Source organism: Anoxybacillus mongoliensis, from assembly GCF_014201515.1.
In the GTDB taxonomy this organism is placed as follows: domain Bacteria; phylum Bacillota; class Bacilli; order Bacillales; family Anoxybacillaceae; genus Anoxybacillus; species Anoxybacillus mongoliensis.
Window position 1 is genome coordinate 172,278 of the sequence record NZ_JACHEQ010000001.1, and the last position, 210,945, is coordinate 383,222.

Genomic DNA, 210,945 nt, shown 5'->3' on the forward strand with positions numbered 1-210,945 from the left:
CCCCTATGCCTATTCGCATGAGAGCGGTGTTTATCTTTCACATAAGAAACGGCTGCAGTTTTTGAATAAGCTGCTGCATTTGTTTCGCTTGTTGTTCGTACATTTGTTTCGCTTCTGCATCGTTTGTTTGTAAGGAGAACAGCTCGAAATCGGCTTCTGCTTTTTTCATTGATGCAAGCAATAGTTGCTTTTGTTGCGGCTCTGGTAGTTGAATGCGGTCGTCGTATAGATCGACGGTCAATTGGCCGTACGAATCGACTTGAGCTAAAAAGACGTTTTCAACGGCGACACCCATTTGGTCGAGTTGCTTCTTTAACCAGCCGCGGTTTAGACGGGCTGTCGCAAGCGGTTCATCTAAAATTTCACCGTCCATAATGACGGTTTGCGGTTCTTTTTCCTCTGGAACGTACTTTTGCACATCCCCAATCGTGAGCGGCTGTTTGTCGCGTTTTAATAAAATGCTTAAGTCGCCGTTTGCTTCGAGCGTCGCAAATTCGACATCCGCGACGCGAAAGACATCTTTTTTCCGCAACTGTTCAAGCAATTCATCTATAGTATATTTTTCTTTTTTCAAATTGTCTTCTAAAATTTTTCCGTTTTTAATAAAAACGGTGGAATTGCCTTCAACGAAATCGCGAAATTTTTTACTTCGTAACGAAATGATCGAAATGGCGACAGGAAAAAGCGACCAAATTAAAATGCTCGTTATCCCTTCCGTTAACCGAATATCTAAATCCATTGACATCGAGCCAGCAATATCCCCGATCGTAATGCCGACGATATATTCGAAAAATGACAGCTTTGACAACTGTTTTTTTCCTAACAATTTCGTAATGATGAACAGTCCGATTAAAATGCAAATTGAGCGAATCGCAACTTCTAACCATGCTGGCATACCTACATCCCCTTATATTGCGGCTCTTCGCGTTCAAGCGTCGAGATGCGCCCTTTGAGCGCCGCAATCATTTGTTCTGTTTCAAGCATCGCTTCATGAAATGCCCGTTGCGCTTCCTCGTTTGTCGAAGTGAGCGCTAATTGCTGTAACGTCGCATGAATGGCCTTCATGTTCGCTAAACTTTGTTTTACTTGTGAACCGATCGTCATCTTCCTCTATCCTTTCGGTTTAAATAATAATGCTCCGATAAAACCGAACACGATCGCTGCCGAAATGCCGGCGCTCGTCACTTCAAACATCCCTGTTAATACCCCAACGATGCCGTGTTTTTCTGCTTCTTGCATCGCCCCATGCACGAGCGCGTTGCCGAAACTTGTAATCGGAATCGTTGCCCCAGCACCGGCAAAATCGATGAGCGGCTCGTACAATCCAAATCCGTCTAAAATCGCACCAGCAACAACGAGCGCGCTTAACGTATGCGCAGGTGTAAGTTTAAATACATCAAACATCACTTGTCCGATGACACAAATAAGCCCGCCGACGACAAAAGCCCAAAAAAACATCGCCATCATAAATGATCGCCTCCATGTTCAATCGCTACCGCATGCGCGATGCACGGAATCGTTTCGCCTTGTTGAAACGTAAGCGGCGATAAAAGCGCCCCTGTTGCGACGACGAGCATGCGTTTGATTTCTCCACGCTTCATCCGATTCAACAAATGTCCATATACAACGGTCGCGGAACATCCTGCGCCGCTTCCCCCCGACAACACCGGTTGCCCTTCGCGGTAAATGATTAATCCGCAATCTTGATACTGTTCTTCTTCAAGCTCCATCCCATTTTTTCGCAATAAATCAAGCGACACCGCACGACCGATTTTTCCTAAATCGCCTGTCACAATTACGTCGTAATACGACGCATCCATTTGCATATCGCGTAAATGGGCTTCAATCGTATCGACTGCCGCTGGCGCCATCGCTCCGCCCATATTAAACGGATCGGTCAAGCCCATATCAACGACGCGACCAATCGTTGCAGCTGTAATGCGCGGGCCGTCTCCTTCGCTCCCGACGAGCGCCACGCCTGCTCCTGTCACCGTCCATTGCGCTGTCGGCGGCTTTTGCCCTCCGTATTCGGTCGGATAGCGAAACTGTTTTTCGACCGCTGCATTATGGCTTGCCGCTCCTGTCAATATGTACTTCGCCCCGCCGTAATTGACGATAAACGCGCTTAGTGCTAGCGCCTCCATCGACGTTGAACATGCGCCAAATACGCCGAGATACGGGGTGCTAAGCGTGCGCGCCGCAAAGCTTGAAGGGGTCATTTGATTCATTAAATCGCCACAAATAATAAACTGCACTTGTTCCTTTTCGATGCGCGCCTTTTTCATCGCTTGAAAAAACGCTTCTTCAAACAACACTTTATGCGCTTTTTCATACGAATCTTCTCCGAGCCAAAGGTCTTCATGCAGCAAGTCAAAATCATCAGCAATGTTTCCGTTCGCCTCAAACGGTCCGCCGACTGTCGCGGTGGCGACGATGACTGGACGGTTTTCAAATACCCACGTACGATGACCTTTCATCATCCGAGTCCACCCCATTTGATCGCAATCGTTTTAATGAGCGCCACGACAAAGGCAGAAAACGTACCGAATAAAATAACCGAACCTGCTAGTTTAAACATATTTCCACCAACGCCAAGCACAAACCCTTCCGTCCGATGTTCAATCGCAGCCGAAATGACGGCATTTCCAAATCCGGTGACGGGTACCGCGCTCCCTGCCCCTGCAAATTGCGCCAATCGGTCATATACGCCAAACCCCGTTAACAACATCGCGATAAATACCATCGTCGCCACCGTTGGATTACCGACTGTTTTTTCCGTAAAGTCGAAAAAGTACATGTAAAAATAGGAAATGGCTTGACCAATCGCGCAAATGAATCCACCGACAAAAAAAGCACGCACGCAATTTTTCAACACTGGACGCTTCGTTTCACGCGCTTGTTCAAACTGATGATATTCTTGTTGAACAGGCGTCAAATGTTTCCGCTTTTCGTTCGCCATCATCTCACCTCACTACGTTTGTTCTTCGCTTAATTTTTGAATCACTGTTATTTCTTTTTCGATTTCTTTTTCACTTATGTTTTTCGTTTCGATTTTTTCTTTTAACGCTTTCGTTTTCCAAAAAATTTTTAAATCGTGCGATGCGATCACTTTTTCGCGAAATTGTTCATTCAGCGCTTTGCCTACCTCTTTTTCAATTTGTTTCATGCGAAAACGATGCAAATGTTTCACTTGATACGCGACAAGCAGTCGTCCGTTTGCTTGAACAGCAACAGCATCTTTCACATCTTCGCGTGCCTTTAACATCTCTACTGCTTTTTCGGCATGTTGTTGGTCGCTTCGTTTCGCGCTTCCATCATGGCTGACGTTTGTGATGTTTTCTTGTTGAAGCGATTGTTGTTGTTCTTTCTGTTCATGCGCACAACTCATCAGTAAAAAAACGAGAATGAGTACAAACCATTTTTTCATGGCGTTCACCTTTCTATTCATGTAACGAAAGGGCGTCCACATAGGACACCCGATTCACTTATTGTTTATATTGTGGCTCTTCTTGTTCAATTTCTTGCAGGCGTGGGGACAACAAATCAACGATCGCTTGCGTCTGTTGTGCTGCTTGTTGATACAATTGCTTCGCTTTTTCATTTTCTGTTTGCAACGCAAACGTTTCAAAGCTCGCCTGCGCCGATTTCAATCCCGCTAACGTTTGTTTCACAGAACTTGCAACAGTCATGATGACAACCTCCTTTGCTTTTTCACACCATAGCATGCGCCTATGCGAAAAAGTTATACAAAAAAAATAGCCCCTAAAAGGAGCTACGGTTTATCACGAAATCCATTTCCGATCGACGGATTATTCAAAATCCCAGCCATCACTAAAATACTTAAAAACGCATTCCATAATTGCTCATATTTTCCTAAATCTAAATCGACCCCAAACGTTTGAAGCAAAAGTGGAATAAATGAACCGATCGCGAGCCATAACCCATAATTTTTAAAGCGCTCCATGTTTCTCTCCCCTATGCTATTGTTTTTTTATTTTTTTCCCACATCCGCAACCACCTGTTTTTTTCACAGGTGCTGGTGAAGACGTATATACTTTCGCTGCTTGTGATCCACCGAGGACCATCGGTTTTTTCTTTTCCATTTGCAACCCCTCCACATGTGTAAGATACAATAGCATATGAAAAAGATGGAGCGCACGACTATGCGTTTTCCCTATTTCTTTTTTTCCGCAAATGAAAATGGAGTCGCCATCGGCAATTGTCCGCTATGCTTTAACGTTTGTTGTCGCTTAATATTGTGCATAAACCATGAATCTGTTCCTTGTGCAAATACTTGTTTTGTTATTTGTTCAAGCTGCTTTTTTAGCTCTTCGTTTTCTTTTTTTAATCGTTTAATTTCTTGATAACGTTGTTCACTTAACGCTGCTAATTCTTTTAACAACACATTTTCCGCCCGCAACACGTCTAGCTCGTTTTGCATATGCCCACCCCTTTCTACTACATAACAATTCAACATGACACCGATTTATGACAAAAAAATTCCGCACATATCCCTGCACACTTACCTACCTTTCTCATACTATACAGTAGTCCCGATACATGCGACGGGAAAAACTGAAATAGGAGGAACGAGGCATGACGCATCATAAAGAGCGTAAAGAAAAAGTGTGTATTAAAACACGCAAAGTGTATGACTGGGTTACTCGTCAAGTCGATGTGCCGTTGCGCAGTTTTTCAAATGGGGATTTGGAAAATATTTTTCCTGAAAGCAAATGTCCACGCCATGGGCAATCGGTTTGCGACTTTTTCGCATCAAACGGTTTAAGTGCTGGCGATTTCTCGATTCGCTGCTTCTTAACAGACGATGAAGGAAACCGCATCGACCAGACAGTTGACAACAATGCACTCATTTGCCAAGAAATTTTACAACCAAACGGTCGCCAACCTGTTCACGTCACACTTCCATCAGGCGATACAGTCACATTACAAAAAGTGAAAGTGCTTGTGAAAGGCCACGTTGTCGTGCAAGTTGTCAATGCGAACGGTCACGTCGTTTGCGAATCTTCTCCAATCCCATTTGCGACGGCGCAAACATTTATTTTATGCGCACCAGAAGGCACAATGCTCGATTGCCACATTTCATTTTTCGAATGTGACGCAAGTTTAATTTGCACTGACAACTTCTCACAGCTTGATGTATCCATTACATTATGCTTAGAAGTGCAAATGGAAGCAGACGTGAAACTTGAAGTCGAAGCCCGCTACTGCCAACCGCGCGAAGAAATTTTAGAAGCAACACTTTGCCCAACAGACAAATTCCCACCACAATGCCCAGAAGTATTCCCAGCACATTAATGGATAAAAAGGCTGTTGTCGCCAGCAGCCTTTTTATTTATGTTTTTTACGATCTGTACATATATATGAACAAAAGAAGGAGGGGTATGATGAATCATATTCAACTGCAACAAAAAATTATTCATTATCGCTCGGAAGTGGCAAAATATAAACAATTATTGCAACTGATGGAGACAGAACTGAAACGCGAACAGCTACGCAATCAATACGTCCAAAAACAGCTCGAACAACTAGACGAATACGAACGAACGATTGAGCATCTGAAGCAGCAACTTCTTTTTTACGAAGTGGCGCTTGAAGAAGAAAAAAAACGAAAAAAAGAAACAAAAAAGGAAGACATCGTGCGCGCCAACGCCTATTTTGCATATGCGGTCATGATCCCAGAAGAAAAAGAAGAACATGTGACGATTATTGGCGATTTCGTCATTGACAATGCCGGCAATATGCCACTCCATGACCCGATCATTTGCCTTCGTCTCCGCCCTGCCGATCACGCTCAATTAAGCGGAAAATTTTCATTTCGCCAACTGCAAGAGGAAGGTGGCTGGACGTTTGCGGTCGAAGATTGGCGCCAGAAAATAAAAGACGGGGAATATTGGCTAAAACCGATCGATGAAACGACGCTTTTACCAAATGAACAACTGCGTTTTCCGTCATTTGAATTGCGCGTCGTACAAACAGTTGTCGTCGAAGGGTTCGTTTATTTCCGCCAACTGAAACAAGGGGTATCATCTTTTAATCATATCGTCATTAATAAATAAGCAGGCATTCGCCCGCTTTTTTTATTGGCTCGATTTTTGAACAACGACCTCAATAAACGCAGCACATCCTGCAATGGCTAACACGGAAACAATCGGCATGACGATCGGCGCCATATATGTCGCTCCGACATACAATGCCGTTGCACACCATATGCCTGTGCACCAATGACAGCTTAACAACTCCCCGATCCACTTTTTTAGCCCCGTTCCTTTCACGACAATATACGTCTCTCCATCTTGTTCGAACTCATCATGAAACGGCGCACGCAAAAACGATGTAATGCGATCATATACGAGTAAGCGCGTCAAACGAAATGAAGCGATACATAAAAGAAAAAAGTGAAAAACATCCATTTTTTCGCCTCCTCGCTTCACTTTATGTTGCTTATGTAAAAAACATGCAGTACTTTCGCCTATTCCGTTTTTTATTGTTTCACATATAATGCAATGAGTCATTTCACAAAAAAGGATGTGAAACCGTGTATAACATTTTTTTCAGCAAAGATTTTTTAGCTCGCCAACGCCACATACAACATATATGCGCTACGCTTACGACATTAAGCGAAGGAACAGAACTGCACGTGCATACGAACAAAGAAACATACTATAATGCTCAATTCGTTCAACTAGACACAACATCGAAAACATTAACCATCATCGTCGATCCATTTTATGAAAACGGCGGAAAATCCGTTGCGATCAACTGCCGTGACATCGCCGCAGTGGAGTTTCCAACCGAAGCGCTCGTTGCGGCAACCGAACAAACAAAAATAACAATTGGAACGAAAAAAACAGAAGACGAAGATGAATAAAGGAAGTGAACTTATGAACGTTTGTATGATTGGCGCCGGTTATGTCGGATTAACAACAGCAGCTGTTCTTGCCAAACTTGGGCATACGGTTCATTGCATCGATGAAAATGAACAAAAAATTGCCGCCTTACAGCACGGCGATGTTCCGATTTACGAACCCGGTTTAGCTGAGCTGTTAACCGACTATAAAAGTCGGCTTTTTTTTCATCACAACGAACAAAAACATATAAAAGAAGCAGATGTTATATTTATTTGCGTCGGCACACCGCCAGATTTAAAAGGAAAACCAGACGTCTCGTACGTCAATCGCGCCATTGATACGCTTATTCCATATATAGGCGATCATCAAACACTTGTCATGAAAAGTACCGTCCCGATCGGAACGAACGAACGCATATATAAACGCTTAAAAAATGAAGGAAAACATGTGCGCATCGTCTCAAACCCTGAATTTTTACGCGAAGGCTCTGCCATTTACGATTCGTTACATCCCGACCGTATCGTCATCGGCTTACGTGACGATGATGATCGCTCCCTTTCCGTGATGCAAACATTATATGCCGGCATTCATGCGCCATATGTCGTCACAAGTTTAAATGGTGCTGAAATGATAAAATATGCCGCCAACGCCTTTCTAGCAACGAAAATTTCGTTTATAAACGAAATGGCACGCCTTTGTGAAGCGTACGGCGTCGACGTTGTCGATGTCGCAAAAGGCATCGGGCTTGACGAACGAATCGGGCGACATTTTTTACAAGCGGGTATTGGGTACGGTGGCTCTTGTTTCCCGAAAGATGTGACAGCCCTCATACAAATGGCATATGAACAAATGGTGCGTCCGTATATGTTAGAAGCGACAAAAACGATTAACGACACGCAGATCCATTGGTACATTCAAAAAATGAGACGAACGTTAGGAGAACTTGCCAGCAAACGCATTGCCGTCCTCGGCATCGCTTTTAAACCAAATACAGACGATATTCGTGAATCTCCTGCTTTGTCGTTTATAAAAAAATTGCACGCCCATGGCGCTGACGTCATTGCTCATGATCCAAAAGCTACACTTCCATACGACGTCGCTGTAAAACAAGCAAAAACGATACAAGAAGCCATTCAACAAGCCGATGCGCTTATCGTTGCGACCGATTGGGATGCGTATAAGCAACTAAACTGGGAAGAAGTAAAAGGAATGATGAACGGAAACGTCATCATCGATGGACGAAATAGCTTGCCTCGTGAGGCGATCATGAACGCAGGACTAAACTATATAGGGGTGGGGCGCGGATGAACATACTTGTTACCGGAGCAGCTGGATTTATCGGTTCGCACGTATGTGAAACATTGCTACAGCACCATCACGTCATCGGCATCGACTGTTTCACCGGCCCGACGCCAAAAGAATGGAAAGAAAAAACGATCGACACGTTAAAAAAACATGACCGTTTTACATGGCTCGAAGGCGATTTGTTGTCGTTGCCGCTTGACGACATCGTCAAACAAGTCGACGTCATTTATCATTTGGCTGGCATGCCGGGCGTACGCACAAGCTGGGGAACGTCATTTGACTTATATACGACAAATAACATATTAGCGACGCAACGATTGCTTGAAGCGTGTAAACAACATCGCCCAAAACAGTTTATTTATACGTCAACGTCATCCGTTTATGGCGAAAAACATGGGCGCGTGCATGAAAACATGACTCCGACTCCGCTTTCACCGTACGGCATTACGAAACTTGCTGGCGAACATTTATGCCACGTATATGGCTCGGAGTTTGGCGTGCCGACGACGATTTTACGTTATTTTACCGTGTACGGACCACGCCAGCGACCTGATATGGCGTTTCATCGCTTTATTCGCCAAATGTTGTTTGATGAGCCGATGACGATTTTCGGAGACGGCACACAAACGCGCGACTTTACGTACATTTCCGATTGCGTCAATGGCACGCTCGCTGTGCTTGGCAACGACAAAGCGATTGGCGAAACGTTCAATATCGGCGGAAAAGAGCGCGCATCTGTTAACGACGTCATCGCTATACTTGAAGAAATGATCGGGAAACGAGCAAACAAACAATATATGAGTCAAGCAATCGGTGAGCCGAAACATACGTGGGCGGACATTTCGAAAGCGGAACGCATCCTTTCGTACGCTCCAAACGTATCATTGCAAGAAGGATTGCGCCGTGAAGTCGAATATATTCGCTCGCTTTATGGGAGGTAGTTATGCGCATCGCCTTTATTTGTACAGAAAAATTGCCGTCTCCAGCCATAAAAGGGGGCGCCATTCAACTGATGATTGATGGCATCGCCCCCATCTTTGCCGTTAAACATTCGCTTACGATTTTTTCTATTACCGATCCATCGCTTCCGATGTACGAAATACGTGATGGCATCGAGTACGTGCGCGTGCCAAAAGAACAGTACGAACAACATATCGTAAACGAACTAAAAAAGCGCACGTTTGACGTCATTCACGTCTTTAACCGTCCCGCAAACGTCTTACACTACAAACAAGTTGCGCCAAACAACCGTTTCGTCACAAGTTTGCATAACGATATGTTTTCACCGATGAAAATGAAACGCGACGTTGCCGAACGAGTCATCGCTGAAGTCGATCTCATCACAACCGTCAGCGCGTATATAAAACACACCGTCACAAAACGATACGATGTGCCAGACGATAAAATTCAAGTCGTCTACTCCGGCGTCGACGCGACGCGCTACATGCCGCCATGGACAGACGAAGGGAAACAAATGCGCACCGATATGCGCCAACGTTTTATTGCTCAAGAAGATGACGTCATTTTATTTATCGGGCGATTAAGCCGAACAAAAGGCGTACATGTACTCATTGAAAGCATGAATCACGTATTAGCCCACCATCCAAAAGCAAAACTCGTCATCGTCGGCGGGAAATGGTTTAGCGACAACCGCCCGAACGAATACGTTCGCTTCCTTCACCAACTAGCAAAACCTTACAAAGACCGCATTCAATTTACAAACTACATCCCGTCTGAACATATTCCACACATATTCACGATGGGCGATGTGTTCGTTTGCAGTTCGCAATGGCACGAGCCGCTCGCCCGCGTGCATTACGAAGCGATGGCGGCAGGCGTGCCAATCATTACGACAAACCGCGGCGGAAATAGCGAAGTGATCGAACATAACAAAAACGGGATCGTCATTGACGACTATGCGTCGCCTAAAGCGTTCGCACGCGCCATTAACGAATTATTGCACGACAAAGAAAAAGCGCTCGCACTTGCTTACGAAGGACGAAAACGAGCGGAAACGATGTTTTCCTTCGCAAACACAGCCGAGCAGCTGGAACGTTTATATATTACGATTTGCCAATAAGCGATACCGATACGATATGTTCGATCGGTATCGTAATCGTTTTTTCTTCATCGCTTAATGCAAAAACGACTTTTTTCTTATCGCACGTTTGAATAATGCCTTCATACGTTTTGTTTTTCGTTTTCAATTCACACGTCACCGGTCGAAGTTCATTCGGAAGCGTCGCCAAAAATTCAATACGCTCAGCCGTATTCATCTCGCGAAAATTCGCAAATGACGGCGGCGGATACGACGGTTTTTCTTTTTTCGTTCGAAACGTCTGTTGCATATAGCACGTTTTTGGACCTAAATTCGGCTGAACGATATACAACAACGGCGCATTTTCCACACGTTTTTTCATTCCCACACCCCTCCTTTTTACGAATATATGCGCAAAAAGAGAAGGGCATGCCATAACACATAAAAAGCTGTTCGGCAAATGCCAAACAGCTTTCCAATTATCGCGCTAAAATGTGATAGCCAGAGTCGACGTGGATAATTTCGCCAGTCACGCCGCGCGATAAGTCGCTAAATAAAAATAGTGCCGTGTCGCCAACTTCTTCTTGTGTCGTTGTGCGGCGCAGCGGTGCACGCTCTTCGATTTCTTTTAAAATCGAGTTGAAGTCGCCGACGCCTTTAGCCGATAACGTGCGAATTGGACCTGCGGAAATGGCGTTGACGCGAATGCCGTATTTTCCTAGGTCGTTCGCCAAATATTTCACGCTCGCTTCTAACGACGCTTTTGCGACACCCATGACGTTGTAGTTTTGCACGACGCGCTCGCCGCCTAAATACGTTAATGTGACGATGCTGCCACCTTCTGTCATTAGCTCTTTCGCCGCTTTCGCCACCGCTGTTAACGAATAGGCGCTAATGTTGTGCGCAAGTAAAAATCCTTCGCGATCGACGTTCATATACTCGCCCTCTAAATGCTCTTTATTCGCAAATGCGATACAATGCGCCACACCGTGAATGACGCCCACTTTCTCTTTGATTTGCGCAAAGCATGAGGCAATTTCTTCATCTTTCGTCACATCGCAAGGCAAGACAAGCGCTGTGTCATCTTCTAACGTCGCCACTAATTTTTTTACTTCATTTTCAAAACGCTCGCCAGCATATGTAAAAATTAATCGCGCTCCTGCCGCATGAAGCGCACGCGCAATGCCCCAAGCGATGCTTCGTTTATTTGCCACACCCATAATGACGTACGTTTTCCCTTGTAACGATAATTGCATATTCGTTCATCCCCTTAAATTATGATTTGTTATTAGAACCTAGTATTAATATGATTATAACAAAAAATTCCCTACTTTCAAATAGGGAATTTATAATAAATAATCCATAAACATCGTCGCTAAGCCAAAATAAATGAGAATGCTAATTAAATCGTTAATCGTCGTAATAAACGGACCAGAGGCAACAGCTGGGTCGATGCGCAATTTATGCATAAAAAGCGGGATGAGCGCCCCCGCAACTGTCGCGACTGTTAGCGTCGCAAATAGCGCTAATCCGACGAGCACACCTAAGAAAAACTGCTGCTTCCATACATACACGACAATCGTAATGACGACGCCGCACGATAATCCAATAAGTAATCCTGTTAACGCCTCGCGCGCAAGCATCCTCCACTTTCCTTCTTTTTCGAAATCCCCCATCGCCAAGCGACGCACCGCTACCGCCAATGATTGCGTCCCTGTATTTCCTGACATCCCAGCAATAAGCGGAATAAACACAGCTAAAATGGCGACTTTTTGCAATGTGTCTTCAAAACGGCTAATTAAATTCGCGGTCATCATCCCTAAAAACAATAAAATAATGAGCCATGGCAACCGTTTTTTCGCCGCTTCGAATGGGGTGTATTGAATATCAACATCAGGAACCCCGGCAAGTTTCGAATAGTCGTCTGTCGCTTCTTCCGAAATGACGTCGACAATGTCATCGACGGTAATAATCCCAAGTAAATGATTGTTTGCATCGACGACAGGAAGCGCTAAAAAGTCGTAGTTTTGCATTTTGCGCGCCACATCTTCTTGGTCTTCATCAACAAATACGGACACGACACGGTCGTTCATAATATCGGCAATCATTTCATCATCATCCGACGTCAACAGCTCTCGAAGCGACAACACCCCAACGAGCTGACGCTGTTCGTTAATGACGTACAAATAATAAATCGTTTCCGCATTCGCCGCTTCTTTTTTCAAAATTTGCATCGCCGAACGCACCGTTTGATTGGCGTGAATGGCGATATATTCCGTTGTCATAATGCTTCCGGCCGTATATTCTTTATAATGAAGCAGTCCTTGAATATCTTTCGCCGCTTCATCGTCCATAATCGTTAAATAATTCGCCACTTCTTTTTTATCGAGCTCATTTAATACGTCCGCGGCATTATCCGCATACATATGAGCGAGCATTTGCGCGACAAATAACGGATCCATTTCCGATAAATAAATTTTATATTCATCTTCTTCAATGTCGAGATGGTCAAAAATTTCCGCCATTTCTGCTGGCGATAAATATTCATACATCCGCTTTCTCACTTCTGGGCTTTGTTCAACGTAAAACTTCGCCTGCTCGTACGGATGTAATTTTAAAAATTGCTCGCGAAACGCTTCCATTTTTCCATCATATAACGCCTGTAACATAATACCCCTCCTCTCGACAAAAATCGCTTTTTTTATTATGCGCGAATCTTTGCCAACTTGCAAGCAACGATGTAAAATGAGAATGCACGATGAAACGCAGGGGGAACAACACATGGAAAATGAAAAAACGACGCAAACAAAAATAGATTATCATTTATTGTTCATTTTATTTTTAATCGCAGTCGTGAGCGCCATCGCCATCGAAAGTGCGCGCGAGACGCTCCCTGCTAAACTGCAACATATTAACTTTGCGCAAAAACAGCTCATGTGGTACGCCATCGGTGCCGTCGTCGTTGCGGTGACGATGCTTTTCGATTACGATCGGTTGTTTAAAATCGCTTGGTATTTATATGGATTCGGGATGATTCTTTTACTTGGATTAGAATTAAACGTCCCGGGTACAGTAACAATTAAAGGGGCAACGAGTTGGTACAGCCTGCCGGGCGGAAACTTTCAGCCGTCTGAGCTGATGAAAATTTTTATGATTATCGTCATTAGCCGGATTATCGTCAACCATCGCGAAAAGTACCATGATCCGACGTTACAAGACGATTTAAAATTGCTTGGTAAAATCGCATTATCGCTACTACCGCCGCTTTTTTTACTTGCGCGTCAACCAGATATGGGGATGTCGATGGTGTTTATGGCCATCGCTGGTTCGCTTATTCTCGTATCCGGCATTCGGCTGCGCATTATCGCAGCTATTGCTGGTCTGGCTGTACTTGGAGCGACAGCGTTTATCGTGGCGTTTTTATATTTCCCAGATGTGTTAAAAATCAAGCAATACCAGCTAAACCGCTTTTATGGCTGGCTAAATCCATATGAATATGCGAGCGAACAAGGATTTCAGCTTGTGAAATCGTTGCTTGCAATCGGCTCAGGGGAGTTGTATGGAAAAGGATATAAAAATTTAGACGTCTATTTGCCAGAGTCGCATACCGACTTTATTTTTAGCATTATCGGGGAACAATTCGGCTTTATTGGTGCAAGCATCGTCGTGTCGCTCTTTTTCCTATTAATTTACCGCATGATTCAAATTGCCTTAGAATGCCACGACCCATTCGGGAGTTATTTATGCGCAGGCGTCATCGGCATGATTACGTTCCAAGTATTCCAAAACGTCGGCATGACGATCGGGTTGCTACCGATTACCGGTCTTCCGCTTCCGTTCGTCAGCTACGGAGGAAGCTCGCTTGCCACATACATGCTCGCCATTGGACTTGTCTTAAACGTCCGTTCGCGCACACAAAAATTTATGTTTTCTGCTGAACAATAGGGGAGGCTGAGACTTTGTCACCTCCCCTATTTTTTCACATGTCTCTCTCACATATACGCTACTATAATCACAGTAAATAATACCCATTGAAATAAGTTTTACTTAAATGTTAAAATTATTCTTGATTGATAAAATTTTATTTAAAAAAGGGGTGTTCTATATGAGGAATATGTTCATCTCCACTTTTTTTATTTTGCTTTTCTTTTCCATTCACCCTGTTTCCGCTACTTTTGCCCATAACAACAATATAAGCGAACAAGAGAAAAATAAAATTGTTCAAGAAGCTTTAAAAGTCATTGAAAAGAGATACAACTCTCTTATTTCACAACAACAAGAAGAAAGTGAAGTACCTCAACTAAAAAATACTAAGTCGCAATTGAGATTGGAAAGTATTATAAAGAGAGATAAAAGTTATATAAATGAATTAGGTGCATCATACAAAAAAATAGAAATTTTAAACGTGGATGATGTGCAAATAGATAAAATGAATGAAGCAATCAAATTGAGCTTACGTGTGGAAGTAGCTAAATACTACCAATACAAAAATAAAAAACAGATGGAGGAACATCCATGGCTAGAGACAAGAACACATGAGTTTATTTTCTCCTTTAACGAAAACAAAAGAAGCTATTCATACTTATTAGTTGACTACAAATTCGAAGATGAAATGGACTACTTCGGTGAACAATCTCCAAATCTCAACTTGCCTACAATTGAAAAGATGATCGAACAGCAAACTGCTGTTAAAACATTTAACGATATAAGTATCATGTCCACACAGCATTTGTACGATCGATCAGGTGCTAAATCATATGCATACAATTGGTATAACAAAAATAACCCTGACTTTAGAGTCTTTGCAAACAACTGCACGAACTTTATTTCACAAGCAATTAACCGTGGTGGTGGAGTAAATATGGACTGGTGGGGTGATTTGCGTTGGTGGTATCAAGGTAATCAAAACACTACAAGTTGGTCTGTTGCCCATGATTATGTATATTATGCAAGAAGGAACGATGATGCAGGCGGATTAGGTGCTTATTATATAAGTAATGTAAAAGATTTGAAAGTCGGCAGCCTTGTCGGATATGACTTTGACAACGATGGTTATTTCGATCATCTTTCTATTGTAGTGAATTATAATAGCAACGGAGAACCCTTAACTGCTCAACATACTCCAAGTGACTATAATCGTCCTTGGAAATCAGTCAATCCGTCAACAAAACATTACTTTATTCAAACAAATGATTACTGGTATTCGAATTAGTGAAGTTTAAAGTGGGGAGAAAATATTGAAGAAATGTATATTGTTATTTATCTTGTTAAGTTTGTTGATAGGATGCAATAAAAAAGAAATTCCTATGTACAATGGATTTCCAATTCCTGAAGGGGCAAAAGTCATAAAAATAATAAGCGATAAAAATAAGGCACATCCTGTCTTTATCGGACAGGCTATGTTCCAATTAAAAGAGCCTATGGCACCTGACTTAATACCATCTCATCCCTTCTATCAGACAATTGTGAATGAAGGTTGGAAAGATGAAGAAGCGATAAAGAAGATTGGTGAAAATCGTTATATGTTTAGTAAGGATGATCGACTCATTCAAGTAAGTATTTATAACGACAAAATGACAATTACGGAATATGATCCAAAAATCTTTTGGCAAAAAAATGAGTAGTCCCCAGCGCGTATTGCCCTGGGGATTTGTTGTACATAATGAATAGCAAAAAAGGAAGATCAATAAATGATATACGACATTATTGGCGATATTCACGGTTGTTTTCACGAATTCATGTTATTAACAAAAAAGCTTGGCTACGTTTTGGAAAACGATATCCCCATTCATCCGAACGGGCGAAAGCTTGCCTTCGTCGGCGATTTAGCCGATCGTGGTCCCGAGTCATTGCGCGTCATTGATACGGTCATTTCGCTCGTTCAACAAAATAAAGCGGTGTACGTGCCGGGCAATCATTGCGACAAATTGTATCGTTTTTTTCTCGGTCGAAACGTGCAAGTGACACATGGGCTTGAAACGACCGTTGCCGAATGGGAACAAGCGGATGCGAAAACAAAAACGCGCATTCGTACGCAATTTATGAAACTGTACGAAAACGCCCCGCTTTATGCCGTTTTAGACGGTGGAAAACTTGTCATCGCTCATGCGGGCATTCGAGGGGACTATATTGGCAAATCGAATCAAAAAGTAAAAACGTTCGTCTTATACGGCGATATTACAGGAGAAAAACATCCAGATGGCTCGCCCGTTCGTCGCGATTGGGCAAAACATTACCGAGGAGATGCGCTCATCGTATACGGACATACGCCCGTTAAAGAACCGCGCTGGCTAAACAACACGGTCAACATCGACACCGGCTGCGTATTCGGCGGACAACTCACAGCCCTTCGCTATCCAGAAATGGAGACCGTTTCTGTTTCGTCAACGATGCCGTATGTCGCAGAAAAATTTCGCCCGTTTGACTAAAGCAAACGGGCCATGTCATGAGGGAGAGGCGCTTGAAACGTCATCGTTTTTTCAAGAAATGGATGAAAAAACGTCAGCTCACAACTATGCAACGCTTGGCGGTCGATTTGTGCGCGCGAGCCCCCGTACAAATCATCGCCAACGAGCGGATGACCGATATATGAAAAATGGACGCGAATTTGATGCGTACGCCCCGTTTCTAACTGAATCGACACGTGCGTCATCTCATTTTTCTGTTGCAATACTTCATAATGTGTCACTGCGCGCTGACCGTCTAGTCGCACTTCCCGCTCAATGATGCTTTCTCCTTTTCGCCCAATCGGCGCATCAATCGTTCCAACGAGCGGGGTGACATAACCGTGGCAAACCGCTTCGTAGCGCCGCTTTACCTGACCTTGTTTTTGTTGTTCGCTTAATAAATGATGCACATGGCGATGTTTCGCCACAAGCACAAGCCCGGATGTATCGCGGTCAAGCCGTGTGACGACATGCACCGTCGTTTGCAAGTGTTGTCGTTCATAATGATGCAATAACGCATTTGCAAGCGTCCCTTGCGGATGTTCACGCGACGGAATCGTCGCCATATGCGGCGGCTTATTAATAACAATCACGTAATCATCTTCATACACAATCGAAAGCGGAATCGGCTGAGCGACCATATGGGCACTTTTTTGTTCTGGGGGAAACGTCACGCACACCTCATCGCCTGCTTTTAGCACGTAACGAACAGTCACAGGCATATCGTTCACTTCAATTCGTCCCCCTTGGAATTTAATATCGGTGAGCGCTGTTTTTGAAATATGTTGTTGTTTTAAAAATTCACGAACGAGCATGCCGTCTTGTTGTTGTGTAACGATCCAACGAAGTTGAAACATACAAATCCCTTTCTACTGAATAAATGATTCGCGCACGCGCTTCCAAAACGGGAACGGACGAAAACGGGCAAAGCGAATTTTTTCATCGGCAACGCGGCATTGAATCGACTTCACATCTTTATGCAATAGCGATAAATGATCAATCGTAATTTGAAAATCGACGTCATTGACCGGCTTTAACATACACGTATGATGCGCGGGCAAAATAAGCGGTGAGCCGATCGTTCGGAAAATGCGGTTGTTTATGGACGCCATTTCCGCCACTTGAATCGCTTCCAGCGACGGATGTAAAATGGCACCGCCAAGCGCTTTATTGTATGCGGTGCTTCCCGATGGCGTCGAAATGCATAATCCATCGCCGCGAAACGTTTCAAACAATTCTCCGCGAATTTCAACATCCATCACAAGCGTGCCACCCACACTTTTTACTGTACATTCATTGAGCGCTAAATATTTTGCCTCACGTCCGCCGCCCACATATCGAATCGTTACCTCAAGGAGCGGGTATTCGACGACTTGATATGGCGTTTTCGCAATGGCGATGACGAGCTTTTCAATTTCATCCGGCACCCAATCCGCATAAAATCCTAAATGCCCCGTATGTACCCCGACAAACGCTGTTTGCTCCAACCGACTTCGATAACGATGAAACGCATACAATAACGTCCCATCCCCTCCGACCGAAATAACGATATCCGGTTCATCTTCATCATACGTTAAGCGAAAATCCGTTAAATATGTACGAATTTTATACATACATTCGTTTGATATCGCATCCCCTTTTGATATGACCGCAAATTTCACGCGCCTCACCCCTCATTATCTTTTACTTCTTGCTTGCGCGAAAACGCCGCTTGTGCCTCTTGAATTTCAAAACGAATTTTCGACATTTCTTCGTCTAGCAAATATGCGGCTTCCGCAGCCCGCTGTAATCGTTGGCGAATATCTTCTGGAAACTTGCCGCTATACTTATAGTTTAACGAATGTTCGATCGTCGCCCAAAAGTTCATCGCCAGCGTGCGAATTTGAATTTCGACTAAAATGTTTTTCTCACCATAAATCATTTGCACCGGATAACGAATGACGACATGATACGAACGATAACCACTATCTTTTTTTTGCGTAATATAATCACGTTCTTCGACAATCGTAAAGTCGTTTCGCTTGCGCAACAGTTCGACAACCGTTTGAATGTCGTCAACAAATTGGCACATCATACGCAATCCCGCAATATCTTGCATTTGTTCCTCTAATTGATCGAGCGGAATATTTTTCTTTTGTGCCTTATCTAAAATGCTCGCAATCGGCTTCACTCTTCCTGTCACAAATTCAATCGGTGAATGAATGCCTTGCATTTCAAATTGAGTACGCATCCCCTTGAGCTTTACTTTCAACTCCTCAACCGCTTGTTTGTACGGTGCTAAAAAAAACTCCCAATGTCTTTCCATTCAACCACCTACTTATGCGAAAAATGCCGTTACCGCCTGTTCCATTTCTTCACCGTAGTTTGCATTTCCTTCAATATTTTCAATTAAGTACGCCACTTCTTCATGAATGCCTTCTAACTCGATCGTTATATCACTCCCGACAAGAAACATCGGCTCGTTTGTGCGAAGCGCTTCTTTGATCGCCCCCCATACTTCTTTTGGCATGACGACATAAACGAACGCATCACTCGCTTCTAATATGTATACAAACGCACACGCATCAGAATCAACAAGCATATGTCGTTTTGGCTTTAAGCCTTGAAGCGACGCCTCACACGTGACGTACCATCCATGTTCTTTTTTTTCTGCTGTATGCACATATATTTTCATTTTCTGTCCTCCGTCCATCTATGATGTCCGCCTTTATTTTACCACATTTCGCCTAGCGATGTTCACTAGTTGCACTTTTTCGCGTACATGTTGATAATAAAAGTAGAATGACGTGAGGAGAAGAAAACATGAAACACGAACTTGAAATTGAATTTAAAAATATGTTAACGGTTGAAGAATTTGCTCGGTTCACCCATGCGTTTGCGGTGCGTGATGATGAATGGGACGTGCAACAAAATTATTATTTCGACACCCCCGACTTTCAATTGAAACAACAAAAAAGCGCATTACGCATTCGTTTGAAAAACGGCACATATACATTAACATTAAAACAACCATATGAAGACGGGCTGTTAGAAACGCACGAACCATTATCAACCGAAACTGCGACAGCACTTATTTCGGGCGCAAAGTCACTCCAAGGCGACATCGCAAACATATTGCAGTCGCTTCATATTGATCCGACAGCGATCGTCTGTTTTGGTGCACTAACAACACGCCGCGTCGAACGACCTTATAAAAACGGCACGCTCGTCCTTGACTATAGCGAATATATGAACGTGTCGGACTATGAAGTCGAATACGAAGCAAGCGAGCGAACTGAAGGAGAAAAGGTGTTTTCAGCGCTGTTACAGTCGTTTCATATTCCAAAGCGACAAACGAAAAATAAAATTGAACGATTTTACGAAGCGAAATACGAAACGGAGCGATCGTCATGAACGTGCAACAAATCAAATTGCTTTTAGAACTTCAAGCGTTGCAACATTTACAAGGAAAAAAAGAAGGAGCGACAACCTCGTTTCACGATCTGTTTCGCGAGCTGTTAACGACAGAGACGAACGACGAAACGGAAACGATGTGCCCAACGCTCCCGCTTATGACGAGCGAAGAAACGAAAGCGCCGACATATACAGCGAGTGCACCGCTTCATAAAGATGCGATACATCAATGGATTGACGAAGCCGCTACCAAATATGATGTCGATCCGAAACTCATTTATGCGGTCATTCGTCATGAGTCTAATTTTAATCCGCAAGCAAAAAGTCGCGTCGGTGCCATGGGGCTTATGCAGTTAATGCCGAGCACAGCGCGCATGTTAGGGGTAAAAGACGCCTTCGACCCACAACAAAACATTGAGGGTGGGACGAAATATTTACGTCAGCTTCTCGATCGGTATGATGGCAATATCGCGCTGGCGCTTGCCGCATATAACGCAGGACCAGGCAATGTCGAAAAACATGGAGGCATTCCACCGTTTCGTGAAACAATGAACTATGTAAAAAAAGTCATGCAAACGTACTATTCCACAAGTCACATCGTTTGAGATGAAACAAAGTCATTGTTACAATATTGATATATTTCGGCAAAGGAGTTTTTCATATGTTTCAATCCCCTTATGAAGCGATTGGAGGCGAACAAGTTATCGCCAAGCTCGTCGATGCATTTTATGAACGGGTAGCGAAACATCCCGACTTATCGCCTATTTTCCCAAACGATTTAACAGAAACGGCGCGCAAACAAAAACAATTTTTAACACAATATTTAGGCGGACCACCGCTTTATACAGCAGAGCACGGACATCCGATGTTGCGTGCGCGCCATTTGCCTTTTCCGATTACGCCAACGCGCGCAAAAGCATGGCTTGCCTGTATGCATGAGGCGATGGATGCAATCGGACTAAAAGGACCCGTTCGCGATGAATTGTATCAGCGACTCATTCTAACTGCTCAACATATGATTAATACACCAGACGACGAGCGAAAGGAGCATGAAGGTGAATGGTAAGCAAGAAGGAACGACAAAACAACTAGAAATTTATTTATTTGTCGATCCTCTTTGCCCGGACTGCTGGGCGCTTGAGCCTGTGTTAAAAAAGTTATGGATCGAATATGGACAATATTTTACGTTACGTCACGTCTTAACCGGTCAACTCGATCGACTCAATGGCGTAAATTATAAACGAATTGATCGCCATGCATCGCGCATTGGCATCGCCTGTGAAGACCGAGTGTTTCTTGAAACACCGCTACCGATTCCATATGTTGCATCGCTCGCTGTGAAAGCAGCTGAATTGCAAGGGCGACAAGCAAGCATTCGCTTTTTACGCCAACTACAAGAAATTGTATTTATTCAAGGCAAGACGATTACAGAGACAGACACGCTCATTCAATGCGCCGTCGCTGCCGGTTTAGATGTGCAAGAATTTATAAATGACTTATCTTCACCAAGTGCCGTCAAAGCGCTTCAATGCGATTTAAAAATTCGTGCGGAAATGGACGTTCGTGAAGTTCCGACGCTCGTCTTTTTCAACGAAAATATTGAAGATGAAGGCATTAAAATTTCAGGCTGTTATCCGTACGACGTATATGTCGACTTAATCCATGAAATGCTCGGGTTTCATCCTCAACCATCTCCGCTTCCACCAATTGAACAGTTTTTACATCACGCTCAATTCGTTACAACCGATGATATTGCGATGGTGTACAACATCCCGCACAGCAAAGCTGAATGTGAATTAAAAAAATTGCGTTTAAAACAAAAAGTGGAGAAAATCGGCTCATTTTGGCGCTGGATCGGATAAAGAAAAAGGACTCGGGGGATGCCGAGTCCTTTTTCTTTGTCATAAAGACAACAAAGGGGATGGGAGAAATTTTTCACGGTCAAACAAAGGGGTATAAGTTTGTTTGATTGTGATTCACTTCACGTTTATATATTAACAAATCCCTTTGTGTCTTGACAAGTGTTTTGTTTACTTGTTCACACATTTGTCATAATTATTTTCTCTCTTGCTTACTATGAATAAATAAGGGGGGATTCGATGTTTGTCGCACATATCATTTGGATCACTGTGGCACTTATCATTCACTTTTTCGCATTAATGCGCTTATTTCCGTTATTCATATCTATTCCGTTTTTATTTCTTTCTTTTTTTTCCTTTTTCACTTATTTGAACAACCGCCATCGCTTTCGCGGATTTCATTAAGAAAAGGCGACGCACGGTCGCCTTTTACAATAGTTGCTCAAGCTGTTGTAATTTTTGTTCAAACACTTGACACGCCTGTTCGATTGGCTCTGGAGATGTCATATCGACCCCTGCTTTTTTCAACACTTCAATCGGATAATCGGAGCTTCCTGCTTTTAAAAACTCAATGTAACGCTCGACCGCCGGTGTACCTTCTTCTAAAATTTGTTTGCTTAATGCGGTCGCTGCGCTAAATCCTGTCGCATATTGATACACATAGTAGTTGTAATAAAAGTGCGGAATGCGCGCCCATTCTAAACCGATTTCTTCGTCGATAACGACGCCATCGCCGAAATATGTTTTGTTTAGCTCATAATATTTTTCCGTCAATACTTGCGCCGTGAGCGCCTCACCGTTTTGCACCATCTCGTGAATCATATGTTCAAACTCCGCAAACATCGTTTGACGAAACACAGTGCCACGGAATGTTTCTAAATAATAGTTTAATAAATATAACCGCTTTTTCTCATCATCGATCGTTTGTAATAAATAATCGTTCAATAGCGCCTCGTTGCACGTCGATGCAACTTCAGCGACGAAAATCGAGTAGTTTCCGTACGGATACGGTTGATATTTGCGCGTATAATAACTATGCACGGAATGACCAAACTCATGCGCAAGCGTAAATAAGTTGTTCACATTATCTTGCCAGTTCATTAAAATGTACGGATTCGTTCCATACGAACCAGACGAATACGCTCCACTTCGTTTGCCGCGCGTTTCTTGCACATCGACCCAACGGTTATCAAATCCTTCTTTGACGATCGAAATATATTCATCACCTAGTGGCGTAAGCCCTTTTAACAATATGTCTTTCGCTTCTTCATACGTCACTTTCATATCGGCTTGTTTCACAAGCGGTGTATATAAATCGTACATATGCAACTCATCTAGCCCTAACACGCGCTTGCGCAATTGAACGTAACGATGCAAAAGCGGCAAATAACGATGAATCGTTTCAATTAAATTATCGTACACCGTTTCAGGAATTTGATTTTTGCTTAATGCCGCCTCACGCGCCGAGCGATAGTTGCGAACGCGCGCAAAAAAGTTATTGCGCTTCACCGCTCCACTTAACGTGCTAGCAAACGTATTTTCATATTTGCGATATGTATCGTACACCGCTTTAAACGCATCGCGACGAACACGACGATCTTCGCTTTCAAGAAAACGAATGTAACGACCGTGCGTCACTTCCACTTCTTCCCCGTTTTCATCTGTAATCGTCGGAAAACGCAAATCGGCATTGTTTAGCGCTCCAAACGTATTGCTGGACGCATTCATGACATCTGCCGCTTGCGCAAGGATCGCTTCTTCTTTTTCCGATAACACGTGCGGACGTTGGCGATTCATTTCATCTAATTCGTGCTCATACAGCCGAAGCGGTTCGTATTGTTGTAAAAACGTGCGCACGACCGATTCATCAAGCGCTAAAATTTCTGGGACGATAAACGCCATCACATTGCCTGCTTCCGCATACAATCCTTCCGCTCTTGCCTCCAATCCTTGATAAAGCGAATTTGTCGTATCTTCATCATGGCGCATATGCGCATACGCATATAATTTCCCTAGTCGCAACAACACATGGTCGCGATATTGCAACGCTTCGTATAACGTTTCTGCACTCTCCCCTAATCTTCCTTTATACTCCGAAAATTTCGGCAGAAGTGCGTGAATTGCTTGAAATTCTTGTTCCCAATGTTCATCTGTCGCAAAAATATCTTCAAGACGCCACGTATACTCTACCGGAACGTCTTTACGTGTCGGCAACGTTTTTGCCATGTTCATCACCTCTTACATAAAAATGTTTACTTATATATTATTCTCGTTTTGTGAAAAAATCCTCTTTTTTGCTTACGATTCGCTCCAGTACTTGTTTATCCCCTTCCATCGCTTCCTCCATCGTACGTGGGAGCGACCATGATCGAATGCGCTGAAACGTACTTTTTCCGACTTTTTTCAACAATCGAAGCGACACGAGCGCATGTAAATAGTCCATGAACGCATACGAATAATGACTTTTTGTCATAAGTGGCAATCGACGAATATGAATGAGGTTTTGACGAATGAAATGTTGCATTCGTTCATATAATTGATGAAACGAAAACGTCATATGAGGCGGAATACGCATCATCTCAAGCAACATATACGTTTGCCAAATAAACGGAGGCGTCTTTAACCAATACGAATGGCGAAGCGGAATCCCTGCTTCATGCGGAAATAACGATGGGGGCATATGCGTTTCATAAACGATGCGACAAAAGGTGCGATTCGTTCGATAATACAACGGAGACAGCCGCCATTGTTTCTTTTTCATCTGCCATGCGTGAAACAAGTTATCGTATTGTCGTTGAGGCGTTTGTTGGAAAGAAGAAAATGACATCGTATCGAGCGGAATCGTCGTCCATTCTCCGTATGCCATCGTTGCGGATAGCGGGATGAGATGATGAAGAAACGATACTTCGCGACGTTCGGGACAATAGAGCGGAATCATCTCGTAACTATTGAAAAAAAGCCACGAAAATGAAGATAGTTGAAAAAACAAACCGCGGCGCTGCACATGTGATGAATGAAGCAACCAAATTGGGACAATATGTGCGTTTACGTACGCGTTCGTTCGTTTCACGAATAAAGAAGATGGAATGATAGAACATTGATATTCGACTGCGTACATCTTTTTTTCATGCATGACAAATACATCCGGACGCTGACGAATATGCGGTAAATACTTTTCGACTTCCGCTTCGATCTTCTCGTTGATCAGCCATTCATATAGCTGTTGTTTCCCTTGTAAATGGGCGATTGTCTCTCGCTCTGTTTCGATCGTACATGTCGTTTCGTGCGCAAAATGCGACATTCGTTTTTTTCCAATTTTCAATTGCACTCGCTTCAAACAAACAGGGCAAAAAAACGACTGCGTCGCTCGCAATACATGTAGCTGTTCAACCGTCCAATCGTCTAATAACGAACATGTTTCTCCATTTTTCAATAATGCGACAAACATGCAACCTCCCCTTTCTCCACATATTTTTTTCACCAATATCGCCTTTTTTCCTGCAACAAATACAAAAAATAGGGGAACAACTAAATTTATTGAATTAGGCGTTTTTTATTTCCCTTCTTTCACATTTTGTCATACAATAGAAGTACAAGATGTGGAATGATGGGCGAACGCTCAGGGGTAAATTCCCTTCCTGAATGGATAATCATAGAAGGGAGATGAAGAACATGGAAATCGAACGCATCAATGAATATACGTTGAAGCTATATATATCGTACGGAGATATTGAGGAACGTGGCTTTGATCGCGAAGAAATTTGGTACAATCGCGAGCGAAGCGAAGAATTGTTTTGGGAAATGATGGACGAAATCAATCAAGAAGTGGAAATTTATTTAGAAGGACCGCTTTGGATTCAAGTGCATGCGCTTGAAAAAGGATTAGAAGTGTTCGTCACAAAAGCCCAAATTTCAAAAGACGGAAGCAAACTGGAGTTACCTATTCTCGATGAACGATTCAAAGACTTACCGGTCGATGAAAAAATTGAACATATATTAGACCAACATTTTAACATTATTAAATCGTCGTCGACACAAGCGCCTGATAATCCGCTCCAGTTCGTCATCCGCTTTAAAAACATTGAGGACGTCATCGCTCTTGCTCATCGTCGCGATTTTTCAACATTACACAACAAGTTATTCGCATTTGAAAATAACTATTACTTGTACGTCGAATTTACAGAAGAAGATACCGATCGCGACATTGATAATATGTTAAGCATATTACTTGAATACGGGCAAGATTCTCAAATGACGATTCATCGCCTTGAAGAATATGGGAAAATCGTCATCGCACAACAAGCATTAACGATGATCGCAAAACACTTTCCAAACTCATAACGCCGATTTCAACCAATTGAAATCGGCTTTTTTCTCGCGAGGTCAGGTGAACAACAAATGAGAAATGCGTTAAAAGTTGCACTATTTATACTTGCTTTCATCGGCTTTCTAGCAGTGACAAAAGATTATTGGGAAGGCTGGCTACTCGGAACGTTCAGCTTATTCGTCACATTGTCAGTTATTTTTATTTCGTTTGTCATCTTTTTAGAAAATCGCCACCCGACGAAAACGCTCACATGGCTCGTTTTATTTAGTAGCTTTCCGCTCATCGGCTTTATTTTTTATTTTTTACTCGGTCAAAACTATCGGAAAAAACGATTATTTCGAAAAAAAGCGCTACTCGATGAACAAACGTTTCGCAAACTAGAACGGAATGACGCGAATCATGAACGAAAATTATATATGAAACCACATCAACAGCCGTTGTTACAACTAGCTAGACGAATGACGAAAGAATCGATTTCAACCGCAACAAAAACGCGCGTGTTAACAAACGGGGAAGAAACGTTCGCTGCCATTTTTGCGGAATTAGAAAAAGCAGAGCATCACATTCATCTTGAATATTATATCGTACGTGATGACGATATCGGGCAACGGCTAAAACAAATATTAATCGCCAAAGCAAAAAAAGGGGTACACGTCCGCTTTTTATATGATGCGGTCGGAAGTTGGAAACTGTCGAAAACGTACATACATGAGATGCGCGAAGCAGGCGTCGATATGATCCCATTCTCCCCTGTTCGCTTGCCGTTTTTAAACAATACCATCAACTTCCGCAACCATCGCAAAATTATCGTCATTGATGGAAAAGTCGGCTTCGTTGGCGGCTTAAATATTGGCGATGAATATTTAGGGAAAAATGAGTATTTCGGCTTTTGGCGCGATACGCATTTACTCGTGTATGGCGAAGCGGTGCGCACGTTGCAACTGATTTTTTTACAAGACTGGTATTACATGACCGGTCAACAATGGTTGACAATGAACTATTTAAGTGCGCCGACGGTTGAGGATGAAACGCTCGGAGGCGTTCAGCTTGTCGCCGGTGGACCGGATACGAAATGGGAAGTCATTAAACATTTATTTTTTGCGATGATTACATCAGCCCAACAATCGATTTGGATCGCCTCACCGTATTTCATTCCAGATGAAGATATTTTAACGGCATTGAAAGTAGCAGCATTAAGCGGTATTGATGTACGACTTCTCGTGCCGAAGCGACCGGATAAAAAAATTGTGTTTTACGCTTCTCGCTCTTATTTTCCTGAACTACTCGAAGCAGGGGCGACCATTTACGAATACGAAAAAGGGTTTATGCACAGCAAAATTATCGTCGTAGATGGGGAACTCGCTTCGATCGGCACGGCGAATATGGATATGCGCAGTTTTCATTTAAATTTTGAAGTGAATGCGTTTTTATATCAAACGCCAAGCGTACAAACGCTAGTCGATGACTTTTTAAACGACTTCGAGCATTCATCAAAAATTGATATACATCAATTCAAACGCCGACCGCTCTGGATGCGCATCGCTGAATCGACAGCACGCCTTCTTTCACCACTACTATAAAAGGCTTAGCATTTACGCTAAGCCTTTGTTGTTGACGAGCTGTTGTGCTTGACGCAATTGATACGTCCGCACTTTTCTCGGTAAAAAGCGACGAATTTCATCTTCGTTGTAACCAACTTGCAGGCGCTTTTCGTCCATAATAATTGGACGGCGCAACAATCCTGGATGTTGGCGAATAATTTCATATAAATCTTGCAGCGGTAACGAATCCACTTGAATATTTAACTTTTGAAAAATTTTCGAACGAGTCGAAATAATTTCGTCCGTTCCGTTTTCTGTCATACGCAAAATGCTTTTAATTTCTTCAATCGTTAACGGCTCGGCAAAAATATTGCGCTCTTTATACGGAATGTTATGCTCTTCTAACCACGCTTTTGCTTTTCGGCAAGACGTACAACTTGGCGATGAATATACGATCACCATATGTGAATCACTCCCTTATGGGTTGCTTTATTCGCTTTCTGTATTAAAACACATCTTATTTTAAAATGACTTTAAAAAACTCTACAACGTACATTATACAACAAAAAAGTTTAGAAAGATACACCTTTTTTCAATTTTACCCAACATATTATACGGTTGTCCGATCAAAATGGTTTCATTTTTCGTTGCGTTAGTTTCAAATTTTCTCTACAATAAAAATAGACATGGCAAACAAAGGGGGAAAACGTATGGCGCAATTTTTTATCGACTTTACGATCGTCGCCATTTTAGTGATCGGCATTACGGCGCTCATGGGCGTCATTTTAAACGGCATTGGTGAAAACATATTTGGCGGTCGGAAAAAGCGATTACATACAGCGATGAGTGAACAAATGCAAACAGGCTGGAAAGCGGTCGGTGGAAAAAAAGCTTCGAGATAATCTCGAGGCTTTTTTTAAAAACGAAATAGTCAAACGAATCAAAATATTGTATAATACTTTAGTACATCAAACGAAAAAAGCTAACCTCTCGTTCGAGAGATTAGCTGTACATCGCCTTATATTTTTCGTACTCTGCTTCGGAGCAGTAAACGAAATGACCTGGCGTAATTTCGCGCATGCGCACATCTTCGCCTTCTTTATAATTATGTTGCGATGGATCGTAAATGATACGTTTGCGCGTCCGTTCTGTTTCTGGGTCTGGGTGTGGAATCGCTGAAAGAAGCGATTTCGTGTACGGATGAATTGGATTGCGGTACAACTCTTCTGCATCCGCAAGCTCAACCATTTTTCCGAAATACATGACGCCAATTCGGTCGCTAATGTATTTGACCATTGACAAATCGTGAGCGATAAATAAATACGTCAATCCTTTTTCACGTTGTAACTTTTTCATTAAGTTGACAACTTGTGCTTGGATCGATACGTCAAGTGCCGAAATTGGCTCGTCTGCGATAATAAATTCCGGCTCAACCGCAAGCGCGCGTGCAATGCCGATCCGTTGACGTTGCCCGCCAGAAAACTCATGTGGATAACGGTTCGCGTGTTCACGGTTCAGTCCGACCGTCTCAAGCAATTCATACACGCGATTCATGCGTTCTTCTCTCGAAGACGCTAATCCGTGAATATCGATTCCTTCCGCAATAATATCCGCAACCGTCATACGTGGGTTTAACGATGCATACGGGTCTTGGAAAATCATTTGCATTTTCCGTTTTAATTCTTTCGCTTCTTTCGCAGACTTTTTCCGATGCACACTTAAACCGTTAAACAATACTTCGCCGCCTGTGGCTTCATATAACCCAATAATCGTACGGCCTGTCGTTGACTTTCCGCATCCTGACTCACCAACAAGACCGAGCGTTTCGCCTTTATAAATGTCGAACGTCACATCGTCAACCGCTTTGACAACTTGACCTTTACCGACTTTAAAATATTGTTTTAAGTTTTTCACTTCGACAAGTTTTTGTTTTTCGCTCATTGCTTATTCCCTCCTTTGTTGTTCGTTAGTGTAACGAATTTTTTCATCCGTTCACGAACGACTTTCGGAGGTTCGACTTTCGGTGCATTCGGATGAAGCAACCATGTTGCCGCATAGTGCGTATCAGAAACTTTGAACATTGGCGGTTCCATTTCATAGTCAATCTTTAACGCATACGCATTGCGAGGCGCGAACGCATCTCCTTTTGGTGGATTTAACAAATCCGGAGGCGTTCCCGGAATCGAGTACAATTCCTCATCGCCATGTTCTAAGCTCGGCATCGACGCAAGCAACCCCCACGTATACGGATGTTTCGGGTTGTAGAAAATTTCATCAACCGTTCCTTTTTCAATGATTTTTCCAGCATACATGACCGCCACACGATCCGCTACATTTGCCACCACACCTAAGTCATGCGTAATGAAAATAATCGACGTTCCTGTCTTTTTCTGAATGTCTTTAATCAGCTCTAAAATTTGCGCTTGAATCGTTACGTCTAACGCTGTCGTCGGCTCATCGGCAATTAACACTTTCGGATTGCATGCAAGTGCAATCGCAATGACGACACGTTGACGCATCCCACCTGATAATTGATGCGGATATTGTTTAAAACGAAGCGCTGGCTCTTTAATACCAACAAGATCAAGTAGCTCAATGGCACGCGCTTTCGCCTCTTCTTTTGTCATTTGCTGATGCTTTAATAATACTTCTGTAATTTGTTTTCCGATTGTCATCGTTGGATTTAATGCAGTCATCGGGTCTTGGAAAATCATCGAAATTTCCGCACCGCGTACACGTTGCATCTCTTTTTCCGACAGCTTTGTGAGATCGCGACCTTCTAATAAAATTTGTCCTTGTTTAATTTTTGCCGGTGGCATCGGTAGTAAACGCATAAGCGCTTTAGATGTGACCGATTTACCTGAACCAGACTCACCAACGATCGCAAGCGTCTCTCCTTTATATAAATCAAACGATACACCTCGTACAGCTTGTACTTCGCCACCGTACACGTCAAAAGAAATATGCAAATCTTTTACTTCTAGTACCTTTTCCATCATTCCACCCCTTTCATCCGTTATTTACGCATTTTTGGATCAAGCGCATCGCGCAATCCGTCTGCTAATAAGTTAAAGCTTAAAATGAGTAAGCTGATCACAAACGCTGGAATCATCATTAAATGAGGGAACGTTTGGATCGATTTGTAACCGTCGTTGACGAGTGAACCGAGCGATGCTTGAGGTGGACGAATACCGAGTCCAATAAAGCTTAAAAACGCCTCTGTAAAAATCGCACTCGGAATCGTAAACATCGTCGTAATAATAATTGGACCAACGACGTTTGGTAATAAATGTTTAGCGATAATACGAGAGTCAGATGCACCGAGCGTACGAGCAGCTAAAACGTATTCCATATTTTTTAATTTCAAAATTTGTCCACGCACAATACGCGCCATCGTCACCCAGCCAGTAATAACCATTGCGACAGTAATCGAAATAATTCCCGGCTCAAACACAAGAATAAACAAAATAACAACAATTAAATTCGGAATACCAACTAACACTTCAATAATACGTTGCATCACATTGTCGACACGACCGCCGTAAAATCCAGAAATCCCGCCATATGCAATCCCGATTAACAAATCAATCGCCGCCGCTAATACACCGATATATAGCGAAATGCGAGCCCCATACCATGTACGCGTCCATAAATCACGTCCGAGATCGTCTGTTCCGAACCAATAGTATTCTTTCACTCCACGTTTTTCGTACACATTAATTCCATTCATATCTTTTCCGTTAAACGGAAGCCAATCTATATTTTCCAACACCGGAATGCGCGGTGGTAATTTCGCATGTTTTAAATTTTGCTCTTTATACGTATGGTTGCTAAGTATTGGCGCAAAAATGGCCATAAGCGTAATGATGATAATCATCACTAATCCGAAAACGGCTCCTTTATTTTTACGCAAACGAATCCAAGCGTCTTGGAAAAACGTTAAGCTTGGACGATTAATTTTTTCCATATCACCTTGGCGTTCTGTCGCTAATTCAAACAACTCAGGAGATAATTGTTTTTCTGTCATCATTTTTTCCCTCCCGCTAAACGAATTCGCGGATCAATTAAACCGTAAAGCAAGTCCACAATAAAAATAACGAGAATAAATAACGCACTATAGAAAATCGTCGTACCCATAATGACCGGATAATCGTTTAAGTTAATCGAACGAACGAACTGCTCCCCTAAGCCCGGAACAGCGAAAATTTGCTCAATAACTAACGTTCCCGTCATTAAGTTAACTGCCATCGGACCAAGAATTGTAATAATTGGAATCATTGCGTTTCTTAATCCGTGTTTAAAAATAACGCCGAAACCACTAATTCCTTTCGCACGCGCGGTTAAAATGTAATCTGAACCGAGCACTTCTAGCATTTCTGTACGCATAAAGCGCGCAATGCTTGCAATAACAAATACCGATAATGCCAACGTTGGCATAATTGTATACTCAAATCCTTCCCAAAACGCAACAGGAAGTAGTTTCAATTTTACGCCGATGTAATATTGTAACAATCCACCAAATACAAATGATGGAATAGAAATACCTAAAACAGCTAATATCGTTGCCGTATAGTCAATGGCTGTATTGTGACGAACAGCAGCGATGACACCTAGCAAAATACCGACAATGGTTCCGAATACAAGCGCTTGAAAACCAAGTTGTGCAGATGGGCCGATGCGATCGCCAATCAATTGTGAAACTGGACGATTATCATACTGGAAAGAAACCCCTAAATCTCCTTTCGCCAAGTTGCCTAGATAGCGAATGTATTGTACTGGCACCGGATCGTTTAATCCATATTTTTCTAAAATGATTTTTTGTTGTTCTGGCGATAACTTCTCTTGATTTTGGAGAGGGGAACCTGGGAGAAGCTTCATTAAAAAGAACGTTGCCGTTGCGATAATAAACAACGTAATCAACATGTAAACAAAACGTTGTAACGTATATCGTGCCATATTGCACACCTCCTTACAAAATTAAAAACTTTTTGAAATTTTTCGGATTAGCAGGCAAAAGGAGAGTATATGCTTGTCTGTCGCACATATACTCTCCTTTCTTTTCGATTACTCGATATATGCCCACTTGTAGCTGTTGTCTGGACCGAATGGATGATCAACAATACCTTTGACGTATTCACGCTCAAGGTATGCTGCACCACGTTGATACATTGGAGCGATAACTGCTTCATCTAACAAGATTTTCTCAGCTTTTACCATTGCATCCCAACGAGCTTGCAAGTCAGAAAGAAGCGTTGTTTTCGCATCTTTTACAAGCTTGTCGTACTCAGCATTTGACCAACCTGTTTGGTTGTGAGCACCGTTTGTCACAAACATATCGATGAATGTCATTGGGTCTTGATAGTCTGGACCCCAACCAGCAAATGATAACTCATATTGCATTTTGCTTTCAAGATCAAGTTTTTGCTTGAATGGTTGTTGCTTAATGTTAATTGTTAAACCAGGTAAGTTTGTCTCAAGTTGCTCTTTTAAGAACTCACCGATTTTCTTCGCACTTTCAGAATCGTAGTTTAACAATTCAAGCGTAATTTTGTCTTTGCCAAGCTCTTTTTTCGCTTGTTCCCAATACTTTTTCGCTTCTTCTGCGTTAAATTTCACTAAATCGCCATTTTCTTCACGGAAGTCTTTTCCGTTCGGACCAGTAACAAATCCTTCTGGAACGAAATAGTTCGCTGCTTTTGAACCGTTATTTAAAATTGTTGCAACCATTGCTTCTTTATCGAAGCCCATCGCAATCGCTTTACGAGCGTTGACGTTTTTCAACACTTCGTTCTTTTGATTCATGCGAATGAAGAACAATACAGGCTCTGATTTTGTTTTAAAGTTTTTGTCGCTGCTATACTTGTCAACAAACTCTGCGCTTAAACCAACGCGGTCTGCTTTGTTTGTTTCATATAAGTTTACACCAGTCGCAACGTCTTTAACGATGTTGAAGTTAATTGTTTCAAGCTTTACTGTTTGTGCATCCCAATATTGCTCGTTTTTCTTTAACTGGAAGCTTTGTTCATGTTTCCACTCGCTTAATACGAACGGACCGTTGTAAATTGTTGTGTTTGCTTCAAGACCGTACTTGTCCCCTTGTTCCTTAACGAATTTCTCGTTTTGTGGATAAAATGTAGGAAACGCCAATAAGCTTAAGAAATAAGGAATTGGGTTTTTCAATTCAACTTGTAATGTTTTTTCGTCAACCGCTTTTACACCTAATTGGTCAACAGGTACTTTTCCTGTGTTTACTTCTTCAGCGTTTTTAATGTCGTACATAATGTATGCATACTCAGCACCTGTGTTTGGATCAAGCGCTTTTCTCCATGCATATACGAAATCGTTTGCCGTCACAGGCTCACCGTTTGACCATTTCGCATCGCGAAGTTTGAATGTGTATACTTTTCCATCTTCGCTTACTTCATAGCTCTCAGCCATTCCAGGTGTTGGCTCATTGTTTTGGTCTAAGCGGTATAGACCTTCAAATACGTTGTTCATGACGCGGAATGATACGCTGTCAGTTGCTAATGTAGAGTCCAACGAAGGAATTTCTGATGTTTCAAGCAAGTTTAACACTTGCTCTTTCGCTGGCGCTTCTTGAGCCGGCTTTTCGCCTTCTTTAGAAGGCTCCGCTTCTTCTTTTTTGCCGCCACACGCTGCTAGCACCATGGAAGCGACGAGAAGAAGAACGAAAAAGATCGATAACTTTTTCTTCATGCGAGTTTCCCCCTCATCTTTTTATTGTATTTATTTCCATCTTCTGATTTATCAGAAGATTTGAAACACAAGGACATTATATAACGAATTAGTATACTTGAAAAGATTTTTTTGAAACTTTTTTTAAATTTTCTAACATTTTAAATAAATGTTAAGCTTGTTCACAAATTTGATAAAATCAGCTTGATGACTATTTTATTTGTTTTTTATTCGTTTGTAAATAGAAAATTTACACTTTTTTTAGTATAATACTTTACAGCGATTAAGCGCGAAAGGTGGATGAATGGTGAAAAATGCAGTCATAACAAGTGTTTTCATATTTTTAGTTGCGCTAACGGTTGCACTTTTTTCTTCAAACAAATGGTTAACATTTATTAATACTTCTTTTTTGCTTGCTCAACCACTCGTTATTATTGGTGGATTTCGATTCATATATGAAAAAGGATTTTTCGACGTTACCATTTCTAGCTTTAAACGATTGTTTCGTTCCCCTGTTGAACGATACATGGCTGATGAACAACGCGACGACGCGTCAAAAAAACAATGGGGAGCGACGCTTTTTTTTGCTGGGCTGGTCGTCACAGGCGCAACGCTCATTTTTTCATACATGAATTGACAATCGAAGTGGAAACTCATATAATGTTTTCAAAAACCGATGCGATGACGAAGAATAGTACATATGACGAGGCGTTCAGAGAGCTTGTGGACGGTGCGAACAAGCCGCTAGTTGTATGGAATGGGCTTTCGAGCATTCAAGCTGAACACAAAAAGTAGGCTTGGACGTTTGCCTTACGTTACAAAGGTGCCATGCATGCGCATGGGCAAAGTGATTGTCGTATCGGCAATAACTAGGGTGGCACCACGGTTCTATCGTCCCTAAAGATGATAGGACTTTTTTATTTGGAAAAATAAAAAAAGGAGTGATTTCATGAAGACGATTTTTTCTGGCATTCAACCGAGCGGTGTCATTACGCTCGGCAACTATATCGGGGCGATGAAGCAATTTGTTGAATTGCAAGACGATTACAACTGCTACTTTTGTATCGTTGATCAACATGCGATTACCGTTCCGCAAGATCGGCTCGCGCTTCGGAAAAACATTCGCAGTTTAGCGGCCTTTTATTTAGCGGTTGGCATCGATCCGAACAAATCAACGTTGTTTATTCAATCAGAAGTGCCTGCGCATGCGCAAGCGGGTTGGATTTTGCAATGCATCGCCTACATTGGCGAATTAGAGCGGATGACGCAATTTAAAGATAAATCAGCTGGAAAAGAAGCGGTCAGCGCTGGGTTGTTAACGTATCCGCCGCTTATGGCAGCTGATATTTTACTTTATTCGACGGACATCGTCCCTGTCGGCGAAGACCAAAAACAACATATTGAGCTGACGCGCGATTTAGCGGAGCGATTTAATAAACGATACGGAGAAATTTTCACGATCCCAGAAGCGCGCATTCCAAAAATCGGTGCACGCATTATGTCACTAACCGATCCGACGAAAAAAATGAGCAAATCGGATCCAAACCAAAAATCGTACATTACGTTGCTTGATGATGCAAAAACGATCGAGAAAAAAGTAAAAAGCGCTGTGACGGACTCTGAAGGAATCATTCGTTATGATAAAGAAAATAAACCGGGCGTATCGAACTTATTAACGATTTACTCCATTTTAGCGAACGAACCGATTGAACAGTTAGAAGAACGTTATGCTGGAAAAGGATACGGGGAATTTAAAGCAGACGTTGCTCAAGTCATTATTGACGCATTAACGCCAATTCAACAAAAATATTATGAGCTCATGGAAAGTTCCGAACTAGACGACATTTTAGACGAAGGTGCCGAAAAAGCAAACCGCGTCGCAAGTAAAATGTTGAATAAAATGGAAAATGCCATCGGTTTAGGAAGAAAAAGAAGATAAAAAACTCAGCTCCATGCGGGGCTGAGTTTTTTAATTCACCTTCGGCTCTTGTTCCATTTCCCATAGTTTTTCAAAAAACGGTTGTCCTTTCACGAGCCGTTCGCACAAATGTGCATGGCGCTCCGACCATCCGTATTTCGCTTCTTCATACAAGCCGTTCCACGCTTCTTCAAACGACATTTGTTGAATGTATGCATACTTTTCTGGTGCCCACTCCGTATACCAATAGCGCACTTCAGCGACATTTTTCGTTCCGTACAACTGATCAAGCGCCATAAATAATAGCTGCTTCAATTGCCGCTCTTTGCGCGTCAATCCGCTCATAAGTGCAGGATGAGGCGATAAAATATGATATTCTTTTTCACTTTGTTGAAACGGATATATGCGCACATCTTGCTCTTTCATCATCTCATAAACGAGCTGTTCTTGCCGTGGAATGAGACGGCTTTTCCGAATCGGAATATGATAGCCAATCGTATCAATCGCAATGATGCCATAGCCGTCTGTGGCGATAAAACAATAATCAAGCTGAATGCGTTCATGATTTTTGCGCACATACGCTTTTTGATGCACATCTTCAAGCAACGGTTTAGGAATTTCCGATAGGCTATTTTCCAAGTAGTAAAACAATTGTGGGCTCACTTTTAATACTGGCACTTGATCTAATAACTCAATCGCATCATCTTTTCTCCACTCATAAAAGTGGCAAACGTTATATCCATTTTCTTCTCCTTCAAACCAATTTACCCAAACATCGTGAAGATATAACATGCATAACCCCTCACTTCAAACGATTTGTTCACAGTATGGTCAGAGGTCGTTCATTTTATTCCATTTCACCCTAAATTTAACCATCATCACGAAATGGAAAAAAAATACTTAGCCACGTCATGAATAAGCCGATAGGTAAAAAATAACACTCCACTTTTGTGCTAATAAATAATAAATATTCTTTCCAATCTGCACGCGATGCCATAATGTTTAAATACGCAATCATCGTCGTTCCACCGATCACCGACATTCCAAACCCAAGCAAATAAAAAAAGAAACGCATACATAAGTCCCCCTTGTCCACTACTATATGTATGAACAAGCAGGGAAACGATGCGTTACATGAAAAAAATTTGTTCTGATTCCATTACCAATAATTCCATCATCGTGTTTTTTTCCAACGCTCGCTTCACGATGTTATATCCGACCGCATAGCCGAGCATGCGCGGATAAAAAGTTGAACCGTATAAAAGCGGACGGTAACGCGCATCGTTTGGACGAAGCGATATGTTTGGCACGATCCATTTTTTCGTAAACTGCTTTAGTTGTTCCTCTGTGTAATATGTCGTCCATTTCGCAACATATTTGCTCCCAAGTCGCTCATACACCGCGTTTTCGGCTAATCCTTCCATGACGATGCGGTCAAGGAGCGTATAGTCGCGCTCATCTTTCGGATCAACATGTAAACGGCAAACGTGATTGTATTCGTGAATGAGGAGGGCGTAAATATGTTCATTCGGAACATGAGGAAGCAAAAATAAAAATAGTTGATCGCGAAAAGCGACGCCTGACTTTCCGCCAAATTCATGTTGGAGCGAACGATTGGTAGCATCGGCAGGAAAAATATAAATCGGCACATCTGGTCCATTCCACTCTTTTTTTAGCTCGGCAAACTTGTTGGCAACAAACGCCCATACGTTTTTTTGTTCAAGCTGTTTCATCATATCATGTTGATTGCGCCGCGCCATCCCATGTGCAAATAAATGGCGCTGTATGTCTTCGTTTATTTTTTCTCGCCATTTGTCATGTTCAAACCAATTTTCTGTGTTAATCACTCCCATGACTCTCTCCCCTTTCGTTATCGCATTGTACGACAAACGAAAGGAAAATGTGAAAAGGATGAGGAGAGCCTCATCCTTCATATTTTTTGAAAATAATGGTCGCATTATGTCCACCAAAACCAAGTGAGTTGCTTAATACGGCACGCACGTCTTGTTTGCGCGCGACATTCGGCACGTAATCTAAGTCGCATTCTGGATCTTTCGTTTCATAGTTAATCGTTGGCGGAATGACGCCATCGTAAATCGATAAAACGGAGAAAATCGCTTCAATCGCGCCAGCTGCGCCAAGTAAATGACCAGTCATTGATTTTGTCGAGCTGACGGCTAATTTGTACGCATGTTCACCAAACACTTCTTTAATCGCCATCGTTTCATATTTATCGTTATACTCTGTGCTCGTTCCGTGCGCGTTAATGTAATCGATGTCTTCAGGTTGCATATTCGCATCACGAAGCGCTTGGCGCATCGCGCGTACACCGCCTTCCCCGCCAGGTGCTGGCGCGGTAATATGATATGCATCGCCTGTCGCACCGTAACCGACAATTTCTGCATAAATGCGCGCACCGCGTTTTAGCGCATGTTCCAGCTCTTCTAAAATAATAATGCCAGCCCCTTCGCCCATAATAAATCCGTCACGATGTTGATCGAATGGGCGGCACGCTGTTTTCGGATCGGGATTAAACGAGAGCGCTTTTGCGGCGCTAAATCCTGCAAACGCCATATGCGTAATCGGCGCCTCTGTTCCGCCTGTAATCATGACGTCCGCATCACCACGTTCAATGACTTTAAACGCATCGCCAATCGAGTTCGTTCCTGTGGCGCAAGCAGTCACTGTACATGAGTTTATTCCTTTTGCACCAAGCATAATCGACACTTGCCCTGCCGCCATATCTGGAATCATCATCGGAACGAAAAACGGGCTTACGCGACGATACCCTTTTTCTAAAAACGTCTTTAGTTGTTCCTCGTACGTTTCCATTCCGCCGATGCCTGAACCGATCCATACACCGACGCGTGTAGCGTTATCTTCTGTAATTTGTAAATTGGCATCTTTTACAGCCATCATCGAAGCCGCGACTGCATATTGCGTGAAGCGATCCATTTTGCGTGCTTCTTTTTTATCCATAAATTGTTCGACTTGAAAGTCTTTCACTTCCGCTGCCACTTTCGCAGGAAAATCGTCCGCGTTTAATCGTGTGAGCGGACCGATGCCCGATTGTCCAGCAACGATGTTTTTCCACGTCGTTTCAACGTCATTGCCTAACGGCGTTACTGCTCCTAATCCTGTGACAACAACTCGTCTTTTCGCCACCACACATCACTCCTTTGTTTCATCATACATCGTTATTTGCCCCAGCGCAACGCAATAGCGCCCCACGTTAATCCACCGCCAAAGCCAACCATAATAATTAAATCGTCATCTTGAATACGTCCAGCTTCCACTTCTTCGACAAGTGAAATCGGGATCGATGCAGCAGACGTATTTCCGTATTTATTAACCGTAATCGACATGCGATCAACAGGTAGTTCTAACCGTTCGCGTGCCGCTTCCATAATACGAATGTTCGCTTGGTGTGGAATTAAAAAGTCGACGTCTGCTTTCGTCAACCCTGCTTTTTCTAATACGCGAATACACGACTCGCCCATTTGACGCACAGCAAACTTAAACACTTCCCGTCCGTTCATCACGACATAATCGTCTTGATATAAATATTTTCCGCCTGTACCGTCTGCTCCAAGTTCAAACGACACGATGCCGCGACCTTCCGAAACTTTCCCTATCACAACAGCTCCTGCACCGTCCCCAAACAACACCGCTGTGTTTCGATCCGTCCAATCGACAATTTTCGATAATTTTTCTACCCCGACAACGAGCACATATTTGTATGTGTCCGTTTCGATAAATTGTTTCGCTGTCACCATGGCATACATAAATCCTGCACATGCCGCGCTCACATCAAGCGCTGCCGCGCGCACCGCACCAAGCTTTTCTTGTAGCATACATGCAACAGACGGAAACGCACGATCTGGTGTCACCGTCGCCACTAAAATCAAATCAATTTGTTCGGGAGAAATACCCGCATCGTCAAGCGCACGCTTCGCTGCGATATATCCCATATCGGACGTATCCATATCTTCTGAAGCAATGCGCCGTTCCTCGATACCTGTTCGCGTCCGAATCCATTCATCAGACGTATCCATTTGTTGTTCTAATTCTTTATTCGTCACAATACGCTCTGGCAAATATCGTCCAATTCCAATAATTCCTGCACTCACGGAAATATCGTCTCCTTTTATTATCAAACTTTATTACTTGGTACTAATTTTACTTTCTTTTTTCGTTTCATGCAATAAAAAAATGAGGGTGGTATTCCCCTCATTCATTTGGCAATTTCCCCGTTTTTTTATATCGTTCAATGGCTTTTGTTATTTTTTGTTGGAACGATTCATCGACAAGCGGACTAAACGCGCCGAGTTCCACGACACCTTCTTGAAAATCAACATATGTCGTCCCTGAAGCTAACTCTCCATCAATAAACTTTTGCGCAACGAGCTCATATAATGCATCGACATGTTGGACGGTGCTCGTTAGTACCGTTCGTTCCCCTAAATCTGCTTGGTCTGTCACATAGCCAATCGCATATAGCCCATGTTCTTTCATTTTTTCAATGATCGGTACGCTAAATTTATCACCAGCAGGATATACAATATCGACCCCATCAGCGATCATTCGCTCAACAATTGCCATCGCTGCATCAATGTCATCCCAACTTTGCACATATTCTACATCAACGTGAACGTTTTCGTTTTCATATAACGCTCCTTCAAAAAAGCCGTCCACTTCCGGTTGCCATTCAAACGCAGCAATAACACCGATTTTATTCGTTTTCGTCATATGTCCTGCGACCATACCGCCAAAAAAGCCCATCGCATGCCCTTGAAAATTTAAGCTCGTAACGTTTTTCTTTTTCGCTTCTCCGTTAAAAAACACAAAATGGACGTTCGGGTATTTCTCTGCGATGTCATCAAAATATTCTCCATATTCGTTCCCATGCCCGAAAATTAAATTGACGCCTTTTCGATGAAATTCTTTTACCGCTTGTTTAGTCGCAGCCTTTGAGTTTACCCCTTCACGATAAAACACATCGACACCAAATTTCGCTTGAATGCGTAGCAATCCTTTATACCCTTTCGTTCCCCACACTTGATCATCAATCGTATCAGGAACAAGCAGTCCAACTTTTTGTACATTCCCCGACGATAATTGAGCAGGGGCGCAAGAAGTTAAAATAACAAGTAGTGCAAAAATCAAATATGTATATCGCCACATCAACATGCAACACTCCTTTTCCCGTCTCATTTTTTATTTTACTTGTTTCCTTTCTTATCGGTAAAGAAAAAATCCCCACGGGTATGGGGACTATACGTCACTATATTGCTCATAAAAGTCATGAATGGCCTGCGCAAACATATACGTTTTTTCCGGCAAATGATACGATACAGGAACGTGAAACGTTTGAGCATATGCTCGTGCGTGGATCGTTGACGGATATCGGTTCACCCCTGATACTTGCCAAATTTTCATCGGCACAACGGGCGGACAGAGTGGAGGGATGCATCGTTCAACTTCTTCTTGCCCATATGCTTGTTTTAGTTGGCGCAACAGTCGCTTATAAAAAAATTTATGCTCTTTTTCATATTGCAACTGTCCTTGTAAAGATAAACAAGGATTTAATAGCGCGATGGCACGTATTTGGTCGCCCAATTCGTTCATCAATTGCAAAGCGACAAGCGCTCCCATCCCTTCTGCCAACACGTAAATGCGCTCATTTAAAATTTCCGTTTTTAATACGTAATGAATAAGCTGTTTCGCTAGTTTGACGGCTTTTGGACTTCCCCAATTGGCACCGTACAAATGCGAATAAAAAATCGTATACCCATGTTGTAATAAATCGTGTAACAACTTGTTTTTTCCAACATGTTGCATCCATAAGCTCGTCTTGTCATCAACAAAATGAGATACATCTCCTAAAATAAGTAATGCAAATCCGTTCGGTCGCTCTGGCACATGAATCGCACACCATTGCTCGCTAAATTGGAAAAATCGTTGCTTCTCTGTCATAACCGTCCACCTTAAGCACATCATTGTACAATATATCGTATGCGATTTTCTTTTTCGTGTACTAGGCGTTGTAATTTTTCATTTTCGCTCATCCACCATTTATGTTAAGATAAAAAAAGAGTGTAAAGGAGGGAGTTATATGCGTATTTTCTGGACGTTTTTTTGGACGTTTTTATTAGTAAACATGGTGACATACGTCGTTAGCTCGATGATCGGGGTCACTTATCATTTCGCAACAGGGGCTACATTAGCGATCATTGCAACCGTTCTCATTTTGTTGATTGCGCAACTCATTCCAAACGACCCTGTGCATCATTAAAAAAGGATAAACGGCATTTGTCCGTTTATCCTTTTTTTACGACCAATTCATCGCCCTCGACATCGATTGTCACCGCACTGTAATCTCCAATGCGCCCTGCAACAATTTCACGCGCAAGCTTTGTTTCAATATGTTTTTGAATGAATCGTTTCAATGGACGCGCACCATATACATGGTCAAACCCGTGTGTCGCAATGTACGTTTTCGCTTCTTCTGTTAGTGTGACTGTCATATGGCGTTCCGCTAACCGTTCTTCTAATTGTTTGATGAACTTCTCGACAATACCTTTTACCTCACGTACGGTTAACGGTTTAAACAATACAATATCGTCGATGCGGTTTAAAAACTCTGGTCGGAAATGCATACGCAATTGTTTCAACACTTGTTCGCGCGCTTCTTCGTTTACCTCGCCATGCGCATCGACCGCTTCTAACAACGTATGTGATCCAATATTGGACGTCATAATGACGACTGTGTTTTTAAAGTCGACCGTTCTTCCTTGAGAGTCAGTCATGCGACCGTCATCTAACATTTGCAGTAAAATGTTAAACACTTCTGGATGCGCTTTTTCAATTTCATCAAGCAAAATCACCGAATATGGTTTTCTGCGCACCGCTTCGGTTAGTTGTCCTCCTTCTTCGTAACCAACATACCCTGGCGGTGCTCCAATTAAGCGGGACACCGCATGTTTTTCCATATATTCAGACATATCGATACGAATGATTCGTTGTTCACTGTCAAAAAGCGCTTCCGCTAACGCCTTCGCCAGTTCTGTTTTCCCAACACCTGTCGGACCGAGGAAAAGAAATGAACCGATCGGACGATTCGGATCTTTCATGCCTGCACGTGCACGCAATACCGCATCACTCACTAGTTCAACAGCTTCGTCTTGTCCGATGACACGCTCATGTAAAATGTCTGAAAGCCGCAGCAATTTTTCCCGTTCGCCTTCCACAAGCTTCGTCACCGGAATGCCCGTCCATTTCGACACAATCGTTGCAATTTCTTCTTCCGTCACTTCTTCACGCAACAAACGGCGCTCTTTTTCGCTTTGTTCGAGCTGTTTTAATTGTTTTTCAAGCTGTGGAATACGTCCGTGGCGGAGTTCCGCCGCTTTATTTAGATCGTAATTGTTTTCTGCTTCTTCTAACTCGCGCTTTGCTTTTTCTAACTGCTCACGCAATGTGCGCACATGTTGAATCGCTTCTTTTTCTTTTTCCCATTGCGCTTTCATCGCGTTTGCTTTTTCGCGCAAATTCGCCAGCTCTTGCGATAATGCTTGCAAGCGTTGTTTGCTTGCTTCATCTTGTTCTTTTTTGAGCGCTGCTTCTTCAATTTCAAGCTGCATCATTTTTCTCATGACTTCATCTAATTCTGTCGGCATCGAATCAATTTCTGTGCGAATCATCGCGCACGCTTCATCAACTAAGTCGATCGCTTTATCAGGTAAAAAACGATCGGAAATGTAACGGTCTGATAACGTCGCCGCCGCCACAAGCGCACCGTCATGAATGTTGACGCCGTGATGAATTTCAAATCGCTCTTTTAATCCACGCAAAATCGAAATCGTATCTTCAACCGTTGGCTCTTCGACGAGCACTTGTTGGAAGCGCCGTTCAAGCGCTGGGTCTTTTTCAATATATTGACGGTATTCATCAAGCGTCGTCGCTCCGATGCAATGCAATTCCCCACGCGCAAGCATCGGCTTCAGCATATTGCCGGCATCCAATGCACCGTCTGTTCGTCCTGCCCCGACGATCGTATGCAGTTCGTCAATAAATAAAATAATGCGCCCTTCGCTTTTCTTGACTTCATTTAATACCGCCTTTAACCGTTCCTCAAATTCTCCGCGAAACTTCGCACCAGCAATGAGGGCACTCATATCGAGCGCAAAAATCGTTTTATCTTTTAATCCTTCCGGCACGTCTTTTCGGACGATGCGTTGCGCGAGCCCTTCGACGATCGCTGTTTTACCGACACCAGGCTCACCAATCAACACAGGGTTGTTTTTCGTCTTGCGTGATAAAATGCGAATAACGCGCCGAATTTCGCTATCGCGACCGATGACCGGATCAATTTTCCCTGCTTTCACTTCTGCCACTAAATCGCGACCGTATTTTTGCAGTGCTTCATATGTAGCTTCTGGATTTGGACTAACCACGCGTTGATTCCCCCTTATTTCCATAATCGTTTGTAATAGCTTCTCTCGGTCAATACTATAACGCGACAAAGTCGGTTGCACATCTTTGTCCGCAACGAGAGCAAGCAACAAGTGTTCAACAGATATATATTCATCACTCATTTGTTTCGCTTCTTGTTCCGCGCGCACTAGCCATTGTTGCAAACGGCTTGTGACATATATTTTTCCGGCTTCCGAACTAGAAATGACTTGCGGTTTTTTGTTCAGTTGCTTGTTCCATTCATCCATCAATTGAGAAACGGAAACGCCCATTTTTTCACAAATACGCCGAGCAAGCCCATCCTCTTGCTCAAAAAGCGCGATACATACATGTTCAACATCGACTTCTTGATGTTGCTTTTCCACCGCTAACGATTGCGCTCGCATGAGTGCTTCTTGCACTTTTTCCGTCATTTGTTGCATATTCATCACGTTCACCCCTTTGACTTTGACTTTATTTGACCTTTATCTATTACGTATTATAACGAGAAAGCCACCCTTATGCAAGGATGGCTTACGGCTTCGGAAAGTATGTCCAAATGCGGTTATGATTTGACGTTTCAGGGAAACGATCGCCTGCTTTTAGTTTTAATTTCTTCGGATTTTTTACTTGATCTCCTGTCTCACCAATTTCAATATATATACCGTTGTTTGGTGCTTTTTGCCCTGGGCGAAAATGTCTACTTTGCCCCATCCGTATCCCTCCTCATCGTCTCATCATTTTATAGTATGTCCGTTTTGCTTCGTAAACATGATGAGAAATAACGGATGACCATCCAACTGTTACAGTAATGAAACGAGCAACGCTTTTTGTGCATGAAGGCGATTGCCTGCTTGTTGGAAAATGTACGACTGTTTCCCATCGATCACATCTTCCGTCACTTCTTCTCCGCGATGCGCTGGCAAGCAATGTAAAAAAATAAAATCTTGTTTCGCTTGTTGAACGAGCGCTTCATTTACTTGAAACGGGGTGAAAACGCGCATGCGCTCATTCGCTTCCGCCTCTTGCCCCATGCTTGCCCATACGTCTGTGTATACAACATCCGCATTCGCAATGGCTTCGTACGGATCGTTTGTGACGATGATGGTCGCTCCGTTTTCGCTGGCGATATGTTTTGCTTTTTTTACAATCGTTTCTTTCGGTTCATATCCTTTCGGTGAAGCAATGGCACAATCCATGCCTACTTTTGCCGCCGCAAGCATTAACGCATGTGCCATATTGTTTCCATCGCCAATGTAAGCAAGTTTTAGTCCTTGTAGTTTTCCCTTTACTTCATAAATTGTCAATAAATCAGCGAGCGCTTGACACGGATGATCGTCGTCAGTTAACCCGTTAATGACCGGAATCTTCGCATACTGGGCGAGCTCTTCTACTTTTTCATGCTCAAATGTGCGGATCATAATGCCGTCAACATATTCCGATAATACGCGTGCTGTATCTGCAATCGTTTCTCCGCGCCCAATTTGCAAATCGCGACTGCTTAAATGAAGCGCATGCCCGCCGAGTTGCACCATCCCCACTTCAAATGAGACGCGCGTTCTCGTAGACGGTTTTTCAAAAATCATCGCCAACGTTTTGCCGCTTAACGGCGTATACCGTTCGCCGTTTTGTTGCTTTTCTTTTAATTCAAGCGCTAAATGAAGCAAATACTCGATTTCTTCTTTTGAATAGTCCGCTAATGTTAAAAAATCTTTCCCTTTTAATTGAATCGTTGCTGTCATATTCATTTTCTCACCACTTCACGTAATTTTTTTAACCAATCTTGAATCGAACAAACAGAAAAATGTTGCACAGACAACGCTTGTAAAAACAAATGAGCCGTTTCTTCTTCCGTCAACACGAGCACATGACGGGCAAGCGCCTGTTTTCTTCGCCATGCACTTTGTTCATCACGCATGAGGCTTACAAATGCGAGCGCTTCTTTTTTCTCGACCCATCGTTCGAACGGCTCATCTGTCACAATCGCTAGACCGTGGCACTGCGCTTGTTGAATGAGCGATGTCGCATGTTCTGGCGCATCGACGTATATTTCGCACGCCCCTTTTTTCTTTATGAGATATGGATAAAATGCTTTATATGCCGCTTCTTGCACTGTTTTTGCGATGCTAATCCCTTCCCCTGTCGACTTCATTTCCGGTCCAACGAGCGGATCGACACCAGGCAATTTATATGTCGAAAATACCGGATACTTTAAGACAACATATGGGATAGAAACCGATTGTTTGACGTCTTCCGACAAATATTTCCCAAGCAATATGTTTGTCGCAAGTTGAACCATCGGCACACCTGTCACTTTACTTACAATTGGAACAGTTCGACTGGCGCGCGGATTCACTTCTAATACGTACACTTCCCCGCCTCGTACAATAAACTGAACATTCATTAACCCTTTAAAATGAAGCTTTTCTGTGATGCGTTTCGCATAATCGATCATTTTTTCTTTTTCCTCTTCCGTAAACGATTGGGCAGGCAGCAACGCATAACTATCGCCAGAATGAACGCCCGTTTTTTCGACATGTTCAATGATCGTTGGCACGAACACGTCATATCCGTCACAAATAGCGTCAAGCTCGCCTTCTTTTGCACGCATATATTCGTCAATTAATACAGGATATACAAGACCTTGCTCGACAAGCTCAAAAAGCTGTTGTTTATCATAAACAATATGCATTCCTCGTCCGCCAATGACGTACGATGGACGAAGTAATAGTGGATATCCAATTTCTTCCGATTTTATTCGTAGTTCTGCCTCATCGGTTGCCATCGTTCCTTTCACATGCGGGATGTCAAGCGACTGAAGGAGCGCATAAAATCGTTCCCGATCTTCTAACTGATCGATCGTATCGCTATTCATACCGATGATCGAAACGCCATAAGCTTCAAGCTTATTTGCTAAATTGATGGCCGTTTGACCGCCAAATTGTACGATAACCGCTTCGACGTTTTCCGCTTCCACGACATTTAACACATCTTCTACCGTCAGCGGCTCAAAATATAAACGATCGGCAACGGTAAAGTCGGTGCTAACTGTTTCTGGATTGTTGTTTATTAAAATGGCTTCATAGCCTGCTTGCTGCAGAGCGTACACACAATGAACAGAGCTATAGTCAAATTCAACACCTTGCCCGATGCGAATCGGACCTGAGCCGAGAATAAGCATTTTCGGTTTGTCGCTCGTTTGCACTTCGCTTTCACCAAAATATGTCGAGTAATAATACGATGTTTCTGCTGAAAATTCCGCCGCACACGTATCGACCATTTTATAAGCAGGTACAATGCCGTATGCTTTTCTTTTTTCTCGTACATCTTTTTCGTCAACGTTCCATATATGCGCTAAATACGCATCAGAAAAACCTTTTTCTTTCAACGTTCGAAACGTTTGTTCATCAATGAGTGAAAGCGTCGTTTCTTTCGCCTGTTGTTCAAGCGCAATAAGCCGAGCAAAACGCGTTAAAAAATATAAGTCGATTTTCGTCCATTCATATATTTGTTCCGTTGACATACCGCGTCGAAGCAGCTCTAATATCGCGAAAAAGCGTCGATCATCTCCCTTTTTTACGATGTCAATTAACGCCTTTGTCGACTGTTTCGCAATGGTTGGTGAATATAAACCGATATGGTCTAATTCAAGCGAATGAAGTGCTTTTTGCAACGCTCGCTCGAAATTGCGGTCAATCGCCATCACTTCTCCTGTCGCTTTCATTTGTGTGCCGAGACGACGATCAGCAAACGAAAATTTATCAAACGGAAAGCGCGGAAATTTGACAACAACATAATCGAGCGCAGGTTCAAAGCTCGCATACGTATGTCCAGTCACTGGATTCACTAGTTCCGCAAGCGTATAGCCGACCGCTAATTTCGCTGCCATTCTAGCGATCGGGTAACCTGTCGCTTTCGATGCGAGCGCAGATGACCGGCTCACACGCGGATTTACTTCAATTAAATAGTACTTTTTACTTTTCGGATCGAGCGCAAATTGAATGTTACAACCTCCAACAATGCCAAGCGCCGAAATAATTTTAATGGCAGCTGAACGCAACATATGATATTCGACATCCGTCAATGTTTGCGACGGAGCAACGACGATCGAATCGCCCGTATGAATGCCGACAGGATCAATATTTTCCATGTTGCAAATCGTAATGCACGTATTTGTGTGATCGCGCATCACTTCATATTCAATTTCTTTAAAACCAGCGACGCTTCGTTCCACTAAACATTGCGCAATCGGACTTTCATGCAATCCTTTCGTCACAATGTCGACGAGCTCTTCCATCGTTTCGGCGATTCCGCCACCTGTTCCACCAAGCGTATATGCCGGGCGGACGATAATCGGAAACCCAATTTGTTTTGCAAATTGCACCGCTTCTTCGACAGTCGTCACAATTTCACTTTCTGGCACAGGCTCATTTAATTCGTACATTAACGCACGAAACGCTTCGCGGTCTTCCCCACGCTTAATCGATTCAATCGGTGTGCCGAGCAAACGAACGTTATATTTTTGCAAAATGCCACGCTCATGCAGCGCAAATGCTAAATTCAGTCCCGTCTGACCGCCAAGCGTAGCCAACAGCCCATCGGGTCGCTCTTTTGCGATAATTTTTTCCATGCTTTCAACGGTGAGCGGCTCAAAATATACAGCATCCGCATGCACTTCATCTGTCATAATTGTCGCTGGGTTGTTGTTCGCTAAAATGACGCGGTATCCTTCTTCTTTTAATGCTAAGCAACCTTGCGTTCCTGAATAGTCAAACTCTGCCGCTTGCCCGATGACGATCGGACCAGAACCGATGACAAGAATCGAACGAAGCGTTGAATCTTTAGGCATATACTTTCTCCTTTCTTGCTGCTTTCATCATGTCAACAAATTCAGCAAAAATAAATTGCGTATCGTTTGGTCCAGGATGGGCTTCCGGATGATATTGCACACATAAAATCGGCTTCGTTTCATGGGCGACACCTTCCACCGAACCGTCATTCACGTTAATAAAACGAATGGAAAGCGGCGTATGCGCTAAACTTTCCGCTTTTACGACATAGCCGTGATTTTGTGACGTCATCACAACTTTTTTCGTTTTCGCATCATATACCGGCTGATTCGCTCCGCGATGCCCAAACGGCAATTTTTCCGTATCCCCACCGTAAGCAAGCGACACGAGCTGATGTCCAAGACAAATCGCAAGCGTTGGGTAGCGTTCAATGACCGATAAAATGTTCGGCAAATGATGTGACAACTGTTTCGGATCCCCCGGTCCGTTTGACAACAGCACCCCATTAGGCTCGAGTTGTTCCACCGTTTGTAACGTCGTATTGTACGGAACGACGGTTACGCGACATCCATGCTCGATTAACGACTGAACAATTGATTTTTTGTAGCCAAAATCAAATAAAACAACATGCATATGACCTTCTCCGTACGTTTGTATTTTCGATGTGCTAACAAGCGGAACAGGCGCTTGTTCCTCCATATGCACGATCGCTTGTTGACTCGTTGAAATGACGGCAGGCATCGCTCCATGCTCACGAATTTGTTTCACAACCGCTCGCGTATCCACGTGAGTGAGAAGCGGAACGTTCCATTTTTGCAAATATTGTTTCAAACTATACGTCGCTTCGTAATGATACCCTGTCTCCTCTGCCTCGTAAACGATAACTGCCTTCACATGCGGCTGTTTGCTTTCAAAGTCGACTTCATTAATCCCGTAATTTCCAATGAGCGGATACGTAAAAACGATGATTTGATTTTTATACGATGGATCAGTTAACACTTCTTGATATCCTGTCATCCCTGTAAAAAAAACGACTTCTCCCGTAACATCTCCCGCCCATGTTGTTTCCAATTTCCCCATAAACGTTTTGCCGTTTTGCAAATGTAAATATGCTTCCATTTCAACACCCCAAACGAATGTTTATTAAATAAATAGAATTTTTATTCATCTATGCGTATAAAAAATTGCGTTCATACGATGTTAACGCTTCTTGTAATATGTCGGTTGCTTGATCCAGTTCTTGTTTCGTCACAATGAGCGGTGGCAATAAACGAATGACGTTCGGTCCCGCTGCTAAGGCAAGCAACCCTTTTTCATGAATATGAGGTAAAATGTTTGCGACTGGTTCGCTACATACAATGCCGATCATTAACCCTAAACCGCGCACATCTTGAACGATATGAACGTCTTTTAATTGCTCAGCTAATTTATGCTTAAAATACATTCCTTTTTCCTGTACTTCTTGTAAAAACGAAGGCTGAGTGACGATCTCAAGCGTTGCTTTCGCTGCTGCCATCGCTAAAGCATTTCCGCCAAACGTCGAACCGTGCACCCCTGCGCTAAACGTTGCAACAACATGTTTTTTTCCGATCATCGCTCCAACAGGAAATCCGCTTCCTAACCCTTTCGCAACGGTAATGACATCTGGTGAAATGTCAAATTGTTCATAAGCAAACAACGTTCCTGTTCGACCGATGCCCGTTTGTACTTCGTCGACAATGAACAACGCACCATACGTTTGGCAAAGCTGTTCTGCCGCCTGCAAGAACGACTTTTCTCCGACGACAACACCGCCTTCACCTTGCACAACTTCGACCATCACAGCTGCAACTGTTTCATCCATTTCTCTCTCAAGGGCATCTATATCATTAAACGGCACATACACAAACGTCGGTAACAACGGGCCGAAGCCATCGTGAATTTTCGCCTGCCCTGTTGCTGACATCGTCGCAAATGTGCGTCCGTGAAACGACTGTTCACACGTAATGATTTTCGACCGTCCTGTATGTTTACGTGCGAGCTTGATCGCTGCTTCGTTCGCCTCCGCTCCGCTATTGCAAAAAAATACGGCGTCACCAACAGAGTGTTGAACAAGAAGGGAAGCGACTTCTTCTTGAATCGGAAGATGAAATAAATTCGATACGTGCCATACTTCGTTTAACTGCGCTTCTAACGTTTGCTGCACAATAGGATGACGGTGACCAAGATTGCATACCGCAATACCGGCGACAAAATCGATATATTGTTTTCCATCCGTCGCGATTACTTTCGTCCCTTCCGCTTTTGCAACCGTAATCGGAAAACGTTGATAAGTAGGAAAAATCATACATACACCTCTTTCTTCATCATCGTTCCACGCCACGTTCCTTCTTTATAAAATGGAACTTTTCCGCTTACAATCGCCACTTCATTGACCGAGTGGAGCGCATGAAGGGCGGCTTTGACTTTTGGAATCATCCCACCTGAAATCGTCCCATCTGCGATCATCGCTTCAATCATATGTGCTGTTGCTTCTTTCACAACTTCCCCATTGTTTAAAATGCCAGCGACATCTGTGACAAAAACGAGTTTATCAGCCGAAAGCGCCTGCGCGATAGCGGCTGCTGCTGTATCTGCGTTAATGTTATACGTTTGACCATGTTCATCCACACCGATTGGCGCAATGACGGGCACGTATCCGTGACGCAACAACGTATGCATAATTTTCGCATGAACGTGCACCACTTCCCCAACATATCCAAGCGTATTTACATCAATTGGTTTCGCTTGCAACAACCCATCATCCACACCTGATAACCCAACTGCGCGGATGCCGTTTGTTTGCAAAAGAGAAACAAGTGTTTGATTCACCTTTCCATTTAAAACCATTTCAACAACATCTAACACGTCTTTTGTCGTTTTCCGCAAGCCGTTGACAAATTCAGACGGAATGTTGAGCGCCTTCAACAGCTGCCCAATGTCCGGTCCTCCGCCATGAACGATAACAACATCAAGCCCGCTTTCTCTTAGTTGCTTTACGCTCGTAAAAAACGATGGAGATAACTCATGAAGTACGCTGCCGCCACATTTAATGACAATCACAACCGTCCCCCCTACGTGCGATAGCTCGCATTAATTTTAATGTAGTCGTACGTTAAATCGCAGCCCCATGCGATACCTTCTCCTTCACCGAGATGTAAATCGACTGTAATGACGACAACATCTTCCATTAAAGCTGCTTTCGCTTCTTCCTCTGAAAACGGTATCGGTTGACTTTGCTTTAACATTTGAATGGAACCGATCCATACGTCAACACAATCTGGATTAATCGTTGCGCCACTATGACCAATCGCGCCGATAATGCGACCCCAGTTTGCATCTGCCCCATACACTGCTGTTTTCACTAAATTTGAACCGACAATATGTTTAGCTGCCCATTTTGCTTCTTCATCTGTTTTTGCACCTTTCACACGCGCCTCAATTAATTTCGTTGCGCCTTCACCGTCACGCGCAATTTGTTTCGCTAAATGTTCACACGTTTGACGAAGCGCTTCATAAAAATTTTCCCAATCCGGATGTTGAGGAGAAAGCGGTTCATTGCCTGCCAATCCGCTCGCCATGACGATGACCATATCGTTCGTCGACGTTTCTCCATCAACAGTAATTTGGTTAAACGACACATTTGTAATCGAACGAAGCGCATCTTGTAACACGTCTGACGGAACGTTTGCATCCGTCGTAATAAAAGCAAGCATCGTCGCCATATTCGGATGAATCATCCCCGATCCTTTTGCCGCTCCTGCAACAGTCACCACTTGACCGTCTACAACCGTTTCGTAGCACGTTTTTTTCATCACAAGATCGGTCGTTAAAATAGCCGTTTGAAAATCAACCGCATCCGTCCATTCCGCTGTTGGTTTCAACTTTGGAATGCTTGCGCGAATTTTTTCCATCGGCAAACATTCACCGATCACCCCTGTCGACGCCACCGCAACAAGATGCTCATGAAGTCCGAACGTCTCTGCACACAATTTTCTCATTTCGTACGCATCTTTTAAGCCTTGTTCGCCTGTACATGCGTTGGCATACGCGCTATTGACAATGATTGCTTGAAGCTTTTGTTCGACCGCAATGCTTTGTTTTGTTACTTGCAATGGTGCCGCTTGAAACACGTTTTGCGTATAAACAGCCGCACACGTCGCCGGCACGTCGCAAACGATTACCCCTAAATCTTTTTTCGTATAACGTAAGCCTGCATGCACACCTGCTGCTTGAAAACCTTTTGGTGTGACAATCGTTCCATCGGCTATATATTTTACTTTTTTTTCTTTCACTTTCACTTTTCTCCCCCCATTTACGGATACATCGGCATCGACGTTAATCCCGTTTGTTCATCAAATCCGCACATCACATTTGCATTTTGAATAGCCTGCCCCGCTGCCCCTTTCATTAAATTGTCGATCACGCTCACAATCGTGATGCGGTTTGTTCGCTCATCGTAAGCAAGCCCAATATCGCAATAGTTTGAGCCGTACACGTCTTTCGTACACGGGAAAGACCCTGCTTCTCGAACGCGCACGAACGGGCAATGTTTATATGTTTCTTTATATAACTCTATCATTCTATCAAGCGATACGATGCACGCCGCTTCTACATATATCGTCGCCATAATGCCGCGCGTCATCGGAATTAAATGCGTGCTAAATGTCATCGGTCCGATATGTTCGTTCCAATCACCTAACATTTGTTCAATTTCTGGGATATGCTGATGTGTATTGACTTTGTATATTTTTACGTTTTCATTCGTCTCTGCAAAATGAACGCCAAGCGATACCCCACGCCCTGCACCGGATACGCCCGATTTCGCATCAACAATGATGGAATGTGGCACAATCCATTTTTCAATGACAAGTGGCGCTAATCCGAGCAACGTTGCTGTCGGGTAACAGCCAGGATTGGCGATTAAATTCGCCTTCGCAATGTGCTCACGATTCCATTCCGTTAAACCGTATACTGCCTGTTTGAGCATTTCTTCGTTCGGTGGCGTTTTTTTATACCACTTCGCATATACGCTTCCATCCCGCAAACGAAAGTCTCCAGATAAATCGACGACTTTATATCCTGCCGCAAGCAATTTTGGCGTCCATTCGCTCGATACGCCCGGCGGCGTCGCTAAAAAAACGAGCTCTCCTTCCACTTCGTCGATTCGGATATCGCGCAATACAAAACGTTCTTTCATATGCGGATATACATCATGTAGCGAAACACCACTTTGTGAAGATGAATGGACAGAAGCGACACGCATATACGGATGATGCTGTAATAAGCGAATGAGCTCAATTCCCCCATAGCCTGTCGCCCCAATAATGGAGACTTTCATCAAACCGTTCCCCACTTTCTGTATATTTTATAAATTTAGTTATCATTATAATACTGCATAAAAATAAAATCAAATGTATATTTAAATATTTTTTTATTTTTTCCCTTCCTTTATTGACGCCATATATATTTTTCTTTTTAATGGAATTAGATAACAACAGAAGGTGGTTAGCGTATGACAATTCAACCGATCTCCTTATCCGAGCTTCTTTCCCTTTCTCACCATATGATCGACATACAAAAAGGAGAATATATTTTTCGCGAAGGGGAAACGACAAACGAGCTATATATTGTATGCAAAGGAAAGGTACAATTAAGCAAAATGACCGAGGAAGGGCGCGAACTGTTGCTTCGCATTTGTGAACAAGGCGATGCGTTTGGGGAGATCGTTCCGTTTCAGTTGACGTGCACATGTACCGTCAGCGCAAAAACGATGGAAACAGGAACGTTAGCTGTCATTCACAAGCAGCAACTCGAAGAAAAACTGTTGACAGACCATGCGTTTGCGTTGCGGTTTATGCAGTGGATCCATTTACAATTGCAACGCATGCAAACGAAAATACGCGATTTAATTTTGCACGGAAAAAAAGGGGCGCTTTATTCTACACTTATTCGTTTAACAAATAGCTATGGGGTCGAAACAGACGACGGCATTTTAATCGACTTCCCAATGACAAATCAGGAACTTGCCAACTTTTGCGGCAGCGCTCGCGAAGTCGTCAGCCGCTTATTAAAAGAATTAAAAGAACTCGGCATCATTTCCGTCGAGAAAGGGAAAATCACGATTCACGATGTGCAATTTTTAAAAGATGAAATTCGCTGTGAAGGCTGCCCCATTGATATATGTAACATGAAATAAGCCGACACATTTGTCGGCTTAATAAATAATCATGATAACAAGCGCAAAATAAACAGCATTTACAATTTCATAAATCCCTACTTTTTTAATCGACATCGCTTTTCCATAAAAATAAATGGCACGCACGACGCTTGGTACATACGCGAGAGCAAGCCAACCGTTTCCCGTTGCCACACATGCGACAATGATGATGATATGGAACAACCATGATGCCCACTTATAGCGTGGGTTATTTTTTTCGCGAATCATCGTTTTGACGTAAAATGTACTTCCGATGAAAAATAACATCGAGACAACAAACAACAACCATGCTTTTTCATCGATGTTCCCTGTACCGATGTAATAACTTCCAAGCCCGCCAATCGAAAAGTTGATAATTGCAGCGACATCATTTGTAAACGAACGCTCTTTTTTCTTTTTCGCAAAATACATGTTGACGACAAAAAATGGAATCATAACTAAACCGAAATACAAAAGCGTTGGTTTGTAAGCAAGTGGAATTGCGACAAAGACGAGCGCGATCAACATATATGTGGCAAACCATTGTTTATGACGAGCGTTCGCTTGTTTTTTCACGATTAACGTCCATGTATACGTCGCTAAATAAAGAAAAAACCATGCTATAAAAAGTGGAAGATGAAGCCACGTCGCCTGACCGATATCGATACCAAACAAAAACGGAATAAGTAACATCGCCCAAGCGCCGTGTTGTTTTGGAATAACCATCACATCCCCTCCTTCATCTTCGATTGTATCATCACCTTCCCTCTTTTTTTGTGACTATCATCACACATTTTTATAAATGTGTGACAAACCATTGAACCGTTTGTAAAAACGCCTCGCGCGTCACCTTATGTCCCGCATGTTCATCGATAAGCATCATCAGCGGCTCATGAAACGGCTCAATTTGTTTGTAAAAGGCGTATGTATAGTCAAACGGAACGACGTCATCTTGTTTTCCGTGCCAAATGAAAAGCGGGCGACCGTTTAATTTTTCAGGTTGCAACGATAAATCGTATGCCGTTAATGTGTTGCGTAACGCGTCGAGTTGCTGTTTAGAGAGCGGCAACGTCATCCCTTTTCGCTCTGCAAATTGCAACTGCAAATCGAAAAACGTTTGATAGCACGGGCTTCCCATGAGCGAACCTGCGACGCGAATCCACTCATATTGCGTCAACGCACCGAACGTCACAATGCCCCCCATCGATGTCCCGACGACGCCAATGCGCTTTGGATCAACAAGTTCTCGTTCGACTAGTTCATTTTTTATCTCTTCTAATTCGCGAATGGTCGTTAACACAATATCCCAAAACGATAAATGTAATTGATCGTCCGAAAGTGGATTTGGACGTTCCCCATGATACAGCGCATCCGGCAAAATAACACGATATCCAGCTTCCGCAAGCAAATAGCCAAAATGAAGATTATGTTCTTTCGCGCTCGTAAATCCATGAATAAAAATAACAAGCGGCCGCATATGATGAATATCATCTTCTTTCACAACGTGCAAGCACGGAATGTTTGCGATGGACTCGCGAATAATTGACACCATGTTCTCATCTCCCAGTTTATGTTTTAACATTATATTACCATATAGACAAATATTTTGGAAAAACGATACACTAATAACGAACGATTTTAACGAAAAGGGGAACAAACGATGAACCAACATTTAATTGCAATTGATTTAGACGGGACGTTATTAAAAGAGAATAAAACGATTTCTGAACGTACATATGACGTCATTCAACAAGCAAAACAAGCGGGACATATTGTCGTCATTGCGACGGGACGCCCGTATCGCGCAAGTAAAATGTATTATGAACAACTCGGCTTAACGACGCCGATCGTCAATTTTAACGGCGCATTCGTCCATCATCCAAAAGACGACAGCTGGGGGATGTACCATACGCCATTGCAGTTAGAAACGGTAAGAGAAATTGTTGAAGTAAGCCGAAAGTACAACGTACGCAACATTTTAGCCGAAGTGATGGACGATGTTTATTTTCACGAACATGACGAACAGTTGCTTGATTTATTTAATTTAGGGAACCCAAACGTATATATCGGAAACTTGCGTGACATTTTACGAAAAGAGCCGACAAGCATTTTAATTTTATCTGACGAACAAAACGTCGATCGTATTCGCACATATTTATCAGAAGTGCACGCAAACGTCATTGACCACCGCAGTTGGACAGCCCCGTGGCACGTCATCGAAATCGTCCGTACTGGCATTCATAAAGCGGTCGGGCTTGAAAAAATCGCTTCTTTTTACGGCATTCCACGTGAGCGCGTCATCGCCTTTGGCGATGAAGATAACGATATCGAGATGTTAAAATGGGCAGGGGTAGGCGTTGCGATGGGCAACGCGATTGAACCGCTTAAAGCCGTCGCAGATGATATAACAAAAACAAATGAAGAAGACGGTGTCGCCGTTTATTTGCAATCATTATTAAAGTTATAAAAAATTCCCTCACGTATTGTAGCGCCATATGCGCAAACTATATGCGACGCCATATGCGTCACAAGCGGCAAACAAGGGGGAATATCGTGTGGGTAAACGAAATAAATCAAAACGTTTCGTTCAACAAGGTGCCGATGCAGTGTATAAACATGACGAGCGCATTCCGTATCATATGACGTATGAAGAAGCGGAACGACGCAAAGCAGAAAAAGCGGATCATGCAAATCTTGGGGGATTTTAATATGGGTAATCCGTTATTTCAACAAGCGAAAAAAGCGGTTGCTAAAGCGAAAGAAGAGCGCACTGAACGTGCCATCGCTGTCGCCAAAAATACGCTCTCATCCGCTTTTGCGAACGCCAACGACGCTGAGCGAAGACAACTACACGATTTACAAGATGAACTCGATACGTTGTAAAAAGCTGCGCGATGTGCGCAGCTTTTACTCTTTTCGGAAAAACCCGACGACTTCTGTCGTTTGCATGATGTTCGTGAACGCTTTCGGGTCGACTTCTTTAATAATGCGTTTTAAATCAAACAACTCATAACGTGTAATGACGATCATTAACATATCTTTATCTTCATTTAAAAATGCACCTTTTGCTGGAATGACAGTAATGCCACGAATCATTTGCGATTTGATCGCTTGTTTCATCTCTTCCCCTTTTGTCGTAATAATAAGCGCGGTTAATTTTTGATGGCGCGTATGAATCGCATCAATGACGCGCGTTGTCACATATAATGTCACAAGCGTATAGAGCGCCTTTTCCCAACCGTACATATATCCAGCCGTTAAAATAATAATCGAGTTAAGCGCAAAAATGTACGTCCCGACAGAGCGATCGTTTACGCGCGACAACACAAGCGCAATAATATCTAAACCGCCGGTTGACGCCCCCCATTTTAACGTCCAGCCCGTTCCGACAGCCGCAATGACCCCACCGAATACCGCATTTAATAAAATATCTTCAGAAAGCGAACGAACGGGAATAAGTTCGAGAAATAGCGACATAAATACAACGCTTAAAAAGCTATAAAACGTAAAAGACTTCCCTACTTTTTTCCATCCTAAAATAGCGACAGGAATGTTAAATAAAAAAAGCAACAAGCCGGTTGAAATCGCATAAGGTGTGTAGTCGCCAACAACTTTAGAAATAAGCTGGGCAGCTCCAGCAAACCCACTCGTATATACGTTCGCTGGAATTAAAAATAAATTCATGCCGATGGCGTTCAATAATCCACCGATGATCACGACAAATAGTTTTTTTACGTCCACAGAACATCCTCCTACAAAGCACTAAGATTGTTTTTTTTCATCATAATCGCTACACTTAAAATAAGTACATACATAGGGGTGATGGAAATGAATATTAAAATTATAGCGGATAGCGGGTGCGATTTGCCACTTTCTTTTATACAAGAAAAACAAATTGCTTTTTTGCCGTTAGCTGTACATATAAACGACCGCGACTACGACGACCAACTAACCATTCAACCAAAGCAAGTGTACGATGCGATGCGCAATGGGGACGTGCCGAAAACGTCGCAAGCGAAACCGTCACAAATGGAAGAGCTATTTACGACATTCGCCAAAGAAAACATCCCTGCTATTTATATTGCCTTTTCCTCTGCTTTATCTGGTACGTATCAAACAGCTGTCATGATAAAAAACGATGTGCTTGAACAATACCCTCACGCAAAATTGACCGTCATCGACTCCAAATGTGCATCGCTCGGTCTTGGACTTGTCGTAAAAAAAGCGGTTGAGCTTGCGGAAAGCGGTATGGCGTATGAAGATGTCGTGACGACCGTTGAAACGTATTGTCGCCATATGGAACATATTTTTACCGTCGATGATTTGCAATATTTAGCGCGCGGTGGGCGCGTCAGCAAAACGGCGGCGTTTGTCGGTGGCGTGTTAAACATTAAACCGCTTCTTCACGTCGAGGACGGAAAGTTAATTCCGATTGAAAAAGTGCGCGGACGGAAAAAAGTATTGAAGCGCATGGTCGAACTCATGCAAGAGCGCGGAGCAGACGTGCAAAACCAACTCATCGGCATTAGCCATGGCGATGACGAACAAACGGCGCTCGAACTAAAAGCGATGATTGAAGAAACGTTCGGTTGTAAACAATTTTTCATTTCCGAAATTGGCGGCGCCATCGGAGCGCATGCTGGTCCAGGCACGATCGCCCTCTTTTTCTTGAATAAACAACTCGAGCAATGATTACACTACTTTTCAAAGGGGGCAAAAATATGACGAGCGATAACGACAAAAAAGCAAAAGACAATAATGCCAAACGACACGAAAAAAATATGGAGCGCGAAAAAAACCGTCAAGCTGGTAAACGTGCCTACTCAAAAGAAACAAATCATCTGTAAAGAAAAAGATGCTCGCGCGGAGCATCTTTTTCTATTTCATTTGAAACTTTGCCATCGTCTGTTGTAAATCATCTGTAAGTTGACGCAACGTCGTCACTTTTTCGCTCATTTTTTTGAACGCTTCTAACTGCTCCACCATCGACGCAGCAATTTCTTCGCTACCTGCTGCCGATTGCTCAACGACCGCACTAATGCTTTCAACGTTTTGCAAGACGTTTTTGCCAAGCTCTTTCGATTCATCCATGCCGATGACAAGCGCCTGAATATCAGTTGTAATATGGTGTACTTTTTTCTCAATGGCACTAAACGCCTCTGTCGTTGTCTCAATGGCTTTTGTTTGTGCTTCAGCAATATTTACTCCACGGCGAACGGCTTCAGTCACGTTCGTTAACCCCGATTGAATGAGGTGAACCATCTCAAAAATTTGACTTGTCGCTTTTGACGATTCTTCCGCAAGCTTGCGTACTTCTTCAGCAACGACGGCAAACCCTTTGCCCGCTTCTCCCGCCCGCGCCGCTTCAATTGCTGCATTTAGCGCCAGCAAATTCGTTTGCGTCGCAATGTCAGATACTGCTTTTGCCATATCTTCAATTTTTCTTGCATACGTCGCAAACTGTTCCGTCGATTGTTCAATGGAGGCAGTCGCTTGTGCATTTTCGTCAATAAACGCTTTTTGTTCCGCTAATGCGGCTTGACCGTGCACAATCGCTGCGACTGCTTCATCGCTATAACGAGCTGTTTGTTCGGTGCGCCCAACGTTTTCTTGTACAGTATGTTCCATCCGTTCAATCAGTTGCACCGCATGTTGTAAGTCTTCAGAAATGCTTTGCGCTCCAGCGGACAATTCGTTTGTTGATACAGCTACTTGATTATTAATTTCTGTTAACGTTTTTGTTTCCTCATCAATTTCTTTCGCAAACGTCTCCACTTGCTTGCTTACTGTATCAACCGATTGAAGCAAGCTATTCAGCTGATCAGCCATCGTTGCAAATGCCTCATTTAAATCAGCCAGCTCGTCCCTCCCGTTATACTTCACAGGCTCAATGCGCAAATTGCCGCTTGCAATTTGTTTCGCATTTTCAGCGATTTTTCTTAGCGGCGCTGTAATTTTTTGTGTTAGTCTAAATCCGCTAAATCCTGCAAACAATAACACAACCGCAATCGCCACGAGCGAAATGGTAATAACGCTCGAAATTTGTTTTTGTAACGTTTGTTGCATGTACGTATAATACTCGCTCACATATGCGTTGACGACATATATGTCGTTCAATACCCCTTCCGCGCGCATCGACTGGCGGCGGATTTCTGCTACATTTCGCGCATCAAGTGCCGCTTTCGATTCTTTTGCTAGCACGTCAAATTTTTTATTCGCTTGTTCAAGTGCAGCACGAATATACGATTGGGTCAGTCCTTTATTTAATACGCGAAGCAACTTTTCTGATTCTTCAAGATGAATGAATACTTCTTGTTTATTTCCTTCTGTTGGACTATACGCATAGTTGCTTAAACTTTGTTTCGTTGCTTTCAGCTCTGCTTGCAAATGTTGCGCCTTCATCATAAGCGGGACGAAATCTTGATTGGACGATTGAATCGAAAGCATATTCATAATAATAAAGACAATAATAGCACCGGCAATGACTGGCGTTGCTAATGAATGAAATAATAATCGTTGTTTAATCGACATCGTATCCCTCCTTTATTGCGTGATGCCGTTTGTCGCTTTTTCTTTCCATTTTTCAAGCATCGCTTGTTGTTCTGGACTGAGCGTCACGACACGAATCGGTGCTAAATCGACGCCGTTTTCTTTTAAGCCAAGTTCAACCGTTCCTTTTGGCACTTCTTTCTTTTCAACATACTGTTTAATGACCGTATATAATGCCACATCTACATTTTTTAACATCGATGTGACAACCGCTTTTTCCGCATAAAAATATTGGTCACTATCAACACCGATCGCGTACTTTTTGTTCATCTCCGCCTCGCGTAGCACCCCAACGCCTGTAAACCCAGCCGCCGCATACAACACATCTGCACCGTTGGCAATCATTTGTTTGGCGATTTGTGCCCCAAGTTTGTCATCACCGAAATTGCCGGCATACACTTCTTGCACGTTTGCTTCTGGCTTTACCGCTTTTACTCCTTGAATAAAGCCGTTTGCAAATTTACGAATTAACGGCACATCCGCTCCACCAACGAAGCCGACGTTATTCGTTTTCGTCAGCATCGCTGCGACAACACCTGCTAAAAAACTTCCTTCATCTTCTTTAAACGTAATGGACGTAATGTTTGGGAGGTCAGATACCGCATCAATTAATATAAATTGCTGTTTCGGATATTTTTTGGCGACTTTTTCTAAATCTTGTTGCACCATAAAACCGAGTCCGATGACGAGATCGTTTCCTGCTTCAACGAGTTCCGTTAACCCTTTTTCATACGTTTCGCTTTCTTTTAACTCACGGTAGTCAAAAAAGATGCCGAGCTCATCTCTCGCTTTCATCAGTCCTTTAAACGCGGAGTCGCTAAACGATTGATCGCCAAGTCCAACGTCTGATAACATAATTCCCACTTTTATTCGCTCTTTCGGCTGAAAGGAGCTCGTTTGTGAACACCCCGCGGCAAGCAAGAAAACGAATGCCACCATGAGTGAAATCATTTTTTTCATAAAATTCCCTCATCTCCTTATCTTTCGATCAAATCTCACTTCATTTATTATATCGACAACATTCGACAGTTTGTTTACTTTTTATATATAAAGATTTTGTAAAGTTGTTCATATGTCAACAATCGACTATAATGGAAACACAACGAATTTATATTGAGGTGATGTATATGTCAAAAGAAAGTTCATTTGATATCGTGTCGAAAGTCGATTTGTCGGAAGTGGCAAACGCCGTCAACATCGCGTTAAAAGAAATTCAAAACCGCTATGATTTTAAAGGAAGTAAAAGCGACATTTCACTTGAAAAAGATGAACTCATTTTAATTTCTGACGATGAATTTAAGCTCGAGCAACTTAAAGACGTGCTCATCGGCAAGCTCATTAAGCGCGGTGTGCCAACGAAAAACATTCAATACGGAAAAATTGAACCTGCCTCTGGCGGAACGGTGCGCCAACGTGCTAAACTCGTTCAAGGCATCGACAAAGACAATGCGAAAAAAATTAACACAATCATTAAAAATACAGGCTTAAAAGTAAAAAGTCAAATTCAAGAAGACCAAATTCGCGTCAGCGGCAAAAGTAAAGACGATCTACAAAAAGTGATTGCCGCCATTCGCGAAGCAGACTTGCCAATTGACGTCCAATTCGTCAACTATCGTTAAGAAGGCGCGCAGCCTTCTTTTTTATTTTCAAATAAAATAGTTGAATATTTCTAAAAAATCAGTTACATTTATGAGTAACTTCATATAACATCTTATCGAGAGAAGGGGAGGGACTGGCCCGATGAACCTTCAGCAACCTGACGATCGTCAAGGTGCTAAGTCCAGACAAGCGATTCGCTTGGAAGATAAGAAGGAGCGCACAACGTCTTCTTCTTATGGAGAAGACTTTTTTAGTTTGAAAAAGAAACGGAGGAATGGACGTGGGACTGTTAGACGATTTAAAACAACGCATCGTCATCGCCGATGGAGCGATGGGGACATTATTATATGCGCACGGCATCGATCGTTGCTTTGAAGAATTAAACATAACAAAACCGGAAGAAATCGTTCATATTCATGAAGCGTATATCGAAGCAGGAGCTGAAGTGATCCAAACGAACACATATGGCGCCAACTATGTAAAACTTGCTCGCTACGGCTTGCAAGACGATGTGAAAGAAATCAATAAAGCGGCTGTCCAACTTGCCAAACAAGCCTCAAAAGAACGCGCCTACGTGCTCGGTACGATCGGAGGATTGCGCAGCACAAACAAAAGCACGATTTCGCTTGAAGAAGTGAAACGGACGTTCCGTGAACAGCTGTATGTGCTTTTACATGAGGGAGTCGATGGGCTGTTGCTTGAAACGTATTACGATTTCGAAGAATTACAAACTGTTCTTTCCATCGCTCGTAAAGAAACGACGTTGCCGATCATCGCCCACGTCACGCTTCATGACATTGGCGTCTTGCAACATGGCATGCCGCTTGCTGAGGCGCTTTATCAATTAGAACTACTTGGCGCCGATGTCGTCGGCTTAAACTGTCATCTCGGTCCATATCATATGTTGCGTTCGCTCGAAGAAGTGCCGATTCCAACGCGCGCCTTTTTATCGGTGTACCCGAACGCGAGCTTGCCACAATACCGCGACGGACGATTCATTTACGAAACGAGCGAACAATATTTTGAAGAAACGGCCCGCGCGTTTCGTGATCAAGGAGTACGACTCATTGGTGGCTGTTGTGGCACGACGCCAAAACATATCGCTGCGCTCGCACGCGCCCTTCCCGACCGCACACCTGTATATAAAAAAGAAGTAAAACAACGACATACAATCGTCGTTCAAGAAGCAGAACAAACGAAAGAGCCTTCCCTCGCCGACATCGCACGCACGCGACGGACGATTATCGTTGAGCTCGATCCGCCAAAAAAACTCGGTTTAACAACATTTTTAGAAGGAGCAAAAGCGCTAAAAGAAGCACATATTGATGCATTAACGCTTGCCGACAACTCGCTTGCGACACCGCGCATTAGCAACGTCGCCGTCGGAACGATCGTCAAACAACAGCTAAATATGCGCCCACTTATTCATATTACATGCCGTGACCGCAACTTAATCGGCTTGCAGTCGCATTTAATGGGGCTTCATACGCTCGGCATGACCGACGTGCTCGCTTTAACCGGCGATCCGTCCAAAGTCGGCGATTTTCCAGGCGCAACGTCCGTATACGATTTATCATCATTTGACCTCATTTCATTAATTCGGCAATTTAACGAAGGGCTTTCGTATTCAGGTAAACCGCTCGGACAAAAAACGAACTTTTCCATCGCTGCGGCCTTTAACCCGAACGTGCGCCATTTAGATAAAGCAGTGAAACGGCTAGAGAAAAAAATCGAATGCGGTGCGCACTACTTTTTAACACAACCGCTGTATAGCGAAAAACAAATTGAAGACGTATATGAAGCGACAAAACATTTACCAACGCCGATTTACATCGGCATTATGCCGCTCACAAGCGCGCGCAACGCGGACTTTTTACATCATGAAGTGCCAGGCATTACGCTGTCAGACGACATTCGTGCCCGCATGGCTGCGTGCGCCAACGATCCTGTTCAATCAACAAAAGAAGGCTTGGCGATCGCTAAATCACTCATCGACGCCGCATTCGATTTATTCCGCGGTATCTATTTAATTACGCCATTTTTACGCTACGACATGACGGTCGAACTCGTTCGCTACATTCATGAAAAAGAGCGGCTCACAAAAGAAAGGACGGTTTACTATGGCTAGTTTGTTTGAACAGCTGGAGAAAAAAATTTTAATTATTGACGGTGCGATGGGAACGATGATTCAATCGGCAAACTTAACAGCGGACGATTTTGGCGGTGAAGCGTACGAAGGGTGTAACGAATATTTAACACTCACTGCCCCGCACATCATTTCACATATTCATGAAGCTTATTTTGCCGCAGGAGCAGACATCGTTGAAACGAATACGTTCGGAGCGACACGCATCGTCTTAGACGAATACAATCTCGGCCATTTGGCGCTTGAATTAAATATCGAAGCAGCAAAACTTGCGAAACGAGCGGCGGAAAAATATACAACAAGCGATCACCCTCGCTTCGTTGCTGGCTCGATGGGTCCAACGACAAAAACGCTCTCCGTCACAGGAGGAGCGACATTTGCGGAACTCGTTTCTTCCTATGAAGAACAAGCGCGTGGCTTACTGCTTGGCGGCGTTGATTTGTTGTTGTTAGAAACGTGCCAAGATACGTTGAACGTGAAAGCTGCTTTTCTCGGCATTACCGAAGCGTTCAAAACGGTTGGAAAGCAAGTGCCGCTAATGATTTCTGGAACGATTGAACCGATGGGAACGACGCTTGCCGGGCAAACGATCGAATCGTTTTTTATTTCGATTCAACATATGAAACCATTTGCGGTCGGTTTAAACTGCGCAACAGGTCCTGAATTTATGACCGATCATTTGCGCTCACTCGCTTCATTAGCGAACACCGCCGTCAGCTGCTATCCGAACGCTGGTCTTCCTGACGAAGAAGGACATTATCACGAAACGCCAGACATGCTTGCAAAAAAAATTCGCCAATTTGCCGAAAAAGGATGGCTAAATATCGTCGGCGGCTGTTGCGGCACGACGCCACAACATATTCAAGCGATTGCCGAAGCCGTACGCGACATTCCACCGCGTGCGATCCCGAAACAGTTTGCGATGCACGCTGTCTCAGGCATTGATGCACTTATTTATGACGAAACGATGCGACCGCTCTTTGTCGGCGAACGAACGAACGTCATCGGTTCGCGCAAATTTAAGCGGCTCATCGCGGAAGGCAAATACGAAGAAGCGGCAGAAATTGCCCGTGCCCAAGTAAAAAATGGGGCGCACGTCATCGACATTTGTTTGGCGGACCCTGACCGCGACGAAAAAGAAGATATGGAGCAATTTATTCAACAAGTCGTGAAAAAAGTGAAAGTGCCGCTTGTGATCGACTCAACCGATGAAGACGTCATCGCCTGCGCCTTGTCGTATTCGCAAGGAAAAGCAATCATCAACTCCATTAATTTAGAAGACGGCGAAGAGCGCTTTGAAAAAATTGTTCCGCTTCTTCATCAATACGGGGCAGCGGTCGTCGTCGGCACGATTGACGAACAAGGAATGGCGATTGACGCGAAACGAAAACTAGACATCGCCCTTCGTTCATACGATTTACTCGTCAACAAATATGGCGTTTCACCGCACGACATTATTTTCGACCCGCTCGTTTTTCCGATCGGCACAGGAGACGAACAATACATCGGCGCAGCAAAAGAAACGATCGAAGGCATTCGTCTCATCAAACAGCATTTACCAAACTGTTTAACGATGCTCGGCATTAGCAACGTCTCATTCGGTTTGCCACCTGTCGGACGCGAAGTGTTAAACTCCGTCTTTTTATACCATTGCACGCAAGCCGGACTCGATTATGCGATCGTCAATACAGAAAAATTAGAGCGGTTCGCTTCCATTCCAGAAGAAGAAGTGCGCTTAGCTGAAGCGTTGTTATTTGACACAAACGATGAAACGTTAAACGCGTTTATTCAGTTTTATCGCGATAAAACAAAACAGCCGAAACAAAAAGACGTCCATATGACGTTAGAAGAACGGCTCGCCACATATATCATTGAAGGAACGAAAGATGGGCTGATCGAAGATTTGACGCTCGCCTTACAGACGTACAGCCCGCTTGACATTATTAACGGTCCACTGATGAACGGAATGGACGAAGTCGGTCGCCTATTTAACGATAACCAGCTCATCGTCGCGGAAGTGTTGCAAAGCGCAGAAGTGATGAAAGCGGCCGTCGCCTTTTTAGAGCCATATATGGAAAAAAACGAAACGAGCGTGAAAGGAAAAGTGTTGCTGGCAACAGTCAAAGGCGATGTGCACGACATCGGCAAAAATTTAGTCGACATTATTTTAAGCAACAACGGATTTCACGTCGTCGATTTAGGCATTAAAGTAACGCCGCAACAGCTCATCGAAGCGGTACGACACGAACAGCCCGATATGATCGGTTTATCCGGGCTACTTGTGAAGTCGGCCCAACAAATGGTGCTCACCGCCCAAGACTTAAAACAAGCGGGCATTTCGTTACCGATTTTAGTTGGCGGCGCGGCTCTTTCACGCAAATTTACCGATACGAAAATCGCACCCGAATATGACGGCATCGTTTTATATGCAAAAGATGCGATGGAAGGACTTTCGCTTGCCAATCGCATCGTCCAACAAGACATCGCCTATGAGAAGAAAGAAAAAGTCGAACTTGTCACAAAACAACAAAGCGCTGTCGCTGTTATGACAAAATCGAACGTGAAGCCAGCGCCTGTTTATGTTCCGACCGATACAGAGCGACATATATTGCAACACATTCCGCTTTCTCATATTGAGCCGTACGTCAATTGGCAAATGCTTCTTGGGCACCATCTCGGTTTAAAAGGAAATGTAAAAAAGCTGTTGGCGGAAGGAAACGAAAAAGCAATCATGTTAAAAGAGTTGATCGATGAACTGCTCGCTGAAGCAAAACAAACAACGTCACTTGCACCAAAAGCGGTATATCAATTTTTCCCAGCGAAAAGCGACGGCAATACGGTCATCATTTACGACCCGCGCGATCAACAAACGGTCATTGAAACGTTTACGTTTCCAAGGCAAACGAAAGCACCGTACTTATGTTTAGCAGACTACCTTTCTAGCGAACAAATCGACTACGTCGGGCTATTTGCTGTTACCGCTGGAGCAGGTGTACGCGATTTAGCATTACGTTTCAAAGAAGAAGGACAATTTTTAAAAAGCCATGCGATTCAAGCGTTAGCGCTTGAACTAGCGGAAGGATTAGCAGAGCGCGTTCATCAAATTATGCGCGACCGTTGGGGCTTTCCTGATTCGCCTGATTTTACGATGGAAGAACGGTTTGCAGCAAAATACCAAGGACAACGTTTTTCTTTCGGCTACCCTGCTTGTCCAAATCTCGAAGACCAAGAGAAACTATTCCGCCTTTTACGCCCAGAAGAAATCGGCATTCATTTAACGGAAGGCTATATGATGGAACCAGAAGCATCCGTTTCAGCGATCGTCTTCGCCCATCCGGAAGCGAGATACTTTAATGTGTTGTGAAAAAGCTGACTTTAGTCAGCTTTTTCACAAATCAATCCCTTTGATCGCATGAACGCCTTCATGGTAATAATGTTTCACTTCTTTCATTTCCGTCACTAAATCGGCAAGTTGAATGATTTCCTCTTTTGCCCCTCTTCCTGTTACGACAACGTGCGTATGCGCAGGCTTGTTCATTAGCGTATGCACAACATCTTGTATTGGCAAAACATCGTCAATCGGAAACGACGTAATCGCTAACGCCACATTTAACTCATCTAAAATGACGACATCGTATATCCCCGATTGCACACGTTCTTTCGCTAACGACCACCCTTTTAGTAACGCTTCGCGATGCTCAGCTGGCGTTTTCGTCCACGTAAAACCAACTCCTGTTTGGTGCACGTCGATGCCGAGCTGCTGTAATATTTTCGCTTCGCCATATGGACGGTGCGGCGACTTAATAAATTGAATGACGATCACCTTTTTCCCATGACCTGCCGCACGAACGGCAAGACCGACCGCGGCGGTTGTTTTTCCTTTTCCGTCTCCTGTATAAACAATCACCATGTTTCTTCCACCCACTTTAACTGATCGTGTAAGCGTACAACCTCTCCAACAACAATAACAGCAGGGGAAGAAAGTTGCTTTTCATTGGCGATGTCAACAATCGTTTGTAACGTACCGACAACGGTTCGTTGCTCTGTCGTCGTTGCCCATTCAATGACAGCAACAGGGGTATGCCCATCTTTCCCATGCCGTTGTAATTGTTCGCAAATGTAAGCGATATTTGCCATCCCCATATAAAATACGATCGTATCTGTTGCATGACTTAATGCATCCCAGCGAATACGATCACGTTCTCCGCTTTCATGCCCAGCAATAAATGTCACTCCCCCCGCATAGTTGCGATGCGTCACCGGAATGCCAGCATATGCTGGCGCGGCCACACCAGCTGTCACACCTGGAACGATTTCATACGGAATGCCATGTGCACGCAAATGTTCTGCCTCTTCGCCACCGCGACCGAACATAAACGGATCGCCGCCCTTTAATCGTACAACTGTTTTTCCTTGCAATGCATATTCCACAAGCCATTCATGAATGCGTTGTTGAATGTTTCCGTGTTTTCTCGGCTCTTTCCCGCAATAGATAAGCTCGGTGCCTTCTTTCGCATAAGTCAACAGCTGTTTACTAATAAGTCGATCGTAAATAATGACATCTGCCTTTTCAATACATTCCCGTCCGTATACAGTAATGAGCTTCGGATTCCCCGGACCTGCCCCAACAATATATACTTTTCCTTTACTCATGATGATCGCTCCCTGTCGATACGTTAGCGGAGGCAAATGTCGCCATATGAAGCATCGCCGTCGCCATATGGACAATTGGAAATGCGACCGCCGCTCCGCTTCCTTCGCCAAGACGCATATGTAAACGAACGAGCGGCTCTTTGTTTAACAACTGAAGGGCGATGCGATGTCCCGGCTCGACAGATTCATGACCAGCAATCATATAATGAACGACTTGCTCATTCAACCGTTGCGCAATTAGTGCAGCAACTGTACAAATAAAACCGTCAAGCAAAATCGGAATGCGCCGTTCCGCCGCCGCAACCATCGCTCCTGCCATCGCCGCGATTTCAAACCCACCGATTTTTGTCAATAAATCGAGCGGATCGGACGGATTCGGCTTATGGAGCAGAAGCGCTCGTTCAATAACCGATCGTTTATGGTGAACTGCCTCATCATGAATGCCTGTTCCTTTGCCGACAAGCTCTGCAACGTTGCGACCGCTTATAGCTGCCAGCAACGCACTTGCCGTCGTCGTATTGCCGATGCCCATTTCGCCAACAATTAAACAGCGAATTCCTTGATCTATCATTTCATTCGCCTGACGATGTCCAACTTGTACCGCTCGTTCGGCTTCTTCTTTCGTCATCGCTTGCTCATCGACAAAATTGTTCGTCCCATATGCTACTTTTTCGGCGATGACACGTTCTTCATGAATATCAATCGCCACGCCAACATCGACAACTGAAAATATTGCGCCAATTTGTTTGCTAAATACGTTAATAGCAGCCCCGCCACGCACAAAATTGAGCACCATTTGCGCAGTCACTTCTTGCGGATACGCGGACACCCCTTCTTTTGCGATGCCGTGGTCAGCTGCAAACACGAGCACGCCCGGTGGCGTCACGCTCGGAAAACGCTCCCCTGTCATTTTCGCAATCTCGATCGCTAATTCCTCCAGCCGCCCAAGACTTCCCCGTGGTTTTGTTAATTGATCAATATAATTGCGCACTTCTTCACCAATTTGTTCATAAAGCATTTTATTCTCCCCCTTGAAATGCAATCATTTTTTGTTCAATCGCGTTCACATCGACATGTTTTTCAACGCAGTCGGCTAGCTCATCAAACGCTCGCGCTCGCAATTGCCGATAATGTGGGCGCTCCATTAACGGTGAAAGTTGTTTTTTTCCTCGCACATCATTTAACAAATAATGACGAAACGCGTCGTTATGAAATATGTCGTGCATATACGTACCAATGATGCGTTCATCTTTTGTTTTACACCCGTCTGTTTTTCCTTTTAACAAAATAAGTGGATCACCTTGCTTTACGATCGAACGTCCCATATGAATTTCATAACCTTTTACATAAAACATTTCGTTTTTGTACACTAATGTTCCTTCACATAGCACTGTCGTTTTTTCACACGAAAGTGTCGTCTCAATCGGCAACAAACTTAATCCATCGATGTCATCGAGCGGTGTTTCAACATGAAACGGATCTTTTATACACTGTCCAAGCATTTGATATCCGCCACAAACACCGATTATTGTCACATCCGATCGTTCATATAAACGGCGAATGTGAGAAAATAAACCGATTTCTTTTAAAAAACGAACGTCTTCAATCGTATTTTTACTTCCGGGCAAAATGAGTATGTCTGGCTCGCCTAACAGCGACGCGTCCGTCACAAACCGCACGGAACAGTCCGGTTCGGCAAAAAACGGATCGATATCAGTAAAGTTAGACATGCGCGGATATTGAATGACCGCTACATCGATCGCTTTCTCATCGTCTTTTTTTGTCGTATAACGAGAAAGCGTCACCGAATCTTCAGCATCGATTCGCATAGGCACATACGGCACAACCCCGAGCACCGGCACGCCTGTATATTGCTCAAACCATCGCAAACCCGGTTGAAGAAGTGAAAGGTCGCCGCGAAATTTATTAATGATGACACCAATGACGCGGTGGCGATCTTGTTCCTCTAATAGTTGCAACGTGCCGACTAAACTCGCAAACACTCCGCCGCGTTCAATATCACCAACAAGCACGACCGGCGCATTCGCCATGCGTGCTACACGCATATTCACAAGCTCCCGATCATTTAAATTTACCTCTGCTGGGCTTCCGGCTCCTTCGATGACGAGCCGATCGTATTGCTTCATCAACATATCAAGCGATTGTTGAATAAGCTGAAGTCCAGTATGAAAAAACTCGCTTCGGTAGTCGCTCGCCTTCATATTTCCGTACGGTTTTCCATGTACAACAATTTGCGCTTCTTGATCGCGGCTTGGCTTAATTAAAATCGGATTCATATGCGTCGTCGCCAACACGCCTGCTGCTTCCGCCTGCACCCCTTGCGCGCGCCCGATTTCTTTTCCGTCAACCGTCACATATGAATTGAGCGACATATTTTGTGATTTAAATGGAGCTGTTTTCCATCCTTTTCGTGCAAAGATGCGACAAAAGGCAGTTGCAAGGATGCTTTTTCCAGCATCTGAATGCGTCCCTTGAAACATAATTGGAAGCGCCTTACGCATCGTCTTTCACCTCGCTACACGCCTTCAACCATCGCTCAACAAGCAAAGGATTAGACGGAAAATAAAAATGAACGTAACCAGCGACAAGACGCTTGTCCATGTAGCCATCTTTTTTACACCCGCGCAACCCCTTTACTTCATACGCAAACTTTCCTGCCGTGCGTGGAATAAACGTCGAATAGTGAAATTCATGCCCTTTCGCTTTGTCTTGTTCAAGCAAAAAGTTTCCTTCTTCTCCTGTCACTTCACGATATCCAAGCGCTGCAAGCGCTCGTTGCATACGTACGTGCCCCGGAATAATACCGACCATCTCATAATATCGTTCGTCAGTTGTCATAATTCCTTCCGTTAAATACATAAATCCGCCGCACTCCGCAAGCGTCGGCAAACCGCGGTGAATCGCCTCGGCAATCGAACGCTTCGCTTGTTCATGACGGGCAAGTTCAGCTGCAAATTCCTCTGGAAAACCTCCGCCAATGTACAATCCGTGCACATCGTTCGGCACACATTCACCGACGAGTGGAGAAAAATAAACGAGTGTTGCCCCATACGCCTGAAGCATTTCTAAATTTTCTTCGTAATAAAAATGAAATGCAGCATCTTTCGCGACAGCTATGCGCACATCGTACGTTTGTTTTGGTGTAAAAAACGGTTCGCTATGAAGGATGGTCGTTTCCGCTAGTTTCCATATAGCATCTAAATCGAACGTTTGCGCGATGCGCTTCCCAAGCCTCTCAAAAAACGGTTGAAGCTCTCCACGTTCCACAGATGGAACAAGCCCTAAATGACGCTCTGGAATCTTCAAATCGTTTTCTTTTAACAAATAGCCAACGACAGGAATACCGCATTGTTGTTCAATCGCTTCTTTGACGAGGCGAAAATGTCCTTCGCTCCCAACGCGATTCGCAATAACTCCAACGATGCGAACGCGCTCATCAAACCGTTGAAATCCGCGCACAACTGCCGCAGCGCTACGCGCCATCCCTGAACAGTCGATGACTAACAAAACAGGGCTTTCGGTGATGATGCTAATTTCTGCAGTGGAACCTTCATTTGTCGTCGCTCGCTTCCCATCAAATAGTCCCATCACCCCTTCGATGATCGACAAATGCGCTCCTTCGCTCCCACGGCTACATACGTGGCGCACAATTTGTTCGTTCCCCATCCAACTATCTAAGTTGCGCGAACGTCTTCCTGTTACCGCTGTATGATACGTCGGATCAATATAATCAGGCCCGCACTTAAAGCCTTGCACAACATATCCTTTTTGTTTAAATGCGCTCATTAAGCCGAGCGTCACCGTCGTTTTGCCGACACCGCTTCCCGTTCCTGCAACGACAATTCTCCTCACTCTTGTCCCTCCCATAGTGCAACAGAAATCGTTACATTCCCGCTCTTTTTTTTCGTTAACACAAGCTTATTTTGTCCGCTATATCGCTTCGCTGCAGGTTCGCTTACCCCGTATGCTCCCGTGTAGCGGAATACCGTTTCCGAAGGGTCATCGATCGGAACGTCGTTCAACTGCTCAGGCGTGTAAAAAATAAGCGGCCATTGATATTTGTTTGCGACGGCTAGCAACCCTTCTTCATCTTTTTTTAAATCGATCGTGCATAATGCTTTGACACTTTTTATTGAAAAACGAAGCTGTTGTAGCGTTTCATCAATGACGTGTTCAATTTCTTCTGCGCTCGTCCCACGATTACAGCCGATACCAATGACAATCACTTTTGGGCGATATAACACCCCGTTTTGTAAAATCGCTTCTTCCTCTTTTTCGAGCAAGCGATGCGTGACAATAAGCGCCGCATCCGGCTTCGCTTCAAGCGCCTCAACAATCGAGGTATATTGCCGAATATTTGATGGAATCGGCGTATCATACGTCCACCAATTGCGCTCTCCTGATTCTTGGACAATCGCGACATGTTGCTCATTAACAACCGCAGCGCTCACAGGTGTCAAATTGTTTTCATTTTCCCATTCCCATCCGAACGAGTGACCGAATAAGTCAACCGCAATCGTTTGCTGCACATCGGATGCTGTCGTAATGATTGGACGAGCGTCAAGCAAATTCGCCACTTTCCTTGTCAGCTCATTGGCTCCTCCTAAATGACCAGATAATACACTAATGACATGTTCTGCTTTATCATCAATTACAACAACAGCAGGATCTGTCTTTTTATCTTTTAGCAACGGAGCAATCATGCGTACAACAGCACCGAGGGAAATGATGAGAATCAGCCCGCGATACGTTGAAAACAATTGCGGCAACAACAACCGAACATTTCCTGAAAATAAATGAATACCTTTCTCATGTTCGTCCCCTTTCGCAAATTTATCCGTATAATAAATGTGCGCATGCGGAAGTTGATCGCATAGCTTTCTTGCAATACGTACCCCATGTTTCGTAATCGCGACAACAGCATACATCTTACTTCCCTCCTTTGCGATAGCCGTGCGTAAATGTTTCATCATATAATTTTGAGCGATACGATTCATCTAGTTCATTCGAAAGCGCCCATCCCGCTAAAATAAGAGCGTGTTGGCGAATGCCATGGCGCTGCATCTCTTCATGAAGCATGCCAACCGTTGTGCGTACAATTTTTTCGTCTGGCCACGTCGCCTTATACACAACAACAACAGGTGTTCGGTCGCTCCATCCCGCTTCAAGAAGAGCAGCAGTTATTTTTTTCGTTAATGTTGCGCTTAAAAACAGGGCAATCGTGCAATGATGTTTCGCAAGAGAAGCGAGCTGCTCTTTTTCTGGTACAGGCGTTCTTCCTTCCGCACGCGTAAAAATAACCGTTTGCGTTAAGTTCGGCACCGTCAACTCCACTTGCGCCGCAGCGGCAGCAGCAAACGCTGAACTGACCCCTGGTACAATTTCCACGTCGATTCCCTCTTTTTTCAAAAGAGCAATTTGTTCCAACGTCGCTCCATAAATCGACGGATCACCTGTATGAAGCCGTACAACAACGTGTCCTTTCTTTACTTCTTCACACATAAGCGAAACGATTTGTTGCAGATGCATGCCAGACGTACGAAAAATACGCGCCTCTGTTTTCGCATATGTAAGCAGTTCTTCATTGACGAGTGAATCAGTATAAAAAATCACATCCGCTTGCTGCAACAACTTCATTCCTCTGACTGTAATTAAATCGCTCGCTCCTGGACCAGCTCCAACAATATATATTTTCACTTTCTCACCACCATTAACGTTAAATATGGCAACGACACATGATCTAATTGCTCGATGTCCCATATCACTTCTTCATGTGACGTCACTTTCGTCACAACTGCCGCTTTTTTTGTTAAGTTCATCTCTTTTAAAATCGATAAAAGAAGGGGCATCACTTTCGCGACTTTTAAAAAAATGACACAATCATGCGCTTCGATCGCTTTTTTCATCGCATCGTAATCATCTCGTGCAGGAACGATCGCAATCGTCTCATCTCCATCAGCTAGCGGTAATTGCAACCGTGCCGCCGCCCCATTGATAGAAGAAACACCTGGAACGATTTCGATCGATACATCCGGATATTTCATTTGCATAGTGCGCATAAAATGAATACACGTACTGTATAAAAGCGGATCTCCTTCCGTCACGAATGCAACATGTTTTCCTTCGCGCAAATGTTCCCATACATTATCTACCGTTTCATCCCATTTTTCGCGCAGCACGTTTTCATCTTTTGTCATCGGAAAAACGAGACCAAGCATATGCTTTTCGGACGGGGAAAAGTATGCCTCTACAATTTGTTGCGCATAACTTTTACTGCCGTTTGTCTTTTTCGGATAGGCGATGACAGCTACTTCTTTTAAACGCCGAAACGCTTTTACCGTCAATAGTTCAGGATCGCCCGGACCAACGCCTATACCATATAACTTACCGATCATTTTTTTCATCCTTTCGTGCTGAAATGATGTAAATTGGATTTAACGCATCAAAACGTGTCAATTGTAAAATCGGTTTGCTTCGTGAAAATTGGGCAAGCAAAATATCGACATGATACCCATATTGACGAAACGCTTCCATCGCTTCATATAACGTTTCAATCGTCACCGCATTCACGACGATGCGCCCCCCTTGTTTTAACCGCGCGCAACAAACTCCAACAATATCCCGTAAACTTCCTGATGTCCCTCCAATAAAGACGGCATCTGGATCAGGAAACAGCTCTAATTGTTCTGGCGCTCGACCGTGAACAAGTGTAAAATCGGCGCGAAACTTTTTCATATTTTTCTGACACATTTCTATGTCATGAGCGTTTTTCTCAATCGCAAATACAGCCCCTTCACGAGCCATTTTTGCCGCTTCAATCGCTACCGATCCTGTACACGTTCCGATATCCCATACGACGCTTTTTTCATGAAGACAAAGCGCTTGCAAGCTTAAGACGCGAACTTCTTTTTTCGTAATGAGCCCTTTTTCTGGTTTTCTCTGAAAAAACTCTTCATCCTCTATACCAAACGTCCAACTCGGTCCTTTATGAACACGTCGTAAAACGACAATATTTAAGGGAGAGAACTTGTCATCTTTCATCTCTTCTAACGTCATGAATCGGCAGCGTTCGTTTTCTCCCCCAAGGTTTTCCCCAACAAACGCCTCATATTCTGTAATTCCATATTCTAAAAGATATGAAGCAATCGCACGCGGATCGTTCGTTTCATCTGTTAAAATGGCTACTTTTTCTTTTCCATCTATACGCTGAGCAAGCCCTTTCATCGAACGTCCGTGCAAACTAACGACATATGCATCGTGCCAGCTTTCTCCTATTTTCGCAAACGCCCATTGGAGCGAACTGACAGAAGGATATACTTCAATCGGAACTTTTTTCGCTAAATAACTACCGATTCCGTAAAATAGCGGATCACCAGATGCTAAAATGACCGTTTTTTTCGACCCGTTTACAAGCGTTTCAAAAAGCGATGATAAGTTGCTTCGAATAACGATTTTTTCCCCTTTGTAGTGAGGAAAAAAAGACAGTTGCCTTTCTCCGCCAACGAGCCGTTCGCTCTCATGAATCCATCGTTCATACAGCGCCGGAAGAGAATCTGTCCCATCAGCTCCAATCCCGATTAATTTCATTCGCTCCATCGTTTCGCACCGCCCTTCCTAACCGTTGTCCTTTTAACGTATAAAGCGTCGTTTCAATGACCATTCCGCCACGCACTTCCCGCAACGCATGTTGACAACAATAATCACATAACAAATCAAAAAACGATAAATATCCTGCTTCGTACATCATATCTCCAACTTGTGACGCGGTATTCGCTTGTTTCACCGCTTCAATGAGGGGTGGCGGAGCACCTGCTTGCTTCGCAACATCTGCTAAAAATTGAAAGTCAACCGGCGCACTTTTGGAATGAACCATCATGACGCCTTGGGCGACTTTTGAAAATTTCCCCATCATCCCAACGAGCGACACCGTTTGAATCCCAAGCCTTTTGCATTGTTTCAACGTAAATCCAACAAAATCACCCATTTCAATAAATGCTTCTTCTTTCAAATGAGGATATTGTTTCATCGCATACGCTTCGCTTCTTCCGCCTGTCGTGACAACAACATGATCACAACCGCAAGCAACCGCCACTTCGAGCGCACGCACAATACTTGCTCGATACGCTGATGTCGAAAATGGAACAACGATGCCGCGGGTGCCTAAAATCGAAATGCCTCCAACGATACCAAGACGACCGTTTAACGTTTTTTTCGCGATTTCTTCTCCATTTGGAACAGAAATGATAATGCGTACTCCGCGTGTTAAGCGATGTTCGGTCAGTAAATGACGAGCAACGTCCGTCATCATTTGACGCGGTACGGGATTAATCGCTGCTTCGCCAACTGGAATAGGCAATCCCGGTTTTGTTGCTCTTCCGACGCCTTCTCCTCCGTCAATATGAATTCCTTCTTCCGTCCAGAAAACTGTCGCAACAATGGAAGCACCGTGCGTCACATCAGGATCGTCCCCCCCATCTTTCACCACGGTCGCACTCGCTCGATCTTTCTCAATTTCACAAGAAACGATCGGAAAAGTGACTTCCCGCCCGATCGGCAACATAATTGTCGCTTCTGTTTGCTTCCTTCCAGTAATAAGCGCACATAACGCTGCTTTTGTCGCCGCGGTTGCACATGCGCCAGTCGTATATCCTTCACGCAATTTCTCTTTCTCCATACTTATTCTCGCTCCGCTAAAATAGACAAGGCATTTAAAGCGGCAACCGTAACCGTGCTCCCCCCTTTTCGTCCAACGTTCGTAATAAACGGCACGTCAAGCTTTGCTAATTCCTCTTTCGATTCCGCTGCCGAAACGAAGCCGACCGGTAAACCGATAATGAGCCCTGGGCGCGCTTCACCTTCTTTCACGAGGCGAATAAGCTCAAGAAGCGCTGTCGGCGCATTCCCGATCGCAAATATTCCCCCATCCGCCTCCTTTACTGCTTTGCGCATCGCAACAATCGCTCGCGTCGTGTTTAATCGCTTCGCCTCTTTCATGACATCATCATCAGAAATATACACGTGCACACTCCCACCATATTTCTCAAGACGCACTTTATTGATTCCAACTTGCACCATTTGCACATCAGCAACGACTTTTTTTCCTGCGCGAATCGCTGAAATACCCGCTTCAATCGCACGTGGATGAAACAATAAACTTTTCCCTAATTCAAAATCGGCGCTCGCATGAATGACGCGCTGAACAACCGCATATTGTTCGTTTGTAAATGAGTGTTCTCCGATTTCTTCATCAATGATTTGAAAGCTTTTTTGTTCAATTTGTTCTGGCTGAACAGTTAATGGGCGAAACGTTGTTCGAAAATCCATTTATTTTTCTCCTTTCTTTTTCATTTCTTCCAACGCGCGAATGACGTCAGAAAACTCATGATACACGACGGGATAAGAAAGTTTCGGACGGCGGATGACGACCGTTTCAATGCCGAGTTCTTGGGCTGCTGCAATTTTTTCATCGACAAATCCCACCCGTCCGCTTTCTTTCGTCACAAGAAGCGTCACACCGAAATGTTGCATTAAAGCGATATCTAATTGTTTCGTAAATGGACCTTGCATCGCGATAATGTTTTCTTGCGGAAAACGCAATCGTTCACACAATTCCATGTTGTCTTTTCGCGGCAACATTCGGGCAATTAAACGAACATCAGGGAGCGGAAGCAACACATGGGCAAAAATCGGCAACGTTTTACTGCCCGTCGTCAACATCACTACACCTTTTTTATTTGCCGCATACTGTGCTGCGGCTTCATAACTATCAACAAATGTGACGCGATCGTACGTAATGACGCTTTCTTTTCGTTCATAACGAATGTACGGGACATTTGCTTCTTCTGCTGCTCTCATCGCTTGACGCGACGCTTCTTCCGCAAACGGATGGCTCGCATCAACAATGGCGATCACTCCATGTTGCTGGATAAGTTGAACCATTTCATACGCTGTCAAACGCCCAACATGCGCATGCAATCCGACATGTGCCATTTGTTCTGCTGCATGCTCTGTCACAACTGTTGCAAACACATCGTGCCCAGCATCACGAATTGCCAACGCCAATTGGCGGGCATCACTCGTTCCAGATAACATCATAATCATTCGTTTCACCTCAATGTTCGTGATGATGGTGGTGATGGTGATGATGTTCGACGACATGAATGCGATATTGGCACGTATCGCAATTCATTGGCACGAAATCACCTATTGCTTCTTGTAAGCGATCGAGCACAATCGTTTGTAGCGACGGATGAAAGCCGAAATAATGCGCCTGCACAAATGACATGTGCGGATACATGCTTTGAAACTCAGAAACTTTCTTTTCTAATCGCTTAATCAGCACGCCTGTAAATAAAAAGTAAGGTAAAATAACAATTTTTTTTGCTCCGAGCTTGACACATTTTGCGACAGCCTCATCTAATGATGGATTTGTGACGCCCATAAACGCTGGTTCAACGATCGCCTTTTTATTTCGCTCCCAAAATAAACGGGCAATTTTATATAAATCGCTATTCGCATCTGGATCGCTCCCACCGCGCCCAAGCAAAATGATCGCCGTATGCTCATCTAAAACAACCTCTGCTTCTTTTAAACGATCTTGTAAAATTGTAAACGTTGCATCGTGAATGCCAAGCGGTCGTCCATACGTAAACGAAACGTGTGGATAGCGTTGTTTCGCTTCATCAATGGCTGCTGGAATATGTAATTTCGAATGACCAGCTGGTAGCAAAATAATTGGAATGATGATGACATTTTTCGCCCCCTGTTCCACACAATGAGCAATGCCGTCAATGACCGATGGAACACCAAACTCTAAAAAACATGTATGCACATAAAACGTTTTATGGATTTGCGGACGGATCGTTTGTACAAACTGGCGAACTTGTTCGTTTCCTTCTTCATCGCGACTTCCGTGCCCAACAAACAAAACAGCTTTCATCTTTTTCACTCCCCACATGCAGCCGGCTTTACTTCCATTGTTTGTCCGTAAACAAAGCCACCGACTTCTTTTTTTCGTTCAAAAAATTTATGGAAACGTTCGTTTGCATATGCTTCTTCCTTGTATTGCTCAATAATACGTGCAATCGTTGTAACAATGTCATCCGGATGAATTCCTTCTGCAACAAGCTGACCCGGATGAGCGTTTCTTCCCACTGTTTTTCCTCCTAAAAATAAGTCAAACGCCCCTTTTCGATAAACGATGCCAATATCTTCATTTACTGCACCGTAACACGCCATACCGCACCCATTAAATCCGAGACGTAACTCTTTCGGCAAAGACATCCCTCCAAATTGTTTGTACAACTGTTCAGCATAAGGAATAGCATCTTTTTTCTCCCCGTCGCAAAAATCGCACGCTTTCATCACAAGCACATCCCCAACTGGCGCAACCGTTAATCCTGCTGCTAAAAAAGATGTAATGACTTCATCCGGCCTCTCTGTTTCCATTGTCACTTTTAAATAATGATCAGGAGTATACACAATCGTCCCTCGTTCGCCAACGATGCGTGCAATATTCGCCATTTGTTGTGGTGTCAACGTTTTATTTGCCACTCCCGGACTAATCGCTACTTCTAACCGTTCCATCTTTTTTGGAGACGTCACTTTTTCATATGCTTCCTCCGCTAATGTGCGCACGTTCGCGAGCGCCCACGGTTCTGCTTCTGGTCGTAACCGTTCATGCGGCTTTAACGGTTGGACAGCACTTGATAGCGTATATTTTCGCTCGTAACCGCGCGGGGTAATCATCAAACCATCATGAACGAATGTAGAAGAGTTTCCGATAATAACAGTCGTCAACATGCCAATCTCATGTTGTAACATATCCCCTAAATTTGTGATGACTATGTGCTGCCGCTCACGATACGCGCTTTTGACAAGTCCAACAGGCGTATTTGGCGAGCGATACATTAATAAAATGCGCTGCGCTTCAACGATTTGTTGCGTACGGCGGCCACTTTTTGGATTGTATAGCGCAATGACAAAATCCGCTGCGGCAGCCGCTTCAATTCTTTTCGCGATCATATGCCACGGAGTTAAATGGTCGCTTAAACTAATCGTACATGCATCGTGCATAATCGGCGCCCCTAACAAAGCGGCGCAAGAATGAATAGCTGAAATACCTGGAATAATTTCCACCTCGACACCTGTTTCTTTTTTCCATCCTTTTTCAATTAACACTTCATAAACGAGTCCTGCCATCCCATAAAGTCCAGCATCTCCGCTTGAAATGACAGCTACCTTTTTGCCGCGCTCCGCTTGCTTGATCGCCTCTTGTGCTCGACTCACCTCTTCCGTCATTCCCGTGCTAATCACTTCTTTTCCATCAATGAGATCGATGACCAAATCGACATACGTTTTATAGCCGACGATGACATCGCTTTCCGCTATCGCCTCACGTGCCCGTTTCGTCATATGATCCACACTTCCCGGTCCAAAGCCAACAACAAACAGTTTTCCTGCCATACATTTTCACCCCTTTTTCCATCGTTCAATCCATTGCGCGAATTGTTGTTCAGTATACGTTTTCTTCTCATACTCCCATATGCGTAAAAGAAGCGGTAATGGGAAATGAAGTTCACGAAATATATTCGTTTGCGTAAATACAAAGGCAGGTGTTCCGTGCAAAACGATGCGCCCGTCATGCATGACAAACACTTCGTCCGCCCACTGCCAAACAAAATCGAGGTCATGTGTAATAACGACAAGTGTTGTGCCTGCTTCGTGACATTCATTTAATTTGCTGACTAAGCGCTCGCTTTGTGAATGATCTAAATAAGCGGACGGCTCATCGACAATAAGTAAGCGAGGTTGCGGAGCCATAGCTACCGCAAGCGATAACCATTTTTTTTGTCCAAGACTTAAATGGTGAATCGGTATATCTCTCCATCGATGAAGTGAAAACTGCTCTATCACTTCATCCATCCGCTCACGATTTGATTGCAAACTAATCGCTAGTTCTTCTTCAATGGTCGAAGCTAAAAATTGGTGTTCTGGGTTTTGAAAAACGACGCCGACATGTTGTCGCAAATCGTACCGTAGTCGCCGATCTTCCACCCTTTTTCCTTCCCAATACACGTCTCCTTTCGTTGGGCGGTAAATGCCGTTTGCGTGCAGAAGCCACGTCGTTTTTCCACAACCATTTTTCCCAATTAACGCATATTTTTTCCCGCGCTCAATCGTAAGCGATACACCTTTTAGCGCGTATGCACCGTTTCGGTACGTATAATGAACATCATGAAACGTTAACATATAAGCCCTCCATCATAAGTAAAACAACGAGCCACACACATGTTTCAATCACATATTTTCTCGGCAATTGTTCGTCCGCACAGATCGGAAAAACAAATGATACGTTCCTCGCCTCTTGTGCAATGATCGTTGCTTCATATTCGCGCATCGTTTGGCGAAACAGTTGTGCAACAGCAAGTGAAGCGAGGTGCCAGCTTCGTTCACCATTTTTTGTTCGCACCGTCATAAACAAATGCATCGCTGCTTTTTCTAACACGAAAATGAAGCGATACGTCAACAACAATAGCTCAATAAATGCTTTAGGAACGTGCCATTTACTTAATGCATGAGCAATACGAAAAAATGGCGTTGTGATCGCGAGAAAAAAGAGAGTAAACGAACTTGCCAATGCTCGCAAGCAAATCGTCGCCGCTTGCGCCATATTTTCACTGACAAAATGAATCGTACGATCAACTGTAAAAAGAAGGGGAACACAGCTTCCGATAATGATGAGCCCCATGATGATAAAAAAGCGAACACAAACACGCCAAGGTAAGCGCGCATGATAAAGAAGCCAGACGAATAGCCAAACGATAATAATACAGCGAACGACATTCGTTCCACATAATGCCCATATGAGCAACATACACGTAAGCGTCAATTTAAATGTGACATTTAATTTAGCAAGCTTGTTTCGATAAGCCCATTCATCAAGCCAACTAACCATTTCGCTTTCGCCCTTTATACAGTCCGATAATATATCCAATCACTCCAGCACCAAGCGCTGCTTGTACCGAAAACAGCAACGTCTCTACCTCACCGCCCGGCGGCTCAAATAAAACATCAAACCACGGTTCATATTGTGGAGAGATTTGTTGAATCATTTTTTCCGCAAGCGTATCAGCCCCAGCAAACTCCGTATTTTTCACAATAAATAGCGGCAACACGATCAACAATGCGGCAATGAACAACAATAGACGATTCATTTAAAAAACACTCCCCTCTCCTCTAACAAATCTAACTCTCGCTTCGAGTACGTATGCAAAAAGTTCCATACGACGACGGTAAGAAGTCCTTCCGTAATCGCAAGTGGTAATTGTGTCACCGCAAAAATGGAAGCGAATTTCAAAAATGCGCCCCATACGCCGCTCGTTACATCTGGAAATGCTAGAGCGAGTTGAAACGACGTCATAACGTATGTCGCCAAATTAGCCATCATCGCCGCTAAAAAGACAGACATACGCAACGATATTCCACACTTTTTACATAGAACGAACAAGCCGTACGCAACAAACGGGCCAACAACCGCCATCGAAAATGCATTCGCCCCAAGCGTCGTCAAGCCACCATGCGCAAGCAAAAGCGCTTGAAACAATAATACTGCTGTACCAATGACCGTCATCATAAACGGGCCAAATAAAAGCGCCCCAAATCCTGTCCCGGTCGGATGCGAGCTACTTCCCGTCACCGATGGAATTTTTAATGCTGAGAGAACAAATGTAAACGCCGTCGCAAGCGCAAGAAGTAGTTTCGCCTCTGGCTTTTGTTTCATGAGGCGCGTCATTGTACGCAAACCAATAAAGAAAAACGGTAAAAATAGCAACCACCAAACGAGAGCCCATTGCCAAGGTAAAAACCCTTCCATAATGTGCATCGCATATACAGAAGGCGAGAGTGCAAATAAAATATAGACAGTAAGGCACACGCTAACGAACAAAAACAACGATTTCTTCACTTCTCCTTCCCCCTTGTCGCCACGCTATATTCAGGCATAACAAAACCTTCATCATATGTGTACGTCACATATTCATGCAATACTTCACCATCACGTACATGTTTTCGGACAATGTCCCGCGCAACTTGTTCATCGATCGTACGATACCAAACACCTTCTGGATACACGATGACCACACATGCATCTTCACAGCGACCGTTGCACCTCGTCCGCGTCGTATGCACGTAAGCATGTAGTTGAAGTTGATCAATTTCATCACGAATGGCTTGCGTCACCTCTTCTCCCCGTTTTCGCATGCAGCTTGCTCCATTGCAAATAAGTACATGATGTTTCGTTCCTTGCAAATTCCACGTTGCCATATATCGTCGCTCCTTTTTTCAAAATAAAAAGCACCTCTAGGCAGAGGTGCAGAAAAAACGAAAGATTCAAAAAATAGAGCATACGCCACTAAGCATATATAACGTCCATCGTTCCCGCACGTCTCCCTATATTCCCGTAGGCAGCCGACGTATCGCAAGCAGGCAGGTCTCCTGGCTTAGGTTCATCATTTCGCTGCGCCTTCCCAAAAAATCAGTGGCACGTTGCAGCGAAACTCCCCATCACAGTGGCGGGTACCGCGACGGCTTTGCACCGTTCTTCCCTTTTAAGCATACAAACGTATGCACCGTACTTGCTCATCATATATACGTTTTCAAAGAACATGGTGTTAATCATATGATACACCATTTTTTTCTTCTTGCCTATCCTGTTTACAAAAAAGAGCCTCCCTATTCAGAAGGCGCCTTGTAGTAATCGCACGAAAATCGTTTCACGATCGTATGTGGAATAATGATTCGCTTAATCGGCTCATTTGGGTTTTCGATTTGTTGAATTAAATTTCTTGCTGCTTCAAAGCCAAGTTGAAAAATATGAATGTCTACCGATGTAAGCGGTGGACGAGAAATTTCCGATAAAAGTACGTTGTTAAAACTGACGATCGATACATCTCCCGGCACGCTTAATCCCATTTCAGCAAGCGTATTTAATACCCCAAGCGCCATTAAATCGTCGGCAACAACGAGCGCAGTTGGCGGTTCAGCAAGTGAAAGCAACTCTTTCATCGCCTCTTGTCCGCCTTCTTTTAAAAATTCTTCATGCACAATGTAATCTTTTCGATATACAAGACCTGCAGATTTTAACGCTTTTTCATAACCGCGCAAACGATCCATCGTTACAATGAGATTGACGTTTCCACCGACAAACGCGATGCGCTCATGACCGAGTTCAATTAAATATTCTGTCGCCTCACGCGCCGCCCGAACGTTATCGTTATCAACGTGCGTAATCTCCTCTGCTTTTTTATGCGGTTTTCCAATGACAACAAACGGCACATCTTCTTTCTGTAAATACGCCATAATTTTATCGTTCGCACGCGAATACAGCAAAATGACACCATCGACGCGCTTTCCTTGCACCATATGCACGACCCCGTCGTAAATTTCCGCTTCCGTTTCCCCTGTCGATAACTGCAACGCATATTGCCGATCATGCACCGCTTTACTAATGCCGCGAATAACTTCTGGGAAAAACGGGTTTTGAAACGCTTTATCAGCTGAGCTCGGCATGACGAGCCCGATCACTTGCGTCGACTTATTCGCCAAACTGCGCGCGATGAAATTCGGATGATAGCCAAGCTCTTTCATTGCCTCGCGCACTTTTTTCTTCGTTTTTTCGCTAATGCGCGGGCTATCTGCGATGACGCGGGAAACGGTCGATGGCGCCACATTCGCTCGCTTCGCTACATCTTTAATCGTTACTGTCATAAAAATCCCCCATCTCTTACAAAACAAACGTGTTTGTCGCTTCATCGATGACTCGTTGTTCCCCATTAACAACAATTGTGGACGGTACATCGCCAACAAATGCGACATGCAATTGCCATGTTGGTTGGTACGTCCCATCTGTTTTTACGTCAAAATGAACGGTATGATCAACAAACGTTGCTCGAATATGCATGCGCGCATATTCCCCTTTTTCATACGCAAACGTTGCGCCGTCATCATCATAAAGCGTGTATGTCGATGTTCCTTCTTTCATTGTATACACGTACAATGTCATTTGTTCATTAGCCGTAGCGGTCGATAGCTTTACATCGGCGTGAGCGATCATCGCCCCTTCTTTCACATATATCGGCAAACGATCAAGCGGTGCTTCGACAATATATCGGTGACCACCTTCAAATTTTTCTTTCGTCCAATAATCAACCCAACGTCCTTCTGGGAAGTACACGATACGATGCGCTGTATACGGACGCATCACCGGAGCGACCATTACTTCATTTCCAACCATAAATTGATCTGAGATGTTCCACGTTTCGCGATCGTTCGGATATTCCATCATCAGCGGGCGCATCATCGGCACACCTGTTTGATGCGCTTCAAAATATAACGAGTAGAAGTGCGGTAACCATTCATAACGCAATTCAATATATCGTTTTATGATTTGTTCATATGTTTCCCCAAACGCCCACGGTTCTTGCCGTGCAAAACCGATCGCACAATGATTGCGGAAATATGGGAAAAATGCCCCAACTTGCGTCCAACGAACGAGCAGTTCTCCATTCGCATCATGCGCAAATCCACCGACATCTGCCCCGCAAAACGCCACTGCGGATAATCCTAAGTTTAAGCACATCGGTATCGACAGTTCAAGATGCTCCCAAAAGCTACGATTATCGCCTGTCCATACCGCTGCATAGCGATGAATACCGGCAAATCCTGCACGCGTCAATACGAACGGACGTTTTCCTTTCAGTTGCTTTTTCAATGCATGATACGTCGCCTCTGTCATCATCATCCCGTATACGTTATGCACTTGACGATGTGTTTTCCATCCGTCATGAACAACTTGTTCATCCATCGTTTTTGTCTCGTTAAACACGGATGGCTCATTCATATCGTTCCAAATGCCTTCAATGCCAATGTCCGTATAAAACGTATGTTGTTCGCCCCACCATTTGCGCACTTTTTTCTTTAAAAAATCTGGAAACACGCTCGTACCTGGCCAAACGTCTCCTTTATATAGCGTTCCGTCAGCATATTTACCAAAATAATCTTTTTGCACTCCATCACGATACGTATCATACTCCGCATCGACTTTCACGCCCGGATCGACAATCGGAACGATATGAACCCCTTGTTCTTTTGCATATTGAACGAGCGATTGCGGATGTGGAAATCGTTTTTGATCAAATGTGAATACACGATATTCATCCATATAATGAATGTCCAAATATACTGCATCAAGCGGAATGTGTTTTGCCCGAAACGTATCGATGAGTTCACGCACTTCCTGCTCGGTTTCATAGCTATAACGCGATTGATGATACCCGAGCGCCCATTTCGGTGGTAGCGGCATACGTCCAACAAGATGCGTATATTGTGCTAACACATCTTTCGGATGCGGCCCAGCAAACACATAATAATCAAGTGCCCCACCATCTGATGTAAACGTATAAAACGATTCATGACGTAAATCAAACGTCGTTTTATACGTATGATCGAAAAAAATGCCGTGCGCATGCCCGTTTTTTAACACCATCATATACGGATGCGACTGATATAACGGATCTGTTTCTAAATTGTGCGGCGCATACACATCCGTATTCCACATCGTCCATATCGCACCGCGCTTATTTAACACACCTGTTTTTTCCCCTAATCCATATACGACGTCTGTCGGAGCAAGCGCATGTGTACACCGCATACGCCCTTTCGCTTGAAAACATACAGGTTGTTCATCGCGCACAAGCAGCGTTCCTTCATTGTCGTATATCGCTAACCGAAACGGACTTCGCTCGATGACGACCGTTAATTGTTTCGTCTGCAACTCCCATCCGTTTTCTTTTTCCCGAACGTGCACGTCTACTTTTTCTGGTGTTGCGATGACCGCTGGGCTAACGGAATTGTACGTTCCATCGAACGGATCGATCGTCACCCGAACGATATCGCCACGATAAAAATGAATATTAACAACTGCTTCGTCGCACGTCAATGCAAATATTTGTTTTTTACCTTCAATTTTTTGCACATCTCCAATCGGTTGCCACACTTCTTTTTCGTCCGCTTGATCGATCGGTCGGATCGCAAAACTCGTATCTTCTAACATGTTCTCTCCCCCATCATCATTACGCTTTTCGTTTGCGCGCGAAGTATAAAAACAGTCCAAATGCCGTATATACCGCAACAAGTGCCGCGATAAACGGAATGTTTAATCCCGTTTTTGGCGCAAGCACGTAAATTTCCGCCGTTTCGCGATCTAAAATGATATCGTACTTCCCATCTTTGCTGCGCACTAAATCTCCTGCAAGCAACCCGCGCAATTCTTTTCCTTGTTCTAATTCATTTGTTAACGTTACTTTTTGCGTTTTTGACGTATTGTTAATCGCAATGACTGCTGTTTCGTTTTTATACGTTCGTTTAAAGAGCGCCATGCCGTCTTTTTCATAAAGCAACTCAAAATCACCTCGGCGAAGCGACGGAAGCTTCTCGCGCAATTCACCGAGCTTTGTGACATAATCAACGAGCTCTTTATCAGTACGGAAATTCATTAAACGACGATTGTCTGGATCTTCCCCACCATCAAGCGCAATTTCTGTTCCATAGTACATAATCGGAATGCCCGGTGCTGAAAACAAATACGTCAGTCCAAGCTTTAAACGCGTCACCGGATTGATGCGGTTTTGCAAGGCTAATCGGGTAAAACGAACCGTATCATGATTATCTAAAAATGTGCCAAGTAAATACGGACGGTCATAAAACGCCTCGTTTCGCTTCCATACGTTGTAAATTGGCTCAAGCGATTGATCGACGTTTGAAAAAATCGTTGATGCTTCTTTATAAAACGGAAAATCAATTAATGCATCAATCCCGTGCTTCCCATATTCCGCAACATAGCGCGGATCGTCATGCCACACTTCACCAAGAAGGAAAAAGTCTTGTTTCACCGATTTCACTTCTTTTGAAAACTCGTCCCAAAACCATTTCGGCACATGTTTGACCGTATCTAAACGATAGCCATCAATATCCGTTTCTTGAATCCACCATTTTGCAACATCAAATAAGTACGCTTTCACTTCTGGATTTTCTTGCGCTAAATCAGGGAGACCAAATAGCCAGCCATTTTCGACTTCTTGCTGGTTCGCCCAATTGAAAATGTCTTTTTTCTCATGAAACCAATCTTTTTTCGCTGGATCGTTTAGCCACGGGTGATTGTAACCCGTATGGTTCACTACAAAATCTAAAATAACTTTCATATCGCGTTTATGCGCTTCTTTTACAAGTCGTTTAAAATCATCGAGCGTGCCAAAATGCTCTTCCACTTTGTAAAAGTCTTCAATCCAATAACCGTGATACCCGCCTTTTTCATTCGCAAAAATCGGGGTCAACCAAATTGCTGTAAAGCCCATTTGTTTTATGTAGTCGAGCTTGTCAATAATTCCTTGCAAATCACCGCCATGATACGCTTTCGGATCATGTACGTCCACTTCATAGTCATTTTTCGGATTTCCGTTATTAAAACGGTCGACCATAATAAAATAAATGCGTTCATCTTGCCACGTTCGCTCCGTTTCTGCGCTTGTTGGCAACGCAACTGAAAATAAAAACACAAAAACAAGTAGCGCACGACATACATGTTTCATCCTATTCACTCCCCATTCATTCCAAAGCTTCTTATGTTAATATATCTCGAAATAGTAAGAAAGGAAAGAACCTAAGCGATTCTTTCCTTCCGTTTCTCACCCTTTTGTTCCACCTGCCGTTAAGCCAGAGACGAAATACTTTTGGAATGAAAGGAAGAGAATAGCGATCGGCACCGCAATTAAAACGGAACCTGCCGCAAACGTTGTAAATTCACTACCAAATTGTTTTGCGACTAAATCGTACAATCCGACCGCAAGCGTATATTTTTCTTTACTGCGCAGCAACACGCTCGCTAAAATGAAATCGCCAAACGGTGCAATAAACGTAAATAGCGCCACAACCGCAATAATCGGTTTCGCAAGCGGTAAAACGATTTGAAAGAAAATGCGCAAATGTCCTGCTCCGTCAATTTTCGCTGATTCATCGAGCTCTTTCGGGATCGTATCTAAATATCCTTTCATCAGCCACGTATTCATCGGAATGGCACCGCCGACGTATACAAGAATTAACCCTAAATGCGTATCGACTAATCCCGTTAAAAGTGCCAAAATGAAAATCGCAATTAACGCCGCAAAGTTTGGGATCATTTGTAAAATCAAAAACGTCATCAGCCCGTTTTGGCGCCCGATAAAGCGATAACGCGAAAATGAATAAGCCGTTAAACTAACTAAAATGACGGAAAAAATCATCGTCAACGTTGAAATTTTTAAAGAGTTCCAATACCAAGTCAAATAGTCACTTTGCGATGTATCAAACAATTTTTTGTAATGGGCAAGCGTGGCGTTGTCCGGAATCATTTTCGACCCCGATAAGCTTTGCCCCGGGTTAAACGACGAGCCAACGACCCAAAGAAGCGGATAGACGATAATGATCGTCATCACCAAAATGACTGCATACGACAACGTAAGCCGAATGAGTTTTTGTCTTTTCATATCCATATTACATCATATCCTCTTCTTTAAATGATTTTGTTCTTCTAAACTGCCATAATGCGACAGATACGACAACGAGCGAAAGCAATAACGTAATCGCTGCTGCTTTCGAATATTGCGCAGACGTCATCGTTAAACGATAAATCCACGAAATTAAAATATCTGTCGCACCTGCATTTTGCCCAGATACCGCAGGGCCGCCACCATTAAATAAGTAAATGATGTTAAAGTTGTTGAAGTTAAACGTATATTGCGTAATTAAAATTGGCGCTGTCGCATACAACACGAGCGGAAGTGTAATTTTCGTAAACTTTTGCCAACTTGAAGCACCATCGACTGTCGCCGCTTCATACAATTCATTCGGAATCGCTTGCAATACCCCTGTTGTCATCGCAAAGACGAACGGGAAGCCGAGCCACGTTTGAATAAGAATCAACGCTACTTTCGTCCAAAATGGATCGGTCATCCATTCAAGCGGCTTGATGCCAAATGCAGCTAAAATCGTTTTATTAATGACCCCGAACGATTCGTTAAACATACCTGAGAAAACGAGAATCGTCACAAACGCTGGAACAGCCCAAGGTAAAATGAAAATCGTCCGAATGATCGCTTTTCCTTTTAAGTCTTTTTGGTTCACGATAATGGCTAGGAAAATACCGAGCGCAATTTGTAACGTTGTTGCACCGAACGTCCAAACGATCGTCCAGGCAAGTACGTTAATAAACGTTTTCCGCCAAAGATCGAGCTTCACTAAATCAATGAAGTTTTGAAATCCGACCCAATCAACAAGCTTTGCTGGCGGGGAATGATACAAATCATAGTTTGTAAACGCCAATAACACGACGAAAATAATCGGGAAAATAACGACGAACACAAGTAAAATAAAACCTGGTGAAATCATTAAATATGGAAAGCCGTTGTCTACAAGCGCACGATATTGCTCGCGCAACGAGCTAATTTTCAACCCTAAATCGCGTTTTTGCCCATTTTTATAGGCGTCGCGCAAATTAAATGCATAAAACCCAAGACCAAACACCGAAATAATAACCGCTAAAATTCCTTCAACGAGCAAGAAAATGGAATGGTCACGTCCAACAACTTCACCGAGCGTAAAGATTCCCCACCATCCCATATTTAATAAATCTTTAAAAACGATCAAAAACGAAGCAGCTAAAATAAAAAATGAGATACCTTTCACGTATTGACGATTATATAGTTGTCCAAATCCCGGAATAAGTGATAAACCGAGGGCAATTTTCCGATGGTTCGATTGATACATTGGTGTTTCCATTGATTTTGTCTCCTTTCTAAACAATGGCGAGGAGCGCACTTGAATGTGAATAACTAAACAAATAAAAGAAAGTTGAAGCAGTACCTCTACAAGAGAGGTACCGCTCACTTCTTACTTGCTTGGATGGTTTGTTTCAATGTTCGTTTTAATTGTTTTTACAGCTTCGTCAAGCGCTTGTTTTGGCTCCGCTTTTTGGTTTGCCACAAGTTGAAGTGCTGTCGCCATTGGTCCCCATACTTCTGCCATTTCAGGAATGTTTGGCATTGGAATCGCGTATTGAGATTGGATCGCAACCGCTTTTGCCCCTTCATCTTCTGCGATTAATGGATCGTTAATGAGCGACTTCACAGGCGGAATTTCACGCGTTAACTCGAAACGTTTTTTCGCATTTTCTTCGTTTGTAATAAACTCAATAAGTTTTGTTGCCCATTCAGGATGTTTAGAGAACGCAGATACGTGCCATCCTTTTACACCCATAAATGTTTTCACAGGCTCACCGTTTGGTAATTTCGGCATTGGTGCGACACCGATATCGATGCCTGCATCACGCATACCTTGGAACGCCCACGGACCGTTCATGACAGATGCTGCTTTTCCTTCGTTGAATAAGCCGTCCATCGCTGAACCGCCGTTTTCACCGATAATACCTTTCGGGAACAATTCTTTATACCATTTTTGAATATATTCTGTTCCTTTGACTGCTCCTTCATTATTTAAGCCGATGTCGTTGCGATCTAACGCACCGTTATTGTTTTTAAATACGTAACCGCCCATACCAGCGATCACACCGTGTGCAAAATAGAAGTTATCCCAAAGCGCTAAGAAACCGTATTGATCACCTTTCGTAAACTCTTTTGCGAACTGATACAATTCATCCATTGTTTCTGGCGCTTTGTCCATTAACTTTTTATTGTAAATGAATACAGGAGTTTCTACCGCTTTTGGAAGTCCGTACAATTTTCCATCATACATTTGCGCTGCGATCGAAGATTCTGTGAACGTATCTAATACCGATTGATCGACTTGAATTTCGCGAATAAGCCCTTCTGTAACGAGCTGACCGATTTGGTCATGTGGAACAGTAATGACGTCAGGACCTGTGCCAGCCGGACCGTCTAAACGCAATTGATCGCGTTGTTTTGTTGCCATTTCCACTTCTTTGTACTCGACTTTAATACCATACTTTTCTTCGAACGCTTTAATCGCTGGCTCTAACGCCACACCGCGCTTCACGTCTTCCCAAACGACAAGTTTTTCCGGTTTTGGCGGCATGCCATCTTCTGATACTTCTGTTTTTCCTTCATTTTCGTTTTCTTTCGGCTTTGCCTCATCTTGTGGACCACAACCTGCCATCACACCTGCAAGTAATGCAAGCGATGAAAAAATGGATACCGTCTTTTTCATTTCGACCCCTCCTGTGTTTTAAGCAATACGTACAAACGCTTTCATTTTTGCGAAAACGATTGCACAATCTTTATCTTCATTATACAATCATTTTCCGTTTTGACAACTATTTTTTTCATCTTTTTTTGAATGAATGTTGACTTTTTAGTTCCGTTCATTTTACGCTTGACATAAGCATTGTATCCGCTTCCTTCATTCAAAACAGAGAGAGCGTCTAAACATGTGATAAAAAGCGCAATCGATTGCGCTTACAGTTGAAAGGAGTGTTTGAAACATGTTAAAAGAAGCGATTTACCACCGTCCAAAAGATGCGTTTGCTTATGCATACGACGAGCGAACGCTACATATTCGTCTGCGAACAAAAAAAGATGATGTCGATGCGGTATACTTGTTATTTGGGGATCCATACGTTTGGAAAGACGACGCATGGCAATTTGACAAACAACCGATGCAAAAAAGCGGCTGTGACGCTTTGTTTGATTATTGGTTTATCGCTGTGCAACCCCCGTATCGCCGCTTGCGCTATGGGTTTGAATTGCATGCAGGAGAAGACATGCTCATCTATACAGAAAAAGGCTTTTATAAAAAAGCCCCGACAGACGATACAGCATACTATTTTTGTTTCCCGTTTTTAAATCGTATCGACGTGTTTCATGCGCCTAGCTGGGTGAAAGACACCGTCTGGTATCAAATTTTCCCTGAACGGTTCGCCAACGGCAATCCACACTTAAACCCACCAAATACGTTGCCATGGGGAAGCGTCGATCCGACAACAACGAGCTTTTTCGGCGGCGACTTTGAAGGTATTATCGCACAATTAGACTATCTCGTCGAACTCGGCATTAACGGCATTTATTTTACACCTATTTTCAAAGCGCCATCGAACCATAAATACGATACGATTGACTATTTCGAAATCGACCCACAATTTGGCGACAAACAAACATTTAAGCGGCTTGTTGAAGCATGCCATGCAAAAGGCATTCGTGTCATGCTTGATGCCGTGTTTAACCATAGCGGCTATTATTTCGCCCCGTTTCAAGACGTATTAAAAAACGGCGCGAAATCACGCTATAAAGATTGGTTCCACATTCGTGAATTCCCGCTTCAAACGGAACCGATTCCAAACTATGATACGTTTGCGTTTGTGCCAGAGATGCCGAAATTAAACACAGAACATCCGGAAGTGAAACAATATTTATTAGACGTCGCGACATATTGGATTCGCGAGTTTGACATCGACGGCTGGCGCTTAGACGTTGCGAACGAAGTCGATCACCAATTTTGGCGCGAGTTTCGTCAAGCGGTAAAAGCGATCAAACCGGACGTTTATATTCTCGGTGAAATTTGGCACGATGCAATGCCGTGGCTTCGCGGTGATCAATTTGATGCGGTTATGAACTATCCGTTCACAAACGGGGCGCTCAACTACTTTGCGAAAGAAAACGTAAAAGCAAACGAATTTGCCTATACGATCATGAACGTATGGCATAACTATCCGCAAAACGTAAACGAAGTGGCGTTTAACTTGCTCGGCAGCCACGATACACCACGCATTTTAACGCAATGCGGTGAACGAAAAGAAAAAGTGAAACTCATGTTTACGTTCCAACTTTCTTTCAGTGGATCACCATGCATTTATTATGGGGATGAAATCGGTTTAACAGGTGGGCAAGACCCGCTTTGCCGCAAATGTATGGTATGGGAAAAAGAAAAGCAAGATCGCGATATATTCACGCATGTACAAAAGCTCATTGCGTTGCGCAAACAATATCGCGCCTTGCGCTTTGGCGAATTTCATATGTTAGAAGCAAACGATAAAACAAATCATATCGCTTACGTGAAAACGTACGACGATGAAACGATCGTTTGCTTGTTAAACAATGCAGATACATCGCTTACATGGACCGTTCCATTTTCACTAAAAGACAAAACGGTCATCAACCTTTGGACAAATGAATGTCTGGCTGAACAAACAATAACGATTGAGCCGTACGGCTTTCGCATGCTGCTTGTACAGCCTACGTCCGCTGTATAAAACGGCGATATTCGCTTGGCGTCATGCCTTCCATTTTTTTAAATACGCGCGAAAAATATGCGCCATCTTCAAATCCGACTTGTTTTGCAATCGCCGCGACCGTCTCGTTGGTTGCGGCTAGTTTTTTCTTTGCTACTTTCAATCGATAATCGTTTACATATTGCAACGCGCTCATTCCAATCGTTTTTTGCATACAGCGCGAAATATAGTCTGGATGAAGGCGAAGCGCATGAGCAAGATGCTCCATTTCAAACGGCTCTCCGTAATGACGATGAATATATTCCATCGCCTCTCTACACACATGTTCAGCCGCTGATGGAATATGAAGCGTTTGTTTTTGCAGTTGAACGATCCACTGTGCAAATAACAACTGTTGCGACAGCGAATGATCAGGTGTTTGCTGTTCATGCACGATATGTTGAAGCATCGTTTCCATTCCTGTTTGGTTCAACTTCCCATATTGCGGAATGAATAAACGATATTGCGCATAATCGACATATGTAGCCTCTCTCTCAATAATATCGCTCCATCCGTACGGCTGTTTTTCAACACGCTCGTATTGTGGTGCAGAAAAATGAAGCCAAATAAAATATGTATCTTCATCGCAAGGCTCATGGCCGTAATGTTCAAAGCCCGGACATAAAATGACGTATTCCCCCTCACGAACAGCAAACGTTTCTTGTTGTTCTGTCATATATAACGTCCCTTTTTGTACATACAGTAAATCAAATACGGAAAATGTACGCCGAAAATGTTTCATTCCTTTTTGAAAAACCGCCTCCCCTCCTTTAATAAAAACAGGAAACGGTGGTACGGAAAACGATATATACATACAATCTCCCCTTTAAGTCGGAAATGTACAAAAGTCATCGCCTTTTTCTCTTTTCACTATTATATACAATCCATTAAACTAAAAACAGTTTGCAAGTCGGAAATCGTAAAGGGGTTGTCTTGTTTGGCAAAAAAGCTTTCTTTATTTGCGCTCACATGGCCCATTTTTATTGAATTGACGCTTCATATGTTGACGGGCAATGCCGATACGTTTATGCTCAGTCAATATGCTGATGAAGGGGTGGCGGCTGTCGGTGTTGCGAATCAACTATTGTTTATGGTCGTTGTCATGTTTGGTTTTATCGCGACCGGCACATCGATTTTAATTGCGCAATATGCTGGAGCAAATGATGAAAAAACAGCTTCCTATATTGGAGCGGCTTCCATTTGGGCGAATTTGTTATTTGGCGTCATATTAAGCATTGCGCTTTGGGCAGGAAGCGATCGTTTACTTCAACTAATGAACGTTCCACACGAGTTGATGGCTGATGCGCGTGCTTATTTATGGATTGTTGGTGGCTTTTCGTTTGTGCAAGCGCTTATTATGACGCTTGGCGCCATTTTACGTAGCTACGGGTTTACGCGCGATATGATGAATATTACAATTGGGGTCAACATATTAAACATCATCGGCAACTATTTCGTGTTGTTCGGACCGTTTGGCTTACCGGTTTTAGGTGTTGAAGGGGTCGCTTGGTCAACAACGATTAGCCGTATCATCGGGCTTGTCATTGGATTTTTGCTCATCATGAAACGTCTCCCGCACCCTCTCCCGCTTTTATCGAAAGAGGCGTTTGCATTTCGTTACATCAAACAATTATTAAAAATTGGCATCCCATCGGCTGGCGAGCATGTCGCTTACAATACGTCACAACTTGCCATCACCTATTTCATCACGATGCTTGGCACAGAGGCGTTAACGACGAGAGTATATACACAAAACATCATGATGTTTATTTTTTTATTTAGCGTCGCCATTGGGCAAGGGACGCAAATTATCGTCGGTCATCTCGTTGGGGCAGAACGCTTTCATGAAGCGTATACCCGTTGCTTACAAAGTTTGCGTCTTGCAGTCATCATTTCGTTTACGATGGCAGCGTTGTTTTCCGTTTTTTCTGATCAACTGTTTTCCATTTTCACAAGTAACAAACAGATGATTGAAATAGGCGGAACGCTCATTTTGCTCACGATGCTTCTTGAACCAGGGCGTTCGTTCAATCTCGTCATCATTAACTCTTTACGCGCGGCTGGCGACGTAAAATTTCCTGTCTACATCGGTATCGCATCGATGTGGGGGGTGAGCGTTCCGCTTGCTTATGTGCTTGGCATTTCGTTCGATCTCGGCTTAGTCGGTATCTGGCTCGCGTTTACTGCGGACGAATGGTTACGTGGCTTGCTCGTCTATTGGCGTTGGAAATCAAACGTATGGCGCACAAAATCGTTCGTCAAAAAGGAAGCGACAGCTTAACACCGAGCAAATGGTTCGCAACATTTTGTCCGCTAATGACAACCATCGGCGACCCGCCTCCTGGGTGGGTCGTCCCTCCAACAAAATACAATCCTTTCACTCGCCGACATGCATTCGACGGACGTAAAAACGTATCACGACGTCGATTGGACGCCATCCCATATAACGCCCCGCGATATGCACCAAACTGTTCCGCAATATGAAGCGGAGTGATCACTTGTTCGATATCTGGTACAATGTCCAACCCATATGCCCGAAGCCTTTCATACACGAGCTGCTTATATGCTTGTTCATCGACTTGCATACGCCCATCTTTCGTAAGCGGCGGAGCATTCACTAACACGAACAACGACGTGCCAGCGGTCGTAAACGGCGGGGCGCAAACGTATATCGTCGGATGTTCGCTATACCGTCCGGCAAATAGATGATCAAACTCTTGCTTATAATGAGCGGAAAAGAAAACGTTGTGATGAGCTAAATCATCCCACGTTTGTTTTGTGCCAACTAACATGACAAATGCAGAAATAGACGGCTCAGCTCGTTCATACGAACGATCATGCGGATCGACGAGCTCACGATATGCCCTCAATAAATCAGCATTCATAATAACGACGTCCGCTTCCACCTTTTCCCCATCTTCAAGCTCGACTCCTTTTACCGTACCGTTTTTTACAATGACGCGTTTGACCGCCCGATTCGTATGTAACGTTGCCCCTGCTCGTTTCGCAAGCATCGCAAACGTATGAGCAATTCGAGCGTTTCCCCCTTCTACATAATATACGCCATCAACCATTTCTAAATAGGCGATCATCGCAAACGTCGCTGGCGCCATATACGGTGATGAACCAATGTACGTTGCGTAACGATCGTACGCTTGAATGACATGTTCATTTGTAAAATAACGGCTAAAAAAAGAATGAAGCGTTTCAAGCGGGCGAGCAGAAAAAAGAGCAGTCGCAAGCGATGGCGACATATAATCAACAAACGAGCGAAACATGCGCGGAAAAAAGTACGTTTTTGCGAGTTGATACAACCTCTCCACTTCGCGTAAAAAATCGTCGTATCGCAACGCCCCGATGCGATCCATTCGCGCAAGCTGCTCTTTCATATAGTCGCGATCGCTCGAAAGAAAAAACGTTGTGCCGTCTTCGTACACGTTTTTCGTATGGACAGCCAATTTCCGAAACGTCATGTAATCTTCAAGGCGCTCACCTGTTTGCTCAATGACGTGGCGAAACACAAACGGCATCGTAATCGTATTCGGCCCAAAATCAAAATAATAGTCGCCAAGTTGAACGGGCATTAACTTCCCGCCAAAATGGCGATTTTTTTCAAATAACTGCACATCCACACCGCGATGGGCGAGCGTCACAGCGGCAGACAACCCACCGAGCCCACCGCCAACGATGACGACTTTTTTCACGTGTATGTCCTCCCTTTCCATTCATAACGTTTCGCGCGCATCGATGCATACATTAATGCAATAAACGCTCCTGCACTTATCGGCATCCAATAACACGTCGAAATCGAGCGCTCTGTTCTCCATTCGACATACGCTTTTTGAGCAATAACGATGATGAGCGGCATCGCATACGTTATCCCATACATCAACGACAACGGAGCAATAATGAGCGGTGCGACGTAAAATAGTCCATAAAACATCGTGAGCATCATAACAAAAAACGATGAGCGATTTAACCCAACATATACATTTTTTAAAAAACCTTCCCATACTTCTTTATTCGTTGCATACATATAGCAAACGACATCAGTGCTTACGTTCGCGAGAATGACACGATACCGATGTTCTTTCATTTTGCGGGCAATCATCACATCTTCAACAAGCTCACTTTTTACAGACGCATGCCCACCGATCGCTTCATACGCCGCGCGTTCAAAAAACAAACACGCCCCATGCGCTGCGGTCGCCGAACGCATATGCGTATAATTTGCTAAAAATAAAGGCAAATGAAACAAAATAAAAAAATGTTGCAACGGCACGAGCCATTTTCCGATCAGTGGAAGCGACGACGGATGAAACGACGGAAAACCGGTCACTAATTTCGCATCATACGCGGCTGCGACCGCCAACAATTTTTCAATGACTGCGGGCTTTAACTCGACATCCGCATCAATAAAAAACAAATACGCCCCTTTCGCCTCCTTCGCCAGTTGATGGCACGCATGCACTTTCCCTACCCAACCGTTAGGAAGAGGCTTCCCTTTCCGTATTTGAAAACGATTGTCCCCTTTCGTTTCTTTCAACAATAACTCATACGTACAATCGGTCGATTGGTCATCAAGAAGCAAAAATTCGACTGACTCATACGTCAACTGCTTTAACGAGCGCACGAGACGTACGACATTTCGCTCTTCATTGCGGAGTGGAACGAGCACGCTCACAAGCGGGCGAGCGACGATTTGTGGACGTTTCGGAAGCGAAATAAGAAACAAAGCGTTAAAAACGGTCCAAATGAAAAAACTTACCCACACCCCGATCATAACGCCCCTCCGTTCCAACGTGTAAACGATTGAAGCTGTTCACTCACAACTAATCTCCTCACTTCGTCTAGTTGTGCGGTGCAAATGCGTTCGAGTTCAGCCGTTTTTTCCTTCCGATCGCTTCCCGTCATACGAGCCGCCCATAGCGGCTCGCCAATATGAATAAACCATTCCGGCTTGCGATGATGGCGAAAACTATGGTAAAACGCAAGCGGTATGATCGGCACGTTCGCTCGTTCCGCTACATATATAGCTCCTGTAAAAAAATGAAGCGGGCGCTTTTCGATATGTTGTTCTTCCCCTTGTGGAAACACCCAAACGCTGTTTCCATCGCGCAATAATGAAACAGCATAATCTAGCGACCTCATCATCTCTTTTCGTTGCGTGCGGTTGATCGAAAAACCGCCAAGCTTACGAAAAAACGGATATTGTTTTAACCCTTCTTCACTCATCATCGCATAACTATTTTGTTGAAACACAAAACGGCTCAATTGAAAGGCGATCAGTCCATCCCACCATGAACTATGATTCGCCACATATAATGCTGGGGTGCGCACAACGTGTCCGCGTACGTATAGACGATGAAACGACGTGCGTAACAACCATGTGTTGTAAAAGGAAAACATCCATTCAAACATACGACTTTTTTTCGCTTCAATCATGCCGACCGTCTCCATTTCCAAAAAATAAACGTGGTAAGCGATAACCCAAGGAAGAAAGCACCATACAATTGTTCTAGTAAAGCAAGAAATAAAAACATGGCTTCAAGAAGGAAAAAAAGAGAAATCGCTCGTCGATCCGAACTTCCTTCACGCGCTGGAAAAATGAGCAATAACCGATGAATAACAAACGCAACAACAAACCACCCAGCAAAATTTTGAAGCGGAACGTTATAATATACGCTCGTCTCTTCCCAAATCCAATATTGCTTTGCAACATAGGCAACCGGGTCAATAACTACATCTAATACAACCGCTAATGACGCACCAACAGCAGAAGCAACAAACGGCCTTGTTGGCGATACGAAACGTAATGCGAGTGCATGCGTACAACCGATCACCGCAAGCCAAGCGAACCCAATCGCTATCGGAACGCCAAATATGGTCATACCAAATTGATTCGTATAATCATATGAGCCAAAAATGAGACTATACGTCGCCCCAACATACTCCACCGCCATTGTACCAATGAAGATCGCAATCGTTGCGATGATCCCCCGTTGACCGTATCTTTCGATTAAAAATAATGCGCCAATCATTCCTGCAAGCATTAAAAACACAACATTTGCCCATTCTAACCACGGCGGCAAAAGATGAAAACCGACGAGCACAAGTCCACATCCATACCAAATGAGAAAAAAGCGATATAAACGCTCACCCCACTTCAACGTTTTCTCCTCCTATTTGTTGGAGCAACGCTTTTTTTCGTTCTTCCGACACAAACGCCCGCTTCGTAAATACGTCGTATTGTTGCTCGCGAACAGCGTGTAAAATACTTTTGTACATCAATGTAGCTCCCCGTACGGCAAAACGTGCTGAAAGTGGATAAAGCGAAAATACCGCTTCGGCATACGCATATTTCTCTTCTGCCTTTTGTGCAATATGTTCCCATAAATCAATAAATGCGTTCGTCACCCGACCAAAAGCGATATCTTGTTCACTGACTTCATACATGTTCATCCATTCACGCGGTAAATAAATACGTCCACGCGCCATATCTTCTCCGACGTCGCGCAAAATGTTCGTCAGTTGCATCGCTTCTCCAAGCGCGATGGCGCTTTCTTTTAACTGCTCGCGACGATGCGGGGCTAAAATCGGCAATAACATTAAGCCAACGGTACTTGCGACACAATAACAATAACGCAACAACTGGGAAAATGTATCATAACGATGAACAGTTAAATCCATTTTTTGTCCTTCAATCATATGCGAAAACGGTTCAGCGTCCATGTCATAACGTGAAAATACATCGCGAAGCGCTACCCACATAAAGTCATTTTCTGTATATCCACCTAAAAACGATTCCCATTGTTTTTCAAACTGTTGCAGTTCTTGATGTGGCTGTTTGCCTTCGTCAACAATATCATCGACGCGACGACAAAATGCGTAAATCGCCCAAATGGCATTGCGGTCATGTAACGGTAAAACTGAAAATGCACGATAAAACGTTTTCGAATGATATGCCGTCACCGCTTCACATTGCGCATACGCTTGCCTAATATTCATCATTCTCCACTCCAATCACGCGATATTTGTTGGGCACATAACTTTGCCCCTTGCATGACAACTGGTACCCCTCCACCGGGATGAATCGACGCACCAACGCCATATACGTTTTCATAACGTGTCGACTTCACTTGTGGACGAAATGGACCGGATTGAAATAACGTCGGTGCGATCCCAAACATGCCGCCATCATACAATCCTTCGTTGTGTGCATCGAGCGGCGTACGCACATGCATCCACTCGATCGCCTGCTTTATATTCGGAAACGCCCGTTTTTCTACTTCATCGACGATACGAGCAATCCAACGATCTTGTTTCGTCCAATCGATATGCCGCCCAGCTGGCACAGGAATGAGCACATACAACACGCTTTTCCCTTCGGGTGCTAACGAACGATCGACCGCGGACGGATAAAACGTATAAAATGACGGATCTTGCGGAACAACTTTCCGAACAAATACATCGTCCATATGTTGTTGAAAATCATGAGGTAAAAAAAATTGATGAATCGGCGCATTGTACGTTTTCCGAAGCCCTATATAAAGCAGTACACAGCTAGATGAAGGTGTCCATGTTCTTTTTTTCGTCATCATCGTCGGCTCATCTGTATTCATAACAAATGCATCAAAACGATATTTTTCTCCTTGCGCATAAAGCGCTTCTATTTTTGAACCGTTCACTTCATACCGCTCGACTTTCGTCTGCAGTCGGACGGTGACCCCCGCTTCTTCTAGCTTTCTTGCAAGTAAAGAAACGAGACTTGCGTAGCCACCTTTTACGTAATATACACCGTGCGCATGCTCGCTAAACGAAACAAGCGAGTAAAGTGATGGCGTTGCATACGGATTGCCGCCAATATATAACGTTTGTAACGAATAAGCAAGCTGCAACCGTTCATCGTGAAAATAACGCGCCATACTCGTTTTCACAGATTGATAGGCACGCATACGAGAAAAAAGCGCCATCGTTTCTTTCGTGAAAAACGTTCGTTTCTTTATAAATGTTTTTTTTAAAATGAGCTCATCGCCTTTTGTAAAATATCCCCTCATCTCATTCATAAAACGTTGAAATCCTTTTTCTTCCCCAGGAAACAGACGAGCAATTTCTTCTACTTGTCTTTCTTCTTTCGCATATTTTGTATACGATATGCCGTCTGCAAAATGAATCGTATACATCGGATCGCACCGAACAAGCTCGTATTCATCTTCCGTTACACCAACGTCGGAAAGAAAAGCACGCAATTTTTCTGGCAACAATACGATCGTTGGGCCAGCGTCAATGCGAAACCCTTCTCGCTCAATAAACGAAAGCCGTCCACCAAGTCGGTCGTTTTTCTCAAACAACGTCACATGCGCGCCGTTCTTTGCCAGCAATAGCGCCGTCATTATGCCGCCAATGCCCCCACCGACGATCGCAATGTTCATTACGCTTCCCTCCGCTTCGGCAGAGCGCCAACTGGAATAATCGGCTGTCGATGTGCTTGTAATATGCCGTTTGCGGTAATGCGGGCCGATTCAAAAATCGTCGGCAAACCGCTTCCCGGATGCGTTCCGCCACCGACAAGCCAACAATGGTTTAATTCTTCAAATTCGTTATGTGGACGAAGCACCATCATTTGTGATAACTGATGCCCTAAGTTAAACGTCGCCCCTTCGTAAACGAATATGTCATGCTCCCAATCGTGCGGAGTAATGATTTTTTCATATTCAATATGTTGTTCCATACGTCCCCACCCTAACTTTTTCGCAAGCGTATCCCATAATTTTCGGCGAAACGACTCTTTTTCTTTTTCCCAATCAATACCGCTCGTATTGTTCGGCACAGGCGCTAAAATGTAAAGCGCACTTTTTCCTTTTGGTGCTACTGTCGCATCTGTGACGATCGCATTTTGTACGTAAATCGATGGATCATGTGGAATGACTTTTTCTTTCGTAATTTCATCGACATTTCGCTTATAATCATCCGCAAATATAATCGTATGATGGGCAAGATCCACCGGCTTGTTTATCCCGACATACATCATAAATGTCGAACATGAATATTTCTTTTGTTGCAATTTTTCTTTCCGATATTTGTTTAATACCCCATCGTCAACGAGATTTGTCATCGCATAAGCAAAATCCGCATTCATAATGACTTCATCAGCCGCCACTTTTTCACCGTTTTCTAATATGACGCCTTTCACCGTACGGCCATCAAGCCAAAGCTTTTTTACCCCTGTGTTGACATGTACGCGCCCCCCATATTCTGCAACGATGCGCGCCATCGCTTTCGGAATTTCGTTTAATCCACCGATGACGTGATAAATGCCGTACGCATGTTCCATATACGATAAAATGGAAAACGCACCCGGACATTCCCACGGGGACATCCCTAAATATTTCGCTTGAAACGTAAATGCTAAACGAAGGCGCTCATCATGAAAATATCGACTTAATATGTCGTATAGCGACTGCGATAACGTCAATTGCGGCAACGCTTTTAATACCGTCGGTCGCAAATAATGGTATAATCTGTCCATTTTACTTTGCAAAATGGGTGCAAGCGCCTGCAACTTCCGCTCGTTTTCATTCATAAACCGCTCATAACCATCTTCGTCCCCTGGAAATAGCGCAGCAATTTGTTCTTTCATTCGCTGCCGATCCATCGTCATCGCTAACTTCACATCAGGAAAAATAAGTTCATACATCGGATTTAACTCAACTAGTTTCACGTAGTCATGTATGTTTCTTCCTGCGGCTGTAAATAGTTCTTCAATAATATGAGGCATGCTTAAAAACGTCGGACCGATGTCAAAGCGATACGGTCCCAGCTCGAATCGTCCATTTCGCCCGCCTACGTACGATTGTTTTTCGAATACGGAAACGTCATATCCTTTCGCGGCAAGCAACATCGCCGCCGCAAGCCCACCAGGTCCCGCCCCAACGACAACAATTTTTTTCACGTTATCCACTCCATTAAACAAAAGTTATACAAATATTATACAAGATAATAAAGAAACAAGAAAGAAAAAAGACAGCCATTTTTAGCTGTCTTTTAAATGAATGTTGTAATGCTCAAACCATTCATGAAATTGAATGAAATACGCTAAAAGTTGCGGACCAGACATGAGTTGACCAAACCATGGGATGCGAAACGAGTTTCCTTTTGTCTCAACTAATTGTTTTAACTTCTTTTCATCAAACAATTCGTACAAAACGGATGAACGATTTGTTAAAATCGTCCCTAACCGTTCAGCAACGATGTCGGTATAACGCGGATGATGCGTTTTTGGATACGGACTTTTTTTCCGATACAAAACGTCATTTGGCAAAATCCCTTCCAACGCTTTACGTAAAATGCCTTTTTCACGATTGTTATGCATTTTCATCTCCCACGGAATGTTCCATACATACTCGACGAGGCGATGATCGGCAAACGGCACGCGCACTTCTAAACTTGCCGCCATGCTCATTCGGTCTTTTCGATCTAAAAGCGTCGTCATAAACCAAACCATATTTAAATAAAATAATTCGCGGCGGCGCGCTTCTTCCGCGCTTTCTCCGTCTGCGTGAGGAACTTCACGAAGCGTTTCTGTATAACGCATATGCGCATACTCATGAAGTGGCAGTTTTTCGCGCCACGTTTCATGTAAAAGATCGAACCGTTCATGTAACGACCGCATCCACGGAAATCCGTCACGCTCGAAGTCTTCTTTTCTATGAAACCACGGGTAGCCTCCGAAAATTTCGTCGGCACATTCACCCGACAAACTAACAACAAACTGTTGCTTTATTTGACGACAAAACCAGAGAAGTGATGAATCAATATCCGCCATCCCCGGTAAGTCGCGTGCCATCACCGCCGCTTGCAATTCATCAGCTAACTGTTGTTGCGAAATGACACACGTATGATGGACGGTTTGAAACGCATCGGTCATTCGCTTAATCCACGGCCCGTCGCTATTCGGTTGAAATGCGTTGGCTGTAAAATATTGTTCGTTTTCTTCATAATCAATCGAATACGTATGAAGCGGTCCTTTTCCTTCTCGTTCAAACGCCTGCGCCGCAATCGCTGTAATGGCGCTTGAGTCAACGCCACCTGACAAAAACGTACACACCGGAACATCTGACACAAGTTGACGTGTAATCGCATCAATGAGCAATGTTCGAATATGCTCGACCGTTTCATCAAATGAATGAACATGCGGTACGCTTTGTACGTTCCAATAGCGCCATTGATGCACGCTACGCTCAGCAACGATCATCGCATGGGCCGGTCGCAGTTCATAAATCGTTCGAAATACGCCATGTCCCGGAGTGCGCGACGGGCCAAGCGCTAAAATTTCGCATAAACTTTCGCGATCAATTTCTGCTCGAACGTTTGGATGCGCTAAAATCGCTTTAATTTCCGAAGCGAATAAAAACTCTCCTTGTTCATGACGATAAAAGAGCGGTTTGACACCTAGACGATCGCGCGCTAAAAATAGCTGCTTTCGTTCACCATCCCACACCGCAAATGCAAAAATGCCATTGAAATGATCGACGCATTGTTCGCGCCATTCCATATATGCGGTAAGCAACACCTCTGTATCCGAATGTCCTTGAAACGTATATCCTTTTTTCAATAACTGCTTACGAATATCTTCCGTATTATACAGTTCGCCATTATAACAAATCGTATAATCATAGCCGTTTTTCGTTCGCGTCATCGGTTGAACGCCACCTGCTGGATCGACAACGACAAGCCGCTTATGTCCAAATGCAACATGATCATCAAGCCAAACGTTCGTATCATCCGGCCCTCGGAAAGAGAGCGTATTGGCCATCTTCAGCACCGTTTCTTTCTCTTGATGTAAACGACGTCCAAAATGAACCCATCCGGTAATTCCGCACACGTCAATCATTCCCTTCTGTTGTGAACAAGTATGAAGCATGCTTTTATTTTATGCATCGTTTATATAAATGATGAGTTGTCTATAATGGCGTACGGAGGGAATTGACATAAAAGGAGGGAAACAAATGGATCGCCTTTCATCATTACGCGCACAAAAACGTGCTTACATCTATGGTGTTGTTGAACAAGTAAATGGCGAATGGGTGTTTTTTGATGAAGATGATGAAGCACATGAGATGATCAATTTGCCCGAAGAAGTAGAATTGTTTCGCTTCGGTCAATGGGTGAAAGGATGGCTTGGAGAACATGGGGACATATATATGTCGGAACGTTATACATTAAAAAACGGTGATCGTCTTCGCTACATGAAACCGTTGTCGCACGCATACGAACAATGGCTTGCTCAGCTACCCGATCACGCGTTTTTCCATTTCATTCATTTAATTAACGAATGGAATTTTTCCGTATATGACTGTTTGTATTGTTATAACTATATGTTATTTGCTGAAAAAGGGGTTAATTTTTTAATGTTCGACAACTCGCTCGACATGTGTAACGTCCAACATTATTTTGATGGAAAGCAACATCGTTTCGAGCTCACATTGCAAACAGGAAAAAAAATGATTGGCGTACAACTCGATCATTGAATCATCGATTGGCTTCCCTGCAATACTTGTTGTTCAAACTGTTCGGCCGGAAGTGGTTTAAAAATGGCGTATCCTTGCGCATAATGACATTTTAATCGTTTCAACAATTTCATTTGTTCAGCCGTTTCGACACCTTCTGCGACAACTTTTAAGCGCAAGCCGTGCCCCATCGTAATAATTGATTTGACGATCGCAATATCCGAGCGATCTTTATGAAGCTGATAAATAAACGATCGGTCAATTTTTAACGTGTTAATCGGCAAATCTTTTAAGTAACTAAGCGATGAATAGCCTGTGCCAAAATCATCGATCGACACATGGACACCAAGCTGTTGCAGTTTTTTCATGACGTGGATACTGTAATACATATTGCGCAACATCGAACTTTCCGTTAATTCTAAATGTAAACAATGCGCGGGCAGTTGCGATTGTTTGAGCGCTTGTTGGACGTCTTCAAAAAATGTCGGATGTTGAAATTGCGAAGCGGATACGTTGACTGAAATTATTAACGAACGAAAGCCGAGATCGTGCCATTTTTTCGTTTGCATGCACGCTTCAGTAAGCACCCAGCGCCCGAGGTCATGGATGAAACCAATTTCTTCAGCGATCGGAATAAACTCAAGTGGAGAAACAAGACCAATTTTCGGATGTTTCCAACGTAACAACGCTTCGCTCCCAATAATTTTTCCAGACATTAAATCGAGAAGCGGTTGATAAACGAGAAAACATTCATTTTTATCGAGCGCTTTTCGTAAATATCGTTCCAGCTCGACACGATGCAACACTTGTTCATTCATTTTTGTCGCGTACAATTTCACATTGTTGCCACCGTTTTGTTTCGCTCGATTGACCGCTGTATCCGCATTTTTTAATAGCGATTGCGCATCTACACCATCCGTTGGATAAAAACTGACACCAACGCTTGCGGTTAAAAAAAACTCTTTTTCTTCATACACAATCGGTAAAGCAATATGCTGAAGCAATGTTTTCGCCCATTCGACGACCGCTTGCACATCCGTTTGTTTCGTCAACAATAAACTAAACTTATCTCCGCCAAAACGACCGAAATGCGCCCCAGATGGCAATATGTTTTTTATTCGCTCCACCATCTGCTTTAATATTTCATCCCCTCCGTAATGACCGATCGTATCGTTCACGATTTTGAATCGATCCATATCAATAAACAATACTGCAAGGGAATCCCCTTTTTCTTTCGCTTTGTCAATTGCGCTTTTCACCATGTTTGTAAATTGCAGTCGATTCGGTAGCCCCGTGTCAATATCGTGATATGCAATATATTTGATATGTTCTTCCGCGCGCTTTTGTTCAGTAATGTCACGTCCGATGCCGTAAATACCAACCTTGTTTCCGTCAACGATAATCGGAACGTTTTTAATTTGGAATAAATATACCTCTCCTGATTTCGCTGGAATTTCTAAATTGTATTGTTGCACCTTCCCTTTTAGTGCACGATAAAAATAGCGACGCACGCGCGGAATGTCTTCTTTTTTAATGTAATCAAGCGAGTTTGTATGCAAAATTTCGTCTGCTTTATACCCAAATACTCGTTCAAATGCAGGATTGACACTTGTGAAATTACCTTCTAAATCAGTGGAATATACAATGTCTGGATTGTGTTCAAATAAGGAGCGGTAATATTGTTCAGATATTTTCATTTTTTGACGCATTTCGTCTAAATCCGCTCGACATTCGTCAAAAACGAGGGCACAGATGACTGCTATTTCCGATGCATCCCCAATCATCGGAAACAACTTTGCTTGGGGTAAATGATGTTGCACGTATTGTTCGACTTGCATGCGAAACGAAGGAGAAAGCGAAGAAACGAAAATCGTTAGTTGGTCATACTCATATAAACGATAGTCACTTACCCACCGTTCCCAATCCGCAAACGTGTTGCAAACTGTTTGAAATAATTTCATCCCCTTTTTCCCACTCTTTCTTTCTCTTTATAATATTTTTTCAATTATTAATCAATTTGTATTATAGCACATTTCCATATGATAGAAAAAGAAAAAAGTTGGCGAATATGCCAACTTTACGAAAAGAATGAAAAACCAAACGGCAATTTAAAGCCAAGGTATAGCACAACGACGAACGCTACGATGAACTGAAGCCAAAGAACGTTCGTATTTTTCCCTTTTGCTGTCCGAACGAGAATCATTTCCATCGTTCCGATGACCCATAAGCCGACAATCACTTTGACGATATACAGAAACGGAAATGAGGACATGCTATGTAAAATCCATGCGCCTGTCGCAATAATCAAAATGTAAAACAGGCGCAACAACATGTGTACCATTTTTGTTTTTTCATGCCCCTTAGCTTGAAAAGAGATCGCAACGACAAATAAAATGAGCGCAACGACCCACGTTGTAATATGTGCATGTGTCATAACCATGCTCCTTTCTTTCTCAAATTCATATATGCCTATGATAGCACGTCTGTATATGAATTGAAAAAGAAAACGCTCTCCTTTTCTATTTACTTTCTATATGCACTTCAAGTATGTTATATATGTGACTATCGAAATAGGAGGGATTGACGTGAAAACAGCACAAATTATCGAACTAACAGAAAAATACGGAGCAAATAACTATCATCCACTCCCAGTCGTCTTATCAAAAGGCGAAGGTGTATGGGTAGAAGACCCAGAAGGTAATCGTTATATGGATATGTTAAGCGCTTACTCAGCGGTCAACCAAGGACATCGCCATCCGCGCATCGTACAAGCGCTTATTGAACAAGCTAATAAAATTACATTAACATCGCGCGCATTCCATAACGACCAGCTCGGTCCATGGTATGAAAAAGTGGCAAAATTAACAAAAAAAGAGATGGTTTTACCGATGAACACAGGCGCCGAAGCGGTCGAAACAGCTGTGAAAGCAGCGCGCCGCTGGGCATATGACGTCAAAGGCGTTCCTGCCGATCAAGCGGAAATTATCGTTTGTGAAGATAACTTCCACGGTCGGACAATGACAGCAGTGTCGATGTCATCGAACCCAGAATATAAACGCGGATTCGGTCCGATGCTTCCGGGCATTAAAGTCATTCCGTTCGGTGATGTCGAAGCACTTAAACAAGCGATCACTCCAAATACAGCCGCGTTTATTTTTGAGCCAATTCAAGGGGAAGCAGGCATTAACATTCCACCAGAAGGATTTTTAAAAGCCGCCTATGACGTATGTAAACAACATAACGTGTTATACATTGCCGACGAAATTCAATCCGGACTTGGTCGCTCTGGTAAAATGTTTGCATGCGATTGGGAAGAAATTGAACCAGATATGTACATTCTCGGTAAGGCGCTCGGTGGTGGCGTATTCCCAATTTCATGCGTAGCCGCAAATCGCGACATTCTTGGCGTATTTAATCCGGGCTCGCACGGATCGACATTCGGTGGTAATCCGCTCGCTTGCGCTGTTTCGATCGCTGCGCTTGATGTCATCATCGAGGAAAAATTACCAGAGCGTTCATTGGAGCTCGGTCAATATTTCCAAGAAAAATTGCGCGAAATCAACCATCCAGACATTAAAGAAGTGCGCGGCAGAGGGTTGTTTATCGGCGTTGAATTACACGTCCCAGCGCGTCCATATTGCGAAAAACTGCAACAAGAAGGGCTATTATGTAAAGAAACGCACGATACGGTTATTCGCTTTGCCCCTCCGCTCGTCATTACAAAAGAAGAGCTCGACTGGGCGATTGAAAAAGTGAAAAAAGTATTTGAACAGTAAAAAGCTGGGGCATCCCAGCTTTTTATTTGACTACATTTCGTAACGTTCCAATTTGCTCAATTGTAATTTCAATCACATCCCCCGACTGTAAAAAGCGCGGCGGATTCATTCCTTTTCCAACACCAGCTGGCGTTCCTGTCGCAATCACATCCCCCGGCTCTAACGTCATCCCTTTCGACAACGTCGCAATGATTGTTGGAATGTCGAAAATAAATTGCGCTGTCGTTGCCGATTGTCTCACTTCACCATTTACTTTCGTTTCAATATGTAACGCATGCGGCTCAGCAATTGCCGACCGATGAACGATCCACGGTCCCATCGGACATGACGTATCTAAGCTTTTACCAAGTAAATATTGTTTATGTCGTTCTTGCAAATCGCGCGCCGTCACATCGTTTACAATCGTATAACCAAATACGTAATCGAGCGCCTGTTCTTTCGGGATCGCTTTTCCCTTCTTCCCAATCACAATTGCAAGCTCCCCTTCATAATCTAATTGATCGGTTACATCCGCATGGCGTAAAATTGTTGCTTCATGCCCGATCACTGTCGTTGGCGCTTTCGAAAATACAATGATATTTTCACGATCTGCTTCGCCACCCATTTCTTGTGCATGATCGGCATAATTTTTTCCGATACAAAAAATATTTTTTGTCGGGCGCGGAATCGGCGCAAGCAACTGCACGTCGTGAAGTTCATACGTCCACTCTGGTCGCACACGTTCAAGCACACGTTGCACTTTTTCAATAAACGATTCACCAAGTTCGATGCATTCGATCATCGTATGCGGTATCGTTTCATCTGCTTTCGATAAATGAACGACTTTCTTCCCATGAACAACCCCTACAAACACATCCGATCCAGCGTGCGCTGTAACAAATTTCATGTCCTCATCCCCTCTTTTGTATGATCGAACATCATTATGTTCTCTTTTTCATAGCTAAACTCCTTTGAAAAAAAATCATTTTTCAGCACATTATCCTATTTCCTTTTTCTTTATAATATGTATAATAGTTTATACACGCAGTCATTTACAGACTGTTTACGAAAATGAAAAATGTTGGTGAATCTTATGTCTCTTTCCCTCATCGAAAAGAAAAGACGACAATTAATTGAATTGGCGCAAATGTACGGTTTTTCTGCGAAGGAAACGATCCAATGCAGCCAAGAGCTTGACGAATTGTTAAATAAGCATTTGAAAGAAGCCGTGCTTTTTCATAAAGAAAAAGAGGACAAGCCGTGTACGACATGATCTGTTCATGTCGTTTTCTTTTTTCCGTACGTCATCCATCGCCATACGCGTTCCAGCGGGCCGATCGTATGTTTTTTCAGCCACCAATGACTCCAACATATTTGCATGACATATACAACGAGTGCGATAGCGAGCGCTTGTTTTGGCGTTACTTTCCCATATAAGCCGAAGCCATATGAATAAAAAATGGTCGTGCAAACGACGGATTGCATCAAATAGTTCGTGAACGCCATTTTGCCGACAGGCGCAAAAAAACGAATCACTTTCTCTGTCACAAACGAAAACGCGGTCAAATAAAACAGGGCGAGCGCAGGACCTCCGATCATATCTTGGGCATACGTTGTGACGATATTTTTTTCGACATACGGAAGCCACTTGAAAGCCATGCCAATAATAAACGAGCCGATGCACCATTTTCGGATCGTTGCGCGATGTCGATTGACATCATGAAACCATTTTTCTTTTGCGATAAATGCCCCAAATAAAAAAAACGGGAAAATCGTTAAAATAAAAATGAATGCTTGTGTTAATGAGTTGACGTACAGCCAATCATATGCTCGCTGCATAAAAATTTGTTCCCACGTGCCTTGTTGATAATTTGCGATCGCCTGCTTTGCCAGCTCTGGCTCTGAAAAATCGACATCACCGCTCATTTTCCACATCAGCCACATGAGTACGGTGGAACCGAAAGCCCAACTGCTCCAAAGCGAAAGCGCCCAGTTGCGCAACGTTTTTGCGCTCGCTTGAAAAAACGGAAAAAGAAACAAACCAACGATCGCATACCCGATTAAAATATCACCATGCCAAATAAAAAACGCATGAATCATACCAAATAACAACAACGCTAGCAATCGGCGCAAAAAAGTCACCCGAAACTGCTCGCCCCCCTTATCAAGCATGATCCATGCTCCCCAGCCGAACAACAACGAAAAAAGCGGATAAAAGCTCGCTTGCGCAAATATATCTACAAATGCAAGCAGGAAACGATCAACCCCATCTTTCGCAAACACAGAGGCGTCGACATACATCGTCGGAAGCGAAAAATCAAGAACGTTCACAAGCAAAATGCCAAGCAACGCCACCCCGCGCACCGCATCAATGATTGAAATACGCATCTTTTCCCTCCTTTTCCATTTCAGCGTAAAGAAAAAAGAGCCGTCTGTCAATCGACAACGGCTCTTTCTCATTAATTCACATATCTTCCTGTCTTCCCTATTGATTGCCAATATTCGTTGCGTAAATGTACTTTTTGAATTTTTCCTGATGCGGTTTTTGGCAATTCTTGAACGAATGTCACCCCGGTAATCGCTTTAAAATGAGCAAGTTTTTCACGTGAGAAAGCGATGAGTTCTTGTTCGGTCACTTCTTTTCCAGGACGGACAACGACAAACGCATGCGGCGTTTCGCCCCATTTTTCATGCGGAACAGCAATCACTGCCGCCTCTAACACCGCTGGATGCTCGTACAACACCCCTTCGACTTCAATCGATGAAATGTTTTCCCCACCGCTAATAATAATATCTTTTTTCCGATCGACGATGTCGATATTTCCGTATGCATCAATCGTCGCCATATCTCCTGTATGCAGCCAACCGTTGCGAATCGTCTCCATCGTTGCCTCTGGATTTTTCCAATACCCTGCCATCACCCCGTTGCTGCGCACAATGACTTCCCCGATCGACTTTCCGTCGCGAGGCACCTCTTCCCCTCGCTCATTGACGACTTTTACTTCACAGCCAATCATCGCATAACCTGCTTTCGCTTTCATGCGATATTGTTCACTTAATGGCAAATGGTCGAGATGCGCGCGAATCGTCGACACCGTGCTTAACGGTGATGATTCCGTCATGCCGTACACTTGAATAAACTCCCAACCTAATTCTTTTTCCACGCGCGTGACAAAAGCTGGTGGCGGAGCAGACCCTGCAATAACGACACGCACATCGTGCTCGATCGTCGGCACATGTTGCTCATAATATTGCAACAGCGTATTTAACACCGTTGGCGCCATATGCATGACGGTCACTTTATATTTATTGACGTATTCGAAAATGACTTCAGGAACGGCCTTACGCAAGCAAACGTGCGTCGCTCCGTTCGCTGTATAGTAAAACGGTGCCCCCCATCCGTTGACATGGAACATCGGCAAAATATGCAAATATACATCCCGATCTGACACGCGCAAATGGTGCATCGTACTTAACGCATGCAAATAGTTGTTGCGATGTGTCAACATCACCCCTTTTGGATTTCCTGTCGTTCCGCTCGTATATAGCAAACTACATACGTCGTTTTCATCGATATCCGGGCGCTCAAACGGCTCTTTTGTATATTGAGCAAGCCATGTATCGTAAGCGATTTCATAAATGTCGTCCGTTTTGCCGTGCACGATGATATGCTCAACTGTTTGCAACTCGTTTTTGACTGGCGCAATTAAATGATACAACTCATAATCAACGAACAACACTTTACTTTCGCTATGGTTTAAAATAAATACATAATCATCTGGTTTTAGGCGAATATTGAGCGGCACCATGATCGCTCCTGTTTGAAATACGCCGTAAAACCCTTCGAGCATTTCTAACGTATTTGGCGCTAAATAAGCGACGCGATCCCCTTTTTTCACCCCTAAATCGCGTAACCCGTGCGACAACTGATTGACGCGCTCATTGAGCTCACGATAGGTGAGCGATTTTCCCTCACTAATGACGCCAACTTTATCACCATAAAGCGATACGGCGCGATCTAAAAAATGAGTTAATACTAATGGAACGTTCATCCCCAATCCCCCTTATTTTTATGTCTAAAAATTATCATTTTTCAGAAATATTATAGCACATCTTTCTTTTTATGGAGCACATTTCTTTCATTGTTTTCATATAATCGGGTAAGGGAAAGAATGAGAGAAAGGACGATGGCCATGCCTTCTTATATTGCAGGTCCAATTAAAATTACGAACGTCAGTAGCGATGCGACCGTCAATTTCGGTGATACGTTGCAAATTGCACCAAAAAGTTCATCGAAATCGCTTGCAGGTGCTGGCGGAGGAAATACAGGGGACTTTTTACAAACGAATACGTTCATTAGCTTCACAAATACAATCGATCCAGACATCGCCGATGGCAACGTAAAAAGTAAGGGATAGCCGATGCCAGCCATTGTTGGAGCGGTACAAATTAACAGCATCGGAAGTGGTGGTGTGTTTCATATCGGCGATGTATTTGCTATCTCTCCGTATAGCGTTGCTAAAACGTTTGCTGGCGCTGGTTCATTTAATACAGGAGACGGTTTGCATATTTACAACCAATATAGTAACACGAATACGAACGACCGTGATATTGCCGATAGCAATATTACTGGAAACGCCTAGTGAGGTGGGAAGATGAACTTTTACATTCAACAAACGATTTCGATTCATCAATTAAAAATCGGCTCGCTCACGAACTCATCCGTTCTTCAAATCGGAACAACCGGAAAAGTACAACCGCTCGCCACATTAAGCAATACGGGGCAATTTACACAACCTGCTCCGGAAGCAAAAATTAATATTCAAGGAGGAGAAGGACCGTTCGTTCCACTTCAATCCCCTGTATAAAACAGTGCTACTTCTTTCTGCTCGGCCATACATTAGAAAGTAAAAGGGTCGGCAAAGAAGGAGGCGTCATAACATGTGGCACGATTACTTTAAACAACTCGAAACGTATTTAAAATGGCAACAGCAAAAAATGCAATTGCTTGAACAAGCGATAAACGATTTACAACAACAATATGAACAGCTAAAAAAAAAGCCGCGCACAACAATTGAAAAAATCGAATATCATTTTGACCAGTTAAAAGTCGAGACGTTAGAAGGAACGTTAAATATCGGTTTAAATCCTGCAACGTTCGGAGAAGATACGATTGAAAATTTTGCTGTTCCCCAAAGCCAGACGATTATTCCGCAACCAGTACCGATTTTTCGCGACATTCAAACTGCTGTTCACGAATATTTACAACAAGAAGGCGAAAACATCATCGCACGCACCGAACAAACATATGGACGTTCACTCGATTCAGCATATCGCCAATTTATATTACAAGATATTGCGCGGCAAATTGATGATCGCATTCATTTTTATTTACGCCAATACGGAGAGCATGAACATGAAAACGATACATTACAACAAACGATCATTTCTTATTTAAAAAGAGATATTGAACATTCAATTGACACATTTTTAAAACATTTACCACGAGAGGAGACGAACGAATGAATATGACAGTTGTGAATCATCATCTATCTGTCGGTCATATCGCCATCGGCGGCGTAGCAAGCGCCTCGCTCGTATTAATTGGCGATAGCGAAACGATTCAACTAGCTTCTGCATTTGATACTCCACCCGAATCGTTAATTATCGGTCCGTTTCCAGAAAAACAAAACAATAAAAAAAATGAGGAAAAGCGATGAGCCGCCTTTCCATCGTCCACTTTCTACGAGCAAACGCTGTTGTCTTTAGTTCTGTTGTGCAAATTGGAGATAGCCAAGAAATTCGCCTTTCTGCGCGAGCGCTTGCTGTTCAGCGACAGCTCGAATATGTGGATAGTCGGGAATTTCCTCTTTTATTTCCTATCTTTATAAAACCGATTCCCACTCCACCAATCGATGCGGAACCGCTTTGTCGCCATACGTTGCACAATTGTCCGCTCATCGCCGTTCATTCCGTTCGCGTAATCGGAATTTCTTCTACATCTGTCGTGCATATCGGTTCAACAAAAACAGTAGAAGCCGAATCACGAGTAAAACATATTCGGCAACTCACCGAAAGGAGAAAAGAACATGCCAGCTCTCGTCGGTCCGATTAAAATTAATCTTGTCGCTAGCGGCGCCGTCATGCAAGTCGGTGATACGTTGTATGTATCACCGAAAATATCATCGAAAACATTTGCTGGTGCTGGTGCATTTAATACGGGAAATTTTATTATCGCTAACAACGGCATTAGCTTAACGAACACGCTTGATTCTGACGTATTCGATCAAAACGTTGCCGGCAATGCTTAACGCTTTTGCCGTTTCGCTTTTTTTATTTTCGGTATTCGTTCAGCTGGTTGTTTGCGAATCCAGCGAACAAATGACGCAATTTGCTCATCATGTTGTAGCCGTTCAATCGTATAAAGCCGACTCGCTAACTCTTCATTCGTATATATAGCGTGAATTTGTTTATGGCACGGGATGCATAACTTTGCTGTTTCTGTGCCACCGTACTCTTTTGGTGTTAGATGATGATCAGTTAATACGACATCTTCTCTTCCGCAAAGCTCACACATCCCTTTCATTGTAATTCTCCTTTACATCACTTCAAGTTGGACCGTTGTTCCTTTTCCAGACGGTTCTGCTGGCTTGACAATCAACCGTTTCGGCATGCGCGCATGCAATTCTTGCACGTGACTAATGACCCCAATCGCCATATTGTCTGCACGCAATCGTTCTAATGCGGTCATCACGACATCTAACAACTCTTGATCGAGCGTGCCGAATCCTTCATCTAAAAAGAAAAATTGAAGCGGATATTCTCCGCGCAACTGAATTTGCGCTGATAGTGCCAACGCTAACGACAAAGACGTTAAAAACGTTTCTCCACCAGATAACGTCGTTACCGGACGACGCACACCGCCGTTTGCATCATCACGAATGACAAAACCGCCTTCCGAATCTAATTCAATTGCATATCGTTGTCTCGTTAATTCTCCAAGCCGTTCCGATGCGTAGCGCGTCACGTGAACGAGCTGTTCCTCGGCAATAAATTCAACAAAACTGTTGCCACGCAATACTTTTTGTAGCTCTTCATATTGATTGACCATTTTCTCTAATTGCACTCGTTCGCGTTGCAATTGTTCAAAGCGCACATGTTTCGCTTCCAAGTCAGCGACGATCGCTTCAAGTGAGCCAAGTTGTCTCATATGCTCATCGACTCGTTGCTTCACTTCTTCATACTCACGCATCGTTTCTTCCCATTGCTGTTTCGTTATCGTCATGCCGTTCATCGCTTCGTTTAAACGCTGCCATTCGTTTTCTAGCTTCAACAACACTTGCTTATATTGCTGTATGTCGTGAGCCATTTGTTGTTTGATTTGTTCTTCTAAACGAGAAGCGCGCACGTCATCGACTGTCTTCCACGGACTTTTTTGCAACTGCTCAGCTAAAACTTGTTCTGCTTCTTTTTTTCGTTTTTCTCCTTCTTGTAAAGCGACGTCTGCGGCTTGTTTTTCCGATTGCAACATTTGTAATTGTTGTTGCAATGATGTCCATCGTGCATACGCCTCTTCTTCTTCTCGTTTTACACGCTGAAGCGCTTGTTCGAGGTGAATGAGCTGTTGTTGTACACTTTCTTCGTCTATTCCTTCAGGTAGCGTTCGTTTATATTGTTCGTATTGTTGTTGTTGCATATTCCATTCCGTCATACGTTCTGCTTTTTGTTTCATGACTGTTTGATACGTTTCTTTCCACCGCTCCAATTCAGCTCGTTTATCATCTAGTACCGGCACGCTTTTTTCAATGCGCTGTTGCAACTGTTGCGCTTCTCCTTCCCGTTTACGAAGATCGCTAACTAGCGCATCGATTTGTTCAAACGATACATCCGGATACGTCTCATGCCACACTTTTTTTTCTTGTTCGATGCGCGCATGTCGCTCGGTACATTTTTCCTCCAATTGAGCAATTTGTTGGCGCAACGTTTCGATTTGATACGCATATTGCTGTTTTTTTTGCTTTTGTTCGTTCCATCGCTCCATATGGCGATATATCCGATCGCGACATGCGATATAATCTTGTTGTAACGCCTTCCATTCGACTTCTGCCTCTTTGAAAGTGGAAAGAGGCGTTTCCTCAACTTCTCGTTTCACTTTTTCGACATCGACACGTTGTGGCAGCGACTGACGCGCCATCAGTTCAGCTAGTTGTTCGACTTGCATTTTTACTTGTTGCATAGCCGCAATGAGTTGTTCCCCCATTTGAACGGAGCGGTCGATTTGTTCGATTGCTTCTTCATCAAGTATGACTTGTTGTCTTTTTGCCCGATTTGGATGATGTGTTGAACCACATACCGGACAAGGATCACCGTCGTGCAAACGTTCCGCTAACGTCGCAGCTAAATCGTGCAGCCGTGCCGCTTCGATTTGCTTTTTTTCTTCCTTCCATTTGTAGACGAGCACGATCGCTTGTTTTTCTCGTTCACATACGCGATGATATAACGATTCGATATGATGAAACTCTGCTAATAAACGTGCTTCATATTGTTCTATTTTTTTGATTTCTTCATCATACGTACGCTTCATCATTTCGTACGTTCTCTGTTTTTCTTCTTTTTCCTTTTCTATTTCTTCAAGCGCTTGTTGTTGCAATTGCATATGCTTCTTTTTTTCGTATGCTTGCTCTAATCGCTCTTTGATATGGACGTCTACTTTTTTTTCTTCCCATTGTTTTTTGAACTCTGCTTGTTTCGTGCTCCATGTCGTATATTCTTTCAAACACGTTTCAACCATTTGGCGCGCTTGTTGTTCTTTTTGTTCCATCTCTAGCAAACTCGCACGTGTTTTCGCCTGTTCTTGTTCAAGCGACCGCATAAACGCCAATGTTTGTAGCGCTTGTTTAAGCTGTTCTTGCTTTTGCAGCCATTTCGGTTCTTCTTCGTTTTTTTTCGCACGCAACTGTTCGTATTGCTTGGTTGCTTGTTCATACATCGCGCTTGCTTGCTGTAATTGATCAGCTAGTTCGCTCGCTTTTTTTCGCCAATGTGCAACCTCACTTATGCTTCGTTCGACTTGTTCAATATACGGCACGAGCCGCTCCGCTTCTTTGCTTCGCTCATACATTTGTTCAAGCTGCTTTATTTGTTCTTCTTGTTCTCGCCACTTGTTCAGTTGTTGTTCCACTTGTTCTTTTTCACATTGCCATTGCCATAATTGCTTTTCTTTTTCGTATCGTTCATGAACGTCGCGCAATGCGCGTTTCGCTTGTTCGAGCACCTCTTTTTTTTCTGCTAGCGCCTGTTTTTGTGTTTCGACTTGTTCTTTGGACGCATCGCCAAGTCCAGCTTGTTCCCCTTTAATGGCTTCTAGCTTCGCTGACGCTTCGGATAATTTATGTTTTAACTTTTTATTTAATTCATCGCCATATCGTTCGAGATGAAACAACCGTTGTAACATTTGACGGCGTTCCGCTCCCTTTAACGATAAAAATTCCGCAAATTTTCCTTGTGGCAAAACGACAGCCCTTGTAAAATCTTTCATTTCTAAACCGAGTAGCTGTTTCACTTGCTCATCAACAAGCCGTGTTTTATCGGCGATAACAACACGCTCCGCTCCTTCTTCAATTAGGCGGCTGACGACGGAACGAATGCGCAACGCATCCGCACGCTTAAACGAGCGCTCAACCGTATACCGTTTCACTCCTTTCGCGTTTTGCAATTCAAACGTAAACGAAACAAATAGCTCGTTTTCTGACTGATTCATAATCCCGTTCGTTTGATTGGACGCCCGTTCTACATTGCCGTATAAAGCGAGCGTCATCGCATCTAAAATCGACGACTTTCCGCTTCCTGTCGGACCGAAAATGCCAAATAATCCACCTTCACATAGCTTCTCAAAATCAATCGTTTCTTTTTGACGAAAACTATGCAACCCTGCAATCGTCAAGCGAATCGGCTTCATTATTCGTCCTCCTCGGCAACGAGTTGTAAAAATAGTTGAACGATTTCTTCTGACGGCTTCCCTCCGCCTGTTTGTCGTTCATAAAAACGCGTAAATAACGTTTCAATTGGCACATCGGTATGCACTTCACGAACGATTTCTTCTTTCTTTAAGTAATTCGGGCGAATATGAACAAATCCGTCATACAATTTGCGCAAACGGTGTGTTTCTTCTAATGTTAACGATTGCTCGACATCAATTTCCAAATCAATCCATGCATCGCGGTCGCGCCCTTCTTCGATCCAACGATACACTTGCTTAAGCCCGTCTGTTGCCCTCCATTTGACGAGCGGACGTCCTTTTGACAATAAATATTCAGAAATGATCGGCGCACAGCGTGGCTGCACGTCAATGATCGTAACGGACTTGCTATATCCCGCTTCGGAAAAACTGTAAGCAAGCGGTGAGCCCGCATAGCGTGCAGGCATGACGGCATGTTTCACATCTTGCGGACGATGCAAATGACCGAGCGCGACATATTGCGCGCGTGTAGGGAAACTTGCAGGCGACACCGTATACGCTCCCCCAAGCTCAATCGGACGCTCGGAGTCGCACGTCGCTCCGCCTGCAACATATACATGGCTCATTGCAATGTTCACCGCATCCTCTCGAAACGATTCGTTCATTTTCGCAAAAATAGCGCGAATGCGCTCATCATATCGCGCGCGCAATAACGCTTCATCGCATTCCTCTGCCAACAATTCATTCAGTCGTGACTCTGACGGATATGGAAGCGCTCCGATCATTAATGTTTCATCGCTTGATGGAACATAAATTTGTTGCACACGATCCGTCGGAAAGCCTAGCAACGTAATGGCGTGCATATTTGCAATCGGAGCAGCAGCGCTTAAACGTCCCGGATGATCATGGTTTCCTGCAATCACGACGACGTGACGCTTGCCATAATCACTTAAACGCGAAAGCGCTTCGTAAAAAAGCTTTTCCGCATCGGCAGGCGGATTGACTGTATCAAACGCATCCCCTGCAAGCAATACGACATCAATGTTTTCTTTTTGTACGATGTCTACGATTTCATCGATCACCGCTTCTTGCTCTCGAAGGCGGCTTCGCCCTTCAAGCATTTTTCCTAAATGCCAATCCGCTGTATGTAAAATGCGCAAATTAATCCCCTCCCATCGGCACAAGTAGAGCACCATCAAAAGCGTACACGTACGTTTCTGTTACTTCCTTTTTCCAAATGGCTTCAATCGCTTCCCGATATAGCGCCAATTGCCCTTTATATCGTCGCCTTAATTCCTCTTTCGGCTCGTTCATCCACGACACACGATCTGTTTTATAGTCAATTAAAACGAGCCCGTGCTCATCTTCAAACACGCAATCAATCACCCCTTGAACGACAACTGTCTCACCGTCCATTTCGTGCGCTAAATAAAACGGCACTTCACGTTCAAGCCGCGCCGCACGTTGCATTCGTTTGCCAAGCGGCGTGTTAAAAAAGGCGACAATGCTTTCTACATCAACAGCTTTTGCTTGTTCTTGCGTTAGCCATTCACCGTGGACCATGCGTGCGATTTGCTCCTGCACCGCATCAACGGTGATTTCTTTTGTAACATCCATATGTTGCATGACCAGATGCATCATCGTTCCTCGCTCAGCTGGCGTCATCGTTTTCGCTTGTAAAAAGCGTGGACGTTCAATAAGCTCTTTTCGAAACGGTTGTTCCGCATGCCCTCCGTATATGTCACGCTGTCGTTTTAACTCCGATACGCTTTGTTTTGCTCGTAACACCGTGGCGTCCGCATACGTGTATGTCCAAAAAAGACGGCGCTTTATTTCTTGTTCATATTCGCTTTTCATTAACACAGGTTGCAGTTGTTGAATCGCTTCGACCATGTCTCGATGTTCATTCACTTGCTCATCTTCTTGTTCAAGCGAATGCGCTGACACAACGTGCATCTCCCATAGCGATGCATCGTGAAGCACCGTTTTCGACGGACAAATGCTTTGTGGATGGCGGATGAGAGCATAACCGAGCCAATCCGCGTAGCTTTTTGCCTTTTCGATGACATACGCAGGAAGTTCCCACGTCGATGTGTAAGTGACTTCTTGCCATTTTTTCTTTTCCGCTTCGATATCCTTTACCGTCGATACGATGTATAACTTTTCTTTTGCCCGCGTCAGCGCGACGTATAAAATGCGCATTTCTTCCGCAAGCATTTGCAGTTTCATTTTTTTCTTTATCGCCAATTGCGCGACCGTCGGATAACTTGCTCGCCACGTCGGATGAACGAAGCGCATCCCTAGTCCGAAATCTTTATCTAATATATAGTCGCCTCGTAAATCTTGCATATTAAATGATTTCGCTGCACCAGCTAAAAAGACGACCGGAAACTCAAGCCCTTTACTTTTATGAATCGTCATCATGCGCACAACATCTTCTTGTTCTGTGAGCGAACGTGCCGCTCCAAAATCGTCTTCGCGTTCTTTTAGCCGTTCAATAAAGCGTAAAAAGCGGAAAATGCCACGAAATGACGTTTGTTCATATTGTTTCGCGCGATCATACAACGCGCGCAAATTCGCTTGCCGCTGTTTTCCTCCCGGCATTCCACCAACGTAGTCGTAAAAGTTTGTATCACGATACAATTGCCAAATCAAATCGGCAAGCGGTTTTTGTCTTGCTTCGGTACGCCATTCGAATAAATATGAAAGCCAACGGTTCATTTTTTCGTGCAGTTCATCATGTTGTCGTTGCTCGACAAAAGCAAGCAACGCCTCATAAAATGCTCCGTCTTTTTTCGCTAGGCGAATGCGCGCCAACTCCTCTTCGTTTAAGCCAACAATTGGAGAGCGAAGCACTGCTGCAAGCGGAATATCTTGATACGGATTGTCAATCACTTTTAAAAGCGACAACATAATCGACACTTCTGTTGCGGAAAAGTAACCGCTAGATAACTCAGCATATACAGGAACGTTTTGTTTGCGAAACTCCTCTAACATTGCTGAAGCAGATGACATCGAGCGGCATAAAATGACGATGTCGCGATACATTAAGCGCCGTTCCCCTTTTAAGCGACGGTCGTAAACGAAAAACGGCTCAGCAAGTAATTGTTTAATTTTTTTAGCAATCCAGCGCGCTTCTAGCTGAACAGCCGTTACATCCTCTTGTTCTTCTTCATCGCTTTCTTCTTTTGCTTGATTAATCCACACGCATTCAACAGGCACTTGTTTTTCAGGATAATCAAGGGCGCCAAAGCGAAGCGCAGCATCGTCGTCATAACGCATGTCGCCGATCGTTTCTGTCATGAGTTGTCGAAAAATAAAATTCGTTCCGTCTAATATTTCTTTTCGGCTGCGAAAGTTTTTCGCTAAATCGATGCGAAGTCCACCATCTCCTTCTTTCGTGAAGCGACCATATTTTTGTAAAAAAAGCGACGGTTCCGCTAGACGAAAGCCGTAAATCGACTGTTTCACGTCGCCGACCATAAACATGTTGCCCGTTGCTTCATCGTCATTTGATACGAGCCGTAAAATCGATTCTTGCACCATATTCGTATCTTGATATTCGTCAACGAGCACTTCAGCAAATTGTGCTCGATAATAAAGGGCGGCTTCTGACGGCTTCAGCTCATGCTCGGGAGAATGGGCGCGTAAAATGCGTAAACAGTAATGTTCTAAGTCAGAAAAATCAACGATGCCTTTTTCATCTTTTTTCGCTTGCAATAGCTTAGCAAACCGTTGCACGATTTGGACGATCGTTGCAGCAATCGGCTTCATTTCGCGCAAATGGCGAATGTATGTCGCCGGTTGAAACGAAAACAACTCTTCTGTTAAACTGCTTATTTCTTTTTTCACTTGGTCGCGCAATTTTTTTACATCATCCACAAGCTGTTCATCATACGCTCCGTCTTTCGGCTTTCTTTTTGCAGTCGCAAACGATACGTTTTTCATTGCTTCATGCAACTTTTGCCACGACTCATCACGCGCTTCTTTTAGCTTTGCAATGACTTGTTGATCGCTCACGAGCGTATCATGCAAATAATCGGGTCCGCCCGGCTCTTTCGTTTTTTGCAGCGCTTGCAACAATCGTTGTTCCGCTGCTTCAAACGCCAAATCGACCGCTTGAAAAAGGTAGTGAGCATACGGCAAATCGTCGATGCGTGCGTGTTCTGCGACATCGTACATATGAACGATTTGTTGTAGCCATTCGTTTGGATTAGGATGCGAACGTGAAAATTCATATAGACGCAAAATGAGCGTTTGTAAATCCGCATCCGTCCGATCGCTCGTATATCGATCGACAACAGCTAAAAATGCTTCATCGTTGTCGGCGTAATATTGCTCAAATAATGTTTCTAACACTTCTTCTTTTAATAAAGCCATTTCTCCCTCATCCGCAATACGAAACACCGGATCAATGCCGATGACATAATAATATTTACGAATGACATCTAAACAAAACGAGTGAATCGTTGAAATAGACGCTTTTTGCAAAAGACTGAGTTGTCTTCGTAAATGGAGAGAATGTGGCTCTTTTTCAAGCGCTTTTTCTAACGCTTCTCCGATGCGTTGGCGCATTTCGGCCGCTGCGGCATTTGTAAACGTCACAACAAGTAACCGATCGACATCGATCGGTCGCTCTTTATGCAATATTTTTTGAATGATGCGCTCGACAAGCACCGCCGTTTTTCCTGATCCCGCTGCTGCGGCAACGAGCGTATGCTTTCCAGTCGCATAAATTGCTTGCCATTGTTCATCTGTCCATTGACTTTCTAGTGGTTTTGGCGGAATCACATCATCACCCCTTTAACCATTCATCGATATGTTTCGGTGTTAATACGCGATATTGTTCCGCGTCGACCCCTTCATCAAATTGGCACACATCGCGAAACTCACAATATTGGCATGCTGTTTTATCTTTTTGTTTATATGGTGCAATTTGTGTAACACCTTCCATCATTTGTTCACCTACATCGACAATAAAGCGTCGCACATGTTGCCGTAGCATTGTAAATTGTTGCTCTGTTAACACTTTCGAATGTTGCGCGAACGTTCCATTTTTATTTAAGCGAACAGGAATAATGAGAGAACTTGTCCCCGGTTCTATATTTTCATCCATTAAGCGAATCGTTTTTTCGTCTGCCAATACATATCCGCCCATTTTAAACTGTTCTAAAAACTTTTTCTCCAATTCACGTTCGTCAAGCCATTCATTCAGTTTCATCATTGGGTTATGAATCGGAAAGTATAGCACGCCCGCTGGAAACGCTGATGTGCCAACAAGTCGCTGGGCATATTCAAGCACAATATCTAAATATGCTAACATTTGCAACGCTAAGCCGTAATATACTTCCGTTAAATCGAGCGTCTTTTGCTTTGATTTATAGTCAATAATGCGAAGAAGTACACCTTGTTCGCTCATTGCTTGATCGACTCGGTCAATTCGCCCGACAAACTGCAACACCGTCCCGTCCGATAACGTAAACGAAAGCGGCGGGAGCGGCTCGCCTTCACCAAATCCTAATTCGACGCCAATTGGTACAAATCCACTTCTTTTTGCATGTTCACTTAATACGGTCGTCGCTTTCGTCATAATCGTTTGCAGTTTTTTCTTCATATATCGGTAACGGTGTGTACTTAATAACACTTCTTGTTGAATATATGGTGCAATTTGTTCAACCGCTTCATATGACAGTTGCTCGCATTGCTGTTTAGATAGTTGACTCCACGGAAGTTGCTCTTGACGCAAACGATCAGCGATCACTTTTAACGCCTGATGAAACAACTGACCCATATCAGGCGCCTTTAATTGAAACACGGTTCGTTCTTTTAACTTTAAGCCGTGCGCAGCAAAATGCGCGAACGGGCAACGATTAAACGTCTCCATACGTGAAATGCTCGCCTTCACTTTTTTCCCATATAGCTCTTTCGCCAACTGCTTATTTAATCGTTTCGAGCGATTTTCATAAAATAACGCACGACCAACGACCGCGATTCGTCCTTTCCATTGTTCATGTTGGACGTAGGTGTTGTATACATCCCACCATATCGGTTCGATAGCATATTGTCGTTTCCATGCTTCTAATTGTTGCACGAGCGGACCGAGCGTTGCGACATCGTTTGTCACATACGACAGCTGTTGTTGTAGTGGAAGTACAAACGGATCCGCTCCCCATTGCATTTTTGTCACGTACGGGAACATGTCCATCAACCGCTTAATAAACATCGACGGCAATAACGTTTTTTCTTGTTCATCAGCTAGCGCATACGTGACATATAAACGTTCAGATGGGCTAACAAGCGCTAAATAAAGCAAAAAAGATTCATCAAGTAACCGTTCGCGACTAGCTGGAGCAACATGTAAAGAATAATGGTGCAACAATTCACGATCCGTTTCCGACAACATGCCATCATCATTTTTGCGCATCGGAATGACCCCTTCGTTTACCCCTACAAGAAACGTACAACGAATATTCGAAAGACGCGAACGATCGAAATGTGCGATTAACACTTGGTCCGTCGCTGGTGGGACGAGAGAAAACTGCAAACTTTCAAGTCCCGTTTCAATAATCGTAAAAAACGTTTCAAGCGAAAGTGATTCATCGCCTAATATTTCAACATATTCATCAAGCAAATGAATAAACGCTTGCCATACTTGCTCATGATGGCGGGCAGCGGACAAATCGCCTCTTTCTTCTGCTTCATCGCGCAAACGTTCTAATTTTTGCGGAATATGAAGCTGTTCTGCATATGCATATAGCGCTTCGCATCGCTCACGCCCTGTTTTTGCTTGCTTCAGTCGCTTTTGTAAAAACAACAACGGCGAAATGACAAGCTTACGCCATTCGTTTAATTGTTGTTCATATCGTTTTTCTTCATCGGTTTGTGGGGCGTGTATACCTTCTAACCCTTTATATTTACGATACGTCCAATGCTCCGTCCATTTATCTCCTTGTATGCCGAAAGCAAGCACATAGTTTTCAAGCTGATCCATGACCATGCGCATCTCATGAACAGGTTGCTCAAGCGAGAAAAACAAATCTGTTTTTACAGCACGAAACACCGCTTCATAACGAAAATTTGTCCGCACCGCTTCCATACTTGCGCGCAAAAATTCAATAAACGGATGATCAAGCATCGGTTCTTTTTCGTCAATAAAATATGGAATACGATAATCAGCAAATACTGTTTTTAACACGTCGCGATAGTCTGAAACGTTGCGAATCAATAAGGCGATGTCACGATAGCGATATCCTTCATCGCGTACAAGCCGAATGATTTCGCGCGCAATCCCTTCCATTTCTGCTCGTCGGGTGGTCGCTTCTCCGATGACGATCGCTTCCGTTTGCTTTTCCAACTTACAAACAGGTCGTGCATCATAACATGCTTCAAGATGACGAAGCTCTTCATGTTTATGGCGAACGTTGTCATGAAGTTGTACGACGTTTTCGATCGCTATCGCGTTTTGTAGTGCGATTTCACGCAGTTGCGCATACGTCTGCCACGTGTTTCGGAATACATGTAACTCGTTTGGTAGCTGTTCATACGGAGCGTCTAACGTGAGCGCAATCGTCACATGCGGGCAATGAATAAATAATTGTTCAATGACCATATATTCTTGGGGCGTAAATTCATAAAAGCCGTCGATGTAAATACGGGCACGCTTCATATAGGAAGAATGACGAATTTTTTCAGCGAGCAAGCGTAAATAATCTTCTGAATCGACATAATGATGCGCCATATACTGTTCAAATTGCTCAAAAATCATCGCTGTATCTTTTAATTTATCGGCAAGTACTATTTCGTTTGCGGTTGCATGACGGCGCAGCTCTTCTTCTGTTTGTTTTAACGTTGTTGGGGTGACACAATATCGTTTATATTCCGTCAACATTTGTTCAAGTTGTTCAATAAAACCGCGTTTATCCGCCGCTTTTCGAAAGAGCTTTAACTGTTCTTTTTGCTGTTCAACAATTTTCCTTAGCAACATATGTACGCCTGTTTGCGTTAAATGATAGCGGCTCATGCCGCCTGTCTCTTGCAAGACGCGCCAAGCAAGACGTGTGAAACTAAACACTTGCGCGCGAATCATTCCTTTTATGTTTTCTTTCATTAAGGCGTATTCCGATTGAAACGTCATTTGTTCAGGAACAAGATAAATGATCGGGCTTCCATCCGGTTCATGTGCGAGCTGATCGATGATTTCTTTTAAACACATCGTCGTTTTTCCGCTTCCAGAACGCCCGATGATGAAGCGTACAGACATATTCGTTCATCCTTTCTTATTTTCCGTCATGCAATGCGAAACGTTGCTCAACTTTTTTCCCAATGTACCAAAGAAGAAAAATAGCGACTGCCACAAACACCGTACGCATCGGGTGGCGAATAAGCGCCACCACATCATAACCAATAAAACTAATCATAAACACCATCACCATTTTTCCAAGCAAAACGGCAAGCATATATTGTTGCATCGCAATGCCCGATAGCCCTGCAACCACATTGACCGCCGCTGATGGTGTAAACGGAAAACAAAGGAGTAAAAAGAGCGGACCGAATCCGCGTCGTTCCACCCAATGCATCATGCGGCGAATCGTCGGGTGGCGATGTAAAAAGGAGAAAAATCGTTGCCTCCCGATTTTTCGAACGAGGAAAAAGACGAGAAGAGAACCCACACTCGTCCCAATCCATGAAATGAGGAATCCTTTCCAAAGACCAAATGCCGCAGCATTTGCCATAACAAAAACGAAAAGTGGTAAAAACGGTAAAAATGCCTCAGCCATTGGCAGCAATACACCAGGAATCACGCCAAATGAACGATATTCCGCTAACATATCAAGCATATGTTTGATCGTAAACCATTGTTTTAATTCCTCTAAACTCATACTGTAACCCCTTTGTCACGTGCTCATGTTTATATTGTACAAGTTTAGAGGAAAAGAGAAAACTGTTACGACCATTCCTTTTCTCTTAAATATAATAAATACATCATTTTCCTTTCGCGTGCTTCAATTCGTTCATTCATTTTTGTTCGTAGCTGAGCGGTACGATGTAGCTGATTCACGAATGAATGATGCGAAATACATAGCTCTACGCTCACGCCATTTGAAAACGTAATGCGCGTTTTCCCACCTTGAACATGTTCATGATGACGAATATGCAAATGAGATAGCCATACACATTGAGGATTCATTGGGGAGATTGTTGGAAAAAAGAAAATTTCGTTCGTTGGTTCGACTGCAATCGGTGCTTTATGAGAAGTGCCAATAATATGTCTCGCTCCATCTTTCCTTCCTCTTAAACTTGCGCCATAATACAAACAACTTTGTTCAATAATTTCCATCGGACTTTTTTTCACGATGATTTCTCCATCTTCCTCTAACGCTTTCGTCCATATTTGTTTATCACGAGAAAGCGGAAAAAGTCCCATCGTGTAGCGCGTCAAATGTAGATGCTCGACAATGAGCATACAGCTCCCTCCCTTATTTTTATACACTTTCATATTTTTCTACTATTCAGTACCCCAACATCATCACCTCAGACAGGTTGAAGTGGTCTGACGATCGGTTACTCGGTGTTTTGTCACGCGGGGGCGTGACAAAACACCCTTTCGAGTAGCTTCCGCTAGACGAAAAAATGAACTTATATGTTGTAGCCATATACTACAATTTCACATCATTTGTACTACTTCCTTTTCCCACCATTTCACAGGTGCGTCATCAAGATTTATTGGTTTTATATACTTATAGGCTTCTAAAGGCTGCCTTACTAAGTCAATATTATATTCAGAGCCATTTTCTCTAAATTTTTTTCTAATTATTCCTTTTATTGACTCACGCTTAGCATTCCCAGAATGAATGCCATGATGGTCAAAAGAAAACTCCGGTTGCAAAAATATAAACGTAGAAAATGGATTGTACGAGTACCTCGGATGTTTCTCAGGGTAACATGGGGCAAATGTGGTGATAAAGAAAGTTTGATCCCCAAACGAAAATCTCCAATCCGGCTTAAGAATATTTTGATTCATACAATGAGCCTTTGCTGGATCGTTATCACTTAAATACTTTAAGACTCGTTTTAATGTATAGGATAAATTCTCTAATGTATCTCCATATCCTTTACCATAAGCTTCAATAACGAACCCATCAAGTCCTTCAAAAGGAGCGACTCTATTAAAACGCTCCAATAGTTTTAAATTTTTTTCGAGATTTTCCTCTAGTGACATGCTTTCAATGAAGCTATAACTTCCCCAAATTTTTGATTTTGATGAGAAGATACAACTTGTTTTTTCAGCTACCTTTTTAAACCTTTGAATAGTTAGTGATGTTGTAGGATCTTGAAAATAACCAAATCTTCCTTTATCCCTTGATAAACTCTTCTGTAGAACCTGATCAACTTCCTCAAATAAGTCACCTTTCAAACTCTTAGATATAGATACAAGGAGGACATGTAACTTAGCAATTTCTGTGGAAACTCTAGATGCACTTTCTCCCTTTTTCCGCACTTTATCCCCCTCATAGTGATTTAAAATTCTTGAAATTTTAGATAATTGAACAGATACATCCAAAAAGGACTCGGTAATATCACAACACTCGGGAATTGAATCATACAATTTGTTTGTATTGCTACCGTAACCCATATTAGCGAACTCTTCGTCAAGATTTACACAATACTGATTAGCTAAGCATGTGGAGATAATGAACACATCAGAAAGCTCCTTGATTAAATTTCCATCTTCTCCATTCCCTCTAATTTCCTCTGCGACTTCTCCAACTTCTTCGCTAAGTCGTGCCAAAGCAGAAAGAGGAGTCCAATACCCTCCTAATCTTAAAATAACTTCTTCAACCTTTTTTTTGGTAAATAGACATTTTATTCATCACACATTCCTCCTAGAACACTAAATAAAACTTCTAAAAAATACATGAAATAACATGTAAAATTATAACTTATAAAGAAATATAGTTCAAATACAAAAATTACTTTCAAATACTTTCAAAAATTAAAATCATCACTTAAAATGAACGTATATAAAAGAACACTTTGTAGCGTTAACATGAGCAATCTTATCTTTCGACAATCAAAAAATGAAGTCAAACTTACTAGTTGTAGCCATAAAAAATAAAAATATAAAATGAATGGGAAGGAAACATTTGTTTATGAACGACATAGATAAAATTATGAATGCCATTAAACTTGCACAAAATCTAAAAATGGAGTTAAGACACAGTTGGTTATCTAATGGGAGACAGGAAAGTGTAGCGGAACATACGTGGAGAATGGCTTTCATGGCAATGCTAGTCGCCCCTTACATAAAAAACATAAATCAAGAAAAATTAATAAAGATGATTATTATTCATGATCTCGTTGAAGCTATTGCCGGTGATACCCCTGCGTTCAATACACTTCATGAAACTGAAGCAAAGATCCAAAAAGAACAGATGGAATTTGAAGCGGCTCTTAAAATAAAAAACATTCTCCCACAAAAAATAGGAGAAGAAATATTTAACCTATGGTTAGAATTTGAAAAGAAAGAGACATATGAAGCAAAAGTTGCTAACGCCCTTGATAAGTTAGAAGTACAAATTCAACATAACGAAGCAAACATTTCAACATGGTTAGAAATAGAATATGAAATGGTATACAAAATGTCCAAACATGTTAATTTCGATTCTTTTCTTAATCAGTTAAAAGATATAGTAGAAAAAGAAGGAGAGGAAAAAATGATAGAATCAGGGATAGAAGTAGAAAAATACAAAAACATATAGAATCAATGCTGTTGTTTTATTTACAAAAACCACCCCAAATGATTCAGTTATACTAAACCATTTGGGGTTATTATCCTTTACGCACCCGTAAATTGTTCTTCTTCTGTTGAACCTTTTAATGCTACAGTTGATGCTTGACCGCCTGTAATGACAAGCGATACTTCGTCAAAGTAACCTGTTCCAACTTCACGTTGATGGCGTGTGGCTGTATATCCATATTTTTCTGCCTCAAACTCTGCTTGTTGCAATTCAGAGTAAGCCGCCATGCCGCGATCGCGATAGCCATGCGCTAACATAAACATGCTGTAGTTGAGCGCGTGGAATCCTGCCAATGTAACGAATTGGAACTTGTAACCCATTTTTCCAAGCTCCACTTGGAAGTTTGCGATCGTTTCGTCATCCAACTTTTTCTTCCAGTTAAATGAAGGCGAGCAGTTGTACGCGAGCAATTTGCCTGGGAATTTTTCATGAATTGCTTCCGCAAAACGACGTGCTTCTTCTAAGTTCGGTTCACTCGTTTCGCACCAAATTAAATCCGCATACGGTGCATATGCCAATCCGCGCGCAATTGCTTGGTCTAAGCCCGCACGCGTACGGAAAAAGCCTTCTGGCGTACGCTCACCTGTAATAAACTCTTGATCGCGCGGGTCGATGTCGCTTGTAATTAAATCCGCTGCATTCGCATCTGTGCGCGCAATTAATACGGTCGGCACGCCCATAACGTCTGCCGCAAGTCGCGCTGCAATTAAGTTACGAATCGCTGTTTGCGTTGGAAGCAACACTTTTCCACCTAAATGACCGCACTTTTTCTCAGAAGACAATTGATCTTCAAAGTGGACGCCTGCTGCTCCTGCTTCAATCATCGCTTTCATTAGTTCAAATACGTTTAACTGACCGCCAAAGCCTGCTTCCGCATCGGCAACGATCGGCAAGAAATAGTCGATGTCTTCTTTTCCTTCAACATATTGAATTTGATCGGCGCGTTGAAGCGCTTGGTTAATACGCTTTACAACGTGTGGCACGCTGTTTGCTGGATATAAGCTTTGGTCTGGATACATATGACCCGCCAAGTTCGCATCCGCCGCCACTTGCCAACCGCTTAAATAAATCGCTTTTAAACCTGCTTTTGCTTGTTGTACCGCTTGGTTTCCTGTTAATGCTCCAAGCGCATGAACATAATCTTCTGTATTTAATAAATGCCAAAGTTTTTCCGCCCCGCGACGCGCTAGCGTATATTCAATATCGAGCGAACCGCGCAACTTAATAACATCTTCCGCGCTATACGGGCGCGTAATCCCTTTCCACCGTTCATCCAATTGCCAACTTTCTTCTAATTGTTTCACACGTTCTTCGAATGTTGCCATTTCCTTCTCCCCCTTGTTTTTTATCGTAACCCCTCTGTTTTCGTGCATATGACCCCCAAAAAAGTTGTGACGCTCTTTTCTCTATGTACGAGCTTTTATATATCTCCCACCCTTCTTGTTATAATACACGTTTTTCTTTCGACGTTTTTATTATATAACACAATTTTCAGAAAAGAAAGTATTTTTATGAATTTTTTTCAAAAAAATTATCCCGCTTCTATTGTTTCTCTAAAAAAATGATTCGTTCTAAAATCGTTGGATGGCTGTAACGAAATAGTTTAACGATATATGGTGGGTGTACTTCACTTAAACTTGAACGCGTCAATTGTTGAAATGTCGAGATCGCCGCTTCTTTATTTTTCGTTAACTCAATCGCATACTTGTCCGCCGCATGTTCTTCATAACGAGAAATGGCATTCATCGCAGGACTTGCCGCAAAACTTAATAGCGAAATCAACAGTAAAAACATCGGCAAAGAAGCGAGGTCATTCCATTTTTCAATGCGACAAAGCGAGCCAAATCGTTTCATCATTCGCTTCATCCATCGATTCGTCAACAACAATCCGATAAATGTGACTGCAATATATAACCCTACTCCCCAATAAATATGTTTCATGACGTAATGAGCCATCTCATGTGCCATAATAAATAAAATTTCATCTTCGCTTAGCCGCTCCAATGTCGTATCCCATAACACAATGCGCGAATTGCTGCCGATGCCTGTGACGTACGCATTTAGCGCGTTTGTTTTTTCCGACATGTTTACTTCAAATACGTGTTCAGCCGGAATGTTCGCCTTTTCCGCTAGCGCTAAAATTTTTGCTTCTAGCTGTTTATTTTTCAACGGATAAAAATCGTTATAAAGCGGATCGATAAAAACAGGTTGAATAAACGTTAAAAAAAGCGTAAACGGAATCGAACAAAGCCACGCGTACACCCACCATCGTTTTTCAAATTTTTTCATAAGCATATATAATACATACACGATGACAACCATGATCGCATAATTGACCCAAAAATCAATAAGCTCATCGCGCATCCAACTTGAAAACGTTTGTGTGGAAATGTTATACATTTTCGTGACGTAATAACTCGTGTAACTAAGCGGAAACGTCACGACTTGTACGAGAAGCGACAGCCAAAAGACGTAAATCACCGTTTGCATAAACCGCCGTTTCGTCGTCGCCTCCGCCCACTGTTGAAAGCGCGCTGACAAACCAAACAACAACACAAAAATATAAATGACCCACTCGTATGGAACAGATAAGAAAAATAAAAAGTTTTTTACTTCCGAAAACTGTTCAGTAAGCATCAGTTCTTTTTTCGTTAAAAATGTTGCAGGATCTGCGCTTGTTCCTTTATATTGTGCTGGAATGGATGAGTTTGTCCATTGAAATAAGTAAAATGCGAAAAACAGCGCATATATCGCATACAAAAACAACGTCCAAAAAGCGATTTTTCTCATTACCCTTTCCCCCTTGTCCATGATTACTATTAGTTTAGTTTTTCATTTTCCATTTAGAACAACGAAAAAATTCAAATAATTGTCACGTCCCATTCTCCTCATTAGTACGTTGATTATGTATGATGAAAGTGGGAGGGATATACGTTGAAAAAACTATATATTGGCTTTTTTAGCTTACTTGCACTTTGCATTGGTATAGGCATATTTTATTTTTCTTTTTATCGGCAAGAAAAAATGGAGTTTCCAAAAGACGTAACGATGGAAACCGCATGGGGAAAATCGTATGCATTCAACAACATGGAACCGAAAGTGCGCCTATTAGAGTTTGTGTACACAAACTGCCCGGACATTTGTCCAAGTACGTCATTTCAAATGAAACAGCTAAAAGAGCGATTAGAAAAAGACGGTTTATTTAAAACGAAAGTTGAATTTATTACAATTACGATCGATCCGAAACGCGACACACAACAAGTGATGCAAACGTATGCGAACATGTTCGGAATAGAAAGTGATAATGAAGGATGGATTTTTTTACGAGGTAGTGAAGAAGAGACAAAAAAAGTGGCGGACGCGTTTAACTTTCTATATCGCGATCCCGGCAACGGCATGCTTATTCATACAACACTCACATACTTTTTAGACGAAAACAACCGTGTCATCGACACATTCGGCATGGGCGAAAAAGGGTTTGATAAAGAGAAAGTTTATAAAGAAATTGTAAAAGAGGCGAAATAGCCTCTTTTTCATTGAAAAATCAACATCTTTCGACAATAATAGACATATATTCTATTTTTCTTTAAGGAGGGGCTTGGAGTGGAAAAACATATACATATACCACATGCCCTGTTTACAAATGAACATCTTTTGTTCAACGTCATGGATCAATTGTTTGATATCGTCTTTTTAATGAAAGTGGAAGAAGGGCCGCGCTTTCGGTATGAACGTGTCAGTCCATCAGCTCTCCATTTAGCCAGTTTAACAGAAAAAGATATCGGAAAATGCATCGAAGATATATACGATCATCACGTTGCGAATCATTTAAATGAACAATATACAAAAGCATGGAAAACAAAATCGCTCGTCACTTTTCGCGATCGCATGAACGTAGAAGGAATGCGTTTTGCGGAGTCTACGTTAATTCCGATTTTAAATGAAAACGGCGACGTCACACACATTGTGTCGTGCACACGCGAAATTACCGATGTGTTCCACAAAGAAGAACAACTAGAAGAAGCACAACAACTAATTGATTCTTTATTTACTCATTCACAAGAAGCATTTATTTTATTTGATTTATTCGGTCGCATCATCCGAGTGAATGAAGAAGTAGAGCGTTTATTTGAATTACAAAAAAATGAAATCGTCGGGAAAACACTTTCTGAAGTCATCCCGGCGTATAAAGAAAATATCGAGCAAACATTAGCACGACTAAGCGAAGGAAAACCGTTACATGCCATTCGTTTAACGATGAAGACGAAAAACAATGACAACATATACGTTTCCGTCAATGCTTCTCCGCTGTTAGACAAAAACGGAAACATTATTGCAGGCTTTGCTAGTCTGTTGAATATTACAGATCTCATCCAAACACAAAAGCAATTAAAACAAAGCGAAAAGTTGCATCGTCACATTGTTGAAGCATTTCCTGATGCAATTATCATTTGTACAGACGATAAAATCACATACGCCAATTCCGTTGCCCTTCATATGTTTAAAACATCAACGCTTGACGATTTAAAAAACAAGCCGATTCAACAATGGATCAATACAGTCCAACAACCAACCATCACAGCAATAAATGGCGAAATGATCCCCGTACACATCGACGTACTCCCATTTCCATACGAACCGAAACGGACTGAATTGATGCTCATTAAACCAATCGAGCCGATTGCCGAAAATCAAAAAGATGAAACGTATATAGAAAGAAACGACTTTACCGAAAAGCTAACCGATCTTCTTTTTACACATGAAGGAGTAGCTATCCTTTTAATTGACGTATACCAATTTAAATTTATTAACAGCTTCCTCGGATATGAAAACGGAAACGAGTTACTAAAACAAATCGGGATACGTCTCAAAAAAGCTGTCGATTCCCATACGTTGTGGACGCGCATAGGCGGCGATCAATTTGCGATTGCCCTTGCATATGAAAGACAAAAAGAGGTCGAACAGCTCGCAAACACAGTGAAAGAAACGCTCCAAGAACCTTATACAATCGGGGACCAATCTATCCGAATCGGCATTCATATTGGCATTAGCTACGCATACGATGCTCAGTTATGTGCAGAAACGTTAATGAATAATGCAGAAAAAGCATTATATTTTGCTAAAATGGAAGGAACAAATGTGATTAAACCGTACGAGCCGCATATGTCAAACGTTTTTACCCGAAAAATTCAGCTCGAAAACGCGCTTTCATCAGCCGTAGAAAACAAAGAACTTTTCTTACTTTATCAGCCAAAAGTAAATTTTCATGCGCGCTCGTTTAGTGTAGAGGCGCTCGTTCGTTGGAAACATCCACAGTTTGGTTTTGTAAGCCCTGCAGAGTTTATTCCTATGGCGGAAGAAACGAACGCCATTTACGACATCGGAAAATGGGTGTTACGCCAAGCATGTCGCGATCTTACATTTTTACGTCAAAGTGTAGCTGGATGTATGAAAATCGCTATCAACTTATCCGCCAAACAATTTTTAGACGAACGTCTCGTCGAAGATATTCAGCATATTTTACAAGAAGAGCGTTGTGACGCCTCATGCTTTATTTTCGAAATTACTGAAACAACGATTATTAAAAATCCTGAGCACGTCGTAAAAACGTTAGAACAGTTAAAACAACTTGGCTTTTCAATTGCGGTAGACGACTTTGGCGTCAGCTATTCATCGCTTGAATATTTAAATCGTTTCCCAATCGACGAAGTGAAAATTGACCGTTCGTTTATCCAAAACATCATAAACAATGAAAAAAGCAAAGAAATTGTAAGTGCCATTATTTCTCTATCCCATAATTTACATTTAACTGTAACGGCCGAAGGAGTCGAAACACAACAACAAGCGCAATTTTTAATTGAAAAGCAATGTGAACAACTACAAGGATTTTATTTCAGCCGCCCGGTATCGCTCGAACAACTGCCAAACACGATCGCATCATTACAACAAATGGTTAACGCGTTAAAATCCCCGATGTAACTCGGGGATTTTTTATACGAGCACCGCGCGATCGCTTGCAAATTGACTGCCACGAATGCGCTGAAACTCTTGAAGCAACGCTTCGACAGTGAGCTTTTTCTTTTCCTCTCCACTCGCTTCAAAAATGATTTGCCCACCGTCCATCATAATGAGCCGATTGCCTAATTGAACCGCTTGCTCCATATTGTGCGTCACCATTAACGTCGTTAGACGATATTGTTCAACAATTTGTTTCGTTAAGTTTGTAATGAGCTGGGCGCGTGCAGGGTCTAATGCTGCCGTATGCTCATCAAGAAGGAGCACATGCGGTTTCGTGAACGTTGCCATTAACAATGACAACGCTTGCCGTTCTCCACCAGATAATAAGCCGACTTTGGCGTGCAGACGATTTTCTAATCCAAGTTGAAGTGTAGCAAGCGTTTCTTTAAAAAATTCGCGGCGCTTTTTCGTTACGCCGAACTGTAGCGTCCGTCTAACCGTTCGGTTATAAGCGATCGCTAAATTTTCTTCGATCGTCATATTTGGCGCCGTTCCCGCCATCGGATCTTGAAAGACACGCCCGATATAACGCGCACGGTCATGTTCGCTCATCGTTGTCACGTCTTTTCCGTCAATGACTACTTCCCCTGTATCTGGCGCAAGTCGCCCTGAAATGATGTTCATGAGCGTTGATTTTCCTGCTCCGTTACTGCCAATAATTGTGACAAAATCACCCGGCTGAAGCGACAGCTCAATATGTTTTAGCGCCACTTTTTCATCGAGCGTTCCTTCGTTAAACACTTTCGTAATCTGCTTGAGTTGAAGCAACGGCTGCACCTCGCTTTCTCGCTTTTCGCTGTTTTTCCGCACGCGTCGCGACCATTTGCGGAACGACAAGCGCTAAAATGACGATCAAAGCAGTAATGAGCTTTACATCACCTGTTTCTAAAAATTGGACACGCAACGCAAGGGTAATGACAATGCGATATACGATCGCCCCTAAAATAACCGCAAGCGTCGCACGGACGATCGTTTTTGCCCCAAACAGCGCTTCCCCAATAATGACTGACGCTAAACCGATCACGATCATTCCGATGCCCATGCCAATATCGCTAAAGCCGCTATATTGCGCAATTAACGCCCCTGAAAATGCGACAAGCGCATTCGACAAACCAAGCCCGATAATCGTTAGGCGATCCGTATTACCTGAAAAACTAGCAATCATTTTTTTATTGTCGCCAACTGCCCGAAGAGCCAAACCGACTTCTGTTTTTAAAAATAAGTCAATTACCACTTTCACGATCGTAACTAACAACACACCGAAAACGATAATCGCCCATGTTTTCGGAACAAAAGGAATAAACGTTGTCAAAGCTTGATCGAAACGTTGAAATGCTTCCGTGATGATCGTCATAACTGTTTCTTGTTGTAAAAGTGGCACATTCGGTTTATCCATAATGCGTAAATTAATAGAATATAAAGCGATCATCATTAAAATACCTGACAATAACGGATTAATTTTCCCCTTCGTATGCAAAAGCCCTGTCGCACATCCTGCTAAAAAGCCAGCGCCAAGCGCCGCAAGCGAAGCGATAAACGGATTGGCACCGCCGACGATGAGGACGGAAGCCACAGCCGCTCCCGTCACAAAACTTCCGTCCACCGTCAAATCGGGAAAATCTAAAATGCGAAACGATATATACACACCAAGCGCCATGAGCGCGTATAACAACCCTGCTTCTACAGAACTAAACAATGCTGTAATCATATGATCCATCCTTTGCGTTATTCGATAAATTCCGCCATGCTATCCCATTCACTGCGCCATGTGATCCCCATCTCTTCCGCTGCTTTTTTGTTAATGACAAGCTTCAACTTTTGCGGATATTGCACTGGAAGTTCCGCTGGCTTTTTCTTTCCTTCTAAAATGTCCGCCGCCATCACACCTGCTTCATAGCCAATATCGTAGTAATCAAAACCGTATGCCGCAAAGCCGCCTCGTTTCACGGAATCTAACTCGCCGACAAAAAGCGGTAAATCTTGGTCGTTCGCGACTTGAATGACGGACTCAAGCGCAGACACGACAGTGTTGTCTGTAATGACGTAAAAACAATCCACTTTGCCGACTAACGATTCCGCCGCTTGTTTCACTTCCGCCGACGTCGACACTGAGACAGGTACGATCGTTAAGTCGGTTCCTTCCATCGCTTTTTTCACCGCATCAATTTGGGCAACTGAGTTTTGTTCTCCGGCATTGTAAATCATACCGACGCGATTGCCATCAACATATTGATCAATAAACTGCACTGTTTTCGGGATCGCATCTGGATGTGTATCTGTCGTCCCTGTCACATTCCCACCCGGCTGTTCCATCGACTGCACAAGTTTCGCTCCAACCGGATCTGTCACAGATGTAAAAACAATTGGAATGTCTTTCGTCGCATTTAATGCACCAAGCGCGCTCGGGGTCGAATTGGCGAAAATTAAATCGACACCATCTGCAACAAAGTTGTTGGCAATTGTTTGGTTATTGTTCATATCTCCTTGCGCAATTTGCACATCGTATTCGACTTTTAATCCTTTATCTTCAAGCGCCTTTTTAAATCCGTTAAACGCCGCATCGAGCGATGGATGTTCAACAATTTGCGTCACGCCGACTTTATACGTTTTTTCTTTTTCCCCACTCGCTTCTTTCGTTGTTTTCTCTTCGGAACATCCAGCAAGCACACTACCTGCAAGCAACAACGCTCCACACATGTTTAACCACTTCATTTGTATCCCCCTCACTTTTTCGCTGTTTCGCTTTTATGCGTTAAATTATACAAATATATTTTCTAAATATCAAGTAAATTCTAAAAAATAAATAAAAAACGGTGCTTACATCGCACCGCTTTGAGAGATAACTTGTTCTTTTAACGCGCGTCTTAAAATTTTTCCAGTCGTATTTTTTGGCAACTCTTCTAAAAACTCAATCGAACTTGGCACTTTATATTTCGCTAAATGCTCACTACAATAAGCGATGAGCTGTTGTTCAGTTAGCTGTTTATTTTTGCTTACGACAAAACATTTGACCGCTTCGCCAAAATTCGGATCCGGTACACCGATCACTGCGGCTTCAACGACATCTGGATGACTGTAAAGCACTTCTTCCACTTCGCGCGGATATACGTTATATCCCCCAACAATAATCATATCTTTTTTCCGATCGACAATGTAAAAATACCCTTCTTCGTCCATCTTCGCCAAATCGCCTGTATATAGCCATCCGTCTCGAATCGTATGCGCTGTTTCTTCGGGCATTTTATAATATCCTTTCATGACGTTCGGACCGCGCACGACGAGTTCCCCTACTTCCCCAACAGGCACTTCTTCCCCTAATTCATTGACAATTTTATTTTCAACGTTCATAATGCTTGTCCCGATCGAGCCCGGTTTACGCGGACGATCGAGTGGATTAAAACATGTTACCGGTGATGCTTCCGATAAACCGTACCCTTCGGAAACGATTACTTGAAATTTTTTCTCGAAATTTTTTAACAACGCAACCGGCATCGATGCACCGCCTGAAATACATAGACGAATGTGTGCGAAATCTTCGGCCTTGCCTTCTGGATATTGATATAAAAAGTTATACATCGTCGGCACACCTGCAAAAACAGTTGCCTTTTGTCCACGTGCTACTTTAAATACTTCTGCCGGACTAAATTTAGGAAGAATAAGCACCGTTCCACCGTTCATGAGAGGAGCATTGAGCGCAACCGTTAAACAAAACACATGAAACATCGGCAACGTCGCAATGACGCGATCATCTTCGTTTATTTTTAAGTAATCTGCGACATCTTGAGCGTTGCTGTATAAATTTTTATGTGTCAACATCGCTCCTTTCGGTTTTCCAGTCGTCCCTGATGTATATAAAATAACCGCCACATCATCGTCGTCAAGAACTGGACCAACAAACGGAACATCACCTATCGCAAGTACGTTTGTAAACGATTTCATTTTTTCCGGCACGACAATGCCATGTTCTTTTCCTTGTGGTGTTTCACAAATAATAATGTGCTCAACATTTGGCAGGCGCCCATCAAGCTTCATCAGCGTCGGAATGACAACATCAAGCGCAATGACAACTTTGACATCGCCGTTTGTTAAAATGTAATGAATTTCATCAGGCGTGTAGATTGGGTTAATTGGAATCACTGTCGCCCCTGTGCGCATCGCACCGTACAGACTGACGATAAAATACGGTGAATTGCCTAATAAAAGTGCCACATGATCCCCTTTGTTTACCCCGAGCTTTGCTAGCCCGCTCGCAAACTTCATGATCGCACCGTTCAATTCACCGTACGTTGCAGACGTCTGCTCAAACACATACGCCTCCTTTTCCGGCTTTTGCGATGCAATTTGCTGTAACCGTGAAACTAAATTCATCTTCCCCACCCCTTTAGTGAATGAACGATCATTCATTTTAAAATTAAAAAAATTCTAAATGTATTATATTTTAAAAAATAACAACAGGCAAGCGGGACAGCGTTGAAACTCTCAAAAATTACTATGATAAAATAGCCTCAATTCATCTCAATTAACACTGCTCGCTGTACCGGAGGGCAGTATGTTGCCGCAACATTTGTTTCATACAAATAATATTTTTTTCCATCTACCAATAACGTGTTCACATCGATCATTTCGCACTGCTTTCCTTCGCTTTTTAAATGTTTTACAACTGCATGCATGAAGCTACTTTTATCAAAATACCTTTCATTTAATTCAATAACGATTTTACGTTTTGTATAAAAAAAATGACGAAACATTTCCATCTCTCCCTTTATCGTTGTTGTTTTGCGAAAAATAGCGCCATCAAACCGATCAAAAGAAACAACCATCCTCTAATCATTTCCAAGGTGTCATAGTAAAAAAAAGATTTTATTATCACAATAAAACCATATATGAAAAATGATACCCCAAGAAATAGAAAATACAAAAATCTTGTCTTATTCGTCATAGACCACCATCCTCTGTCTCATTCATATTTTACCATAAAATAAAAAAAGGGGATCTCCCCTCAAAACGATAGTGAGCGCATTTGGCTATCTGTTGCCCGCAACAATTCTCCCCATGTTTGATAACCGCGCATGCGAAATTGTTCTAATAGCTCAACAAATAAATACGCGGTCGTGAGCGCATCACCGATGGCGGAATGTCGGTCGTACATGCGCGTGCCGAACGCTTGGGCATAGCGCTCTAAATCACGCATATCATATGACGGTGCAATAAAACCAATTAAATCGAGCGTATCAATAAACGTCGGCTTGCGAAATTTTATTTTTTCACGGCGCAATTCGTGCTTCATAACAAATAAGTCAAACGAAATGTAGTGACCGACAAAACATACACTTTGCTTTTGTTCAACAAACTGGAAAAATTGTTGCAACGCCTCAATAGCCGTCGGAGCGTCTTGTACTTTTTCGCTTGTAATATTCGTCAACTCGACGATAACGGATGGAATGTCGCGATTTGGGTTGACGTACGTATGAAACGTTTCGTCTTCAAGCACGGTCGTCCCTTTTACTTGCACCGCACCAATTTCAATTAATCGATCTACTGTTGCCACATTAAATCCCGTCGTCTCTGTATCAAAAACCGTAAAAACGATGTCATCAATCGGTGTTGATAACGGGATGTTATCGTTTAGTTTATAATCCATCGCCTTTCGTAAAAAAAACATCATCATCCCCCTCAAAAATGAGAAAATAATTGTGCCTGTAGTTGCTTTAACGTTTTTAAACTTAAAATCAGTTCATCTTTTTCACGCGTTGTCATCGTTGTAAACGATAAGACAGACGATGATTGTTTATTCGCTTTATAATGATTCCATTTGTGGCGAATGTAAATAGATAACACGTTTTCCGCCGCTTTTTGCACATCTTTCGCAAACGATGGCGATAACACTTGCTTCTCTTTTAGCTTTTCGATCCGTTCAAATGGTGTACCAGATACAATCCCATGAATGAGCCCTAAAATTTGCACGCTATGGTGGTAAGGAAATAGCACTTCTTTTTTCATATCAATCGTTTTCCGTTCAAGTCCAAAAATCGAGCGAATCGGGCGATCAAGCGTTGGAATTTCATTTTGTCTTTCCATCTCAACAAGACGAAAAAAGAAAATTTTTGCACGGTTTAACTGCTCGCGAATTTGTTGTTCAAACGTACGGTGCAAATCGATGTCCCCATATACAAATCGATATGAAAAAAAGTTTTGTGCTAACAACAAATTGTCGTTTGTCGCGTGAACCATCCATTCACGCAATCGGTCTCTCCACGTCTCTAGCGAACCGCGCCACGCTTCTTCACTCGCCATCATTTTCCCTTTGCATCGCTCATATCCCGCTCTCTCCATAAAATGAACGATCACCTCACCAAGTTTCGCAAAATACGAAACATGCTCATCGCTTTCATACACAAGAAAATGGTCTTGATCGGTAAGTAAAAACTGCTCTCTCCGTCCACTTGATCCCATTTGGTAAAAGGCGAAACGACACGGAGGATTTCCCACTTCGTTTAGCGCTAACGCCATGCAACGTAGGACGAGCCGATCGTATAGTTTCGTAATCATATTTAAACATTGGGCAATCGGTACTTGATCGCGCAACATCGTCGCCAACAACTCATAAATTGCTGTTTTCATCTTTGGTAACGTTTGATCATCTGCATGATCAATTTGTTGAATCGTACGCATCATACTTGCATTTTTCTTCCGCATTAAATCGGAAAACGTAACAATTCCTTGTACTTTTTTGCCATCTACAACAGGTAAATGTTTTACTCCACGCTCAATCATCATCGCAAGCGCATCGTAATAATACGCAAATCGTGAAATGGTTGCGACGTCTTTCGTCATGACTCGTTCAATCACTGTATCATACGGAAGTGATTGCCCTAGCACACGCTCGACAAGATCCGTTTCCGTTAAAATCCCACACAACTTTTGTTCATCTGTCACGACGATCGAACTAATATGAGTGGCCGCCATTTTTTTTGCTGCTTCTTGTACAGTTGCGCTTGGCGGAAGGGTCACAACTTCGCGAATCATTAAATCTTGCACAGGAACAACAAACGATGTAGAGTCCCCAAATTTACGTGCTTGCTTAATTTGTTCTGCAAGCGACACATACACATCTTTTAAACGAACGCATGCTTGTGCAAGCAAATAGTCATGCACATTCGGATCGTCCCATAGCCGCGATAAAACAGAAAAAGGAATGACTAACACTTCACATCGTTCCGCTGCCCTCACCGCGACAAGTTCTTCTTTTCCTTCTCCTTTTGACACACCTAAAAAATCGGCTAAACTTGAAAAACCGATCAGCCCCCCTTTTTGTACAACTTCAAGCACTTCATCATACCCTTCGTGCTCGACGTACACTTCCGCCACCCCATCAAGCAACAACACAAGCCCTTTACGTTTCTCGTTTTTTCCTAAAATCGTATCGTCTTTTTCAAACGTTTTTCGTTCACATTGAACGATGAGTCGTTCAATTTCTTTTTGTGATAAACCACTAAATAATGGATGCACTCTATATCCCCTCCCTTATAAAAACGGCATCTGTATCACACAGATGCCGAACGTATTATCTCATCCACACTTGACCGTCTTTATATGTCATTTGCTCTGGATAACGAAGGTCATATACTTCTTCTTGTACAGATTGTGAAGGCTCTTTTGTCATTAATGAAACAACGACATTCGCCAACATCGCAGCAACAGCACCGAATATGCCTGCTCCTGTGTCAACAATCCCTGCAACGGAGAACCCACCATACTTCGCCGCTAAAATGTAGCCTAGCGAGACGACAAGTCCAACAAGCATGCCCGCAATCGCTCCAGCTGCATTTGAACGCTTCCACCATACGCCAAGTACAAGTGCTGGGAAAAATGTACTTGCTGCGATGGCAAACGCCCATGCAACAATTTGTGTAATGACGCCCGGTGGGTTTAATGCTACTAAACCAGCTAACACCGTCGCAGCAACGATTGAAATGCGCGCAACGAGCAAACGGTTTTGCTCTGATGCATTTGGACGTAAAATACGATAGTAAATATCATGAGCAAACGATGACGAAATAGCAATCATTAAGCCACCTGCCGTCGATAACGCTGCTGCCATCGCACCGGCTGCCACTAAACCGATGACGAATACACCAAGATTTGCGATTTCTGGAGTCGCCATAACGACGATATCATTGCTAATGACCATTTCTTGCCATTGTAAAATACCGTCACTATTTGCATCCGCAATTTGCAATTTTCCTGTGTTAATCCATTTTTCTGTCCAAGCTGGCAATTCGCTAATTTTTTGACCGACAACATTTTTAATTAAAATAAAGCGTGAAAACGCAGCATACGCAGGTGCTGATAAATAAAGTAAACCGATAAATAAAAGCGCCCATGCACCTGACCAACGTGCCGCTTTCATCGTTGATACGGTATAAAAACGAACGATGACGTGCGGAAGACCAGCTGTACCAGCCATTAATGTAAACATAAGTGCAAGAAACTGCCATTTACTACCTTTCAAAAACGGATCGGTGTATTGTGAAATCCCTAACTGTTGATCAAGTTGTTGAAACTCACCAACAATTTTCCCGTAAGAAAGCCACGGAATAGGATTTCCAGTCAATTGAAGCGACATGAAAACGACCGGAATTAAGTAAGCGATAATTAAGATGATGTACTGCGCGACTTGCGTCCATGTGATTCCTTTCATGCCACCAAACGCAGCATAAAACGCAATTAACACAACTCCGATCATCGTGCCGACTTTTGCATCCACTTCAAGCAAACGCCCGATAACAACGCCTGAACCAGAAAGCTGACCGATCGAATAAACAAATGAAATAATAATTGTACAAAGAGCAGCAATCATGCGAGCAGAATGGCTTTCAAAACGGTCGCCAATAAACTCTGGTACTGTGTAACGCCCGTACTTCCGTAGTTGTGGAGCAAGTAAAAATGTCAACAATAAGTATCCACCTGTCCACCCCATAATGTATGCAAGACCGTCGTATCCTAACAACATAATCGTACCGGCCATACCGATAAATGACGCTGCGCTCATCCAATCCGCTGCGATCGCCATTCCATTTGAAAACGGAGAAATACCTCGACCTGCGACATAGAAATCAGACGTTTCTTTCGCCTTATTGTAAATTGCAATCCCAATATATAATGCAAATGACGCAATAATAATGGATAAAGACACGAGAAATTGTGTATCCATGATGCTCCCCCTTCCCCTTTGTTCTCTTAATGATCAAGCGCTTTTCCAGCGCTTAATTGTTCGTTTTTCTCTTCGCTGATACCGTATTTTTTATCAATGCTGTCGCTCACTTTTGCGTTAATAAACAACAAAACAATGAACGTGACTACTGCACCTTGTGCCCCCATAAAATAATGAAACGGAAAACCGTTAAATGTCATGTTTTTAAACGACTCCGCGAACATGACAACACCAAATGAAACAATAAACCAAATAATCAAGAAAATAGCAATCAACCGCACACGTTCACGGAAGTATGAATCAGCTACTTTTTTATCAATTTGTTTCAAACAAACACACCCCCAAGTTAAAAATAAATTTGACCGTTTCTAAAAATGGTGCTGGGAACGTTATGACTTCAAACAAAAAGTAAGCGAAGACTGACAAGAATGGAATGAGTAAAAAGAAAGGTTTTTGCTTACGAAAAGCAACGTACAAGCTCACGATTGTAATCCCTAAGATGAGGTAAAACGCAATCAAACAAATACCCCCTTCAACTTGTAAGCGTTATCATTTTCTTTTAACACCCACCTCCTAACACGTGTTACTAAATTTTAAGAAAATTCTAACACAACCATATTATCTCTACTTTTCAATCTATCGTCAAGCACCTGTTCAAAAAATTTTCAAAAATTTTATTCTGTATTATAACAAAAGGGCAGCGATTCGCTACCCTTCCCATGTCCATCTTGTTTTTGCTAATTGCACATCGCCGTGGAAAACTCTTTTCGCTTCGCTGACAAGCTGTTCGATGTTTCCGAAATGAGGCAAGTGCGTCAGTAACAACGTTTCAACGCCAGCATCACGAGCAATTGTTGCCGCTTCTTCGCTCGTCATATGACCTGCTTGTTTGGCGTTTTGTCCTGCGTAAAAATTGCATTCACAAATGAGCAAATGCGCCTGTTTCGCAAAAGAAACAAACTGCGGTAAATAGCTTGAATCGGCTGTATACACAACTGTTTTTCCTCCTGCTTCTATGCGCATCGCATAACAAATCGCCGGATGTTCCGTTTGCATAAACGAAATCGTAAATGGACCGATGTGAATCGTCTCATTCGGATCATATGCCACCGCTTTTGTTACTCCTTTATGCGCAAGGCGTGCGAATCCATCGCGATCGAGCGAATGGCCGTAAATAGAAAGTTCCGGCAAATCTATACCTAAATTTTTCTTAATCAGCCGCGCATATTGAAGCGGACCAATGTCTGCCACGTGATCGTGATGGTAATGCGATACGATGACCGCATCAATTTGTTCAATATCAATGACGTTTTGGAGCTGGGCTAACGCTCCGCTTCCGCAGTCGACCAACAAGCGAAACCCATCGTGTTCAAATAAATAACATGACGTCGCTTCATTTTTTTTCGGAAATGCTCCCCAATAGCCGATCACTGTCACTTTCATATGTATTCACCTTCCTCACAAAAATGTGTACAACTACACAATACCAAATTTCTGAACGAATTTCACATATGTAAATGTTATAAAACAACTATTGACAAAGGATAATCTGTTATAATACAATAAAGTTAACAAAAACGAAGGGGATGGGGAATAATGTTAGAAAAAATGTCTGAATTTTATAAAAAGTTACCACCAAAAACATGTTGTGAATGTGGAAAAGAAATGGAAGAACAACATGAATGCTACGGAAACATTTGTGTTCAATGTTTAAACGTCACTTGTTAAAGTAAAAAGCAGCCGTGCAGGCTGCTTTTTACTTTAACTTATATACGCGCGCTTCGTACGGCTTGAGCACGATCGTGTCAATCGATTCATTTTCATCGACCGCATAGTTGCTAATGAGCAATTGTTTTTCCGTAAACGTGATGTGTGCTGGCAATATAAATGTCGGTTGCTCGCTACTAAAGTTTGTGATGACAAGCAACTGTTCATCGTTGAACTTGCGCACATATGCATAAATTTGTTCATCATCTTCAAGCAGTAACTCGTATGAACCGTACACAATAATCGGATGCTCTTTTCGAAGGCGAATGAGCTTTTTATAATAATGGAACACCGAGTTTTCATCTTTCATCGCTTGCTCGACGTTAATGTCGCAGTAATTTGGATTGACGTCGATCCATGGGGTGCCTGTTGTAAATCCTGCATGTTTTGTCGCATCCCATTGCATCGGCGTACGTGCATTGTCGCGACCGCGATAATGAATCGCTTTTAATATTTTATCTGGGTCATATCCTTTGTTTACTACAACATCGTTCCATAAATTAATCGTTTCGACATCGCGATAATATTCAATCGATGGAAAGGCAACGTTCGTCATGCCGATTTCTTGACCTTGATAAATGTATGGCGTTCCTTGCATCATATGTAGCCATGTGGCTAACATTTTTGCGCTTTCCACACGATACATTTTGTCGTCACCAAAACGGGAAACAGACCGTGGTTGATCGTGATTTTCTAAATAAAGCGAGTTCCACCCTTTTCCATGCAACTCGACTTGCCATTTGCTCATAATTTTTTTCAAATCGGTCAACTTCCACGGCTGGATGTCCCATTTTCCAAGCGAGCTACCTGGCTTTGTATCAACATCCATATGCTCGAATTGAAACAACATGTTCATGACGCCGTCTTGCTCGTTCGTAAACCGAATCGCATCGTCTGTCGTGACCATCGGTGTTTCTCCGACCGTCATAATGTCATATTTGCTTAATACTTTTTCTTTCATTTCACGCAAATAGTCCATTAATTTTGGTCCGTTGACAAAATATTGCCCACCCCATTGATAACGGTCGTCAAGATTTGTCACCGGAGCATCTGGCAATCCTTCCACTTTCGACAATAAATTAATCACGTCCATGCGAAATCCATCAATGCCACGGTCTAACCACCATGTCATCATGTTAAAAATTTCTTCGCGGACCTTTTCATTTTCCCAGTTTAAATCTGGTTGTTTTTTCGAAAATAAATGTAAATAATATTCTCCAGTCGCTTCGTCGTACTGCCATGCTGAACCGCTGAAAAACGATTGCCAGTTGTTTGGCTCTTTTCCGTCTTTTCCTGGACGCCAAATGTAATAGTCGCGGTACGGATTATCTTTTGACTTGCGCGATTCGATAAACCAATGATGTTCATCAGACGTATGATTGACGACTAAATCCATCACTAACTTCATGCCGCGTGCGTGCATTTGGTGAAGAAGTTCGTCCCAGTCAGCGAGCGTCCCAAATTCGTCCATAATGTCTTGATAGTCACTAATGTCATAACCGTTATCGTCGTTTGGTGACTTATATACAGGCGATAACCAAACGACATCAACGCCAAGTTCTTGTAAATAATCTAATTTTTCGATAATACCTCTTAAATCGCCAATCCCATCCCCGTTCGAATCTTTAAAACTGCGCGGATAAATTTGATATACAACCGCTTCTTTCCACCATTGTTTCGTTTTTGGAATCGATTCCATTTTCTTTTCCCCTCTCCGCTATTCTTTCACTGAACCAGACGTTAAACCAGACACAATGCGACGTTGGAATAATAATACCATAATGACGAGCGGGATGGTGACGATAACGGTCGCAGCTGAAATCTCCCCCCATGGAATCGTATATTGTCCTTGGAACATCGCAATACCAACTGGCACCGTTTTATAATTTTCCGCTGTATTAATGGTTAAAGCGAATAAAAATTCGTTCCATGCTGCAATAAAAACAAGAATGGATGTCGTAAAAATACCCGGTACGGCTAATGGCAAAATGACTTTAAAATACGTTTGAAGCGGTGTTGCCCCGTCCATTTTTGCCGCTTCTTCTAAATCAAACGGAATTTTCCGGAAAAACGTTACTAATAGCCAAATGGAAAGCGGCAATGCAAACGTCGTGTACGGAATAATTAATCCTAAATAACTATTTGTTAATCCAAACTTTTTCACAAACATATAAATTGGTGAAATTGTTGCGATTTGTGGAAACATCGATACCGATAACACAATGCCGAGAATAACTGACTTTCCTTTAAAATCTAAACGGGCAATCGCATATGCTGCAAACGCTGCTACAAATACGGTATATACCGTTGTAATTGTTGCGATGACTGTACTGTTCCATAAATATTTTAAAAACGGATAATTGACAAAAACGGAAACGTAACTTTTTAACGTCGGATGGCTCGTGAACCAGTTAAACGCTTCCTCACCAAACAATTCACTTAACGGCTTAATCGAGCTCAATAAAATCCATAAAAATGGAAACATGACTAAAAAAACAAAAACAAATAAAAACACATAAAACAATGGACCGGCTTTCTTTTGCATCGTTGCACCTCCTATTTTCGGTCAGAAATGAGGTCAGCACCTAAAAACTTAATGTAAATTGTCGAAATGATCGCTACGCAAATAAAGACGATCACCGCTAACGCTGAACCGCCACCGAAGTTTGTTTGCGAGAACATGACTTTATACGCTAAAATCGAGATCGTTTCTGTCGAGTTCGCTGGTCCGCCGCCTGTTAAAACGAAAATTAAGTCAAATACACGAAACGCATCAAGCGTACGGAACAAGAGCGCAACGAGAATGCTTGATTTTAAAAGTGGTAACGTAATTTTGACAAACTGCTGCCACTTTGTTGCACCGTCAATCGATGCCGCTTCATATAGTGAGCTTGGGATCGTTTGCAATCCCGCAAGTAACAATAACGCCATGTACGGAGTTGTTTTCCATACGTCTGAGAAAATAACGGCAAACATCGCTCCTACACCTGTCGTTAGTAGCTCACTCATATTATTGATGATGCCAATGTCCGCAAAATATTTTGCGACAATGCCATTTTGTCCGTCATATAAAAACTTCCACATTAATGCAGATACTGCTGTCGGAATCGCCCATGGAATCAAAATGGTTGCCCGTACAAGTCCTCGGCCAAAAAATGCTTTATTAATCAATAAGGCAATCGCTAAGCCAAGCACTAATTCAATCGATACCGAAATGACTGTAAACACCGTCGTATTCCAAAGTGCTTTCCATAAACGAGCATCGGTAAAGTAGTTTTTATAATGTGCAAGCCCAACAAAGTTCGGTTCAATGATTGCTCCGCTCAATCCGTTCGCAAGCCCTGTTAATTTATCACCTTGCTTCAATTGTCCGTTTTCATTTAACGTTTTTAACGTTTGTTTAGCATCTTGCATCGTCTTCGTTAAATCTTGTGCCGCCTGTTCATCAATTGAAACAATTTTTATTTCTTCACTCGGCACTTCGAAATTGTTTAAAATTTCGTCTACTTGTTTATATCGTTTCGCGACTTCTTCATCGGCGCGAATTTCCTCATCTACCTGCTGTAGTCGCTCTTGTAATGACGCGAGCTGCTCTTTTTCCTCACCTGTTGCTTGAGCTACTTCTTGCTTTAATGCGTTCATTAAAAACGGATAGCTTTCTAAATATCGTTCTAAGTTTAAACTGTAATCAAGATGGAGAGAAGACTTTGCTGGGTTGTTGAGACGATAGTCAAATAAACTAAAATAAAATGACTGAATAACCGGCCAAATGGCGACAGCTAAAATGAGCAAGAGCGACGGAGCAACAAGAATATAGGCTAAACGGCGCTCCGATTTTTTTTCGTTTTTCACTCGTTGTTCCCCCTTTATGCAAAGGATTTAGCCTTCAGCACTCAAAAGAGGCTGAAGGCTAACGTGTAACTACTGCATGACCGCTTTAATTTCTTTTTCCATGTTGGCAACTGCTTCTTCAACTGTAATTTGTCCTGCAATGGCTTTGGATACGTTAATTTGAATAATTTCAGATACTTCTGGATAGTTTGGCACAACTGGACGTGGTACCGCTGCATTTAATCCATCAACGAAACCTTGTTCTGCAAAGAATGGATTCGCCTTCAATACTTCTTCATCTTTAAATAATGCTGGAAGCGTTGGCGCTAAACCACCATAGATTGCAGAAATTTTTTGACCTTCTGGACCAGTCATAAACTTCACAAATTCCCAAGCTGCCTCTTTATTTTTCGAATATGCGTTAATCGCTGTCATCCATCCACCTAACGCAGCTGCCGAACCTTTATCACCAGCAGGTAGTGGCGCAACGCCTACTTTATCAACAATTTTTGATTGCTCTGGATCGTTCGCTAACGCGTATTGATATGGCCAGTTACGAATAAATGGTGATTGTCCTTCAATAAACGCTGTATGAGACTCTGGCTCTGTAAATGTCGTAATGTTGCTTGGTACAACGTCAGATGTTGCAATTTCAACCATTTTCTTTAATCCTTTAATTGTTTCAGGGCTGTTGACGACAACGTTGTTGTTTTCATCAACGATTTTTCCACCATATGCGGCAATAAATTCAATCGCATTACATACTAATCCTTCGTATTGTTTTGCTTGCATTAAGTATCCGAATTGTGTGCCGCCTTTTCCTTTAAACTCACGTGCTGCCGCTAACAATTCATCCCATGTTTTCGGCACCTTATCTTCTGGCACGATGTCTTTACGATAGAATAATAGTCCTGTGTCAATAAATTTTGGCATCGCCCACTGTTTTCCGTCGAAGTTTCCAGCTGCAAGCGCACCTTGGTTGTATGCACTTAAATCAATGCCATCTTTTTCAATGAAACGATCAAGTGGAAGAACATATCCAGCTTGCGCAAATTCTGCTGGCCAAATCACGTCTAAGTCCATCACATCAATTTCAGATGATTTTGCGTTTAACATTGTCACGTATGCATCGTGTTGCGCCCCTGTGTCTGAAGGCATTTCACGGAATTCGACATCAATGTTTGGATATTTTGCTTCAAACGCTTTCACGATTTCGTCTGTCGCTTTTGTTGCGTCTTTACCACGAGCATAAACGATTTTTACAACTTCTTCAGATTTTTTTGCATCGTCTTTTTTGTCCGTCGTTTCTTTTTTGTCCGTGTCTTGACCGCCAGAACAAGCTGTCAAGCCGAGCGTAAGCGCTAACAATGCAGAAGAAAATTTCGTTGCCTTCTTCATAAAAAAATCCCCCTTTATTGAATAACATGGAATGTATATCAAGCTTCACTTCCATGAAGCTTGTTACCAATTGTTGACGCGCGAACAATCAACTGAAGTGGAAATTCATAAATTTCTTGTACGTCATACTTTTTTGTCTGAATTTTTTCTACGATAATATCCACCGCTTTTTGTGCCATTTGTTTGACTGGCTGATGCACAGTTGTAATCGTTGGGTTTGTTAGCTCAGTAATCGCTTGATTGTCAAAGCCAACTACAGCTAAATCCTCTGGGATGCGATAGCCACATCTTAACGCTTCAGATATAATGCCAGCCGCCACTTCATCGCTTCCGGTAAATACAGCAGTCGGTCTCTCGAAAAGCTCCATCATTTGATGAAACACGCGCTTCCCATCCGCGATGTGAAACGCATCGCGAAACGCGTACCGTTCATCGAATGTCAGTTTGTATTCTGCTAGCGCCTTTTTAAAACCGGTTTCTCGCGATTGTGCGACATTGCTCCGATAGCCGCCAGAACAATAGGCAATTTTCGTATGGCCTTGCTCGAGTAAATGTTTCGTTGCTATGTATCCCCCATATACTTGATCGAGCCGAACGGTTGGAACGTTTGCACAATCGTCAAACTCATTACAAAGGACGATCGGCCCATATTGTAAAAAAGGTTTTAACTTTTTCCATTCATTTTGAATGGAAGCTAAAATCACGCCATCAACTTGTTTTGTTTTTAATAAATTCATATAGTTTAATTCTTTTTCCGGCGAATAGCGCGTTTGACAAATAATAAGTTGATAGCCATGTTCCGCTGCTGCTATTTCCGTCGCTTCTACAAGCTCACTAAAAAATGGATTTGTAATTCGCGGAATAAATAGCGCTAAAATACTTGTTTTTTGATTTCGCAAACTTCTCGCCGATGAATTAGGTACATATCCTAACTTTTCCATCGCTTCAAGCACGAGCTTCCGTTTCTCTTCTGACACGTACGGGTGATTGTTTATGACGCGCGAAATCGTCGTCCGTGAAAGCCCTGTTAGCTTGGCGACATCTTCAATTGTCGCCATTCTCCCATCCCCCTTATTTCAATTGAAAAGAAACGAATGAAATCGTTTTCATATTCATATTATACTTCTATTACCTTGTATATGCAAGTTAATTTTTTAAAAATTTTTTCATAGAAAAAAAGCTCCTGAAGCCTATTACGCTTCAGAAGCTTGTTCCACAATTGTTGTAAATTGGCGACGATGTTGGATCGTAAAATACGTCATCGTTCCCGCCATCATAACAATGATAAACATGAGCAACTTTCCAACGTTTTCCCACATAAATGAGAAATCACCGCTTGAAATGACCGCTTTTAATCCGAAAACAGAATATGTCATTGGAAGCCATGCGTTAAAGTGTTGCAACGCACGTGGAATCAATTCAAGTGGGAACGTTCCGGCACTTGTTGTTAATTGTAAAATTAATACAATGATCCCGATAAATCGTCCCGGATCACCAAAGACCGTAACGAGAAATTGGATGACTGATAAAAAGGCAATGCTTGTCAGCACACTAAATAAAATGAATAACGGGACGCTTTTCACTTGTAAATCAAGACCAAAAAGCAATACGCTATCGGCAAGGAGCGCTTGTAGCACACCTACGCCAATGAGTACACCAAATTTCGCAAAAAACCATTGAAATGGTGAACGTGGCACCCCAGCTGGTTCGCGGAGTGGAAAGACGATCGAAAGTAAAAGCGCACCAACAAACAATCCTAACGACAAGAAATATGGTGTAAATCCTGTTCCGTAGTTTGGTACTTCGTTGATTCTTTCATTTTTTACTTTCACCGGCTCAGCAAACATGTTATATACGTCTTCGTTTGCTTTGACGTCGCTTGCTTTTTCGGCACCTTCATTCAATTTATCTGCTAGTTCTCCCGAGCCGTCGGCAAGCTGATTCATTCCATCTTGTAATTTTTCTGTCCCATTCGTTAGTTCATTCATTCCGCTCGCTAATTGTTGTGCACCATCCGCTAATCGATGCGCACCATCTTGCAGTTGGTCGCCCCCACTCGCAAGAGCTTGCAAACCAGAAGCAAGTGTTTGACCACCATTTGCAAGTTTCGCTGTTCCTTGCTCCGCTTCTCGCATTTTTTCATGTAACGTATTCATGCCCGAAACAAGCTGTTCTTGTCCGTTCACTAACGCATTTGCCCCATCGGCAAGTTGTTGTTGTCCAGCAAGCAGTTCGTTCACGCCGCTATCGAGAGCCATATGCCCTTCATGTAGCTGCTTTGCTCCTTCGCTTAAAGACGTCGCACCTGCTTGTAACGCTTGAGCACCGTCATTTAACTTCGCAACACCTGTTTCTACTTGTTTGCTTCCAAGCGATAATCGTTCAACGTTTTGTTTTAACTGTTCGTATACCGTTTTTTGCACGGGATCTGACGTTTGTGCAATAAGTGCATTAAGTTGTGCAACTAACTGCTCTAACCCACCTGTCACTTGTGTTGCACCTGTTTGAACTTGCGACGCCCCTTGTCGCCACTCGGCAAGCGATGTAGCTAGTTTTTCTGCTCCGCCACTTAATTGTTGTGAACCTTGTAAAAGCTGTGGCATGCGAGCATCGAGTGCTTTCATTCCCTCAAGCACACGATTTGTACCTAAAGCAAGTTTTTCTGTTCCCTCTTTTGCTTGCTGTGCTCCCGCAAGCAATTGTCCTTGCCCATCTACCATGCGCTTCATCCCGTCATGAAGCGTTTGAACACCGTTTTGAACTTGCATTGAACCGTCAGCTGCCTGATGCAAGCCGTTCGTAAATGTAATGGATTTTTCCGCAAGCGTTGCTAAATGATGATACAATTCATCGGAGCCATCTTGCGCTTTTTTCATTCCGTTATATAGCTTATTCGTTCCGTCTTTTGCATCCATCAGTCCGTCATGCAATCGTTTTGCTCCGTCACTCGCCTTTGTTAATCCGTCTGCCAACGTTTTTACGCTCTCAAACATGTTTTCGGCATACGTTTCAGTTAATGTTTTCGCTACCTCTGTTTTAATTCTCTCAACTGCTGTTCCACCGATTTGGGCAGATAAAAAGTTAAACCCTTCATTCGGCTTGTAAATAAGTTGAAGCTTTTTCGGATGATTGTCTTGTAACGTCGTCGCGTTTTTTGAAAAATCTTCTGGAATTTCAATAAGCATATAATACCGTTGTTCTTTTAATCCTTTTTCCCCTTCACGTTGACTTACAAAATGCCAATCAAACTGTTTTTTTTCTTTTAACTTGTCAACGAGATCGTCGCCAATATGAAGTTCTCTTCCTTCAAACGTCGCGCCTTTGTCATGATTGACAACAGCGACAGGCAAATCGTCTAAATGATCGTACGGATCCCAAAACGCCCATAAAAACATGCCGCTATATAAAAGCGGAATAAACAACACAGCGATAATCGGAATAAGCACTTTCCGATTGGACGTGACCGCTTTGATTTCTTGCATCAATAATCGGAATGTATGCATATACTCAACCCCCTTTTTTAAAATATTGACCATTTTGTTCATTTAGTCACTTCACACAAAAAAGAGAAGGATCATCATTGAGATAATCCTTTTAATAAATACAAATCAAACAGTTCGGCCATTTTTTGTTGCGACAATGGCTCATGTTCTTTTTCCCAATCAACGTTTAAAGCAATATACATTTTAAACATTAAAAACGCTGTTAATTCGGGATCACACGAACGAATTTCCCCTTTTGCCATTGCCTCCTCTATTTTTTCACGAACGTAAGCGATCATTTCGCGATCGAGTCGCTTCATCACATCACGTACAGCTGGCGTGCCGATATCACGCACTTCTTGTAATAGCTTGATCGTCAATTCATGTTCTTTGCGAAACGTGAAAATACGTTGCAAAGCACGTTGCACATTTTCTTTAAACGATAAGTGCTGATCAATTGCCTCATCTGCCTCATGCTTAATTTCAGAAATCATCGAAGAAACGATTTCTTCTAACAGTTCTTCTTTGCTTTTGAAAAACGTATAAATTGTCCCTTTACCGACATTCGCCATTTTCGCCACTTGATCCATCGTCGTCGCTTTATAACCAAAAAGCGAAAACGACTTCGTTGCTGCTTCAATAATTTGTTTTCTTTTTTCTGACATAGGCGTTCATCCTTTGTTTTGACTAAATGAACATTTTGGTCATTTCGTTTTACATCTTATCATAATGGACATATGTTTGCAAGAAAAAAAGGTGCCTTATATTATAATGACACCTTTTCTTTCGTATAAGCTAAATAATGTAACACTTTTTTTACCGCTTCTTCTCCTTGATCAATACAATCTGGAAGCCCAAGACCTTCATACGAACTTCCAGCTAAAAAGACACCGGGAAGATGTTGTTGCATATCTTGTTTCACGCGCTCAATTCGTTCACGATGACCGACCGTGTATTGCGGCATCGATTGTTTCCAGCGCGTCACGATCGAAAACATCGGATTCATTGTCATATGCATCACTTTGTTCAAATCGTCCATCACGACTTGGACAATATCATCGTCTGTTTGATCAACAATCGCTTCATCACCAGGTCGACCGACGTAACAACGCAACAAAACGTACCCTTCTGGTGTCGTATGTGGCCACTTTTTATGCGTCCACGTACATGCGGTAATCGTATAATCGCTATCACGTGAAACGACAAACCCTGTCCCGTTCATATCTTTCGCTACCGCTTCTTTCGGAAACGCTAATGCGACCGTTGCAACAGACGTAGATGGCATCGTTTCAAAAGAAGAAAACATCGTTTCATTTGGAAAAAGCGATGTCAATGATTGATGCGGAACAGCAATAATGACGCTATCCGCCTCTTTTTTCTCCCCGTTGCTTAACGTTAAAACGTAGCGCTCACCGACTTTTTCAATACGCTCCACACGTACCCCTTTATGCACCGTTCCTTTTTCTAACTTTTGCTCTATCGCATCAATGAGAGACGACAACCCTGTTTTTAACGTTTGAAAAATGCCTTTGTCGCTTTTTTGTTTCGTTTTTTGTTTCGGCATCGACCGCTTCATTCCTAACACAAGACTTCCGTGTTTTTGCTCTAAATGGAAATATTGAGGGAACGTCGCCATTAAGCTAAGCTGGTCAATATCGCCTGCGTAAATACCTGATAATAAAGGTTCAATGAGACGATCAACAACTTCATTCCCAAGGCGACGACGGAAAAATTGTCCGAGCGATACGTCTCCTTGCGCTTTTAACGGTGGCAAAACAAAGTCAGCTGCTGCGCGTAGTTTGCCAAATGGAGAAAAGAGACGCGTCATAACAAACGGTGCGATTTTTGTCGGAATGCCCATCACCGCACCACCCGGAATTGGATGTAGCGTTCGATTGACGAGAATGTACGATTGACCTGCCGTATTATGCACGAGCTCTTTTTCAAGTCCGACTTCGTGAATGAGACGTGAAGCGCTCATTTTTCGTGCTAAAAAAGAATCTGGTCCTCGTTCAATAACAAACCCATCGCGATAAACCGTTTGTACTTTCCCACCAAGTCGATGGCTTGCCTCAATTAATTCACAAGAAATTGGCAGCTTATTTTCGCGTGCTTCTTTTTGTAAATAGTAAGCAGCCGTCAATCCTGTCATACCACCGCCAATAATGACGACTTTCTTTTTCATAATGATCCGCCTTCTTTACGTAAATGGTTTAACACAACGGTCGCAAGGGCATCGATAAAATGCGGATGCGCATTTGGCATCGGCGGACGATAATAACTCACACCGAGTTCTTCCGTTACTTGCTTACATTCAATGTCGTTATCGTACAACACTTCTAAATGGTCCGCGACAAAGCCCGCTGGAACATAGACAAAAGCTTCATAACCCTTTTCTTCGTATAGTTGCCGCGTTAAATCTTGCACATCAGGACCTAACCAAGGTTCCGGGGTATTTCCTGCACTTTGCCATCCGATCACATACTCAGAAACACCTGCTTCTTTCGCAATCAAATCCGCTGTTTCTTGTAGCTGTTTCGGATACGGATCGCCCATCGCAATAATTTTTTCAGGCAAGCTGTGGGCTGACACAATTAATATCGCTTTTTCCCGTTCTCGTTCAGTCATCGAAGCATACGTTTCTTTTACTCGCTCTGCCCAATATTGAATAAATTTCGGTTCAGTATACCAACTTTCCACACATGTCAATGTCGGTCCACCTAAACGAACCGCTTCTTCTTTTGCCCGTCCGTTGTATGATTTGACGCTAAATGTCGAAAAATGTGGGGCTAATACGATCGAAACCGCTTCCTCTATTCCGTCTTCATACATTTGTCGAACGGCATCTTCAACGAACGGTTCAATATGCTTCAATCCTAAATACATGCGAAATTCAATATCATCTTGCACTTCATTCAGTCGCTCGGTAAGCTTTTCCGCCTGTTGTTTTGTAATGGCTGCAAGCGGAGAAATGCCTCCAATTGCTTCATAGCGTTCGCGAAGATCTGCTAGCATCTCTTCCGACGGTTTGCGACCATGTCGAATATGTGTGTAATATCTCTCCAAATCTTCTTCTTTATATGGCGTGCCATATGCCATAACAAGCAATCCCATGACTTTTTTTGACATCGTTTATTCATCCTTTTCTTTTTGCTGAATAATCGTGAATAAATGCTGTAAGTCGTTTTAACGTCTCCGGCTTGATTTGTGGGAAAATGCCGTGCCCTAGGTTAAATACGTATCCATCTTCATGCGCCATGCCTTCATCTAAAATTTGTTTAACGCGTTCTTCAATGACTTCCCATGGGGCGAGCAATACAGCTGGATCTAAATTGCCTTGTAGCGCTTTGGTCAGCCCCATCTCACGCGCTTCACGAATCGATAAGCGCCAATCTAAGCCGACAACGTCAAGCGGTAAGTCGTGCCATTCTTTCGCTAAATGGCTTGCTCCGACGCCGAACATAATAAGCGGAACATTTTCGTCGCGAAGTGCTGTAAAAATACGCTCCATCGTCGGTTTAATAAAATGACGATAATCTGCGACGTTCACCGCCCCAACCCATGAATCGAAAATTTGAATAGCGCTTGCACCGGCGCGAATTTGCGCTTTCACGTAGAGAATCGTCATATCCGCTAGTTTATCCATAAGAGCAAACCATGCTTTTGGCTCGGCATACATAAATGCTTTCGTTTTATTATAGTTTTTCGACGGTCCACCTTCAATCATATAACTAGCTAAAGTAAACGGGGCACCAGCAAAACCAATGAGCGGAACCGTCAGTTGCTCTTTCGTCAATAGACGAATCGTTTCAAGCACATACGGCACATCGTTTTCTGGGTCAATTTCACCGAGACGTTCTACATCCGCAAGTGATCGAATCGGGTTGTCGATGACTGGTCCAACGCCTGCTTTAATATCGACATCGACGCCGATTGCTGGAAGCGGTGACATAATGTCTTTATACAAAATGGCCGCATCGACGTTATATTGTTCAACAGGCAAACGAGTCACATATGCGCATAACTCCGGCTGGTGTGTAATTTCAAAAAGCGAATATTTTTCTTTTAGTGCGCGATATTCTGGCTGCGAACGCCCTGCTTGTCTCATATACCACACTGGAACGTATTCCGTTGCTTCTCCGCGACAGGCACGTAAAAATGTATCGTTTTTAATCATCATGTCCATCCTTTCTCGTTATGTAATCGCTTCTATTATAAGTGTAGCGAAATTGCTCATTTGTTTCCACTAACACAACTATACCGATTTTTTCACCGTCTGGGTAGTAATAATGCGCAACGTTCATGAAATCGCCAAGAAGAAAAGAAAGTGGTAAAATATGAGTATTGAATGGAAGGAGAGGATGTTCGTGTACGTATTTATGACAAATGGCACAATCGACTACTTGCAACGATTGCGCAGTCAATATCCGAGTGAGCAGATGTTGCTCGTATGCGATGAAGAAAACGGAATGCTCATTCATGAGACGGAAGGAACAAGCGTTTTTCATGAGCCCCGTCCATACGAAGTACTTGATGCGGTCGGACCGTTAGATGGATCATTCGTTGTTTGCAATAACATTCCTGTTACTGATGAAGGAAGACCGTTATTTGAACATCGTTTTCAACAACGGGCGCGCTTAATCGAAAAAGAACCTGGATTTGTCTCCATTCGCGTGTTACGTCCGTTAAAAAGCGATACGTACGTCATCATGACGATGTGGGAAAATGAAAGCGCCTTTCGTCGTTGGCAACAGTCAAAAGCTTACGAAAAAGCGCATGAAAAACGTGGCACAGAAAAAGGAATTGATCAACAACGATCCATTTTTCCACGCCCGTCATATGTGACAACATACACCGTCATAAAAGAAGGCTGACGTTTTGTCAGCCTTTTACTCGTTCCAAGCATTCATGCCGCCACGCACATTGACGACGCGCTTAAAGCCGTTTTTCACTAATATTTTCGCCGCTTGATTGCTGCGCATGCCGCTTTGGCAAATGACAATGGTTTCTTTTTCCCGATCAAGCTCATGCAATTTATCAAGTAGCTCATGAAGCGGAATGTTTTTAAATTGGCGAATGTTGCGCCCACGATATTCCGCTGGTGTGCGTACATCAATAAATTGGCGGTCTTTCGTTTGTTTTAATTTTTCTTTTAACTCATCTGGTGTAATATGCTCTACACCTTTTGTCGGTAACATTTTTGTTGCAACAAAATAAATAAGCAAAATAATTAGAACAACATTGATCCATGTGCCCATATATTCTCCTCCTAAATACGTATATGGGTATATTAACCCGTTTTCGACGATTTGTCAACGATGGTATAATGGTAAAAAACAGAAGGAGCGGTGCACGTGAAAACACTATTATTTGCTAAGCTTCGTGAATATTACGATGAGATGGTTGCCATCCGTCGTTATTTGCATCAACATCCCGAGTTATCGTTTCAAGAGTATAAAACAGCAGCGTATATTGCAAATTATTACAAACAACTTGGCATTCCTGTGCGAACGAATGTCGGAGGAAACGGGGTCGTCGCAACGATTCATGGCGAACAAGGCGGAAAAACAGTAGCACTTCGAGCGGATTTTGATGCCCTTCCGATCCAAGATGAAAAAGATGTGCCATATAAATCAACGGTTCCTGGTGTGATGCATGCATGTGGACATGATGGACATACGGCCACACTACTTGTTCTTGCCAAAGCGCTTTATGAATTGCGCGAACATTGGCACGGCACGATCGTGTGCATTCATCAACACGCAGAAGAATATGCACCAGGCGGAGCAAAAGCGATGATTGAAGACGGTTGTTTAGACGGAGTGGATGCGATTTTTGGCACACATTTATGGGCAACAGAGCCGACAGGCGTCATTCAATATCGTACAGGACCGATCATGGCAGCTGCAGACCGCTTCCAAATTATCGTAAAAGGATGCGGAGGGCATGGAGCAGAGCCACACAAAACGAAAGATGCGATTGTCACTGCATCACAACTTGTCTTGCACTTACAACAAATCGTCAGCCGACGTATTAATCCGCTTGAACCGGCTGTCGTTTCTATTGGCTCATTCGTTTCTGACAACGCCTTTAACGTCATTGCCGATCGCGCCACATTAATCGGAACGGTGCGCACGTTTTCGGAACAAGTACGTGACGACATTGAACGGGAAATTGAACAAATTATTAAAGGTACATGCATCGCCAACGGTTGTACATACGAATACACATACACGCGTGGTTATCCACCCGTTGTCAACCATGAAGAAGAAACGAAATTTCTCGTCTCCATCGCTCGTGAAATTGAAGAAGTCACCGATGTCGTCGAAATTCCTCCTCATATGGGCGGTGAAGATTTCGCTTATTATTTACAACATATAAAAGGAACGTTTTTCTTTACAGGTGCAAAAGCCGAAACAACAACGGTCGCCTATCCACATCATCATCCGAAATTTGATTTCGATGAACGAGCGATGCTTATTGCAGCAAAAATGCTTGGTCTTGCAGCCATTCAATATATGGAAAAGTAAAAGAAGCGGTTCAAGCCGCTTCTTGTTTTTTTCCGACATAAAACAGAACGACAATATAGCATACCAAAACGACGAAAAACGTTGATAGCATCGTGAAAACACCATGGGCTATATATGAAGCAACGGAAAAAATGACCGCTTGACTAACCCCAATTGCAAACAACACACGTACAAACGACTGATGCGCCTCCGTAGACAAAAGCGGATAAAGACAGAGAAGTGGATGCCCTCGATGGTACGAACGAAGCGAAAGCAATTGAACCGCCGTCGCATACGAACATAAAAGGACAAACCACTCTACACCGCGAGGCAACGTAAAAATGAAGACACTACCGATTGCTGTCAAGCGAGCGAACAAACCAAAATAGTCGCCGGCACGAAAAAATGTGCGTACATACAAGTACGTATACGGTCGCATATGAGAACGATCGAGCAAATGGAAAACGAAACGAAGCCACTTTCGTTTTTTTACCGTATGTTTCATGTGAGGAACATCGACAAACGCATGAACAAACCGATAAAATGCTTGCACTCGTCGCTGTTCATCGGCAAGCAACTGCTCCCATTGCAGTCCAACTTTTTTCCCTCTACGCTCTACGTATAACGCAACGAAAATCATAAGCAAAATAATGACCGCCATAAACCCGTATTGCTTCACAAGTAAGAAATAAAAAAACAACACGTTCATGAAAAAACGAACGAACAGCGGAAAGAGATGACGCCCTATTCGTGCATCTTCATTCCATTGAATGAACATATTCCACCCTTTTAACACCATCATCGCAATCATGACGACCAAAGGTGACTGCTCCGAAAATTTTAAATGAAGAGGAAGAAACATAACAAATACAATGAACGAAACATACAAATGAACGAAAAAGCTGTATATGCTTGCACGCCAAAAATACGGACGAAGCTGTTGCTCTAACGGAAGAAAAAACACCACATCCGCTTCCTTCAATAACGTGCGCACCCCGCTTTGTGTGCTAAATAAAGCGAATATAAACGGAGCGATTACAGCATATGGAAAAGACATAAGTTCATCGACCGCCCGCTTATAAACAACAGCCCCTACTCCCATTCCAATAAACAAGACGAGCAACAAATGGTCATTAAACATATATCGACCATATCGTCTTACTTCTGCTACATAAGCAATGAACCGCTTTTTCCATAACTGTTTCCCATCAATCATCGTTCGTCTCTTCCTTCGTTAATTCGATATATATATCATCTAGCGTTGCATGAGGCATATGTAGCTGTTCTTGAAGTGTTGGCAATGATCCCGTTGCTTTCACTTGCCCATTATGCAAAATGACAAACGAATCGCAATATCGCTCTGCTGTCGCTAAAATGTGCGTCGACATCAAAATGCCCGCTCCTTGCTTTCTTCGTTCATCAATAAGTCGAAGCAATGCTTGAATGGCGAGTGGGTCTAATCCAACAAACGGTTCATCAATAATGTAAAGCGGAACGTCCACTAAAAAAGCGCACATAATCATCACTTTTTGTTTCATTCCTTTGGAAAAAAAAGCAGGGAACGCACCTAATTTTTTCTCAAGTCGAAACGCCTTCAACAATTTAGGCACACGTTGTTTATATTCCTCATCACTTACACCGTACGCCATAGCAGTCAGACGCAAATGTTCTTCTAGCGTTAATTCTTCGTACAATGCGGGCATTTCAGGAATGTATGTAAATTGTGCACGATATTGTGTTGGGTCGTCTCGAAACGTCATTCCGTTCATCGTAATTGTCCCTTTGCGCGGTTGCATCAATCCGATAATATGTTTAATCGTCGTGCTTTTTCCTGCTCCATTTAGCCCGATTAATGCAACGACCTCCCCTTCATGTACGGTAAACGATACGTCATCTAAAATGTTTTGCTTCGTATACCCTCCGAATATGTGTTGGACTTGTAATAGTGCCATCATCGCTTCCCTTTCTTTACATCATTATTTTTTATTTTAACAAATGAATAATGAAAAGAAAAACGGGTTATGATAAGTAGCGAAGAGGGACAAACAAGTAGCAAGTCGCAGTGAGCAACAAAGCAAGTTCAAGAACATGATGAAATGAGGTGTCTACGGGCCGCACATTAGCTAGCCTGTAACAACGAAAACACTCCCTGAAAAAGGGGATGGTCATCTTGAACAACGTCATACTCACGAACGCGTAACTGACTCTACTCGTAAATGAGGTGTTCCCAAAAGACACGTAATCATGAAGTTCCCTCTTCAACGGGCAGGATGCGATACGCATCCTGCTCTTTCCGTTTTTCGAAACGACAATCGTGTGGTAAAATAAAGACAAAATGGAAAGAAAGGTGGCGTCATCATGAGCGACTGTATTTTTTGTAAAATTATAAACGGTGACATTCCTTGTGCAAAAGTATTTGAAAATGACCATGTCATCGCCTTTTTAGATATTAGTCAAGTGACGAAAGGGCATACGCTTGTCGTACCGAAAGTACATAAAGAAAACATTTATGAATTAACACCAGAAATGGCTCAACGTATATTTGAAGTTGTCCCTACAATTGCTAATGCGGTTCGCGAGCAGTTTTCACCAGAAGGCGTTAATATTTTAAGCAATAACGGAGAAATTGCAGGCCAAACGGTGTTCCATTATCATATGCACATTATTCCACGATACGGTAAAGGGGACGGCTTCGGGACGGTATGGAAATCAAATCAAAGCAACTATACATTTGATGACTTGCAACATATTGCCACACAAATCAAACAAGCCCTGTAAAAAGAAGGTGTCCGCATGGGACACCTTCTTTCGTCGTTATTACTCGCTCTTTAACGCATCTTTTAATGATTTATCTTTAATGTCTACATTTGCTTCTTTCATCAGTTTGTCAAGCTTCGATTGTACTTTCGATGTATCGAGTTTGCTCTTTTTCACTTCGAATTCAATTTCTTCTTTCATCTCGTCAAATGACTTTTTCTTTTCTTTATCTGTTACTTTAATAATATGGTAACCAAATTGTGTTTTAACTGGATCACTAATTTCACCGACGTTTAGGGCATACGCTGCCTTTTCAAACTCTTCAACCATTTTTCCAGGTCCAAACCAGCCTAAATCGCCACCTTTTTGTGCCGAACCTGTATCTTTTGAATATTCTTTTGCTAATTTTGCGAAATCTTCCCCTTTTTCTAGCTTCGCCTTAATTTCTTTTGCTGTCTTTTCATCTTCGACTAAAATGTGGCTTGCTTTTACTCTCGGTTTATATTCATTGTAATATTTTTTTAATTCTTCATCTGACACTTTAATATCTTCCATTGCTGCTTTTTGGCGCAACAAATCAAGTTTTACCATATCTCGAATGGCTTCTTCTCCATTTTGTTGCACTGCTAAATCGTATTGAACACCGTACATCTCTTTTAAATTCTCGATTTCCTTATTCAGCTCTTCATCCGTTACTTTAAATTTTTTACTTAACACTTTCTCATGTACGAGATCGCGTAAGACATCTTTGCCGTAACGTTCTTTCATTTCGTTATACAATTCTTCTTTTGTAATGTTGCCTTCCTTCGTTTCGACGACAACGTCCGATCCGTTATTACAAGCCGAGAGCGCAAGCACCGCTGCTGCCGACATGGCAACTGTCCATTTTTTCATTTCCTCACAACTCCTATCTATAAATGTACACAAAACATAATATACCATATTTTTTCCGAAAGCCAAAATAAAGCACGTATGCGCCCATACCATTTGACCTCTATTGACATACAATACATTGTCAAAGCGTCGCAACGCCTTCATATACGAAAGGAGGTGTCGTCTATGGGTGCAGGAGCAGGATATGCAAACGGATTTGCGTTAATCGTTGTGTTGTTTATTTTATTAATTATCGTTGGAGCCGCTTGGTTATACTAAAAGAAGGAAAGCTGACAGGGACGCTGTCAGCTTTTTTACGCAAACAACACTTCGATGTAGGAAGAAATAAGTAAAATGGTAATAAGGACATTAATGGTACGAAATACTTTTGGCTGTTTCTCTTCTGGAATTTCTTTTTGAATACAAAGAGCATTTGTTAGCTGATTAATTATGAAAAGTACAACGGTCGCAAGGGGTATAAAATAAAGCGCCAAACTGGTCCCCTCCTAGTTTTATGTATTTACTCCCCTACTTTACAACGATTTTCTCGATAAATCAATAATGGACATTTCATTTATACAACTATTCCTGTAAAATAATACACATAAGTACATTAAAGGAGTTTCGAAAGATGGGCATTGAACAACGCATTGAAAAACTCGAATATTATTGTTCACTCATGTTGGACATGATTACACCGGAAAAAAAGCCATTTTACGCGCTTGTCATTCGTTACGGCTTAACAAAAGAGGAAGTGGAAAGTATATTGCACCTTTGTGAACAATTAAGCGAACAATATAAACAACAAAAAGAGGAAGGTTTCGTCATCTTCACCTCGCTTTTTACACAGTTTGCGAGTGCGCTTCATCCGAACCTTCCACTTGCCGAGACGATTGACGCGTTAAAACAACAACAGCTATTCGTTCCGCTTATGACAGAGTTTCAACGCTTATTACATACGTTCAACGAATGAAGCTACTTCTTCTTTTTGCTCATCTTTCTTTTTTAACTTCCCATTTTCTTCAATAAACTCTTGTTCAATGTTTTGAAAAGAACGCTCAAAAATTTCCATAAAATCGTCTCCGTACACATTTCGGATCATACACATCATTTCTAACATTTCTGGAAATTTACCGTACAATTCATATAACGGTTGAATTCCTTGAAGAACAGATGTCCGTTTTGGATCATACGACTCCATTAATTTTAATAAAATCTCTTCTCCTTTTTCTGTCAGTTCAATGTACGTATTTCGCTTATCATCTTCTTTTTTCGAAAACGACAACAATCCCCGTTCCTCTAATTTTTTTGAAAAATTAAATGCCGTTGATACGTGCATGACACCAAACTTTGCGATTTCAGAAATGGAAGCCCCTTTTAAATGGTATGCAATCCATAAAATATGATGCTCGTTAATGTTTAAGTCAAACGGTTTAATCCATTGTTGCCAATCTTTTTCGATTGATTTCCATAATGCTTTACTTAGTTGGGCAACTCTCTGACTAAATAACATCGCCTCTTTAACAGAATAATGTCGTTCCGTGCTTTTCATCTCTCCACCCACTTTTTCATATTTCCTTCTTTTTATCTTTTATTATGCCAGTAAAACAATAAATAATAAAGTATTAAATGTTAGAATTTTTTAATAAATTTAAATATACCACTTTTCAAACTAGGAGGAACAAACATGATCATCGCGACGGCGACGATTGGGTTAATTTTTTTATATTTGACGATTGCCACGTTTTCTATGTTGAATAAAGCGCGCATGTATCCACCGAAAAAAGTGTTAAAGCAGCGCATGAGCGTGTTTGGAAGCCTTGCCATTTTTTTTATCGCTGTTACCCTTTTACTCATGCGTATGCAGTAAGAACGATATAAGGAAAACCCGACCATAAACGATCGGGTTTTTTTATTATTGTTGTGGAACGGTATATGTTCGTCTCATCAGCGACTGTACGATCGGATAAATGACGATCATCGCAATCGTATTGACAAACGCTGTCGGAATGACAACAGCGACGAACAGTCCACCAAACGTTGCTCCCCCTGGCAAACCAACAACGGTCAGCGCAACAGCTAAAAACGTTGCTCCTGAAATGAACGTACCTACAGCAGTCAGCAATGCCGCTTTCAATGGCGTCGCTTTCGCCTTTAGTAACGTAAACAATCCAAAAAAGAGTGTCGCTGTCACGACTTTATCAACGACGTTCGGGATAAATCCTCCCGGAAAACTCGTCGTCACGCCAGAAATAATACCTGTGGAAATAGCTAACAAAATAACCGCTGTTTTGTTCGGAAAGAGCATAATGCCTAAAAACATCATCGTTAACATCATATCCGGCTTCATCCCGAAGAAAAACCCCGGAATGACCGCATGCAACACCGCACCAATGCCCACAAAAAGCGACAATAATACTAACGTCCTCGTATTCATTTCTCATCTCTCCTCGTCTCATTCTTTTCTCTTCTCAGCTTGTAAACAAGTTTAACAACATTATAGCACTTTAAAGCGCCAAGGTAAAATAAAAATTTTCAAAAAATATTTTTTCGGAACGTTTCCATAAACTGTACAAGTGCTTCACACGCTTCCATATCAACCGCGTTGTAAATGGATGCCCGACAACCACCGACAGAACGATGACCCGCTAATCCAATCAATCCTTTTTCTTTTGCTTCCGCTAAAAACTTCTTAGTGAGCTCTTCATTCGGCAATGTAAACGTGACATTCATATGCGAACGGCTTTCTTTTTTTGCATGCCCTTTGTAAAAACCTTCACTTTCATCAATACAACGGTACAACAGGGCAGCTTTTTCCGCATTTTTCTTTTCGATCGCTTGCACGCCACCTTGTTCTTCTACCCATTCGAGCACGAGCGATAACATATAGATCGCGAACGTTGGCGGGGTATTGTATAACGAACGGCTTTCGCTATACGTGCGATAGTTTAACATGGTCGGCAAACGATCGTCCCCTTTCGCTAGCAAATCTTTACGAATGATGACAACCGTCACACCTGAAGGACCTAAATTTTTCTGCGCCCCCGCATAAATAAGGGCAAAACGACTCACATCAATGTCACGGCTTAAAATATCACTCGACATATCCGCAATTAAATCGACAGACACGTTCGGAAATTCATGCCATTGTGTTCCGGCAATTGTGTTGTTTGATGTAATGTGCAAATACGCAGGACGTTCGGACAATTCAATATTTGTAGGAATATATGTATACTTTTCTTCTTTCGACGAAGCTGCCACGTGCGTTTTTCCTACTTTTTTCGCCTCTTTCATCGCCTTATCCGACCATGAGTCTGTTAACACGTAATTGCCGACTTCCCCTTCTTTCAACAAGTTCATCGGTACCATCGAAAACTGTAAACTTGCTCCTCCTTGTAAAAAAAGCACATCATACGTGTCTGGAATGTTCATGAGTTTGCGCAACAACATCTCCGCACGCTCATGAACCGCATCATATTCTTTACTCCGATGGCTTAACTCCATGATAGACATACCTGTTTGTTGAAAGTTAAGCAATTCTTTTTGCGCTCGCTCTAACACAGCAAGCGGCAAAGCAGATGGTCCTGCGTTAAAATTGTACGCTCGCTTCACCCTTTTCTCCCCCTCATATGTGTAATAATATATATCCTAACATGAAACAAAAAAAAATGAAGAGAAATTTTTATGAATTTTTAAAAAAAGAAAAGACCTTGTTTATTCCAAGGCCTTCTGGCGTTGTTCGCGCGCTTGCCGAATGCGTTCCATATACACTTCCCCTTCTTTTTCTAATAGCTTTTCATCTATTTTCTTTTCTTCCCTTGCTGTGCGAATCGCCATATATCCGCTAATAACAATACCTGCAAGTAGCAATGTAATAAGCATGTACACCCTCCTTTAAGCTTGTCTTACTTTACACATATGCAAACAAGCGAAAAAATAGACGTATGAAAGAAGGAAATGCTTATGGAGGAGCGAATATATGCGAAAGAAAGGGGTTGGGAAGATGAAAACATATACGCTTACTGTTTTTGAAAAGACGGGTGAAAAATTGCTCGATGAAACATTTACTGCTGCAAACGATGAAGAAGCAAAACGAATCGGCGAACAAAAATTAAAAGAAAAACAGTTTGAACATAAAACGCATCGCTGTACAACATCGAGCGGCAAACTCATTTTATTCCATCGATAAAGCCCCGATCGTCTCGGGGCTAAAATAATTGTTCCATCATTTTTAATTTTTCGTTTGTGTAGTGTTCGTAATTTTCGTTATACGCTTTCGGTTCTTTTGGGTTGGCAAAATGAGTAATCACCTTTGTTTCTGGATGCACGAATTTGCTTGAGGCGCCACATCCTAACCCGATAATTGACTGTTGCTCCTCCATAATCATGATGTTATAAATGCTTTCTTGCCCCGGCAAAGCGTAACCGACGTTTTCTAAATTACCGAGAATATTTTTTTGACGATATAAATAATACGGCACATAGCCTTTTTCTTTCGTCCATCGCTCCGCCCGCTTCATCATTTCATTAATTTCATCACGATCCGCTACTTTATACTTTTCTTTATTTTTCGTCATCTCAGACGCACGTTTAAACGACAACGTATGCACCGTTAACGACTCCGGCATCAGCTTTTCTGTTTGTGCAAGCGTATGATCAAACTGCTCGACACCTTCTCCTGGCAAACCGATAATTAAGTCCATATTAATATTGTTCATCCCTGCTTCGCGAGCAAGATGAAACTTTTCAATCGTCTCTTCAACCGTATGATGGCGTCCAATCGCCCGCAACGTTTCTTGAATATATGATTGCGGGTTAATGCTAATACGGTCGATCTTCCATTTTTTCAACACCGCAAGTTTCTCCGGTGTAATTGTATCTGGTCTTCCTGCTTCGACTGTAATTTCACGTACGTGCTCAACGTTTGGGAACACGCGATACATGTGCGCATATAGTGCATCCATTTCCTCTGCCGTAATGCTCGTTGGTGTGCCGCCACCATAATAAATTGTCGTGATCGGAATGTTGCGCTCTTTCAAAAATCGGCCAATTTGCTCCATTTCGTAATGCAATCCAAACAAAAACGCATCAACGGATCCTTGTTTTCCTTGAATCGCATAGGCTGGGAATGTGCAATATGCGCATTTCGTCGGACAAAACGGAATGCCGATATAGATGCTTACTTCGTTCGATAAATCGTAAAGATCTGGCACGACCGCCAACTGACGATCAACAATTTGTTGCATGAGCTGAATTTTTTCGTCCGTCACTAAATAATCTTCGCGCAACTGACGATGTGCTTCTTCTCTTGTTAAGCCGGAGCGCAATTTTTGATGGAGTAACTTCACCGGACGAACACCTGTCAAAATACCCCATTTTTGAATGGAATTTGTATATTGCTGCATAAGTGATAAATATATATATGAAACCGCATGTTTCATTTGCTTCATGCGCCCTTTTTCTTCTTCTGTTTTCCACAATCGTTCGTAACGAGCTTCATACGTGACACCGTGTTCATCTTGCAACGTACCAACAACGACGAGCTGCTCGTTCTCATGTACAGCAATCTTCACACGCACGTTCGCTTCTTCTGTCGGTACGAAAGAGAGCGCTTGCTCTTCAAAAAATAAACCGGTAATGACCTCAAGTGAGCGTTGAAAACGTTCAACTCGATCAAGTCCGCAAATGTCAATACGCAATGAAATCACCTTTCGCCTCAAAATATTAAACTCATTTAAGTGTACAGAAGAAGCGAAAAGCTCGTCAAGAAACGGAAATTATTTTTTCTCTATTGTGCGAATTTGCCGTAAAAACTGAGGACGATGTTGTTTGCGGAAATGTTCTTTAATCATATATGCGACACCCAGTTGTTCGTTTGAACGTGTCACCCAATCGGCAATAGCTTTGACTTCTTTTGGAGCATTGCCCATTGCAACACCAAGCCCAGCTGCTTCAATAGCTGGCATATCATCCAAATGATCTCCGATAACGACCATTTCTTTTAATGAAATGCCGAGTTCGTTTCCGAGACGAATTAACCCGTTTAGTTTTGAAACGTTTTTTGGCAGTAATTCGATTTTTCCATCACTAACGCTGAGAGAAACATCCGGAAACGCACCCTCGATCGTTTCAACAATTTCATCACATTCGTCTTCATTTGAGTAAAACACATCGATTTTCATTACATCAATCGGATCATCGCGCAACACATCACTTAACGAGTCAACAAATTGTGCTGGATAAAAAAATGGATCCCCTAAAATCGTTTTCGCAATCATGTTGTTTTTTATTTTTTTGCGATTTCCGATCGAATACCGTTCGTGAAGCAACCGAACGTTGCAGTTGAAATGCTCAAGCACGTGTACAATATCGAACGTTTTTTGTGCTGGAATAACCGACTCATATAACTTCTCTTCTAATGATTTCGCAACGAGCGCCCCTTGAAACGTCACTAAATATGAATCTAACTTCAACGCTTTCGCTACTTTTTTCGCTGATAAAAAGTTTCTTGACGTGAGCAACGTAATATATACATCCTTTTTCTTCACAAAGTCGATTGCTTCTTTCGTTTTTTTCTCTAATTTCCCATTTTGTTTTAATAATGTTCCATCAATATTTAGTGCAAGTAATTTATACATGAACGTCCCCCCTCGATGTCGTGGCTTCATTCATACGTATGACAAGGGTATAAAAAAAAGAACACCCATTTTTATGAGTGTCCGTCATATAGCTGTTCAATTGGCTGAATCATTGCAGTCATTGCTTGGGCGAACAACTCGTTTAAACGTTCTTCGGCATGAATGAGTCGTGCTATGTTTTCATTCATCTCAATGACGTGCAAATGTTGTTGGAGCAACTCCATATCCGCATCGCTTACTGGCAATCCACTTATTTGCTTTTGTTGCAATTGTTTTTGTAACGTACGAAATCTAGCAAATAATTGGTGCGCAGTCGGATCGCGCTGCACTTGCTCATACGCGCGACGAAGCTCTGCAAACGGCTCGCTTGTACGGATCGCTTCCGAAAGTTCATGAATAGCTTGAAGGACGTCCATGGGACACGCTCCTCTCATTTTCCCTTTCTTTTTACACTATGAGCGAAGCGGCCACTATATGTCTACAGCTGAACGAAAAACGTGATACAACCTTGAACGAGCCCGATAATCCCACCTAACAAAGCACCTAAATATGTAATCATTTTAAATTCACGACGCGAAATCGTTAAAATCATTTCTTCCAGCCGTTCAACTGAAAACGATGCGACTTCTTCACGCACGACATCTTGCAAATGGAGGCGTTTCATCCATTGCTCGATGCGTTCGGAAGCAAATTGCAAAAGAAAACGAACGAACGTCGGCAATGAGTCACGTACATAAGGGGCAACAAGTACACCAAGCGGTTTTTGGAGTGGCTCTTGTACAATTGCTGCGGTGAGATGTTTCACCCATGCGACAACTTTTTCTTGATCGATGATTTGCTCCACCTCATGTATGCGCATTTTCTTCACTTTTTCCCATTCGTTGTTGAATAGTTGTACAAGCAGTTGTTTCGCCCCATCGCTTTGTAAAAATTTCACGATTTCCGGGCGAATTTTTTCCGCCAAACTAACGTTGCCAAGAAACATTTGAAGCATATTACCAAACATGCCGCGGCTTTGTAAAAATTCATTGATCATATGTTCAATTTGACGCTCCCCTTGCTCGCCCTCTACATACGTGCGCAAACGAAGCAATAAACGATCGACGATAGAAGGAATAGCATGATCTACTTTTTGCAATAACTCACTTGGAATGATTTCATCAAGCGGACGTTGCCGATATTGCGACATCAACGTTTTATATTTTGCTTCTATCCATGTTTCCACAATTTGTTCAGGGTAGCTCAAACCAAACTGCTCAAGCCATTGTTTAACAGTCCGATCTGATTGCAGCCATTTTTCTACTTCTTCTTGTACATAGCTCGTCATATCTTGAACGAACGATTGATCGTTTAATTTTCGACGCAATCCTTCGGCTGTTAATAAATGTTCCACAACCATGCGCCCAAGTTGTTCCGCTAATTCCTCTCTCCGTTTCGGAATAAGCCCAGGCGTAAACGGTAGTCTTTTTCCTGCGATATAAATTGGACGATACGGTCGAAAGAGCATTTTAATCGCAAGAGAATTTGTCATTCCTCCAATAAATGCCCCGACCACGATCATAAATAATAAATAAAGAAAAAGCCCCATAACGATCTCCCTTCTGCCAATAAGCTATTCTAACCATTCATTATAGGGCTTGTCCGTTATGAGCGCAAATATGTGATAACTGTTTATGCAACTGTTTTAAACATTTACATAACAATAGACGAAACACTTCTCGCTCCGTCGCATGTTCAGATGCAAACCATGCTTCTTTATATATATTCATTTTCTCAAATTGGTGTCGCCAATCATCTTTTGTCTCTTTCTTTTCTCTATCCCATTCCTTTCCGATGTGTAATACATATAAATAACGAATAAGTATTTCTTCTTCTTCATCTAAATGGTAATTCATTAATGTGTGTAAAAACTGAACCATCATCCCTCTCACCTCTCGTCATGAATATATGTCGACATGAAAAGAATGATGTATACTTTTTTTCCGTTCATCCAAAATAACGCATAAGGGGGCGTGTATAATGAAAGAACGCGATAATTACGAATGGGACATCGATCGCATGATCAATGAAGGGATGGCGGGAGGTTATGTATATTCATGCCATCACGCAACAAATATTGAAGAAGCACGCGATGTTCAAGCGGAACAACCACCACATGAAGTAAGATGAAGCGGCGAGCATTTTCTCGTCGCTTTTTGTATAATGAAAATGAGCGTGGTGGGAGACGAAAGGAATGGACATACATGCTAGAAAAATTGCGAGCATATTATCAAGATGCGTTTGTTGAATATGGACAAGCGAACGAACGAGATGAGTACGAGTGGTTTGCTACAGAACATGGTGAGCTTTTCGGCATCAAAAGAGAAGTGCTCACACCAAAAGAACATGCGCTATTAGCAACATTATTTACGCCGCATGAATCGTTGACTACTTGGATGAACAAACAACAACAAGCATGGTATCGTTTTTTGATCCAAGGTGATGAACGTGCTTTTGACCAATTACCTACTTCGACATATACACGATTTATTTACTTTTACATACAAAAAGGAACAGTAGACACGCGTGATTTTATGGAAGCCATTCAATCGCTTTTTCCTTATGACGTGACGATCATTTCCGAAACAGAACAACAATGGTTGATCATTGAGCAACAAGAAGAGAGCGTTGCCTCTACCCTTCACGAATGGATTGATACGTTATGTAGCGATTTTTACATTCAGTTGCGAGCATATATTGGACAAAAATGCCCACACTCACTGGCGCTTGCGCATGTATTTGCGGCAGAAAAGCGATATTTTTACATCGGGCTGAAACATACCCCTGCTCAACGCGTCTACTGCATTGAAGACGTCTTTCCTCTTTTGTTCATTAACGGTGAGGAGATGACATATGCAACGATGTTTTTACAGTCGTTCAAACAAGAGCACGACATGTTAAAAACGATGAAGACGTTTTTTGAATGCAATTTAAACGTCTCACTGGCGGCGAAAAAACTTCATATGCACCGCAACAGTTTGCAATATCGCATCGATAAGTTTATTGAAAAAACAGGCATTGATATGAAACAGTTTAAAGGGGCGCTGACTGTTTATTTAGCTATTTTGCTTCATGAACACAACTAGGCACATTGCCCGAAAACGTTTTCTTTTTTTTGTGCACGTTGTCCATTTACGCGTCGTTCGTTTTTATATATGCTTGAATCAAATGAAAATCGATTACATGAGGAGGCATATATATGGCTGAGCTTCGTTTAGAACATGTGTATAAAATTTATGACAACAACGTAACAGCTGTAAAAGACTTTAACTTGCACATTAAAGATAAAGAATTTATCGTTTTCGTCGGTCCATCAGGTTGCGGAAAATCAACAACACTCCGAATGATCGCAGGACTTGAAGAAATTTCAAAAGGCGATTTTTATATTGACGGGAAACGAATGAATGACGTTGCGCCAAAAGATCGCGACATTGCGATGGTGTTCCAAAACTACGCGCTTTATCCACATATGAGCGTATATGACAACATGGCGTTTGGATTAAAATTACGCAAGTTCCCAAAAGATGAAATTGATCGTCGTGTTCGCGAAGCCGCGCGCATTCTTGGTCTTGAGCAATATTTAGATCGCAAGCCGAAAGCATTATCTGGCGGTCAGCGTCAACGTGTTGCATTAGGACGTGCGATTGTACGGGATGCAAAAGTGTTTTTAATGGACGAACCTCTTTCCAACTTAGATGCCAAATTGCGTGTCCAAATGCGCGCAGAGATCGCAAAACTTCACCAACGTTTAGGCACAACAACCATTTATGTTACACACGATCAAACGGAAGCAATGACGATGGCGACGCGCCTTGTCGTTATGAAAGACGGAGTCATTCAACAAGTCGGTACGCCAAAAGAAGTGTATGAAAAACCAGAAAATATTTTCGTCGGTGGATTTATCGGTTCACCAGCGATGAATTTCTTGCGAGGGGTTCTACAAGACGGTGTATTCGTTATCGGCGATGTGAAAATTGCCGTGCCAGAAGGAAAAATGAAAGTGCTTCGCGAGCAAGGTTACGTTGGAAAAGAAGTCATTTTAGGTATTCGTCCAGAAGACTTCCACGACGAGCCTGTATTTCTTGAAGCATCCCAAAATACAAAGGTCAGCGCTCATGTCGAAGTCGCAGAATTGCTTGGTGCGGAAATTATGATATATTCGCAAATTAATGGTCAAGAATTTGTTGCACGCGTCGATGCACGCACAGACGTCAAAGCAGGTCAAACGATTGATCTTGCGTTAGATATGAACAAAGCCCATTTCTTCGACGTCAACACGGAATTGCGCATTCGTTCAAACAATGAAAAATAATCGCTTAGCCCGTTCTGTTGAGCGGGCTTTTATTCTTGAATGAATTGAACGATATCGTCATCACAACGATCACAATGAAACAAATGAACACAAATGTGTCGTTTTCTCGTTTCGGCATATCCATCAACCATCTTCATCGTATCCGTATCCATATACGGACTGTAATCATCGAAATAATCCGTTAATTTTCCCTCATCTTTTAATTTTTCCCCACATTGATCACAATAAAAAACGATTGTCCGCAAACCGTTGCATAACGGACAAATATGCATATTCATCCCTCGCTTTGTTATTTTCCATTATCTTTCCCACTTCACAAAAAATTACCACATAAAAAAAAGAATAATAACATGTTTTTTCCCCAAAATAGTAGTACAAACAAGCAAACAACATTCGATGGGTTAAGCCAAGTTGGCAGCGTGAAAAACATCACGCGTTGCTGGTGCAAATCCAGCTAACCCAACCATAAAAAAATGTAACGAGGAGATGATTGAACATGGCTAACACAAATCAATTATTAGTATACGGTGCACAACAAGCAATCGATCAAATGAAATATGAAATCGCTCAAGAATTTGGTGTAAACCTTGGACCAGATGCAACATCACGCGCAAACGGTTCAGTTGGTGGCGAAATTACAAAACGTCTTGTTGCAATGGCGCAACAACAATTAGGCGGATCTTACACAACTAAATAACATGGCTAAAAACCCCCAAGCGATTCGTTTGGGGGTTTTACTGAATGCGTTTCAAAAACTGTCGTGTCCGATCATGTTTTGGGTGTGTAAATAGTTGCTCTGGATGACCACGCTCAATAATCATTCCTTCATCAAAAAAAATCACTTCATTAGCCACTTCGCGCGCAAAACGCATTTCATGGGTGACGACAACCATCGTCATTCCTTCATTCGCCAAATCTTTCATCACTTTTAACACATCACCAACAAGTTCTGGATCTAATGCGGACGTCGGTTCATCAAACAACAACACTTTCGGTTCCATCGCAAGCGCTCGTGCAATCCCGACACGTTGCTGTTGTCCTCCGGATAATTGGAACGGATACATGTGCATATGATCTTTTAAACCGACTTTCGCAAGCAATTGTTCCGCTTTTTCTTTCGCTTCATGTTTGTTTAGCCGCTTTACTGTCATCGGCCCTTCCATCACATTTTCAAGCGCCGTCATATGCGGGAATAAGTTATACGCTTGAAACACCATTCCAGTCAAACGACGAAAGTTAGTTATTTCTTTTTTCGATGGTTTGTTTGCAAACTGAAGTTGTTTCCCATCAATTGTTACTGTTCCTTCATCGGGCATTTCTAATACGTTTAAACAACGCAATAACGTCGTTTTCCCTGACCCCGATGGACCGATAATGACAACGACTTCCCCTTTTTTTACAGTTAAATGTACGCCTTTTAACACTTCATGATTTCCAAACGTTTTGCGTAATTTTTCAACAACTAACATCGTAGCTCTCCTTATCCATTTATCGAACGACGTAGCGACTTAGACGATTTTCCACATTCCCTTGAATCATTGAAAGGAAAAAGCAAATGACCCAATAAATGAGCGCAGCTTCAGTATAAAGTAGTAAAAATTCATAATTTGTTGCGGCAATCTCTTGCGCCTTGCGAAACATTTCTGAAACAAGAATGAGCGAAGCAAGAGACGTATCTTTCACTAAACTAATGAACGTATTCGATAGCGGCGGAACGGACACGCGGGCAGCTTGTGGTAAAATGATGCGCCGTAACGTTTGCACATCGTCCATTCCGAGTGAATATGCCGCTTCCCATTGACCTTTTGGGATCGATAAAATCGCAGCTCGAATAATTTCCGATGCGTATGCCCCAACATTTAATGAAAATCCGATGATTGCGGCAGGCAATGGATCTATCGTTATGCCTACTGTCGGTAGTCCATAAAAAATGATGAACAATTGCACAAGTAATGGCGTGCCACGAATCGCAGACACATATGCTCGCGCTGTCCACTGCAATCCTTTAATGCTCGATAATCGAGCTAAAGCAGTGAAAAGCGCAATGACTAATCCAATAAGAAACGTAATAACCGCAAGCGGAATCGTATATAACAAAGCTCCCTTCGCCAATGGGAGAAGGGAACTTTGCGCAATATTCATCAATCGATCTAACCGTTCTGGATCCATCAACATATTATTTAGATACATCTTCACCAAACCACTTTTCTGAAATTTTTGCGTATGTGCCGTCATCCATCATTTCTTTCAACGCTTTGTTTACTGCCCCAACAAGTGTATCGCTTCCCTTGCGGAACATGAGACCGCTTTGAGAAGCATCATTGTGTGTGGCGACAATTTGAATCGGCGCATCTGGTTTTTGTTTTAGAAAATCAAGAACAGATAATTTGTCGTTAATCGTTGCATCCACTCGTTTAGAGCTTAACAATTCAATTGCTTGGTTAAATCCTTCGACTCCAACGACTTCCGCTCCATACGAACGAGCTAAATCCGCATAGTTACTTGTCATCGATTGTGCTGCTTTTTTTCCTTTTAAGTCATCAAATGATTTGATTTGTTTGTTTTCTTTATGAACGACAAGAACGGCTGCTGACGTGATATATGGATTAGAAAAATCGTATTTTTCTTGGCGATCTGGTCGAATACCGACTTGGTTTGCAATCATATCAAAACGTTTCGCATCTAATCCAGCAAACATCGCATCCCATTGCGTTTCTACAAATACAGGTTTCACACCGAGACGTTTGGCAACTTCTTTAGCAATTTCCACATCAAATCCTGTTAATTCACCCGTTTTATCGTGAAACGTGAACGGTGGGTATGTGCCTTCCGTTCCGATTTTTAATTCCCCTTTTTCTTTTATTTGGGCAAACAAATCGTTCTCTTTCTCATTTTGACCGCAACCTGTAAGCAATACTCCGACGATCAACAGCGCGATCAACGATAACCACTTTTTCATGATAATACCCCCATTATTCTTATCGGTTTTTATGCTTATTCATCGTAATGGAAGTTGAAGAAGATGTCAATAAAAAAAAGGAGCAAATCGCTCCTTCCTTTTTATACATTTTCTACAATGGGTTCTCGAATGCGCACAAGCACTTTGCGAATACGGCGGTTTTCCACTTGGCGAACAGTGACCGTTAATGATTCGTATTCAAACGACTCACCAACGGTGGGGATGCGTTCAAACATTTCAAACACCCACCCCCCAAGTGTATGAGAAGAACTTTCTAATTCATCAATTCCTAAAATGTCACAAAACTCATCTAGCGGCAATTCAGCATTAAATTCATATTCGTAATCGTTAATTTTTTGAAACGTTTTTACCGCTTCGTCATGTTCATCCCATATTTCACCGACAATTTGTTCTAGAATATCTTCTAACGTAATTAGCCCAGATGTACCGCCAAACTCGTCGATGACAATTGCCATATGCACTTTACTTTTTTGCAATTCAGGCAATAACGTTGATATACGCATCGACTCAACGACAAATAGTGGGGTACGCAACAATTGGCGAACGTTTACTTCTTTCCCTTGTACGAGTTGACTGAAAAAGTCGCTTTCCGATAAAATTCCGATGACGTTATCAATATCTCCTTCGTATACAGGAACGCGCGAATATCGTTCCCGTAAAAAAATGTCGCGAATTTCCTCGATAGGCTGATTCACTTCTACCGCAACCATATCAATGCGTGGTGTGAAAATTTCACCAACTAAAATGTCGTTAAAATCGAGCGAACGATGAACAAGTTCTTTCTCTTTATTATCGATTACCCCTTCTTCTTCACTTAAGTTCACCATCACTTTAATTTCTTCTTCTGTGACAGAAGGAATATCGGATTGATGACCAACGAGTTTCGAGACAAGTTTTTTTAACATGACAAGCAATGCTGTAACGGGAGTAAATAGTTGAATTAACATATACAGCACATCGGAAATAAGGAGTGAAAATGACTCCGCATGTTCTTTTGCCAACGACTTAGGCAACACTTCGCCAAAAACTAAAATTAAAATCGTCATGCCAACCGTACTAACAACCAGACCTGTGCTACCACCAAACAAATCCGTTGCCACTTTGGCTGAAATGGAAGCCGCAGCAATGTTCACGATATTATTTCCGACTAAAATCGTAGAGAGGGCTTGGTCGAAGTTTTCTGCAATATATAATGCTTTTTTACTTCCGCGTCGTTTTTCATCCACATAATTTTTCAAGCGAATTTTATTCACGCTCGAAAATGCTGTTTCTGAAGCTGAAAAAAAAGCGGATAATAAAATTAAAACAACGAGTAAAAAAACTAAACTCAGAGGCAAATCTCCCAATGAACATTCACGCTCCTAATCGAATTAATGGTCATGATTAATATATACGTTAATCATACCAAATTTAGCTGAAAAAGAAAACGACCGCGCAATCTGCACAGTCGCTCTTATGACTCGATCAACGTTGTACCGATAAAAAAAGTTAAAAGCAATACGTACGTAATATTTAACGTAATCGAAAGTTCTTCCACTTATCCGTCCCCTCCATCAATATATTTCCCATTTCTATTTTAACAATGGTGGGAACGATTTTGTTTGTCAATGATGTGAACATTTTTTACTCATGAAACGCCCAATGATTCGTCGGTCCGTGCCCGCTGCCAATTTGCAACGTCTGTTCAACAGCGGCTTGAATGAAACGTTTCGCCACATCTACCGCTTCGTATATTGTTTTTTCTTTGGCAAGTTGTGCTGTAATGGCGGCAGCAAACGTACATCCTGTTCCATGCGTATGTTTCGTGTCGATGCGCTTGCTTTTCCATTCATAAAATTGTTCTCCGTCGTATAAAAGGTCGACAAGTTCATCTCCTTCTCCATGTCCACCTTTCATGACGACGTACCGAACGCCCATGTCATGAAGCTTTTTCGCTGCTTCTTTTCGTTGTTCCAACGTTTCAATTCGCATATTTGTCAACACTTCCGCTTCTGGAATGTTCGGTGTTAACACATAAGCAAGCGGCAACATATGACGTTGCAGTGCTTTTACCGCCTCTTGTTTTAACAGTGGAGCCCCACCTTTTGCAATCATCACCGGATCGACGACAACGCGTATCCAGCCATGCTGTTTTATTTTGCAAGCAACTAATTCAATTATTTCTTCACTAAATAGCATCCCCGTCTTCACCGCATCTGGCGATAAATCAACAGCAACGGAATCGATTTGTCGTTCAACCGCTTCAACAGAAAGCGGATATACTCCTTGTACACCGAGCGTATTTTGTGCAGTTACCGCAGTAATGGCTGACATGCCAAACACACGGAGCTGATGGAACGTTTTTAAATCCGCTTGAATGCCAGCCCCTCCACCGCTATCCGAACCTGCAATCGTCAACGCTTTATGTGTCATACTTTCACCCCAAATATTGATAATATAGCCTCTTCGCTTCTTGAATGTCATTTGTCCCATGAATGAATACACGCCCATCCGAAAAGACAACAAAACGACGCCCGTCCACTGTAAACGAACATAAATAGTCGTTTTGTTCTACCTGAATTCCGCATTTTTCCAAAAACAAAAGAAGCGTTGTCCACTCTCGCTCTCCTCGACGTGCAGGACGAATTTGTACGGTTTCCCGTCCACACAACACCGCAAATTTCGTTTCATTTTCGTATTGGAGAGCTGGATAAGTTCTCGTTTTACCGCACGATGGACAATCGTCTTTTTTTAACTTGTGCACATCGATCATCCGATATTGTCCTTGCCATATATCAAACGAAACAAGTTTCCGATTCACTTGAGCATGCACGCATATTTTTAACGCTTCAACCGTTTGATGCGCAACAACCATATGAACGACAGGACTAATAATCCCAACGGTATCGCACGTCGCGTTGCCAAGGGGAACTTCTTCAAGTAAACAACGCAAACATGGCGTTTCATTCGGGATAATGACGTAGCTTAATCCGTAACTTCCTACGCACGCCCCATAAATCCACGGCACATCATACTTTTGCGAAACGTCGTTAATGATCATGCGCACATCAAAATTATCGGTACTATCTAAGATGATATCGGGTCGTTCACGTGCAACAAAATCATCAAGCAAACGCGCATCTGCATCCGCAACAATCGGTTCAACAACCACGTCTCTATTGATTGCTCGCAAATGAACAGAAGCAGCAATCGCTTTCGGCAATTGCTTCGCTGCATCATCTTCCGTATATAGCTGTTGGCGTTGCAAATTGCTCCATTCAACATAATCGCGATCAATGATTGTTATTTTCCCAATCCCTGCACGTACAAGCGTCTCTGCATTTGCGGCCCCAAGCGCTCCAGCACCGATAATGAGCACATGTTTTTTACGAATATATCGTTGTCCTTTTTCTCCGATCGGCGCAAACAATTGTTGGCGTGAGTAGCGATTCATGAAACGACGCTCATCCCTTCCATCGGACTGCTCGCTGTGGCATACCGCTTTTTCGGAATGCGTCCGGCTTCGTACCCAAGTCTCCCTGCCTCAATCGCAAGCTTCATCGCTTTCGCCATTTTTACCGGATCTTTCGCACAAGCGACCGCTGTATTTAACAATACTCCATCCGCCCCTAATTCCATTGCCAATGCCGCATCGGCTGGACCGCCAATGCCTGCATCGATAATGACAGGTACGGTTGCTTGTTCAATAATGAATTGAATGTTCAATGGATTCACAATTCCTTGTCCCGATCCAATCGGTGACGCACCGGGCATAATGGCGTGGCAACCGAGTTGCTGCAACCGTTTTGCTAGCACAACATCATCTGACGTATACGGCAAAACGATAAATCCTTCTTCTAATAACATTTCTGTGGCTTTCAACGTCTCAACTGGATCAGGCAACAACGTTTGATCGCATCCGATCACTTCCACTTTCACCATGTCACAAAGCCCAGAAGCTTTCGCTAAACGAGCGATGCGCACCGCTTCTTCCGCCGTTTTCGCCCCAGCTGTATTCGGTAGCAGTTTATATTTTGTTATATCTATTTTTTCTAAAAAATTCGGCTGATCGGATGCAAAAATGTTCATTCGTCGCACCGCAAACGTTAAAATTTGTGCGCCTGACGCCTCTACTGCTTCTTTTTGAATGTCGATATTGGGATATTTCCCTGTGCCAAGCAATAAACGAGAGTGAAATGTATACGGCCCGATTTGTAACATATTATCCTCCCCCTACAAAATGAACAATTTCAATGCGGTCACCATCTGCTATGGCTGTATGTTCATAATCTTCTTTCGGAACGATATGCATATTGATTTCCACAATCGCAATCTTTTTATGAATATGAAAATGGTGCAACAATTGAGCGACTGTACTCACATGTGATGGCAAATGTATTGTCTCACCATTAATGATGCAACGCATGCCCCTCCCCCTTTCTTGTTAGCGAAAACGGTGTTATATCAAATGGAATTTCTTTTCTTTCAATCATATCGCTTACAATTCTTCCTGTGATGGCGCTTAATAAAATGCCGTTTCGATAATGCCCTGTCACAACGAATACGTTTTCATATTGTGGATGTGCTCCGATATAAGGTGTGCCATCTTTTGTTTGTGGCCGAATGCCTGCCCACGCTTTTTCAAATGTGGAATGAGCGATAGCCGGAACAATTTGCATCGCACGCGCTAGCAACTGCTGTACGCTACATGTTTGCACTGTTTTCGCAAACGAATGCGCGATGGCACTAGCACCGATTACAAGTCGATTGTTCGCTTTCGGCACAATATAACATCCGTTTTTCGCAAATACAGTCGTCTGTAAAAGCGGTGTCTCTGTCGTAACCGAAACACACTCTCCTTTGACCGGATACATATGTAGCGACAACCGCAACTTTTCAGCTAACATTGACGTCCATGCCCCGCATGCGATGACGATTTGTTTTGCATATATCGGCCCGCTCGTCGTTTTTACTCCTACAACACGTTCCCGCTCGAAAATAAAATCGTACACCTCCGTATACGGTAAAAAACGCGCCCCTTTTGCCATTGCTCCATGAGCAAAAGCGAGTGAGAGCTGTTTCGCGTCCACTTGTTGATCGAGCGTGTACATCGCACCATATTCATTTTGTACGTGCGGTTCGATTTGTGCCACTTCATCAACTGTTAACCAACGGACGTGTGTTAATTGAACACGCCTCCAAAATTCATAATGTTCCGTTAATTTTTCGTACTCTTCCATTGTTGTCGCCAGCTTTAACATTCCCGCTTCATTCCATCCGATTTCAATATTTGTTAGCTCTCGCAGTTCGGCAATAACAGTTGGAAATGCTGCTTGGCTCGCCAAAGCAAGTGGGATGAGCGGGTGATCTGCCGAAAACTCGGAATGTGCACCAAGCATCCCAGCTGCTGCCGATGATGCTTCTTGCGCTAACTCTCCCCGTTCGATGACAACGACTGATGTTTCTCTTTTCGCTAACTCAAAAGCGATGCTACTGCCGATAATGCCTCCCCCAACAATTAAAACGTCCATGTATTCGCCCCCATTTGTTTCCGATATAGTTGAACCATATGTAGCGGATCGTCCGCCTCAAACACCGTCGACATAACCGCAATTCCTTTCACTTCCGTCAAGAACACATCGCGAACATGAGAAGGTTTAATGCCTCCAATTGCAATAACAGGAATACGTACATAGCTTGTCAACTGGCGCAACGATGAAAGCCCACGTGGCTTTACTCCTTCTTTACAGTTCGTCTCATATATATGTCCAAAAACGACGTAGTCCGCTCCTTCGTTTTCCGCCCGCTTTGCTTCTTCAAACGTATGCACGGAGCAACCGACGCGCAAAAAAGGAAACCTCTCTTTTGTTCGTTTGGGAGACAGACTATGATGAGCGAGCTGAACGCCGCCAACGCCATAAACGACAGCGACGTCCACCCGATCGTTGACGATTATTTTTTGTGCTGGGACACTTGCTTCAAGCAATTTTTCTACAATCATACCTATCTCTTTTGCCGAACGATGTTTTTCACGAATATGAATAAAGTGGGCATACGGATGAACGAGCGATGAAATATGAACAAACGTTTCGATTGACTGTCTTCCCGTCGAGATGAGATGAAGTTCTTTCATCTTATCGCACATCCTTGATCGCGACGTATGGAAGCGCACCTGCCATGTAATAGCCAACAGCGACAATGACACACATGACGACAAATAAATACACATCATATTTTCCGAGCGTCACTTCATAATAAAACGTACGTGTCCGCTCACTCGTAAACCCTTTCGCTTCCATCGCCACCGCAATGCGTTGAGCGCGGCGAATGCTTTGCGATAAAAGCGGGATCGCATATCGCTTCATCAGTTCAAGTTTGCCGCGAAACCCTTTCGCTTTTGCAGCTCGTCGTACCTTCAACGCTTGATGCACCGTTTGAAATTCTTCTAACATGATCGGCAATAAACGAATGGCAGCTAAAAAACTATACGCATATTTTGGTTTCAATTTCGCTTGTTGCATGAGTGAATAAAATAAAAGGACGGGCTTTGTCGTGAGCGCAAACATTAACCCGAAAATCGCAAACAAAAGCGTACGAAATCCGAGATGAACGCCGCGGTAAAAACTTTCTTCGGTAATGTGAATAAGCCCCAAGCGAAACCACGTCGTCTCCCCTTTTCCAAACAAAATCATCGACGACGACGTAGAAATGAAAATGAATAAAAACGGAACGAAAAATAAAAGTACATGCTTCATTCGATAACCGCTAAACAGCATAAATAACGCGGTAAACCCAATCGTCCAATTGATGAGCACATTCGGATTATGGACAAAAACAATCACAACAAACATCGGCAAAAATAACAATAATTTCGCTGTCGGATTTGTTTGATGCAACCATGTCTCTTTATATTCGATATTCCATCTCATCCCATTCCACCTCGCACCAACATACGAGGAGCGATCGGTTCATCAGCAACAAGCTTTCCGTTTTCAATGACCCATCGTCTCGTTGCAAATTGGGACACGATCCGCTCATCGTGCGTCACCATGACAATCGCCTTTCCTTGTTGTCGATACGCTTCAAGCCATTCGAGCAACGCAAACGTATTTTTTGCATCTTGCCCAAATGTCGGTTCATCAAGAAGCAATATGTGATGGCGCTCCGTTACTGAAGCGGCAACACTTAGTCGCCGCTTTTGTCCCATCGACAATTGATACGGATGTAAATGCCGATGCTCGTTTAAATGAAAACGCTCAAGCAATCGCTCGACTTCCTCAGCTACTTCATGCTCTGAACGTTTTTCAAGACGGAAAGCATACGCTAACTCATCATCAACACGATTTGTAACAAATTGAAATTCTGGATTTTGAAAAACAAAGGCAATGTTATCGTACAACAACTCGTCATTTGTTAACGGCTGTTGTTGCCAGTATATATCGCCTTCTGTTCGAATGAGTTTCATCAAGCTTTGTAGCAACGTACTTTTGCCGGCGCCGTTTTCACCTGTAATCGCAATCCATTCGCCCGCATAAATCTTTAACTCGTCGACCGCTATTTTTTCCTCTTTTTGTCGAAAGCCGCGAAGCGATTGTACATGTAACAGAACATCCGCCTGCACATAAGGTTGTTGCGCTGTTTTTGGCTTTTCATACGTTTCCCACACGTCTGGATACCAAATGCCTTGTTCAGCAATAAACGAACAATACGTTGAAAAAATTTCATTCGTTGAACCGTCGGCGATGATCTCACCATGTTCATTAAATAAAATGATGCGCTCGACAAAATCAAGAATGTGATCAATTTTATGTTCAACGATCACAACCGTTCGGTCCTCCGCCACTTCTTTTAACGTTTCCCATACCGTTTTTGTGCCTTCTTCATCGAGAAGCGCCGTCGGTTCGTCTAAACATAACACATCAGGTTCAAGCGCTAAAACCGATGCAATCGCCAATCGCTGTTTCATTCCACCTGATAATGTTTGAATTGGCACATGAACGTGTGGAAGGCGAAGGCGCACACGTTGAAGCATGTGCGCGATTTTTTCATTCATCTCCTCGCGTGGCACACCGAGATTTTCGAGCACAAACGCCATCTCTTCATCTACATACGGCATACAAAACTGCGCATCAGGATCTTGAAACACATAACCTACACGATTTGGAATATGCAGCTTTTTCGCTTTCATCGGCACATCGATCGAGCGCGGAATAATGCCTGCCATCACTTGCAAAAGCGTGGACTTTCCGCACCCTGATGGACCTAAAAGCAACACTTTTTCTCCTTTTTTAATCGAAAGCGATACATCGGTAAATAACCGCTTTTCTGCTCCCGGAAACTTTAATCGCAACTGTTCGATATGAATCAATGATGTCACCTTCTATTTATCAAGTGAGTCGTAATCTTCTTTTGTCGTTGGGCGCAACAATTGCGTCACACCTGTCGCTTCGAGCGCTTTCACAAGCGAATAAGCAAATACGCCAGCAATGATAATCGCTCCAACGAAACGCGCACCGATAAATAACGTTAAATTCCACCATGCTAATTGGTCAATATATCCTTTATAAAAATCAAGAACGAGGGAAGCGATCGTCGAACCAACAGCAGCAAGCGACACAACAGCGACATCGAAACGTTTATAGCGAAAAGCAGCAAAAACAAGCTCCGCGAGCAACCCTTGCACAAAGCCGTAAAATAGCACCTCAAGCCCCCATTCAGAGCCAACTAAAAACTCCCCTGATGCCGCAGCGACTTCCGCAAGCAACGCCACCCCTGGCTTACGAATCAATAAATATGCGACAGTTGCGGCAATAAACCACATGCCATAAATAAGTTGATCGAGATGAAGACCAAGCGGTTTTACTGCATAGTAAAGCGGTCCCCACACTTTATACACAATCCCAAACACAATCGCTACAACAACGGTCGTTAATACGTCTGTTAATTTAAGCCCTTTCGTTTGCATAAACATCCTCCTCTTCAATTGGCCAACGTTCTAATTTGTACGCCATGTCCCAAAATAAATATTCATACTGACTGCTGATCAAAAAATGTTGCTTCATTCGCGCTAAATCTTTTTCGCTAGCTGTTTTTGCGATGTCATTTAAGCGCGCAATTTGTTGTTCGACAAGCTGTCTAAACCAATCGGAGCCATACGCTTCAATCCATTTCGCATAAATCGGATGATTCGGCTTGCAATGCTTTAACCTCTCACCAATTTCGTAATACAACCAATAGCACGGTAAAATCGCCGCTAATACATCACCGAAGTGTCCTGCAAACGCTGCCCGATACATGTGCGATGTGTACGCATACGCAGTTGGAGCAGGAACAAACGACGCCTTTTCCTCTTCTGTAATACCGAGCTCTTTCATAAATGTTTCATGTAGACGAAGCTCAGCTTCATACGTATTTTGCGCATGATTCGCCATGCTTGCGGTCGTTTGTAAATCGTCAGCCATCGCTCCGCCAAGCGCTTGCACTTTCGCAAAGTGTGTCAAATAATATGAATCTTGTAATACATAATACCGGAAACAACGTAAATCAAGCGTTCCTTCTCCGAGCTCTTTCACAAACGGATGATGAAAGCTCGCTTCCCAAATCGGATCGACAGCTTTGCGCAACTGTTCTGAAAACAACATTTCCTCTCCCCCTTAAGAAAAATAAAAAACCACTTTCTTTTGCGCAAAGAAAGTGGTTGTAAACGATGGAAATTAATAAAAGACACACTTCGCACCGTCTCCACTTCCCTACGCTGGTATGATCCAGATCAGGTTCTAAGGGTCTCAAAGGCACACTTTGATCTCAGCCTATCTAAAGGCCCCCCTAGTGGAATGCAATGGCATGATTCACTTTGTCACTAATATTAGCATATTTCATTGAATTGTCAAATATTTTTATCCATATTTGCGCACATCGTTTTCTTCCTGTATGCTAAAGTAGCGAATATATAGTCAGGAGTGGGATGTATGGCAAATGTATTTTTGAAACGAAAAAGAAAAAAGCGGCTCGAACTTGGACATCCGTGGGTGTTTCAAAGCGAAGTCGATTATATTGAAGGAGATTTTGAACCGGGTGATTTCGTCAACGTATATAACCACCAACGTCACTTTTTAGCGAAAGGATATATTAATCCGAAATCACAAATGATCGTGCGCGTGTTGACGCAAAATCCAAATGACGAATTAAATGCGCAATTTTTTATGAACCGCATTCGTCAAGCGTGGGCGTATCGCGAGCGCATGATTCCGGGCGTTCGTTCATGCCGCGCCGTTTATGGAGAAGCGGATTTTTTACCTGGGCTCATTGTCGATAAATACGAAGATATACTCGTCGTCCAAATTTTATCGCTTGGCATGGAAAAAAGAAAAGAATGGATTTTACAAGCACTTCTTGACGTCTTTCAACCGAAAGCGATTTATTTACGCAACGACGTCCACGTGCGCGAATTAGAAGGACTAAAACAAGAAAAAGGATTTTGGTACGGCACGTGCGATACGAACGTACAAATTGAAGAAAACGGCGTGAAATATATTGTCGACATCGAAAACGGGCAAAAAACAGGTTTTTTCTTCGATCAACGTCAAAATCGTGCCGCGATCAAGCCGCTTATTACAAGCGAATCAACCGTGCTCGATTGTTTTACGCATACAGGTTCATTTATGTTAAACGCCTGCTTATACGGAGCAAAACATGTGACCGCTGTCGATATTTCTGAACATGCCATTGAAACGGCAAAGCGAAACGCCGAGTTAAACGGATTTACAAATGTGGATTTCGTCGTTGCAAACGCGTTTGACTATTTACGTGAATGCGTACAAGAGGGAAAAAAATGGGACGTTGTCATTATTGACCCACCAGCGTTTGCAAAATCCGCCCATGCGGTGCCAAAAGCGCTTGCCGGCTATAAGGATATTAATTTAAACGGCTTAAAACTCGTCAAAGACGGCGGCTTTTTCGTAACGGCAAGTTGTTCATATCATGTGCATCCGGATATGTTTCAAGCGATGGTTGCGGAAGCAGCGTTTGATGCAAAGAAAATTTTACGTCAAATTCATTGGAGCGGTGCAGGGTATGACCATCCGAAACTGCTTGCCGCTGACGAAGGAGATTATTTGAAGTTTGCCATTTATGAAGTGCATTCACGTAAGTAACAGGTTGGCGCATGCCAACCTGTTTAAAAATAGACAAAATGATTGTGCACACATTGCACAAAAACAGGGTATACTAAAATTGAAACCGCTTTCTTTTTGAGGTGATGAAAATGGCATTAAAAACAATTTGTCCGAAATGTTTTGGGAAAAAGAAAATGAAAATCTGTTTATCACTTTACAAAACATGCTCACTATGCAATGGAACAGGAAAAATTCAACAATCGCCAACAAAACGAATTAGTTAAAAAACACTTCGCACCAATCATTGATGCGAAGTGTTTTTCATTTATGCCACCGCTTTTCTTCGTTTCGCTTTCGCTTGCGCCCGCAAAATTTTCACGGATAAATAAATACCCGTCCCTGTTAAAATGATAATGGAAATGGCAGCTACATCGATGATGAGACGATTCCAAAGACCAAGTTTTCCAACGTGAATGGCACGCACAAATGAAGCAAAATGATTTACTTCTTTTTTTACAACTGTACCGTCTGGTGCAATCGTCACTAACGTCCCGTCTTTATCGTTTAACCGCACCATATACATCCCGTGATTCATCACGACGCCAACTTCATCCATTGAAAACGCGCCCGATTCACTCGCTTTTTTTACCGCATCGATCATATTTAACTGCGCATGTCCATCACCATGCGCATGCTCATGATTTCCATGCGAATGCCCGCCCATTCCCATTAACCAACGTTCAGTTAACAACAATCCTGTCACCGCTTCCAAAAGTAAAAATACTGAACAAATGAGCCCAATCCATAAGTGCAAATTACGCGTTTTTTTCATATGTACTCCTCCAACCAAATTCATATTTTACAAATGTAACTGTAAAACATGAATTTGGGAGAAGTTTGAAAAGTAAGTGAAAGAAATGTGAAAATCCCCTTTTCCATATCGGAAAAAGGGATTTTTTATTATTTCATTACATATACACGAGCTTCGTACGGACGCAATGTAAAGCGCGTCGCATGTTTATGCGGTTTCACATCGTAGTTTGCTAACACCAATTGCTCGCTATTCAATTTCAATGAATCATAACGATACATCGTTTTACGGTCTGTTAAGTTCACGATGACAATCGCTGTTTCTTCGCCGAGTGTGCGCGTATATGCATAAATCGCTTTATGGTTTTCTAATATTAAATCATATGTTCCGTAAATAAATACTTCGTGTTGTTTTCTTAGTTGAATCATGCGCTTGTAAAAGTTTAGTACAGAGTTCGGGTCGTTCAACTGCTTTTTGACGTTAATTTGTTTATAATTTCCGTTCACACCAATCCACGGTGTTCCAGTCGTAAATCCAGCATTTTCTTCATCCGACCATTGCATCGGTGTGCGTGAATTATCGCGACCGTTTTTCCAAATCCATTGCATCACTTCTTCATGTGAACGACCTTTGGCGCGCTCAATGCGATAATAATTTTTAATAGCGACATCGTCATATTCATCAATCGTTTCAAATCGGACGTTCGTCATGCCAATTTCTTGTCCTTGATAAATAAACGGCGTCCCTTGCATAAGGAAATATAATGCCCCTAACGCTTTGGCGCTTTCAACAAGATATTGTTCATCATTTCCCCATGTCGACACCGAACGCGGTTGATCATGATTTTCAAGGAATAGTGCATTCCAGCCGACGCCTTCTAGTCCTTTTTGCCATTTTGTTAATACACGTTTTAATTTACGAACATCAACACCGCCATCTGTTCCTTTTTGCCAAAGTCCAAGATGTTCAAACTGAAAAATCATATTAAAAATGCCATTTTCTTCACCGACCCAATCTTCCGCTTCCTCCACAGTAACTCCGTTCGCTTCTCCAACCGTCATAATGTCATAACGCGCAAACGTTTGCGCTTTGAGTTCACGAAGATAGTCCATGATCCCTTCTTGATTCATATGTCCATCAAATGAAGGGACATAGTCAAGTCCTTTTGGATTTGGCAAATCCGGAAGACCTTCTTTTTTCTTAATGTGTGAAATCGCATCGACACGGAACCCATCAATGCCTTTATCGAGCCACCAGTTAATCATATCATATAAAGCGCGGCGAACATCTTCATTTTCCCAATTCAAATCCGGTTGCTTCGTCGCAAACACGTGTAAATAATATTGATCCGTCGTCTCGTCATATTCCCAAGCAGAACCGCCAAAAATGCTTTCCCAATTGTTTGGCTCTTTGCCGTTTTTCCCATCGCGCCAAATGTACCAATCGCGTTTAGGATTATCCTTTGATGAGCGCGACTCAATAAACCATGGATGCTCATCGCTCGTATGGTTAATAACAAGATCTAAAATGACTTTCATGTCGCGTTTATGAATTTCTTCAAGCAACTGATCGAAATCTTCCATCGTTCCAAACTGTTCCATAATGTCTTGATAATCGCTAATGTCATAGCCATTATCTGCATTTGGCGATTTATAAATCGGACAAATCCATATGACATCGATTCCAAGTTCTTTTAAATAGTCAAGCTTTTGGATAATCCCTTGTAAATCACCAATCCCGTCTCCATTTGAATCCATAAAGCTTCTTGGATATATTTGATATGCAATCGCTTCTTTCCACCAAGCTCTTTTCACATGAAATCCTCCTCAATTGACTCAAAATAAATCGCTTTCAATGATTATTACTCTTTCATGTTAATATACAAATTGCTTTGTTTAAAGAGGAAGTTGCACTTTTTCATAAAAAATTTCGTTTTATCTGTGCAAACGTTTCACTTTTTTATTATAAAAGTAAACGACCGCTTTGGCGATCGTTTACTTTTATACTTATTCCATTGGAGCCGTTTTATTCTGCGTACGAGAAATCGTAATGCGGCCGATGAACAGCGCAAAAACAAAACCGATGCCGACAAAGATTAACCCATATAAAAACACATCGCTTAACGCATCAACGAGTGTTTGTTTTAATACGGGTACAAACATTTGTTGCATTTGTTCGGGAATTTTTTTCAACGTATCCGGATTTAAAATGACCGAATATACGCTTTGCGGATTCGATTCAACGAGTTGTTTAAATGAATCCATCATCGCATGCGCTTGTGCTGGTAATTTCTCTAACAGCGGAAGAAACTTCGCTTCTAATAAATCTTTCGAACGGTGGTTCATAATCGCTCCTAACAACGTTGCCCCAAACGTTCCACCAATTTGACGGAAAAATTGACTCGATGATGTCACAATACCGAGCTGCGATTTTGGAAATACTTCTTGTAACGCTAGTGTAATGACCGGATTGACAAATCCTAGTCCAAAACCGAGCGTTGCCATAAATAACATCGCGGTCCACTTATTCGTATCGACGTTCATCGTTGACAATAAGAAAAAGCCGAGCGCCACAAGCACCATTCCGACAATGACTTGCGGACGAACGCCAATTTTTTGTACAAGTCGTCCGCCGATCATGCTTGCAATAATGAGCGCAAACATCATCGGAAACATCATCGTTCCTGATTCGGATGGGCTCATGCCGATAATACCTTGCATAAAAAGCGGGACGAACATAATTGCTCCAAACATACCGACAGACATAAAAAATCCGACACTATTAAGCACAACAAATGTTTTATTTTTTAATAAATGCATCGGCATAATCGGCTCTTCTGCTTTTCGCTCAACAAATACAAATAAGCTAAAGAAAACAACAGAGCTAGCTAATAAAGAAACGATTTGCCACGATAGCCAATCGTATTTATCGCCACCAAACGTTAAAGCAAGCAATAACGAAACAACCGCGACAACCATTGTAAACATGCCGGCCAAATCAAGCTTCACCCGCTCAGCGATGCGGTGGTTATGCAAACCGATCGAAATGAGCACAATTGCTAATACACCAACAGGAAGGTTAATGTAAAACACCCAGCGCCAATTTAACGAATCAACAATCCATCCGCCGACTTGCGGACCGAGAATAGACGCTAATCCAAATACGCCACCGAATACACCTTGCCATTTTGCCCGCTCTGCTCCTGTAAACAAATCACCGATGGCAATCATCGCCATTGGCATCATAATGCCGCCACCAATACCTTGAATGGCGCGGAAAATAATAAGTTGAGTCATCGTATCCGCCATACCACATAACGCGGAACCAATAATAAAAATCGCTAATCCTGACACATAGATCGACTTTCGACCAAATAAATCAGCAAGTTTCCCGGCAATCGGGACAATCGTTGTCGATGTGAGCATGTATGCTGTCGTTAGCCATGCCATCATGCTTAATCCACCAAGCTCGCCAACAATGCGAGGCAACGCTGTGCCAACGATCGTGCCGTCAAGTGCCCCAAACAACATCGCCACAAGTAATCCGGTAATTAAAATACCTCGTTTTTGTTGTATATTTGCAATACTTGTTTGTATCGCTGCTTGTTCTTTCATATATCTCACTTCTCCTCTTTTTCGTTTGCCGCAGCAATTTTTTCGATGATATGGACAAACTGCTCAAGTTCATCGAATTGTAGTTGACTCAAATAACGCTCAATAATTTTTCTTCGTTCCGCCCGTGCATGCTGAAGCATTTCTTTCCCCTTTTCAGACAATTGTACATACACGACGCGACGGTCTTCGTCATCTCGTTCGCGCAGCACAAATCCGCTTTTATATAAGCGGTCAATCATTGTCGTAATGGCGCTCGGTTTGACAAACATTTCGTCCGCCAATTCGCTCACTGTACATTTCCCACGCTTCGACAACAAGTTTAAAATAAAAAACTGCGGTTTCGTTAAGCCAATTTCCTCCTTAGCCAAATCAGCTGCTAATTTGCGAAGGGCTAACGAAAACGCATGCTCTAATCGCTCAACAAGCGCGGTGAACGGCGTTTGCTCCATACGCATCCCACCTTTTTAACGACATAAATATTTAACATAGTTAAATATACACAAAAGAAAATATAAAGTCAATGAAACATTCTTGACGTATCAAATGACGCGCTTGCTCATACATTGTCATAAGGAGGGAGCGCGATGAAACGAGATGAACAAAAAGCATTAGAAAAAGCCATTTCCGAAATTACGGAAATTGCCGAAGGGTTTGGGCTTGATTTTTATGAAATGCGCTATGAAATTTGCCCAGCTGATATTATTTACACATTTGGAGCATACGGCATGCCGACACGTTTTTCACATTGGAGTTTTGGGAAACAATTTCATAAAATGAAACTTCATTATGATCTCGGATTAAGTAAAATTTACGAGCTTGTCATTAACTCCGATCCGTGCTACGCCTTTTTATTAAATACAAATACGCTTATTCAAAATAAATTAATTGTCGCACACGTCCTTGCTCATAGCGACTTTTTTAAAAATAACGTTCGCTTCAGCAACACAAAACGAGACATGGTCGAAAGCATGGCGGCAACAGCGGAACGAATTAAGCATTATGAGCACGAATACGGGAAACAAGAAGTCGAAAAGTTTTTAGACGCTGTATTAGCCATTCAAGAGCATATTGACCCTTCGCTTCTTCGCCCGAAGCTTTCATGGACGATTGCTGATACAGAAATATACGAAGAAGATGATGAAGTACCGAAACCGTCGCCATATGACGATTTATGGTCGCTTGATGAAAAGAAAAAAGCACCACAAACGCGAAAAAAACGAAGAAAATTTCCACCGCAACCCGAAAAAGATTTGCTATTGTTTATTGAAGAATATAGCCGTGAACTTGAAGAATGGCAGCGCGATATTTTAACAATGATGCGTGAAGAAATGCTTTATTTTTGGCCGCAGCTCGAAACGAAAATTATGAACGAAGGATGGGCAACGTACTGGCATCAACGTATTTTACGTGAGATGGATTTAACGAGCGATGAAGCGATTGAATTTGCCAAATTAAATGCCGGCGTTGTTCAACCTTCCCGAACTGGAATTAATCCGTATTACTTAGGATTAAAAATTTTTGAAGATATCGAAAAACGCTGGGACAATCCGACAGAAGAAATGAAAAAGCTCGGTGTCAAACCGGGTTCAGGACGTGCAAAAATATTTGAAGTACGCGAACTAGAATCTGACATCTCCTTTTTGCGTAACTATTTAACAAAAGAGCTCGTCATGCGCGAAGATATGTATTTGTTCCAAAAACAAGGAAAAGACTACAAAATTGTTGATAAACATTGGGAACATGTGCGGGATCAGCTTGTAAACATGCGCGTCAACGGGGGATTTCCATATATTACAGTCAATGACGGCGACTACATGCGCAACGGGGAGCTATATTTAAAACATTCGTATGAAGGCATTGAACTAGACGTCAAATATTTAGAAAAAGTGCTTCCTTACATTTATCAACTTTGGGGACGCGCCGTTCATATGGAAACGATTATTGAAAACAAACCGACGCTGTTCACATACGACGGACGAAACGTACAACGAAAATATATATGAGCTACTGAGTGCATCAGTAGCTTTTTTGCTGAAACTTTTTTCTTTTTTTTCCGTACATACATATAAATAACAAGAAAGGTGGGTTTATATGGAGAAACGTTCAGTTACAGGAATCATCATCGGCACAGTGGCAGGTCTTCTTCTTCTTATCGCTGCATTAACATCATGGTACACCGTTGATGAGTCAGAACAAGCGATTATTTTAACGTTTGGTAAAATTGATGAGGAAGTGACGACACCCGGACTACATTTTAAACTTCCTTGGCCGATTCAAACAGTAGAAACGTTATCACGCGAAACGTTTAGTTTACAGTTTGGATACAAAGAGGAAAACGGAAAAGTCGTCGCCTCAAACAAAGGGGATACAAAAATGATCACCGGCGATGAAAATATTGTCCTCGCTGATATGGTCGTACAATGGAAAATTACTGACCCTGCGAAATTTCTCTATCGTTCATACGAACCGGAACAAATTTTATATAATGCGACATCTGCTTCTTTACGTAGCGTCATCGGTAGCTCAAAAATTGATGATGCATTAACGTCGGGCAAAGCGAAAATTGAAGCAGATGTGCGCGAGTCACTGACCGCATTAATGAAAAAGTATGATATTGGTATTTCGATTTTAGCTGTGAAGTTACAAGACGTGGACTTGCCAAATGACGAAGTGCGCAAAGCATTTACAAACGTTACTGATGCACGTGAGACGATGAATACAAAAATTAACGAAGCGAATAAATATCGCAACAAACGGACGAAAGAAGCCGAAGGTGAAAAAGACGCCCTCATCTCCCAAGCCGAAGCTGATAAAGTAGCGCGCATTGAAAAAGCGTATGGGGATGTCGCCAAATTTAACGCCTTATACGAAGAATATAAAAACGCGAAAGACATTACAAAACAGCGACTAATGATTGAAACGCTTGAACAAGTCCTACCGTACACGCGCATTTACATTATGAACGACGATGGCAATACGCTAAAATATTTACCAATTCAACCGATCGAAAAACAAACGACAGAGAAAAAGAAAGAACAAGGGAGTGGTAATGAATGACAAACTTCCAAGACGATCAAAACATCATCACCTTGAAGGATAAACTTCCGAAGAAATGGTTTCGGTTTATCATTAGTGGCGGCATTGGACTTATTTTACTTATCGTTATTTTAACAAATATATACATCGTTCATGAAAATGAATATAAAGTCGTACGTCAATTTGGCGAAATTGTTCGCATCGATCAAACGCCTGGATTACGCTTTAAAATTCCTTTTATTCAAAGCGTGACATCATTGCCGAAAGCCCAAATCTTTTATGACGTAGCGGAAGCGGAAATTAATACAAAAGATAAAAAGCGAATTCTCGTCAACCATTACGCCATTTGGGAAATTACAAATCCGAAAGAGATGATTCAAAACGCTCGGACATTGGAAAATGCAGAATCAAAAATGGATGAATTTATTTTCTCCATTGTCCGCACCGAGCTTGGACGGTTAAATTACGATGAAATTATTAATGATGAAAAGTCATCGCGCGGCAGCTTAAACGATGAAGTAACTGCAAAAGTAAACGAGCTGTTACAACAAGATCGTTACGGCATTCGCGTCATTGATGTGCGCATGAAGCGCATTGACTTACCGGAGGAAAACGAACAGTCTGTTTATAAACGCATGATTTCTGAACGCGAATCAAAAGCGCAAGAATATTTATCAATGGGAGATGCTCAAAAACAGCGTATTATTGCTCAAACAGACCGTGAAGTAAAAGAAATGCTCGCCAAAGCGCAAGCGGATGCTGAACGTATTCGCGCAGCAGGCGAACGAGAAGCAGCGCGTATTTATAACGAAACATTTGCAAAAGATCCTGAATTTTATTCGTTTTACCGTACGCTCGAATCGTATAAAACGACGATCGGCGAAGATACGGTCGTCATTTTACCAGCCGATTCACCTTACGCGAAATGGCTATTGGGGCAAACGCGCTGAACTTTCAGCGCGTTTCGTGCTCAAGTAGCCATTTTTTTCGCTCTATTCCCCACGCATATCCACCAAGTCCTCCACCCGTGCGAACAACACGGTGACAAGGAATGACGATCGTCATCGGATTGCTTCCAACAGCGTTCCCAACGGCTCGTACCGCTTTCGGTTGCCCAATTTGTTTGGCAATATAAGCATATGACACCGTTTGTCCATAAGGAATCGTTTGTAACGCTTCCCATACACGCATTTGAAACGGGGTACCAACGAGCTTTAAGGGTATCGAAAACGATGTCCGTTTCTTTTGGAAGTATTGTTCAATTTCTTCTAGCGACTGCATGAGAGGCTCCGCCACTTTTTCGTTCTGATCTCCACCTTGTTCAACGACATCAATCCGCTCAATTCCGTCATTCGTTCCAACGATTTGTAACCAACCGATCGGTGATTCATAATACACAACGTGTTTCTCCATGTCCAACTCTCCTCTACCAAATCGCACAACATTTACAGCGAGAAAAATGACCGTTTTTTCATAAACTACATATAGCTCCTCACGATAAGGAGGGTTTGCAGTGCATACAGCCGATTACGACAAGGCGCTTTATTATACGTACCGATCGGAATGGGATCATTTACTCATTCTTATGGTACGCACAAAAGACGATTTACTTTCAAAAAAAATTGAACAGTTTCTTCATGCATACAACTTCGAAAAAGATTATACTGTCGTCCAAAAGCGATTGAACGCATTGTTACGTTACATCGATCATGCGTTAGACGTATATGAACAAGAACCAACGCTTACGATGGAGTATAATTAGAGCGAAAGGGATGATCTCCTTTCGCTTTTTATATGACGGGATACGTTTGAATGAGCGGATGTAATACAATTTCATCAACTAACATATGTTTCGGGGCACTCGCCATGTAAACGACCGCTTCAGCAACGTCTTCTGCCTTCAGCCATTCTGCTTTTTCAGGCAATCCTTGCGTAGAGTTAGCAAAGTATGTATCAACCATTCCAGGATTAATTGTACCGACGCGAATGCCGTATGAACGTACTTCTTGCGCTACACTTCCCGAAAATCCTTGAACGGCATATTTCGTCGCTGTATATGCGGAACCGTTCGCAATCGTATACCGACCAACGTCAGACGAAATCGTAATAATCGTTCCCGAACGTTGCTTTTTCATGTGTGGAAGCACTGCTTTTGTCCCAATAAATACCCCTTGTACATTGACTTCAAATAGTCGCTTCCATTCTTCGACTGTCGTTTCCTCTACAGGTTTAAATACACCGATACCCGCATTATTCACAAGTAAATCAATGCGGCCGAATGTAGCGATGGTCGCTTCGACCACTTCGTTCATTTGTTGCTCGTTTGATACGTCCGCTTGAAACGTTTTTACGTCTTTTAATTGCTCGTTGACGCGGTGAATATCCGAGGAGCTGCCAATTAATACGAGCTTCATTCCTTGCTCTGCCAACTTATGTGCAATTGCTAAACCAATCCCACGCGATGCACCTGTCACAATAGCCACTTGTCCTTGTAACAAATGAAAATCACCCTTTCTACGTTGTCGCTTCTATGTTACTCGTTCCTCATTTAAAAAACAACTGATAAGGCATTATACCTTATCAGCCGTTAACGTATACACCCGCTCCATGACCGCTGTTTCTAATTGCTCTAACTGTTGCTTCGCTTCCTCGAGCGTTCGCCCTTTGACACCAAAATAAAATTTCATTTTTGGCTCTGTGCCAGACGGACGCGCACAAAACCATGATCCATCTTCTAGCACATATTTTAAGACGTTCGACTTAGGTAGATGGATCGTTTCTTTCTTACCCGTATCTGCATATACGCGCTCACTTACCTTATAGTCTTCACGAATCACAACGCGTTGATTAGCGACAACGGCTGGCGGTTCATGACGGAACGTCGCTAATAACGCCTCGATTCGCTCCGCCCCCTCTTTTCCTTTCAGCGTGAGTGAACGCAACCCTTCTTGATAATATCCGTATTGTTCAAACAATTGCATCAGTGCTTCGTATAAAGATAAGCCTTGCTTTTTGTAAAACGCGCACATTTCAACAGCAAGTAATGCCGCTTGAATCGCATCTTTATCGCGAGCAAAGTCACCAATTAAATAACCGTAACTTTCTTCGTAACCAAACTGGAATATATACTCCCCTGTTTGCTCGTATTGTTTAATTTTTTCACCGATAAATTTAAACCCTGTCAATGTATCCATCGTCTCGATCCCAAATGACTTGGCAATCGCACGACCAAATTCAGATGTGACGATCGTTTTGAACACAACCCCATTTGATGGCAATATCCCTTTTTCTTTCTTTTGTGAAAGAATGTAATGAAGCAACAATCCACCTGTTTGATTGCCCGTTAAAACGACGTATTCCCCTTTGTTATTTTTTACCGCAATCCCTAAACGATCGGCATCAGGATCTGTCGCAATTAACACGTCCCCATCCACTTGTTTTCCAAGCTGAATCGCTAATTCAAACGCTGCATGTTCTTCTGGGTTTGGCGATTTTACCGTTGAAAAATTCGGATCCGGTTGTTCTTGTTCCTTTACAATAAACACGTGTTTATAGCCGAATTCCTTTAATCCACGTTGAACGAGCTTATTTGCTGTGCCATGAAGCGGTGTAAAGACAACTTTTACATCGACTTCATGGGAAAGTTCTGGGCGAAGGGAGATCGTTTTTAACTTTTGTATGTATGCATCATCAATCTCTGCACCAATGATTTGAATCAATCCTTTTTCTTTTAATACGTCTTCTTGTTCAACTGCAAGTTCCCATTCATTTTCAATCGCATTGACATGTTCAATGACGACATCAGCAATATGTGGCGGCAACTGTGCACCATCTTCTCCGTATACTTTATAGCCGTTATACTCTGGTGGGTTGTGGCTAGCCGTGATGACAATGCCCGAAAAAGCATGTAAATGTCTTACAGCAAACGAAAGCTCTGGCGTCGGGCGAAGCTCATCAAATACGTACGTTTGAATGCCATGGGTCGCAAGCGTTTTTGCAGCTTCCATCGCAAACTGTTGCGATTTATGGCGCGAATCATAGGCGATTACAACCCCACGTTTCTTCGCTTCCTCGCCAAATGATTCGATGTACCTCGCTAACCCTGCCGATGCTTTTCGTACCGTATATATGTTCATGCGGTTCGTTCCTGGTCCGATTTCTCCGCGCATGCCTCCTGTACCAAACTCTAACGTTTTATAAAAACAATCTTCTAACAATTTTTCATCTTGTTCGAATTGTTGCAAGTGCATGCGCAATTCTTCATCTAATTGTGCCTGTTTCCAGCGTTCGTACACCATTTTCCAAGTCATGTTTATCCCTCCATATCCGTTGCTCATTGTAACTTATTCTCGTCTTTTCATGCAAATTCCTTTCTCATAGCGAAAAAGGAGCTCCTTTAAAAGAAGCCCCTTTTTTGTTTAATGATATGAAGGTTCGGAAATCTCAGATAGCGCTTGTTCTGCTGCTTCATCGTATGCTTTGTTTGTAGCAATATCCCCAAGTGCAACAATGCCACAAAGGGCATTATTTTGTACGATCGGCAAGCGACGAATTTGGTTTTTCGCCATCACTTTTGCTGCTTCATCAACGCTCATGTTCGGTGTACCTGTCACGACATTGCTTGTCATGACTTGTGAAACAGGCGTTGAGGGGGTCAACCCTTGTGCAGTCGTACGAAGAGTAATATCACGGTCAGTGACCATCCCTTTGATTTTTCCGTTTTCAACAACAGGAATCGCACCGACGTTATGTTCGTTCATTAGTCGTGCTGCCTCTTGAACAGATTGATCTGGCGTGACCGTTGCCACTTGACGCGTCATAATTGATTCAACTGTATAATTCAATATCATCCTCCCCTTTCGCTTCTTATTGTGTACGTTCAATCGTTCATTATGTAAGTAAAATGTAGTCGGAATTTACATCATTTCTTTCCATGTACTATAATGAACAAAGAGTAAAAAATAAGAAGGTGGAATCATGACGCGGAAAGAAAATCATTTATTGGCCGCTTGGATTGTTGCACTAATTGCTACACTTGGCAGCCTGTATTTTTCTGAGGTAATGAAATTTATTCCATGTGAACTTTGTTGGTATCAGCGCATTTTTATGTATCCGCAAGTGTTTTTGCTCGGCATGGCCGTCGTGCGAAAAGAGTTTATACTCGCTCGTTATACGCTTATGTTATCGGTCATTGGTGGCATAATTTCTTCATATCATTATTTAATTCAAAAAGTACCGTTTTTTCACGACACTGCTCCATCATGTAGCATTGTGCCATGTACGGGAGATTATTTGAACTGGCTTGGGTTTATTACCATTCCCCTTTTAGCACTAATTGCCTTTGTTTTCATCAGCATTATTAGTTATCGAGTCATTCGAATGGAGAAAGAAGGGAAATACATATGAAAAAGTTGCTTATTTTCGGAGGTATTATCGTCGCTTTATTTAGTGCGCTCGCTTGGATTACATCGTATACACAAAAACAAAAAGCTGAAGGCAATCCATTTGGAAAGGAAGAATTGCACCCAGCTACGATCGATCTTCTTGATGATCCGAACTATCAAAACATTATTTTACCAGATGAATTAAAAGAAGCATTAAACAATAAGGAGACGATCACTGTTTACTTTTATAGTTCAACATGCGAATTTTGTAAAAAGACAACGCCAATTGTCGCTCCGTTGTCAAAAGAAATGGGAATTGATTTAAAGCAATTTAACCTTTTGGAATTTGAAGAAGGCTGGGACGAGTATCATATCGAGGCAACGCCGACAATTGTTCACTTCAAAAATGGCAAAGAAGTGGCGCGCATTGAAGGATACTATGAAGAAGACGTATTCCGCAAGTGGTTTGAACAGATCAAATAAAAAGCCTTCGTTTTGAAGGCTTTTTTACATCACCCAAGTGTGAACAGGCTTCATATACATGCTTATATACTCATCTTTTTGATGCAAAAAATGTTCAAGAGTAAGTGGAAAACTAATGCCATGCTGTTCGAGCTGTTCAATATTGCGCTGAAAAAGCTGTTCATAGTAAGCTGAATGACGATGGAATGAAATAAACTCAATGATGGCTTGTAACGATTGTAATGCAGAAATAATCGTAAATGCCTCTTTCAACGTTCCGTCATATGCGGAAGATTCGAATCTTAATATGCCAAGCGATTGAAATGTTTCAATTTCATCATCCGTAAAATATTTTGGAAAAATACACGTATAAAACTGTTCAATAAGCGAATGAATATATTGCTTTTGCTCTTCCGTAGCAACATAGACGGTTTTCAATTGCCTCACCTTTTTCCATTTCTTTTCCTAATCTATAACGAAATTGTAACACACCAACTCCTTTTTTGGTGTTGGTAATTTATTGTATAGAAAGAGTGAGACGAATGAATGTACAAAAAAAAGGAAATTGGCTCGTATTTGAAGCGCCATCATCATGGGAAGGCTTGTCACTAGAACAAGCATTCCAAACGAAATGGTTCGTTCCGAAAAAAATGTTACATGAATGGCGAATGACAAAAGGTGTAGCCATCAATGACAACGTCGTTCCTTTTCATACGATCATTTCGCCGAACGATCGCATTCGTGTTCGTATAAAGGAAGAACAAATCGAACCGCTTCCGACATACGTACCACTTCATGTTATATTTGAAGACGATCATGTACTTGTCGTTAACAAGCCGGCACATATGGACGTTCATCCGACGCAACCAAACCAAACAAATACGTTAGCAAATGCGGTCGCCTTTCACTTTCAATGTGAAGGAATTTATAGCAAAGTCCGTCATATTCATCGGCTCGATCGCGATACAAGCGGTGTCATTTTATTCGCTAAACATGCACTTGCTGGGGCTATTCTTGATAAATATTTAGCCGAACGAACCATTCGTCGCACGTATATTGCGCTTGTTCATGGATATGTAAAACAGAAAAAAGGAACGATCGAAGCACCAATCGGGCGTGATCGACACCATCCAACAAGACGACGTGTATCGAAAACAGGAGATACAGCGATTACGCACTATGAACGGCTCGAATATGACAAACAAAAACATGTGTCGCTCGTTCGCCTCACTCTCGATACAGGACGAACGCATCAAATTCGTGTGCATATGAGCCATATCGGTCATCCGTTAGTTGGCGATACATTATATGGGGGAAAACCGTTGATTAATCGGCAAGCGTTACATGCGTTCTCCTTATCGTTTCCTCATCCATTTACAAAAGAGCTCATCACATGCTCGGCATTACCTGATGAAACAATTTTCGGTCATATGAAAAGAGGCGCGTTATTATAACGCAGCCTCTCAGCTTGTCGACAAAGTCGACAAGCTGGTTTAATATATAGGTACAAGGGTATTTTTATAGGAGGGGGAAATCGGATGCTTCAACGTCATCAAG

Annotated in this window: 220 protein-coding genes, 3 riboswitches and 1 other annotated feature; of the genes, 65 read left to right on the plus strand and 155 right to left on the minus strand. The window is 42.7% G+C overall.

What is annotated here, in order from left to right; translation table 11 throughout:
* Window positions 1-37: 37 nt before the first annotated feature.
* From HNR43_RS00890 to HNR43_RS00930, 10 genes are all read right to left on the minus strand, one after another.
* Entirely contained in the window at window positions 38-895 is an 858-nt protein-coding gene (locus tag HNR43_RS00890; protein ID WP_183240332.1) for a DUF421 domain-containing protein, read from the minus strand.
* A 2-nt stretch (window positions 896-897) separates the two neighbouring features.
* A complete protein-coding gene (locus HNR43_RS00895; protein WP_003395328.1) occupies window positions 898-1,104 on the minus strand; it encodes a DUF1657 domain-containing protein in 207 nt (68 codons plus the stop codon).
* A 6-nt stretch (window positions 1,105-1,110) separates the two neighbouring features.
* Window positions 1,111-1,467 (minus strand): stage V sporulation protein AE, encoded by a 357-nt coding sequence (gene spoVAE, locus HNR43_RS00900; RefSeq protein WP_012575626.1) that lies wholly within the window; start codon window positions 1,465-1,467, stop codon window positions 1,111-1,113.
* Entirely contained in the window at window positions 1,464-2,480 is a 1,017-nt protein-coding gene (gene spoVAD, locus HNR43_RS00905) for a stage V sporulation protein AD (protein ID WP_183240334.1), read from the minus strand. Before spoVAD ends, spoVAE begins: the two co-directional genes overlap by 4 nt.
* Window positions 2,477-2,959, minus strand: coding sequence for a stage V sporulation protein AC (spoVAC, locus tag HNR43_RS00910; RefSeq protein ID WP_183240337.1), 483 nt, complete (start codon window positions 2,957-2,959; stop codon window positions 2,477-2,479). The genes spoVAD and spoVAC overlap by 4 nt, the downstream gene beginning before the upstream one ends.
* 12 nt (window positions 2,960-2,971) lie before the next feature.
* On the minus strand, window positions 2,972-3,427 hold the full coding sequence (locus HNR43_RS00915) for a YhcN/YlaJ family sporulation lipoprotein (RefSeq protein ID WP_183240339.1): 456 nt from the start codon (window positions 3,425-3,427) through the stop codon (window positions 2,972-2,974).
* A 58-nt stretch (window positions 3,428-3,485) separates the two neighbouring features.
* Window positions 3,486-3,689, minus strand: coding sequence for a DUF1657 domain-containing protein (locus tag HNR43_RS00920; RefSeq protein ID WP_003395336.1), 204 nt, complete (start codon window positions 3,687-3,689; stop codon window positions 3,486-3,488).
* Window positions 3,690-3,772: 83 nt separating this feature from the next.
* The gene (locus HNR43_RS00925) at window positions 3,773-3,964 is read right to left on the minus strand and encodes a phage holin family protein (protein WP_183240342.1); all 192 of its coding nucleotides are present in this window, start codon (window positions 3,962-3,964) and stop codon (window positions 3,773-3,775) included.
* Between the two features lie 16 nt (window positions 3,965-3,980).
* Window positions 3,981-4,103: a hypothetical protein gene (locus tag HNR43_RS14240; RefSeq protein ID WP_281380306.1), complete on the minus strand. Its 123-nt coding sequence runs from the start codon at window positions 4,101-4,103 to the stop codon at window positions 3,981-3,983.
* Between the two features lie 71 nt (window positions 4,104-4,174).
* Window positions 4,175-4,441 carry a hypothetical protein gene (locus HNR43_RS00930; RefSeq protein ID WP_055440388.1) on the minus strand — a complete coding sequence of 89 codons (267 nt, stop codon included), beginning with the start codon at window positions 4,439-4,441 and terminating at the stop codon, window positions 4,175-4,177.
* A 155-nt stretch (window positions 4,442-4,596) separates the two neighbouring features.
* Between HNR43_RS00930 and HNR43_RS00935 the strand changes: the two genes are divergently transcribed.
* Window positions 4,597-5,316 (plus strand): BMQ_0737 family morphogenetic spore coat protein, encoded by a 720-nt coding sequence (locus tag HNR43_RS00935; RefSeq protein WP_032100720.1) that lies wholly within the window; start codon window positions 4,597-4,599, stop codon window positions 5,314-5,316.
* Between the two features lie 89 nt (window positions 5,317-5,405).
* Window positions 5,406-6,077 carry a hypothetical protein gene (locus tag HNR43_RS00940; protein WP_183240345.1) on the plus strand — a complete coding sequence of 224 codons (672 nt, stop codon included), beginning with the start codon at window positions 5,406-5,408 and terminating at the stop codon, window positions 6,075-6,077.
* A gap of 21 nt (window positions 6,078-6,098) precedes the next feature.
* Here the strand turns inward: HNR43_RS00940 and HNR43_RS00945 are convergent, their stop codons facing one another.
* A complete protein-coding gene (locus HNR43_RS00945; protein ID WP_183240347.1) occupies window positions 6,099-6,431 on the minus strand; it encodes a DUF1360 domain-containing protein in 333 nt (110 codons plus the stop codon).
* Between the two features lie 125 nt (window positions 6,432-6,556).
* Here HNR43_RS00945 and HNR43_RS00950 point away from each other — a divergent pair, with 125 nt between their 5' ends.
* Genes HNR43_RS00950 through HNR43_RS00965 form a run of 4 tightly spaced genes read left to right on the plus strand, consistent with a single transcriptional unit; the run spans window position 6,557 to window position 10,254 of the window.
* Complete coding sequence (locus HNR43_RS00950; protein WP_183240349.1) at window positions 6,557-6,889, plus strand: hypothetical protein; 333 nt, start codon at window positions 6,557-6,559, stop codon at window positions 6,887-6,889.
* Window positions 6,890-6,902: 13 nt separating this feature from the next.
* A complete protein-coding gene (locus HNR43_RS00955) occupies window positions 6,903-8,177 on the plus strand; it encodes a UDP-glucose dehydrogenase family protein (protein ID WP_183240352.1) in 1,275 nt (424 codons plus the stop codon).
* A complete protein-coding gene (locus tag HNR43_RS00960; protein ID WP_183240354.1) occupies window positions 8,174-9,115 on the plus strand; it encodes an NAD-dependent epimerase/dehydratase family protein in 942 nt (313 codons plus the stop codon). Before HNR43_RS00955 ends, HNR43_RS00960 begins: the two co-directional genes overlap by 4 nt.
* 2 nt (window positions 9,116-9,117) lie before the next feature.
* Window positions 9,118-10,254: a glycosyltransferase family 4 protein gene (locus HNR43_RS00965; RefSeq protein ID WP_183240357.1), complete on the plus strand. Its 1,137-nt coding sequence runs from the start codon at window positions 9,118-9,120 to the stop codon at window positions 10,252-10,254.
* On the opposite strand, the gene HNR43_RS00970 is transcribed toward HNR43_RS00965, so the two are convergent.
* The 3 genes from HNR43_RS00970 to mgtE form a co-directional block, all read right to left on the minus strand.
* Window positions 10,238-10,594, minus strand: coding sequence for a CotO family spore coat protein (locus tag HNR43_RS00970; protein WP_183240359.1), 357 nt, complete (start codon window positions 10,592-10,594; stop codon window positions 10,238-10,240). The two genes, HNR43_RS00965 and HNR43_RS00970, sit on opposite strands and share 17 nt — an antisense overlap.
* A 97-nt stretch (window positions 10,595-10,691) precedes the next feature.
* On the minus strand, window positions 10,692-11,468 hold the full coding sequence (gene fabI, locus HNR43_RS00975; RefSeq protein ID WP_183240362.1) for an enoyl-ACP reductase FabI: 777 nt from the start codon (window positions 11,466-11,468) through the stop codon (window positions 10,692-10,694).
* A gap of 90 nt (window positions 11,469-11,558) precedes the next feature.
* Entirely contained in the window at window positions 11,559-12,881 is a 1,323-nt protein-coding gene (gene mgtE / locus HNR43_RS00980; protein ID WP_183240364.1) for a magnesium transporter, read from the minus strand.
* Window positions 12,882-12,993: 112 nt separating this feature from the next.
* Between mgtE and HNR43_RS00985 the strand changes: the two genes are divergently transcribed.
* The 4 genes from HNR43_RS00985 to prpE all read left to right on the plus strand — a co-directional run bounded on the left by HNR43_RS00985 (window position 12,994) and on the right by prpE (window position 16,640).
* The gene (locus HNR43_RS00985; RefSeq protein ID WP_183240366.1) at window positions 12,994-14,157 is read left to right on the plus strand and encodes an FtsW/RodA/SpoVE family cell cycle protein; all 1,164 of its coding nucleotides are present in this window, start codon (window positions 12,994-12,996) and stop codon (window positions 14,155-14,157) included.
* A gap of 160 nt (window positions 14,158-14,317) precedes the next feature.
* Window positions 14,318-15,424, plus strand: coding sequence for an amidase domain-containing protein (locus HNR43_RS00990; RefSeq protein ID WP_221248104.1), 1,107 nt, complete (start codon window positions 14,318-14,320; stop codon window positions 15,422-15,424).
* A gap of 25 nt (window positions 15,425-15,449) precedes the next feature.
* Window positions 15,450-15,836 (plus strand): hypothetical protein, encoded by a 387-nt coding sequence (locus HNR43_RS00995; protein ID WP_183240369.1) that lies wholly within the window; start codon window positions 15,450-15,452, stop codon window positions 15,834-15,836.
* A 66-nt stretch (window positions 15,837-15,902) separates the two neighbouring features.
* On the plus strand, window positions 15,903-16,640 hold the full coding sequence (gene prpE, locus HNR43_RS01000; protein ID WP_183240371.1) for a bis(5'-nucleosyl)-tetraphosphatase PrpE: 738 nt from the start codon (window positions 15,903-15,905) through the stop codon (window positions 16,638-16,640).
* On the opposite strand, the gene HNR43_RS01005 is transcribed toward prpE, so the two are convergent.
* Genes HNR43_RS01005 through HNR43_RS01020 form a run of 4 tightly spaced genes read right to left on the minus strand, consistent with a single transcriptional unit; the run spans window position 16,637 to window position 19,350 of the window.
* Complete coding sequence (locus HNR43_RS01005) at window positions 16,637-17,515, minus strand: RluA family pseudouridine synthase (protein WP_183240374.1); 879 nt, start codon at window positions 17,513-17,515, stop codon at window positions 16,637-16,639. The genes prpE and HNR43_RS01005 overlap by 4 nt on opposite strands.
* Before the next feature lie 12 nt (window positions 17,516-17,527).
* Entirely contained in the window at window positions 17,528-18,319 is a 792-nt protein-coding gene (locus HNR43_RS01010; protein WP_183240376.1) for an NAD kinase, read from the minus strand.
* A gap of 5 nt (window positions 18,320-18,324) precedes the next feature.
* Window positions 18,325-18,963 (minus strand): GTP diphosphokinase, encoded by a 639-nt coding sequence (gene yjbM / locus HNR43_RS01015; protein WP_183240379.1) that lies wholly within the window; start codon window positions 18,961-18,963, stop codon window positions 18,325-18,327.
* A 12-nt stretch (window positions 18,964-18,975) separates the two neighbouring features.
* Window positions 18,976-19,350, minus strand: a complete 375-nt coding sequence (locus HNR43_RS01020) for a UPF0738 family protein (RefSeq protein ID WP_183240381.1) — start codon at window positions 19,348-19,350, stop codon at window positions 18,976-18,978.
* Between the two features lie 110 nt (window positions 19,351-19,460).
* On the opposite strand from HNR43_RS01020, the gene HNR43_RS01025 reads away from it, so the two are divergent.
* The 5 genes from HNR43_RS01025 (at window position 19,461) to HNR43_RS01045 (ending at window position 22,315) form a co-directional block, all read left to right on the plus strand.
* A complete protein-coding gene (locus HNR43_RS01025; protein ID WP_183240383.1) occupies window positions 19,461-20,051 on the plus strand; it encodes a CYTH domain-containing protein in 591 nt (196 codons plus the stop codon).
* Window positions 20,048-20,656 carry a lytic transglycosylase domain-containing protein gene (locus HNR43_RS01030; RefSeq protein ID WP_183240386.1) on the plus strand — a complete coding sequence of 203 codons (609 nt, stop codon included), beginning with the start codon at window positions 20,048-20,050 and terminating at the stop codon, window positions 20,654-20,656. Before HNR43_RS01025 ends, HNR43_RS01030 begins: the two co-directional genes overlap by 4 nt.
* Before the next feature lie 56 nt (window positions 20,657-20,712).
* Window positions 20,713-21,117: a globin domain-containing protein gene (locus HNR43_RS01035; RefSeq protein WP_183240388.1), complete on the plus strand. Its 405-nt coding sequence runs from the start codon at window positions 20,713-20,715 to the stop codon at window positions 21,115-21,117.
* Complete coding sequence (locus tag HNR43_RS01040; RefSeq protein ID WP_183240391.1) at window positions 21,101-21,913, plus strand: ClpXP adapter SpxH family protein; 813 nt, start codon at window positions 21,101-21,103, stop codon at window positions 21,911-21,913. The genes HNR43_RS01035 and HNR43_RS01040 overlap by 17 nt, the downstream gene beginning before the upstream one ends.
* A 237-nt stretch (window positions 21,914-22,150) precedes the next feature.
* Window positions 22,151-22,315, plus strand: a complete 165-nt coding sequence (locus tag HNR43_RS01045) for a hypothetical protein (protein ID WP_183240393.1) — start codon at window positions 22,151-22,153, stop codon at window positions 22,313-22,315.
* A gap of 24 nt (window positions 22,316-22,339) precedes the next feature.
* Here HNR43_RS01045 and pepF read toward each other — a convergent pair whose 3' ends face one another.
* Together pepF and HNR43_RS01055 are read right to left on the minus strand one after the other, a co-directional pair.
* A complete protein-coding gene (pepF, locus tag HNR43_RS01050) occupies window positions 22,340-24,136 on the minus strand; it encodes an oligoendopeptidase F (protein ID WP_183240395.1) in 1,797 nt (598 codons plus the stop codon).
* A gap of 37 nt (window positions 24,137-24,173) precedes the next feature.
* On the minus strand, window positions 24,174-25,358 hold the full coding sequence (locus tag HNR43_RS01055; RefSeq protein WP_183240398.1) for a competence protein CoiA: 1,185 nt from the start codon (window positions 25,356-25,358) through the stop codon (window positions 24,174-24,176).
* A gap of 224 nt (window positions 25,359-25,582) precedes the next feature.
* Here HNR43_RS01055 and mecA point away from each other — a divergent pair, with 224 nt between their 5' ends.
* Window positions 25,583-26,251, plus strand: a complete 669-nt coding sequence (gene mecA / locus HNR43_RS01060) for an adaptor protein MecA (RefSeq protein ID WP_183240400.1) — start codon at window positions 25,583-25,585, stop codon at window positions 26,249-26,251.
* Between the two features lie 57 nt (window positions 26,252-26,308).
* Complete coding sequence (gene cls / locus HNR43_RS01065) at window positions 26,309-27,817, plus strand: cardiolipin synthase (RefSeq protein ID WP_183240403.1); 1,509 nt, start codon at window positions 26,309-26,311, stop codon at window positions 27,815-27,817.
* Window positions 27,818-27,829: 12 nt separating this feature from the next.
* On the opposite strand, the gene spxA is transcribed toward cls, so the two are convergent.
* A complete protein-coding gene (spxA, locus tag HNR43_RS01070; RefSeq protein ID WP_006318801.1) occupies window positions 27,830-28,240 on the minus strand; it encodes a transcriptional regulator SpxA in 411 nt (136 codons plus the stop codon).
* A gap of 248 nt (window positions 28,241-28,488) precedes the next feature.
* Between spxA and HNR43_RS01075 the strand changes: the two genes are divergently transcribed.
* Window positions 28,489-28,680: a hypothetical protein gene (locus HNR43_RS01075; protein WP_183240406.1), complete on the plus strand. Its 192-nt coding sequence runs from the start codon at window positions 28,489-28,491 to the stop codon at window positions 28,678-28,680.
* Window positions 28,681-28,780: 100 nt separating this feature from the next.
* Here HNR43_RS01075 and HNR43_RS01080 read toward each other — a convergent pair whose 3' ends face one another.
* The 5 genes from HNR43_RS01080 to HNR43_RS01100 form a co-directional block, all read right to left on the minus strand.
* A complete protein-coding gene (locus HNR43_RS01080) occupies window positions 28,781-29,719 on the minus strand; it encodes an ABC transporter ATP-binding protein (RefSeq protein WP_183240409.1) in 939 nt (312 codons plus the stop codon).
* Window positions 29,716-30,774 carry an ABC transporter ATP-binding protein gene (locus HNR43_RS01085; protein ID WP_183240412.1) on the minus strand — a complete coding sequence of 353 codons (1,059 nt, stop codon included), beginning with the start codon at window positions 30,772-30,774 and terminating at the stop codon, window positions 29,716-29,718. The genes HNR43_RS01080 and HNR43_RS01085 overlap by 4 nt, the downstream gene beginning before the upstream one ends.
* 20 nt (window positions 30,775-30,794) lie before the next feature.
* Window positions 30,795-31,808, minus strand: coding sequence for an oligopeptide ABC transporter permease (gene opp3C / locus HNR43_RS01090; protein WP_183240414.1), 1,014 nt, complete (start codon window positions 31,806-31,808; stop codon window positions 30,795-30,797).
* Window positions 31,805-32,734 carry an oligopeptide ABC transporter permease gene (opp3b, locus tag HNR43_RS01095; RefSeq protein ID WP_183240416.1) on the minus strand — a complete coding sequence of 310 codons (930 nt, stop codon included), beginning with the start codon at window positions 32,732-32,734 and terminating at the stop codon, window positions 31,805-31,807. Before opp3b ends, opp3C begins: the two co-directional genes overlap by 4 nt.
* Before the next feature lie 108 nt (window positions 32,735-32,842).
* Window positions 32,843-34,495 carry a peptide ABC transporter substrate-binding protein gene (locus HNR43_RS01100; protein WP_183240419.1) on the minus strand — a complete coding sequence of 551 codons (1,653 nt, stop codon included), beginning with the start codon at window positions 34,493-34,495 and terminating at the stop codon, window positions 32,843-32,845.
* 283 nt (window positions 34,496-34,778) lie between these two features.
* On the opposite strand from HNR43_RS01100, the gene HNR43_RS01105 reads away from it, so the two are divergent.
* Both HNR43_RS01105 and trpS read left to right on the plus strand, forming a co-directional pair.
* Window positions 34,779-35,111, plus strand: a complete 333-nt coding sequence (locus tag HNR43_RS01105) for a DUF3899 domain-containing protein (protein WP_221248105.1) — start codon at window positions 34,779-34,781, stop codon at window positions 35,109-35,111.
* Between the two features lie 35 nt (window positions 35,112-35,146).
* Window positions 35,147-35,376 (plus strand) — a binding site (T-box leader).
* A gap of 47 nt (window positions 35,377-35,423) precedes the next feature.
* Window positions 35,424-36,413, plus strand: a complete 990-nt coding sequence (trpS, locus tag HNR43_RS01110) for a tryptophan--tRNA ligase (protein WP_183240425.1) — start codon at window positions 35,424-35,426, stop codon at window positions 36,411-36,413.
* Between the two features lie 30 nt (window positions 36,414-36,443).
* Here the strand turns inward: trpS and HNR43_RS01115 are convergent, their stop codons facing one another.
* From HNR43_RS01115 to HNR43_RS01145, 7 genes are all read right to left on the minus strand, one after another.
* Window positions 36,444-37,184: a YjbA family protein gene (locus HNR43_RS01115; RefSeq protein WP_183240427.1), complete on the minus strand. Its 741-nt coding sequence runs from the start codon at window positions 37,182-37,184 to the stop codon at window positions 36,444-36,446.
* A 76-nt stretch (window positions 37,185-37,260) separates the two neighbouring features.
* Window positions 37,261-37,467 carry a YuzI family membrane protein gene (locus HNR43_RS01120; RefSeq protein WP_183240430.1) on the minus strand — a complete coding sequence of 69 codons (207 nt, stop codon included), beginning with the start codon at window positions 37,465-37,467 and terminating at the stop codon, window positions 37,261-37,263.
* A gap of 55 nt (window positions 37,468-37,522) precedes the next feature.
* Window positions 37,523-38,245: a DUF2268 domain-containing putative Zn-dependent protease gene (locus HNR43_RS01125; RefSeq protein WP_183240432.1), complete on the minus strand. Its 723-nt coding sequence runs from the start codon at window positions 38,243-38,245 to the stop codon at window positions 37,523-37,525.
* Window positions 38,246-38,315: 70 nt separating this feature from the next.
* On the minus strand, window positions 38,316-39,557 hold the full coding sequence (gene fabF / locus HNR43_RS01130) for a beta-ketoacyl-ACP synthase II (RefSeq protein ID WP_183240435.1): 1,242 nt from the start codon (window positions 39,555-39,557) through the stop codon (window positions 38,316-38,318).
* Between the two features lie 32 nt (window positions 39,558-39,589).
* Entirely contained in the window at window positions 39,590-40,522 is a 933-nt protein-coding gene (locus HNR43_RS01135) for a beta-ketoacyl-ACP synthase III (protein WP_183240437.1), read from the minus strand.
* A 100-nt stretch (window positions 40,523-40,622) separates the two neighbouring features.
* Window positions 40,623-41,576, minus strand: a complete 954-nt coding sequence (locus HNR43_RS01140; protein ID WP_183240778.1) for a BMP family ABC transporter substrate-binding protein — start codon at window positions 41,574-41,576, stop codon at window positions 40,623-40,625.
* Window positions 41,577-41,666: 90 nt separating this feature from the next.
* Entirely contained in the window at window positions 41,667-42,368 is a 702-nt protein-coding gene (locus HNR43_RS01145) for a hypothetical protein (RefSeq protein ID WP_183240440.1), read from the minus strand.
* Window positions 42,369-42,507: 139 nt separating this feature from the next.
* On the opposite strand from HNR43_RS01145, the gene HNR43_RS01150 reads away from it, so the two are divergent.
* The gene (locus HNR43_RS01150) at window positions 42,508-42,687 is read left to right on the plus strand and encodes a YjzD family protein (protein WP_183240442.1); all 180 of its coding nucleotides are present in this window, start codon (window positions 42,508-42,510) and stop codon (window positions 42,685-42,687) included.
* Between the two features lie 25 nt (window positions 42,688-42,712).
* Here HNR43_RS01150 and clpB read toward each other — a convergent pair whose 3' ends face one another.
* The 9 genes from clpB to argC all read right to left on the minus strand — a co-directional run bounded on the left by clpB (window position 42,713) and on the right by argC (window position 54,995).
* Window positions 42,713-45,295, minus strand: a complete 2,583-nt coding sequence (gene clpB, locus HNR43_RS01155) for an ATP-dependent chaperone ClpB (RefSeq protein WP_183240445.1) — start codon at window positions 45,293-45,295, stop codon at window positions 42,713-42,715.
* An 85-nt stretch (window positions 45,296-45,380) separates the two neighbouring features.
* A complete protein-coding gene (locus tag HNR43_RS01160; protein ID WP_003395421.1) occupies window positions 45,381-45,560 on the minus strand; it encodes a YjzC family protein in 180 nt (59 codons plus the stop codon).
* A gap of 89 nt (window positions 45,561-45,649) precedes the next feature.
* Complete coding sequence (gene argF / locus HNR43_RS01165; RefSeq protein ID WP_183240448.1) at window positions 45,650-46,594, minus strand: ornithine carbamoyltransferase; 945 nt, start codon at window positions 46,592-46,594, stop codon at window positions 45,650-45,652.
* Window positions 46,591-49,695, minus strand: coding sequence for a carbamoyl-phosphate synthase (glutamine-hydrolyzing) large subunit (carB, locus tag HNR43_RS01170; RefSeq protein ID WP_183240450.1), 3,105 nt, complete (start codon window positions 49,693-49,695; stop codon window positions 46,591-46,593). The genes argF and carB overlap by 4 nt, the downstream gene beginning before the upstream one ends.
* Window positions 49,688-50,755: a carbamoyl phosphate synthase small subunit gene (locus tag HNR43_RS01175; protein ID WP_183240453.1), complete on the minus strand. Its 1,068-nt coding sequence runs from the start codon at window positions 50,753-50,755 to the stop codon at window positions 49,688-49,690. The genes carB and HNR43_RS01175 overlap by 8 nt, the downstream gene beginning before the upstream one ends.
* Before the next feature lie 49 nt (window positions 50,756-50,804).
* Window positions 50,805-51,962 (minus strand): acetylornithine transaminase, encoded by a 1,158-nt coding sequence (argD, locus tag HNR43_RS01180; protein WP_183240455.1) that lies wholly within the window; start codon window positions 51,960-51,962, stop codon window positions 50,805-50,807.
* A complete protein-coding gene (argB, locus tag HNR43_RS01185; protein ID WP_183240458.1) occupies window positions 51,959-52,717 on the minus strand; it encodes an acetylglutamate kinase in 759 nt (252 codons plus the stop codon). Before argB ends, argD begins: the two co-directional genes overlap by 4 nt.
* An 11-nt stretch (window positions 52,718-52,728) precedes the next feature.
* The gene (gene argJ / locus HNR43_RS01190) at window positions 52,729-53,955 is read right to left on the minus strand and encodes a bifunctional ornithine acetyltransferase/N-acetylglutamate synthase (protein WP_183240461.1); all 1,227 of its coding nucleotides are present in this window, start codon (window positions 53,953-53,955) and stop codon (window positions 52,729-52,731) included.
* A gap of 14 nt (window positions 53,956-53,969) precedes the next feature.
* Window positions 53,970-54,995 carry an N-acetyl-gamma-glutamyl-phosphate reductase gene (argC, locus tag HNR43_RS01195; protein ID WP_183240463.1) on the minus strand — a complete coding sequence of 342 codons (1,026 nt, stop codon included), beginning with the start codon at window positions 54,993-54,995 and terminating at the stop codon, window positions 53,970-53,972.
* A 174-nt stretch (window positions 54,996-55,169) separates the two neighbouring features.
* Between argC and HNR43_RS01200 the strand changes: the two genes are divergently transcribed.
* Window positions 55,170-55,853 carry a Crp/Fnr family transcriptional regulator gene (locus tag HNR43_RS01200; RefSeq protein WP_183240466.1) on the plus strand — a complete coding sequence of 228 codons (684 nt, stop codon included), beginning with the start codon at window positions 55,170-55,172 and terminating at the stop codon, window positions 55,851-55,853.
* Window positions 55,854-55,871: 18 nt separating this feature from the next.
* On the opposite strand, the gene HNR43_RS01205 is transcribed toward HNR43_RS01200, so the two are convergent.
* Both HNR43_RS01205 and HNR43_RS01210 read right to left on the minus strand, forming a co-directional pair.
* Complete coding sequence (locus HNR43_RS01205) at window positions 55,872-56,579, minus strand: YwiC-like family protein (protein ID WP_183240468.1); 708 nt, start codon at window positions 56,577-56,579, stop codon at window positions 55,872-55,874.
* A gap of 70 nt (window positions 56,580-56,649) precedes the next feature.
* Window positions 56,650-57,405 (minus strand): alpha/beta fold hydrolase, encoded by a 756-nt coding sequence (locus HNR43_RS01210; protein ID WP_183240470.1) that lies wholly within the window; start codon window positions 57,403-57,405, stop codon window positions 56,650-56,652.
* A 108-nt stretch (window positions 57,406-57,513) separates the two neighbouring features.
* Here HNR43_RS01210 and HNR43_RS01215 point away from each other — a divergent pair, with 108 nt between their 5' ends.
* The 3 genes from HNR43_RS01215 (at window position 57,514) to HNR43_RS01225 (ending at window position 58,736) form a co-directional block, all read left to right on the plus strand.
* Window positions 57,514-58,320, plus strand: coding sequence for a Cof-type HAD-IIB family hydrolase (locus HNR43_RS01215; protein WP_183240473.1), 807 nt, complete (start codon window positions 57,514-57,516; stop codon window positions 58,318-58,320).
* A gap of 88 nt (window positions 58,321-58,408) precedes the next feature.
* Window positions 58,409-58,561, plus strand: coding sequence for a hypothetical protein (locus HNR43_RS01220; RefSeq protein WP_167338088.1), 153 nt, complete (start codon window positions 58,409-58,411; stop codon window positions 58,559-58,561).
* A 1-nt stretch (window position 58,562) separates the two neighbouring features.
* A complete protein-coding gene (locus HNR43_RS01225) occupies window positions 58,563-58,736 on the plus strand; it encodes a DUF3813 domain-containing protein (RefSeq protein WP_183240475.1) in 174 nt (57 codons plus the stop codon).
* Between the two features lie 24 nt (window positions 58,737-58,760).
* Here the strand turns inward: HNR43_RS01225 and HNR43_RS01230 are convergent, their stop codons facing one another.
* On the minus strand, window positions 58,761-59,594 hold the full coding sequence (locus tag HNR43_RS01230; protein WP_183240477.1) for a YitT family protein: 834 nt from the start codon (window positions 59,592-59,594) through the stop codon (window positions 58,761-58,763).
* An 87-nt stretch (window positions 59,595-59,681) separates the two neighbouring features.
* On the opposite strand from HNR43_RS01230, the gene HNR43_RS01235 reads away from it, so the two are divergent.
* Window positions 59,682-60,545 carry a DegV family protein gene (locus HNR43_RS01235; RefSeq protein WP_183240480.1) on the plus strand — a complete coding sequence of 288 codons (864 nt, stop codon included), beginning with the start codon at window positions 59,682-59,684 and terminating at the stop codon, window positions 60,543-60,545.
* A 29-nt stretch (window positions 60,546-60,574) separates the two neighbouring features.
* Window positions 60,575-60,700: a DUF3941 domain-containing protein gene (locus HNR43_RS01240; protein ID WP_003395443.1), complete on the plus strand. Its 126-nt coding sequence runs from the start codon at window positions 60,575-60,577 to the stop codon at window positions 60,698-60,700.
* A 31-nt stretch (window positions 60,701-60,731) separates the two neighbouring features.
* On the opposite strand, the gene HNR43_RS01245 is transcribed toward HNR43_RS01240, so the two are convergent.
* Window positions 60,732-62,384, minus strand: a complete 1,653-nt coding sequence (locus HNR43_RS01245; protein WP_183240482.1) for a methyl-accepting chemotaxis protein — start codon at window positions 62,382-62,384, stop codon at window positions 60,732-60,734.
* Window positions 62,385-62,396: 12 nt separating this feature from the next.
* The gene (locus tag HNR43_RS01250; protein ID WP_183240485.1) at window positions 62,397-63,362 is read right to left on the minus strand and encodes a BMP family lipoprotein; all 966 of its coding nucleotides are present in this window, start codon (window positions 63,360-63,362) and stop codon (window positions 62,397-62,399) included.
* Between the two features lie 167 nt (window positions 63,363-63,529).
* Between HNR43_RS01250 and HNR43_RS01255 the strand changes: the two genes are divergently transcribed.
* The 3 genes from HNR43_RS01255 to metH all read left to right on the plus strand — a co-directional run bounded on the left by HNR43_RS01255 (window position 63,530) and on the right by metH (window position 69,511).
* A complete protein-coding gene (locus HNR43_RS01255) occupies window positions 63,530-64,021 on the plus strand; it encodes a YajQ family cyclic di-GMP-binding protein (RefSeq protein WP_183240487.1) in 492 nt (163 codons plus the stop codon).
* Window positions 64,022-64,110: 89 nt separating this feature from the next.
* A riboswitch (SAM riboswitch) is annotated at window positions 64,111-64,213 on the plus strand.
* A gap of 68 nt (window positions 64,214-64,281) precedes the next feature.
* Complete coding sequence (locus HNR43_RS01260; protein WP_183240489.1) at window positions 64,282-66,129, plus strand: bifunctional homocysteine S-methyltransferase/methylenetetrahydrofolate reductase; 1,848 nt, start codon at window positions 64,282-64,284, stop codon at window positions 66,127-66,129.
* Window positions 66,122-69,511: a methionine synthase gene (gene metH / locus HNR43_RS01265; RefSeq protein WP_183240491.1), complete on the plus strand. Its 3,390-nt coding sequence runs from the start codon at window positions 66,122-66,124 to the stop codon at window positions 69,509-69,511. Before HNR43_RS01260 ends, metH begins: the two co-directional genes overlap by 8 nt.
* A gap of 24 nt (window positions 69,512-69,535) precedes the next feature.
* Here metH and cobO read toward each other — a convergent pair whose 3' ends face one another.
* The 25 genes from cobO to HNR43_RS01390 form a co-directional block, all read right to left on the minus strand.
* The gene (cobO, locus tag HNR43_RS01270; RefSeq protein ID WP_183240493.1) at window positions 69,536-70,057 is read right to left on the minus strand and encodes a cob(I)yrinic acid a,c-diamide adenosyltransferase; all 522 of its coding nucleotides are present in this window, start codon (window positions 70,055-70,057) and stop codon (window positions 69,536-69,538) included.
* Window positions 70,051-70,800 (minus strand): uroporphyrinogen-III C-methyltransferase, encoded by a 750-nt coding sequence (gene cobA, locus HNR43_RS01275; RefSeq protein WP_183240495.1) that lies wholly within the window; start codon window positions 70,798-70,800, stop codon window positions 70,051-70,053. The genes cobO and cobA overlap by 7 nt, the downstream gene beginning before the upstream one ends.
* Window positions 70,793-71,818, minus strand: a complete 1,026-nt coding sequence (gene cobT / locus HNR43_RS01280) for a nicotinate-nucleotide--dimethylbenzimidazole phosphoribosyltransferase (protein ID WP_183240498.1) — start codon at window positions 71,816-71,818, stop codon at window positions 70,793-70,795. The genes cobA and cobT overlap by 8 nt, the downstream gene beginning before the upstream one ends.
* Before the next feature lies 1 nt (window position 71,819).
* Entirely contained in the window at window positions 71,820-73,322 is a 1,503-nt protein-coding gene (locus HNR43_RS01285; RefSeq protein WP_183240501.1) for a cobyric acid synthase, read from the minus strand.
* Window positions 73,315-74,688: a cobyrinic acid a,c-diamide synthase CobB gene (locus tag HNR43_RS01290; protein ID WP_183240503.1), complete on the minus strand. Its 1,374-nt coding sequence runs from the start codon at window positions 74,686-74,688 to the stop codon at window positions 73,315-73,317. The genes HNR43_RS01285 and HNR43_RS01290 overlap by 8 nt, the downstream gene beginning before the upstream one ends.
* A complete protein-coding gene (locus HNR43_RS01295; RefSeq protein ID WP_183240505.1) occupies window positions 74,670-75,749 on the minus strand; it encodes a cobalt-precorrin 5A hydrolase in 1,080 nt (359 codons plus the stop codon). Before HNR43_RS01295 ends, HNR43_RS01290 begins: the two co-directional genes overlap by 19 nt.
* 1 nt (window position 75,750) lies before the next feature.
* Window positions 75,751-76,518, minus strand: coding sequence for a precorrin-4 C(11)-methyltransferase (gene cobM, locus HNR43_RS01300; RefSeq protein WP_183240507.1), 768 nt, complete (start codon window positions 76,516-76,518; stop codon window positions 75,751-75,753).
* Complete coding sequence (gene cobI / locus HNR43_RS01305) at window positions 76,515-77,216, minus strand: precorrin-2 C(20)-methyltransferase (protein WP_171334716.1); 702 nt, start codon at window positions 77,214-77,216, stop codon at window positions 76,515-76,517. Before cobI ends, cobM begins: the two co-directional genes overlap by 4 nt.
* The gene (gene cbiE, locus HNR43_RS01310) at window positions 77,206-78,417 is read right to left on the minus strand and encodes a precorrin-6y C5,15-methyltransferase (decarboxylating) subunit CbiE (protein WP_171334717.1); all 1,212 of its coding nucleotides are present in this window, start codon (window positions 78,415-78,417) and stop codon (window positions 77,206-77,208) included. Before cbiE ends, cobI begins: the two co-directional genes overlap by 11 nt.
* Window positions 78,383-79,495 (minus strand): cobalt-precorrin-5B (C(1))-methyltransferase, encoded by a 1,113-nt coding sequence (locus HNR43_RS01315; protein ID WP_183240510.1) that lies wholly within the window; start codon window positions 79,493-79,495, stop codon window positions 78,383-78,385. The genes cbiE and HNR43_RS01315 overlap by 35 nt, the downstream gene beginning before the upstream one ends.
* Before the next feature lie 2 nt (window positions 79,496-79,497).
* On the minus strand, window positions 79,498-80,145 hold the full coding sequence (locus tag HNR43_RS01320) for a precorrin-8X methylmutase (protein WP_183240513.1): 648 nt from the start codon (window positions 80,143-80,145) through the stop codon (window positions 79,498-79,500).
* Complete coding sequence (gene cobK, locus HNR43_RS01325) at window positions 80,146-80,922, minus strand: precorrin-6A reductase (RefSeq protein ID WP_183240515.1); 777 nt, start codon at window positions 80,920-80,922, stop codon at window positions 80,146-80,148. It lies immediately after the preceding gene.
* Window positions 80,923-80,932: 10 nt separating this feature from the next.
* Window positions 80,933-81,760 (minus strand): sirohydrochlorin chelatase, encoded by an 828-nt coding sequence (locus HNR43_RS01330; protein WP_183240518.1) that lies wholly within the window; start codon window positions 81,758-81,760, stop codon window positions 80,933-80,935.
* A gap of 5 nt (window positions 81,761-81,765) precedes the next feature.
* Complete coding sequence (gene cobJ / locus HNR43_RS01335) at window positions 81,766-83,286, minus strand: precorrin-3B C(17)-methyltransferase (protein ID WP_183240520.1); 1,521 nt, start codon at window positions 83,284-83,286, stop codon at window positions 81,766-81,768.
* Between the two features lie 6 nt (window positions 83,287-83,292).
* Window positions 83,293-84,072: an energy-coupling factor ABC transporter ATP-binding protein gene (locus HNR43_RS01340; protein ID WP_183240522.1), complete on the minus strand. Its 780-nt coding sequence runs from the start codon at window positions 84,070-84,072 to the stop codon at window positions 83,293-83,295.
* The gene (locus HNR43_RS01345) at window positions 84,056-84,778 is read right to left on the minus strand and encodes a CbiQ family ECF transporter T component (RefSeq protein ID WP_171334723.1); all 723 of its coding nucleotides are present in this window, start codon (window positions 84,776-84,778) and stop codon (window positions 84,056-84,058) included. Before HNR43_RS01345 ends, HNR43_RS01340 begins: the two co-directional genes overlap by 17 nt.
* On the minus strand, window positions 84,771-85,037 hold the full coding sequence (locus HNR43_RS01350; RefSeq protein ID WP_171334724.1) for an energy-coupling factor ABC transporter substrate-binding protein: 267 nt from the start codon (window positions 85,035-85,037) through the stop codon (window positions 84,771-84,773). The genes HNR43_RS01345 and HNR43_RS01350 overlap by 8 nt, the downstream gene beginning before the upstream one ends.
* Complete coding sequence (locus tag HNR43_RS01355) at window positions 85,034-85,786, minus strand: energy-coupling factor ABC transporter permease (RefSeq protein ID WP_171334725.1); 753 nt, start codon at window positions 85,784-85,786, stop codon at window positions 85,034-85,036. The genes HNR43_RS01350 and HNR43_RS01355 overlap by 4 nt, the downstream gene beginning before the upstream one ends.
* Window positions 85,783-86,145, minus strand: a complete 363-nt coding sequence (locus HNR43_RS01360) for a (2Fe-2S) ferredoxin domain-containing protein (RefSeq protein WP_171334726.1) — start codon at window positions 86,143-86,145, stop codon at window positions 85,783-85,785. Before HNR43_RS01360 ends, HNR43_RS01355 begins: the two co-directional genes overlap by 4 nt.
* 144 nt (window positions 86,146-86,289) lie before the next feature.
* A riboswitch (cobalamin riboswitch) is annotated at window positions 86,290-86,471 on the minus strand.
* A gap of 82 nt (window positions 86,472-86,553) precedes the next feature.
* Entirely contained in the window at window positions 86,554-87,588 is a 1,035-nt protein-coding gene (locus HNR43_RS01365) for a LacI family DNA-binding transcriptional regulator (protein ID WP_055440504.1), read from the minus strand.
* 16 nt (window positions 87,589-87,604) lie between these two features.
* Window positions 87,605-89,932 (minus strand): glycoside hydrolase family 31 protein, encoded by a 2,328-nt coding sequence (locus HNR43_RS01370; RefSeq protein ID WP_183240524.1) that lies wholly within the window; start codon window positions 89,930-89,932, stop codon window positions 87,605-87,607.
* Between the two features lie 19 nt (window positions 89,933-89,951).
* A complete protein-coding gene (locus tag HNR43_RS01375) occupies window positions 89,952-91,466 on the minus strand; it encodes an alpha-amylase family glycosyl hydrolase (protein ID WP_183240527.1) in 1,515 nt (504 codons plus the stop codon).
* 96 nt (window positions 91,467-91,562) lie between these two features.
* Window positions 91,563-92,405, minus strand: a complete 843-nt coding sequence (locus HNR43_RS01380; RefSeq protein WP_009361935.1) for a sugar ABC transporter permease — start codon at window positions 92,403-92,405, stop codon at window positions 91,563-91,565.
* 1 nt (window position 92,406) lies between these two features.
* Entirely contained in the window at window positions 92,407-93,690 is a 1,284-nt protein-coding gene (locus HNR43_RS01385) for a carbohydrate ABC transporter permease (RefSeq protein WP_183240529.1), read from the minus strand.
* 111 nt (window positions 93,691-93,801) lie between these two features.
* Window positions 93,802-95,094, minus strand: a complete 1,293-nt coding sequence (locus tag HNR43_RS01390; RefSeq protein ID WP_183240532.1) for an extracellular solute-binding protein — start codon at window positions 95,092-95,094, stop codon at window positions 93,802-93,804.
* A 274-nt stretch (window positions 95,095-95,368) separates the two neighbouring features.
* Between HNR43_RS01390 and HNR43_RS01395 the strand changes: the two genes are divergently transcribed.
* Window positions 95,369-97,132, plus strand: coding sequence for an alpha-glycosidase (locus HNR43_RS01395; protein WP_183240534.1), 1,764 nt, complete (start codon window positions 95,369-95,371; stop codon window positions 97,130-97,132).
* Here HNR43_RS01395 and HNR43_RS01400 read toward each other — a convergent pair.
* On the minus strand, window positions 97,116-97,964 hold the full coding sequence (locus tag HNR43_RS01400) for a helix-turn-helix domain-containing protein (protein ID WP_183240537.1): 849 nt from the start codon (window positions 97,962-97,964) through the stop codon (window positions 97,116-97,118). The genes HNR43_RS01395 and HNR43_RS01400 overlap by 17 nt on opposite strands.
* A gap of 123 nt (window positions 97,965-98,087) precedes the next feature.
* On the opposite strand from HNR43_RS01400, the gene HNR43_RS01405 reads away from it, so the two are divergent.
* Window positions 98,088-99,431 (plus strand): MATE family efflux transporter, encoded by a 1,344-nt coding sequence (locus HNR43_RS01405; RefSeq protein WP_425486513.1) that lies wholly within the window; start codon window positions 98,088-98,090, stop codon window positions 99,429-99,431.
* Here HNR43_RS01405 and HNR43_RS01410 read toward each other — a convergent pair.
* The 8 genes from HNR43_RS01410 to asnB all read right to left on the minus strand — a co-directional run bounded on the left by HNR43_RS01410 (window position 99,409) and on the right by asnB (window position 109,034).
* Window positions 99,409-100,875, minus strand: a complete 1,467-nt coding sequence (locus tag HNR43_RS01410) for a phytoene desaturase family protein (RefSeq protein ID WP_183240543.1) — start codon at window positions 100,873-100,875, stop codon at window positions 99,409-99,411. The genes HNR43_RS01405 and HNR43_RS01410 overlap by 23 nt on opposite strands.
* On the minus strand, window positions 100,851-101,933 hold the full coding sequence (locus HNR43_RS01415) for a glycosyltransferase family 2 protein (RefSeq protein ID WP_183240545.1): 1,083 nt from the start codon (window positions 101,931-101,933) through the stop codon (window positions 100,851-100,853). The genes HNR43_RS01410 and HNR43_RS01415 overlap by 25 nt, the downstream gene beginning before the upstream one ends.
* Window positions 101,930-102,595 carry a lysophospholipid acyltransferase family protein gene (locus HNR43_RS01420; RefSeq protein ID WP_183240547.1) on the minus strand — a complete coding sequence of 222 codons (666 nt, stop codon included), beginning with the start codon at window positions 102,593-102,595 and terminating at the stop codon, window positions 101,930-101,932. The genes HNR43_RS01415 and HNR43_RS01420 overlap by 4 nt, the downstream gene beginning before the upstream one ends.
* Window positions 102,592-103,320, minus strand: a complete 729-nt coding sequence (locus tag HNR43_RS01425) for a carotenoid biosynthesis protein (protein ID WP_183240549.1) — start codon at window positions 103,318-103,320, stop codon at window positions 102,592-102,594. The genes HNR43_RS01420 and HNR43_RS01425 overlap by 4 nt, the downstream gene beginning before the upstream one ends.
* Window positions 103,307-104,158 (minus strand): phytoene/squalene synthase family protein, encoded by an 852-nt coding sequence (locus HNR43_RS01430; RefSeq protein ID WP_183240552.1) that lies wholly within the window; start codon window positions 104,156-104,158, stop codon window positions 103,307-103,309. Before HNR43_RS01430 ends, HNR43_RS01425 begins: the two co-directional genes overlap by 14 nt.
* On the minus strand, window positions 104,158-105,582 hold the full coding sequence (locus tag HNR43_RS01435; RefSeq protein ID WP_183240554.1) for a phytoene desaturase family protein: 1,425 nt from the start codon (window positions 105,580-105,582) through the stop codon (window positions 104,158-104,160). Before HNR43_RS01435 ends, HNR43_RS01430 begins: the two co-directional genes overlap by 1 nt.
* Window positions 105,582-107,102, minus strand: a complete 1,521-nt coding sequence (locus tag HNR43_RS01440; RefSeq protein WP_183240556.1) for a phytoene desaturase family protein — start codon at window positions 107,100-107,102, stop codon at window positions 105,582-105,584. Before HNR43_RS01440 ends, HNR43_RS01435 begins: the two co-directional genes overlap by 1 nt.
* Before the next feature lie 81 nt (window positions 107,103-107,183).
* A complete protein-coding gene (asnB, locus tag HNR43_RS01445; protein ID WP_183240780.1) occupies window positions 107,184-109,034 on the minus strand; it encodes an asparagine synthase (glutamine-hydrolyzing) in 1,851 nt (616 codons plus the stop codon).
* Window positions 109,035-109,158: 124 nt separating this feature from the next.
* Here asnB and HNR43_RS01450 point away from each other — a divergent pair, with 124 nt between their 5' ends.
* The gene (locus tag HNR43_RS01450) at window positions 109,159-109,680 is read left to right on the plus strand and encodes a DUF2777 family protein (protein ID WP_183240558.1); all 522 of its coding nucleotides are present in this window, start codon (window positions 109,159-109,161) and stop codon (window positions 109,678-109,680) included.
* On the opposite strand, the gene HNR43_RS01455 is transcribed toward HNR43_RS01450, so the two are convergent.
* On the minus strand, window positions 109,674-111,620 hold the full coding sequence (locus HNR43_RS01455) for a putative bifunctional diguanylate cyclase/phosphodiesterase (RefSeq protein ID WP_183240561.1): 1,947 nt from the start codon (window positions 111,618-111,620) through the stop codon (window positions 109,674-109,676). The two genes, HNR43_RS01450 and HNR43_RS01455, sit on opposite strands and share 7 nt — an antisense overlap.
* A 116-nt stretch (window positions 111,621-111,736) precedes the next feature.
* Window positions 111,737-112,093 carry a YisL family protein gene (locus HNR43_RS01460; RefSeq protein WP_171334742.1) on the minus strand — a complete coding sequence of 119 codons (357 nt, stop codon included), beginning with the start codon at window positions 112,091-112,093 and terminating at the stop codon, window positions 111,737-111,739.
* 100 nt (window positions 112,094-112,193) lie between these two features.
* Between HNR43_RS01460 and HNR43_RS01465 the strand changes: the two genes are divergently transcribed.
* Entirely contained in the window at window positions 112,194-113,435 is a 1,242-nt protein-coding gene (locus tag HNR43_RS01465; RefSeq protein WP_171334743.1) for an ornithine--oxo-acid transaminase, read from the plus strand.
* A gap of 22 nt (window positions 113,436-113,457) precedes the next feature.
* Here HNR43_RS01465 and HNR43_RS01470 read toward each other — a convergent pair whose 3' ends face one another.
* Complete coding sequence (locus HNR43_RS01470; protein WP_183240563.1) at window positions 113,458-114,321, minus strand: fumarylacetoacetate hydrolase family protein; 864 nt, start codon at window positions 114,319-114,321, stop codon at window positions 113,458-113,460.
* 186 nt (window positions 114,322-114,507) lie between these two features.
* Here HNR43_RS01470 and HNR43_RS01475 point away from each other — a divergent pair, with 186 nt between their 5' ends.
* The gene (locus HNR43_RS01475; protein WP_035046237.1) at window positions 114,508-114,687 is read left to right on the plus strand and encodes an aspartyl-phosphate phosphatase Spo0E family protein; all 180 of its coding nucleotides are present in this window, start codon (window positions 114,508-114,510) and stop codon (window positions 114,685-114,687) included.
* A gap of 5 nt (window positions 114,688-114,692) precedes the next feature.
* Here HNR43_RS01475 and HNR43_RS01480 read toward each other — a convergent pair whose 3' ends face one another.
* Window positions 114,693-115,802, minus strand: a complete 1,110-nt coding sequence (locus HNR43_RS01480) for a DUF418 domain-containing protein (protein ID WP_183240565.1) — start codon at window positions 115,800-115,802, stop codon at window positions 114,693-114,695.
* Between the two features lie 71 nt (window positions 115,803-115,873).
* Window positions 115,874-117,466 (minus strand): long-chain-fatty-acid--CoA ligase, encoded by a 1,593-nt coding sequence (locus tag HNR43_RS01485; protein ID WP_183240567.1) that lies wholly within the window; start codon window positions 117,464-117,466, stop codon window positions 115,874-115,876.
* Between the two features lie 141 nt (window positions 117,467-117,607).
* Between HNR43_RS01485 and HNR43_RS01490 the strand changes: the two genes are divergently transcribed.
* The 7 genes from HNR43_RS01490 to HNR43_RS01520 all read left to right on the plus strand — a co-directional run bounded on the left by HNR43_RS01490 (window position 117,608) and on the right by HNR43_RS01520 (window position 119,725).
* Complete coding sequence (locus HNR43_RS01490) at window positions 117,608-117,832, plus strand: spore germination protein (protein WP_009361956.1); 225 nt, start codon at window positions 117,608-117,610, stop codon at window positions 117,830-117,832.
* Between the two features lie 3 nt (window positions 117,833-117,835).
* Entirely contained in the window at window positions 117,836-118,057 is a 222-nt protein-coding gene (locus tag HNR43_RS01495; protein ID WP_009361957.1) for a spore germination protein, read from the plus strand.
* A 12-nt stretch (window positions 118,058-118,069) separates the two neighbouring features.
* A complete protein-coding gene (locus HNR43_RS01500) occupies window positions 118,070-118,282 on the plus strand; it encodes a spore germination protein GerPB (RefSeq protein ID WP_091703029.1) in 213 nt (70 codons plus the stop codon).
* Window positions 118,283-118,355: 73 nt separating this feature from the next.
* Window positions 118,356-118,940 carry a spore germination protein GerPC gene (gerPC, locus tag HNR43_RS01505; protein WP_183240569.1) on the plus strand — a complete coding sequence of 195 codons (585 nt, stop codon included), beginning with the start codon at window positions 118,356-118,358 and terminating at the stop codon, window positions 118,938-118,940.
* Entirely contained in the window at window positions 118,937-119,134 is a 198-nt protein-coding gene (locus HNR43_RS01510; protein ID WP_055440481.1) for a hypothetical protein, read from the plus strand. The genes gerPC and HNR43_RS01510 overlap by 4 nt, the downstream gene beginning before the upstream one ends.
* Entirely contained in the window at window positions 119,131-119,529 is a 399-nt protein-coding gene (locus HNR43_RS01515) for a spore germination protein GerPE (RefSeq protein ID WP_183240572.1), read from the plus strand. Before HNR43_RS01510 ends, HNR43_RS01515 begins: the two co-directional genes overlap by 4 nt.
* Complete coding sequence (locus HNR43_RS01520) at window positions 119,504-119,725, plus strand: spore germination protein (RefSeq protein WP_032100839.1); 222 nt, start codon at window positions 119,504-119,506, stop codon at window positions 119,723-119,725. The genes HNR43_RS01515 and HNR43_RS01520 overlap by 26 nt, the downstream gene beginning before the upstream one ends.
* Here HNR43_RS01520 and HNR43_RS01525 read toward each other — a convergent pair.
* The 8 genes from HNR43_RS01525 to HNR43_RS01560 form a co-directional block, all read right to left on the minus strand.
* The gene (locus HNR43_RS01525) at window positions 119,722-120,000 is read right to left on the minus strand and encodes an HNH endonuclease (RefSeq protein WP_183240574.1); all 279 of its coding nucleotides are present in this window, start codon (window positions 119,998-120,000) and stop codon (window positions 119,722-119,724) included. The two genes, HNR43_RS01520 and HNR43_RS01525, sit on opposite strands and share 4 nt — an antisense overlap.
* A 12-nt stretch (window positions 120,001-120,012) precedes the next feature.
* Window positions 120,013-123,372: an AAA family ATPase gene (locus HNR43_RS01530; protein ID WP_183240576.1), complete on the minus strand. Its 3,360-nt coding sequence runs from the start codon at window positions 123,370-123,372 to the stop codon at window positions 120,013-120,015.
* Window positions 123,372-124,532 (minus strand): exonuclease SbcCD subunit D, encoded by a 1,161-nt coding sequence (locus HNR43_RS01535; RefSeq protein WP_183240579.1) that lies wholly within the window; start codon window positions 124,530-124,532, stop codon window positions 123,372-123,374. The genes HNR43_RS01530 and HNR43_RS01535 overlap by 1 nt, the downstream gene beginning before the upstream one ends.
* A gap of 1 nt (window position 124,533) precedes the next feature.
* On the minus strand, window positions 124,534-128,163 hold the full coding sequence (gene addA / locus HNR43_RS01540; protein ID WP_183240582.1) for a helicase-exonuclease AddAB subunit AddA: 3,630 nt from the start codon (window positions 128,161-128,163) through the stop codon (window positions 124,534-124,536).
* A 4-nt stretch (window positions 128,164-128,167) separates the two neighbouring features.
* Window positions 128,168-131,632, minus strand: a complete 3,465-nt coding sequence (gene addB, locus HNR43_RS01545; protein WP_183240585.1) for a helicase-exonuclease AddAB subunit AddB — start codon at window positions 131,630-131,632, stop codon at window positions 128,168-128,170.
* A 16-nt stretch (window positions 131,633-131,648) separates the two neighbouring features.
* Window positions 131,649-132,251, minus strand: coding sequence for a TVP38/TMEM64 family protein (locus HNR43_RS01550; RefSeq protein ID WP_183240588.1), 603 nt, complete (start codon window positions 132,249-132,251; stop codon window positions 131,649-131,651).
* A gap of 65 nt (window positions 132,252-132,316) precedes the next feature.
* Entirely contained in the window at window positions 132,317-132,835 is a 519-nt protein-coding gene (locus tag HNR43_RS01555) for a competence protein ComK (protein ID WP_183240590.1), read from the minus strand.
* A 201-nt stretch (window positions 132,836-133,036) separates the two neighbouring features.
* The gene (locus HNR43_RS01560) at window positions 133,037-134,239 is read right to left on the minus strand and encodes a YqcI/YcgG family protein (RefSeq protein ID WP_343055700.1); all 1,203 of its coding nucleotides are present in this window, start codon (window positions 134,237-134,239) and stop codon (window positions 133,037-133,039) included.
* 283 nt (window positions 134,240-134,522) lie between these two features.
* On the opposite strand from HNR43_RS01560, the gene HNR43_RS01565 reads away from it, so the two are divergent.
* Window positions 134,523-135,131 (plus strand): HD domain-containing protein, encoded by a 609-nt coding sequence (locus HNR43_RS01565; protein ID WP_183240594.1) that lies wholly within the window; start codon window positions 134,523-134,525, stop codon window positions 135,129-135,131.
* 77 nt (window positions 135,132-135,208) lie between these two features.
* On the opposite strand, the gene aceA is transcribed toward HNR43_RS01565, so the two are convergent.
* Together aceA and HNR43_RS01575 are read right to left on the minus strand one after the other, a co-directional pair.
* Complete coding sequence (gene aceA, locus HNR43_RS01570) at window positions 135,209-136,495, minus strand: isocitrate lyase (RefSeq protein WP_035049059.1); 1,287 nt, start codon at window positions 136,493-136,495, stop codon at window positions 135,209-135,211.
* 217 nt (window positions 136,496-136,712) lie between these two features.
* Entirely contained in the window at window positions 136,713-137,960 is a 1,248-nt protein-coding gene (locus HNR43_RS01575) for a M48 family metallopeptidase (RefSeq protein ID WP_183240596.1), read from the minus strand.
* Between the two features lie 144 nt (window positions 137,961-138,104).
* Here HNR43_RS01575 and HNR43_RS01580 point away from each other — a divergent pair, with 144 nt between their 5' ends.
* Both HNR43_RS01580 and HNR43_RS01585 read left to right on the plus strand, forming a co-directional pair.
* A complete protein-coding gene (locus tag HNR43_RS01580) occupies window positions 138,105-138,695 on the plus strand; it encodes an SCO family protein (protein WP_183240598.1) in 591 nt (196 codons plus the stop codon).
* A 78-nt stretch (window positions 138,696-138,773) separates the two neighbouring features.
* Window positions 138,774-141,149 carry an EAL domain-containing protein gene (locus HNR43_RS01585; RefSeq protein WP_183240601.1) on the plus strand — a complete coding sequence of 792 codons (2,376 nt, stop codon included), beginning with the start codon at window positions 138,774-138,776 and terminating at the stop codon, window positions 141,147-141,149.
* A 12-nt stretch (window positions 141,150-141,161) separates the two neighbouring features.
* Here the strand turns inward: HNR43_RS01585 and HNR43_RS01590 are convergent, their stop codons facing one another.
* The 11 genes from HNR43_RS01590 to HNR43_RS01640 form a co-directional block, all read right to left on the minus strand.
* The gene (locus tag HNR43_RS01590; protein ID WP_055440468.1) at window positions 141,162-141,956 is read right to left on the minus strand and encodes an ABC transporter ATP-binding protein; all 795 of its coding nucleotides are present in this window, start codon (window positions 141,954-141,956) and stop codon (window positions 141,162-141,164) included.
* Window positions 141,922-142,896, minus strand: a complete 975-nt coding sequence (locus HNR43_RS01595; RefSeq protein WP_183240603.1) for an ABC transporter permease — start codon at window positions 142,894-142,896, stop codon at window positions 141,922-141,924. Before HNR43_RS01595 ends, HNR43_RS01590 begins: the two co-directional genes overlap by 35 nt.
* Before the next feature lie 17 nt (window positions 142,897-142,913).
* The gene (locus HNR43_RS01600) at window positions 142,914-143,900 is read right to left on the minus strand and encodes an ABC transporter substrate-binding protein (RefSeq protein ID WP_183240605.1); all 987 of its coding nucleotides are present in this window, start codon (window positions 143,898-143,900) and stop codon (window positions 142,914-142,916) included.
* Window positions 143,901-144,005: 105 nt separating this feature from the next.
* Entirely contained in the window at window positions 144,006-145,556 is a 1,551-nt protein-coding gene (locus HNR43_RS01605) for a fatty acid--CoA ligase family protein (protein WP_183240608.1), read from the minus strand.
* 137 nt (window positions 145,557-145,693) lie between these two features.
* On the minus strand, window positions 145,694-145,936 hold the full coding sequence (locus tag HNR43_RS01610) for a hypothetical protein (protein WP_246346205.1): 243 nt from the start codon (window positions 145,934-145,936) through the stop codon (window positions 145,694-145,696).
* A 251-nt stretch (window positions 145,937-146,187) separates the two neighbouring features.
* On the minus strand, window positions 146,188-146,850 hold the full coding sequence (locus tag HNR43_RS01615) for a 3'-5' exonuclease (protein ID WP_183240610.1): 663 nt from the start codon (window positions 146,848-146,850) through the stop codon (window positions 146,188-146,190).
* A gap of 11 nt (window positions 146,851-146,861) precedes the next feature.
* Window positions 146,862-148,697, minus strand: coding sequence for a DUF294 nucleotidyltransferase-like domain-containing protein (locus HNR43_RS01620; protein ID WP_183240613.1), 1,836 nt, complete (start codon window positions 148,695-148,697; stop codon window positions 146,862-146,864).
* A 55-nt stretch (window positions 148,698-148,752) separates the two neighbouring features.
* Window positions 148,753-150,402, minus strand: a complete 1,650-nt coding sequence (locus HNR43_RS01625; protein ID WP_183240615.1) for a sodium:solute symporter family protein — start codon at window positions 150,400-150,402, stop codon at window positions 148,753-148,755.
* Between the two features lie 26 nt (window positions 150,403-150,428).
* Window positions 150,429-150,731, minus strand: a complete 303-nt coding sequence (locus HNR43_RS01630) for a DUF4212 domain-containing protein (protein WP_183240617.1) — start codon at window positions 150,729-150,731, stop codon at window positions 150,429-150,431.
* The gene (locus HNR43_RS01635; RefSeq protein WP_183240620.1) at window positions 150,718-150,921 is read right to left on the minus strand and encodes a hypothetical protein; all 204 of its coding nucleotides are present in this window, start codon (window positions 150,919-150,921) and stop codon (window positions 150,718-150,720) included. Before HNR43_RS01635 ends, HNR43_RS01630 begins: the two co-directional genes overlap by 14 nt.
* A 189-nt stretch (window positions 150,922-151,110) precedes the next feature.
* Window positions 151,111-151,845 carry an MBL fold metallo-hydrolase gene (locus tag HNR43_RS01640; RefSeq protein WP_183240622.1) on the minus strand — a complete coding sequence of 245 codons (735 nt, stop codon included), beginning with the start codon at window positions 151,843-151,845 and terminating at the stop codon, window positions 151,111-151,113.
* 153 nt (window positions 151,846-151,998) lie between these two features.
* On the opposite strand from HNR43_RS01640, the gene yhfH reads away from it, so the two are divergent.
* Window positions 151,999-152,130 carry a protein YhfH gene (yhfH, locus tag HNR43_RS01645; RefSeq protein WP_069201723.1) on the plus strand — a complete coding sequence of 44 codons (132 nt, stop codon included), beginning with the start codon at window positions 151,999-152,001 and terminating at the stop codon, window positions 152,128-152,130.
* 28 nt (window positions 152,131-152,158) lie between these two features.
* On the opposite strand, the gene HNR43_RS01650 is transcribed toward yhfH, so the two are convergent.
* The 10 genes from HNR43_RS01650 to hemE form a co-directional block, all read right to left on the minus strand.
* The gene (locus HNR43_RS01650; RefSeq protein ID WP_183240624.1) at window positions 152,159-153,868 is read right to left on the minus strand and encodes a glycoside hydrolase family 13 protein; all 1,710 of its coding nucleotides are present in this window, start codon (window positions 153,866-153,868) and stop codon (window positions 152,159-152,161) included.
* An 18-nt stretch (window positions 153,869-153,886) separates the two neighbouring features.
* The gene (locus tag HNR43_RS01655; RefSeq protein ID WP_055440457.1) at window positions 153,887-154,714 is read right to left on the minus strand and encodes a carbohydrate ABC transporter permease; all 828 of its coding nucleotides are present in this window, start codon (window positions 154,712-154,714) and stop codon (window positions 153,887-153,889) included.
* An 11-nt stretch (window positions 154,715-154,725) separates the two neighbouring features.
* Entirely contained in the window at window positions 154,726-156,021 is a 1,296-nt protein-coding gene (locus HNR43_RS01660) for an ABC transporter permease subunit (RefSeq protein WP_183240627.1), read from the minus strand.
* A 69-nt stretch (window positions 156,022-156,090) separates the two neighbouring features.
* Window positions 156,091-157,398, minus strand: coding sequence for an ABC transporter substrate-binding protein (locus HNR43_RS01665; RefSeq protein ID WP_183240629.1), 1,308 nt, complete (start codon window positions 157,396-157,398; stop codon window positions 156,091-156,093).
* A 38-nt stretch (window positions 157,399-157,436) separates the two neighbouring features.
* Window positions 157,437-158,456, minus strand: coding sequence for a LacI family DNA-binding transcriptional regulator (locus HNR43_RS01670; protein ID WP_183240632.1), 1,020 nt, complete (start codon window positions 158,454-158,456; stop codon window positions 157,437-157,439).
* A 135-nt stretch (window positions 158,457-158,591) separates the two neighbouring features.
* The gene (locus tag HNR43_RS01675) at window positions 158,592-160,901 is read right to left on the minus strand and encodes a YhgE/Pip domain-containing protein (protein WP_183240634.1); all 2,310 of its coding nucleotides are present in this window, start codon (window positions 160,899-160,901) and stop codon (window positions 158,592-158,594) included.
* A gap of 74 nt (window positions 160,902-160,975) precedes the next feature.
* Window positions 160,976-161,545 (minus strand): TetR/AcrR family transcriptional regulator, encoded by a 570-nt coding sequence (locus HNR43_RS01680; RefSeq protein WP_183240636.1) that lies wholly within the window; start codon window positions 161,543-161,545, stop codon window positions 160,976-160,978.
* A gap of 101 nt (window positions 161,546-161,646) precedes the next feature.
* The gene (gene hemY / locus HNR43_RS01685) at window positions 161,647-163,065 is read right to left on the minus strand and encodes a protoporphyrinogen oxidase (protein WP_183240638.1); all 1,419 of its coding nucleotides are present in this window, start codon (window positions 163,063-163,065) and stop codon (window positions 161,647-161,649) included.
* Window positions 163,062-164,009 (minus strand): ferrochelatase, encoded by a 948-nt coding sequence (gene hemH, locus HNR43_RS01690; RefSeq protein WP_183240640.1) that lies wholly within the window; start codon window positions 164,007-164,009, stop codon window positions 163,062-163,064. The genes hemY and hemH overlap by 4 nt, the downstream gene beginning before the upstream one ends.
* Before the next feature lie 7 nt (window positions 164,010-164,016).
* Window positions 164,017-165,066, minus strand: a complete 1,050-nt coding sequence (gene hemE / locus HNR43_RS01695) for a uroporphyrinogen decarboxylase (RefSeq protein ID WP_183240643.1) — start codon at window positions 165,064-165,066, stop codon at window positions 164,017-164,019.
* 181 nt (window positions 165,067-165,247) lie between these two features.
* Between hemE and HNR43_RS01700 the strand changes: the two genes are divergently transcribed.
* Window positions 165,248-165,754 (plus strand): antibiotic biosynthesis monooxygenase, encoded by a 507-nt coding sequence (locus tag HNR43_RS01700; RefSeq protein WP_183240645.1) that lies wholly within the window; start codon window positions 165,248-165,250, stop codon window positions 165,752-165,754.
* 15 nt (window positions 165,755-165,769) lie between these two features.
* Here HNR43_RS01700 and HNR43_RS01705 read toward each other — a convergent pair whose 3' ends face one another.
* Window positions 165,770-166,138 (minus strand): rhodanese-like domain-containing protein, encoded by a 369-nt coding sequence (locus HNR43_RS01705; RefSeq protein ID WP_183240648.1) that lies wholly within the window; start codon window positions 166,136-166,138, stop codon window positions 165,770-165,772.
* A gap of 96 nt (window positions 166,139-166,234) precedes the next feature.
* Between HNR43_RS01705 and HNR43_RS01710 the strand changes: the two genes are divergently transcribed.
* A complete protein-coding gene (locus HNR43_RS01710; RefSeq protein WP_343055691.1) occupies window positions 166,235-167,410 on the plus strand; it encodes a M20 family metallopeptidase in 1,176 nt (391 codons plus the stop codon).
* A 10-nt stretch (window positions 167,411-167,420) separates the two neighbouring features.
* On the opposite strand, the gene HNR43_RS01715 is transcribed toward HNR43_RS01710, so the two are convergent.
* Complete coding sequence (locus tag HNR43_RS01715; protein ID WP_183240650.1) at window positions 167,421-168,605, minus strand: ABC transporter permease; 1,185 nt, start codon at window positions 168,603-168,605, stop codon at window positions 167,421-167,423.
* Complete coding sequence (locus tag HNR43_RS01720) at window positions 168,598-169,344, minus strand: ABC transporter ATP-binding protein (RefSeq protein ID WP_183240653.1); 747 nt, start codon at window positions 169,342-169,344, stop codon at window positions 168,598-168,600. Before HNR43_RS01720 ends, HNR43_RS01715 begins: the two co-directional genes overlap by 8 nt.
* Before the next feature lie 403 nt (window positions 169,345-169,747).
* Between HNR43_RS01720 and HNR43_RS01725 the strand changes: the two genes are divergently transcribed.
* Entirely contained in the window at window positions 169,748-170,167 is a 420-nt protein-coding gene (locus HNR43_RS01725; protein ID WP_183240655.1) for an HIT family protein, read from the plus strand.
* 39 nt (window positions 170,168-170,206) lie between these two features.
* Here the strand turns inward: HNR43_RS01725 and HNR43_RS01730 are convergent, their stop codons facing one another.
* The gene (locus HNR43_RS01730) at window positions 170,207-171,040 is read right to left on the minus strand and encodes a peptidylprolyl isomerase (protein ID WP_183240658.1); all 834 of its coding nucleotides are present in this window, start codon (window positions 171,038-171,040) and stop codon (window positions 170,207-170,209) included.
* 165 nt (window positions 171,041-171,205) lie between these two features.
* Between HNR43_RS01730 and HNR43_RS01735 the strand changes: the two genes are divergently transcribed.
* A complete protein-coding gene (locus tag HNR43_RS01735; protein ID WP_019417055.1) occupies window positions 171,206-171,298 on the plus strand; it encodes a YjcZ family sporulation protein in 93 nt (30 codons plus the stop codon).
* A 35-nt stretch (window positions 171,299-171,333) separates the two neighbouring features.
* Here the strand turns inward: HNR43_RS01735 and HNR43_RS01740 are convergent, their stop codons facing one another.
* Complete coding sequence (locus HNR43_RS01740; RefSeq protein WP_032100882.1) at window positions 171,334-171,513, minus strand: hypothetical protein; 180 nt, start codon at window positions 171,511-171,513, stop codon at window positions 171,334-171,336.
* Between the two features lie 137 nt (window positions 171,514-171,650).
* On the opposite strand from HNR43_RS01740, the gene HNR43_RS01745 reads away from it, so the two are divergent.
* The gene (locus tag HNR43_RS01745) at window positions 171,651-171,992 is read left to right on the plus strand and encodes a YhaI family protein (protein ID WP_183240660.1); all 342 of its coding nucleotides are present in this window, start codon (window positions 171,651-171,653) and stop codon (window positions 171,990-171,992) included.
* Here the strand turns inward: HNR43_RS01745 and HNR43_RS01750 are convergent.
* A complete protein-coding gene (locus HNR43_RS01750; RefSeq protein WP_183240662.1) occupies window positions 171,972-172,571 on the minus strand; it encodes an HTH-type transcriptional regulator Hpr in 600 nt (199 codons plus the stop codon). The two genes, HNR43_RS01745 and HNR43_RS01750, sit on opposite strands and share 21 nt — an antisense overlap.
* A 135-nt stretch (window positions 172,572-172,706) precedes the next feature.
* Between HNR43_RS01750 and yhzF the strand changes: the two genes are divergently transcribed.
* Entirely contained in the window at window positions 172,707-172,889 is a 183-nt protein-coding gene (yhzF, locus tag HNR43_RS01755; RefSeq protein WP_183240664.1) for a membrane protein YhzF, read from the plus strand.
* Window positions 172,890-172,934: 45 nt separating this feature from the next.
* Here the strand turns inward: yhzF and HNR43_RS01760 are convergent, their stop codons facing one another.
* The 3 genes from HNR43_RS01760 to HNR43_RS01770 all read right to left on the minus strand — a co-directional run bounded on the left by HNR43_RS01760 (window position 172,935) and on the right by HNR43_RS01770 (window position 174,901).
* A complete protein-coding gene (locus HNR43_RS01760) occupies window positions 172,935-173,456 on the minus strand; it encodes a tryptophan transporter (RefSeq protein ID WP_183240666.1) in 522 nt (173 codons plus the stop codon).
* A gap of 98 nt (window positions 173,457-173,554) precedes the next feature.
* Window positions 173,555-174,631: a 3-phosphoserine/phosphohydroxythreonine transaminase gene (serC, locus tag HNR43_RS01765; protein ID WP_183240669.1), complete on the minus strand. Its 1,077-nt coding sequence runs from the start codon at window positions 174,629-174,631 to the stop codon at window positions 173,555-173,557.
* A 102-nt stretch (window positions 174,632-174,733) separates the two neighbouring features.
* The gene (locus HNR43_RS01770; RefSeq protein ID WP_035048753.1) at window positions 174,734-174,901 is read right to left on the minus strand and encodes a sporulation YhaL family protein; all 168 of its coding nucleotides are present in this window, start codon (window positions 174,899-174,901) and stop codon (window positions 174,734-174,736) included.
* Between the two features lie 121 nt (window positions 174,902-175,022).
* On the opposite strand from HNR43_RS01770, the gene HNR43_RS01775 reads away from it, so the two are divergent.
* A complete protein-coding gene (locus HNR43_RS01775; RefSeq protein ID WP_035018868.1) occupies window positions 175,023-175,208 on the plus strand; it encodes a YhzD family protein in 186 nt (61 codons plus the stop codon).
* Window positions 175,209-175,227: 19 nt separating this feature from the next.
* Here the strand turns inward: HNR43_RS01775 and HNR43_RS01780 are convergent, their stop codons facing one another.
* The 5 genes from HNR43_RS01780 to HNR43_RS01800 form a co-directional block, all read right to left on the minus strand.
* Window positions 175,228-176,727 carry a coproporphyrinogen III oxidase gene (locus tag HNR43_RS01780; RefSeq protein ID WP_183240671.1) on the minus strand — a complete coding sequence of 500 codons (1,500 nt, stop codon included), beginning with the start codon at window positions 176,725-176,727 and terminating at the stop codon, window positions 175,228-175,230.
* 69 nt (window positions 176,728-176,796) lie between these two features.
* Window positions 176,797-177,657: a Cof-type HAD-IIB family hydrolase gene (locus HNR43_RS01785; RefSeq protein ID WP_183240673.1), complete on the minus strand. Its 861-nt coding sequence runs from the start codon at window positions 177,655-177,657 to the stop codon at window positions 176,797-176,799.
* A 71-nt stretch (window positions 177,658-177,728) separates the two neighbouring features.
* Window positions 177,729-178,073: a YlbF/YmcA family competence regulator gene (locus HNR43_RS01790; protein WP_183240675.1), complete on the minus strand. Its 345-nt coding sequence runs from the start codon at window positions 178,071-178,073 to the stop codon at window positions 177,729-177,731.
* 62 nt (window positions 178,074-178,135) lie between these two features.
* Window positions 178,136-179,245 (minus strand): DUF445 domain-containing protein, encoded by a 1,110-nt coding sequence (locus tag HNR43_RS01795; protein WP_183240678.1) that lies wholly within the window; start codon window positions 179,243-179,245, stop codon window positions 178,136-178,138.
* 40 nt (window positions 179,246-179,285) lie between these two features.
* Window positions 179,286-179,576 (minus strand): hypothetical protein, encoded by a 291-nt coding sequence (locus HNR43_RS01800; RefSeq protein WP_246346206.1) that lies wholly within the window; start codon window positions 179,574-179,576, stop codon window positions 179,286-179,288.
* Window positions 179,577-179,676: 100 nt separating this feature from the next.
* Between HNR43_RS01800 and HNR43_RS01805 the strand changes: the two genes are divergently transcribed.
* From HNR43_RS01805 to HNR43_RS01815, 3 genes are all read left to right on the plus strand, one after another.
* Complete coding sequence (locus tag HNR43_RS01805) at window positions 179,677-179,826, plus strand: hypothetical protein (protein ID WP_183240682.1); 150 nt, start codon at window positions 179,677-179,679, stop codon at window positions 179,824-179,826.
* Window positions 179,827-179,900: 74 nt separating this feature from the next.
* Complete coding sequence (locus HNR43_RS01810) at window positions 179,901-180,782, plus strand: PucR family transcriptional regulator (protein WP_183240685.1); 882 nt, start codon at window positions 179,901-179,903, stop codon at window positions 180,780-180,782.
* Window positions 180,783-180,895: 113 nt separating this feature from the next.
* On the plus strand, window positions 180,896-182,008 hold the full coding sequence (locus tag HNR43_RS01815) for an ABC transporter ATP-binding protein (protein WP_183240687.1): 1,113 nt from the start codon (window positions 180,896-180,898) through the stop codon (window positions 182,006-182,008).
* Between the two features lie 29 nt (window positions 182,009-182,037).
* Here the strand turns inward: HNR43_RS01815 and HNR43_RS01820 are convergent, their stop codons facing one another.
* A complete protein-coding gene (locus tag HNR43_RS01820; protein WP_183240690.1) occupies window positions 182,038-182,280 on the minus strand; it encodes a hypothetical protein in 243 nt (80 codons plus the stop codon).
* A gap of 224 nt (window positions 182,281-182,504) precedes the next feature.
* On the opposite strand from HNR43_RS01820, the gene HNR43_RS01825 reads away from it, so the two are divergent.
* The gene (locus HNR43_RS01825; protein WP_003395655.1) at window positions 182,505-182,705 is read left to right on the plus strand and encodes an alpha/beta-type small acid-soluble spore protein; all 201 of its coding nucleotides are present in this window, start codon (window positions 182,505-182,507) and stop codon (window positions 182,703-182,705) included.
* Between the two features lie 37 nt (window positions 182,706-182,742).
* Here the strand turns inward: HNR43_RS01825 and HNR43_RS01830 are convergent, their stop codons facing one another.
* The 14 genes from HNR43_RS01830 to tenA all read right to left on the minus strand — a co-directional run bounded on the left by HNR43_RS01830 (window position 182,743) and on the right by tenA (window position 194,608).
* Window positions 182,743-183,477, minus strand: coding sequence for an amino acid ABC transporter ATP-binding protein (locus HNR43_RS01830; RefSeq protein ID WP_183240692.1), 735 nt, complete (start codon window positions 183,475-183,477; stop codon window positions 182,743-182,745).
* Between the two features lie 19 nt (window positions 183,478-183,496).
* Window positions 183,497-184,198, minus strand: coding sequence for an amino acid ABC transporter permease (locus tag HNR43_RS01835; protein ID WP_183240695.1), 702 nt, complete (start codon window positions 184,196-184,198; stop codon window positions 183,497-183,499).
* Complete coding sequence (locus HNR43_RS01840; protein ID WP_183240697.1) at window positions 184,185-184,967, minus strand: amino acid ABC transporter substrate-binding protein; 783 nt, start codon at window positions 184,965-184,967, stop codon at window positions 184,185-184,187. The genes HNR43_RS01835 and HNR43_RS01840 overlap by 14 nt, the downstream gene beginning before the upstream one ends.
* Window positions 184,968-185,068: 101 nt before the next feature.
* The gene (locus HNR43_RS01845; protein WP_183240699.1) at window positions 185,069-186,334 is read right to left on the minus strand and encodes a hemolysin family protein; all 1,266 of its coding nucleotides are present in this window, start codon (window positions 186,332-186,334) and stop codon (window positions 185,069-185,071) included.
* Window positions 186,335-186,611: 277 nt separating this feature from the next.
* Entirely contained in the window at window positions 186,612-187,400 is a 789-nt protein-coding gene (thiD, locus tag HNR43_RS01850; protein ID WP_183240702.1) for a bifunctional hydroxymethylpyrimidine kinase/phosphomethylpyrimidine kinase, read from the minus strand.
* Between the two features lie 4 nt (window positions 187,401-187,404).
* Complete coding sequence (locus HNR43_RS01855) at window positions 187,405-188,421, minus strand: MoeB/ThiF family adenylyltransferase (protein ID WP_183240704.1); 1,017 nt, start codon at window positions 188,419-188,421, stop codon at window positions 187,405-187,407.
* Window positions 188,418-189,188, minus strand: coding sequence for a thiazole synthase (locus tag HNR43_RS01860; RefSeq protein ID WP_183240707.1), 771 nt, complete (start codon window positions 189,186-189,188; stop codon window positions 188,418-188,420). The genes HNR43_RS01855 and HNR43_RS01860 overlap by 4 nt, the downstream gene beginning before the upstream one ends.
* A 1-nt stretch (window position 189,189) precedes the next feature.
* Window positions 189,190-189,393, minus strand: a complete 204-nt coding sequence (gene thiS, locus HNR43_RS01865; protein ID WP_183240709.1) for a sulfur carrier protein ThiS — start codon at window positions 189,391-189,393, stop codon at window positions 189,190-189,192.
* Window positions 189,377-190,498, minus strand: coding sequence for a glycine oxidase ThiO (gene thiO / locus HNR43_RS01870; protein ID WP_183240711.1), 1,122 nt, complete (start codon window positions 190,496-190,498; stop codon window positions 189,377-189,379). Before thiO ends, thiS begins: the two co-directional genes overlap by 17 nt.
* Complete coding sequence (tenI, locus tag HNR43_RS01875) at window positions 190,486-191,100, minus strand: thiazole tautomerase TenI (RefSeq protein WP_183240714.1); 615 nt, start codon at window positions 191,098-191,100, stop codon at window positions 190,486-190,488. The genes thiO and tenI overlap by 13 nt, the downstream gene beginning before the upstream one ends.
* Before the next feature lies 1 nt (window position 191,101).
* Complete coding sequence (locus HNR43_RS01880; RefSeq protein WP_183240717.1) at window positions 191,102-191,896, minus strand: energy-coupling factor transporter transmembrane component T family protein; 795 nt, start codon at window positions 191,894-191,896, stop codon at window positions 191,102-191,104.
* Complete coding sequence (locus HNR43_RS01885) at window positions 191,893-193,344, minus strand: ATP-binding cassette domain-containing protein (protein WP_183240719.1); 1,452 nt, start codon at window positions 193,342-193,344, stop codon at window positions 191,893-191,895. Before HNR43_RS01885 ends, HNR43_RS01880 begins: the two co-directional genes overlap by 4 nt.
* Before the next feature lie 3 nt (window positions 193,345-193,347).
* Complete coding sequence (locus HNR43_RS01890) at window positions 193,348-193,938, minus strand: ECF transporter S component (RefSeq protein ID WP_183240721.1); 591 nt, start codon at window positions 193,936-193,938, stop codon at window positions 193,348-193,350.
* Complete coding sequence (gene tenA, locus HNR43_RS01895; protein ID WP_183240723.1) at window positions 193,913-194,608, minus strand: thiaminase II; 696 nt, start codon at window positions 194,606-194,608, stop codon at window positions 193,913-193,915. The genes HNR43_RS01890 and tenA overlap by 26 nt, the downstream gene beginning before the upstream one ends.
* Window positions 194,609-194,696: 88 nt before the next feature.
* A riboswitch (TPP riboswitch) is annotated at window positions 194,697-194,804 on the minus strand.
* A 131-nt stretch (window positions 194,805-194,935) separates the two neighbouring features.
* Here tenA and HNR43_RS01900 point away from each other — a divergent pair.
* Window positions 194,936-196,120 carry a class I SAM-dependent rRNA methyltransferase gene (locus tag HNR43_RS01900; protein ID WP_183240726.1) on the plus strand — a complete coding sequence of 395 codons (1,185 nt, stop codon included), beginning with the start codon at window positions 194,936-194,938 and terminating at the stop codon, window positions 196,118-196,120.
* A 286-nt stretch (window positions 196,121-196,406) separates the two neighbouring features.
* Here the strand turns inward: HNR43_RS01900 and HNR43_RS01905 are convergent, their stop codons facing one another.
* From HNR43_RS01905 to HNR43_RS01920, 4 genes are all read right to left on the minus strand, one after another.
* Window positions 196,407-196,913: a PepSY-associated TM helix domain-containing protein gene (locus HNR43_RS01905; RefSeq protein ID WP_183240728.1), complete on the minus strand. Its 507-nt coding sequence runs from the start codon at window positions 196,911-196,913 to the stop codon at window positions 196,407-196,409.
* Between the two features lie 128 nt (window positions 196,914-197,041).
* Window positions 197,042-198,706 (minus strand): alpha,alpha-phosphotrehalase, encoded by a 1,665-nt coding sequence (locus HNR43_RS01910; protein WP_183240730.1) that lies wholly within the window; start codon window positions 198,704-198,706, stop codon window positions 197,042-197,044.
* Between the two features lie 192 nt (window positions 198,707-198,898).
* The gene (locus tag HNR43_RS01915) at window positions 198,899-200,506 is read right to left on the minus strand and encodes an MDR family MFS transporter (protein ID WP_183240732.1); all 1,608 of its coding nucleotides are present in this window, start codon (window positions 200,504-200,506) and stop codon (window positions 198,899-198,901) included.
* A gap of 5 nt (window positions 200,507-200,511) precedes the next feature.
* Complete coding sequence (locus HNR43_RS01920) at window positions 200,512-200,955, minus strand: MarR family winged helix-turn-helix transcriptional regulator (protein ID WP_183240734.1); 444 nt, start codon at window positions 200,953-200,955, stop codon at window positions 200,512-200,514.
* Window positions 200,956-201,090: 135 nt separating this feature from the next.
* On the opposite strand from HNR43_RS01920, the gene HNR43_RS01925 reads away from it, so the two are divergent.
* The 3 genes from HNR43_RS01925 (at window position 201,091) to hflC (ending at window position 204,492) form a co-directional block, all read left to right on the plus strand.
* On the plus strand, window positions 201,091-202,509 hold the full coding sequence (locus HNR43_RS01925; RefSeq protein WP_183240736.1) for a SpoVR family protein: 1,419 nt from the start codon (window positions 201,091-201,093) through the stop codon (window positions 202,507-202,509).
* 88 nt (window positions 202,510-202,597) lie between these two features.
* Window positions 202,598-203,563 (plus strand): FtsH protease activity modulator HflK, encoded by a 966-nt coding sequence (hflK, locus tag HNR43_RS01930; protein WP_183240738.1) that lies wholly within the window; start codon window positions 202,598-202,600, stop codon window positions 203,561-203,563.
* A complete protein-coding gene (gene hflC, locus HNR43_RS01935) occupies window positions 203,560-204,492 on the plus strand; it encodes a protease modulator HflC (protein ID WP_183240740.1) in 933 nt (310 codons plus the stop codon). Before hflK ends, hflC begins: the two co-directional genes overlap by 4 nt.
* 4 nt (window positions 204,493-204,496) lie before the next feature.
* Here hflC and HNR43_RS01940 read toward each other — a convergent pair whose 3' ends face one another.
* The gene (locus HNR43_RS01940) at window positions 204,497-204,955 is read right to left on the minus strand and encodes a methylated-DNA--[protein]-cysteine S-methyltransferase (RefSeq protein ID WP_183240742.1); all 459 of its coding nucleotides are present in this window, start codon (window positions 204,953-204,955) and stop codon (window positions 204,497-204,499) included.
* Between the two features lie 100 nt (window positions 204,956-205,055).
* Here HNR43_RS01940 and HNR43_RS01945 point away from each other — a divergent pair, with 100 nt between their 5' ends.
* Window positions 205,056-205,304 (plus strand): YhdB family protein, encoded by a 249-nt coding sequence (locus tag HNR43_RS01945; RefSeq protein WP_032100915.1) that lies wholly within the window; start codon window positions 205,056-205,058, stop codon window positions 205,302-205,304.
* 28 nt (window positions 205,305-205,332) lie between these two features.
* Here HNR43_RS01945 and HNR43_RS01950 read toward each other — a convergent pair whose 3' ends face one another.
* The 3 genes from HNR43_RS01950 to HNR43_RS01960 form a co-directional block, all read right to left on the minus strand.
* Entirely contained in the window at window positions 205,333-206,040 is a 708-nt protein-coding gene (locus HNR43_RS01950) for an SDR family oxidoreductase (protein WP_183240744.1), read from the minus strand.
* A 72-nt stretch (window positions 206,041-206,112) separates the two neighbouring features.
* Window positions 206,113-207,852, minus strand: a complete 1,740-nt coding sequence (locus HNR43_RS01955; RefSeq protein WP_183240747.1) for a phospho-sugar mutase — start codon at window positions 207,850-207,852, stop codon at window positions 206,113-206,115.
* 108 nt (window positions 207,853-207,960) lie between these two features.
* Window positions 207,961-208,392, minus strand: coding sequence for a CBS domain-containing protein (locus HNR43_RS01960; RefSeq protein WP_183240749.1), 432 nt, complete (start codon window positions 208,390-208,392; stop codon window positions 207,961-207,963).
* A gap of 127 nt (window positions 208,393-208,519) precedes the next feature.
* On the opposite strand from HNR43_RS01960, the gene HNR43_RS01965 reads away from it, so the two are divergent.
* Both HNR43_RS01965 and HNR43_RS01970 read left to right on the plus strand, forming a co-directional pair.
* Window positions 208,520-208,948, plus strand: a complete 429-nt coding sequence (locus HNR43_RS01965) for a disulfide oxidoreductase (RefSeq protein WP_183240751.1) — start codon at window positions 208,520-208,522, stop codon at window positions 208,946-208,948.
* A complete protein-coding gene (locus tag HNR43_RS01970; RefSeq protein WP_183240753.1) occupies window positions 208,945-209,409 on the plus strand; it encodes a thioredoxin family protein in 465 nt (154 codons plus the stop codon). The genes HNR43_RS01965 and HNR43_RS01970 overlap by 4 nt, the downstream gene beginning before the upstream one ends.
* 24 nt (window positions 209,410-209,433) lie before the next feature.
* Here HNR43_RS01970 and HNR43_RS01975 read toward each other — a convergent pair whose 3' ends face one another.
* Window positions 209,434-209,835: a DUF5365 family protein gene (locus tag HNR43_RS01975; protein WP_425486514.1), complete on the minus strand. Its 402-nt coding sequence runs from the start codon at window positions 209,833-209,835 to the stop codon at window positions 209,434-209,436.
* Between the two features lie 95 nt (window positions 209,836-209,930).
* On the opposite strand from HNR43_RS01975, the gene HNR43_RS01980 reads away from it, so the two are divergent.
* The gene (locus HNR43_RS01980; protein WP_183240758.1) at window positions 209,931-210,842 is read left to right on the plus strand and encodes an RluA family pseudouridine synthase; all 912 of its coding nucleotides are present in this window, start codon (window positions 209,931-209,933) and stop codon (window positions 210,840-210,842) included.
* Window positions 210,843-210,945: the final 103 nt, after the last annotated feature.

Excerpts from the sequence above, each read along its gene's own strand:
- cobA (WP_183240495.1), bottom strand. The coding sequence starts at position 70,800 with ATGAGTAAAGGAAAAGTATATATTGTTGGGGCAGGTCCGGGGAATCCG.
- HNR43_RS01175 (WP_183240453.1), bottom strand. The coding sequence starts at position 50,755 with ATGGAAGCATATTTACATTTGCAAAACGGCAAAACGTTTATGGGGAAA.
- HNR43_RS01515 (WP_183240572.1), top strand. The coding sequence starts at position 119,131 with ATGAGCCGCCTTTCCATCGTCCACTTTCTACGAGCAAACGCTGTTGTC.
- HNR43_RS00965 (WP_183240357.1), top strand. The coding sequence starts at position 9,118 with ATGCGCATCGCCTTTATTTGTACAGAAAAATTGCCGTCTCCAGCCATA.
- HNR43_RS01625 (WP_183240615.1), bottom strand. The coding sequence starts at position 150,402 with ATGGATACACAATTTCTCGTGTCTTTATCCATTATTATTGCGTCATTT.
- cbiE (WP_171334717.1), bottom strand. The coding sequence starts at position 78,417 with ATGGAGCGAATGAAATTAATCGGGATTGGAGCTGATGGGACAGATTCT.
- HNR43_RS01365 (WP_055440504.1), bottom strand. The coding sequence starts at position 87,588 with ATGACAGTAACGATTAAAGATGTAGCGAAGCGAGCGAATGTGGCGCCA.
- HNR43_RS01775 (WP_035018868.1), top strand. The coding sequence starts at position 175,023 with ATGAAAACATATACGCTTACTGTTTTTGAAAAGACGGGTGAAAAATTG.
- HNR43_RS01340 (WP_183240522.1), bottom strand. The coding sequence starts at position 84,072 with ATGTTAACGTTTCATGATGTTCATTATACGTACCGAAACGGTGCATAC.
- pepF (WP_183240395.1), bottom strand. The coding sequence starts at position 24,136 with ATGGCAAAAACGTTGCCGACACGTAAAGACGTTCCGGTAGAGTATACG.
- HNR43_RS01145 (WP_183240440.1), bottom strand. The coding sequence starts at position 42,368 with ATGACAGAGAAGCAACGATTTTTCCAATTTAGCGAGCAATGGTGTGCG.
- HNR43_RS01475 (WP_035046237.1), top strand. The coding sequence starts at position 114,508 with ATGTCTCTTTCCCTCATCGAAAAGAAAAGACGACAATTAATTGAATTG.
- HNR43_RS01045 (WP_183240393.1), top strand. The coding sequence starts at position 22,151 with ATGTTTGTCGCACATATCATTTGGATCACTGTGGCACTTATCATTCAC.
- HNR43_RS01390 (WP_183240532.1), bottom strand. The coding sequence starts at position 95,094 with ATGAAAAAGACGGTATCCATTTTTTCATCGCTTGCATTACTTGCAGGT.
- HNR43_RS00960 (WP_183240354.1), top strand. The coding sequence starts at position 8,174 with ATGAACATACTTGTTACCGGAGCAGCTGGATTTATCGGTTCGCACGTA.
- HNR43_RS01940 (WP_183240742.1), bottom strand. The coding sequence starts at position 204,955 with ATGGAGAAACACGTTGTGTATTATGAATCACCGATCGGTTGGTTACAA.
- HNR43_RS01200 (WP_183240466.1), top strand. The coding sequence starts at position 55,170 with ATGACAATTCAACCGATCTCCTTATCCGAGCTTCTTTCCCTTTCTCAC.
- mgtE (WP_183240364.1), bottom strand. The coding sequence starts at position 12,881 with ATGTTACAGGCGTTATATGATGGAAAAATGGAAGCGTTTCGCGAGCAA.
- HNR43_RS00895 (WP_003395328.1), bottom strand. The coding sequence starts at position 1,104 with ATGACGATCGGTTCACAAGTAAAACAAAGTTTAGCGAACATGAAGGCC.
- HNR43_RS01350 (WP_171334724.1), bottom strand. The coding sequence starts at position 85,037 with ATGAATCGTCTATTGTTGTTCATTGCCGCATTGTTGATCGTGTTGCCG.
- HNR43_RS01465 (WP_171334743.1), top strand. The coding sequence starts at position 112,194 with ATGCACTTCAAGTATGTTATATATGTGACTATCGAAATAGGAGGGATT.
- aceA (WP_035049059.1), bottom strand. The coding sequence starts at position 136,495 with ATGGCAACATTCGAAGAACGTGTGAAACAATTAGAAGAAAGTTGGCAA.
- spoVAE (WP_012575626.1), bottom strand. The coding sequence starts at position 1,467 with ATGATGGCGATGTTTTTTTGGGCTTTTGTCGTCGGCGGGCTTATTTGT.
- HNR43_RS14240 (WP_281380306.1), bottom strand. The coding sequence starts at position 4,103 with ATGGAAAAGAAAAAACCGATGGTCCTCGGTGGATCACAAGCAGCGAAA.
- HNR43_RS01675 (WP_183240634.1), bottom strand. The coding sequence starts at position 160,901 with ATGCATACATTCCGATTATTGATGCAAGAAATCAAAGCGGTCACGTCC.
- HNR43_RS01005 (WP_183240374.1), bottom strand. The coding sequence starts at position 17,515 with ATGTTTCAACTTCGTTGGATCGTTACACAACAACAAGACGGCATGCTC.
- HNR43_RS01725 (WP_183240655.1), top strand. The coding sequence starts at position 169,748 with ATGAGCGACTGTATTTTTTGTAAAATTATAAACGGTGACATTCCTTGT.
- yjbM (WP_183240379.1), bottom strand. The coding sequence starts at position 18,963 with ATGGAAAGACATTGGGAGTTTTTTTTAGCACCGTACAAACAAGCGGTT.
- spoVAC (WP_183240337.1), bottom strand. The coding sequence starts at position 2,959 with ATGGCGAACGAAAAGCGGAAACATTTGACGCCTGTTCAACAAGAATAT.
- argC (WP_183240463.1), bottom strand. The coding sequence starts at position 54,995 with ATGAAAGTCTCCATTATTGGGGCGACAGGCTATGGGGGAATTGAGCTC.
- HNR43_RS01605 (WP_183240608.1), bottom strand. The coding sequence starts at position 145,556 with ATGAATTTAGTTTCACGGTTACAGCAAATTGCATCGCAAAAGCCGGAA.
- HNR43_RS01655 (WP_055440457.1), bottom strand. The coding sequence starts at position 154,714 with ATGCAAAAGAAAGCCGGTCCATTGTTTTATGTGTTTTTATTTGTTTTT.
- HNR43_RS01120 (WP_183240430.1), bottom strand. The coding sequence starts at position 37,467 with ATGCGTTTCTTTTTTTATTTGCTTGGGTTTGGAATGTCGGTGATCGGT.
- HNR43_RS01900 (WP_183240726.1), top strand. The coding sequence starts at position 194,936 with ATGGCAAATGTATTTTTGAAACGAAAAAGAAAAAAGCGGCTCGAACTT.
- HNR43_RS01480 (WP_183240565.1), bottom strand. The coding sequence starts at position 115,802 with ATGCGTATTTCAATCATTGATGCGGTGCGCGGGGTGGCGTTGCTTGGC.
- HNR43_RS01835 (WP_183240695.1), bottom strand. The coding sequence starts at position 184,198 with ATGTATCTAAATAATATGTTGATGGATCCAGAACGGTTAGATCGATTG.
- yhzF (WP_183240664.1), top strand. The coding sequence starts at position 172,707 with ATGATCATCGCGACGGCGACGATTGGGTTAATTTTTTTATATTTGACG.
- HNR43_RS00970 (WP_183240359.1), bottom strand. The coding sequence starts at position 10,594 with ATGAAAAAACGTGTGGAAAATGCGCCGTTGTTGTATATCGTTCAGCCG.
- clpB (WP_183240445.1), bottom strand. The coding sequence starts at position 45,295 with ATGAATATGCAACAAATGACGGAAAAAGTGCAAGAAGCACTCATGCGA.
- HNR43_RS01420 (WP_183240547.1), bottom strand. The coding sequence starts at position 102,595 with ATGATTGAAGCGAAAAAAAGTCGTATGTTTGAATGGATGTTTTCCTTT.
- opp3C (WP_183240414.1), bottom strand. The coding sequence starts at position 31,808 with ATGATGACAGAAAAACAATTATCTCCTGAGTTGTTTGAATTAGCGACA.
- HNR43_RS01880 (WP_183240717.1), bottom strand. The coding sequence starts at position 191,896 with ATGAGATGGAATATCGAATATAAAGAGACATGGTTGCATCAAACAAAT.
- HNR43_RS01830 (WP_183240692.1), bottom strand. The coding sequence starts at position 183,477 with ATGTTAGTTGTTGAAAAATTACGCAAAACGTTTGGAAATCATGAAGTG.
- mecA (WP_183240400.1), top strand. The coding sequence starts at position 25,583 with ATGGAAATCGAACGCATCAATGAATATACGTTGAAGCTATATATATCG.
- HNR43_RS01670 (WP_183240632.1), bottom strand. The coding sequence starts at position 158,456 with ATGGCGACAATTGAAGATGTCGCCAAGCTAACAGGGCTTTCACGGACG.
- yhfH (WP_069201723.1), top strand. The coding sequence starts at position 151,999 with ATGTTAGAAAAAATGTCTGAATTTTATAAAAAGTTACCACCAAAAACA.
- HNR43_RS01455 (WP_183240561.1), bottom strand. The coding sequence starts at position 111,620 with ATGAAATTATTTCAAACAGTTTGCAACACGTTTGCGGATTGGGAACGG.
- HNR43_RS01225 (WP_183240475.1), top strand. The coding sequence starts at position 58,563 with ATGGGTAATCCGTTATTTCAACAAGCGAAAAAAGCGGTTGCTAAAGCG.
- HNR43_RS01205 (WP_183240468.1), bottom strand. The coding sequence starts at position 56,579 with ATGGTTATTCCAAAACAACACGGCGCTTGGGCGATGTTACTTATTCCG.
- HNR43_RS01370 (WP_183240524.1), bottom strand. The coding sequence starts at position 89,932 with ATGTTAGAAGATACGAGTTTTGCGATCCGACCGATCGATCAAGCGGAC.
- HNR43_RS00935 (WP_032100720.1), top strand. The coding sequence starts at position 4,597 with ATGACGCATCATAAAGAGCGTAAAGAAAAAGTGTGTATTAAAACACGC.
- HNR43_RS01385 (WP_183240529.1), bottom strand. The coding sequence starts at position 93,690 with ATGGAAACACCAATGTATCAATCGAACCATCGGAAAATTGCCCTCGGT.
- HNR43_RS01400 (WP_183240537.1), bottom strand. The coding sequence starts at position 97,964 with ATGTATATATCGTTTTCCGTACCACCGTTTCCTGTTTTTATTAAAGGA.
- cobI (WP_171334716.1), bottom strand. The coding sequence starts at position 77,216 with ATGATCGGTAAGTTATATGGTATAGGCGTTGGTCCGGGCGATCCTGAA.
- cobJ (WP_183240520.1), bottom strand. The coding sequence starts at position 83,286 with ATGGCAGGAAAACTGTTTGTTGTTGGCTTTGGACCGGGAAGTGTGGAT.
- HNR43_RS01035 (WP_183240388.1), top strand. The coding sequence starts at position 20,713 with ATGTTTCAATCCCCTTATGAAGCGATTGGAGGCGAACAAGTTATCGCC.
- HNR43_RS01820 (WP_183240690.1), bottom strand. The coding sequence starts at position 182,280 with ATGCATATTTGTCCGTTATGCAACGGTTTGCGGACAATCGTTTTTTAT.
- HNR43_RS01920 (WP_183240734.1), bottom strand. The coding sequence starts at position 200,955 with ATGGAGCAAACGCCGTTCACCGCGCTTGTTGAGCGATTAGAGCATGCG.
- HNR43_RS01785 (WP_183240673.1), bottom strand. The coding sequence starts at position 177,657 with ATGTATAAATTACTTGCACTAAATATTGATGGAACATTATTAAAACAA.
- HNR43_RS00890 (WP_183240332.1), bottom strand. The coding sequence starts at position 895 with ATGCCAGCATGGTTAGAAGTTGCGATTCGCTCAATTTGCATTTTAATC.
- HNR43_RS01640 (WP_183240622.1), bottom strand. The coding sequence starts at position 151,845 with ATGAAAGTGACAGTGATCGGCTATTGGGGAGCATTTCCGAAAAAAAAT.
- HNR43_RS00940 (WP_183240345.1), top strand. The coding sequence starts at position 5,406 with ATGAATCATATTCAACTGCAACAAAAAATTATTCATTATCGCTCGGAA.
- HNR43_RS01745 (WP_183240660.1), top strand. The coding sequence starts at position 171,651 with ATGGGCATTGAACAACGCATTGAAAAACTCGAATATTATTGTTCACTC.
- HNR43_RS01795 (WP_183240678.1), bottom strand. The coding sequence starts at position 179,245 with ATGGGGCTTTTTCTTTATTTATTATTTATGATCGTGGTCGGGGCATTT.
- HNR43_RS01085 (WP_183240412.1), bottom strand. The coding sequence starts at position 30,774 with ATGGAAAAGGTACTAGAAGTAAAAGATTTGCATATTTCTTTTGACGTG.
- HNR43_RS01715 (WP_183240650.1), bottom strand. The coding sequence starts at position 168,605 with ATGATTGATGGGAAACAGTTATGGAAAAAGCGGTTCATTGCTTATGTA.
- tenI (WP_183240714.1), bottom strand. The coding sequence starts at position 191,100 with ATGAAAGAACTTCATCTCATCTCGACGGGAAGACAGTCAATCGAAACG.
- HNR43_RS01080 (WP_183240409.1), bottom strand. The coding sequence starts at position 29,719 with ATGAGCGAAAAACAAAAACTTGTCGAAGTGAAAAACTTAAAACAATAT.
- HNR43_RS01495 (WP_009361957.1), top strand. The coding sequence starts at position 117,836 with ATGCCAGCCATTGTTGGAGCGGTACAAATTAACAGCATCGGAAGTGGT.
- HNR43_RS01105 (WP_221248105.1), top strand. The coding sequence starts at position 34,779 with ATGGTGAAAAATGCAGTCATAACAAGTGTTTTCATATTTTTAGTTGCG.
- cobO (WP_183240493.1), bottom strand. The coding sequence starts at position 70,057 with ATGGTGATTGTTTATACAGGAGACGGAAAAGGAAAAACAACCGCCGCG.
- HNR43_RS01550 (WP_183240588.1), bottom strand. The coding sequence starts at position 132,251 with ATGAGTTTAGAGGAATTAAAACAATGGTTTACGATCAAACATATGCTT.
- HNR43_RS01735 (WP_019417055.1), top strand. The coding sequence starts at position 171,206 with ATGGGTGCAGGAGCAGGATATGCAAACGGATTTGCGTTAATCGTTGTG.
- trpS (WP_183240425.1), top strand. The coding sequence starts at position 35,424 with ATGAAGACGATTTTTTCTGGCATTCAACCGAGCGGTGTCATTACGCTC.
- HNR43_RS01860 (WP_183240707.1), bottom strand. The coding sequence starts at position 189,188 with ATGTTACAAATCGGGCCGTATACATTTCACTCTCGTTTATTGCTTGGC.
- HNR43_RS01040 (WP_183240391.1), top strand. The coding sequence starts at position 21,101 with ATGAAGGTGAATGGTAAGCAAGAAGGAACGACAAAACAACTAGAAATT.
- thiS (WP_183240709.1), bottom strand. The coding sequence starts at position 189,393 with ATGCGTTGCATCATTAATGGTGAGACAATACATTTGCCATCACATGTG.
- HNR43_RS01650 (WP_183240624.1), bottom strand. The coding sequence starts at position 153,868 with ATGGAATCGATTCCAAAAACGAAACAATGGTGGAAAGAAGCGGTTGTA.
- HNR43_RS01520 (WP_032100839.1), top strand. The coding sequence starts at position 119,504 with ATGCCAGCTCTCGTCGGTCCGATTAAAATTAATCTTGTCGCTAGCGGC.
- HNR43_RS01970 (WP_183240753.1), top strand. The coding sequence starts at position 208,945 with ATGAAAAAGTTGCTTATTTTCGGAGGTATTATCGTCGCTTTATTTAGT.
- HNR43_RS01395 (WP_183240534.1), top strand. The coding sequence starts at position 95,369 with ATGTTAAAAGAAGCGATTTACCACCGTCCAAAAGATGCGTTTGCTTAT.
- HNR43_RS01250 (WP_183240485.1), bottom strand. The coding sequence starts at position 63,362 with ATGAAAAAAATGATTTCACTCATGGTGGCATTCGTTTTCTTGCTTGCC.
- HNR43_RS01960 (WP_183240749.1), bottom strand. The coding sequence starts at position 208,392 with ATGATATTGAATTATACAGTTGAATCAATTATGACGCGTCAAGTGGCA.
- HNR43_RS01815 (WP_183240687.1), top strand. The coding sequence starts at position 180,896 with ATGGCTGAGCTTCGTTTAGAACATGTGTATAAAATTTATGACAACAAC.
- HNR43_RS01705 (WP_183240648.1), bottom strand. The coding sequence starts at position 166,138 with ATGGGCACATGGATCAATGTTGTTCTAATTATTTTGCTTATTTATTTT.
- spxA (WP_006318801.1), bottom strand. The coding sequence starts at position 28,240 with ATGGTGATCGTATATTCATCGCCAAGTTGTACGTCTTGCCGAAAAGCA.
- HNR43_RS01760 (WP_183240666.1), bottom strand. The coding sequence starts at position 173,456 with ATGAATACGAGGACGTTAGTATTATTGTCGCTTTTTGTGGGCATTGGT.
- addB (WP_183240585.1), bottom strand. The coding sequence starts at position 131,632 with ATGTCTGTACGCTTCATCATCGGGCGTTCTGGAAGCGGAAAAACGACG.
- thiD (WP_183240702.1), bottom strand. The coding sequence starts at position 187,400 with ATGACACATAAAGCGTTGACGATTGCAGGTTCGGATAGCGGTGGAGGG.
- HNR43_RS01610 (WP_246346205.1), bottom strand. The coding sequence starts at position 145,936 with ATGTTTCGTCATTTTTTTTATACAAAACGTAAAATCGTTATTGAATTA.
- HNR43_RS00925 (WP_183240342.1), bottom strand. The coding sequence starts at position 3,964 with ATGGAGCGCTTTAAAAATTATGGGTTATGGCTCGCGATCGGTTCATTT.
- HNR43_RS01210 (WP_183240470.1), bottom strand. The coding sequence starts at position 57,405 with ATGGTGTCAATTATTCGCGAGTCCATCGCAAACATTCCGTGCTTGCAC.
- HNR43_RS01575 (WP_183240596.1), bottom strand. The coding sequence starts at position 137,960 with ATGAGAAAAATCGCTTTTTGGACGTTGTTTTTGTATGCGATATATGCG.
- hflK (WP_183240738.1), top strand. The coding sequence starts at position 202,598 with ATGGAGAAACGTTCAGTTACAGGAATCATCATCGGCACAGTGGCAGGT.
- spoVAD (WP_183240334.1), bottom strand. The coding sequence starts at position 2,480 with ATGATGAAAGGTCATCGTACGTGGGTATTTGAAAACCGTCCAGTCATC.
- HNR43_RS01485 (WP_183240567.1), bottom strand. The coding sequence starts at position 117,466 with ATGAACGTTCCATTAGTATTAACTCATTTTTTAGATCGCGCCGTATCG.
- gerPC (WP_183240569.1), top strand. The coding sequence starts at position 118,356 with ATGTGGCACGATTACTTTAAACAACTCGAAACGTATTTAAAATGGCAA.
- HNR43_RS01240 (WP_003395443.1), top strand. The coding sequence starts at position 60,575 with ATGACGAGCGATAACGACAAAAAAGCAAAAGACAATAATGCCAAACGA.
- HNR43_RS01665 (WP_183240629.1), bottom strand. The coding sequence starts at position 157,398 with ATGAAGAAGGCAACGAAATTTTCTTCTGCATTGTTAGCGCTTACGCTC.
- HNR43_RS01215 (WP_183240473.1), top strand. The coding sequence starts at position 57,514 with ATGAACCAACATTTAATTGCAATTGATTTAGACGGGACGTTATTAAAA.
- HNR43_RS01150 (WP_183240442.1), top strand. The coding sequence starts at position 42,508 with ATGCGTATTTTCTGGACGTTTTTTTGGACGTTTTTATTAGTAAACATG.
- HNR43_RS01290 (WP_183240503.1), bottom strand. The coding sequence starts at position 74,688 with ATGGGAGGGACAAGAGTGAGGAGAATTGTCGTTGCAGGAACGGGAAGC.
- HNR43_RS01915 (WP_183240732.1), bottom strand. The coding sequence starts at position 200,506 with ATGAAAGAACAAGCAGCGATACAAACAAGTATTGCAAATATACAACAA.
- argF (WP_183240448.1), bottom strand. The coding sequence starts at position 46,594 with ATGAATATGACAGCAACGATTCAATTAAAAGGGAAAGATTTTTTAACA.
- cls (WP_183240403.1), top strand. The coding sequence starts at position 26,309 with ATGAGAAATGCGTTAAAAGTTGCACTATTTATACTTGCTTTCATCGGC.
- HNR43_RS00930 (WP_055440388.1), bottom strand. The coding sequence starts at position 4,441 with ATGCAAAACGAGCTAGACGTGTTGCGGGCGGAAAATGTGTTGTTAAAA.
- HNR43_RS01600 (WP_183240605.1), bottom strand. The coding sequence starts at position 143,900 with ATGAAGTGGTTAAACATGTGTGGAGCGTTGTTGCTTGCAGGTAGTGTG.
- HNR43_RS01470 (WP_183240563.1), bottom strand. The coding sequence starts at position 114,321 with ATGAAATTTGTTACAGCGCACGCTGGATCGGATGTGTTTGTAGGGGTT.
- HNR43_RS01555 (WP_183240590.1), bottom strand. The coding sequence starts at position 132,835 with ATGCTCATTGTCGAGCATCTACATTTGACGCGCTACACGATGGGACTT.
- HNR43_RS01810 (WP_183240685.1), top strand. The coding sequence starts at position 179,901 with ATGCTAGAAAAATTGCGAGCATATTATCAAGATGCGTTTGTTGAATAT.
- HNR43_RS01770 (WP_035048753.1), bottom strand. The coding sequence starts at position 174,901 with ATGCTTATTACATTGCTACTTGCAGGTATTGTTATTAGCGGATATATG.
- HNR43_RS01415 (WP_183240545.1), bottom strand. The coding sequence starts at position 101,933 with ATGATCGGGGTGTGGGTAAGTTTTTTCATTTGGACCGTTTTTAACGCT.
- HNR43_RS01450 (WP_183240558.1), top strand. The coding sequence starts at position 109,159 with ATGGATCGCCTTTCATCATTACGCGCACAAAAACGTGCTTACATCTAT.
- HNR43_RS01055 (WP_183240398.1), bottom strand. The coding sequence starts at position 25,358 with ATGTTTGTCGCATTATTGAAAAATGGAGAAACATGTTCGTTATTAGAC.
- hflC (WP_183240740.1), top strand. The coding sequence starts at position 203,560 with ATGACAAACTTCCAAGACGATCAAAACATCATCACCTTGAAGGATAAA.
- HNR43_RS01375 (WP_183240527.1), bottom strand. The coding sequence starts at position 91,466 with ATGAAACATGTATGTCGTGCGCTACTTGTTTTTGTGTTTTTATTTTCA.
- HNR43_RS01680 (WP_183240636.1), bottom strand. The coding sequence starts at position 161,545 with ATGTCAGAAAAAAGAAAACAAATTATTGAAGCAGCAACGAAGTCGTTT.
- prpE (WP_183240371.1), top strand. The coding sequence starts at position 15,903 with ATGATATACGACATTATTGGCGATATTCACGGTTGTTTTCACGAATTC.
- tenA (WP_183240723.1), bottom strand. The coding sequence starts at position 194,608 with ATGTTGTTTTCAGAACAGTTGCGCAAAGCTGTCGATCCGATTTGGGAA.
- HNR43_RS00945 (WP_183240347.1), bottom strand. The coding sequence starts at position 6,431 with ATGGATGTTTTTCACTTTTTTCTTTTATGTATCGCTTCATTTCGTTTG.
- hemY (WP_183240638.1), bottom strand. The coding sequence starts at position 163,065 with ATGAAAAAGAAAGTCGTCATTATTGGCGGTGGTATGACAGGATTGACG.
- carB (WP_183240450.1), bottom strand. The coding sequence starts at position 49,695 with ATGCCTAAAGATTCAACGCTTCGTTCGATTCTTGTCATCGGTTCTGGT.
- HNR43_RS01790 (WP_183240675.1), bottom strand. The coding sequence starts at position 178,073 with ATGGACGTCCTTCAAGCTATTCATGAACTTTCGGAAGCGATCCGTACA.
- HNR43_RS01115 (WP_183240427.1), bottom strand. The coding sequence starts at position 37,184 with ATGTTATATCTTCACGATGTTTGGGTAAATTGGTTTGAAGGAGAAGAA.
- HNR43_RS01805 (WP_183240682.1), top strand. The coding sequence starts at position 179,677 with ATGAAAGAACGCGATAATTACGAATGGGACATCGATCGCATGATCAAT.
- HNR43_RS01840 (WP_183240697.1), bottom strand. The coding sequence starts at position 184,967 with ATGAAAAAGTGGTTATCGTTGATCGCGCTGTTGATCGTCGGAGTATTG.
- HNR43_RS01435 (WP_183240554.1), bottom strand. The coding sequence starts at position 105,582 with ATGAACATTGCGATCGTCGGTGGGGGCATTGGCGGCATAATGACGGCG.
- HNR43_RS01565 (WP_183240594.1), top strand. The coding sequence starts at position 134,523 with ATGAACGACATAGATAAAATTATGAATGCCATTAAACTTGCACAAAAT.
- HNR43_RS01345 (WP_171334723.1), bottom strand. The coding sequence starts at position 84,778 with ATGGTTAGTTGGCTTGATGAATGGGCTTATCGAAACAAGCTTGCTAAA.
- HNR43_RS01855 (WP_183240704.1), bottom strand. The coding sequence starts at position 188,421 with ATGAATCGCTACTCACGCCAACAATTGTTTGCGCCGATCGGAGAAAAA.
- HNR43_RS01510 (WP_055440481.1), top strand. The coding sequence starts at position 118,937 with ATGAATATGACAGTTGTGAATCATCATCTATCTGTCGGTCATATCGCC.
- HNR43_RS00985 (WP_183240366.1), top strand. The coding sequence starts at position 12,994 with ATGGAAAATGAAAAAACGACGCAAACAAAAATAGATTATCATTTATTG.
- HNR43_RS01430 (WP_183240552.1), bottom strand. The coding sequence starts at position 104,158 with ATGAATATTAGGCAAGCGTATGCGCAATGTGAAGCGGTGACGGCATAT.
- HNR43_RS01140 (WP_183240778.1), bottom strand. The coding sequence starts at position 41,576 with ATGTGGCGATATACATATTTGATTTTTGCACTACTTGTTATTTTAACT.
- HNR43_RS01360 (WP_171334726.1), bottom strand. The coding sequence starts at position 86,145 with ATGGCAACGTGGAATTTGCAAGGAACGAAACATCATGTACTTATTTGC.
- HNR43_RS01730 (WP_183240658.1), bottom strand. The coding sequence starts at position 171,040 with ATGAAAAAATGGACAGTTGCCATGTCGGCAGCAGCGGTGCTTGCGCTC.
- HNR43_RS01320 (WP_183240513.1), bottom strand. The coding sequence starts at position 80,145 with ATGGATTTTCGAACAACGTTTCGCCCATTAACTGTTCAGCCAGAACAA.
- HNR43_RS01530 (WP_183240576.1), bottom strand. The coding sequence starts at position 123,372 with ATGAAGCCGATTCGCTTGACGATTGCAGGGTTGCATAGTTTTCGTCAA.
- cobK (WP_183240515.1), bottom strand. The coding sequence starts at position 80,922 with ATGATTATGATGTTATCTGGAACGAGTGATGCCCGCCAATTGGCGTTG.
- HNR43_RS01615 (WP_183240610.1), bottom strand. The coding sequence starts at position 146,850 with ATGTTTTTTTTACGAAAGGCGATGGATTATAAACTAAACGATAACATC.
- HNR43_RS01925 (WP_183240736.1), top strand. The coding sequence starts at position 201,091 with ATGAAACGAGATGAACAAAAAGCATTAGAAAAAGCCATTTCCGAAATT.
- HNR43_RS01800 (WP_246346206.1), bottom strand. The coding sequence starts at position 179,576 with ATGGTTCAGTTTTTACACACATTAATGAATTACCATTTAGATGAAGAA.
- HNR43_RS01315 (WP_183240510.1), bottom strand. The coding sequence starts at position 79,495 with ATGGAGAAAGAGAAATTGCGTGAAGGATATACGACTGGCGCATGTGCA.
- fabI (WP_183240362.1), bottom strand. The coding sequence starts at position 11,468 with ATGCAATTATCGTTACAAGGGAAAACGTACGTCATTATGGGTGTGGCA.
- HNR43_RS01285 (WP_183240501.1), bottom strand. The coding sequence starts at position 73,322 with ATGCGTAAGGCGCTTCCAATTATGTTTCAAGGGACGCATTCAGATGCT.
- hemE (WP_183240643.1), bottom strand. The coding sequence starts at position 165,066 with ATGGACATGATGATTAAAAACGATACATTTTTACGTGCCTGTCGCGGA.
- HNR43_RS01295 (WP_183240505.1), bottom strand. The coding sequence starts at position 75,749 with ATGTATGCTGTTGTCGCGATTACGAAACATGGGGTACGTATTGCAAGA.
- HNR43_RS00920 (WP_003395336.1), bottom strand. The coding sequence starts at position 3,689 with ATGACTGTTGCAAGTTCTGTGAAACAAACGTTAGCGGGATTGAAATCG.
- opp3b (WP_183240416.1), bottom strand. The coding sequence starts at position 32,734 with ATGGCACGATATACGTTACAACGTTTTGTTTACATGTTGATTACGTTG.
- HNR43_RS01255 (WP_183240487.1), top strand. The coding sequence starts at position 63,530 with ATGTCAAAAGAAAGTTCATTTGATATCGTGTCGAAAGTCGATTTGTCG.
- HNR43_RS01075 (WP_183240406.1), top strand. The coding sequence starts at position 28,489 with ATGGCGCAATTTTTTATCGACTTTACGATCGTCGCCATTTTAGTGATC.
- HNR43_RS01410 (WP_183240543.1), bottom strand. The coding sequence starts at position 100,875 with ATGGAAAGGGAGGACATACACGTGAAAAAAGTCGTCATCGTTGGCGGT.
- HNR43_RS01890 (WP_183240721.1), bottom strand. The coding sequence starts at position 193,938 with ATGTTTATGCAAACGAAAGGGCTTAAATTAACAGACGTATTAACGACC.
- HNR43_RS01965 (WP_183240751.1), top strand. The coding sequence starts at position 208,520 with ATGACGCGGAAAGAAAATCATTTATTGGCCGCTTGGATTGTTGCACTA.
- HNR43_RS01720 (WP_183240653.1), bottom strand. The coding sequence starts at position 169,344 with ATGATGGCACTATTACAAGTCCAACACATATTCGGAGGGTATACGAAG.
- argD (WP_183240455.1), bottom strand. The coding sequence starts at position 51,962 with ATGATTTTTCCTACTTATCAACGTTTTCCGATTACGGTTGCAAAAGCG.
- HNR43_RS01100 (WP_183240419.1), bottom strand. The coding sequence starts at position 34,495 with ATGAAGAAAAAGTTATCGATCTTTTTCGTTCTTCTTCTCGTCGCTTCC.
- HNR43_RS01460 (WP_171334742.1), bottom strand. The coding sequence starts at position 112,093 with ATGACACATGCACATATTACAACGTGGGTCGTTGCGCTCATTTTATTT.
- HNR43_RS01235 (WP_183240480.1), top strand. The coding sequence starts at position 59,682 with ATGAATATTAAAATTATAGCGGATAGCGGGTGCGATTTGCCACTTTCT.
- HNR43_RS01980 (WP_183240758.1), top strand. The coding sequence starts at position 209,931 with ATGAATGTACAAAAAAAAGGAAATTGGCTCGTATTTGAAGCGCCATCA.
- HNR43_RS01595 (WP_183240603.1), bottom strand. The coding sequence starts at position 142,896 with ATGATTACAGCATTGTTTAGTTCTGTAGAAGCAGGGTTGTTATACGCG.
- HNR43_RS01825 (WP_003395655.1), top strand. The coding sequence starts at position 182,505 with ATGGCTAACACAAATCAATTATTAGTATACGGTGCACAACAAGCAATC.
- HNR43_RS01030 (WP_183240386.1), top strand. The coding sequence starts at position 20,048 with ATGAACGTGCAACAAATCAAATTGCTTTTAGAACTTCAAGCGTTGCAA.
- HNR43_RS01330 (WP_183240518.1), bottom strand. The coding sequence starts at position 81,760 with ATGAAAGCTGTTTTGTTTGTTGGGCACGGAAGTCGCGATGAAGAAGGA.
- HNR43_RS01500 (WP_091703029.1), top strand. The coding sequence starts at position 118,070 with ATGAACTTTTACATTCAACAAACGATTTCGATTCATCAATTAAAAATC.
- HNR43_RS01020 (WP_183240381.1), bottom strand. The coding sequence starts at position 19,350 with ATGGACGGAGGACAGAAAATGAAAATATATGTGCATACAGCAGAAAAA.
- HNR43_RS01245 (WP_183240482.1), bottom strand. The coding sequence starts at position 62,384 with ATGTCGATTAAACAACGATTATTATTTCATTCATTAGCAACGCCAGTC.
- HNR43_RS01160 (WP_003395421.1), bottom strand. The coding sequence starts at position 45,560 with ATGGGGCAAAGTAGACATTTTCGCCCAGGGCAAAAAGCACCAAACAAC.
- HNR43_RS01380 (WP_009361935.1), bottom strand. The coding sequence starts at position 92,405 with ATGGATATGAAAAGACAAAAACTCATTCGGCTTACGTTGTCGTATGCA.
- HNR43_RS00915 (WP_183240339.1), bottom strand. The coding sequence starts at position 3,427 with ATGAAAAAATGGTTTGTACTCATTCTCGTTTTTTTACTGATGAGTTGT.
- metH (WP_183240491.1), top strand. The coding sequence starts at position 66,122 with ATGGCTAGTTTGTTTGAACAGCTGGAGAAAAAAATTTTAATTATTGAC.
- HNR43_RS00990 (WP_221248104.1), top strand. The coding sequence starts at position 14,318 with ATGAGGAATATGTTCATCTCCACTTTTTTTATTTTGCTTTTCTTTTCC.
- cobT (WP_183240498.1), bottom strand. The coding sequence starts at position 71,818 with ATGCTTTATGAACAAATTGGTGAAGAAGTGCGCAATTATATTGATCAA.
- HNR43_RS01750 (WP_183240662.1), bottom strand. The coding sequence starts at position 172,571 with ATGAAAAGCACGGAACGACATTATTCTGTTAAAGAGGCGATGTTATTT.
- HNR43_RS01955 (WP_183240747.1), bottom strand. The coding sequence starts at position 207,852 with ATGACTTGGAAAATGGTGTACGAACGCTGGAAACAGGCACAATTAGAT.
- HNR43_RS01025 (WP_183240383.1), top strand. The coding sequence starts at position 19,461 with ATGAAACACGAACTTGAAATTGAATTTAAAAATATGTTAACGGTTGAA.
- HNR43_RS00955 (WP_183240352.1), top strand. The coding sequence starts at position 6,903 with ATGAACGTTTGTATGATTGGCGCCGGTTATGTCGGATTAACAACAGCA.
- thiO (WP_183240711.1), bottom strand. The coding sequence starts at position 190,498 with ATGGACGTTTTAATTGTTGGGGGAGGCATTATCGGCAGTAGCATCGCT.
- HNR43_RS01525 (WP_183240574.1), bottom strand. The coding sequence starts at position 120,000 with ATGAAAGGGATGTGTGAGCTTTGCGGAAGAGAAGATGTCGTATTAACT.
- HNR43_RS01905 (WP_183240728.1), bottom strand. The coding sequence starts at position 196,913 with ATGAAAAAAACGCGTAATTTGCACTTATGGATTGGGCTCATTTGTTCA.
- hemH (WP_183240640.1), bottom strand. The coding sequence starts at position 164,009 with ATGTCAAAAAAAGTCATGGGATTGCTTGTTATGGCATATGGCACGCCA.
- HNR43_RS01490 (WP_009361956.1), top strand. The coding sequence starts at position 117,608 with ATGCCTTCTTATATTGCAGGTCCAATTAAAATTACGAACGTCAGTAGC.
- HNR43_RS01125 (WP_183240432.1), bottom strand. The coding sequence starts at position 38,245 with ATGGGAGTGATTAACACAGAAAATTGGTTTGAACATGACAAATGGCGA.